Raw genomic sequence first — 227,262 nt, 5'->3', positions numbered from 1 at the left:
AGGTAGAGAACCTAATCAATCAGATCGAAAGGGGAAGCTGTGAGGGCTATATCAATATCGTAAATCTGATCGAGCTGCGCTACATACTTGCCAGAGCAGGAAAGGATCTGGCAGAGGAGAGCCTAATCAGCTCTGGTATGAAGATCATCCCACTTGTCGTTGGAGAGGATATATGGCAAATAGCGGCCGAGCTAAAGGCCAGTCATCCAATTTCGCTGGCTGACGCATGCGCAGCTGCTACAGCGAGGGTACTAGACTGCCAGCTCGTGGTTAGCGCTGATCCCGAGTTCAAAGCATTAGAAAGCAAGAACCTGATCAAGATAATCAGGGTATGAACCTATACCAAGTAGCATAATTAAGCTGACACTCCTTCAGTCAGATATTTCCTCATATCAAGATGAAAGCGCTTTGTCCGAAAGTAATGTTGTATCCTCCTCTTCAAATCACCAAATGATGGATAGTACGTCATGACAAGCAGGGCGTCCTTTGACAACTGCCAGCATGTTTCCAGTACCATGAACTCCGGTGACGCAGTTGGCATCCAGACCGGTATCAGGGTGTCCTTGTGATCATGGAAATATCTCTTCACCTTCTCTGATTTGTGATGCTGACGCGCCTTGTCCAAGAACAGGTAGCATCTTGGAAACTTCCTGTGTATCTGCTTGAGGTAGTCCAGAAAAGTGTCTTCGTCAAACCAGTCATACTGCCTGAACAGCTGTCTTCTTCCGTCCAGGCTGATGGCTCCAAACAGGCATGAGCGCTGGTGTGAGCCTGTCACCCTGACAACGGGCCTTGTGTTTTTGTAAATCCATACCCTCTTTATGCGCACGTCAAAAGTGAAGAACGACTCGTCTTCAGATACTGCCGTGAACCCGTCCGGCAGGTGGTCTAGGATTTCCCTCGCCCTTTTTTGAAGGACTCTTTCTCTTCGTCTGACGCAGTGTTGATGTGTACCTTCCTTGGTACCTTCTGCTTGAATCCCCACCTGTGAAGTACCTTGTAGATGTGCTTGTGATGGTACTTGACGCCGCTCTCCTTTACTATCAACTCGTACGCCTGCCTTGTGGTCCAGCCCTGCTTGCTCTCCTTCAGCTTCTTCTGTATCCTGAGTGCCACCTCTGGAGGGATGTCAGGTGGCCTGCCGCTTTTTGGCCGGGTTTTCAGACCATCTACTCCTTCCTGTCTGTACCTTGCCATCCATTCAGACGCCCAAGTCCTGCTTCTGTGGAGGAGCTCCTCTGCGACCCGTGATGGAACCATGCCATCTTCTTCTACCTTCAGTACCAGCAGTAGCCTTTCCTTTACCTCCGGGTCGGATTCCGCCTTGTAAAGGCGTTCCAGTTCTGACATGTCGGAAGCCATGTCTCAGGTGGCAGGAAGAAGCTGATAGCTGTTCCTGTCAATAAAAGACGGCAATCACCTCAAACGTATGTCACCATACATGTGCTACGGGGTATAGCTTTCCATTGTTGAGACATGAAGAGAAAGAGGAGGACAGACCCAGCTGTAATCACATATGCTTTGTACTTGTATTTCAATTCTAGGAGTTTCAGGCTGTGGCAGCCAAATCCTTGGCACCAATCAAGAGAAGGAGCCATGTAGCTGTTTGGAAATGGGTACAGAAATACGCAGATTGTGCAGATAGATATCGTACAGACCGACGCCTTGTAAGTACGATATTTGTAGATGAGACCTTGCTTCAGATAGATGGTCATGACTACTCTACTGGTTGTGGATTGCATATGAACCACCTGCAATCGATACGTGTCTGGCCATGCACCTCTCACGTGACAGAACCGTTTTCGTGTGCTACCGGTTCTTCAAGCAGTTGCAAAGGAGGTAGAGGTAGGAAGCCAATATTCACAGATGGTGCTCGATGGTACAACGAGGCTTGCAGGTGGCTCAGGCTACCTCACCTGGTATACGGTACTGAACTGAAGAATTTGATGGTAGAGCAGTTTATCCAGCAGGTCAAGGACGACAGGACACAGAATGTTTCGACGACTATTTTCCATGTAGAAAAAAGGCAGATTGCAACAGGCGGCATGTGTGGAACTGGCTCAGGCTGTTCTTCCTATATCTGCACATGGGAACAGACAGGATGCGGTTCACATTATTTCTGGCTAGGGATGGAGGTTAAGTTAACAGGACCGTTTCCTATCGTGAAAATTTTATATACGTAAAAAAAGTTACTTGTGTTGTTTTGACATACTGAAAGAATAACGAGGAACTGAAAAGGTACACATGGTAACAACAACGACAACAAGAAAAAGAACATACAAGTTTCGTCTTTATCCGACAAAGCAGCAAGAGATACTGCTTGATAACACAATCGAAACATGCAGGCATCTCTACAATGATTCACTTGGCGAAAGAAGTACCGATTGGGATGTGGGGTTCTATGAACAGAAACAGATACTGACACTGAGAAAGCAAGACAGCAAATATCTGAAGCAGGTACACAGCCAGGTGCTGCAAGACGTATTACTCAGGCTAGACAAGGCATATCAGGCATTTTTCAAGAAACTAGCCAGGTATCCCAAATTCAAGAGGAAAGGCAAGTATAATTCGTTTACATATCCTCAATACAACAATGGCTGGAAAATCATCAGGGACAACAATAAGCTTGTGTTATCATGTATTGGAGCCATTAAAATCAAGATGCACAGGAGTCCTGTTGGTACATTGAAAAGCTGTACCATAGTAAGAGATGTCGATCAATGGTATGCTTGCATAACTGCTGCTGTTGTTGATGTTGTTGATGATGATTGTGATGGTATTGGAATTGTCACCAGTACTTCCAAATATGACCTGAGCAAGCCTGTAGGAGTAGATGTAGGTCTGATTAACTGGTTGACACTAAGTGATGGTAATAAGATTCAAAATCCTCTGAATTTTGAGGCTCAAGCAAGGAAGATAAGACAGCTACAGAGGAATCTTGCAAGAAAGCAGAAAGGCTCAAAGAACAGGGAAAAAGCAAGGATTGCTTTGGCAAAAGCATGGAGACAGGTGAGAAGATGTCGTGATGATTTTGTACACAAGACATCAAGGACGATTGCAGACCAAGGCTATACTTTTGTGGTATTTGAAAAGCTGAATATCAAAAACATGGTCAAGAACCACCGTCTGGCACAAGCAATAATGGATGCCGCCTGGGTAAAGCTGCGCTAATACACTGCCTATAAGGTAGAAGGACGCAGTGGCGGACGTGTGATAACCGTTGACCCACGTGGTACATCGCAGAAATGCTCCAGGTGCGGGGTGGAAAAAGCAAAGGAAGAAGAAAGGTTTGACCTATCGGTACGTATCTTTGTATGTCATAGCTGCGGACTGGTCATTGACCGTGATCTGAACGCAGCGAAAAACATCGAAAAACGGGGTCTGGAACAGACCCTTGCAGAGACAGAACCTCTACTTGTCCGACATCAACGACAACGGATAAGCAAGTTTCAGTCGAGGAAGCAAGAAGCCCGTGAATTTATTCGTGGGTAGTTCACCTGGCACTACTTGACAAATTCCACGTTATCCAAACCCTTGAAATGCCTGTCGCCGGTCAGAAACAAGACATTATGCTTTTTTGCAAGATGGTAACCAAGAGCGTCAACATAGGAAATATTCAATTTCTTATTCTTTTCTAGCGCGAGCCTCAACTTCATCGCAGCGTCGATATCGGATAGATCAAAAGTTACCACATATGGCAGGAATGGTTCGAGATGCTCTGCAGTAGATCTGAAACCAAAGTGCTTTTGAAGGCTGTAGCTCACTTCCATCAGGTTGAGTGCTGTTAGAATGCCTCGATGCTCTGTAAAGTATTCTTTGTACTTTTGGTTTTTGTCAAGGAATTCAATAATCGTATAGGAGTCATAATAGTAAGATGCCATTGGATGTTTCAATCCTGCTGTCAGTGGTTTTAATCATGCCAGCCGGCTCTAAGCTCATCCTTTATCTTTTGAGTAGTCAAGCCGGCAGGCCTTTTGCCATGGGCTAGACCAAACAACTTTTCAATGTTGCTTACCTTCTGAAGCTCTATTTCTAGTTCATCGCCTTCTCTTATCTTCTGTTCCTTTACCACCTCGTTCGGGATTATGAATCCAAGTGAGCTTCCCCACCGCTTTGCCTTCACCCTTACTTTGGCGGCCATTTTCAGTTATATTGATATAACTAAGCATATAAAGATTTCCGGCTCCGGCTCTGTTAACTTATCGTCGGCTATGAAATATCGAGACAGTTTTGCAGTCAACGAATTGTTACCACTACCCAGATCAATACATTTTATAACAAATTGTGTGCACGTCGAATAGAACAATCTTTGTTCATCCATAAATGAAGTGTGCAATTTTAAAGATTAACGTGGGCAAGAGAACCTTCCTGATTCTTTTGATATCGATAGTGCCGCTCTCGGCGGTTGTGATAGGTTTTTCCTATACAGGGAGGGGTTCTTTTCTTTTATACTGAGAACCTAGCGCAGCAGGAAACAGGCAGACTCAACACCGTGACATTCAAAATTGGTGTGGTGTAGCTGACCACTCTCTTGTCAACGTTAACCTTGCGGTTCTTGACTATTTCATCGCTGAAAAGAAGCCGCTTTCAGTAGAAGAAGTCGTTGCCGAGAATTTGGGCAATGCCGAGCCACGTGGCGCGATATATGAAAAGGTGAAAGAGGGCTATGACTCTGGACTGTTTGAAGTAGGGATCCACGGGTACAGCGGCGGGACGACGTATGATACGCTGGACTATGAAACCCAGCTCCAGCGCTTCAAGTTTGCAAACGGAAAGCTGACGCGGTTGCTTGGCTCTCCCTCCCAGCTCTTTGTGCCGCCCCTTGGCAAGCTCAATGCTGACACGATCCGGGCAATGGCAGACTCTAATCCGCCGATAAAAGCATCTTTTCAGCCAGAAACCAAAGCGAGGACACGACACCGAACCCGTGTACAAGCTGAACTCATGTACGACACGGGCAGAGGCATCGTCGAGATATCTGACGTGAATGGAATCAGGATATATACCATCTTCGCCACGACATTTCTTACCAGGGGTTCATGGCTTTGAACTATGCTGGAGATTCTTTGCGCGACATGATTGTGCAGAGGGCAGAGACCAACATAGAGAAGTATGGCTATGCTATCATTGTCCTGCACGCCACGCGGACTTTTGCGTGATCGACGAGCTAATGGGCAAGTGCACCAACCAAGTAGACCCGGAGCGGTTCAAGATCCTGACAGACACGGTAGACGAGCTTGAATCATTGGGCTACCGGTTTGCCAAGACGGCGGACGTTCTGTAGTAGAATGGTATGGAACATCCATGCGGTTCTATTGATGTTGCTATCCTGTATGACGAGTCATTGGTGACCAGTGGCGGGTTTTCAGAAGGCAATGTGCGCTTCATTATGATGGAACATTGTGGGAGGATGCAATGATAAGCATTGATATTATTGCAAACACTGTGACAGGAAGGGTATCTACCACCTCGCCTGTTGTTGTGGGGATAGCCAGCGATGGCACTTTTGGTCCTGCTTATTTTGCAGAATTCCCGCTGGCAAGGATTCAAATCACCAACACCGTGTTTCTCAATACAGCCGGAGCCGGCATATCTCAGGCAGGCGTTGGTCAGCAAGTAAGCATAGCAAGCACATTTACCAATCAACAGCAGGTGTCGCAAAAGTATGCATTCATTGTGATGTTGATAGTTGACCAAAACGGATATGCAATAGACGTCAGCTGGTAGGAAGGCACGACAACAAGCGGCCAGACTGTAGAAGACCTGTCGAGATCTTGGATGCCAAGATATGACGGCACATTCACAGTCAAGATATTGGTGTGGGATGGCCTTGGCAACCCTACACCGCTATCTGGCGCGGTAGTCAACAACATAAGGGTTAACGGTTAAGACAAGACACCGGTAGCTCATGTAGATTTTCGGTTAGCTGGCTGATTGTTAATTTATAGTTCGCGCACGGGCTTGATAAGTTATCGTCAAAAGTTAGAATTATTTCATAGCACACATTTTATGGCAGACCGATAATCAAGTACAGGACTAATGTACCTAGTCGGGCATGCTATAGTCGGATTTCTAATTGCATATACCATCTCGAAAAAGTTCAAGGTGGGCGGGATATCATTTGCCCTAGTGATGCTTATTGCATGCCTGCCTGATATCGATATCATATTCCAGTCATTAGGGATTATGTCTCACAAGACATACACCCATAGTTTGATCTTATCAGCAACAATAGTTCCGTCGATAATATTTGCAATTGCAAGGTGGAAAAAGGTGTCAGCCGTCACAGCGTTCGTCTACTCTTTAGCGTATGTTCAGCATATAATAATGGGCGACATTGCGGTTGGCTCTATCAACATTCTGTACCCATTTGGAGAAATGGTAGTAGGTAGCGGGATAGGCTATGGAACGCTTGCTCATCAAACGATAGAGTCCTTGCTGCTAGCAGCCGCCGCAGCGGTCGTCTTAAACAGGACGTTTAAAAAGGAACAGCCGGACACGGTTGTTTTGTTACGGTACAACAATATTGACAAGGTGAGCTATCTGTTGCTGATAGGATCGCTTACAGTATCGTTTGCATACTTGTTGTATGGTGTAAAGATTCTACCACGTCTATTTATAGAAACGGACTTGGAATTGGCAGTTTTCATTATTTTACATCTATCAACAATGGCATGGATGTCGTTTACGATGCTGGTTGCCCGACAAAGTGCAATCCTTGGATCGCTAAAATCAACTCGCTCTTATTGACAAATGTTTCAGCTGATTGTAACAGAGAATTTGCACGAACCTCTCTTCCCTTGTCTTGTCTCTCAGGTTATGTACAAACTGGAATGATTTCATGTACGCCTGCAAATTGTACCTGTTGACGCCCATGAACTTTTTCAGCCACAGCTGGCACAGGTTGGTTGCTCCCTCTGCACTCGCAGTTGTTTACATGAACATCGCCTCTGGCATATTCCTTCCCGGAGTGGCTCACGCATTCGTGTACAAACCCATGTTCCTCCTGCAGCTGGTCGTACGCCCCCCGTACTCGTCTGTGTACACACACAGACAGACAGATAGAGAGAGTAGAGCCATAGCTGACGCTGCGCCACAGACGACATCTACCAAGGGTTGCTGTACAGGTACATCAAAGACGGTCATCCCGCCGCCTCTCCCTCATGGATGCATGTTATCATCGGCTGTTCCTTTTCAAAAGTCCCCCCCTTCCCCTCCATGGCTTGAGCCCGCGTTTTCTGGGCTTTCTTCCTGATTTTACTATCTCGTCGTGGTACAGCCCCTCCCCTTCAATCCCGACTTGATGTAGAACTCGTCGCTTTCTGAGGTACCACCACCGAGCTTGACCTCTGGCAATGATTTTAGCTTCTCCATGACAGTCCGGACTAACCGGTAACATCGGGCATAGGGTGTGCCAGCCTCCAAAATGCCGCTTCCCCCATGGAACACCCTGGCCACAGTACAAAAAGAATAGGTACATGACCAGGAACCACGTCTTTAATGGCGTGTGCGAGTAGTGGAATAATACGGTACCACCTGTCTTTTATCGTTGAACCATTTCCTGCAGCACTTGCAGCGGTACTTTTGGTGTACGACATGTACCTGCCATCCTTCTTTACATTACCTGAACTGCAGTACGGGCATGTTACATGACCGTTCCACCGGACCTTTCTCAGTAATTCAGCGCACCACTCTTCGTCAGGGAGGGATGTGGTCAGGGTGAACATCGGAGCATATTGCGAGAGGTGAGCTTTAAGCTTGGCTGAAAGATTTGAGAATAAGAGCGGAAAGAATTAAGCAACAACCCCGGGACTCGACTTAAATATTATATTGTACGAAGGCAACAAAAAGCAAGCCTTCATCCAGCTAGAAGATGGTCGAGCAACGAACAGGGCCTGGTAGGTTCTTGCATTTCCTGACAAAGGAAGATGATGCCATTGACAGGTTAGGCCAAGGCTCGCGTAAAGCCACAGTGCGCATCAGGCGCGAATGGGAGTATGCTCATCCAGCAACAAGGATAAATGGGATGCTGTGGAAACCAACATGGGAGGCAACAACCCCCGCCCCCCGCTATACAGTAATATTCAAGCATTAAATTAGACTTATTGTGCCAAGATTCCTCCCATTGACAAAAGGTCTAGGCTATGTAGCAATGGGGAACATGGTCTCTGCTGCCTCTGCAGGACTCTTCTGGCTTCTTGTAGCTTCCATCATCTCAACAGACGATTATGGCATTCTTAGCTACGATCTTGCGTTAATATCTATCTTGGGCTCAGTTGCCCTGATAGGGTCTACCACGACAGTTACGACTTATGTTGCAAAAGATGAGTTGAACATAGTAAAATCATTTTCTCTGCCCTTGCTGTTAACAACACTCGCATGCAGCGCATTTCTACTATTTTCTAATCTCCCATTACAAATGTTCTTAGCGTTGTTAGGTTTATCTTTCTTCACCATAACCACTGCCGAAAAGCTCGGACAAAGAAAATTCAAGGAATACATGTTAATGCTCATAGCACATAGGGTATTGCAGATCTCTTTATCTGTCTTGTTATTCTATTTTCTCGGGATTGGGGGTATTATTCTTGGTTATGCGGCAGGGTATCTTACATTCAGCTGGCCATTTATAATACATCTTTTGCATTTCAAAACTGATCTATCTTCTCTACGCTCACATCTAAGATACACGATCCATAGCTATGCAGTAGACCTGTCAAAGAACCTGAGTCTCTTTGCAGATAAATTGATAATTGCTCCGGTTTTCGGCTTTGCAATTTTAGGCATGTATCAACTGGGCATGCAGTTTCTGTTATTGTTGGCTGTAATACCATCAGTATTCTTTTCATATACTCTTCCACAAGAAGCGAGTGGAAGTAAACAGAAAGGCACCAGAATTTTTGGCATTGTTTCGACTGTGATTCTGAGTTTGTTGTTTATAGTGCTTGCACCATCAGTAATCCCCATAGTGTTTCCAAAGTTCAGTGAGGCAGTGCCTATTATCCAGCTAATTAGTATAGGTGCCTTGCCTATGGCGATAGTTTACAATACACAATCATCGTTACTAGCAAGTGAAAATACAAAACCTGTTTTCATTAGCGCAGCAATCTTTGTAGGCAGCCAGTATGGCCTGATCCTCATATTAGGTCATGCTTTAGGTGCATTAGGACTTGCGATTGCCATAGTTTCTGCCCTAAGTATACAATGTGCATTCATATCGCTATATTCTAGACACTACGCTCTGACAAGAACAACGACATGAGAACTATACGTATGTTTAATACCGGCCTTAATAGTTCAAAGCTGAATTTGTATAAAGTCTGTATTTTGGCTGTTAACTACTGGCCAATCGTTCCAGGTCAAGGCACTAGACATCCAAAAGTCATTTCCGAATTACTTGAGAATCACTGCGATCTGACGATAATTACTACACATGTAGATAAGACAAAAGGCAAATCTTTTGTTGTCGAGTACGAGGGAAAAAAGAAGATCATTCGAATTCCGTTCAAGAGGTTTAATGGAAAAGGTTTTTTCCCAAGAGCATTGACCTATCTTTCATTCGCCATATCATGTATATTTGCAGCTATGTACATTGACAAACACAGTTTGATTTTTTCAGTCGGGCCCGATCCTCCTTATTTCAGCTTGACTACGCCAATTCTGAGCCGAATAAAATCATCAAGAAATTTGGCACTATTGACTGATATGCTACCAGATGTCGCTTTTGATGTCGGTCTTGTAAAGTCAAAGGTTGCAAAGGACATCATTAGATACTTTTGTATACAAGCCTATAGAAATGCAGATCATATCATGGTCATCACCGACAAACTGAAGACAAGGTTAATCCATTATGGTGTGCAGCCGGAAAGGATCTCTGTTGTGCCATTGGCGGTAGATACAAAGACGTTTGCGCCCAGATCTGCTGATCAAAAACTTGTCGCCGAGCTTAAAATAAATAATAAATTCATAGTTCTGTATTCGGGCTCATTCGGACAAATGTACGATTTTGATCTGCTACTTGAAGCCGCAAGGTCTATTCAAGAATATAATTCGAATATTAATTTTATAATAAGGGGAGATGGAGCACAAAAATCCCATATTGCAGAAAAGATCAGCTCGTTGGATCTCAAAAATACTGTCTTGCTAGGTCCGGTCGACAGTACGGACCTAATTGTATCATACATCAATCTAGCTTCTATATGTGTCGTTCCCATGAAAGATTCAAAAAGTATCGACATGACTCATCCATCAAAGATATTTGAATTCTGGTCATGTGGAAAACCGGTAATATGCACATCAAGAGGCGAACTTGCGGACTTGGTCAATCGTTCCAAAGCGGGGATAGCGATACCCCCTGGCGACAAGCAAGCCCTTGTAGACGCAATTCTGCGTCTTTACAATGACCAAACAATCCTGAACAATATGTCAGTTAGCGCTAGGACGTTTGTAGAAAATGAATTTTCGTATCACATAGTACGTGAAAAAATGCTAAATGTTATAGAAAGACTACATCGTGATTAGCTTGACCGACAATCTTATAATCTTTTTGACACTGCCGCTATTCTTTGCTATTACTTCCTCTTTTGGATGGCTTGTTCTCTCGCGTACTAGAATCAAGAAAAATCCAAAACTGATCGAGTTTCCTATATATTCACTTGTAGGATTTTCCTCGATACTTCTGATACTGTGGCTGGGCTTACTATCGAACCTTCCCCTTAATGCACTTTCAATTGCTATATGTGTGATATCGGCTTTGGGTATTTCATACTGGGTAAAAACACTCAGGCGTGATCACACAAAGAAAGAAGCCAATCATTTAGAATATCCTGATGCATACATAACGCTAAAGAAACTTTCAAAATCGTATAGCCATCAAATTGCGATCATTGCACTTGCTATCTTCATTATCGTCTTCTTTTCTTGGTTTCTTGTCAAGATGAGCGTCTGGTCTCCAGCTGGCGATGCTACATCGCACGGGACAATAATATCGTTAATTCTTTCAAATAACGGTCGGCCGGAGAGTTACCAGCCTATATCTAATGCCTCATTTGATCTCTGGAGATATCCGTTGGGATATCATGTCATCACATACTTTTTCGCTTTCACTTTTAACATAATTCCAGCTATTTCCATGGTCTCAATGGCAGTGTTTATTTCCATGCTTATACCTTTGTTGATCTTCTCTTCAATTTTATCTGTATCTGGACGTATTTTTCTAGCAGTTTCTGCCTCGTTACTCGCATTTCTAGCCCCGCAATTTACCTCTGAAGCCAGCCCAGTGCATGATCTGTTGTATTCAAATATACTTAATGGGACATATCCAAGTCATACTGCTAATTTATTGATAATCGGACTAGTCGGCATTTTGTGCTTCTTAAAAGACTCTGAAATTAGACCAAATCTTCGCCACATTATCCTGATAATGGTGATTTCTATTGCAGCCTTTCTCACCTACTACATTTATCTAGTCTTCATTATTTTCATTTGTATTATCATAGGAGGCGTCCTCTTTGATACGAAGAAACCGATAATATTGCTGGCCGTAGTATTTGTAGGATTACTGATTGGTCAGGGTTGGTTTACCTTCTCTAGCGATATCATCTCACAGACAATAAACGATTTTAAACTTAGGATGAAAACGTACACAGTTACTAAAGATGACATTGATACGATCTATCTAGTAATAATCTTGGCTCCATTCTGGTTGATTTTCTTGAAACCTGATTCATTGGCTACAGGCATAATATTGTCAATGCTAACGCTCTTTATCCCAATGCTCTTTAACGTCTTCATTCCAATAGACTGGCAATCATTATGGATGTTTCCAACACGTCGCATATGGCCTACACTATTTGGAATTTCTATTGTGGCCTCATATGTCATCTTGGCAAACATTTCAAAACATTACAGAGTATGTGCTTTACTGCGATATACTCAATATTCCTTGTTGGCGATAGGAATTGCTGTAATGTTGATATTTGCATTTTATTTTAATCCTGGAAACTGGCAGGTTCCAACTGCAGATGACCGAAGAGTGATGGAATGGATTTCAAATAATGTTAGTCGGAAAGATCTTGTTGTTAACGACATGACATTTCAGGGGCTCTTTCTTACGAGTGTTGCTGCACAAAATGTCACTAGTGAAATTGCAATTGTCAGTCAGTCCTTCGCTTCTGATGTCCCTATCGATAATGAATTTGCTCATAGATCATTAGAATTAACTACCATTTTTCTCGAGCCAAGAAACTATCAAGCGCACCAAGCATTATTGCAAAAATACAATGCTTCATACATCTTTGTTTCGTCTAGCCAAGTTTACTTGGACTATTGGAACCCTGTCTTGAAAGGTGGAATACTTCGACCTGAATATAAGTATAAAACTGATCTAAGTCAGCAAGATTATCTTAAGTTATTTGATGAAAATCCAAATCTCCGGCTTGCATTTAAAAGTGGTGAATCAGCTGTCTATAAAGTAATTAACTGAGGCTTGGGCATAATTCAACACCGTTCTCCTCCATCCCTGTTCCTGTCATCAGTAGCTCCCTATCATGTACTTGACAGATGTCGGATTGTCAACGCCAGTTTTGCAGTTGTAATAGACCATTACCTGGTATAGCAGTACAGATAACAGCACTGCAGCTGCCGCCTTGTGGTACCCGCGTACTGGCAGTGGGTCGATTCTGAACACGGATTTGACATGCTCTATCAGCAGCTCTACATCTACAGATATGCTCCTCCAGCTGTAGATTGCCTGCCCTATTTCAGATTCATAAAAATGCATCAGTTCCAGCCTGTCAGCCGGGGTATGCTCGTACCTTGTTATTGGACAGACGAGGTCTATTCCGAGGACATCGCTGCTGTACTCGTACAGCTTGTAGTCGTCATATCCAGAATCGCCTGCTGCATATACCGCACCCCGGGCGGCAGGTTGGATGCCATTGGAACGTACAGCTGGTTGTCAAATACATTGGCTGGGGTAAAATCAGCAGAAAACGGTACAATCAGGCTGCCATTGCTTGACGTTATGTGCAGCTTGTATCCAAATATCCATCCTCTGGTATGGCTGAAACCCCACCTGGCATAGGTGTCTATGCCAGAATGTGGACCTCTCCTTTTTTCATGGATGATTTGTGCCAGACGCGCCTACTCTTGGCTCTCAGCAACGTGCTGTCTGGCGCTACGATGTACGAGTCAACCAGCCTTTCTGAGACAAACAGCCTTCCCATGGCAGCTATTCTTTGCTTGACATCTGAGGGCATCGTTCTCAGCCGCCTGTCAAACGTGCGCCTGTCCGGTATGGATTTCAGGCCGCAGGCTGCAATCAATTTCCTGCTGTACGCGCTGTCTGACACCAGAAATTCATGCAACGCGTTGTTGGAATCGATTAGAAACCATATCCTGACTATGAAGCATCGCAGGATGACGGTGGGGGAGTAGACGTACGGATGACCTCTTTTTCTTACCGATGGCGCCGGCCAGCGTATGCAGCCTATCAGATGCAAAATGCTAAAAAGGATCGACTCGTATTTTCTGACAGCTAATCTTTGGACAGGCTTGTTTCTCAACAAAACTAACCTTCCAAAGGTTAGCTTTATACTCATTCATCAATTGCCATTGTCAAAGATATGAAGCAGGAATTATGCCCAAGCCTCAATTAACTGAAGTTTGGCAAACAGCCTTCACAAGCTGGTCTAACCCGTTTTTTTCAAGCCCGATTTAGAACCTATTCGGAAAGTAGTCCAGGTTAGTTGAGTAGCTAGCATAACATATTTGGGCAGCAAAGCTGAGGCTGCACTACCACTTCCACAGCTTGATATCAGAAATTGCTGGAGTTGACTGTCTGTACGAAGTACCGGATGTTTTGTGGGAGCGGATAGTGCCATTGCTGCCGCCACCAAAGAAAAAGAAGAAGGCTGGCCGTCCAAGGATGGACGACAGGAAAGCAATGAGTGCCATCTTCTACATCCTGCGTACTGGCTGCCAGTGGAACGCGCTCCCGCGCAGCCTGGGCGCATCTACCACCGTATTTGACAGGTTCCAGGAGTGGCGGCAAGCTGGTGTGTTCCGGCGCATGTGGGTCGAGGGCCTGCTGGAATACGACATAAAGAAAGGAATCGACTGGGAATGGCAGGCGATGGATGGCGTGATGACAAAAGCGCCCCTCGGGGGAAAAAAGCACAGGTCCAAACCCCACAGACAGGGCCAAATCCGGTACCAAGAGGAGTCTTCTGGTAGAAGGCAGGGGCGTGCCCATTGGCGTGGTGGTCGACGGAGCTAACACGCATGACATGAAAGCAGCTGCCGAGACGCTAGACAGCATCGTAGTCAAGCGACAGCGACCCCGGAAGTACAGGAGGCAGAACCTGTGCCTTGACAAGGGGTACGACTTTCCAGAGATAGAGCGCGAGTCTGTCAAAAGAATGTACGTGTGCCGCACATCCGCCACAGAGGAGAGAAGAAGCAGAAGAGACGATACAAAAGAAGGAGGTGGGTCGTAGAACGAACCAATTCATGGCATAACAGGTTCAGGAAATTGCTTGTCAGGTACGAGAAGAAATCGGAGAACTACCTTGGGCTGGTGCAGTTGTGGCCTGCTGCATCATTGTATACAGGAGGTTAATTTTGGGATACCCATGTGAACTGCTCTTAAACTTTTCTTGCTGCCTTTTCATTCTCCACCTCCCTGCATCCCGAAATGTGGACGGATAATTACCCATTCGAGGCTTTCCTCCCTCACTACCGTCTCTCCATCCATTTGTTAAGAGCTGCCACAGTTAGGCTCACGAGGCTCTTTCCCTCAATCCGAAAATCGTGGTTAGTCCCTTAACTGCGATATTCTCTCTTCTCCTTCATTACCCAGTAAACAATCTTCAGCAATTTGGAGGCAGCTGCAACGGCTGCTTTGGATTTACCCTTCTTTTTAGCCAGCCTGTCGTAGAATTGAGTTATGTTACTGTCCTTCGCTGTCCGGATGTGGACGTAAACGCATTCCTGCATTATCCATCGGAGATGTTTGCTGCCGGTTTTGGTAATACGGCCGTTGTATGTGGTACCGCCAGAGCTGTGAGTCGATGGCACTAGTCCTGCATATGAACAGAGGTGATATGAATCAGGGAATCTGTTTATGTCGCCGATTTCACCTACAATCAGTAGGGCCGAGTAGTATCCAATTCCTGGTATGGTCATCAACAGTTTGACCATTTCGTCATTCTTGGCTAACTGTATTATTTTGTCCGACGCATCCTTTATCTCCAGATCTAAGGATTCGATTACACGAAGGTATCCATTAATTCTGTAATCATTCAGTTCCTTCAGTTTCTCATTGTATTTCTGTGTAAACGGATATGGAGCATCAGGTATGGTGATTCCTTTCATAAGCATGATGCCATGAACCTTGTTCTTCAGCTTCGTTCTCATCCTGACCAGGGCAGCTCTATGTCGAACAAGCTCACGAAGGTCCATTATCCTTCTACCAGGTACATAACATTCAGCTATGTAACCTCCCCTTAGAAGGTCAGCCAGCTTGGCTGCATCAAGCTTGTCTGTCTTTATCTTGGCCGATGCTATGGCTCTGGTTTTGATTGGATTTGATAGCACAACGTCGAAATGCTTCTCTTCTGACAGATATTGGTAGATGTTGTACCATACAGCGGAAGATTCCATAACAACCTGAGTTTTGTCGTTCTTGATTTTGTCGAAAAAAGATGCCTACCTTTTTCAAGTCGTTGTCTATCTTGGAGTTTTGTAGTACCTTTCCCTTTTCATCCATCACAGCAATTTGTAGGTAGTTCTTGTGGAGATCCATGCCTACGAACATGGATGCTCTACCGTCTGAACCGGATTTAGCGAGTTCGTTCACATATGGTTAGGCTCTTAGCTACAATCCTGTAGCAACGTTGAACCGATGTTTGTTCCAATAACGGATATCCTTCCATCGTGAAGGATGCAGAAACGCGTACCTCCGCCCTGCATTTGCGTCAAAGAACCGGCTTGACAACAACTGCATGCGGTACCTGACAAGGTGGATAATGCTGCTTGAAAGAATACTGCAGGCATACGCCACACGCACCGGTCTTTTTCGCTTATACAACCTCCTGCTGCAGCTTGGCTCTGGCTTTGGCAGCATCATGTACAACCTGAAGGGCAACCTCAGGACGATCGGCTCAAGATGTAGGCTGGCTGCAGGCGTGCAGGTCTTTCATTCCCTCATCTCGTTTGTCATGAAGAAGATGGCGCAGCAGCGGAAGGATATAGGCAGTGATACGATCCTTGCCATGCTAACAGGGCTACTGTCAAAGTCAAAGGGCTACTTGGGATAGGAGCGATTTGCCAAACTTCAGTAGATTACTTCATGTCGTCACATATGGTTAGGCACTAAGCATCAAAAGGTTCAATAAGCAATCATCTAATATGATCTCCTCTGCATGTATCTAAAAGTACTTACAAAAGATGAATTGACAGATAAGATAGGCATTATAGTCGGGACAAGACCAGGAATAATCAAGTTCTCGCCCATAATCAGAGCTTTCATAGAGAAGAAGATCGAACCATTGATAATTCATACAGGTCAGCACTATTCTTACGGATTAGACAGGATTTTCTTTGAAGAGCTCGATTTGCCTGTTCCATCACACAGGGTCCCAGAAATGGAAAAAACCTTCTATCATGGGGAGCAGACTGCACATATGTTGGTAGGCATCGAGAGAGTATTGCTAAAAGAGAAACCAAGAGCAGTAATTGTTGGGGGAGACGCTAATACGAATTTGGCCGGGGCATTGGCGATAAGAAAACTCGGTATAAACCTTGTTCATCTGGAAGCAGGACTAAGAAGTAACGACTGGAGGATGCCAGAAGAGCATAACAGGGTGATAATAGATCATATATCTGATATTCTGCTGGCACCAACCTCAGAGGCTGTCAATAATCTCAAAACTGATGGAGTTAAAGGCAAGATATTTCTTGTGGGCAACACAATCTCTGATGCAGTAAATCAAAATAAAATCATAGCAGAAAGCAAGAGTAAGATTCTTGAAACCTTGAATATTAACAAGAAAAAATATCTTCTGTGTACTATTCACAGGGAAGAAAATGTGGATAACAAAATGATAACCAGCGCCCTTTGTAATGCAATAGAAGAATTGGCGGTAAGATTTGACATACCAATAATATTTCCGATTCATCCTAGGACTGATAATAGACTGAAATCGTTCGGGATATCGTTCAAGAATGAACGCATAAAATTGATACCCCCTGTGGGCTATTTTGACTTCTTGAAGCTTCTTAGTAACTGCTCTGTTGTATTGACAGACAGTGGGGGTATCCAAGAAGAAGCATGTATACTTGGAATACCTTGTATTACACTACGCGATAACACTGAAAGACCAGAAACTGTAACTATAGGTGCAAACAAGATTGTGGGTCACGATAAAGCAAGGATTCTGCAGGAAGTCGAGTACGCTCTGAATAGAAAAGCATCATGGAAGAATCCATACGGGTCTGAAGTTGGAAGAACTATAACAAGAATAATGCAGACAGAATTTGGGATCTAAATGTCTATTTCGGTCGGAATAATAACGGAAAATCCATTTCATGGGGATCTGGGATTCTCTATTAGGACCAGAGAGCTATCAATAGGACTTGCCAATGCGAGATGCCAAGTCCACGTCTTTTCACCTGTGGACCAAGAGAGTGAGCCATATCCCAATGTCTTCCTACACAACATCTCGGGTAAGAGCAATCGCAACTATGATAACATCAGAGAATTCTTGCGCAAATGGTCTAAATCCAAGCGTTATGGCAGGTACTTCTATCTTAATTCCGCGCTCTCTTTCATATCAAATCAGAGCGCTAAAATGGTCTACAAGAGTGCTAAAAAATATGATCTGGATTTGTTGCAGGGAACACAGGCCACTACAAGCAGTGTTGCGATACGCGTTGGAAAACATTTAGGAATCCCGGTTATTGGAGGCATGGGCGGTATGCTTGTCGAAGAAGCTGTGCAAGCAGAAATTTTTGAGCAAAATAGTATATTCTATAACAGCTGCAAAAGGTTCGTAAGTTCTGTTATACAAAATTCAGCTGCTTTAATTTGCGCCAGTGAACCAATGAAGAAGTATTTGATCGATAGCTATGGTGTGGAGGGTAAGAAAATAACGGTGATCCCGAATGGAGCAAACATTCCAGAAGGGGAAAGGGTCAAGAAAAGTGACGGTGATTATGTGATTCTTTATGCAGGTATTCTAGATATCTGGGAAAAAGTTGATGTCCTGATAAAATCAATGCCTTTCGTTATATCCAGATTTCCAAATGCAAAATTGCTGATCGTCGGGGATGGTCGTCTAAAGAACGAGTTAACCGAATTGGTAAAGAATAACAATCTTGACAAATCTGTGTCATTTCTAGGTCTACAACCACGGAAGAAAACCCTTGAAATGATGCTTGAAGCAGATGTTGCAGTTCTACCCTCCTCTGTGGATCTAGTTCGCAAAGTCGCATGCCCCATTAAGCTGTTTGACTACATGGCTGCGGGCTTGCCGATAGTCACGATGGATGTCGGTTGGTGGTCTGATTTGGTTAAAAGTAAGAACGCGGGAATTGTAACTGCTGATGACCCAGAGTCATTTGCGGAAGGTATATGCAAGGCGATAACGGAAGGTCACACTACCAATAATTTGCTGGGTTATAATGCAAGAAAAGTAATAGCTGAGGAATATAATTGGAAACGAATCTCGGAAAACCTATTACAGTTGTACAAAAGTATTTTAGATGATAATTGAGTTTGTTTTCGCCTGCCCACAGATTTTTATGGTAGGACTTACACAATTCGCTGAATAACGAAGTTTTACTTGACTATTTTGCTTGCCTCTCACGGTTTAACGTCTATGCGCCAATCCCTGCATTGCGTGTATTTGCGGCACAGCTCGGCTACGGTGATGTTTGTGGTCAGCGATTCCATCACTATCCGTATTTTGTCGTCAGGTGTCCTTTACCACCCGGCATATGTCAGACCTCCCCTTTGCGGAGTAAAAATGTCTCCATTGACGGGTGTTCTCATTCTAGCGGGGTCCGGACTACATCTTTTTATAGTACCTACATGCTAATTTCGGAATTTTCTTATATTACTTTGTTTTAGAGGCTCTTACTGTATTAGGTAATGAAGATTAACGTCGATACAAAGATCCTGATCTGTATCCCAGCCTTCAATGAGGCCAAAAGCATCGGAGATATTGTAAGAAAGGCGAAGATATATGGTACAGAAGTAATCGTATGCGATGATGGGTCGGTGGACGATACATATCAGATCGCTAAGACAGCAGGTGCTACTGTCATCAGACATCAAAATAACAAGGGCTACGGTGTAGCCATCAAAACATTATTTCGTGTTGCAAAAGAAAGGAATGCTGACATCATGGTTACCCTAGATTCAGACGGTCAGCATAATCCGGATCAGATCCCTAATGTTATCCAACCAATTCTGAATGAAGGTTTTGATATCGTTATAGGTTCAAGATTCCTAAACGATGAGGATAGAAAAAAGGTACCTGGTTACAGGAGTTTTGGGATCAAGACTATAACAAGGTTTGCTCAACTTGTATCATACAACAATATTACTGATGCTCAGAGTGGTTTCAGAGCATATAGCAAGAATGCTATATCAAAAATAGATCTAATCGAAGAAGGAATGGCAGTTTCGACTGAAATACTGATGAGAGCTGGAGAAAAGAACCTATCGATAAAGGAGGTGCCAGTTACTGTTAATTATGAGGTAGAGAATAGTTCAACACATAATCCTATCTTGCATGGCTTAGGAGTACTTGCTACAATCATTAGGTTCATGTCGCTGCGCCATCCTCTGGCATTCTATGGCATTCCTGGTATGGCATTTCTAATCATTTCGGGTTTCTATATGTTCAGTGCATTGGAGCTATTCTCTGACACGCGGTATGTTTCTACAAATATGATAATAGTATCTGTCGGAACAGCTGTCATAGGCGTAGTACTTTTGGTGACTGCAGTAATCTTGTATACCATCGCGGCATTGCTACGTGAGAAAATCAGGAACATCTAGACTTTTTTAGCTTTAGGACTTACACAATTCGCTGAATAACGAAGTTTTACTTGACTATTTTGCTTGCCTCTCACGGTTTAACGTCTATGCGCCAATCCCCTCATGAAAATAAATGAACCCGCCAAAATGCCATGACCTTGACTACATGTTGTACTTACACACATAGGTAACAGATTCGATTACTGACATAGGTAACACTTCCGGCTAGGAAGTGTCATCAGAGATAGAAGAGACAAGATTCAACCTAATTCATGAACACGAACGTACTGGAGAGAGCGTCACCAACAACATCTGCAGAAGAAAAGTACGGCGTATCAAGGAAGACATGCTACAAGTGGAAGAACAGGTACCTTGCACGCGGCATCGACGGACTGAAGGACCTGTCAAGGAGACCACACAATACGACGGAACAGAAGGTAACCCCTGAGCTGGAACAGATCATCCCCGGCCTACTACGCCTGGACAGCAGGTTTGGTACTGCCAGAATAAAATTCAGGCTAAAGAGGCTAGGGGCATCCCTGAGCAGCAGGACAGTGTACAGGGTACTGAAAAGGCATGGGGCCTGAACAGGCTGAGCTGCAAGCTGAAGATAAGAAGGTACAGGCGCTTTAGCAAGAGACGACCTAACCAGATGGTGGTCCAGATGGACATCCTAGGACCGTTCTACCTTCGTAACTGTAGAGTGCAAGCGTTTATGGCCGGTTTTGTTGCAAGGATTTGTGGCCGCTTTTATGGCACTTTTTCTGAAGTATTTTCTGTCGTAATAGACTGATGCAGGAGTCTTCCATCCAAGAGCTTGACTTTTTCTCCAGTAATTGTAGCGCCTGTCAAACTTCCTTAGCTCCTTTCTGAAATGGGATAAAGACGAGAAATGTACCTGGGATATCAGTTCTTGGTGCAAGACTTCGTGGTATCGTTCTACCTTCCCTCTTCCTTTTGGATTGTATGGTTTGCCGTAGATTGGCTTGATGTGGAATTTGGCCAGTTCTTTCTTGAAATCATTGGCTATGAACTGCTTTTCGTTATCAAAGTACATTTCTCTTGGAATCCTGCCTTTCTTTAGCGCATGGCAAAGCGCGTTGATGGCCTCTTTTGCTCCCCTGTGCAGGTACGCCTTTGATACGATTCTATAGCGCGAACGGTCGTCGTCAGTAAAGCCAGTAACGTACACTCTACCCACGCCTGAGATGCGGAACTGGAAGGTATCGCCCTGCCACAACGAGTCTACTACATGCCTTCTCTGAAATCGTTTTGACGGTTGTGGTTTTGGTTTGATTCTGATGAGCAAACCGCGATGCTTTATGACATTGTGGACGGTCTTCCAATGACATGGCAAGTCGTATTGGTACTTGAGCCTTCTTGCACCCCATGATGGATGTTTTTTGCTTGAGCTTTACTATCTTCTGTTCAAGATTAGAGTGGATGGAGTTAGCAGGTTGTATGGAGCCAGTCTTCCCTGGCATCAATCCCGAAATTCCGTAATTTCTGTATGCATGGGTCCATCTTCTCAGTGTTCGTTCAGGTATGCCAAAAACCTCCCTGATCTCCCTAGCTGACCGGATCCCTTGAACATACAAAAAACTGCCTTGACTCTTTCATCAATGGTTGCCTTGTTTAATTTGCGACACAGAGAAACATCGGTAAAGCAGCCACTTATCCTTGCACTCTACATCAATTACGCAACGGGTCTATTGTAATTGAAAAATGGTCAGTTTTATTATACCACCACGAAAGACTTCGTTTAAAGCAACGGGTTGGTTTCCGACCGTCAGATCTTTGTATACAAGCTTTTGATTTGATGTCAAGAGATGACTTGGTATTTCTCCTACTTTCTCCAAATGCCCATCAATATAGATGGCTGCAGATGACTTGGTGATGACAAATCCTACTTGAGCTGTACCTTCTGTCAAAGTCTTGTTGCTATAAAGAATGAGGTTGTTCCCGTTGTCACTTCTTACAATTAATCTTAGCTTGCCGTTTGGTTCGATGTTGATTCCATACTGACCATAACCGAGCTCACTATGATATCCCTTTACCAATAGTGCCTGTCTTGATCCAATGTTCGTTATTTTCAGATTTAGACTAAAGGCTATGTTTTCCGTATTTATTTCCGGAAAATCACTTATCGAGATATTAGATTTGTTGCCGACCAGCTTCAAGAATCCATTTGACAATTTGTATTCCCCATTAATTATTGCGTTTCTGCCATGTGGCTCTAGTATAGCATGATCTGCCACGCTACTGAATCTATAATTCATGATGGTACTTCCCTCGGTGACTTTATCAAAGCTGGCCGGAAATGCGCCACTAGGAGCATATAGCTTGCCGGTTCGATGCTCTTCCCTAATTGTAGACTGAAAAATGAGAATAAATACCACTACAATTGTAACTACACCAATTAATGGAGCTAAATATTTGCGGAGTATGTATCGAATCACTTAGTTACATTCTATATATCTTTTCCGGCTCGCCATATAATGGCCGAAATCTGAAGGGGTTGGTAAACCGTACTTGAATATAGACATACTAAAGGAGGCTAATCCTTTAATCATTGTAAATCAGCAAGATGCACAATTCCTTAATCTTAATGACTGCAAGTATCCAAGTATTGTAGTAGATTACGAAAGAATCTATGGTAATGACTTTGTCAGTCAGCTTGAAAAAAAGATAGCCTCGGAAAATAATGATTTTCTTATATTCTCCAGTAATTTTTTGCGCCATCTATACCGGTTCGATAAGGGTCCTTTGTTAAAGAGATTTCGCTTGGGTTATTCCTCATTTGGAGGAATAGATCTGCAGAATACAGATGAGCAAACATTGAAGAACTTCAACGCTCTTACATCCGATCCTAGCAACAATTATGTACCTGGCATAGAAGATTTATGGGTAAATGATGAATCACCTACGAGAAACGGTACCTTTTCCCTCATTTTTGACACAGAACAGGTCGGATGTGTTGGAATTGGGCTTGAAAGGATTCTGTCGTTATTGAATAAGAAACACTGTGTAGCAACATTCTTCTTCACCAACTTTGTGGGATCCATTTACCCTCAAATCTTTGAACAAGTGCACAAGCTCGGCCACGAGGTCGCCCTTCACGGCCTCTATCATGAGTTTCTGAGCAAACGAGATTTGAATCTCCAAGATCAGATGATCCATAGAATGAAAGAACACATTCGAGTTCCAGTATATGGTGCAAACTTTATCTCAAGGATGAATTCGCTTACACTAGAAGCAATGTTTAGAAACGATATTCACTATACAGTATTTCCTTCAATCCAGAATTTCTTGTTAGGAAGGTTTGGCGATACAGAAATCCTACCATATGTAGTTCGAAATGAACAGGGAAAAATGCTGGTGATGTTTCCCGTACAGGTTGAGACCTATGGAAGAGAATTTCTGCCTGTGAAGGGCATGGTTACCTCTGTTTATAATAAGCTTCGGAAAACTAGCTTCTCACACATGACTATTCTTCTTCATCCGTTTAGGGATGGGAGTCTGCACAGAATAAAAGAGCTAAACAAGCTGATTGAATATCTACAAGACGATCTGGATCTGAAAGCCATAACGTTAAGAAAAGCTTCAGAAAATGTTCTTTCAAACGGCTCTTTGCTAAATGACAGAAAGATTATCTTGCCAGTAGAAGATAAAATATTTTCAGGTAGCAGACAATTCCGTGACATCTTGACCGGAAAAAATAAACGCAATACGAACTTGATCACTGTGCTACTTAATTCTTTAGTACCAAAGAATAAGACGGATCTTGTATATTTGCCCGTCATGATACGGAATAACATGAGACTACTGCTTGCTCATAGAAGACACATGATCAGAGACTAAGAGCCTAACCATATGTGAACGAACTCGCTAAATCCGGTTCAGACGGTAGAGCATCCATGTTCGTAGGCATGGATCTCCACAAGAACTACCTGAGGCTTGGGCATAATTCAACACCGTTCTCCTTTGTCTCTGATGCAACTTGTCAGTAACTTCCGATCATGTACTTGATGGATTTTGGATTGTCTTTGCAGGTCTTGCAGTTGTAATAGACCATTACCTGGTATAGCAGTACAGATAACAGCACTGCAGCTGCCGCCTTGTGGTACCCGCGTACTGGCAGTGGGTCGATTCTGAACACGGATTTGACATGCTCTATCAGCAGCTCTACATCTACAGATATGCTCCTCCAGCTGTAGATTGCCTGCCCTATTTCAGATTCATAAAAATGCATCAGTTCCAGCCTGTCACCATATGGGTGTGTGCTCGTACCTTTCTATGGGACAGACTAGGCCTATCCCAAGCACCTTGCTGCTGTAATCGTACAGCTTCTGGTCGTCGTAGCCGGAATCGGCTGCTGTATACCTTGTACCGGGCGGCAAACTCGACATCAACGGAACGTACATCTGGTTGTCCGGTACGTTGGCTGTTGTAAAATCTGCAGACACAGCAGCACTGCGAGAGGACCAGTACTTGATGCCACGTGCAGCTTTTGTAACCAAACACCCAACCTTTAGTACGGCTATAGCCCACCTTGCATCTGTATCGATGCCTGAATGGGGTACCTCACCTTTCTTCATGGAGGATTTGTGCCACACAGCGCCTCTGGCCCTCAGCAATGTGCTGTCTGCAGTAACGATGTACGGGTCAACCAGCTTTTCTGCTGCAAACAGTTTTCCCATTGCAGCTATTCTCTGCATGATGTCTGCAGATATCGTCTTTAGCCTCCTGTCAAAAGTACGCCTGTCTGGTATCGACGCTAGACTGCAGACCGTTAGCAATTTCCTGTTGTACGGAGAATCTATTTCCAGAAACTTGTGCAATGCATTGTTGGAATCAATCCTGAACCATATCCTGACTATGAAACACCTGAGGATCACCGTCGGCGAATAGACGTATGGGTGGCCGCGCTTCTTTCCGACCGGAGTGGGCCACGGGATGCAGCCTATCAGATACAGGATGCCAAAGAGGACGGATTCTGACCTGAATAATGTCGGAGCCAATTCGTCAGGATCGATTTGATGAGGTCAGCTTTATGCTTACTCATCAATCGGCGTTGTCAAAAATATGAATCAGGAATTATGCCCAAGTCTCAATTATATAATAAAATAAATCATGGTCGCCTATTGGTTTGAAAAAGCTCTCTCCCTCTCTCTTCCTCCCCTCTCCAAATACACTAACTAATAATCTTGCTTTTCTTCTTCTCCTCCTCCTTTTCCTCCTCCCCCTGCTATTGGCAATGCAAATGAAAATGTGGCTCCCTTCCCGCCGGCGTTATTTTCTGCCCATATTGTGCCTCCATGCGATTCAATAATTTTCTTTGATAGGTATAACCCTAAACCTGTGCCGCTGTCAGATTTTGTAGCAAACTTTTTGAACAGCCTCGGCATCATCTCTTCCACTATTCCCTTTCCGGAATCTATGACGTTGATGACAGCGTAACCATCATCTCTCTCCTCAGACCGGATGGTTATCTGTCCCTCTTCGGTAAACTTTATGGCATTTGCTATCAGGTTAGACAATACTTGAAAAATTCTTACCTTGTCACAGTAGACGAGCAATGGGCGGTTACTATTACCAATTGGAGCGCCTGCCTGAGCATTTAGAATTTGAATCTTTTGCTTCTTTTCATCGCGCAATGAGCTCTTTGCATCTATTATCGCTTCTTTGATTTTCTTGTCAAGGTCGACCCACTCTTTATGCAGTTTGAATGAGTTGCTCTCGATCTTTGATACCTCTAACAAGTCAGATGACAAGCGCTCAAGGCGTTTAGCATTCCTCCTTATCAAGTCAAGGTCAGCCTTTGAAATCGCAATCTCGCCATTGTGCGGGTCTTGCTCAAAAGACAAATGCAAGAGGTCGGCTATGCCAAGCAAAGGCTGCACCGGAGTTCTCAGCTCATGTGCTGCTATATTGATAAACTCTGACTGCATTCTATCATGCGCTTCAAGCTGTTTATTCGCTGTCTCAAGTTCCTTTGTCCTTTTCTTTACTTCTCTCTGCAATGTTTCACTCCATCTAGCTAGAAAGTAGAGGATTACTGCGATTGATGCTACTACAGCTCCAACTAAGGCCAAAGTCTGAATCCTCTGTGTAAACACTATGCCTTCGATCTTGGAGTAGATTCCTTCTGTAGGTGTCGAGCTAGCTATGACGAACACTGTTTGTTGCCGCAGGTTGGCAGGATACGCAACCAGAAGGCGCTCATTTTGATAGAGGCCGTCAACTACGATACTGCGGGATTGGCCGGCAAGAGCTTGTGTGAAAAGATTTTGAAAATCATCTGGGTTATCTAATCGCTGTAGTATCTCTTTGTTTTCAAAGTGCTTTCCTATGAGGTCGTTATCATCAGCTAGGATAAAAGTGCCGGATTTGTCAGTAACAAGGACGTGTTCACTCTCCTGCGTAGTGTACGGGCCTCCGAGCCCGCTAAGGATCTGCTGCAATGGGATTACGGCAGCCACTAGTCCAAGATACTCGCCAGATTCCCTTTGGATCACAGGATATGATAGGATGACATACGAAGTGCCATTTACACCACTGTAAGATCTTGAGAGGACCGGTGCTAGTTTCACCTTTGTTTCAGCCACATAATCTTTCCCAAAATGTAATAAACCGATATAGTTTTGATCATCGAGTAAAACTGTCGTCGCCGTCTCTACATCATTTGAATCCAAAATGAAAATGCTCCTTACCGACTCTTTTACTGGGTTATAGTTTTCAGCAAGGAGCGTTGATATTCTGTCACCAGATAATTCTCCTTCTTGGATATAATTTGAATTAGCGATGCCTTGTAACCTTCCTAATATGGATTCTAGTTCTGAGCTAATCTGTCGCGCTCGCGCTTCCATACTCTGAGATTGTCTGATTCTCTGCTCTTCAAAAAGTGTGGCTTTGATACTTTGCTCGTTGACCAATTGAAAATAAATCGAAAAGCCAAGGGCAAATCCAACTATTAATGCTAGGACCACTATGGCAAATCTTGTTGGTCTAGATTTTGCTGCTTCCCTAATGGCCACTAGTGTATCAGCAGAGCTTCTAACTACATTCAATCTACGACATTGATTTATAGATGTAGTTATCGAATAAATTATTGTGTCAGTAAATTCTATAATATAGTTCACTAACATAAGTTCCCTTTTACACTAGTAAAAGGCCATATCACAGCTCCAAGCTGGCGCCTACTACTACCACCACTACCACTACTACTAACACAAGTGCCCCAGCTGTGGGCGCCTTGTTGACCATGCTGATGCAAATGGCTCATTCAATATCAGAAAACCGATATATCCTATTGCATCCTTGGCATAGGTCAATCCTGCAAAGACAAGAGGATTTGCAGGGAGGCAGAGCACTGATACGCCTAAGGCGGCAACGCTACGAAGAACGATAGCGACCTTAGGACCCCACACACACGCTTTAGCCTAATGAAGGGTATGGGAAACAAAGAAACCCCACACTCTTTAGAGGTGGGATGAATTTGTTTCCCATCATGAAAATCTTATATACATAACATACATCTATTATCTTGTTGCCAAAGGGGTACTTTCTCGATCAGAGACATCAGTCCACTTCATGAACTACCATTTTGTGTGGTGTCCAAAATATTGAAGAAAGGTCTTAATTGGTAACAAAATTGAAAAGCGATTGAAAGAGCTACTGGTAGAAAGAGTGAAAGAAATTGGTTGTAAATTAATATCTCTTGAAATAATGCCAGATCATGTACATATCTTTGTAGAAGCACACAACCTACAGCAACTCCAAACAGAATAGTTGCCAATTTGAAAGGATACACATCAAAGATTTTGAGAGAAGAATTCCCCGAACTGAAGAGTAGATTGCCAACTCTTTGGACTAGAAGTTACTTTGTTTCAACACACGGTCATGTTTCAGCTGATGTAATCAAAAAATATATCGAGGAACAGAAGGGAACATGATAAGAACATACAAGTTTCGTCTTTATCCAACGGAAGAACAGGTGAAAAAATTGGAAGATACTATCGGGACGTGCAGGCATCTCTACAATGATTCACTTGGCGAAAGGCGTGTAGATTGGGATGTCGGATTCTATGAACAAAAACAGCTACTAACACTGAGAAAGCAAGACAACAAATATCTAAAGCAGGTACACAGCCAGGTGCTGCAAGATGTCTTGCTAAGACTCGACAAGGCATACCAGGCGTTCTTCAAGAAACTTGCCAAGTATCCCAAATTCAAGAGAAAGGGCAAGTACAATTCGTTTACATATCCTCAATACAACAATGGCTGGAAGATAATAGGAGATGACGACAACAACAATAAGCTTGTGTTGTCATGTATTGGAGCCATCAAAATCAAGATGCATAGGGAGATTCCTGTTGGTACCCTGAAAACATGTACAATCGTCCGCGATGTTGATCAGTGGTATGCTTGTATAACTGCGGATGATGACGATATAACTACTCGTACTGTCAGTACTTCCACTGAATATGACATGAGCAAGCCTTTAGGAATAGATGTTGGTCTAATTAACTGGTTGACACTAAGTGATGGTAATAAGATTCAAAATCCTCTGAATTTTGAGGCTCAAGCAAAGAAGATAAGACAGCTGCAGAGGAACCTTGCAAGAAAGCAGAAGGGCTCAAAGAATAGAGAGAAGGCAAGGATTGCTCTGGCAAAAGCATGGAGACAGGTGAGAAGATGTCGTGATGATTTTGTACACAAAACGTCAAGGACGATTGCAGACCAAGGATATACTCTTGTGGCATTTGAAAAGTTGAATATCGCTAACATGGTCAAGAACCACCATCTTGCACAGGCAATAATGGATGCCACCTGGGGAAAGCTGCGCCAATACACTGCCTACAAGGTAGAAAAGCGCGGTGGACGGGTACTAGTCGTCAATCCAGGTGGTACATCGCAGAAATGCTCTAGGTGCGGGGTGGAAGCAAAGGAAAAGCTTGACCTGTCGGTACGCACGTTTGAATGTCGTAGCTGCGGACTGGTCATTGACCGTGACCTGAATGCAGCGAAAAATATTGAAAAACTGGGTCTGGAACAGGCCCATGCAGAGACAGAACCTCTACTTGTCCAGCGACAACGGATAAGCAAGTTTCAGTCGAGGAAGCAAGAAGCCCACGTCTTAAGACGTGGGTAGTTCACCGGTGAAAGTAGTATATTATGTCACAGCACAACTCTGTTAAATAATAATAAGAAGAAGAAGCATATGCACAATCATATCCTAATAATGTAAAAACGCAGTTCAGTCATGATTAGACAAGTATCTATATTGCTTTAATAGGCCAAGAATCATATTCACACATTCATTTACATTCCTTGCTTCAGTGTCTACAACTAGTTCAGGATTTAGCGGCTCCTCATATGTGTCTTGTATGCCTGTAAGGTTTGATATCTGGCCTGCTGACGCCTTTTTGTATAAACCCTTAGGATCCCTTTGGCGGCACGTTTCCGGAGAAGCTTTAACCCAAACCTCAAAGAATCCTTCACCAATCATTGCCCGTGCATTATCACGAAAAGAACGATAAGGCGATATCAGAGCAACAATCACGTTGATTCCGTTCCTTGCCAGCAGCTGGCTGACATAAGCCACTCTTTTTGCATGGATCTCTCTATCTTCTTTTGAAAACCCCAGATTGGGACTCAGGTTCTTCCTGACTTCATCTCCATCCAGTATTTCAACCTGCAAACCCCTGCTTTGCAATTGCTGCTTTAATATGCCAGATATAGTGGTTTTACCTGATCCGGGTAGTCCTGTCAGCCAGAGAACAAACCCTTTTCGCAAGCCTCTCTCTACTTATTTATTTCACTTGGTCTTGCTTTTATCAATTCTTTTGCTATCCTTTCTAAGCCAAAATGGCCTGGCCATAAAGAAAAAACACTATGCACATGCATTCGTTCCAAGCCTGCTGCTCTTAGGAAGCCATCTGGGCTCTACCTGCTGCTCGGTAGAGAGAGATATACCTTTATGATGTCCTTTATGGAAATGGGAACGACGAATGGTAGCCTTCCCTTCTGAGCAAGGATTTTCTTTATCCCTCCAAGCTTTATCGCGGTAGCATCCATCCTTGCCGACCGATATGTGTCTCACTCTACCACCATTTTTTGCCTTTCCAGTGCTATTGAGTCTCTCCATATGCATGATATGTTAACACATGATGTCTTTTTGAGAACTCTCTCACTATAATTATTTAAGAAGATTGTTTTTGTACCATATTCATTCATTCATGCATGCAAGATCATTTTGGTTTTAGGCTTATGATTTGAATAGATTCATCTACTATTGAAAAGCTCGCAGAAAGTTTTTTATCAACTTGAGCGGCTGCAATCTTAGACGAGTTGCTGCCGCAGCCAGACCAGATCCCGAAGGAGATTGACGTCCACCTTGCAACATTTAGAAAAGAGCCTTGGGATGTTGATTACAACCTTTTTGGATACTGCCCGATTTGTAATTCAAGAATTGATGAATTTGGTTTTTGTGCCTGTGGTGGCGCTGCGGATTAACTCCGGTGCCTCTGCATCGAATAGCATAGCATCCCATTGGAAATTCTTCAATGGCCTTGTCTGCAGCCAGCTCCGGGCTTTTGTCCAAGATTTTTGAGCAAGTCTGGGTATAGGCGGAACTTGTAGTTGAGCATATAATTGATGGTGATGATAATGGTACGTGTCTATTTCACTGGTGCTGCTTAAAAAAATATAATGGCGATTCATCCGCCGGTCATAGATAGACCAGTGGACTTCTTCTCGCCACGTTTCTTTCTTTAAAATAATTTTTACTGCAACAATATTCCTTATTTGTTAAATGCAATTGCCTTCTTCCCAAGTAATTATATGACTGACGGAAAGGGTGTGCCCAACATCATAGTGGCAGAGCAAGACCTGCATGTTTCCAACCTCATAATGGGCACATTCAAAATGGAAGGTTTTCTGCCACATCAAGTAATGACTTCAGAGGATTGTCTAGCCAAAGTAAAGGAATTGGGCGACAAGCTTGATGCTATAATTATTGATGGTAGGCTCGCTTCTGACAGGGGCACGATGCTGATTGTCAATATCAGAAAAATGAATAGCAAAGCCAAGATATTCGTTTTAGCCGAGAGATTTGAGGAGGAACACAAGACCAGAGTGCTGGATTATGGAGCCGACGAGTTTACAGTCAAACCGCTCAGCATCGCCACACTGGTGAGCAAAATCAGCATGCTTTTGCTGCAAGGCACTCCGATAAAGGCATAGAGCCACCGAGCTGCAACATCATTTCAGAACCATTGAATACACAACAGCACTCGATACCACCCGACTGCTCGACAGAACTTTTGATATATAGAGGTTTTCGGCATTCATTTTGTTTCTTCTCCACGTCACGTAGATGTATCTTGCTTGCAACAGGACCTACCTGTATCAAGCAGTATGGAGGAGCCATTGAAACTTTACATTTTCTTTTACTCGCTCCCGAAATAGTATAGATATAGATAGCGCTCACTCGGTTCCTGACATTTTGGATAAAGCCTTCACAAGCATATCCTATACCTATATCAGCGACAAAAAGTATGTATTTTCAGTGGCCGGCTGACCACTTTACTAGGTTAAGCATATCGTAAGTATTCAATTTGTGCCCTCTATATGCTTGCGTGTGAATGAGTGAGAGAGCAACCGATAATGTCTCTGAATAAAAAAGCTAAGCTACCATAGTGGCGCGGCAATTGCAGCAGTCACATTGTATTAGTAGGCGCAGTGATCGCGTATTCTTATGGTGGCGGTGGTCCTCCCTCGCTTGTTGAACAACAAAAGACCGGGACAGCAGAAACATAAGATCATTATATAAACACAAGATACTACGTATGAAAATGCTATAGAATTTGTTATCATCATAGAAATATATTCCCGTATAATAGCAAGGTTAGTATCATGGCAAAAGTTAGACCATCCATCACACTGAAGCTTAAGAGTGGTCAGACGATAACGCTGGATCTCCAAGAAGTCAACGATATTATAAAGAGCTTGACCAAATTTGTAAATGAAAGACAACGACGACTACGACGAAGACAAAATATCAAGGACGCCACAACAGCAGTAGTAAAGCGGAGAATAGCAAGAAATGGTAGGATGATGATAACGACGACAAGAAAGGCCGGGCGAAAAATACCAGCAGCATCATCGTCTATGAGCCAGGCCAAGAGACAAGAGATCCTAGAGCATGTGAATAAGAAATTATCTACAGAACCTAAGACACTGTCTAACCTGCTCAAGGGCGTCTCATATTCACCGAACTATCTTCCAGCGATCAGGAACATAATAGAGAATCAACCAAATATTGCAAAGCAGATTATCGGTAAGAGAACCTATTATCGTACTATAACATCTAAAAATGGCGAAAAGAAGCATAGAGTTTCTTCTGGTCAATCTGCAAGTAGTAATGCTTCATCATTATCAGCTGCTGCTACCTCCTAGGAATTATATTTTTATATTGATGGAGGGTACGGGAACCAAAGAAAACCCACACTCTTTAGAGGTGGGATGAATTTGGTTCCCGTCAATGAATCTTTCTTTTCCTCCCTTCTCCCCCCCACCCTCCCGCCAAAGTGCCTGAGACGTTAAATAATAGTAGTAATAGTGAGATGTGTACAAAAAACAATGCTCAACTACAAGTTCCGCCTATATCCAACAACGAAAGAACAGGAGCTTGCACTAGAGCAAACTCTTGATGGCTGCAGGTGGGTGTACACAACTACTTTCTTGACAAAAACATGTCAGAGTACGACATGAACTATGCCTTGACTGAATTAAAAGAGCAACACCCTTGGCTGCGCAAATACTACCACTCCAAGATGCTTCAGATGGTAACACATCAGGTCGCAGCAGCAAGAAAGACAGCTACAGGTAAGTTAAAGTACAGAAAGGACAGCGATTTCAACTCATTTACATATAACCAGTCTGGCTTTAAAATTGAAGAAGATGGAAAGCTCTACCTGTCCAAGATAGGCAGGATAAGGATTGTACTGCACAGGCAGCCAGTCAACGTCAAGCAGGTGACTGTATGCAGGAAGAATGGAAAGTGGTATGCAGACGTTGCATGCGAAACACTGCGCAGGTCATTTTCAACGATAATCAGGTACGTAAAGCCACCAGTTGGCATTGATGTAGGTATAACAAAGTTCTGCCACGACTCTGACAACCATGTAGTGGAAGACAACCCGCAGTTTCTCACAAAGATGCTAAAACCATTGAGAAAAGCTCACAGAAGAGTATCAAGAAGGCAGATAGGCAGCAACAACCGAGAGAAAGCAAAGCACATGCTAGCCCGGCTGTATGAGCGTATTCATAACAAGCGCCACGATTTCCTGCACAAGAAATCGGCGTACTATGCCAGCCACTACGACCTGATATTCCTGGAGCGCTTGAAAGTATTGAACTTGACCAAGAACCACAGGCTTGCGCGCAAAATCCTGGACGCAAGCTGGTCTGCTTTTAAAAATATGCTGCTGCAGTACAAAGCTAACAGGGTAGTAGAGGTAGAGCCTGCACACACATCGATTAACTGCTCAAGGTGTGGTTACCCAGTACCAAAGTCACTGGCTGTAAGGACGCATGTTTGTACAGAGTGTGGTGCTGTACTTGACAGAGACTACAACGCTTCTCTTAACATCCTCAAGCGAGGGTTAGAATCGCTGATGATGCTACCGGTGGAACGCCGGGAAGTTACGCCTGTAGAGATTGCAATGCAGTCGAGGAAGCAGGAAGAAGCCCACGTCTTAAGACGTGGGTAGTTCACATTGTTGGCACAACGAGAGCATAATTGATGATACTTAGCTTATTGCCCCCTTCCCAAAAACTTTAGGACAATACTAAGAGACTCTGCCTGATTAGTCCACACCACACATAGATAGGACAGGTTATAAACCATAAAGCCACATGGGCACGTTACTTTTTAAGCTTAAAAAACAGTCAGTCCTCGGCAGGTGTGTTGCAAATGCCTAGCAATCTATCGCTTTAGAGTTTTTTCTATAGGAGTAAATCAGGCTTTGAGATCTACCAATGCCAGGAATGTAAATGTTTTAGAAAAATACCGATAGCAAAGCCGGACGAGGCTCATAGGCCGGCTTAACCTATATAATAGCATATATACGCTTCTCGCAGAGATTTGCCGCCTCTATGAAGAATCACTTACCTGTGCGGGCAGGCATGATGATGGGCATAGTACACGTATGTATGTAGTACTATATTCACTTACGCTGGTGTCAGATAGAGAGAGAAAATTTTTACCGTCTTCTCTCATCAGCCGTATTTTTTAAATTGTCCGGTCTTCTCTAGCGTGTTTCTCACTACATCCAAGAGCAAGTCAGCTGCATCAGCGCCAAACGCAAGATGAAAATAATCTCGAACTTGAGAGAGTGAGTAAGAGGCTATCTCGTCGTCCAGCCTCAACCCTGCATTTCTCATATCCAAAAGGACTTGGTCTTTGAATGTTGGCATCAGCATATTGAGACTTGTCTCTATCACCTGTTTTATTACTGTGCTTGGAATAAGAACACGGTCTGTATTTGAAATTATATTGTTGTTATTATCAACATCATTATTTCTTTTTTCGGGCATTTTACTGCTATCTTTACCTGAATCACGAATAATTACCTTATTATCCTTATTGTGTATATATATATCACGTATTACAGGACACAAACAAATTTTCTTTTGTAAGGTTGGGTACATGTGCACACACACACTTCTGTCTTTTTTGATGATACAAAGTTGGCACAAGCGACGACAATCTCAACTACGGCGTTTAGCGAAGCCCTTGATGACATGGTTGGGCACAGCCCTCAAAGAAGGCACTGCTGTGCCAGCAAAGTGGAGATTGGAGGAAGAAGGATATGTGGCATATCCCAGCAGGAGAGGAGAATCTTGATTCACCTGTCTGTCTCGCCCTTTTGAGCGGTTGCACACGCTACATTGTGACTACTTGTTAGTTGGAGCCGGCGATGTGCATCTACATTCTATATGGTAAAGCTGGATATGTAGCGCCAGACACAAAATTAGACCATCCTGTATTCTCTACTACTCTCTCTTTTTTTCTCTTCCATTCCGCCGTATAAAATATAATATAATAAGTAAAAGTCACAACCACAAAACAATAAAATAATCTACTGTAAAATAGTAGCGCCAAGGAGGGTAAAAAAGACAGAGGGGGGGAGAAGAAGAAGAGTCTTGCTTGACCTTCTTTTCTTTGGCCCCAATATGCTATGTTATGTTTTTCCAATTCATATTTTCAGTTTTTAACTTTCAAGTGTAGCAATGTGAAGAACGGCTTAAGATTACTATCAAGAGTTGTACACATACAAAGGCCAAGAACTAGTGCCTCGATTCCAAGCCCGAAAGCCGGTTCACCTGCTTCTGTCCGGCGAGTAAGGGCTTGTGTATTATTATTATTTTAAGTTACAACAATAGAGAGAGATAGATAGCAGAGAGTTTTGATGGCCGTTTTAATGTCGAAGCATTGATTAAAAAGTTGGCAGTGGTCTGCGCCTTGCCCTCTGGTACAGTGAGAAACCAACTATTCCCGAGCCGGCCACTACTAGGGGAACTGCAACAAATATGATGACTTGGACTGTGCTCTGTTGGTAGACTATGAACGAGTCAGGATGAGGATAGTCCAGAGCCAAGCCCTCGCTCTCTGCAAGCAGCAGTAGTCTATGCTTGCCCTCATCTTCCATTTTAAAGGGGCCAAGGTGGAGATTCTTGCTTTCACCCGGCTCCAAAGGCCCCGTAGAGTACACAGCTGAAGAGTGTGTCTTATTTCCATCGGATACAAGAGATACCCGTAGAGACTGATTTTCAACGGCAACACTGCCAATATTTGTCAATCTGACCTTATACTCCACATAACTTCCAACAACTGGAAGATATCCTGAAGAATAATGCTTGGACACAATTTCCACGATCATATCATCATCTCCTTGATACTGACCGAAGGCCATGGTTGATGACCCAAGCATTACTAATACAGTCAATAGATACCTTAACAAGCCGCCAATCGCCAACAGACCCAAAGCTATCTGTCGTCACCAGTAATAATAAACCGTCTAGAACGAATTGCAAATATTACAAAGCCCATTGATACTCCGATTACGATTACCGCTATAATGACAAGGATGTAGAGGTAAACCGTTAGCCACGGGACATTGATCGCAATGTCTGTAGTAGATACAGTTCCCTCCTTTGACTCTACCTCTATCACTAGGCTGTAGTCGCCAGGAGAAGTGAATGGAACTTCAAATATTTTGACGATGGACTGGCCAGCTCCAACCATGACGGTTTCTTTGTTCTCGTATATTCTCATCTTTGTTGTCGGGTCAGAATACCAGTATCTTAGCATTAGCTCCTGTCCAATATCACCCTTGTTCTCAATTTCAAAGTTAAGGCGGGCAACTGCAGTTCCAAGTATAGCTGAAGACCTGATACCGGAGACATGAACAGTAACGGAAATATCATCTACTGAAATAACACGCTGATCCAACGGCTTCGAATCTACCTTATTGATATTAAACGATCCTGTCAAATCGCTAAAGAGCGATTCACCTTTGACTAGGTTTATAGAGCCACTGACAGAAAGCGATTCAGCAAGCTGCACGATGTGACCAAACCTGCTACTTCCTCTTGTTCCTATACCACTTCCAGGACCACGATTTCCAGATTCACTTGAGGAGGTGTCTGCAGTTACTACATAGGTAGAGAGGTGGGGCAGTGTTACTATATATTGATAGACATTGCCTACTGCCGATGTTAGTGGCGTTATTTTGTCGTCTGATATCTCTATCCACGTGCCTGTAACTTCATTAAGCAAGAACAGATTGATCATTGGAATGTTGTTCAGATCTCTCTTTGCATGATTTTCTTCTGTCCACTCTTCCGTTATGGTAAATGTGACCTGTGGTGGTTCGAAATAGAATGCCGGGTCAGAAGGAGATATGCCGCCTGGCCATGTGCCCACATATGATACATCAATGTAAAATGCAGACAAGCCCTCTGGCTCTTCTTGGGTTATCGCCTCTTCGGGATTGTTATCCAATATGCTAATCAAGAGCGCAAAGTTGCTAGAGTTTACTTTAGGTGTAAAGCTAAGTATCATCCGGTTTGTTTCTATGGTCCCAGCTCCAAGGCTGCCTTCTACGTCTATTGGAATTACCACTTGTGTGTTGGCAGGTACGTTTGACAATACAGGTGTAAGGAACGCTCCTCCGTTTAATGGCGCTCCATCCATTTCTATTGGGACTTTGAAGGTCGGAAGGATCATGGTCATGTTGTCTATGCCTGTGCTTGATGCCTCTGTGCTGACATCGTAGACTGGCATACCAATAGTGGTAAGCAGAGATCCAAGTGCTGTATTGTCAAGCCTTTCCATCGGATATGTGCCTTGCACTTGAACCGCTACCATGGGAGAGGTCATGCTGTTGGGATATTCTTTCACAGTTTCTTTCTCAGTCATAGTTACTACGGGCATGGCTACGATTGCAGAAGGTGGACTTGGTGGCGGACGTGTTGCAACAATAATTCGCGAATCACGCAACTGCATAGTTTCTGTTAGCACTCTTCTGTTTGTATGCATCGCCGATAGCTGATCCTGAACTACGAGCTGTTCTGTTGGGTTGTTAGTTGACTTCAGGGCCAATAGTACCGAGTCTTCGATGATTACTTTATGGCCTATAAATGAATTTACATAGCTAGCATGATCGGTAGCAAAGGAATCTGGTAGAACTAGTGTCTCACCGAGGACTAGGTGATAGTGGATGGAGATGTCAGTAAATTGATCGCTGGTTTGCAGTATTTCAAGTATTATTATGGATGCTGTTCGTGACGCATTCTCTGTAATTGCCATATTCTCAGTGATTGCTCTTGCAAAGGTAGATGTTGTAGTAGTGATGGCGTCGGATGTGGCAAGCCCTTCTATCAGACTGGACGGCAATGATGTCGTTGTTGTTGCCGTCGTCGCCTCTGTAGACGATAGCTGTTCTGAAATTGCAATCTGGAACGCTCTGCCTTCAATTAGAAAATCTGTGATGGTAAGCTGCTCTGACATTGACCTTGCAACTTCAATAGACCCTATTTCTGATTCAGTTACTCCAAGTTGATCTAGCAATACAACAGAGATAGCCTTTGTCACAGTGTCCGTCACTCCAAGCTGTTCTGACATATTTCTGGTAGAAACTATCGTTCTCTGAATCTCGTCTGTTACCGCGAGATCTTCGGATATTACCTTTGATATCGCCTTTGATATCTGATCATTCACTGTCAGCTCTTCAGATATTGACCTTGACAATGCAATGGACCGGGCAATGGTGTCCTCAACTTCTAGCTGCTCTGATAGCGACTTGGATAAGGATATAGCTATTGAATCTGTTAGTGCAAGTTGTTGTTCTGATGGTGCCGCGGTAACAGATATCGACCGCTGGAGCTCGTCTGTCATTCTAAGCTGTTCTGACATCGACTTTGAGATCGATATGGTCATAGTTTCGTTGACCGCTAGCTGCTCCATCATTGCCCTTGTCAGAGCCGTAATTCTCGTCAAAGTATCCGCAAATGCGAGCTGCTCTGTTTGCAATACAGAAACATCCTTCGAAATAGAATCAACCAAAGTAAACTGCTCCGACATAGATCTTGACAGCGCTGCAACTCTGGCGGGTGATTCTGTAATGCCAAGTTGTTCTAACAGCGCTGTTGAGAAGGCTTTACTTACTGCATCAGTCACTCCAAGTTGCTCCGACAGAGTTCTGGTAGTGGTTATTGATCGCTCTAGACTATCTATCACAGCCAGCTGTTCTGTCAGTGGTTTACTTGTGTTTATTAATGCAGTTTCCGTCAGAGCGAGCTGCTCAGATATGGATCTTGAAAGCGTGCTAGACCTGTCGATTGTGTCTGTAACAGAGAGATCTTCCGATAATGAATGGGTTATTCGCTTAGCTACTGATTCTGTTAGTCCAAGCTCTTCAGACACGCTCCTAGCGGTGACAATAGACCTAGCAATATTCTCTGTTATTGAGAGCTGTTCGCTTATTGCTTTGGATACTAAGTTAGCTATGAACTCGGCGGTGGTGAGCTGCTCTGTTACTGCCCTTGAGGTGATAGTAGCTCTAGCCAACTGATCCGTTGTCGTTAGCTGTTCAGATAGCGACACAGATATGCTCTTGGCAACAGTCTCTGTTAGTGTTATTTGCTCAGAGAGGGCTCTGCTGGTTACAATTGTTCTTGTAGTTGTTTCCGTTACTGCAAGATTCTCTGACAGTGATCTTGAAGGTGCGAAGGCTTTTGCTATGGTATCCTGTATAGCCAACTGCTCAGTTATCGACTTTGAAGCTGTTGTTGACCTTGCTATTGCTTCAGTAAGTGTTAGCTGTTGTGTTATTGTCTTCGAGAGCGCCTTGGTTATTTTTTCTGTCACGCCAAGACCTTCTGAAAAAGCTCTGGCGGCAACTACTGTTCTCTGAATACTGTCAGTTAATCTTAGCTGGTCGGTCATTGATTTGGAAATATTTTTTGTTATACCATCATTCACTGCCAACACTTCAGATATTGATCTTGACAGTGTAACGGATCTGGCAAGGATATCTGTCACGGTCATCATCTGGTCTGACATAGATCTGGTATAGGGAGAGCCAAGCGTACGGTTGATAGTACCCGTCAGGTGAAGCTGCTCTGATACTTGCCTTGTGAAAGCAACGCTTATCGCATCAGTAACAGCCAAGTTGATATTGATTGGTCTGGAAATAACCCTGCCGTACCTTTGGAAGTCTATGCTCACCGCTTCAAAGTCCATGTTAGTCAAAAATGCTGTATGGATAGAGTCACCAAGATTTTTCACATTTGTACCATCATAAACCATCGTGCCAATGTCTGCATTGGAATTTATCATGCCCATGAGCGCCTTGTTTTTGTCGGAACCCAGGGGGTTTCTTACCAGCACGATCCATAGGTGCGTGCCAACGGAATCAACTGATGTAGCCCCTGACCAGTTTGCCCCGTCCCATGCCCTCTTGGTTATTACATCTGTTGTTGTTCCATATACTGCAAGACCTGTCGAGCCACTGCTGTCCCAGACATAATCCGCTGGTCTTGAAGTAGAAGAGTCCAAGTTAGCATTTAGTGATGTCCAAGCTCCAAGCACGCCGCCATCAATCTGTGCACATGTCAGGTCGCTCAGGTCATCCACTTGACATATCATTATCTTGTTAGAAGTAGAGACAGGGTCTGCCTTTAGGGTGACAAACCTGACATCGTTGCCTGAATTTGTATTTGGATCAGTCGTAGAGACAGCTGACCATGAAGCTCCATTCCATCTGGCGTACGCTGCGCTATTTGCACCATTCCCTGAAAAGACCACCGAGGCGCCACTACTCGTTTCATATGCTGCCCCTATCGACTCTCCTTCGGTATTTGCAGTGCTCAATGCTGTGGATACTGTTTTCTGATTTCCAAATGTCCCTGACACTGAATTCCAGATAAAGGCATAGGTGTCTGTATTGGTCGCATCCTCGAGTATCATTGTCAGCTCATTGGAACCAGCTTTTGATGCTAACTTGAAGTAGCGAATTTCTTCACTGTCTGCCGCTCCTCCTATGTAGCTAAATCCTGTCTCAGAGGATAGTATCCCACCACTAAACATTCTATAGTAAAAGTCATTGTTCTCAGTCAAATCCTTATCATACACTATTACCAGCTTGCCACTTGATTGCTCAAATGCGATGTCGTATGGCCTGTATGGTACGTCTCCAATCGGCGAGCCAGTGTCTGCAAAGCTAGCTCCGCCGACGCGTGTCCAAGAACCAGCTGTTGTGCAAGCGCTTGAACAGGTAAAGAGGTTCAAGCTGCCGTCTGCACTGTGGCTCACAACAGCTCGCAGGGTGCTGGTTGGGCTGAACAAGATCTTGGCGTCTCTGACGTCATTGCCCGTTGTAGGCAGCTCAACCTCTGTGCTCCATGTGCTTGTGGTTGGGTTCCACTCCCTGTACTTGACAGAATGGAGGCCGTTCGCTCCAGTATTAGAGCGATATACTATGGCAGCAGGGTTGTCGGCGCGATTGCCAACCGAATCTGAAACAAACACGGATTCGAGGATAGCCCTCACGGCAGGCCTGCGCTGGTAATCTATACTCAATGCCTCATTCAATACACTTGCAGTGTCAGCTGTATGCGTCTGCGTGCCAATGACTTTGAGTTCAAGACCGTCGTAGATCAGGCTGCCTATGTCGCTTGCTCCGTTGAGCACAAGAAAGGCCGACTTGCGGCTCATAGGGTTTGTTGTTCCAACAACCCATGCCTTTGTATTCGCATAAGGTACCGCGTAAAATGCTGTTGACCACACTGTGCCAGACCACTGTCTGTAGTGTATGGAACCCGAGGTGGTACCCCAAACGAGCACTCCTGCAGAGCCTGTTGGATTCCATGCGAAATCAAATACTCTTCTGCTTGTATTATCTACATTGTCATCATGTTTTGTCCAAGCTCCAAGCACGCCGCCATCAATCTGTGCACATGTCAGGTCGCTCAGGTCATCCACTTGACATATCATTATCTTGTTAGAAGTAGAGACAGGGTCTGCCTTTAGGGTGACAAACCTGACATCGTTGTTTGATAGGGGGTTTGGATCTGTTGTCGAGGCGAACAAGAGCGGCCAGGCTCCATCCCATCTAACATATGCAGCGCTATTGGCGCCATTTCCTGCAAACACAACGGCCGCACCACTGCTCGTCTCGTACGCAACATCTATTGCAAAGCCAGCCACAGAGGTAGTGCCCATTGCAGATGAGACCGTAAACTGGTTTCCAAATGACGAAGAGCCAGAATTCCATACAAAGGCATAGGCATCCTGGTTGGTGACGTCTTCAAGTATCATCACTATCTCATCTGCTCCTGGCTTGGATGCCATTTTGAATGTCCTTATGAATTCTGAATCTCCTAGTAGGGGCAGGCCAATGTAGCTCAGTCCTGATTCAGCCGATATGGTCGCGCCGTTGAATGTCCGGTAGTAAAAGTCGTTTTCCTCATTCAGGTCCTTGTCATATACTATTACCAGCCTGCCGCTTGATTGCTCAAATGCGATGTCGTATGGCTTGGAAGGGTTGCTGGATGGAAGTGCTGCGGTTGCAAAGCTTGCCCCTCCAACGCGTGTCCAAGAGCTGGCTGTGGTGCAGGCGCTTGAGCACGTGAATAGGTTAAGTGCGCCATTATTGCTGTACGAGATAATTACCCGCATAGAGTTTATTGGACTAAACAAAATCTTGACAGAGCTAATAGGGGATCCTGTGTCAGGCAGCTCAACTTCGCTGCTCCATGTGCTTGTGATAGGGTTCCACTCTCTGTACTTGGCGCTTTTGGTCCCAAATGTACCAGTGGCCGACACGTAAGCAGAAGCCAAGGCGTCGTCTGCAAATACTGCATCTATCGGCAAAGCGCCAAAGCTACCTGCTACTGCTATCACGATAAAGAGTACTAGTACAACTAGGCAAGCTCTTGACGCCTTGGACTCTACTGTAAATCCAACTAGTTCTGCTGTCTTTGCAAGCTTGTGCCTACTCCTAAGGATAATGCGTGATCGCTTTGCGACAATCGCAATTACTCCTATGCTATAAAATCCATTTATTACATTGACATAGTAGTAGCCTATGAAGTTGCTAGTGTTGCTACCGACATTTCCGGCTGCAAGTCTCTTCTCAAGGAACTTGCCGTCAAGACCAGTGTAATCTAGCACAAAATTATTACTATTACTGTCGCTTTCTTGAGACGACTCTCCGTCAGAACCATCGTCTCCAGAGGATGTACGGCGGAAAATGCGGCTAATGATATCAAAGGAAGCAGTTTCATCCTCAGTTATACCTTGATTCGAGCCGCTGCTGTATATGCTGGTGCCACTTCCAGCTATTCTTCCAAGCGCGTTGTTGCCCTTTCCAAGAATTCTTGATCTCTCATCACTTCTCAGATTTGATAATGAATAAGAAGATCCGCCACTGCCCTCGGCATTTATTCTGGCTGGTTGCATTGGAGCTGATGGCATGCCTGTGCTAAGTGACACCTGCTCTGACATGGAGCGCGAGTATGAATTCGTCGGCTTGCCCTGAACGGTAGTCACAGACATTGACTCCGACATCGAGCGCTGGTAAGACATGGGCGAGTTTGCGCTGCCACTTCCATAAGATGCCACAACCGCCATCGATTCAGACATAGAACGATAGTACGAGTTGCCTGCTGGCACCTGCTGCGTGCTCGAAGCTTCTGGAAGCGGCGTCAAATACCTTTCTGCAAATACTGGCTGGAGCAATTCTGTGCTGACAAAGTGTATTGCAATGCCTACTGCTAACAAAAGCATGATAGTAACAATGTGGCGATTATCGATAGCACCAGCTAAGACAATCTTGGCCTTACCATCGGCCTGATCCGACAGCCTGTATTTTTCCTCTTTCATTTTCTTTGTTCCTTACAGAGTTCCTTCGGTATTTCTTTAGCTCTTGTTACGTGCTAGCCAACGTTATCGTCCAAGTGACAGTCAGTGTGTCGCTTGCGCCTTTTGAGATAGTCGTGAACGTCTGCCTTGCAAGCATGTCGCCTGCACTTGCAGCATTGAACAGCCCGCTCTCTGCGATGTTGCCCGTACCAACGCCGGGGTCAAACGATACTTGAAGTTTCAACTGCTTGCTTGATGTAGAGTACTCAGCCTGTGTGTCTTGAATGCGAACCAACTCGGATACAAGCGCAGTATCGCCTGCCGCTGTAGCTGTGTTGCCAGTTCCTATCGCGATATAATTCCAAGGATTGCTTGGAGTCACTGTGCCATCGTGCGGCGCAATCCTATACGCGATTCCTTCAAATCCGGCATCCACGATCATGTTGTCAATATGTCGCTCATCTTTTATCCTGCCAGATTCGTCGTAAAGCAGGACATCAAGCCTGCCGTGAAGTTGCAGAAACTGCTCATTTGCACCTCCGTGGTTGGCAGCTTTGATAATGCCAGCTGGGATGAACGAGGCAACTAGTAGTATTGCCCCTAACCCTGCCGCACTTAAGCCAAAAGCTAGTCCTACCGAAGGTCCTATTGTGCGCACAATAATCGTATGCTAGTGTTTTATTTAAATCTATGTTTAAATCTCGTGTTATTAGGCTGTGTTATTTCACTGTGAACTACCCACGTCTTAAGACGTGGGCTTCTTCCTGCTTCCTCGACTGCATTGCAATCTCTACAGGCGTAACTTCCCGGCGTTCCACCGGTAGCAACATCATCAGCGATTCTAACCCTCGCTTGAGGATGTTAAGAGAAGCGTTGTAGTCTCTGTCAAGTACAGCACCACACTCTGTACAAACATGCGTCCTTACAGCCAGTGACTTTGGTACTGGGTAACAACACCTTGAGCAGTCAACCGATGTGTATGCTGGCTCTACCTCTACAACGCGGTTGGCCTTGTACTGCAGCATATTTTTAAAAGTAGACCAGCTTGCGTCCAAGATTTTGCGCGCAAGCCTGTGGTTCTTGGTCAAGTTCAATACTTTCAAGCGCTCCAAGAATATCAGGTCGTAGTGGCTGGCATAGTACGCTGATAGCTTGTGTAGAAAGTCACGGCGCTTGTTATGGATGCGTTCGTACAATCTGGCAAGCATGCGCTTTGCTTTCTTTCTATTATTGCTGCCTATCTGCCTTCTTGATACTCTTCTGTGAGCTTTTCTCAATGGTTTTAGCATCTTTGTGAGAAACTGCGGGTTGTCTTCCACTACATGGTTGTCAGAGTCATGGCAGAACTTGGTAATGCCAACGTCAATGCCTACCGGCTTTCTGTACCTGATTATCGTTGAAAATGACCTGCGCAGTGTTTCGCATGCAACGTCTGCATACCACTTTCCATTCTTCCTGCATACAGTCACCTGCTTGACGTTGACTGGCTGCCTGTGCAGTACAATCCTTATCCTGCCTATCTTGGACAGGTAGAGCTTTCCATCTTCTTCAATTTTAAAGCCAGACTGGTTGTATGTAAAGGCATTATAGTCATCGCCTTTTCTGTACTTCAACTTGCCAGTAGCTGCTGCTACTACTACCTTTCTTGCAGCTGCTGCAACCTGCTTTGCTACCATCTGAAGCATCTTGGAGTGGTAGTATTTGCGCAGCCAAGGGTGTTGCTCTTTTAATTCAGTCAAGGCATAGTTCATGTCGTACTCTGACATGTTTTTGTCAATGTACACATTATTATTACTCCTATAAACACAGACCATAAGCTGAAATTTAAACATAGATTTAAATAATAGAACTTTGTAATAGGCCACATGACCCTAACAAGGCAAAAGACTCTGCTACTAGCTGTGCCAGCGATAGGAATGGTGGCCATTCTCGTAATGGCTTTTGTCCTTCCGATTGGTGCATTAGCAGGGAATAAAATGAGCGAACAACTGGGTCCACATGGTTATGTTACTATCTCTGTAGTAAGAGATGGTGCAGAGATATACCACTATGAAGACCACAACCTAATCACCAACGCAGGAATGAACTTTATAGCAACCCAACTAGGAAATGCTACAGCGGCTCCAGCTAACTATATCGCACTGAGCAATAATACAGCTAGCCCCTCTGTAACTGACACAACACTGGCCGGCGAATTCACAAGCGGTGGATTGCAGAGGGCGCAAGGTACTTATTCACACACTGCAAACACTGACAACTGGACAATTTCAAAGACATTCACTGCAACTGCTTCGGCTACCGGAGTCCAAAAGGCTGGTCTGTTTAACGCGAGCTCTGGCGGAACCATGATGGCTGAAAACACCTTCTCTCCAGTCAACTTAGCAAACGGCGACACATTAACTATAACGTGGACAATCGACTTGGGACTTAGCTAAAAGTCTCAAGGCTACCTTTCTTTTCCATTCTTTTGCTATTGAACCTGTTGTTAGTTTCAGCAGATTTTTATAATACAGACTTATGATGAATTTCATGTCCAAGGGTTTGCTGATTGCTATAATTGCAGGTATTGTTATTGCGGCAGTGGTGGCTATTGGTATTGCAACAACAATGCCAGCGGCAAATCCAGGCGACTCAGGCCCGGACAACGATGGCGGCAACATCCCAACTCCTACTGGTGGCAAGAACTACACTGTCAACCTGAATGAGGAAATTAAGTTTAGAGAACAATGACACCCTACGATATATGACAAAGACGGTAAAAGGGCAAAAACTCTATGATTCATGAAATTAATGAACAATGGTCTTTTTTGTTGCATGAAATAGCGGTTGACAAAAGTGGAACAAGAATGTGTCCTATATCTGCTAGCTCTTGACGGACCAATATGTATTGCATCTTCCCAAGATAGCTTTCATTTTCCTTGACAACTGATGCAACTAGTTGAGCTTGAACTGCCTTGATGATTGAAGTAGTTTGGTCGGGTATCGGTGTTCCGGGCCGTACAAACCAACCAAGCGGATCACGATTTTTCAAGAGTGAAGCGATGAGGATCTTACTATCATGGTTTACGATGGATTCGCAGAATGCAAAAGCGTCAGGAGCCGTTCCCGAAGTTGGCACGCTTTCATCTGCTTGTAATCTGAAACAACCGCTTGGAGCTTTACCCCTGCATTTCGCGCTTCGCCCACCAATGCAGCAATATCTACTAGATCTACCTTGTTTTCATCAAGTATGGCTTTCATGCGGATAGCATCCTTGACATTTTGAAAAGAAAGTCCTTGGGCTACCATCTGGGCCATCAACTCTACCGCTCTCTGTCCATTACCGAACGATCTTTTACTCTGGCTCCTCTTGCTTTCTCTTTGATTGTGGTCTCGGCAAAGCCTCCATTTGATAAAATACTCGAATGCCTATCTGTGAAGCCAAATTCCCGGCTTGCGCTTGCTGCTTCTTCACTCTGCCTTTTCTCTTCGCCTTGCAGCGGCTTCCTTTTTCCCAGTTCCTGAAGAGTCCTGATAGTATCTTCTAACGCCAACAACAATGTAGTATCTGTTAGTGTAAAACACTCGAAAACAACATCAGCAACGCCTGCCTGCCAGAGTCTGTCCCAGGGTCTAACGCACCCTGCTCTGTTGCATAACTGACCAATCCATGCATGTCTAGTCGACTGTTGGCTACAATTTCATCCCTACAAACATGTTGTACAGCGACGCTTTCAGAAACATCTCCTTTGCCATGTTCTGGTAATTCCTTGCCATGACATACTCTCCAAACATCATCCTCTTCATGGCAGAACAGAGAACACACAGATCCTGCAATCCACCTATGCCCATAGCTGTGACGCTAGCCTTCCATCTGCCAAAATCAGACAGCTGCTGCAGTACTGCCACTTTCCTTAGATAGCAGCCGATAGACTTGCCGGACGAGTTCTTCTTCACCTTGATTGCAGGTTCGATACCCATATCATCAAGGTACTTGAAATTCTCCTTGCTGTCGTGTACGCACGCCGTCTGCAAGTGCACAGCTGACATTATCGTTGTTTTCAGATGCATGGTCGACCAGCTTTTTGAGCACCCTGCTGCTGTCGTGTACGTCCTCACTTGTAACTACAAGCGAGACGACCTTCTTTTTCCTGATGTCCACTGCCATGTGTATCTTCTTCAGGTAGCCACGCCTGACGTGCCACTTGTGCCGCATCCATTCTTTCGGCACGGTTGGCTACCTTGATACCTGTACAAGTGCGATTACGATGTCGTTGCCAACTCTTTCGTTTATCTTGATGTCCAGCTTGTTGATGATACGCCGGTCACATAGAGTGTGGTGCTGTAGTTGGCGATAGAAGGCACACACCTTCTTTTTTTGCATGCGCCTTTACCACACCTACAGTAGCCTGTGTCTGTACGGCAGGTGGAAATAGGCCCGCATGTAGCTCCCCAGCAGCTGTACAAAAAAGAGTCAGGGTACCTGAATGATGCACACCTTCCTTGCCTTCGTTCATCTTTTCTAATTCGTCACGCCAGCCATCTATGACATCAAAGTCAGGCATAACTTCTCCACACGCCTGACCAGGGATTCGTTGTAAGAGCGCCAGTTGACCATGCATGGGAGGCGATCTCAAAAGATCAAGCTAAATGCAGCTTGGTCAAATCTCCTTGACAGGCCAGTCAGTTGTGCAACAATGCAACACACCCAAATCCTTAATAGGTATTTAAATCTACATTTACACGAGATTATTGCAGAAGGCGGATAATAACGAAAAACCGCGACATTGGCAAGACTATGACCAAATAAAGCGACAAGTCATAGAAGCCCTTGAGAATCATGCTGAGGGCATGACAGGTGCCAAAATTGCGGAAATAGTTGGCGTCACTCAAGGTGCCATGTCAAAGTACCTTTCTATGATGAATGTTGATGGCATAATAACCAGCCGCAAAGTTGGAGTGGCCAAGCTCTGGAAGCTTGTTTCAAGCGCTGACAGGACCAACCTTCTGGCAGACAAGCTTGGATCAGAGAATGTCAGTTTCAAGGATTACGCGCTCTCGCTTGTAGAGAATGACGGCAGGCTGTTTGATCCAGACAATAAACAGGTCTTGGTGATGCACACCATAATACTTCTCAACCTTTACAAATACACAAAGTCGGTGCTCGGGTCAGAGGTCCATGCATTCTTTTATGAATGGGGCAAGAGCTTCACCAGAGAGACCAAAGATCTCGTGCAGAGTATCGCCAAGAGGACCGGAAGCAACTTTATCAGCTCTTTCCTGTCACTTCTCAAACTTAGGGGATGGGGAAGGTTTGAGATAACCACAATGAATGAAAGGTCGGTAGAGGTTATCTGGCATGACTCGATTTGGTCAGAAGTAGAGTCCGAGACCGCACCAGTAGACGATTTTATGGTAGGCGCGCTGGTCGAGGCTTCATCAACATCATTTGGCGGCAATTGGATGTTTACAGAGGTAGAATGTAGATCGATGGGCGCCTCGCGGTGCAGGTTCAGCGGAAAGCGTATAACTTAGATTTAAACGTAGATTTAAATAATACACCATAGTTAAACATCATTGGTATGCGCTTTAGGAAGACACCCGTCGCTATAATGCTAGCCGTGCTTGCGGGTGGCATCATTTCACAGATTCCCTCAGCGCTTGGTGACAATTCAGACAATAACCCTTTTGGTGCTCTATGGGATGCGATTTTTGACCTCCAGATCAAGGACAAGAATTTGCAGGCCCAGATAGACGAGCTCAGAGCCGAAAGGGATGATGGGCTATCTAGTGCCCAAACAGATGAGCCAGTGGCATTAGCCAGCGACGCATATGCAAGGATAAGGGTCGAAAGTGCAGCAGAAGGCGACGGACAATCAATCGTCTACATCACAGCTGGCAACAATGGTCCCGATAGGGCAGCCGGTATCAAGCTTACAACGTTCTACCTCATGCAGCTTTTCCAAATCAACTCTATTGATAGTGGTGGTGATGGCCTGTGTGAAGACAAGAGCCGGGGCATCATAGAGTGCACTCTTGGCACGCTAGAGGCAGGCCAGGAATCTCTTATTACAATTCACGCTACTGCAAAAGAATATGGCAAGGCAAACACTTGGACTGTAGACATATCGACCACAACCAAAGATACAGATTACACGAACAACCATGTAACTTATGATTTTGAAACAGGTTCTGCTGCCACACCAATAAAACAACAACAAATCCTGCCACCCGCCGAGCAGCAACAACAGCCTCCTACTGAATCGGGCATAGATGAACCTCAAGAGTCAGAACCTGAACAGAATGGCTTGGATAATAATAACAGCTCGAACAGTACAGATGCAGATACGAGCTCTGAACAAACAGCAGATAATGACTCGGCAAACCAGACCTCTGCGGAAACAGTACCTAGTACCGGCTCAAATGGCACTGGAACGGAAGAAGGGAACAGCAGTGAAGAAGAAGCCTCTAAAGAGGAGCAGACAGCAAGTTCTTCCTCTTCTTCTGAAGAGAGCAACGTAGAAGGTAGTGGTAGCAGCAGTAATAGTAGTAGCGATGAGGGTAGCGAAGAACCTGTATCAAATAATAATGGTAGTGGTTGAGGGGCGGACGCCGGTGACAGAACAAGAAAGCGTAGCTCAGTGACCTAGTACTACAAGCTGTAATCTTTTTTCATAATTTATGCTAACAATCATTTATTAGTATGATTTTTCTGTACTAATCCTGCTGAAATGCCGAGCGACTACGAACAGGCCTGTAAGTCAATCGTGCAGGCACACGAGTTAATAGATCTTGCCATGGTGATCGACAAATTTGCAAATATCGTAGCCAAGGCTTCAAGGCCGAGTCCTTCTAGCTCGATTGGCAAGATGTCGCCCGAAGATATTGCTAGGACTGCAATGAGGGTCAACATCGGAAAGGGAGCCTTCAATGCAAGTAAGAACAAGACAGGCAGCTCGAGCATTCATGCCCGATATAATGCGATGGACATGGTAGTGCAGCCACTTGACAACGATCTTTCACTTATCGTCATTGGTTTGATTGATGCCGCAAAGATGCCGGAACTACTTGACCTGATATCAAAAACATTCCCAACAAAGATCAAACGAGCCATTGTAGTTGATGATGAACCAGACATTAGAGTAGTGATTAAAGAACTCCTAGAAAAAAGAGGATTTCAAGTGACCCTCTGCGCTAGCGGAAGGGATTGCATACGTACGCTGGAAAAGGCGCGGGAGGACAAGATAGAGTTTGGAGTCGTCATTCTGGACGTTAGGATGCCTGAAATGGATGGCTTCCAGACATTCAAGGAGATTCAGGCCATATCCTCAAACACTAATGTGTTATTTATCACCGCTTTTGAGTATTCACAAAAAGATATTGCTGAAAAGATTTCAAGTCCAAAGGTGCACCTCCTGCACAAGCCTTTCAGCAGGACAGAGCTTTTGCAGTCTATAAATGAAGTAATTGAGAGTTAAGAGGATCTGAATACTACCGCTGACTCTTGCATCTACAACTATCAATCTTGTAGAGTTATGCTCCACATTATTATCACCATCATAAAATAAGAAAACTGGGGCGGGTGTTAGACTATTGGCATATTTAGGAAACAATCTTCTATAGTATCTCTATATGTTTAAATCTACGTTTAAATGAACGATCGGCAGGTGCGGAGTCAAATAGAGCCAGCTGTCATAGTCTTAGTGGTTCTGCTGTCGTTCATTCCTGCCATCCTGTCTTTGCAGCAGGCATTTGCCGATGAGTACTTGCTGACCGATCAGGAGTCGTGCAAATTGGAACCGTTATCTGGGAACTGGGACGAAGTTTCCACTACATGCTTTGTCGAAGGATTTACGCTTGAATTTGGCGACATCCTTGATATCAGCAGCGGTATAACCCTTCAGAACAACGGTATGATAAGCAATAATGGAGGTATTATCGACAATCATGGCATATTGAGTAATGCCGATAAGATCGATAATGAGGGTACTATCAACAATCATGATACTATCAACAACGAGGGAACAATTGATAACGACAATGGCATTATTGAGAACACTGGTAGCATCAACAACCTTGAAACTATCAGAAATGATGGTACTATCAACAACCTGTTTGGTGGTGTAATTAACAACGATGATACTCTAGACAATTTCAGTACCATAATCAACCTTTTTGGAGGCACCATCAACAATTCGTATATGATCAATAACCATGGAGTCGTTGATAACTCGGGTAATTTTGATAATGGCGGAACAATCAATAATCATGGCACTATCAATAACGCGGAAATTTTCAATAATCCAGGCATGATCGACAACTTTTGCACTGGGATAATAAATGGACCTATAAATGGAAACCAGCCAATTGATCTCTGCGGTCAGCCAATTGTTGCAAATAGTCAAACCATAGTGATCAATGAAGATACGCAGGTACATATCACTCTTACAGGCTCAAGCCACAATGAAGATGATATATTGACATTCGCTATAGTGGACCTTCCATCCAACGGTAGTCTAGCCGGCGGTGCTCCACACTTTGTATATACTCCCAATTCAAACTTTTTTGGCACTGATAGCTTTACGTTCACGGCCAGCAACGGAACAGTGAATAGCAACCCCGCTACAGTAATGATATTAGTTATTGCGATTGATGATCCTCCGACTGCTGTTGATGATGCTGTTATGATAAATGAAGATGAGACGATAACTATTGATGTTATTGCCAACGATGGTGATATTGATATGAATGATGATACGGCAGTGATATCTGTGTCCGATTCAGAGAATGGTGTAACGATTATTGCCGGCTACAAGACGATAACCTATACACCAAATGCCAATTTCTACGGATCAGACTCGTTCAGATATGTTGTATCTGACGTTAGTGGAAGCACAGCAGAAGCCACTGTTTGGATAAACATCAATCCTATTAATGATCCGCCGGTGGCAAACGACCAAAATGTGGTAACCAACGAGGACATGATGACAAGCATCAGCTTAAGCGCCACCGATGCTGAGCAGGACGACTTGAGTTACCTCATAACCTCCCAGCCGTCCCATGGAACTTTGACAGGCTCGGCGCCCAACCTACAGTACATCCCTGCAGCAAACTATTTTGGCCCGGACAGTTTCACATTCGAGGTTAGCGATAGCGATCTAACAGATAGTGCGACGGTATCGATCACTGTGAATCCAGTCAACGATAATCCCGAGGCTTTAGATGATGTTGCCACTACAAGCCAAGGCATAGCAGTAACTATCGACGTACTGGATAACGATGGAGATATAGACGACCCAGAGGATAGCTTGAGTGTAGAATCAGTGACAACCCCCGCAAACGGAGTCGCAGTTGTCAACAGTGACAACACTATAACCTACACTCCAACAGGCACATTTGTCGGCACTGATTCATTTACCTATACGATATCAGACGGCAATGGAGGAACGGCCACTGCGACAGTTATAATCACTGTAAAAAATCCGCTGCCTCCTGTAGAGGAATTCTGTGGTGTGCCGATTGACTCATTTGACAATGTAATAGATGGTACAAGCGGAAATGACAAGCTGTTTGGCACAAATGGTGACGACCTTATCCGCGGCTTTGGAGGCAACGATATTATTGTAGGCGGCAACGGAGACGATTGCATCATTGGAGGCGACGGTAATGACAAGTTATGGGGCGGCAACGGAGACGACATGATTGAAGGCGGATCGGGCAACGACCTAATAAGCGGCGGCAACGGAGACGATGTTATCAACGGAGGGGATGGTAATGATACTATCTATGGCAAGAATGGCGACGACACCCTAGCTGGGGGCAGCGGAAACGATCAGATAAGTGACAGCAACGGCAATGACAATACAGACGGCGGTGCTGGTACGGACAATTGCTATGACAAGGAAGGTAGGAATACAGTTGTCAACTGCGAAGGAAACAAGACGATAAAGGAAAAGAATGACAAGCCACCAGAGCCAACCAAGAAATCACGATAAAGTCCGGTGGTCGGTCTGCTAGCAATACATGAATGTATATATACACATATATATAGCAGAGTTTTTTGACAGATATGTGTGACTTATTCACAGCAAAAATCGTAACATATGCCTAGTAGATTTTGCCTTAGGAAAAAAAGAGCATTTATAGCAAAGACGGCAAATCAGATGTTTGTTGGAAGGGTAAAAACAAAAACGCTGCCCCTGCCTACACTATTGTCCTCGGCCCATATCTTACCTCCATGTGCTTCAACTATGGCCTTGCACAGGTACAGACCAAGACCGGTGCCCTTGGCAGTAGATTTTGTCACAAATTTTTCAAAAAGCCTTGGTCTTACCGAAGGGTCTATGCCCTTTCCGGTGTCTGCCACCCTTATCTCGACAAAACTCGGGTCATCTTTGTTCTGCTGCAGGCTAACAGTGATCGTGCCCTCATCTGTAAAGTTAACTGCGTTGTCCAGCAGGTTGGCAAGCACTTGATGGAGTCTCGATCTATCTGCGACGATCTCTAGTTTACTTTCAGGAAGCTGCGATTCAAATGCTATCTTCAAGTTGGGGTTCTTGTTTTCAGCCGTTTTAGAGAAGGATATGTCCTGAATCGCTTCTTCAATGAGCTTTTTGACATTGGTTCTCTCCTTCTGAAGCCTGAAAGTGTTGCTCTTGATCCTGCTGACGTCAAGTATGTCGTTTGTCAGCTTGTTTATTCGCTTGGCATTTCTGAGAATGATCTCTATCTTGCTGTTGTCAGTCCCAATGTCCTCAGACAATCCTTCTGCACTTAGAATTATTGGCAGAACAGGTGTGCGCAGCTCATGAGCTGCTACATTGATAAACTCATCTTTTATCTTGTCCTGCTCGGTGAGCTTTTCATACGCATCCTGCAGTTCATTTAACTGATTCTTTATCTGTACGTTCTGTTTTTGGATGATCATTTGTAGCCTCTTGTTAATCATAAGAATAAATATCATAAGTATCGCAGATGTTATCCCTATCAGTATTACAGCCACTATAGTAAAGATCCGTTGATCGTTGATGACTGAAGCAAATGTCTCACTCTGGGAAGCCGGCGCAGTGATGAGAACAGACCATGTATGAGCGCCTGAAAATGTCACAGGCGAATATACTGCTACTCTCCTCTGACCGTCAAGCGCATCATATTCAAAGACCCCTGACCTTCCTTCAATCATAAGCTGCAAGTTCCTGCCTGCTATTTCATTTCGCACCCTAAATTCGTCAAAGATGTTCCTACCTATAGCTGTCTCATCTCCATACCCTATGATTGTGCCGTCGGTTGCTACTATGAAAATCTGGTTTTTTCCTGTCGTAGGCGGTAGTTGCTGACCGATTTTGTCTACTATTGATTCTATGGGAATTATTGCTGCCAGAACTCCATTGAAGCTACTGCCTGAAGAAGCAAATACTGGTGACAAAACAGAAACGCTCATTCTATTATTCTCTGTTAAGAAAGGCCCGGCAAGAATAGGCTGGTTTCTTTCCTTTGCCTGCAGATAATACATAGTATCAGATCTATCCGATCCTATCTGATCAAGCAACTCTGCTTCTGTAGTGTACAAGAGTACGCCATTTGAGTCAAGATATGTTATACTTTGAACATATTCCTCCATTCCTACAGCAGTCGCATCCAGCAGTATACGTGCTTCTTCACTGTCTATTCCTCTGAGTAAAATTGGGCTTGATGCGGCGGTCTGAATCCTCTTGCTTATGGTGTCCAACTCTGTACCAATATCTGCCACTGCATCATTTGTATGCTCTCTTATCTCACTTCTCAGTTCTTGTGCAGCAGCGAGACTTAGGCGAACCTCAGTGCTCTGGAGAGAAGTATAAGTTAGAAATATAGAAACACCTGAAATTGCTGCAAGCGCTACGAGAATGACAATAAACAGTAGACGGTTTACTATTGCCTCTGGCTCTTTGCTATTCGCCGTTGTAATATAAAGCTATAACTAATGTTCTATAAAAATCTAGAGTAGTATCTTACCTATGAACGGTGCGCCCAATGAGATCATTCCATATTAAGTCTCTGCTGGCAGCTATTAATCATGTATGTGAAAAAATTCACGTACATGATTAATTTTAAAGTCATCATCTCTACATTTAATTGCTCACATTAGATCGGAAGTGCTTTGAGCCAGCGTCCATGTATATGAAATACTATGTGAACTACCCACGAATAAATTCGTGGGCTTCCTGCTTCAGCGACCGTTGCTGTGCGATCTCTACAGGCGTGACTTCCCGGCGTTCCACCGGTAGCAACATCATCAGCGATTCTAACCCTCGCTGGAGGATGTTAAGAGAAGCGTTGTAGTCCCTGTCAAGTACTGCTCCACATTTTTGACATGCATGGGTACGTACTGCAAGTGACTTTGGAACAGGGTGTCCACATCTTGAGCAGTCAACCGAGGAATATGCAGGCTCTACCTCTATCACTCTGTTAGCCTTGTACTGCAGCATATTTTTAAAAGCAGACCAGCTTGCGTCCAGGATTTTGCGTGCAAGCCTGTGGTTCTTGGTCAGGTTCAATACTTTCAAGCGCTCTAGGAATATCAGGTCGTAGTGGCTGGCATAGTACGCCGATTTCTTGTGTAGGAAATCGTGGCGTTTATTATGGATGCGTTCGTACAATCTGGCTAACATATGCTTTGCTTTCTCTCGGTTGTTGCTGCCTATCTGCCTTCTTGATACTCTTCTGTGAGCTTTTCTCAATGGTTTTAGCATCTTGGTCAGAAACTGCGGATTTTCCACTGCATGGTTGTCAGAGTCGTGGCAGAACTTTGTTATACCTACATCAATGCCTACTGCTGGTTTTGTGTATTTGATTATCGTTGAATACAGCCTGCGCAGTACATCGCAGGCTACAACTGCGTACCACTTCTTTCCCGTCTTACTGCGACATACAGTGACCTGCTTGACATTGACAGGTTGACGATGGAGTACAATCTTTATACTACCTATCTTCGAAAGCACGAGCTTGTCTTTCTCAATCCGAAAGCCAGACTGGTTGTATGTAAAAGCGTTGAAATCTTCATCCTTTCTGTACGAAAGCCTGCCAACAGCGACCTTTCTAGCTGCTGCAACCTGCTTTGCTACCATCTGCAACATTTTAGAGTGGTAGTATTTGTGAAGCCAAGGGTGCTGCTCTTTTAATTCAGTCAGAATATAGTTCATGTCATATTCTGACATGTTTTTGTCAAGAAAGTAGTTGTACACCCACCTGCAGCAATCAAGTGTCTGCTCTAACAGAAGCTCCTGCTCTTTCGTTGTTGGATAGAGACGGAACTTGTAGTTGAGCATTTTTTTGTACACATCACTATTACTACTATTATTTAACGTCTCAGGCACTTTGGCGGGAGGGTGGGGGAGAGGAGGAGATTCATTAACGGGAACCAGATTCATCCCACCTCTAAAGAGTGTGGGTTTTCTTTGGTTCCCGTACCCTCCGATATGATAAAATGTAGAATTGAATGCTTAACTTATAAGGTTTGAGAATCAAGATCCTGTGCTAACATCTGTTGTCACTATTATTATCATCATCCTTTGTCTTTTGTTGTTCTAGCGGTATTGTAAATGTAAATGTCGCTCCCTTTACATCGCTATTGTTCTCCGCCCATATTTCACCGCCGTGAGCCTCTACAATACTCTTTGTTAGGAATAAACCAAGACCTGTGCCCTTTTCTGATTTGGTGGTAAACTTGGTAAACAGTTTTGGCATGATATCCGGATGTATGCCTGTGCCAGTATCTTTTATGCTCACCATAGCGACCTGTCTGTCGCCAGCCCTTTGTGCAGAAATAGAGATGGTCCCTTCCTTTGTAAACTTGATAGAATTATCAAGCAGGTTTGATAGCACCTGCATTATCCTCTCTTTATCGGCATTGACAGTGATGACGACTCTTTTTTCTTTAGGCTCATTATTATATATAAACTTGATTTTACCATTTGCCAGCCTACTTTGTGCGTCATATATTGCAGTTTGAATTACTTCGCTCAAATCGAATTTCTCTAGATTGAGGTGTAGGCTGTTGCTTTCAATTCTTGTTACATCAAGAATGTCTTCAGTCAGCCTCTGCAGCCTCTTTGCATTTCTAGAAATTCCTCTTAGATCCGTCGTCGTCATCATCTTCTTGCCGTCTTCTGTCTCTTCCTTCTGTAACTCCAAAAGTTCAATATATCCCAAGATAGCCTGGGTGGGAGTACGCAGCTCATGAGCAGCGATATTGATGAATTCTTTTTGCATCTTGCTGGCGACTTTTAGTTGCTCGTTGGCTTCAATAAGGCGTTTATTAGCCTCTTGCAATTCCTCAGTTCGAGCATCAACAGCTGCCTGCAACCTTTTGTTCCAGCCAAGAACCAGAAATGACATAGCAAACGCCATAGCTCCAATTGCTGCAATTATGATGGTGTTGACATTATTTTGTTGCTCTATCAAAAATGCAGTACCTTTAGCGAAAATATGGGGTGTCAGTATAAACAGAGTGAGAAAATGCTTTCCATTGAGGATCACAGGTTCAAATGCAACAGTGTTTCGGACATCGTTAATTGTTATGTCTATAGAGCCAGATTTGCCTGCTAAAGCATCTCGAAGTACGACATTTACCTTTTCCCTTTCTTCGCCAGGTATTCTGGAGGGGATGATTTCAGCTAGAACGGCTTCATCGAGCAAGTTTCTCCCTACAAATTCAGGGCTTCTGCTATACAGCAAGACACCATCTTTTGACATCAAGAGTATTCTGCTCTCTGAATCCTCTTCTATCACTTCATCCCTTACCAATTGGGCAGCAGTGTCAAGCCTATATCCTGCATACACTATACCTCTGAAATTCTGTTCGTTGTCAATTACGGGAACTGACATGAACACCCTTGGGATATCATCTACTGACTCTATGATGCTACTAAAATACGGTTCCCGTGTGTCTCTTGCCTCAATAAAGTAAGGTCGCATGCTCAAATCAACTCCCCCATATTGCGCCCATGTAGACGCGTTGACGTTGCTTGACCAGACAAGCCTGCCATCTGAATTGAGCCAGGCCACAAAGTCAAGCGGTGCTCCAATTGTATTTTCTGCAGTATCAAACAAAACGCGAGATTCTAGCTCTTCTCCTCTTTCAACGGAAGGAGTGTTTGCAATGATGTGCAGGTTTGAAACTACTGTATTTATCTTGTTTTCCAGTATTCCCCTGATATCTGTCGCCTGTCTTTCAGTGTCTTTTCTGACATCTTCGTCAGCATTCGCAGCAATCTGCCTTGCATTGTAAGTTGAGTATTGGTAAGAGAGGGCCGATAGTGATATCGCAACAGCTCCAATAATGACAAGTAATATGATATTTGACCTTGATAGTATGAGTTTGGTGATGTTTTTCATAAAGATGTTTGTATGCAGTCTCTCCTTCCATTAACGACAAAATAAACAAACCGCTTCTACTTTTCTATTATGATGATATATGAAAATGTTATAGAGTCAAAGGGTAATTCAAGTTAAAAAGTGGTCACGTCCTGTCCAGACCTGCAACTGCAATGACTATGCTCGACAGCTAGTGCATGAAAGATTCCGGCCTAGGCTTGATTTTCTCCGGATTCCGTATCAAAATCGATACCAAGAATCAAGGCCGGCAGGGTTGTTGTGGGGCAAGAGGAGTATATGACGGAATAATCAATGAACTTGATCATTAACTTCGTATAGCAGTGATGGTAAGATGTGATGTTATGTGACTCTACTGCACCGGCTGCTGCTGACACGAGGCTTTTTCTGCTGACATTTCAGTTTGTGTTATTGAATTTGCGGGTGCTCGCAAGCGATATTGAGCACAGATTAACATCATCACCTGATTTTTCAGCAGTGCCCCTAAAGGAAACATTTTACTACAAGCATTGGATCAAATTGACAGAGATTGTGAGCTAGCGTCATATGATTATTACTTGCAATAGCGCTCTTGAAAAGAAAAATGCCAATGAAGATTCTGTCGTCAGAAAAGGGCACTCTGACAGTGTAATAGAATCTCTAGATGGAAAGAGTAGGATAAAGCCTGTCACCATCAGTTCCAACGTAGTAGAAGCAATAAAGCAAGATGCAGCAGCAGATCAAGACGAGCATCGTGCGAACAATAAGAAGAGAGGACCGGTGCTCATTGTCGGTTTTCCAGGAGTAGGTCTTGTAGGGTCGATATGTGCAAACTACATTATTGAAAAAAAGAATCTGCACCAGATAGCTTTTGTTGATTCAGAGTACGTAGTTCCCTCTGCAATATACATAGGAGGCAAGCTCAGGCATCCTTTTCGTATTTATGCTGACGACACTAGCACGCTTTGCGTTATGGTCTGCGAAGCGCCATTGAGGCCAGATGGTGTCCACAGCATCATGGATATGGTAGTTGCATGGGCTTTAAGGAGCAACATTTCTGAGCTGCTGATCTTGGATGGCATGCCAGTAAGAGGATTGCCGGCTAAGAATAGAAAGCCGGTTGTTCTATCAAGCTCTTCGCCAGCCGATGCCCCAAAAGATCATTCAGTAAAGGGTGCCATGATGGTGGGGTTATCGGCCGGCTTGATTTCTGCATGTCTGTCAGATGGAATGTCCTGCACTGCTGTCCTTATTCCTTCAACCAGCGGGATCCCCGATCCAGAAGGGGCTGCAATACTCTTAGAGACCATAAGCAGGATGCCTACTATACCGCTGGAGATTGATGTTGAACCGCTTCGGCATGAAGGTCAGATTATCAAGAGGCAGCTCAAGGAATTCATAGACTCTGTACGCAAGGAGCAGCAGGAAGAAGAGGATGAGGGCAAGGGCAGGTACCTCCGAAGCTCAAGGATATATGGTTAAACCCTGGCTAACGCAGAAAAATTGCACACATATATATACACTATTTGGATACTGGTAACTTAAAGTGACAAGGGGCCAAAGTTCCTTCGTCAAATCCTGCTTATGTCCGGCCAAGTTACCAGAACTATGTTACAACTGTTATTTTAGTACAAGGGCCCATACATGCACAACGCAGTACGCACGCCAAGCCCGAAAGCCATAATGACTGTATTAGCTCTCTCCCTAATCCCGGCAAGTAGGGCTTGGTTTTTACTTACTTCTTTTCTAAAAATATCAATAAAATCTTATATTCATCGGCACCGCATGCCTTCTTTGAAATGAGATTTATTGTTCGCACAATCTTTCCAACCGAAGCAGGAAATAGAGCAGTCAAAGACCCAAATTTTACCAAAAACATTGAGGATTTTATGAAGAACACAAAAGCTGAAGCGGCATATTTTACAGAGATAAATGGAGACAGAACTGGCGTCTTTATCGTGGATATTCCATCTGCAGACATGATTCCTGTAATTGCAGAACCATTCTTTTTGATGGGTGCAAAGGTAGAGTTTCACCCAGCGATGGTTCTGGATGATTTGAAGAAGGGGCTTTCAGTAGCATTAAAGTAGCAAGAGGGCCCTACCCTTTCTTTCTTTGTAACCCATAATTCAAAAAATTAACAGGTGCAAATTATTTTTTGCACCACTTGCCAAGCTGCTGCTGCCGCCATAATTCAGAATACAGGTTTCCAATCATCATCGTCATTCAAGATCGAATATAGCTTTTCTTTTTTCTACTCTTCCTCCATAACCAGTAATAAAAATACCATACTGAAAAAAGATGGGCGGCTCATATCTGGCGCATATACACACAGCACCAACAAGAGACGATCAAGACAAGCCACATCTAGCGACTATGGCGCGACATTCAACACGGCACCAGAACTAACAAACGAGCACTTGACGACATAAGGAAGCATAGTCAAGGAGCAGAAGAACCTACTACGATGGTAAAGGAGTGAAACCTAGCGCCACTCTGCAAATCCCCAGATCAAAGGCTCAAGCAGGTCTCTTTTTATCAAATTAATGGGTCGATCACTGATAGCATAAATTATTTTCAAAGCGCGCTGCAGGTCAAGAATTTTTATTCTTTTGCGCTACCCGTTCTGCCATCTTTGATAATTCTCGGATGCTTCGTTCTTGCCCTGAATCTATGATGATAATGCCAGTAAGTCGACTCACTTCTGGATTTGGACTTGAACTGGACACATCCAATCGATCTCATATATATACTCCATTCTATCCACAGAGTGGGTGGATCGCGCGTTTAACCTCTTTTATCTTTGGCTCGCTTTATTAGCTCCAAGAATTGCAAAGATAGATAATAGATGGCAGTCTGCCACTATATCTAACGTCAGAATTGCTTATAGTCTATGCGCGCCGGTTGTATTGTGGTTTGATGACTAAACGATTCCGGAAATTCTTTAGTGCAGCCAAGATATTGACCTACATTGCGTACATCATCGTAGGGGTTACTATGGCTAAGTTCTTTGAGCCCATCTAGGAAAAATTCTATCTAATTGCTGACTAATGCCGCCGTCCTTGACAAAAGCTCCAAGGGATGGTAATGATGTGATGCCTACCCACCTTTATCTGCGACATTTGCCTAATCGCATTATGGCCGATGCGATGTTTTTATGAATATATATGCTGTAATAACCGGCTTTCGCCCTTCTTATCGCAGTCGTATTTGGTACAACCAACAAGCGGAAAAACAGATACGTAGGGGTCAGGATGGGCACCTGATACGATGTAATAATAATATCTCTACCCATACAAGACGTGATCAAGCTTCTGAAGCATGACAGTGTAAAAAATCCCACAGCCTTTTCTTTTTTATTGACAAGTATTTTATTAACCCAAAGGCTCCTCATTAAGAGCGCTATCGCAGAAATAGCTCCGCATTAGCACAGTCTGCATGGAACTGAATATCAGAGGTAAAGCCGTAGTTAGTGCATTGCACTCTCACATTTTGGATTCACAGGTTAGCAAACTTTTGCTTGATTGGCAATCTCTTGTCTTCTCATACAGGTCAAGGCCATTTATCTCGGGCATCTTGAATTAAATGACAAAAGCTCATAGCGTCCAGCTGTTAATTTGCTTAATACCTTTTTTGCGTCCATGTAAGACATCACTCTGAACCCATAGAGTATTAATATTTTCTCCACAACTTCCGTAGACGTATAAGAATTGCTCTAGTGCATAAAAAAATAGAGGGATTGATTGTCCAAAATTAAGACAATCCAGCCATCTGGCCATTCGAAGAGAAGCCTGCCTTTACATCTGTGAACAGCAGGAATGTAAAGAACACTGGCTGCTCGGGGTTGTCAACAGGCCAGGGTGTGGATTGTGACATTGGCTCTTGCGTAGACAATCCTTCATCTTCAAGTTGTCCATAGTCAACAGGAGGTGTGCTGCCAAGCGATGTGTCGTCACCCAAGGGAGTGAAGCTGATTGCCTGCTCTGGAGTCAGAGGACCTATCCCACCGGGTAACTCAACACCGCTTGGGATGTTCACAACAAATAATGCTACCACCGTCTGTGTGGCAGGGGTGAACTGTAGGTTCTCAAATGCCTTCTCCTCGTCAACCACTTTTCCTACCATTAGGTGAGTGAAGAGGTTCTCTGCTACCAGCTTGTTTCCGTCTGTTACATCGTAGACATTGACATGCCCATAGAGTGCTACATCGTTGAAGAACATCGGTACATCGGCTCTGTCAATGTTTGAGTGGCCATGCTGTATCTGGTTAAACGCTACATTTCCTTTCTCTGCCAGGAATTGCGCCTGTCTAGTTGGCATAGCTACTTCACTGCTGTTCCATAGCGTGTCTATCAGCTCGATTCTGTACTTGTGCCCAGCTACTTGGTGGTCGCCGTATGTGATCGGTGAGACATATTCAGCAATGAACTTGTTCTCTTCCCCTCCGCCTTCCTTGAAGACTCCTCTGAATCTGTCGCCTTCCACTTGTACGCCACATGTGATTGCGTCACCGCACGAGAAAGTATCGTTGAAGAACGGGAAAATCCCGCCGGGTCCAAACACGTTTGTCTTGCCTGCATTTGGCTCATAGAGCGCGTTGTTAGCTATCACTTTGAAGTATGGTCTGTTCTTGTGATTTGCTGCCTCTGCTATCATGTCTGCGTTGCCATTATTGTTGATGGCCACTATAGCAGGAACCATCGCAACAATCATGGCCGCTACAACCATGCCGATGATAGCGTTTCCTCGAATCCTTCCGTCTTCGCCACGGATTTTTGTAGGTATCATCACTGGTCGGTCTGCACAACAAATAAAGGGTTTTTTCCCAACTGACACCCAAATCTTGCCCAAATCTGCAGTCAGACAACTTTATATCGCAAATCCAGAGTCTTAGCTGTTGTGCATTTATTGCCGCTATCATGTCTTGGCTCTATCTCATTTTTTCAATTTTCAGGGCTACTGGGCTATCTTCGCGTTCTAGCATCGGGCAGGCCGTCATCTGGAGGATATGTAGATCCTAGATTCAAAAGGGTGTTATGGTATTTGATTGGCAGCACAAAAGGTGGCGTCAATAGGGCTAAAATTATAGAGCTTCTCAACTCTCGGCCTGCTAACCCAAACCAGATAGCTAATGAATTAAAACTGGACTACAAGACTGTGCTGCACCATCTGAAAGTTTTATCAGACAATGGATTGATAATTACAGATAACAAAGAATCGTACGGCGCTGCTTACTTTTTGACGCCCCTTATGGAAAATAACTATCAGTCGTTTGTTGAAATTCTAGCCAAAATTAAAAGGAGCAGTGGCAATGCGGGTTGAATTTGGGACAAAGTAAATTAACCCACCATCGCCGCGGAAGTGCTGTCATCGGGGAAATATAGGCAAAATGGACTTTATGTTAGCCGCTGCCGCTGCGGCCATCACAAACATAGGGCTTTTAGCTGTCATTATTGCTACCTATATTCAAAATGCCCGGTTAATCAAATCTTACTTCACCTATGGCCTCATACTTGTTGCATCGCTTTTCATAGTGCAGAATATCGTTATCGTAGTGTTTTGGTCTAATCTGTACGCCGCTGGTCCTGCAATAAAGAATATTGTTGATGCGGCAGCTCCTTATCTATTTGCAATTAACAGTGCACAGACTGCCGGACTCTCAATATTACTGTGGATTAGTCGTAGATAGTCAACAACATATTATTTATAGAATAACTATGATGATGTTGGCCTGTGCTAAAATCATAGTTTTCGCCCTAATGCGATCTTCTTCAAGCTTGCTGCCATTGCAATGAATTTGGGTGTGATTTGGGCTTTTTCATAAATACGATATATTCACGCTGAGTGCGATGAACGACAATAACGGACGAAAAAGAACTTTTGCATTGATGCCTGCAGCAATAATTGCGGCTTCAATGCTCGTTCTGTCAATCGCTGTTTTCCCTTCAGCAATGCAGGGCCAGACAGTCTTGGCAGACGAATATAATGACAACCATAGAGGCGACATAGACAGAACAGTGCAACGCACAGCAAATACAGACGCACTCCCACAACCAAATGATGAAAAAAAAGTTTTGACCGCTGAAGCTACAAATGCAGTATTTCAGCCAGCAGCTGGCTTGAGCAACGTGTTTGGACCTGGCGGATTGTTCCCGTTTGAAAACGTCTTTGACTGCGCTGACTCGCTAGAATGCGGAGTGTCGGCAGGAGACAATGCAAAATTCGTAGGGGTATTTGAAGAAGGAAATGAAAATGAACTGACCGGCTACGAAGCAACATACACTTCACCTATCACCTATGGGGACCAGCAGATGGAAGGACACCAATACAAAATTGAGCTAACCGACCTAAAATGGAATAGTAGCGATGCTGCAATGCCGACAAGGCAGCCAGAATTTGCACAGATGGTAAACAACGTTGGTCTAGACCAGATACAACATGGCTCTTCGCACATTGACAGGTCAGACGTTCCGCAGCTAAAAGTGGCATTTCTGTATGGTCACGCAAAAGTCACAGACCTAACTGAGGATAGGGTAGTTGCAGAAGACATATTCACGCATGTAATGGTCGGTCACATAATGGACGAAGACGCATTCTATAGAAGCATGAAAGACCTGCCTGCAAGCCCTGACTTGGTGCTATTGTTTGCAGTCAACATTCCAAACGACACAGAACTTCCGGGTGTTGGTCAATTGAGCGCAGAGCAAGCACAATCATTCACACCTCTGCCAGAAGATGTATCGCTTGACAACCCGCCACCAGTAGACTATCCAGTAGAGATTCCAGCACCAAGACAGGGAACAATAGATGAGCCAGAACCACAGTCAACAACATGGCCGGTAGCCAATCCGGAGCAACCGCTGTTCTTCACATTCTTGGTGTACCAAGATACGGAAGTAAAATTGACAACCATCGACGACATTGTTGGAGATAACTACGACAACAACAAAAAAGAACAATGATACGAACTCCCCCTTGGACCAAAATAGTGCAGCATATGTCGTAAACCAAACGATGATACCGTTAGTTCGGTATCCGTTCCCTTTTTCTTTTTTAAACTAATTTTTCCCTTATTTGCAAGGTTGACAACTGCTATTTTATTATATACATAGTGCATGTCACTGTTAGTTAGCAAAATGGGCAGAGTCAGAAGAGGAAACAAATCCTCCGAAAAGCGCGATCACGCCCTGCATCATGCAACTCATAGGCAATTTGGAGAAGAGCCAAGACCCGACCATTATCATATGCGGATGAAAATACAGATGATATTCACCGAAAAGACCGAATCACAGTAATCCTAAAAATGTCGGAGTCTAGTTCGCGCTCTCATGTGAGGAAACGGTGGAATGTTCCGTTGCAAATTCACGCATTTTCGCGCTGATCAGCTCATCCAATTCATTTCTGCCTTGATTCATTTCAACTACCGTTTGATGAATCCTCGTGTCTTTTGTTATTTCTTTGCGGACTAGGAACCTCTGGATCACTTTGCTATCCTCTATGCTGACCAAGCCAATGTTGTTGTCGGAAATCAGCAGAGGAGGTATTATCGAGCCAGAGGCTTTGACAATGGTTCTGGCTTCTATCCAATCTGGAGACCGCTGTTTTGAGAGCTCAGGACTTTTCCTTGGCCGAACGTACAGGTGCCGCGTCGGCTTGCCCTTTATTCTCAGAGACTTGGATGAGAACCGGTTGTTACTGAGACCACCATTGACCCACCCTATACGCACCACCTGCCTCCAAGGGAAGAGCTGGCGAATTCTGCCCATAATTTCGCTTATGAACGCTATCTTGACCAGACTGGTGGTCTTTAAGGCACTGCTATTGAGCTGCGTTATACTCATGTGAAGGTATTCATGCCCATTCTGCAATAGCGCAAAGGCGGCGCTGATCGTGAAACCATAGTGAACGTCGCCTGACAAGAATATGCAGTGCCTTGGCCCAAGCGAATGCATCAGGAACGAAAGGAAATTCACAAGTCCACTTTCGTTTGCAAACCATGTTTCCAGGTCCAGCTTGTAGACACCTGTTATCTTGGCCGCAGCCTTTTGTAACGCTTCAAGAAGGAGAAAACCAAAGACCGGCGTTGGCAAAACTATGATAATTGGATCGCCTTTTTGGTAATTGGCTTCCTTTGCAGCCTGCAAGATTGAATGAAAGCCCTTGCTGCTCAGCAGTTGAGGTGGCCCATCATGGCTGTCATATTGGCGCTGAGTCCTGCAATCCATAACAACTGTCAGTGGAGTGATGGGCGCCCTGAATGTCCAGTTATCGAAATTCCATAACAGATCTTCAAAGGCATCCCTTTCAGCTTCAGTTGGTTCGCCATTTTTTCCAAGAAATTCCACAATCTTGCCGATAAAGTCGCTGCTGTACAAGGCAGGATCATTTCCCCATCCTTGAAACGCCCAGTAAGCTGCAAGACCATTTGCCACGACTTGCTTGCCGCATTTGCTGCCTTTTACGTTCTCTTGCCATTCTCTTGTAATGTTCCAGTCGTCAGTTATTTCGTGGTCGTCAAATATCATATACGTAGGAATGTTGGCAAGGACACGGCGCACTGCAGGAAGATCTTTACGTGTGTGCTCCAGCTGCCTGATTTGTTCACGGTACTTGTTTTGGTGCTCTTTTGAGACTGTTGAGATGTCTGGGAATTTTGCAGGCCAGTTCTCCGCGTTCCATGCCAGCAGGTACATCGCTGCAAATTCGCCAAAGGAAAGCAGGTGGTTGCCAGCATTGGGTGACGTAAATCCAGCATATTTTTTAACTAGGCTTTGCCGCTCGCCAATCCTTATTTCAGTCAATTTTTTCCCAACACCGTTGATTTTTTCTTCCCATCCTAAAAGCCTGATTCCTAACTGGGTAAGGTAGTGCGATAGCGGGCCTGCCACATCGTCAGCATATATCTGGTCGCCTGTTAGAAAGAGCACATTCGGCCTTCTTTTCAAATCTGCAAATGAAGATTCTATCAAATCGTCAGCCGCGGCGAGGCAGTCCTCGCCCTTTCCATGCAGCTTGCGGCAGGAACCATGAAGAAAGTTTAGCGGAGCATCCTTTCCTCTTAGAAAGAAAGTTGGCAGTGTTTCGCGTTGATAGACGATGGAGTTCTTGCCACCTATAAGACCCAGATCCTTTAGGGTCATAGTTTTACCCACATCATCTGTAATTTCAACGTCATAAGCAAGCAGTTCGTCAGTAGGGAAAGCCATTTTTGAAAAATTGTTTGGCCGAGTGACTACAAGTACCATATGAAGGTGCTGACCTAGCCGCAGTGATTTAGCAATTCCCAATCCAACCGGCGTGGTCTGGCCTGCCTTCAAATCAGCAAATCTAAGAATCTCCGCTTTTATCATTACGGGTTTGCTGCACGCAAACCAGATGCACACTTGATTTTCTTCAGCTCTACGCAAAATGGGACCAAGAAGTACTAGAGGCAGCGAGCATAGTTCTGTAGAGTCTGACAAGGACTTATACTACTGACACGGATTTATCATTTATTTGCATTCCCGGGAGGCAAAACCAACATACCTTGCTTCTCTGACGAAAATCCTGATCCTTCCGATCCATATGTCTATGTTAGTATTTTGCGCTGTTTGTGTTGCTTCGAGAATCTTCAATATTGATGTAATTTTTCATCACACAAATGCTGATTGAATTGTATTGTTTCTAATTCTTAGAACTGCCTATCCCATGCACATGGTGAGCTGCAATTTGAAACTGTAGAACTCCGGAAGACTAATTATACAAGTCGCTCTGCAAAACCATCTAGGATGATGTTGGGCATCAAGACCGCTTTTATCATAGTGGGCTCCAACTAATGTCGTGGATAGTTTAAATCTTGATTAATGTGTTTAACAAGTACATATCATCATGTTAAGTACTGAGGGTAGGAAAATTTCAGAGCATGCAAATGAATTTGTCAAGAACCTCAAAGTGGGAGAGCACGGATGTGTGTTCTTTACATCTAGAGAAGATTTTAAGGGTATTCAATTTACTTTTGTAAAGTCAGGACTAGAGCAGAATTGGGGGGTTGTATATACTACAGCTACAGAGACGGTGAATAAAGTGCGAGATGACATGAAACAATTTGGGATAGATGTTCAAGAGCATGAAAATGAAGGGAGCTTGGTGATAGTAAGGGGAGAAGACCTGTATAAAGACCCGGAAAATCCTGATTTGAAAGGGTGGACGGCTGTCGCCAAATCTATTTGTGATAGTTTTGTCGCCAAAGGAAAGAAAGGGGTCAGAGTCGCAGCAGATCTATCATCATATTTTCTCTCAAAAGGGCTAGCAAAACAATGGTTTCAGCTAGAGTATGCACTGGAAAGAAAGCTTGCAATACCTCTAACAATAGTCTGCGGATACGATGCTCAACTGATACCTGCATCCAAAGATCTAGATATTATCGAATACTACAAGATGGTGAACAGGGAACAAAGGGAATATGTTGATGCGCACAGCTTTGCAATTTATGCAAACAAGAATAAGACAATTGTTTTTACAGTATAGCGATCACATACTATCTATTGGGTTTGACTGACGGCAGCATAAAGGTAAAAGTTGCACCTTTTCCATCCTCGTTGTTCTCTGCCCATATCCTGCCGCCATGAGCTTCAATAATGTTCTTCGAAATATACAACCCCACACCCGAGCCTGACTGATTAAAAGATGTACCGATCGTATTTGTCGCAAAGATTTGAAACAATCTTGGAAAAAGAGAAGCATCAATTCCAATGCCGGTATCTCTTATCTTAAACAAAGTCGAACCATCTTTGTTTTCTTTTTCAACCATGATGGTTACAGTTCCTCTATCTGTAAATTTGATTGCATTGTTCAAAAGATTATGTATCACTTGAGTTATCTTATCTTTGTCCGCATTAACAATGATTTTTTCTTTTGGCTGATAGAGTATTGTTATATCTTTGGTGATAATCTGGAGCTGATTTTTGATGTCATTTATGGCATTGTCGATGACAGAATTTAGATCAAAGTCATGCCTGTTCAGTATCAGGACATTACGCTCAATTCTGGATACTGTTAGAAGATCCTCCGTAAGCCTATGTAGTCTTTGGGAATTTCTTATAATCATCTCCACTGCTTCCCGCACAGATTCCATATCATAATTTCCCGACTCAATCTCCTCCTTTAAAATCTCAGCTCTTCCCAATATAGGCTGCACCGGCGTTCTTATTTCATGAGCCGCGATATTAATAAACTCGCTTTTCATTCTATCGCTGGCCTTCATTTTTTCGTATAGTTCAGTCTGCTTCCATAAACCTTCAAACATTGAAACATAAGATAATACTCCGGGTCTGCTATTGGAACGTATTGAAAACCCTATTGCTTCTTGGAATGTTTCCTTGTCATCATCTTTTAGCTCCATGATCAAAGATTCTTTGTTATCCACAACGAGAATCGTAGCTTTACCAAGGTCTTTTTGCGCGACAAGCCTAGTTTCGGTGTTGGCGTCACCCTTTCGTATAAATTTAAATACAGACTCATCGTTTGGCATCAAGATTTTTACTCGACACCGTCTTTCTGCAGCTTTATTTAGAAGATGTATTATTCCGGCCTTTTCTTGACGTATGACTGCCCTTGCAGTAGGGAATGCAATTCTTATTTCCTGTTGGGCAGATAATATTAATGATTGATATATTTCTAGCGCTTGTTTTGCATCATGGATTATCACTATCTGTTGTGGCTCAATATTTTGCTCAATTTCTTTAATTCGTTGTTCTGCGGGCATTGCTCTGCTCCACAGATTCTCGAAAAAGTATCGTTGTTGTTCCAGAAATGTTTTGACATTGCTGTATATAGTCTGGGTTATAGGCTTGGCTCCTTCCAGTACAGCAGTCGCGACATACTCTGTTTCGCTAACTGCCATGTTGCCTTTGACGTTATCCATATGTCGTAATTCTGCATAATTCATGAACTCCTTGCAATATTCCAGATTATCTTTGGTGATCTCAACTATCTGCCTTATCCTTACTCCTCTTTTTTTGAAGTCAACATATCCTCTCTTTACAGACTCCGTGCCCATAGAAAAGGCAGGAGAGTTCGCGTCGCTACAAACAACTGCCTCTTTTTTTACGTTCCGCATTGCTTGCAGCAGTATTTTCATGGCGTTTTCCTCCCCATGATACACTTCGGTCTTTTCAGCATGAGATGGCCTAGAATTATCGTTAGGATAGAAATACTCCAAGGTACTGATCAAAGAACAGCAGAGTGGTAATTTAAAACCTCATGGAAAAATGTTAGATAACATATGACCCAGCAGCTTACAAAAACCCTGACCCTAGGCACTGAGCAAATCAGTCTAGAGGATCCCAATGCTAGTAACAACATTCAGAATTATCCGAGAGCTGTTCGATCGGTAGAGAAATTAGGAAACTCCCCTGACCTCTTTTCGCTCATCAAAGTTAATAGGAGAAACAATTTTTAATTATTTGAACTCTGCAATAACACACTGGCAAATTGCGTAACAATGCGGTATCTGAAATCAGGGATTCTTACAAGGCATGCAAATGCAATGAATGCAAGCATGATTGCAGGGAAGATTGTATCCACAACAACTGCAAATGCTGCTACTATGAAGACATGTTTTCCATGTTGACCCATGTTGATTATGCTGAATGATAAAATGTAATGCGTTTTCATATCCCGGGAATAGACTTTAATGCCATTACATCATCTTAGCGGCTGATGGCTACCAAAGGGGAAAAATATAAAATACTGGTAGTTGATGACGAGCCGGACATCACCAGTGTAATAAAAAAAGGCCTCGAAAAGGAAGGGTTTGAGGTTCAGGCATTTAACAATCCCACGGAAGCGTTGTCGCATTTCAAGGTCGGTGCCTTCGATCTGGTGCTCCTTGATATCAGGATGCAGCCGATGAACGGATTTGCACTGTTCAAGCAACTGAGAAAGATCGACGACAAAGTAAAGGTGTGCTTCATCACCGCATTTGAAATCTATTACGACGAATTTAGAAAAGTGTTTCCAAAGCTGCGTGTGAACTGCTTTGTCCGCAAGCCAGTCAGGATCGAAGAGCTAGCAAATACGATAAGAGATGAACTGGAACTAACAGATGAAATCAAATTATCAAGCGGCTAGCAGTCTGCAAAAATGACACTTTATACTGACGGCTAGCGTACGGATTATACTGTGGCATATAATATTACCCCTAGTCTTAATGCCTCCCGTTATGCAACAAAATAACCTTAATTCTATGGCGGCATTCCAGAGCATATCAAGACGCAGATAGCAAAATCAATTCACGTCAAGTTTGATAGTCTTATCCTCAATGCTACAAATTCAAATATTGATAGACACTTTTGAATGCTGCAATTGCCTATCCGATTTCCAACCATTCATAGGCATTACAGAATGATCTATCTTTTGCGAGTCTTTTTCTTTTGTTGATTGGCTTTGCGTTTCACAGACTTTACCTGCCTCTTTACTGCCCTTTTTGCAGTACGGCGCATTTTCGCAGAACCTTTCTTGACAGCCCTTTCTGTCTGACGCGCCGCAGTTTTTGCTCCCTTTCTAGCTTCTGCCGCTCCACGTTTCACCGCTTTTGTAGTACGCGGTGCTGACCTCGGTATCTGTTCTACAGTATCTTTGGCAGCCCCACCTGTCTCCACAGCCGCGTTGGCTGTTTCATCTAGTGCGCTAGCTGTCTCTGCTACAACTTTGGTGTCTCTAACTTCTCTTGCGGTATCCCTGACATCTCTCGTTGTATCACGCGCGGCAAGGGCAGCGTCCCGTGTTGCTTCAGCCATTTCTGTTACTGCCCCACTATCTTTGAAGGTCTTCACGCTATCCCTTACTTGCTGGGATGTCTCGCGGATCTTTTTGGCAGCTTCTTTTACGGCTTCAGCAGCTTGTTCTGGAGAAAAATCATTTTTCTCAGGTTTGGATCTGCCACCAGTTCTTGTAGCCATTACAATTGACAGAACACCAACAATCTATAAAAATAGAGCCTACATTTCTTATAGTAAATAAATGGGCTGCAACTATTATGATTAAAAGCAATATAGCATATTGAACCAATAGATGGCAGGCGGCATTTCAATCTCGGACACGGCAAAGCTAGAAGCAATGATACATTCGCTTGGCCTTTTAATTACCATAGGCAAATACCTTCCCCTAATGATAGCAGGCTTTGCTACGCTTAATTTGATTCTTGCGTATTTCGATCTGTTCGTTTGGGGTCATATTGCGCCGGGGATATTCAATGTGATCTTGGCAGTGGTGTCTTTGATATTCCTCGGGCAGCTTCTGAAAAGGCGCAAAATTCACAGATATGAATATCGCTATAGGGGCAGGCATCTGAATATGCAGCCATCTAAAAAAGCATTAGATCGCAAAAGAGCTGAAGTAGCGGCTGCTGACTAGCAGCAAGCAATAGATATACGGAATAATTTATGCAATTTGTTATATCCACAATCAGCCAACCATTACTAACATGACAGAAAGTGAAGCACGCAGAGACGCAGAAGATGCTGGTGACAAAATCAAAGCAGGAGTAAAAGCATTAGGGAAAAAGGTTGAAGACCCAGACAAAGATCTAAACACAAAATACGAAAAGGAAAAGTTCAAAGAAAAAACAAAGTTAACCTAGCTTACTCGGTTAACGATTACTTTATTTTTCCACCTTTCTCTAGTAACAAAACTATGAACGTTCTACTCGTATTATTTTACCCAAGTGCACTTAAGTTTGCAAAGTACATCTTTCCATAGTTATGGCAGGCAGAAGCAAGCTTTCAGACATCAAAGAGACAGCTTCGGATGCAGTAGAAATAATGCGCGAGCTTGGGACGCCCGGCGTCCAAGAGACGTTTGACAAAATCAGAGAGGTGGCGATAACTGCAAAGGAAATAATGGAGACAATGAAGACCCCAGAATGGCAGCGGAATATGGAAAACATCCGCATGATTTCGGAGAACTTTAACCAAGCATCGGAAAGGATGGATAATACCATGAAAGAGCTAAAAGAAACCGGCGTAATTGACGATGCAAAAGAGCTCATCAAAACTGCCAAAGAGAAGGTTGGCTCGTTTGGTGGTAGTGGAGAAGGCGGTGGAAGTATGGGTATGCAAGACTTGAAGGAAATGAGCAAGGCTGTAAAAGAAATGCTAGAGTCGATCAAAGGTCTTGTAGATGAGCTAAAAGTTACTGTCGCTGAGTCAAAAAGGTCGGGAACATTTCGTAGTGTTGAAGAAACAGCAAGAGAATTGTCAGACACTGTCAAGACAGTCAAGCGTGACATAGAAAGATAGATCCCAAAGTCTATCACACTCTTTTTAAGAAAAGAAAGCCATTACTTGTCATGTCTTCTGCAAATTCTGATGCCAGTCTGACTGATAATACAAAGACAGGGCTTACGCCCGAACAAACTGCCGAGAACATCAAGAATATTGCAAGAACCATTCGCAATTCATCGACTAGATTAAGGGATACTATCAGAACTTTACGCGAAAGTGGCGCTATAAACGAAATTGCAGAGGCAATCCGGGAAGCTTCGGCCGCAGCACGGGATACTGCCAAAGAGATCAATGAAACTGCCAAAGACTTGAAGGAGCGCGGCGTTATTAGCGACACGGCAGGCGCTGTGGAAGAGACTACAAGGATGGCACAAGATACTGTAAAGACAGTAAGAGAAACAGCAAGGGAGGCCGCAGAAGCGGCTCCTCAGACTACTGAAGCAGTAAGAAAAGGCGCTGAAACTGTCAAACAAAAGTCAAGGGAAACGATGGAGAAGGCAAGGAAAGAAGCAGAAAAATAAGAAAGCAGAATCACTGAGATCGCAAATGTCTGCCATTATCTCTACCCGGAGAGCAAGAAACATATCATTGTTAAACAAGATGGCCTCTGTCACTTTTGCAGGCACAATATCGAAGATGTAGAGGAAATTGTAGCAGTTGGCAAGAATCCAAGAAGATACTATCATGTGGAGTGTGCTGGAAGGCTAAATATCATTTAGCCTTCCATTAGTATCTCATTTTATAACATTATGTGTAAGTATGGGTATTGAAAAGAAAAAGCCTCTAAAGCGAGATCAGGCACTACATGATCCAACTCACGGGCAATTTGGAGAAGAACCAAGACCTGAACCATTGCCAGATGGAAAGGTCGAACAAGATAGCAGTAACGACAATATTAAGGATCGTAGGAGGGAAGCCCGCAAGAAATCAAGAAGTGTTTATATATTTTTCTAATTACTCTGCAATACCCGTGGGTTGACTAATTTTCAATTCAAACTGTTTAGTATCTGTTTGGATGCCTTCGACAAGCAAAACACCTTTTACTACATAGACTGCCTCTTTCGCAGGTGTACTTTTTGCAGTTATTGATACCTTGATTTCACCTGTTGCCGCATCTTTGCCAAGTAACTGAGGTAAATCTACAGTTTGATTGCTTATTGAGAGGTATGGTTCAAAGCCAGATGGCTCGATCATTATCGTTACTCTGGCATCCTCGATAGCTCTTTCTTCAAAGTTCTGAACATTATAAAACATATTCGTGGCTTCGCCTACCTTGATGCCTTTTCTGTCTGCGTCAAAAGAGACAAACTTGACATTTGGAGCAGCAGCTACATTGGCGCCGCCACTGCCCTGCTGCATTGAAAATACGATAACTGCTGTGATAGCCACAACTGCAATTATAACTCCTGCAACCATAATTTTTCCTATCAACGATTTATCTGCTGTTAATAGGCAACTTTTGATATAAAGAGAAATTAGAACTTTAAAGCATAAAAAAACAATAGCAATCTTTATTCCAAAAAACATAACGCGTCGCTAAAAATAGTATGAGTTCAGATCTTATCCGTTGGGAGCAAAAGAATCGGCTGATGCAAAGGCGAAAGGTTCGCAGAATGAGCTTGACATGTCTCAGCCTGATACTACCTTTCTACAAGTGCTTTCTCAAAAGAAAAAGGTTGCAAAAGATGAAGCAAACTATGTGCTAAATGGAACAGGAGAGCGCAAATCATGTGTCAAATGCAAATTCAACTTGGGCGATGAAGGCAAATGCCACATAGTCAGAGGTAAGATCAACAACGAAAAAGGCGTCTCAAAGTTCTTTTCCCCTAAAGGCGATGGTATGCTGCCAGGAGACATCGTCTGGATATATGTAAAGCAAACAGGTAAGAAATTGAAATACAAAGAAGGTCATGTTATCCATGAAGGAGCGCCAGGCTATCAATGCAAGGACTGCAAATATTACTTGTATTCTGGCGACTGTCTATTGATAACCGGCAAATTCAAACCAAAGATGAGCTGTGGTTTTATTGTAAAGATAGGACACGGAACAAAAGTCTGATTTACCCATCATCAAGTGATTACATTCAGAGCATTGTGAAAGATGTAAAAGTCAGCTGGAAGAACGCCTATTGGCTCGCTGTCTAAAGTGACTGTTACATCCCTTTCCTTTGACTCTATTGATACTGTGCTTGCCTGAGCATACATAATGTTATCATCATCGAAATGGTCGCCTGATTTGAGGTTGATCAGTTCGTCAAGCATTTTCAGGCTTCCAGAGTCTTTCAGAATTACTACGTCGAGCAAACCGTCTGACATATCTGCGTCGGGAGCAGCCACAAAGCCGCCTCCAAGAAACTTGCCATTGGCAACGATAGCCATTGTCATTTTTGTGTCAAATGTTTTGCGCGGGTTGTTGTCCAGTGAAATTGTACACAAGTTGCTTTCATAGGCAGGGAGCGTAGAGACTATCGCCGCAACAGTTGATGCAAGCCTGCTTTTTACCACATTTCTTACCTTTTTGACCTGTCGATAATTTCAGCGGCAACACCCATTTCTGCCGCGTTAAGCATTATTCGCATAGGTGTTGTTGAACCATCTTCCTTGCGGGTAGCCCGCACACCAATTACATCCAGCTTTACGGACTTGTTTACAGAAGCAATATTTTTACAGCATTCTACTACCCCTGCCGGAATGTCAAGCGACTTAACAAGCACGTTTCTTGTGCCACAGGGAACAATGGCTAGCTTGGCGCTTGGATTGATCGGCTTTAATCGAGGTATGGCATCTGCCTTGCTTGCTCCGTTCCGAATCCCCGTATTCTCTTCAAAAAAGCCGTTTGCAACTTCATTAATTGTTCCGTCGCCTCCTATTGCATATATCTCTGTAAAGCCTTTCTCAAATAGCCCCTTGCTAGACTGGTGCCATCACCCGCCTTTTTGCTAAAGGCCACTTTGATGCTGCTTTTGCCAAGCACCTTTTTTATTTGGCTGTACAGCTGATCCCAGTTCTTGCCTGTCAGCCCACTACATGAATTAGGATTTACTATCAATACAGTATCTGTCTTTATAGTCCGTTTCTTCGTCGATCTCCTAACGCGCTTTGGAACATTTCAGCTCAAACCCAATAACCTATGACTTGATCATCTCTGACATCAGGATGCCAAAAATGAACGGGTTTGAATTGTGTAAAGAGATAAGAAAATTGGATGGAAAAGTCAAGATATGCTTTATGACGGCTTTCGAGATGCATCTGAAAGAATTTGAAACAATCCTGCCCTCAATAAGGGTGGACGGGCTAATCACAAAGCCAGTACGCATAGTCGATCTCTGTTCTACTGTTAAGAGATTATTAGCAATAGCTGAGCGTGAGGATAAAACATGATTGACAAAACTGCAATTAATCGGGCAAAGTTCTTAAGTTTGTACAGAGTGTCTATTGGTGGCAGATATGTCAAGTTTAGTTGATCCATCCTGCCGCGAACATGTCATATTGTTATATGATAGTGATGATGAGCGTAATGAGGTTGCGATAAACTACATTAACGAAGGAATCAGAAAAGGTCAGCTGGCCGTCTATGCTTCTGTCAATGCATCTGACAAGATGTTCATGTCAAAAATATCCTCAAAAATTGTGGGTTATGATGATAACGTGAACAACGGCAACCTGCTAATTTTGAGTTTGAAACCTTTTTACGAGCGCGCATTAAATGGCGACTTGGAACCGTTCAAGGACTTCAAGGCTCTATTGGAAGAGATAGTAAATGAAAGAATCGCTGCCGGCAAAAGCGGCGAAGTTATTGTCGTGGCTGACTGTGCCGACAATTTATCAAGAAATGAAAAGTTTGACGAGTGTGTATATGTTGAGAGATGGTGGCAAGAAACTCACCTTGAATGGCAAAAGAATAATCAAAAGATCACAGTTATCTGCCCGCATCCAAATTCAGTGTTAAACAAGCATAGCCATAAGGAGCGGATTTCGCGCCAACACAGCCTAACCATTACGGCATTGGCGAGATAAGACTGGCAAATCAAACCAATTCTTGTGTTGACGACGAGCTGGATATTGTCATTATTTTCAAAGCTTATCTGTAAAAATGCGGATGGTTTGTCAAGGCATTTACCGACCCTGTTTTGGCATTTCAGCACTTTGAACAAAATCTAACAGAATACACTGCGCTATTATCTGATATGAGAATGCCCGGCATGAATGGATTTGAATTGGCAAGAAAAGTCAAAGCGGCAAATCCAGAGATCAAGATTTTTCTAATGTCTGCATTTGAGCTTAGTATATCTGAATTCGAAAAAGTATTGCCTTCAATCAAAGTGAATGGCATGCTTGAAAAGCCAGTTTCAATGCATATGCTTGTTTCTCTAATAGTGAAGCAGCTTTGAGATTTAAGGAATATTAGATCAAATCTAGAAGCTTTAACTAAGATAAATCGCAAGTGATTTTTGAATAATGGGGATTGACTGAGTAAAAGCACTCGCTCTTAACGTTAGCCGAGTGTTTTGCTCCTCTTTCCTCAAGAAAGGTAATCGTGTTGCATATATTATTACTCCCGGTCTGACTGCTTCTCGTTATGCAACAAAATACCAGTTTAATTCTTTTACGTTATGATATATTTAGCAGATTGTTGCGTAATTCAAGCTCCAAAGGCTCTCTCTTGCTGTATTATTTTATAGTAATAACATCATATACACATAGAGTCAGACGGTAAAAATCAATTCTAAAAGCTCCTTGGTCTTGTAAAAAGCTCGGCAAACTGTACATCGCCATCCTTCAACCTCTGCAAATGTTACCTTCCTACGATGTTTCTCCAAGAGGCTTTGGCATTGAGGGCAGCTAAGCATGGTGATTGATGTGAATGCATTGCTGCGTATCATAATTAAAAACCGGAATGGTACGAAATTCTAGCTCACCGATTCATTTCAGTGGGTAAAATGCAAGGAGCTCCAGAGACTTTTCTTGATTAATCAGATATTTTGATATCACTTCTCCCCACTCTCTTGGTTTTCTTGTTACCCCCAATACATATATGCATCTGCACTTATGTGCGCGCATGTGTGTGCATATATCATCATTCGTGGTCCTGTCACGTCTGCGATCAACTACCACCACACATAACAGACCCATGATCGTGAGGGAGGAAGAGAGAATCGTTTGAAATAACCAAAGGGCGCTTCCATTATTTTTACAATAAAAACTTGGTAGGCGGGAACTTATCGTCCTTCCATACCTAGAATTCGTAAGAAGGGTCTCTACAGTCTCTTTAAGCTATAATATTATTGAAAATATAAGATGAACGAGCAACATGCAACAACCGTGTGTGACCCCTCAAAGTTGCCAGCAAAAGGGAAGAACGGGTTATGTCCATTCAAGCCCGAAAGCCGGGGCTCATCACTTGTATCATCACCACTCTCTTGACGCAGAGTTTGGATCAACTGGAGATGAAAGAAATGCAAAAGATAGCAGCTCCACCAATCACAAGATAGTGCGTGCCAATACCGGCAGGCTTTCCTCTAGACTCACATTTCGCACTTATGGCAAAGCCGGCTGCAAGGGCGATCCCAAGATCAACCAAAATGCGAAGCTCATAGCCCGTTGGGATGAATGTTCTCAAATACCAATTTTTGAATGTTAGTTAACTATATCCTATGTGGAATGTAAGGGCACGTGCAGCCTGAAGCATGTATTATAAGCGGCATTATGGATCCAGCTCATTCTACCATTTTCAGCACATACTAGATGGGTGGGTGGTATGTGTTATGATAATATGCGCCTCTACATACACGCGAGTATAGCGCTGCTACAATAATACCTATCTTTCGCCCTCATCATGCGGCCGCCGATCATTGACTAAATCCGCACGTGATTTCCTTGCTTGCTCTACAAGCCTCTGGCGACTCTTCTTCCTGTATTTTTGCCCTAAGCTCCTCCCTCATCTCCATTTCGATATCAAGCATTAGCTCAGGGTAATGCTCTTCGATCGGGACCTCCAGATATTCGTAGTTGTCAAGGTAAGCAGTTATCGCATACTGGTCTGCCTGCTCATAATTGCCATTTTTCACTCCAGCGACCACTTTTGATAGTAGCTCTCGTACAGTCGCAAAGTACTGCTGGTGTTCAGTCGCGCTTGTGCTGCCCGAGCTTAGAGAGATCTCTTCAGCCAAGTCTCGTTCTATCGCAGTAACCAAACGCGATATTGATTCATTATATCACTTTTTTGATCAAAAGCGGTCAAAAGCTCGGCAATGAAAGAATCAATCTCGCCTCTACGCCTTTTGTCAATCTCCGGTGCAATTATCTGATAAGTACTCTCTGCTCTTGCTGTAATGCTAATCGCATTTTCATAATCAACTTGGCTAAATTGCTCTTGGCCTCCTGCGGCGGCATTGGATACTTGGTATGATTGAGCAGCGTCACGCAAAAGAAACACGACTGTCTTGGATACCATTCCCTTGTCTGACATCAGTTGGGACCCTATAGCCTTTTGAGAGATTTTATCTAGCAGAGTCTGAATCTGCTTTATGTCATCCCTAGCCTCACCTTCAGAATCTTTCCCCGCAGTCCTAATCTTGATTGGAAGGTCTGTCAGCATTGCTTCAAGCTGCGTGGCTGGCTGCTCGTCAATGGCCCTAAGCTGACTTTTGATCGCAGGAAATGTTGTAGTGTGCGGGATGAATGCATGAGCAAATGCCATTTCCAAATCATCTGTGTTGAGGCTTTTTTCTGTGAGCTCGAGTTGCGTGCGGATTCTCTCGATGTTGACTATGACGATTAATGCTTCTGTATCAGCTAGGACTGTAGTAGTGTCTTGTGCGTAGGCGGCATTATGATGAAAGACTTCATGATTGATCAGATGTAGTACCACAGCTGTGCCTAGCAGAACTGTCGCCATGGACATAAAAAATATGGTTCTGCTGCAGGCATTCATCCGATCTTTCCATTTCCCCCAGGATTATTGCTGCAGCAAGCTGGCAGCTTTATCCAAATTGGCCTCTATATTTGCAATATGCTGTTGTATCTGATCCACTGGAGCCTTATCCTCTATCATCTGCCTGAGCTCTTCCCTTAGCATTGTTTCTGTTTGTAACATTAACTGCTCATCATGCTCTGCAATAGGCGCTTCAATATGCTCATAATTCTCCAAGTATGCCTCTATAGCTATGCTCTCTGCTTCATCGTAGTTCTGTGACTGGTATGCCGATAGCAATTTATCAAGCAGAGACTTTATGTTGTTTATTATTGCGATAGGGTCCTGTTCTTCCGCTGTTGTGCCAGCTTCTTCTCCTCCCAGCAGCTGACTCGATGAAAAACCAGTTATTTCTTCCAGCTCATGTATGATGCCATTTATAGTAGTTTCAACAGTTTGTGGGTCGCCTTTGCTGTCAACTGTGCTGTTCAACACTGCAAAGAATTCGTTCACTTCCTGTACTTCATGTGCCATTGCTTCATCTATGGTGTCCGATGTAGAATTGAATATGGCCTCTGCCCTATGGATGAATGCCTGCGCGTCTTGATATTCTACGATTTCTTTTATCATTCCGTTTGCAACGGCCTCCTCGTATTCATGCCCTGCAATATCGAGCAGGCGCGCCACTACACTTGCATTAAATGCTGTGTTATTCAATTCAAAAGTAGGTATTACCGCCTGTACAGTCTGGTTCAGTATCATATCGATTGCACGTGTCTGATTCTCAAATTGCTGGACTGAGGTAGTTGCAACATTGGATGAAAGATCCTTAAGTGCTTCAGAGAGGGTCTGGTTCAATGTGCTATTTTGATTTGCTAGCAAGACCTCAATACTTGAATATACTTCTCCGATTGGATGCAGCGTGTGCGCTTGCGTCAAGGTGTCGTTTCCTGATTCTTTATTTGCAACTGCTTGATCAAGGTGACCTCTTATTTGCTCTATGTTTGATACAAATTCTACAAACGTAGCGTTTGGCATATCAGCAGCCGTTGCATTTGCAACGCCAGTAGTGCCGTCGGCAGTGGTAGTAGCAGTAGTAGTAATAGAAGACATTGTGGTTTTATTTTCATCATTGGGTGGCAGATTGTTTTCTGACTGTAGGTGTTGTGCTGCAAACGAGTGAGGATATGTCCCCCAAGACAACGCAAGAAAAACTGCTGCAGCAGCTCCAACTACGATGATGGAACGCCGGTATTTGTAATTCAATTTTTCATTACGCTTCATAATTAGGTTCGCCTAATTAGGCTAGCCTATGCTTTTAATGGTTGCGAAAAATAGGAACAGTAAAAGATTCACAGCTGTCTTATTTGTGCAAAAAATCTATACAACATCAATAACTAACCGACATAAGCTGTGTATGTGAACAGAGGGTCAAATCTCATTGTAGATTATGATTCTTGAACTCTGCAGGCATTAAAAGATGAGGATATTCCTTTTGCTTCCTAGCATAAAAACAACTTTGATTCTCGGGAGCAAAGAGAATATCTTATATCACAGTTCTGGTAATTTTGAGAAGTGAAAAGAATATCACAAAAAAATTTTCAAAAAATACTAGCCAATGTGATCCCTAAAACGGAGTTGTTATCAGTATTGTGATGAAGCCGCTATCTATTTCATAGTCTTACTGGACCTTGACTCATTTTTTGCTCACGACTAGCAAAATAATAATATATTATTACTTACAAATTAAGGAAAATAAAAAAGAAAAAGGTCGCCGTTCTTCCTTTAACCCACTTTTACTGTTTACTCAACAACCTCCCATATACTTCCATGCTTGCAACCAAATTGTACTCTCCCTCGCCCTCAGTCTCAGAGTGGACGTGCGCTAGTATACCTGCACCAGCAAATTGTACTGTTCCAGAGCTTGCATTTTTCAACAAGGTGGTGACCGCGTAGAGCCTTCCGTTGACCTTGTGTATGTTCAGGCCGGCAGTGTCTTCTGCTTCTGCCCATGTAACATCATGGTAGACAAAGACGTCTACACTTCTGGTTGATGTGAATGTGATTGATCCCTCGTATATCATACCTTCCGTTGGATACACCATGTATACAACTTGGTGCGCGGAGTGACCTTCTGCATCATGAGGTTCTGATTGTTGTGTAATTGTTGTCCTGACGATATGATATCCTCTTGTTGCTGTCGTTTTGGCAATAGTATCTGGAGATAGCGCATTAACCGCCTGATCAAGCTTGGAATTGATCTTGGCGATATGTGCGTCTATTTCTCCGACAGATGCTTTACCCTTTATCATCTCCCTTAGTTCAATTCTCATCAACTGCTCTATCTCGAGCATTAGAGCTCTGTTGCCGCTTTTTTCAAGATCCCCCTCTACAAACTCAAAGTTGTTAAGATACGCATCAACAGCAAGCCTGTCTGCTTCGGCATAATTGCCTGCCCTGTAGGCTTCTGATAGCTTAGTCAGTATCTTTCTGATGTTTTCGATGTATCCAAGTGATTTAGTAGTTGTTGTTGAACTGTTTTCATGTTCACCTGGCTCCTCTTCTTCCATCGCTTCCAATCCAAATATTTCCTCATATTCGTGTATTATGCCTCCAAAGACCGTCTTTACTTGCTCAAAACTGGCGTTCGACTTTGTAAGGCTGTTGAGCTCCGCGTAAAACTCTTGTATTTCTTCTGCTTTGTGGGCCGGGATCTTACTCTTTATGGAATCTGAAATGATCTGGGATCTCGCAATAAATGCCGTAGAGTCCTGATATTCAATCATCTCTACAATCTCGCCATTTTCAACAGCTTCTTCATATTCAACTTGCGCAGTTGCTAGAAGCAATAGGATTACCATTGCATTGAACTTTGGGTCATTTCTCTCAGCTTCGCTTACCACCGATGTCCCGGCCTCGTCTAGCATGCCATTAATTTCTGTCACCATTGTCTGAACAGCAGAGGTAGAAAGGGAATGGATTTGGTTTGCAAGGTTTGTCAATGCTTCTTTAAGCTTTGTATTAAGTGAAGAATTGTGTTCTGAAATTTCTGGCTCAATTAGAGCATAAACTTCTTCAATTGGGTGTCCTGCATGAGCTACAGCTAGTTCGGTACTGCCAGCTTGCTTGTTGGCTACTGCCTGAGCCAAGTGTCCTTTGATGAATTCCAAGTTAGCGACAAACTCTGCATGCTCGTTTGCAGCAGATGATGCTTCTTCAAGCTCACGTATTATTCCTTGGATGACTGTCTCTACCTGCGAGGGGTCTGTCTTTGAGGCTACGCGGAAGTTCAATTCATCCATAAATTCAACAATTTCCTCAGCTTCATGATCGTCTATCCCTGTCTGGATGGTTTTGAATAATACATTTGCTCTGTTGATAAAGGCAGAGGCATCTTGGTATTCGATCATTTCGATGATTTGTCCGTTTGCTACCGCCTCTTCATATTCTATGTTTGCTGTTTCTAATAGACCCGTTATTATCTCAATAGTAAAGTTGGCTTCCTCTTGTGCTTCGCTACCTGCTGCTACTTTTTGTACAGCTTGGTCAAGCAATCCATTAATCTCTGTCACTTTTTGTGTAAAGGTTGAAATAGAATCTGAAGAAACAGTGTTTGGTAATGCTTCTAATTTTGACTTTAAGTTAGAGGCTAACTGACTATCTTTGACAGATATATCCTGATGGATCAGTGTATACACTTCTTCAATTGGGTGTCCTGCATGAGCTACAGCTAGTTCGGTACTGCCAGCTTGCTTGTTCTCTATAGCCTTTTCAAGATGTCCTCTGACAAATTCTACATTAGTTACGAATCTGACTAGTGCAGTAGTACTGCTGATTCCTTCCTCATTGTCTGCATGCTGTGCCTGTGCTCTTTTTTCAAGAGATCCTGTTGCAACAGATGTAGTGGCTGCTGCTGTTGCCATCACTAGAATGGCTGCCAATGCAATACTTGCTAGTCTTAGATGTTGCTTCATAATCCGAAGGGCACTGATGTTGGAATATAAACGAAAATAGGATTCTCACTATAGAGGATAAGAATAATGGACGGGAATAATCTTCTACCACATATGTAAACGAAAATAGCATTATTGATGAAGAAGCAAGTATATACTCTTTTAAACTAACAATTGTGGTCAAATAGCCAAGAAAACCTGATGTGGAAGTTTTACCTGTCAAATCACATTATGTAAAATATATGTAATAATTATGTTGCAAAAGCCTCTGTGTGCTTACTCTAAGCCCACTGTTGCATACTATGAGATATACGATGATCAGGTAAAGTTTTGCCCGCACCGCGAGTTTGCAGCTGTACTTAAAATGTTGTATCACTACTTTATTATACTGTTATTAGTGTAGACACACTTCTACTATTATTACTCCTCTCTGTAAGCGAACTATTGTTGTTATTCTCGAACATTAATTTTGCACCATTTTCATCTAGGTGAAAGTGTACTGACCTTATCTTGCTCCTATACATTGCAATCCTTTTGCCTGTAGAAGCATCAGTAACTATTGTTTCTATTGCAACAATACCCATGTTCTGCAAATCTGGAATTTTTCTATAAACCGAACTTAGTGGTATGTTATTTTCTCTAGAAATTTCAGCGACCGATTTGCACTTCTTTATTGTTGATTTCAGTATCGAGAATGATATTTTGTCCCCCAGTTCTTGGAGCATTAATAATATATCCTTTGGCTCGTTATGCAAGGTCTGTGTTGTGACATCATTATTTCTCCTTTTCATGGTATAGCTCAGTATCTTTTCCGCTTCTAAGCCACATTTAATTTAATAGCTGATTATCTAGTGTGATTACCATTCTTAAGAGCACATATTGAAAAACGTATTCTTGATTAAAATAGTATTTTTGCGATCAGGAGATTTCATGCAAATTGAATCTAACAAGGGATCATCGTTAACTGCTGCAAAAGCGCTTGCAATACTTGTTGTCGGAGGTTCAGTTCTTGTGTCGATAGGCGTCGTAATACTCGGCCAGATGGTCGGCAAAGGAATTGAAAGCGTCATGATCATACATGACTATTACACAGTCCTTGCCATAATGTCCGGAGCAGGATTTATCGGAGTGCTCATATTTGGCTCAACTTCTATGGGACAGCAGGTTCAGCGCCGTCTTGATTCAATCAATGTGCTGAAAGTTCTGGCATTTACCGCAGTGGCTTCAGCATTCCTCATTGAAATCACTGGCACAATAGGCTATATTGAATACAGGCTGCCGACCCCAGACAGCGCCAAGTCCAAGATATTGGAGATATTCCCATTTGCTCATGCGCCGATGTTTGAGGTGATGGAATACCTAGGACTGGTAGGCACCATGTGGACAGGGCTTGTAGCATATCTCACATGGCATTTCAAGGAGAGGATGTTTACAGATGCAGGCGTGAAAAACATGATGATAATTCTGATATCGCTTGCAATCTTCTATGCACTCTACATTTCACTGATGGGCATAGTGCCGACAAAGATTGCGTCGGTGCAAGGGTAGGCGAAAGGAGAGTGAGAAAGGAAAAATGTCGTTGATACCATCACTTGGCCTATCAAAAACTCAGGTATCCGGCGCAGTAGTGGCGGCTATAGTGGCTGCATCAATTGCCATCGCTGCAATGGGAATACTGGCATATATTCGCAAGATGGAGCCATTAAAGACATGGCTTGTTGTATATGAGCCAGCCTCGCAATATGGTGGCATATTCTTCTACAGCAATGTGATATGGGGCAGTCTGTGGGTAGGGCTATTCTTTGCACTCCGGCACAGGCAGAGCATGAGTAACCTGAGGACGTGGTTGATATTCTTCTTGGTGTCGCTTGGCATTGGAACAGGCTTTGCAAAAGCCAGCTTAGATTGGAGTCAGTTGCCGACTGTAATGCAGTTAGGTAGCAATGGAGAAGAAGCTGCATTTAGCACTGGCGGGCAACAGATAGCTAATGAAATCTCTATAAAAATACTTGAAGGTTCGTCGATTCAAGGCAATCCTGCTTATGAACCAACTATAGTGACTGCAAGCAGAGATAGTGTTATAATTTGGGTAAATGAAGATGCAGCACCACATACAGTAACAAGCGGCATCGGCATTAGTGACCCAGAGACAGGCAATATGTTTGATTCAGGTTCAATAGGCAAAGGACAGAAGTTCAGTCTGCCTGTAAGTCGCTTGGAAGAGACGGGCACCTTTGACTATTATTGTACAGTTCACCCATTCATGAAGGGTAAAATAATCATAGAGTGACAAGACTCTTGCTAGCTAGCAGAGTCTTCCTGTTTTCTTTCATAAAAAATAGGTGTGAATAAAAAATTGAACCTAGAAGAATCCGTTGGATCAAAAACAAGTCACTGAAAAATCAAATCCAGAACTATTAAGAGCTCATAAAGCCCTATTGTCTACTCTGCATTTTTCCTTTTGTCTCGGTAGTTGCAGTCTCAGGAGATGCGTACTTTCCCATCTCATTGCATATTCTTAGGAATCTAGTTCCCTTCTCTGTAGTCTTGAAAGTCTCTGTGCTTTTATCATATTCCAAAAGACCATTGTCTGTAAGCATTGATAGGTATTCCCTTAGCTGAGAATAAGAGAGAAATGCTTTGTACATTATCTTGGTCTTTGTAGTGCCGCCATTAGCAGCTTCAAGCATCTGTGAAGCAATGTCTGTTCGGCTGCGGTATTTTATCATAGGGGTCGAGTGATTCTAGATTACAGAGAGAGATATAAGATTCGCGAACTAGAGTTATAGTAGAATCTCCTATATATGACGAGCGTCTAAAATATTGTTTTTCTACATAACATAGGCTATTGGAGAGATAGGAGTTTGGTTAGCGCAAGTAAGGAGCGTCGGTTTATGCCACTTCTATTGACTTCCTAATTTGCCTAACTAATGGCTTTATCTTTTCCTCTATTATCAAATAAGCATCTGCTGATTTATCAAATGACGCTAGTACAATAGCTTCTTGCTCCAAAGTTTGTTGATTGTACAATGCAAAAGTTGCTGTTTTTACATTCTGGTATTCTGTAAATATGCAAATTGTCTTGCCTAACTTTGGCTCAAGAGTCTTTCCCATATTCATTTTGATTAATGATTGCATGATGGAAAGTTGTGATTCTTGTGAGGTCAGTAACGGAGTTAAGCCCTCTCGGTATACCGTAGCAAGTATTTCGCCATCGGAAGTGGCAGCGCCCGCAAATCGTATTGCTTTGTCTTTTTCCAATACCCTTTGACAAAGTTCGCGAAAGTTCACCAAACCTTTCATATCAAGAGAATTTAAGATATTATTATATCTTGTATTACTTTTTTATAAAAAAAGCTATAGAAAGGGAAAAATAAGTGGTAGTGTAGTAATGCTTTATAATTAGAGAACTAACTTACTGCAATGTCAAAGAGAGGCAACGCTTCTCATAATATTCATTCAATAATAATACTATCAGATAAAGGATCAACACATGCTATCTACGAAGAAATATTGAATTACCTTTCAAATGATCAAGCCGTCATCTATGCCGCAGAGCCAAATCCATCAAACAAACGTGATACAGAAAATGTCAAAGGTGAAGAGTCAGCACGCTGTCTCCAATAAAGATGTGGAATTTGAGAATTACGTTACTAGTGGTGCTTTAATTGTCATAGATAAGGATGAAGTTTACTCAGGCACAAATCAGTTCGATATTGATAAGCTACTGCGCTCATGGTATTCTCTCATTTTGAAAGCGAAAAGAAAGTCTATCAAGCATAAGAGGGTGGTGGCAATAGGCGCTCCCTCATCATTTATCCAGACCAGTAATATTAAAAAGCTGTTAGAAGGGTTGTTACTGAATTATCAATACGAATGCCATGAGTTCAATTTGTATTCGGCACGATAAAATGTTCTAGAGCAAGCTATCATGAATCTTATATTTGATTTCTCTAGATCATTATTTTGCTTGTCAAGGAGTTTGGGGATTGGGAGAACCCAAATCAAAGTACACTTGTAAAACATGCAAGGCTCTCTTCTTTTCTCTGTCTGAGGTCACATTTCACAAGGCCATGACTGGGCATCGAGAATACATTGAAGAAGAGAGAGAATAAAATCAGAGTTCAAGCCCTACTCGCCGGGCTGGTCATGGCGATCGGCAGACATTTAACCCAGCTTTCGGGCTTGGCAATGTTCAACTTAGCCTCTGCAGTAAAGCGAACAACTAACACTAAAAGAGGTTTCGCTTTTCACTAGGGCACACTGCGAGAAAGTCAGAGGATTAACATGTGTTCTTTCAACGTTCATCTTTTTGCAGCAGAACTCTGTCAAATAGGACATGTTCCAACTAGCTCTAATGTCTCTGGTCTCTTTTCGACTGGTACTACGAATATGAATGAGCTTGTAGTGCTGTCGGTTGTTTGCTCAATTGCCACGTTTAGATCATCAACAAACACTGCCAATTCATCCACAAGAATACTCTTGAATACCTGTTCTGCCAATTCCATTGGCATCGTAATAATAAGCTGGCCATCACTTACTGTCCTTAAGGAAAAAGTCATAGTCGGAGTGCTTTGATCGACTGCAATTTGAGTTATATCTTTCCTTTTTCCTCCGGAGAACGAATAGTCGATCTCAAATGTCTGATTATTTATAAATAGATCATAGGTTCCGGAACTGGAAAGAGGCGGTAACCCTGTCACAGTTATTATTCCGTCAGTTACGGAAACAGACGATAGATTTGAGGTTCCTCAAGAGAAGTTAAAGCGAAACTTCTGATAGCTAGTTGTTATATGCTTCCTCTGAAGTTCCACATACTGCATGTGGCATCCACGAGGCTTCCATAGTATTAATCGCCATTGGGTTCAATCAAGGCACCATGCCGTGCCAAGTACTCGGTTATGCCATACTTGTTCCTTATTTCAACTATAATCACAAAGGATTCTGCTTCCGGATTGTTATTGTGTACTGATATCCTTACGATTGCCTACCGCCCAACTTGCAAGCTGGTTATTTCCTCGCCAGCCATGTTATGCAAAGATGGGCCAGACATATAGTGTATGACGTCAGGGGTTGCACCGTAGGCATTATTGTTTGCCCCTATTCCGGAGAGCAAAACAAGTCCACTTGGAATCATTATAGCTAAAATCCCAAACAGAGATAGCCAATAGCCTATCTTGAGCAACCTGTTTATGTTAAAAGCAATGGTTCTTTGAACTTTATGCAAAATAGAACCTTGCATACATGACATATCTTTTTGACCATCTTTCTGCTCATTCATATTTCCGAATATAGGATCTCGCTCCAGAAGCTGCTGATGATATCAGGACTATTCTTAGCCAAGAATAATAGCCGTGTTTCTTGTTCGCAATTCTGTTCGATAAAGGGACATGAAATGCCGAACTGTCAACTGCTGAATCCAGCAAATAGGTTGTAAAACTGTGGACTAGGACTAAAACTTGTTAGCAGCTTTCGTAATTCCTTGCTGGGATTGCCATAAACGTCAAACCTGCTTATCCTAGCACACTGAAAATCTTTGGAAGTATTGTTTGCGATGCAATGCCTGTATTGTGAGCAAGTACCGCCTCTGAGTTTGCGTATGTTTCATGTACAATACACTTTGTTTCATCTCTATTAAGATAAAATTGGTAACCGATCGTATCTGGCTCGTTGGCTTTTACTAGTCTGCTCATGTCCTGTACCAGCTCCTTGTATTCTTCTATTTTCCCGTCTTCTATGGTAAATTCCGCTCTAAAATGGATCTGATCTTGCTTCATGATCTCCAATCAAATAAGCGTTATACCATCACTTCTATATCTGCAGGCATTTCATCCCAGTCAATCGAACCGCATATTCTTGTTTACTAACATAGTTAAGGTAGAAGAGACGGAATTTGATTCCGTTTTAAATAAGTACATCTGATTTGTGTGCCGCGTTATGATGCAATCGAAAATCTCATCTACGACAACAGCATTGCTTGCAGGCGCTGCTACGATAGGCGCTCTGGCATTTCTTATTTTGTTCGCACCGGCGGCAAATGTTCTTGCTGCAGGGAAATTTGGAAACAGTGGAAACAACCCAATGTCCGGAACAAACGGCGCAGACAAGATTTACGCGGAAGGCGGAAATGACAAAGTAAACTCCGGGGCTGGAAACGACAAAGTCTTTGGCGACTTGGGAAGCGATACAATACACGGGGGCGACGGCAATGACAGGCTGTACGGCCAAGGCGGAAATGATTATGTATATGGAGACGACGGCTACGACTTTGTCTTTGGCCAGCTTGGAAACGACCACGTCTACGGCGGACTGGAAGAGGACTATGTCAATGGCAAGGAAGGCGATGATGTTCTCTATGGCGGCGAAGAGAGTGATCAAATATTTGGAGAAAAGGACAACGATGGGATGTATGGGGAAGGCGGAAATGATAGGATGTATGGCGGAGGAGGAGCAGATATGGTTGACGGAGGCCCCGGGAACGACTACATAGAAGGAGGGGAAGGCAACGACAGGCTCTACGCAGGCACCGGCGCAGACACGGTCAACGGGGGAAGTCAGGACGATTACATCAGCACCATGGACGGGGATGATATTGTCTATTGCGGGCCTGGGTACGACACTGTAAACAAAAAATACTCGGACACAAAATACTATAGTTGCGAGAAATTCGGAGACCCGTAGTAGAATTGGGCTATGGGGCAGAGAAGAAGAGATGCATTTCCTTTCCTTCCTCTTTTTATCGCCTTTGTATTGTGTAGCTACTTGATTCTTTCAAACAGGCTATAAAAGAACTAATTGATTTCTAGATTGGGACCACTGGAAACACGCATGTACCTTGCACTATTTTTCATGCGTGAAATGGTGCATTGTATACACCATTTTTTAATAGAAGCACAGATAGTAAATTGTAGCATTTTTTGTGCGTAAAATGCCACACGGTGTAACATTTTTCCACTGAAAACATAATAGAAAATATGGAGGCAGCCGACCGGTACCACCGTTGGCACAAGGCCCCATTTCAGGCCCCGCAAGATCCACCACGTAGACGTGCTAGCATGGTTACGCCGCCTTAGGGTTGCTCCCTCCCGGACCTCACCCATTTCGACGATGCGCGGTCGAGACCGCGCCTTCGCGCAGTTCGCCGCTCATAACCATCCGACACGGCGTGATTTCATTTCAGCAAGGCAAGCGGGAACCTCCTGCCAGCGGATTTACCCGGCCGTTACTGATCCTGGCATAAAGCCGATTTCCAGTATGGGGTACGGCTGGCACCCCGATCCTCCCTGCCTCCGCACACTATTTTGCAGTATGCCTATATTTGCTTGTTGGATGACGATGTCAGCACGCTGACGGTCTTGCATACCGAGCAGACGTCGCCGGTAGAGTCCCGGCCGCACACCGAGCACTTTTTGCCTTGGTCGCCCGGGATGTTGCGCAGCGTCTTTGACACCTTCATCATAGAGTTGTAGGCGTTGTGCTTTATGCCCGGATGGGCCTTTTCCATCCTATTGAAAAACTCACGCAGGTCGGTACGTATGCTCTCGTTCATGTAGGGGCACTCTTCTGACTGGAATGGGATCTCGCGCTGGAGTGCATAGAATGCGATCTCGTATTCGTAGATCTCGATGAACGGCTTGACCTTCTTCATCCTGTTGTTTGCGTACTGCACCGGCTCGGGATAGATCCAGCCGATGCGCTCCACATCGCCAGCGAGCAGGTTGATCATGAATGTTTGTAATTGGTCGTCCATGTTGTGTGCAGTCGCGACGACATCCGCGCCGACGGTTTCTGCGGCGATGTCGATTGCCCGGCGGCGGAATGTGCCGCAGATCGAGCAGGATGATATCTTCTTTTCCGATGGCCTCAGCACCATAGCCTCGTCCATGTCGACCCCAAACAACGACTTGTAGCTGAGCACCTTGCTCTCTACTCCAAGCTGCGCACAAAAGTCTCTCACTATCCGAAGCGACTCATCACGGTAGCCCTTGATGCCTTCGTCGATGGTGACTGCCACCAGCTCATTGCCATTGTTTGGGTGCTGCTCAAAAAGCGCCTTTAACACGTACAGCAACGACAAACTGTCCTTGCCGCCTGACACCCCGACGGCGACCCTGTCACCGTAGCCTATCATCGAATACTTTGAAATTGTCTTTGCAGCCTTGTCCTCGATGGAGCGCATGAAGCACTTTTTGCATAGATATTCGCCAGAGTACGCCCTGTGGTATACGCTCTCTGCCTTCTGGCACTTGCTGCAAAACATACACATTGGCTAGCGCATTGCAAGGGTTATTAACCATTCGAGCATGAACCGTTATTAGATCCAAAGTTCGTACTTTTCTAGTGCCATTTCCACCGGATCTGCTACTAGACGAGATAAACCTGAAGATAATAGACATACTGAGCCGCGACGCGTCGCGGCCGTTCGTAGAGATAGCCAAAGAGCTCGAGATCTCAGACGCGACGGTGCATATGCGGGTCCGCAGGCTCATGGCCGCCGGAATTATCCGCAAGTTCACAATTGCGACTGATAACCGGCTTTTAGGTTACGACCACCTTGCCTTCATGGGCATAAACATCAAGGAAGGCTCGTCGGATGAAGTTACGGCCCTCCTGTCGCAGGTCGACGAGATACTGGAGATACATGAAATGCATGGTCGGTTCGATCTTTTACTGAAAATACGCGCAAGGAACCTCGACGAAATGAGAGACATTGTGGTGAACAAGATACGGAGGCTTCCGCAGATAACCGAAGCAGAGTTGATGACAGTCCTGAAAACGATAAAGGAAGAGCAGTCCGTATCGTTGAAAAGGGACATTTCAGACGCTACAGCGGCTGCGACATAGAGCTACTTTTGTTGCTTGTCCTTCTTTGACGACTGCCACCAATCGAGGTAGTCGTCATGATGCTTTCTTCTCGGATCGTCCCTAGATCTTTCAGCCTTGTCGCGCAGCTCGTCTATCTTTTCCCGGGAAGCAAAGAGGCCACAGCTTTTGCAGATAAAGTTCTTACTAGTAAGGTCAAATTTCAGCTCTCCTCCGCATTCAGGACAAAAGCTTGCCAATCGTGATGCTATCGCTCTTTCGCTAATAAAAGGTTTTCAAGCACACATTTCCACTATAACCGGTGCGGTACTTGGTTTTAGTCAGGTTCAGCTCTGACGACCGACTAGAGGTAAGCGATGACGAAATAGCTGTATCGATCAAGTCGCAACCAGAGCGCGGAAAGGCAAATAGGGAGCTGGTGAAAAAACTGGCTGCACATTTCGGCGTAGGGGAAGATCGGATCAGGATAGTTTCGGGCCTGACATCACGAAAAAAGGTAGTCGAAGTGCTATAAAGTTATAGAAGATTATAGCGGATTGTTTTTAAGCTGACAGCAATCGCCATTTAGACTGGGAACGGGATTTGCGCAATAGGCAGAGGGATGAGGTGATGAGAGATGTATTGCAGACGGCAATGGGCCCTGGTGCCGGCATATCAAGGATAATGTTTTCAGCCTGCCTGAGCCATTCTCAGGCAACAGCATATCTGCAACAGATGATGGAAGATGGTTTGGTGGTAAACGACATAGAGCAGGGCAAAAAGTACTACCGTACGACGCCAAAAGGCGTAGAGTACCTTGCGGCGCTCAACAGAATGTGCGAGCTGCTGCAAATGGAAACCAGAGCATCAGAAATTTAGTGTATTTTTCGGTGCATGGACTTTGGTCGTCATTCCGCTTGTCGCAGTCGGTTCGCCCGTCGAAGCGCCATGCACCGAATGACATGATGTTGCATTTTTTGCAATTAAACCTTTACTCTAGTGCGTGCTTTGCTGCAATCAATCACACCATTTACTATTTTGTATTTTTTATCTTCGTTTCTTCAAGGTTCGCAATTTGCGGCAGTCTCTATATTAAAGCACTTGTCTGTGCCGGGACCTGCGTTGCCAATATCATTGTCTGATCCGCCATCGATCAAGTCATTGCCCGCACCACTATTGATTATATCATTGCTCTCTCCACCATATAGTTGATCGTTACCACCGTGGCTGTTGATTATGTCGTTGCCAGAGCCGCCGTTAATGCGATCATTATCACCGCGGCTGTTGATTGTATCATTGCCGTTTCCTCCACATATTTCATCATTACCTCCATTACCATTTATGATATCGTTCCCACCTAATCCATCGATGACATCATTGCCCGTAGTACCCTGTATGATATCATTTCTGTTATCATTGCCAACTATAGTTGGGTTATTGCAATCAGGTGGACCCTTTATCATTATTGACACTGTAGCAATATTGCTATCTGCTCCTCTACTATCTGTTGCTTTGAATGTAAAACTGTCTGGACCAAAGTAGCTAGCGGTTGGAACATAGGTTACAGTACCTGTGGATGGATTGAACATGTTCAGATTTCCTTGAGAGGGGTTTGTTACTATTGAGTAGGCTATTGGATCACCGTCCGGGTCAGTAGCAGATAATGTAATTGAGATAGGAGTATTCTGATTGGTATCTACAGACTGATCATTCGCTACAGGTGGATGATTGCTAGGGTTAATGATTATTCTGAAACCGGTCGCTGTCTCTTCAACTACTTCTACTGCTATATTATTTGCACTATCTCTAAATATTTCTCCGGATACCCACATAGCTCCAGCATCGTTAGGATTAGTATTCGGGCTGACATCTTCATCTACAACTTGTGCTAGCCTGTCGCCTCTAGTGGTATCAACTTTGTGAATTACAATTGCGTTACTAGGTACATTATCATCAAATCCTACAAGTTTTCGTGCCTCAATAGTGTAGAAATTTGTAGTTGAGCCACCTATGGGGATCTGTGCTACCATATAGCCAGAAGTTGCAGGTAGTGCCAAGCGCTCAATGTAGACTGACTGGTCTGGAGCTGTAGTAGCAACATACCGCTGAGCACCAGAGATCCAACCTAGCGCATCCTTGTGGAAGGCAATGGTATGGACCCCAACACAGCCAAAGTTAGGATGTGCAGGTGGACAAGTAGGCCAACTACTCATTACATCCCACCTTGAATCATAAGTTGCTCCGTAGGAGCCTGAGGAATGTGGAAGACCAAAACCATGACCCATTTCATGCCCCATTACATTTGCATTACTCCACCCCCAAGTGGCCATCCAAGTCATGCTGTATGATATTACGCTTCCATCCCTATTCAAGCCGAGACTGCCACCCCAAGAGCAGCAATCAAGGTCTTGGTTGAAAGCCAATATAATACCCATGTAGTCTGGAAAGAAAACATCTGGGTCGGCAGCCGCCGTACAATCATTAGCAAGAGATACTAGGTCCGCTGAGCCTCCAGCGGGAATGTATGTTGATCGTGGATTAGGCAGGTTGTACCATCCAAAAACCTGACTTCCACCAAGATTGATGATGTCATACGATAACTCTCTCCAGTAACCGTCCAAGAAATTCATTTCATTTTGGAAGTATGTCGTCGGCTGTGGTGTCACACTCGTTGCATCTCCAAAGCGGCATAATATGACTGCCCACTTCTGAGGGCCGGAAACATGAGCACCCAGCAAATGAGAACTTGTAGGCCTATGAACGCCTACTGGCGGGGAATCCGCCAGTTCTATCGCGATGACCTTGATCGTGTTTGTTACAGGATCTAGGATACCACTAACCACAACATCTTTGCGATTAAGCTTTAGCGGTCCGCCTTGTTCTTCAGTTAGATTTTCGTCCAAATCAAGTGAATAGGATTTTCCGCTGTTATCTACTAGGTAGTACTTAGGTTCAATTGTATGATCACCTGTATCATTTGGTGCCATAAGCGGCCATATTGTGTTTAGTACACCAGTCACCTTTACCTCGGTTAAATTTTGCGAGGATGTATTGTTGCTGGCAAGATCGTGTTCATTAGCCAGTTCTATCGCGATGACCTTGATCGTGTTTGTTACAGGATCTAGGATACCACTAACCACAACATCTTTGCGATTAAGCTTTAGCGGTCCGCCTTGTTCTTCAGTTAGATTTTCGTCCAAATCAAGTGAATAGGATTTTCCGCTGTTATCTGTTAGTATGTATTGAGGCTTGTCATCATATATTATGTTAAACACGCCTGCAATCTCTACATTCGCAGGCTGTTGAGAAGAGAGGACAACTAAATTTGGTTGCGCTGTTGCTAATATAACCAACGTTGCAGAAATGAACGATATTAGTCCCAACCTATTAGCGTGGGATTTCATCTCTTAGTACTTGTATGCCGCCCTAATCTGGATTAGGAAGGAAATACCTGAACTTAGAATTTTTAATAATTCTATTAGCCGATCTGATATCAGAAAATTTGGCTGGCCTTTTCTATAATTCTTCATATGTCTTAGAGGTTTTCTGTAAAAAGTAATAACTCATAAAAACAAAGTCATGCAATCAAACAGCTATCCAAGCATGGATTGTTGACTTTTTAAACAAAGTGTATGCAGTACAATCCTTATGCTACTGCCTATATCTTGGACAGGTAGAGCTTTCCATCTTCAATTTTAAAGCCAGACTGGTTGTAGGTAAAAGCGTTGAAATCACCATCCTTTCTGTATGACAGACAGCTTTCCTCCACTTGCGGTCTTTCTTGCAGCTGCTGCGAGCTGCTTTGCTACCATCTGAAGCATCTTGGAATGGTAGTAGTATTTGCAAAGCCATGGATGCTGCTCTTTTAATTCAGTCAAGGCATAGTTCATGTCGTACTCTGACATGTTTTTGTCAAGCAAGTAGTTGTACACCCATCTGCAGCCATCCAGCGTCTGTTCTAGCACAAGCTTCTGCTCATATGTTGGATACAGGCGGAACTTGTAGTTCTGCATCGTTTTTATTCTTTTTGTATGCACTGCTACTACTATTTAACGTCTGGAGCACCTTGGTGGGAGGGGAGGAGATTCATTAACGGGAACTAGATTCATCCCACCTCTAAAGAGTGTGGGGTTTTCTTTGGTTCCCGTACTCTTCATTATGATAACAAAAGCCTACTGGCTACAGCTATGCAATTTTTCACTTCTTGATGAATCGATATAACTATATCCGTCATATGGGCTGCAAAAAGATAGCAAGCTTCCTTTGTTAGAACCGCGCAAAAATTTGTGAATTTTAACAATAACCCTTACTGTTTATTCATGTTTTAATGACCACTAAATTTAGCAAGTTGAATTAAGATTTATCAGCTTTACAATATAGTAACAGATTAACTCTGGATGAATCTTGATTGAGATGTTAAATAGAAGTTCGCATTGGAGCAAATCTTCAATATTTATGACTCATAAAACCTTTACTGTGATCCTGCCTATGTCGGCTTCGACCCTTGTGATCGAGCCCTGCTTTATCGCCGGTGCGTTCTCTGGTAGGTCAACTACCGGGATGTTGGCTATTGCACAGCCGGACGCGGTGGTGATGTCTGCCTTGGAGCACACGACGGCGCTTGGCGCAGTCCCGCACTCCCTCAATGAGTAGATTGCATACGCGCCCACGCTGCTTCCAACTGCATATGGGAATACGAGCACTGTTCCCTTGAGCGACTTGCCGTATAGATCATGCTTTGGGTCGGTTATCCTGCCGGTCTTGGTGTCGACCATTGCAAGAAAGTTGATCGGCTGCGCCGTGACAAGAGCTTGGCCTTCGCCTGACCCGCCGACAATCTTTCTGCAGTTGCTGATTATTATCATTATTTGGCGTACTCCTTTACTATCGTCTTGATGTCTTTCAGAGCGACCTTGACCTTGTTAGAGTTGCTCAGATAATAGGCGCCCTTGACGCTGTTTGACACGACTGAGTCATATTTTTCCTTTGTAACATAGGGGGTAAGGCACGTGCACGAATCGCACATGAATTCCGCACCTGCCCTTTCGAGTTTGCCAGCCAGGCCCACCTTTGCCGCCTGGTTGTGTATTGCCCTTGAGCAGAATATCATGCAGCGCTTGCTGAACTTTTTGCCTTCGGTAAGTCTGGCCAAGAGATCAAGCTCGTTCATGCCAAGCTGGGGGCTCCCAAGCGTAATGATGTCGCCGTCTTCGGCAGTGTTCAGCTCTTCCATCACCGCCTTGGCCTCTTGTTTGCCAAATGAAACCCTCTCCTTAGCCTCTCCAAGTGTGAACATGCCGCAAGAGCCCGATGTCCCAATAGCCGCGGACAGCGCCTTTGCCTCAATTGTCGAAGGCTTGGGTATACCGCTAAAGGCAACCGAGCTGTCCTTGACGGTCTTGCCTGCAAAGTAGCCCAAGAGCCCATAGTCAAGCTCGCTTTCGAATTTGAAGTCTACCTTGATGCCCACCTTAGGCTTTCTTGCCTCTTCGAGCCTGAGGTCAGAGAGCGGCGCCTTGCCAGTGACAGAGCTGGCAAGAGCAGAAAGCGCGCTTTCTTTGTTTGTCATCAAGCCTAAAAGCGAGTTTGAATACACGGCCGCGTTGCTTTCTGCAAAGCTGACAGCTGTGCCCTTGTCGGGGATGTTAAAAACTTCGTACGGCGTGCACGTAAACGATGGAGTGACGCCCATCCTTTCGTACGACTTGACTATGCTTGCCTGTTTCTCCTGAAATTTTTCAGGGATGCCTTCTGGCTTGTTCCTGTCATAGCCCATCGGGTTTACAGTTGTCCTTACGACAACCTTGGCTGTGCGACTGAACTTGTCAAGGAACTGGACGCCGGCATCGCCTATTGTGTTATAGTTGACGCCAGAAACGTGGGCCCACTTGACAGGGACGAGCTTTTTTGCGCCTGTCGCCTCGCCTATGGCAACAAGAATCCTGTATGCAGACGCAAGCGCCTCGCTGTGCTTGCCGGCAAGCGCTTCTTCCTCGTCCTTTGAAAGTTCCAATCCCGATATAGAGTCTCTGCAGAGACTATAAGAACCATTATTTTTATAAACGGTGAGAAAGCCCGCAGTCTTTGTGAAACCAGTCGCCGCCTATATTAGCTGCCGCCTATAATTGTGTCATACAAAGAGTCGAGGACTCTTGCAAAGCTAGCTAACTATCAAGGCAAAAGTGACAGACGATAACGATAGCAGAATCAAATTAGGACTTCTCAATCGCGAGTACGATAACTTCCAAGCATATATTCAAGGCAGAAAAGGTGCCAAACTATATTCTGCTACAAAGCAACAGGCTGATAGGCTGGCAGAACGAATAATTCGAAATGGCGGCAAAATCAATAGTAAAAAGCAGTATCCATTGATTCTCCGACGAGATCTGATAGACATACAAAAAGATAGCAAATTTCCAAGCGTCTACTGGATGAAGGTGCCAGTCTATCTAAAGAGCCTACATCTAAAAATACATACCGATTATAGACATGAACTAACAGAATATGATTTGAGAGAAGCCAAGGTAAATCAACAAGCAGGTAAATGGTATATTTTTCTCGGCATAGAAAAAGAAACTAAATATCCAAGGCCAGCGACAAACGTGCTTGCAATAGATTTGGGAGTACGGCACATTGCAGTGACAACGAACACCGCAAACAAAAGACCCAACCTTTATGGACAAGACTTACGCAGGATAAGAGGGTTCTACTTTAACCTACGGCGCAAGCTGGGACAGAAAAAGGTGTTCTACAAGATAAAGAGACAACTCAAACATACAGAGTTCTTGCAGGTCAATCACGAGCTGCACAAAATTTCAGAGGCAATGGTCGAAGAAGCATAGAGGACCAACGTGGTAATAGTAGCTGGAAAGCTGAAAGGAATACGAAATAGAATAAGAAATAGTAGTAGGTGAGTACGCAGGGTGATCAATAACTTTCCATACTTTAGGCTTTTATACATACATCAAATACAAAGCAGAATGGTTAGGTGTCAAAGTGATGGAGGTAAGCGGGGCTTACTCCTCTCAAATATGCCACAACTGCCATAAAGCTGCAAGAAAGACTTAAGGGTTGTTTGTGTGCAAGAACTGCGGACTGGATACAAACGCCGAATATAATGGTAGCATGAATATATCATGCAACGAGCTCTTGGCATACTGTCTGGAGCAGGGGCACATTGACTATCCCAAATGAAGAACTTCTGGTGATTGCAGATTGGAGCAAAATGATCACAGAGGAATCTCACATGCCTTAGCTGTGGGAGTAGTCAAGCAATTATATGCTCTGTACGCATAATCCTTCAAGTTGACCAGGCTCTCAATGGGCGTCATAATAAAAAAGATGGAGCAGGCACTTAACAGGGAAAAGCCGCCCCGGCTCACTGCGCTGCGCGGGCTTCAGATGGAGGAGCAGGGCGACCCGTTCAAGATACTGATAGGCACGATATTGTCTGCCCGGACAAGGGACGAAAACACTACCCGGGTGGTGAACAAGCTTTTTGCAAGGTTCAAGACGCCCCAAGACTTGGCCTCTGCAGACATTGATGAAATAAAAAAGATAATCCACAGCATCGGCTTTTACAACATCAAGGCTGAGCGCATCAAGCAGGTCTCGCAGATGCTGATCAGCAAGTTTGGTGGACGGGTGCCCTCTGATATCGATAGCCTGCTGAAGCTGCCGGGCGTGGGCAGAAAGACGGCCAATTGCGTACTTGTTTATGCATTTGACAAGCCTGCGATACCAGTCGACGTGCATGTGCACCGGATATCAAACCGGCTGGGGTTGGTCAGCACGAAAACGCCCGAGCAAACAGAGCAGGATCTGAGCAAGCTTGTCGACAGGAAGCTATGGACAAAGGTTAACGATACGTTTGTCATGTACGGGCAGAACATCTGCCTGCCTGTCAGGCCGAACTGCAAGGCGTGCGACTTGAAAAAGATGTGCAGGTATTATTCTTCTTCTAGTTCTACTACTCTGGCTTCCTCTTCTTGAATATCAGAAGGCCTATGACCAAGCCCCCAACTCCTGCCATGACCGCAGCGGGCACAAGATATAGCGGTGACTGCTCAAAGCTCCCAAACAGAATCTGAAACGAGATGTCGCCTGCAAAGGCATTAGCTGTAACCTTTTCGTCATCGTTTCCATATACTGCGATCGACCCTGCGGCAAAGCCATTTAGGTTCAGACTGTCCACGACGGTCCTCCTGCCGTTTGTGACTGACAAGCCCCCATTCTCAGAGTGAGTCACAGATACGGGGTTGTCTGCCGTCCAACCATCATTTTGGTCATATATTCTGGCATAGCCTGCTTCCGGGGTGTTGACTGCCACCCAGTATCTTGTCGAGTTGCCACCAAACATTGCAATTTCAATGTATTTTTCGCTTGGAGCCGGCTCTTGTATCTTGATGATGGTTTTTGAGTCATTGCCAGGTACATATGAGAGGTTGTTTTGTATCGTTAATATCCAGCTTGGCTGCTTGGGCTCGTCAAAGGTGTAGACGAGAGGGTTGTCTTTATCCTGGTTTGAAGCAGTATAAGGAAGCACAAAACTCTCGCTCCTATCAGACTTGATCACTTGGTAGTCCTGATCCTGCGCAAAAGCGAAGGGGGGCAGGAACAATATCAAAGCTGTGATCAGCACAAGCAGCAGATGCATATGGGACAACTGAGTCGTTTTAGTAATATATACGACTCGGCGGCAGCGCCTACTCCACTGCCATCTTAGTCAATGATCATTTCTCTCTGATACTTCTTCCATAAACGACCTTGCCTTTTTAGATACCTTCTCTTTTATCTCTCAATTTTAGCGCCATGCTCCGCTATTCGTCGGTCACGCTGTCCACTATAGCTACTCCCACGCCCTTTAGCTATCATTTGTGCCTGACAATCTCTTTTGCAAGAGCTTACCTCTATTTTTCCTCATTCCAGGCTTGAGGCGATTTTATATTTGCAAGCGTGCCAAACACTGGCACAGCATTCCTTTTAAGCCAGTTCGCAGCAGCGCCCGCCGCATATCGACCATTTTTCTGACCCCAAATAGGTGGTGGAACGGTCGTTCCAAGCATTCCTGATATAATGCCTACCGAAAGTAATAGATGGTAGTAACAGGTTGTATACCACTGCCGGTCAATTGCTAAGTACAAGAATTCTGGTTGCGTCGTTACTACTATTGATGGTATTGGTCATACCAATATCGGCATTTGCAGAATCCTTTACCGTGATCACAAACAAGGACATCTATACGCCTGATGAAAAGGCGATAATAGTTGGTGCCATACCTGCAGATGCACCTGATGGCTACGCCGTTATCATAAAGATAACTGGTCCAGGGGGAGAATGCGCTACCCAGAACATACTGCCTGCGGAGAACAATTCGTTTCGCTCAAGACCCGTAAGGCTTGATGGATGCGGCTTTGGAGAAATCTCGGTATCCGCCTTTTATGCCGAGCTGAATGCAACTTCCACTTTCACAATCTCTGAAAGCAGTAGCCAAGCAGATGCTGGAAGCAGGATGGAGCTCCGCATACTAAAGAATACTGTGTTGCAGGCGCAGGAAACGGTCAATCAAAAAGTAAAGGATCTGGTAGAGGGCGGTTACGTCCTGCCTGAAGAGATTGCCGAAAAATACGGCGAAGGAGTCTCGCAGGCATCACTTGCCCTTGAGGCAATCGAGTTTGGAGACGCGGCAGAGGCGAAGAAGCACATCATATTTGCTCTGAGGGACTTTCGGGAAGTCCTGGATGCGCTCTCTGAGAACGTGGCAAGGTTCGAGCAGACTGCAACAGACAACAACCCAGACATTGTCGGAATGTACGACATACTGCAGAGATATTACTACAGGCTTCAACTGGTAGCCGAAAAGAACCACGTGGATAAAGAGGAGGAATTCAAAGCCGCCGCGCTGCTTCTATCAAACATCAAGCGGATGATAGGCGAAGGCAACTATGAAGCCGCCGGACGAAACCTGGAACGAGTAAACATGATCTTGGAGAAAATAAGATCTACTCTCTCTGAAGAAGGGGAGAGTAAAGAAAGACTCACCTCTGAAACAAACAGTACCAGTGAGGTAGACGAAGAGCTAGCTAGAAAACTTATCGAGATTGCGGCAAGATATGAGAATACTGTGCTTGAATTACTCAACAAGACCAGCTCTGACCCCGAGGCAAAGGCAAAAGTGCAAGAAGTGATTGCTCTCATTGCAAATGCAAGAACAAGCATAGAAGCAGGGGACCTTGAATCCGCAAGACAGAACTTATCAGCGGCATACCATGCCATCAACTATACAAAAAAATTGGTCGAGGATGACGAAGATGGCAATACTTCGGCCTCTAGCAAGGGCAAAGATTCAGACAATGATTCAAAAGAATCATCTAACGACGATGGTGAAGATTCTAAAAAAAGTGGTAAGAAGGGCTCTAACAGAGGCAACAGTGACAAAGAAGGCCAATAGGACCTTTTTCAGCTAATTTTTGGGCAACACAGCTCTATGGCAAAAGCATTGAAGGCACGAAAACTATCTGCATGGAACTGGAACGGCCGTTCCATGTGAAAATTCCGCCCTCCCCCTAATATATATTGGAAGACTTAGGCAATCCTATGTCTGAACGCAAGAATAACAGAGGCAAGATCGAGATCATGGCGGATATCCTGTCTCTTTCGACAGCGGGAATAAAAAAGACCCATATCATGTACAGGGCAAACCTTAGCTATGAGCAAATACTCTATTACCTTAACCAGCTATTGGGCAAGGGATTGATAGCCCAGGATGTTGTAGATGGAGCGCTTGTGTACAGGACGACGGAGAAAGGAAGGGAATTCCTCGTGTGCTACTCGCGCATGAGCGAACTCATCACTGAGAGCTGCCCAGACGAAAAAGTGCCACTGCTCACAGCCTAGGCAGCTGGCCGCAGAGCTATTTTTCTCGATCCATGGGAGAACTGGCAGAATCGTCTGATCGGGCTATTTTCATGGCAATAGGAAACAGGCACACCTGAGGGACTAAGGTATAGATTTGAGGAGCATGGACGCGACACACTGTCTGATCCATAGGCGCTCTACATGGTTGGTATTCTTCTCATAGATCGATAGCGTGTAACCTTTTTCTGGCTTCTCTCATACGCGCGTGTCTGTATAGCTCACTTACAGACTAAGCTACAATAAGCAAGCGACTACGATCTAGAAGAGACATAGTGAGAGAAGGGTTGAGAAGGACAGGTAAATTGACTTGTACATTAATCTGCTTTGCCATACTGTCACTCATGATATTCATTGTCCCACCCATCTCCTTACCTGCAATGGCGCTTGAGAACGACATCAGGCTTGACATGAATTTTGCAACCTCTATAGTCGAGGCCGGAGCAGCCACCTATCCGATAGGCTATGTCAGGCTGGTATCAAACGACACCAGTGAGCCGGTCATTGCGCCAAGCGATCTTGAAATCGGGCTGCTTTCTACAGATGCTTCAATAGCATTTGTGCCTTCAAGGGTCACGATCCCTGCAGGGAGCGACTATGCTCAGTTTAATGTCGAAGTCAGCGACTTGGCAGGCAAGACTGAAATATCTGCGCAATATGGCGACCAGAAGGTTACTAGAACCTTCAAAGTAGTAGACGCCTTGAACCTCATCGAAGATATTGATCTAGTTATCAACCTTGCATCTAACAAGATGCAGGTGGCCTCAGAAATGCCTTTCTCTGTATATCTTGAAGACAATGGGAACATTCTGCAGGCACCAGAAGATATTGTGGTCAAATTAGACTATGAAAGCTCGCTGGTGCAGCTGGACTCCGACAGCCTTGTGATTAAAAAGGGCAGTTACTATGCCACAGGCACAATAAAGACACTTGAGAAATCAGGCAACGCGTTTATCAGGGCTGAATCAAAAGTCGGCACCATTGGGCATCTGAACACTGTAACCAATGTGGAGATATCTCAGACGCAGCCTGCTTCGCTGAAAGTCTATGTATTTCCAGACCAAGTTAGCCTGCACCAAAACACTATCGATATATTTGTTGGGGTACTTGACGCTGCAGGGCAGCCTACGCTTGCCGCCGAAGACATCAAGCTGGAGCTCTTTTCAAGCGCTTACCAGCTGGCAGGCATTGAAAGTGCCCCTGCAGTAATAAAGAAAGGCGAATTCGGCTTTTACCTAAGACAGTACATGAGATTTTACGGAGACCAAGAAGTGACCATAGGGGCATCCGCATCAGGACTCGGGTCCAGCACGGCAACGTTTAAAGTGCTAGAAGATTCTCTTGGCCCGACGCACCCAAAGGCACTTGATAGGACGCTGAAGGTATTCACCGTTGACAATATGCCAAGTGATTCTGATTCGATAGCTGTTTACCAGCTCAATGCAATAGAGCGCGATGACGATGATGTTGACTGCAACCATAACGGGGACCTTACAGACGATGGTGATGATTGCGACAATGATGGCTCGTTTGATACGCACAGGGATTCTAACAAAGATGGCGTAATCAACGAAAAGGATTGGCATCCGGTAGATGACCTAGGAGATGGCGCGCTTTACCCTATAGACTCGATATCGATCTATAGCCCAACTCAGGGTAACCTCAATATCGTGTCTGGTGACAACTTGGCTGCAAGAGTGTTCGATCCAGGCTATATTTCCTCGGGCAGTTCCTACGGTACAGCCACGATATTGAGCGGGCGTCAGGCCAATAATGTCGATATTTCAGTTTCGCTCTCAAACTTTGCCGTTGGATCAAACACCTTAACAGTTGTAGGCGGCCTAAACCCAGTCCAGACAAAGATCTTTTCTCCCGGCGGATATGCGTCAGATAGTAGCTACAGGGTGCTGTTTGATCGCAACGGGTTCACCGATCTATTTTTCATTACACTTGACTCCTCTGGCAGACCTTCAAATTCTGACAAAGGGGTCAAGTACTTGGTCAAGCCAATCAACGAGCTTACTGAAATCAATCCGGGATCAAGTTTTGCCAGCATGCACATCAGTGAGAACTCTTTCAAGACCGGTAGCGCCATAGTAGAAAATACAATTAAGAAAATAAGTGCAGTGCCTGTTGGTGTGAATTCAGACTCTAGGCTGCAGACAACATCGGATATGCATCTGCTTTTCCACACAGGCACCGCCAGCCAAGTGCTACTCCCATTTGACAGCATAGTGGCCTTCAGCAAGGCGCACCCGATCGGCATTATTCAGCTTAGAGATGTGTCTGGAAATCCTGTCCTTGCGCCTGATGATGTTGCAGTCAGGCTGTTTGCGTCATCCCTCTCTAACGTGCTACCTGTATCTGTAGTAACCATACCAAAAGGCAAGTCATTTGCCAGCTTTGACGTCGCTACTTTTGGAAGGGCAGACAACTTTACAATCTACGCTACAGCTGACGGCCTCCAGTCATCGTCTGTCATGCTAGCGCCAGTTGTGGCAGAGTTGCCCGCCTCATTCATAGGCACCACCACTTTTACCGCATCCGTTCCTGCAGTCATCACAGTATCAACACCAATACCGAATGTAACTATCTCGTGGGGAACATCTAGTGGCCTCTCGCTGGGCGACAAAACAACATTCAAGCCTGCAGGCAATTCGTATGTCGCTACAGCGCAAGTGATTTCCGAAAACCCTGGCACATTTACAGTAGATGCAACTCTGCTAAAAGATGGCTTCAAGCCGACCAGGATAACAAAAGAGGTGATGGTCGGACAATACCATAGACAGATGAATGCCATTCTAGTAGATAACGGAGCCGCGATATTGGCGTACAACCAACCTGTGATGATGAAAGTATTGGTACAGGATGTAAACGGAGCTCCGGTTCCGGGCGCAACGGTAAAAGTGGAAGACAGCGGACCACACGGCCTGATGTTCGTATCAAGCGTAACTACTGACGCAAGCGGCACTGCATCCTTTATCTACACACCTACAAACATAGACAAATCCTCTAACCTAATTACGCTTATGGTTACGGCGTACAAGGATGGATACCAGACATCCCGGTACAGCAAGATAGTGGAGATTGATGGCTCGTCGACCGTCCTGCCGCCTGTTCCGATAATTGGGAACATGTTTGCCGGCCTTCCTTCGTGGACGAGCTACGCAGTACTTGGAGGAGTCGCAGCAGTAGGCAGCGGAATCTATATGCTTAAGAAGCAAAAGAATCCAGAAGACGAAGAGCCTCTTATTGAAGAAGCAGGCGCTGCAAAAGAAACAACTGAGAAAGCAGAAGCAGCTGAAGCGATTAAAGAAACAGTTGTTGAAGAAGCAATAGAAGAAGACAAGGAAGATGACGAGACGGAAGAGGAAGAAACCTAAGTCTTATTGCTGCTGCGCCGCCGGGGCAGCGCCTTCTTTTTGGCCACTGCTAGCTGCCTTTTCAGCGGCATACTTGCGGATATAGTCAAGTATCGCTTCCTCAAGTGCATTCTTAAAGTCACCCTTTCTCAGGCCATATTTTTCGTATATGACGTGTCGGAACTCCTTGACCAAGTTATCGTCGACCTTGGCGTTTATTATTGCCATGCAGCGATCAAACCTGTATCGAAAAAGGATGCATATAAAGATGTACCCTTAAGCTGCTAAGTAGCTAACTGTGTAAGATTGAATCAGGTGGCTAAAAGAGCAGCCTCATGATAATGGCAGCAATGTCTCCGACGAAAAGCATTGAAACAAAGCCTGCCAGCATGAAGGCGAGAAACGGCGTTCCTCTTGTCACCCACACGTCTCGCCTCGTCTCGTACTCTGTAGTCTCGGCGTTCTTGAGAGCAAAGCTGAACTGGCGCCTGCCGTCCACCAGCTGCTCGATGGGAAAGGCATAGCCTGGCTTGCTGCCCGTCTTGTAGCCTACCGTGACTGCTAGAATTTTCTTGCCCGTCGACTCGTGCTCCAGCCCCTCAAACAGCTTGCCCGGATTTTTTGATGCATACGCCGCATTGCTTGCTAGGTTGAAGCCTATAAGGGACAAAGAAAGTATGACTGCGTTTGATAATACAATGAGAGGAGCTATAGGATGCACCAGAAATGCGCTGCCTGCCGGCAGCAGGACTCTTTCTGCGATCCCTCCACTAAAAGTGGGCAGGATGGCTGCCAAGGTAGTCAGGGCCAGTGCATCCGCGCCACCAAATAGGCCGGATTTGTAAATGCCAAAGGAGACTACAGCCGCAATTAAAATAGGGACTGATGTATTGAGAAGATCAAACGCTCCTCCATAGGCAAACTCGAGCGCATAAACCGCCAGCGCTGTGATACCAAAGAAGACCCAAAGCATATCACTGACTTCGCGTCTGCGTATATCAAAGAAAGAGGCGCTACCAAGCATTCCTGCCGCAAGCAAGATGCGTACCAGCTCAAAATCAATACCGGTAATCATAGTCAGCTGACAATGGGGAGCTTGCCTGCTTGTCGTTATAAAGCTGTGTGTGTCTGTTGAAATAATTTCATGCATGTCTGCATTTCTTTTTGATATGGTGAGAAACACTAACTCTACTTCTGAGTGGTTGAGGGAAACCTTCAATCGATTCGGCAAGATGGCCACCTGTTATAGAAAGAAGCCCTAAACTCTAGGAAAAGCTTCTCCTGCCCACCATCACTTTGGCTAGGATGCCTGCAATGACATGTATTATAATCATCTATTACTCCCATTCTAGAGTAACTATTACGTGCATCTTGGAATTGCTGATCACTTATCACTGCTCCGCCATTGGATGGCTCAAGGAGCGACGTGTGAAGGTGCCCTACAGGTATGCTGGCTCCTGTCCCAAGTCTCGGCAAGTTGGTCCGGTAAAAAGATTTCATTTGAAAGATAGCCTCCGCCTGATCCCCGACTGAAAGGGAGCCTTGGCTTGGCCCGCCGCTCCCGACTCTTACAGACTGGGTGGAGCCGGCCGGGATCTCTTGTATTTCCTTTTCTTCCGGAAGCGGCGTGGTTCTGCCCAGACTCTGCCGGATTGCACTTGTTGGAAGGGTGGTTCTGATAAACTCTGGACCAGAGCCAAGCCCCGCAGGCTCTCCTGCAGGGAGAGCTACTCCAAGGTTGTCGGGAAAGCCTGATGAACGTCTGCGGCCGGCATATTCCTCCATCCCAAACGACGAGCTCGCTCCCATGCTTATTCGTCATGGATCCTTGTCACTACCGTTGTCGCTGTCGCCAAATCTTCGCCGCCATTGATATCTCTCGTCGGCGCTACCACGGCGGCAGCTTCTACACAGTAGTTCCTTATCCACTCGCCATAACGACTGAATAGCTCTTGCCACTTGTCCGTCGCTCTATCCATGAACTCGTCCCTCTTTGTCCCAGGCAGCGAGTAGAACTCAGTGAGGCCCCTAAAGCCTCAGTATTCAAACGTCTTGTAAAACTTTGAGCTATTCCACACACATGTGCGCTGCAAAGCCAAATCCAAGGCTTCTTCCATCTGGCCAGAATAGTGTCGGGCGCGCTAGTATCTTAAATTCCGCATCTCGATAGTCCTTCAACCTTGTATACGTATCCACGACTCGTTCTGCGATATCCAGTATCTGAATAGTGATATCGATATTGGCTTCTGTTCTACTTCCTAGAGGAAGCAATGATGACGAGACAGACACATCAGATTGCTTCTCCTGCAATAATGTTGCCCTCAGATCACGTATTAATGCCACAAGATGCAGGATTTCATTGCGAACGCTCTTGCTATCATTCATACGCCTGATATATATGTATGCCTATAAGAATAGTCTTGTCAATTATATTCCGATAGGAATAAATTTCAATGACTACATTATCCAAATATAATGCCTGTGCAGCTGCCCACCCTTGCATCTATAAGAAAGCGACGCCTTGCTCTAGGCATGACCCAGCAGCAGTTTGCCCAGGTCTGCAGATTGAGCCAGTCCATGATAGCCAAGATAGAGAACAGCAGGACCGATCCATCGTATAGCACTGCCATCAAGATTTTCGAGACTCTAGAAAGGCTAGAGGCACAGGAGATCAATCGCATCCCAAGGCTTATTACCGCCAAAGATATTATGACAAAAAAGTTGATTTCCGCCGCACCAACAGATCTTCTTTTCAAGGCAGCCCTCGTTATGCTGGAAAATAACATCTCTCAGATGCCAGTATTATCAAGAGAGGCGGCTACAGATATCGTGGTTGGAGGACTTACAGAAAGGCTACTTCTAACTGCTTGGAACGGCGATAGTAATTTTAAAGGAAAAAAAGTTTCAGACATCATGTCAGAACCATTCCCAATTATTGGTCAAGATACAACAATTTCTACGATTAGAAACATCCTAACCGACGAACCAGCAGTGCTAGTTTCTGACAGTGCATCAAAGAGAATTGTCGGAATAATTACAAAACAGGATCTAATCAAGGTGACTGCAAGGGTGCGTGGCTTCGCAGCCTAAAAATGAACATACACTGCTTTTGATTCTTCCACTTCTTTCAGAAATTAAGACACTAAATCTTTGAGCTGTCAGAGCTAGAAATGACAAAGTTTTTCTACTTGACGTAATTCTTGTTAATTGTTATTTGCTTTGGCCCATCAAAGTAATAGCAAGTGAGCAAATGACAAAGCGCTAACCCCCCCTCTAAACTTTCATCTTATCATTCCATTGATGATTTGCCAGTGAAGGAAGAATCTCCTGATACTACAGTTCACTTGCAAGACTCTAATAGCAATCCCACGCAAGGATATATTCGCACAAATATAGATAACTTTGATTTCGCAAAATTGGGATTTATCCAAAGTTGAAAGTGGGCCATCCTAAGGATTATCTATGAAAAAGAGGCAGAGAGCGTCGCTGAAAATGTGATGTCCATGACACGCGGCATGCCAAGAGTCATTTCTCTGCAATCTGGCAAGTCCAACGAGAACGTAATTCGGGATCACAAAATTGGAATGATACGAAGAAATTCACTTTCTATCAATCCCTCCAGCAACATCTGAACCATTGCCATCAGAAATCAATAATATATGCTGCAGTCCGGCGGCTATTCCCGGCTTGACGACTCTACACGCGGACTCATGGAATCAAGATTTGGCTGTGATTTTGGCAGTGTCAGAATATACGCGGAGATGCTGCAGCTAGGTCAACCCGATCAATAAATGCTCTAGCGTACACAGTAGGCAGCAGTATCATATTTGGAGCAGGACAGTACAAACCCTATACTTTTGACGGGATGCAGCTACTTGCACACGAATTGACGCACATGGTGCAAAACTCACTTCGACATTTGACCCGCCAGAACCCTAGACCCGCCATAATCTTCTCAACATCATTCAAGAACCCATCGATAGGTAAAATAGAAATCCATTCAGGCAAAAAAGGAAAGTTGCGAAGTTTCTCTCCTGGCTGATTTCTCACCCGTACACCCTCGGTCCTTCTTCTGCCATTGACATAGCAAGCAATGCCATTCTAGAAAAATGATTACACAAGCCGCTCTATGAATTAAATATGCATTATTACAGAACATTGTTAGTAGCCATGAAACCAAATAATTTTGCCATGAAAGCGTGGCATCTTGAACATGTTGAAAAAACCATTGTGCGTTTTATCAAAGGATTGTCCCCCGATGCATCCTCGTTTGAGAAAAGGAATTATAAAAAATACGGGACTATCTCGTATTGCATAAAGCAAATAGAATACGACATGAAGCATGGCGTTGACAAGACCGAAGTAATGGAGATCTTGCGCAAGATCCGACTGGCCGCAAATTATGCAGACTTGAGGCAGAACGCTGAAGCAGTTGAGCGGTTGGAAAGATTAGAAGACCAGTTGTCTGGCGCTCAGAAGGTAGAAGAAAGTCTTTCTTGGTACAACAACGCATACAGGGAAAAGAGCGGAAGAAGCTGGTAGAACGAATTTCTTACTCTGCCAGCTAACAGATTAGCTTCAATTTTTTATATAATTTGCCAAAGCTGTATAGGAATGTATACTTATATTAACAACGTGAAACTAGCTAGGTTATGGTCAAAATTAATCCTTCTGTGACTTTAGAACTTAGTGACGGCCAAAAAATAACGATTAACATAGATGAAGCAAAACAGCTCATCAAAGGTCTCGGCAAATTTGTTCAAGAAGACAATGGCCGCGCTAAGAATGTGACCCTCCAGACAAGCACAAAAAGAAGGAAAAAAGGACGAAAGAGTGCCCGCAAGAGTCACAAAAGGTCATTCTCTGGCATGAGCGATGCCAAGCAAAAATCAATACTTGACCATGTCAACAAACGATTATCTTCAAATCCACAGACACTGTCGCACCTGCTCAAAGGCATCTCTTATGTTCCCAATCATCTTCCCATGATCAGGAAGATGGTGGAAAATCAAAAGCACGTTTCAAAGAGACTGATAGGCAAGAGGATGTTTTACTTTCTTGCTGCTGCAGAAAATAAAAGAGTGGGAAGACCTTCAAAGGTCACTGCTGTCGCTGCCTGATAAGACAAAAAACTAGACACTTCTGGAAATAGTAACAAAAAACAGATGATTTGATACGCCATACGATGAAGTGATAGAGTACAAGAACAAGGTCATTGATCACAAAAGAGAAGCTAGACTATTAGGCAAACCTTATCTGCTAGTCTAGCCACGGTGAAATGTTGTCTTTCCATGCTCTCGGAGTGCATGCACCGAAGGCAAGACAGGCAGACTCTGGTCATCATCCTCAATCAAGTGGGAAAGAATTTTTCCTCTCAAAATAATCACATTTCTTCGTCTCATTTTGACTTCGCTGGCATTAACATAATTCAGCCAAAACTCAAAGTTAGCCGGCCCAATGACAAGTATGAATTGGAGGCTGATGCCATAGCTAATTAGATATTAATAAAGAAGAACCGTCATGCATATTGTGTTACAGCTAAGTCTACTCAAAAAGAACAGGACATAGATGACATTTCTGCCATGATTCGGAGCAGCGAGTACAAGATCCGGGCCACGAGATACAACAGCTTGCAGGTATTATGCAAAAGACGACGATTGCCGAGCGAGTCAAGATGGTCTCCGGTTTTTGCTCAAGGAATAAAATCGAGTACCTGACGTATCACGCACCGATTTTTGTAAACGGCGAGAACATCTGTGACGAAAAGTGGGGCGGAATAATTCTGGATTCAATCATGCAGAACATCGAAGAAGCTAAAGAAGTAATAGACGATCCGGGATTACAAACGATGCAGTAGTAGTATTTCACCTCGCTTACTTTGTTTCAAGAGATGACTTGGCAACAATGACTGCCAAGAAAAAGCTCGAGCTTCAGTCAGGGATGTTCGCCCGGTTCATTAAAAAAGAGGGAATTGAAAATTGAAAAGAGATAGTGTTGGCGCTAGAGAATCTCTATTCCAAGTACTTTCAATATCATTCTGTAGCAGGTCCCTACCACCCTAACGACATTGCAACTTTGGATAAACATGGAATCAAGACGGTTCTCGATCTGTCGCATTATCACCTGTATGCAAATTACATCTGACACGGCAAGGGTAACATACTGGGAGACTTGGATAGGGCGATTCATGGTCCGAAACCTCCAAGCTGGTCAGAGTGCATAGGCATTCTATCAAGCAGTTTAGTGCAGCTTCACATCCGTGACGCAAGAGGGTTTGACCCTGCCGGCGAGGGCTTGATGCTTGGGAAGGGAGAAATTCCAATCAAAGATGTACTCAAAAATGTCCATTCTCTAAAAAGAACAATCCGTGGAACCATCGAACTAGACAACAGACATTTTGATCACAGTAGGTGCCAGCTCGAAGCTGTCCGATGGCTTGTCAAAAACGTAAAAGATGTATTGTATTAGCAAAAGCCGTGATGTCATCATCTCTTTTCATGTATTGGTTGGCATATTATCAAATATTTGTTGTCAGAAACTGCTGATATCGAAAAGCTGATCTCACCTGCAGGCTATATGCAACAAAATCATGCTGCGAACTGACCAAGCTTTGTCTGACTAGCAATTTCCTTCAGCTTGACAAAAGCTTGTTCTTTCCTATCTTTCTGTTCTCTTGATAGCTTTTCACCAATCATCTCTCTGAATTCAGAGCATTTGCAACTGCTTCTCCGCCATAATGATTGTTGAAATAAATTCTCAATCGCTTGACTTCTGGGTCTTGCTTTATTTTTTGACTTTATCCGCCCAGGGCTCAAGCTCTTCCTTGCTGTAGGGGTAGTTGTACCGGTAACCCTTGTTTCTGCCGTGCAGTCTAATGGAAACATGATCGGCGGTCAGAACGACATTTGATAGGTACTGCAACTTTGGATCAGGCGAATCTGTAATCACTGAAGCGATATTGTACTGCCTGAGCAGTTCTAGCGCGCCTTCTGCCTGTCATGATGGGTAGCGGAACTCTAGAGCGTACTCATAACCTATAGGCAAACGTTCTAGAAAGCCTTCGACTTGCCAAAACTCATCGACTGAGAATGAGGGTGGTAATTGAATCAGGATAGCGCCAAGCTTGTTTGCATCTTTTAGCGGTGATATCTTGTCTAGGAATTCGTTAAAGGATACTGTGGCGTGCTTTCTTGCATCTAGCCTTTTCATGTACGTAACAGTTTCAGGTACTTTTATAGAGAACTCAAAGCTATCTGGCGTTGCCTTGACCATGCCGTAGAACGTGCCTTTTGTCATCTTGCTGTAAAACTTCTCATAGAATGTGGCATCAAGCTCTGCTGTTGAAAAGTATTCAGAATAGTATCTAAGGCGCTTTGTCTGTGAATCGGGGGTAGAATGTGCCGACCCATCCGCCCTTTTCTGCTGGATCCGAGTAATTCCAGCCTGAACAGCCTGTGAGAATCTTGTCCATCTATAACTAATTGCACCATATCATAGGTAAATCAGCTGCCTAATTATTTTCTATTTTGCCGAGATTGTGATATGAATCAGGCTCTTAATAGAAGTAGTAGCACAGTTCTGACGGTTCTGGTAACTTTGGGAAAGATGGTGTTTCTCTGTCTCCTCGTAAAATCAAGCCGACCTCCAGCTAAGTTACCAAAACTGCCGTACATAATCTTAATAACAATTTCAATAATATTTTTACTATCATGACAGTGCGTGAATTAAAAATAAGACATGTACAAAAACTGCAATCTGAAACGGTTCTCGTTATGCAGGGCGGAGGCTCGCTAGGTGAGTATGAGTGTGGAGTGTAGTATAAAGCGTTATCCAAACATGATTTAAAGTTCGACATTGTCGCTGGTACCTCATAGGCGCCATCAACGCAGCCATAGCGGCCGTTTCAAAGAATGACCGCCCAGACAAAGACCTTGAGGATTTCTGGTTGGAAGTTGCAGAAACAGTGACCGCCTCTATTATCCCGGACAGCCTTAGGGCAATGATATCTTCGGCTTATGGAGCATTATATGGTAACCCCAAGGTTTTCTCTCCTGCATATAAGTAAACCCGTTGAAGAGTTATATGCCTAGAACAGATCAAGCTCCAAGTGTCCAACGTGTTCAAATTCCTCTAGCATAAAACAATTTTCGCACCACGCGGAAGTAGGTTCGTTGCATTCGAGGCAAACACTCCTTACCGTAATTTTGCTGCCGCATGAGCGGCACTGTTTTCTGTCAAATAATTTGGTCGTGGGAGCATGCTTACTATTCTTCATGTTCAATAATAATAACACCACCACATTTTCAACAAGCCCCTTGCTAGTAGGAGTGTACATCTCTCTTGTGCAGTCTAACCTCTTTCCATGTTGAAAATATTTTTTGACACTTGTCACACATCCATTTTCTCCTTCCAGGATCGTCTTCGTTAGGCGATACAAAATTCAAAATGTACTTTATTTTGTGACTATTGTACATAATTCCCAAAATAGGGAACCAGTATATAACACTTTTCTAGATATGGCATATAGAGATAGACTCCATTTCATGCATTCTGGGAATGTTGTGGGAGGCGAGTGTTTCAAAAGGCAAGTTTGGCGTGGTGCCGGTGATGGAAACTCACAATTTTAACAACATAGGTTCCGATACGGCAAGGGTAATAGGCTTCTTTTCTAACCCAAATGTCGTCAGGACATTTGAAAAGGTCTTCATGTCTGCCAATTTCAGAGTTCAGCATTACTAAATTGCCGCCTCCACGAAATCTCCAATAGAGGTGGTTAGCCGCTACATATCATCTCTGGATCTGCATGAACGACTCGAACAGACACTAGTAAAAATTCGGGTCAAAAATAATGGCTTACCAATAATAATGTGAACTACTATCGGACAAGTCCGATAGCCTCTTCTTCCTGCTTCAGCGACCGCTGTTGTAGTACGATCTCCACAGGCGTGTAACTTCCCGGCGTTCCACCGGTAGTAGTAGTAGTAGTAGTAGTAGCACTAACGACTCCAGTCCTCGCTTGAGGATATTGATGGCAGAATTATAGTCCCTGTCAAGCACAGCACCACACTCTGTACAAACATGTGTACGTACAGCCAATGACTTTGGTACTGGGTGTCCACATCTTGAGCAGTCAACCGAGGAATATGCTGGCTCTACCTCCACTACCCTGTTAGCCTTGTACTGCAGCATTTGCTTAAAAGTAGACCAGCTTGCGTCCAGTATCTTTCTTGCAAGACGGTGGTTCTTTGTGAGGTTTGCCACTCGTAGCCTCTCCAGGAATATCAGGTCGTAGCGGCTGCTGTAATAGTTGGATAGCTTGTGTAGAAAGTCACGGCGCTTGTTATGGATGCGTTCGTACAATCTGGCAAGCATGCGCTTTGCTTTCTCGATACCCTGCGGTGAGCTCTCCTCAATGGCTTTAGCATCTTTGTTAGAAACTGCGGATTTTCCACTACATGGTTGTCAGAGTCATGGCAGAACTTTGTTATACCTACATCAATGCCAACTGCTGGCTTTACGTACCTGATTATCGTTGAATACAGCCTGCGCAGTACATCGCAGGCTACAACTGCGTACCATTTATTACCAGCCTTGCTACGGCATATTGTGACCTGCTTGACGTTGACAGGTTGACGATGTAGTACAATCCTTATGCTGCCTCCTGCTATCTTTGAGAGTACCAGCCTGTCATTTTCTATCTTAAAGCCAGACTGGTTGTATGTAAATGAGTTGAAATCTTCATCCTTTCTGTATGAAAGCTTGCGGCCCTTTGCCACTACCTTTATAGCTGCTGCTGCAACCTGTTTTGCTACCATCTGCAACATTTTAGAGTGGTAGTAGTATTTGCGAAGCCATGGGTGTTGCTCTTTTAATTCAGTCAAGGCATAGTTCATGTCGTACTCTGACATTGGCGATGGTAGTGAGAGAAAGTAGTTGTATATCCACCTGCAGCCATCCAGAGTTTGCTCTAGTGCAAGCTCCTGTTCTTTCGTTGTTGGATATATAGTCGGAATTTGTAGTCATGAGCGTCATGATGATTGATTGATTATGATAGTACAGCAGCATATTTTTCACTGGTGCTACTTAAAAAATATGGTGGCGATTCATCCACTGGACAAGTCCAGTGGTCTTCTCGCCATGTCCTTATAAAGGATGTTTTTTGCACTAGCAAAATGGCTACATCGGGTCGCTTTTCTGAAGGAAGAATTCTGCTATGGGCCTTGACCTTGGGCTCGAAATTTTCCTGTTGCAAAAGGTCAAGATTTCTAGTAATAGTATCTAGCGTCTTCTAGCAATTCTATGTCTGGTATTAATTCCAATACAGACGTGTACCGTTTTTCAGGATCGAGATCAACCATTCTCAAAATAATGGCATCAAGATCCTTGGAGATAGTAGGATGAAATCTCGAAGGAGGTTCAATAACCGGCCTCTTCATGTCATTGTTATATGATGGAGGCCTTTTCCCTGTCATCATTTCGTAAAATATGACTCCAAGCGAGAAAATATCTGCGCGCCCGTCAATATTATCAAGGGAGAACCATTGTTCGGGGGCGCAATAGCCTGGCGTTCCCCCTACTTCTCCTGTTGCGGCAGTTAACGCTAATGATTTTCTATCGATATCTCTTCCAAGGCCCCAGTCTGTTATCTTGATTTGAGCTCTGTGATCATCTGTATATAGGATATTATCTGGCTTCAAATCGCGGTGGTAAATGCCCGCATGATGTGCCTGCCCAAAGGCGTGCAGGATAGGTAAAATTACTGTCTTGATCGTCCAGTTCCTCTGAAAGACATAGTTTTCCCTGAATTTTTCGTCCATATGCTGCCTGAGGGAGCCACCCCGGAGGTATTCCATGGTATACCACGGGCTAAAATCGGGTGGGTCGCCGCCTAGGTTCCACTCTACTATCTTAACAATGTTTGGATGGTCAAGCTGGGCAAGGATCTTGATCTCCCTGTCAAATCGTTGCTTGTTGACTGCATTTAGATCCTTGAGCAGTTTCATCGCATAGATATTGCCATCATTACCTTCTACTTTGTACACATTTCCAAATCCACCTGATCCTGCCTTCTCGATTATTTTGTATTTCAAGACCTTTGCTGAGCAATATGTAGCATCTCAGAAATATTATATTATACTGTGCTGCACAAGCACATTCTATTATTATCCCCTTATTGATTCGAGCTCCGATAGAGCCTCTGCCATATGGCTACTCTTTGGTAGGGCTCTAGCCAATGGAGCTGCGTCACATTTTCTAAACTGCTTACGGCATTGACAGCTCTCACCTGTATAGAGCTATCCTCATTGTTTAGCATGGCAATCACTTCAGCTAGCGTACTTTTCATTTTCCTTTTCCCTTATGTGCTTCGCATGACTGAATCCAGGCTAGCAATCGCTCGGGATAGCTTTTCCTTGTTTTCAATTTTCTTCAATTCTTTTTAAATTTGAGTATACCTCGTCCTAAACCGCCAAAAAGCCAGCGTTCGCTTTGCGATGCTAAAACCTTTGATAGTTTTAAAGAGTTTATGTGGTTCGCAATTGCGATACCAACCAATGTCTTTTGATACAACCGAAATATTCTAAAATTATGACACTACTGCAGCACAGAATATGTCCAGCGCATCCAACATTTGCAAGTGCAACCATGACCTGAGAACTCGTGTTTTCAATCCAAATACAGACAAGCTGCCGTGTGGAATCTGCAAATGCAAGGACTATTCGCATTGATGGTATAGCAAAATCCTGTCATCATTTGCCGACAGGCTGCAGATACTTAATTTGTTGATCAGGATTATGATTAATCAGTAAAAGATATGATTATCACGCTATTGACATGAGTCGTTTAATGTACTGCTAAGCAGGGTTAATCATTCTTGCATGGAATTACTATGACATGGAACCGATAGAATCCGCAATGTGGGTGGCACTAGGGTTCTTTCCGACGCTGGCTGCTCTTGTGGCAATCTCAAAGGCACGGATATTCCGCATACGCAAGTATGGCAGGATAGCCAAGATCGAGGTCAGGCGCCCAAGGCTAAGGGAGATATCCTAGCACGTACGCAAGCGTAGCTGATGCTCTGAGCAGGCCTCCTCGACGGAGAGGAAAAGGCGTGCAGGATAACAGCCATGCTTGGGGAATAGTGCGAGTCGCGAACAGCATGAAGCACTTTTCGGTGCAGGTAACGTGCAACGATGGCTCGCAGTATTGGATACCTGCATACAGGGATGAGGCCGAAGGTCTTTACAAGGCTGCGATGGAAAGCGTCCTATACAAAAAGGCGATATCGATACTGGCCTCAAGATAAGGCAATGCAGAATTTATCCTCTGCGCTTTAGCGTAAACCGTAGGCAAAGCCTGCTGCCCTCTGGGACTCGCTCTACGCTTAGGAAGCTTGGCGCAAAGACGCCGAGACCAAGTTGACTTGGAGGCGAGCACCATTTTCCTACCATGAAATCATCAGTGACCATTCTCACTTCATCGTGCCAGTTGGTAAAGTTCTACACCAAGATATAAGTACAGAGGCAGGTACAACATCAAACAATATCTGAATGTCTTCTGCTACCTATCGCAGGGATCTCGTATGGTTTTCCCATGCTGTAAACGAATACGAAATACTGCAGGTGGCAAATGCCAAGAAAAAATTTGCGTTCACTGACCGTGTGATAAAACTTGATTGGGACAATTGCACAGTAGATGTTGCAAAAAAGCTTGATGATGGCAAGATACGCTTTGTAATCAGAAGCAAGACCAACCGCAACAGTGACTACATGGGCTCCATACCGGTGCAGCTGCGCTTCATGCTTGGAGTGGACGTGGACCCAAGTGAAATCTCTGAACCGCGGCTTGAAAAGGACTATACACTTTCAGCATCAAAAAGGAAAAATCTGCCACAATCAGTCAAAGAGATCGTCCACGATAGATGGGTCTTTGATCTTGGAAGCCGGTCGCAAGTCTGGGAGTGGACAAGGGCCGGTTCTGCTGATATCCGGTCAAGCGTGGTGTATGGAGTTTATGAAAAGATACGGAAATATTTGGAGGAGGCTCCAACGCCTGCAAGCAATAATAACATCTTTCGAGTCGAGGTCGAAAAGCTCGATGATGTTGTACCTGTTATCTACCAACCGGCAGTTGATTCGCTTGATAACTTTTTGCGCGAAATGCACTGTGCGAAATCAACAAACCCTGACGGCTCGCGGATATCGAGGTCTCACTGCTGTTCAATAACGAGCAGCTGCGCAAATTCAGGTTTGCTGACGGGATCTATCGGTGGCTTAGGAAGATCCTTTATGGGCGCCTGATAGATATAGAGACTTTCAAAATCCACTTTGTCAAAGATAGCATGAATAGCAACTATTTTGTCTTTGAAGGAATATACAGCGGAAATCATAACTTGGAATACGATACCACTCATCTTGACAAGCCGCCGGCTCCTCACAGGGAGATAGAATACTATTTTGCAGATCAGTATCATCCTATTGTGTTTATCAACACATCCAACCATGCGATGGGGCCACATGACAACAACCATGACCTGTGGAAATGGGAATATGTATCTTGGATAAAAGAAGCTCCTATAGTCGGGGAACCAAGACACGAAAAGAGATCGAGCGGAACTTCAAATCAATATTTTTCTAGACAAAAACCGGAAATGATAATCAAAGCAGAAATCAAGGATGTCGAACACGAAAAAGTCCATTGTATATGGAATTCACCATTCAGGTTCTGATAACATTAACGATTTTTTCAAGCAGGTCATCAGTGTTATACGGTCGCATTACCGCAACTACAAGAATTGTTTTTTCGGATGGCGTTTCCAAAGGAAATAGGTAGACATCCAAACCATTGCCATATCTTACTTTGACATGCTCCATGCCACCAAGGATATCTTCTGCGGTCTGGGCAACACCTACCATAATTTGAACTTGGGTGAACATGTCTGCAAATCTCTTTTCATTGAGAGCTTCCAAGCCTGGCTTTACTTTGGAAGCCACTAGTTTTCCCTTCTTGACTACAATTACACACACCAGATTTTGTCCGAGGAAATCAACCTTTTGGCAAAGGTCTGAATAGTCCATTTTCGAGTATCTTGCAAGCCTCCTATTATTAGTATTACAAAGCACAATAGAGATACTTTTAATATAAGGTGCCCCCTTTTTGGCAAGTATTCCAGATTTGTCAAAAAAAGAATTTAGCTGCGAAGAACCCGTTTCTGCGGAACGTTTGAAAATTGCATTTGATAAGTCACTGAGTATTCTGGGACAAAGTTCAAAGGAAGCGTTACTGCATGATTTGCAGAATAAGGGGATCGACTTGGATGGAACGAATCCATACTCTTTTAAGCAGATTGAGCAGGCATTAGAAAACATATTGGGAGAAGATGCTACTGAGCTACTGATTCAGAGATGGTGGAAGGCACTAGAAGAATAATTACAATAACAATGATCATGACCGGATTTAGAGCGTTCGCGGTCTCTTATCTATATTTGAATATTCCAAGTGGTAGTGGTTTTGCAGCGCTGGATTCTGGCTTCATATATTCCTAGGCTGGTGATGATCGTATGGCCACAAATAGAGATAACCAAATTGCAGTGCCGGCAGCACTATATGATCACCGACAATTTTAGATCATTCAAGATTCTCTTGATTCTCTCTATAAGCAATGGAGTAGCATCATCACCAAACAAGTTTTCAAGTCATTCTTCAATTTCTTGAAGTCTGTAGTGATGCTTGTAATCAAATACAATACCTTGCCGTTCTATTTCTTCAATTAAATAATCTCTAAACACAATACCAAAAACATCGAATTTATCAAATGCTTTCCTCTGGATATCACCCGGGATCTGACTGTGTTTCTCCACTGCTGTAGATACTTCCTTTTGGTTGGTCAGTTTCAGCAGTACCTTAGAGTATCTAAAAACCTGCCTCTTTCTTCGTGTATTTTTCTCTCAAGTATAATAGTCCTTTTACCAAGTCTCTTGCCTGTTTTGGAGTGATATTTGATTCAGACAACCATTCCTCACTAATGCCTAGTTCTAACAATTTAGCTATGTCCCAATGCATTTGTTGCAGTTCAATGCCGCGACTGCTAGAATTATTGCCAGATGAAGAGTCTATTCTGATTGTATGTCTCTCCAATACGTTTACCCGTATTCTATTCACAATAGGGATATAAAAATATAGAAGATATCTCTATATTATACTCATGTGGCATTGTCTCCAAATTTGGGAATCAGGGTGGGGGAACAAACACAGACCACTCTTGATACAGAAGCCACTCCTCTCTCTCTCTCACTTTTCTGACTATTATGGCTTGTTGATTGCCAGAGTACTGCCTTTAGAGTGCTTGTTGTTGTCATCATTCTTGTTATTCCTCTTTAGGTTCGTAACGGTTAGCATTGTAGCGTAGCAAGTTACTGCAAATATAGCTTCAATTAGAGTCAATTGCATAGAAGTATCTCTCTGGTTAGATCTTGATTTTGTGGCCTTTGGTGGGTAAAAGTGGATTAGGATCATAGAGGGCTGATTCGATATCGAGAAGATAATGTCATCAGGCATACTATTCTCCAGCAAATGGGCATATCATTGTAGTGACCCTCTATTATGACTGGAACAGCAAAAATAGTTTATCGTGAAGCGAAAGAAAGGGGTCATGTAAGCCCTTTGAGCCTCATGTCCAATATCAACTTGATACATGCCAACTTTTTCTTCATGGACATTGTTGGGCTATCGGATCCGTACATATCTACAAGGACACAGATCAAAAAGATAGAGACGCTTAACAAGTCTATTATGGAATGTGATGCTTTTAAGTCAACTCCAAAAGAAATGATGCTGGTGCTTCCAACCGGGGATGTATATGGTTCGGATCTTTGTGTTGAACGATTTGTACAACAATCCGTATCCCTTGGCGGCGAATCTGCACAAAGTAACCGTCCAGTAATTAGTACCGCAATAATGTATGGCACAAACTTGAAATCAACATCCAATAATTGTCATAATGCAGGCGAGCATGAGATTCCCAATCACTAGTCAAACGGCGTAAGAAAAATCTTATAGAGAGATAACTCTCTAATAGTTTCTTAACGACAGAAAGCCCTCACGTTGTGACATGTGCGGGTAGTATTTTGAATCAAAGGTAGATCTGAAGAGACATATAGACCAGAAGCACCACATCACAAACAATAGTATGAAAACTTCTTCCTTGTGACCTGTCCTAGCATCTACCTGTAGCAGTAGTGGTGGTGGCCTCTTGTTTGCTCAGCAGGAGTGTGCGGAGGTGGCTGCCTAGGTTACGGAATCAGCGGCGAGAAAAAGCCCCTGCCATTTACAGCGGGATGAATCGCTGTTATATTTTTTAGATGCTGCTGATAGCAAGCTTTATCCATCCAGCGAGAGGCTGCTGCGAGATGGTGAACTTGAAAGCGAGGCTTCTCAGTGGATCAACGCCGTGCGATGCAAAGTCAACAACCGGTCGCCAACAGCAATACGGCGACAGAGCTAGTGAAGAAGAAAAAAGGTGAGAAGAAGCTCCACCGAGGTACACGGGCGCACACACACATTGTTCTGTCTGTATCAGGGGCTGCAACTGACAAAGCCCAGAACCTCCGTGATGGTAGTAGTAAAAGAAGACAGGAAAACCATGTGATCAGGCAGGAACCTCAAACCCTTCAGGGTTGAGAGGATGTCAGACGTGGGTTCATCTTGATCTTTCATTGCAGTTATTATGTCATAATTCTAGATTGAATTGCCAAAAGGAAATTCCCTTGTCTCATCATGACCTGTTTCTGAAACATGTTGTAAAGCCTCCCCTCTGTAGATAAAGGACGCACCACATTTCATGCATAGGTATATCCTGTCAATGATTTTTTGTTGTTTTTTGTTGTTTTCTTCTTCTACGAATTTCTCTTGTGAATTATATCGCCTCTCCAATTCTCTAATGCGCTCCTCGGCAGGCCTCGCCTTTTTCCATAAAGTTTCGAAAATTAATTGCTGCTGGAGCACAATTGCGTCTACATCCGTATAGATGCCTTCGGTAACCGGGCCTTCTTCCGGTATGAGAGGGACTGATAGAAATTCTTTGTCGCTTACTACAAAGTTGCCCTTTACAAAGTCCAAGTGCCTAAGCTCGGTTATCATTCCTATCTGCTTTCTGCAATAATACAGGTTTCCTTCTTTGATTTCTGTGATGTATCTTAGCTTGACACCCCTTTTCCTTGCAGCAAGCTTTGCTTTTACCAGAGATTCTATATCTGTAGTTGCAATTGGCGTTTCAGATTCTATGCATGCACAAATTTCAGAGTCTGCGTTGACAAAGATTCTTGTCAACCTGTCTATGATGTCCTGCTGATCTGTTAGCATCATGACGATAGGCTGTTGATTTTCCTTTCTTTTATGGTCTGTACCCATTACTTCAGCTGACGCCTCGCATTTGGCCAATATAAATTGAATTTGTGAAGTTTTTGAGCAAATTAACAACAATTGTCATACTGTTGAATCTCTGACACGACCTGTCAGTTACTCGCAGCCGAACTACCATTGTTGTAGCCGACAGTGATTATGTTATATATTCTATGCACTGCAACTGCTCGCCATACAGATCATTTCTTCTGCCCTGTTGTACAGGCGCAAAAATTGAAGGCCCTTCTCTGTGATCTGGTAGTACCTTCTTGTTGGCTCAAAGTACTGAAGCAAACCACTTCCAATCAAGACATCAAGATGCCTCCTCAATGCATCGTAGGAAACAAAAGCTTCGTGCATTATGCTGCTGTTTGTCTTTGCTCCATTTTTTACAGCATCTAAAATCCTGGCGGCAACATACGTCCTGTAGGCATATTTCATGGTTCTTCATGTCGTGTACTGGGATAAAAGCGATTCGCTTTTGCCTGTAATGGAGACTATATACATAACAACATATCCATCAAAAGTCTTCACAGCAGTATCTCAATGAATTCTTTGTGGTCGGTGTCTCTACAGTGCTCCTCCTTTTCGTGTGGAAAAAGGTAGACGGCATCGCATGTTGTGCAGCGGTAAGCCCTGTCCAGCCTAAGAGTGGGCTTTTCGTCTTCATTCATCTTTTAGGACAGCTCAATTAAACCATGTCTATAAGCCCTAGGGAGTCAGATTCTATTCGACACTACATAGTTATTGTAAAATCTTCCATACCGTTCAAGCTTCGGTACTTTTAGCCTTTCTATTGTTTAACAATACCGGCTCTGTCAAGTCTTAGGTTGACTGGCTTTGTTAGGAACTTCAGATATTGAGTAATAAGCACAAGCCATCCGCCGATGAGGACTGCGTAAGGTAGAGGATGTGGGAGTGATACCTGATATCAAGTGGTCTGATGCAAGTGGGTACGGATAATATCCTTTGCTAGTCTATTAGGGGAAAAGGATCCACCCAATTTTGATGTTGTTTGTTTGTTGTTATTGTCAAACATCTGAACAGTTCTTGCTCTATGGCAATTTAGATTTGATATAAAAATAACCATAACCTAAAATGCCCTACTGTTATCTCAAGTATCTCTGATAACGCAGATGACTCACAGAGACGCAACAGAGGTTTTTGATGCTTAAGGAGAGCTTGAATGAAACACTTGGCTTATCGAATCTGAACTCGTTATGCTCAGATAGAATAAATTCTCATCTCATGCCTAAAGTGCAGAACTTCTTCTTCAATTGACAAAAGGTATGCAAATCAGCAACAACACACCAGGCAAGCAAGCAATCAAAGGCGAAAAGCGGTTCTTCATTCTGTCGCATGGCCGCAGCTGTCTGTAGCTGTGCATATGTGTCTTAGTCAAGACCAGCCACAGCAGCAGCCTGCGCAGATATAAAAGCAACCCTTAAAACAAAGTTTTGGTGAGACTAGGCCCCGCCATTGAATATTTGTAGTAGATAGTGAAGCCCTATTCGCCGCCAAATAATGCGTGCGTATGTACGTATCTGTTTTTTGCAAAAAAGACTGGCGGCGTTCGGGCTCGATTGGTCTTTGAGGTGCAACCATGTGCACATATAGCTACGCTATGAGCATATGGTTGCTAACATATTTTGGAAATTATAATTTTAAAGAGTTTTTGTCTTGACCAAGAATTATTATTACCAAATTCTTGTAGATAGAACAAATTTTTAGTAGTTTTTACTATCTGTTACTATCTTGTAGTAGAGAAGCGACCGTATTGTAAATAAGCTAAAGCGTCAGTTAAAGCGCAACAACCATGAGCACTGATGTTTTGCTAACAAACAAAAGTAGTAGTGGCATCATCTATGAATTGAAAGAAAAGGCAAAATGGTCTGACGATAGACAGGAAAAGAAAACAGCAATTAAACAGCTTTCAGCATATGGCAGCGATGCATTATCTGCATTAGAAGAGGTCTTTAATGTTACAGCTTACGATGAAATAAGGGTTGCTTGTGTCGATGCGATAAATACGATCAAGCGTGCTGCAAGTAAAACAGAGGCAGCGGCAGAGACACAGACAACAACAGAGACGACTCTTACAAAGAGTGAAAGCATGAAAGAAGCACGTAATTTCTAATTATTTTTTATTGTTACTATTATTATTTAATGCTCCCCGGCACTCACCTGATATTATATTCTGCCTGTAACTGCTTGGTTTTATTAGATAAAAGCAAGATAAAATTCGTTTAAGATATGCTGCGCGGTCTGGTGATATACACGACAACATCAGCTAGAAACGGGTTTGTTCAAGCCCAAGCCATAAAAAGCCAATAGTGTATCAGCTCTAGATCCTTGGCAAGTAGAGCTAGGGCTTAACTTGGTTCTCTTTTGTTCTTATCGGATACATAGCACCGCAATCACATATTCATACAGGGGACATCTAGCACGTTGCTGAACAGTCTTGGTCATCATTCTGGCCACACTGTTTTTTACTGCCTCTTTTGTGGAATTAGTATAAGAAGCAGAGGAGTTCGTGGGGGGTGGCAATCGTGTTCTTCTCAAAGCTGTGGTTGCTCTAATTAGAATTTCAAAAAGACGAATATTTTGGATCTGCAAGTTTGTGTAGTAGGATACATACGCCAAGGTAGAGGTAAGGCGTACAATGCTGAAGAAGGAGGTCTTTTAGGTGCGCGTGCACAAGCGCTGCTGGGGCAGCGGCAGAATCAGCACTGAGCAGGCTCTCTCGTTGGCTACGAGCAGCAGAACGAGCAATACCTTTGTTGTTATACAAAAATATTCTGATAAATACACGCAGTTAGAAATGGCTGGTTAGGTACCAATTTTTACTTGCCTGTAGTACCTCTATCTAGATATCATGTTGTGATTATGTTTATTCATATATATGGCTGGAAACAAAAGGGGTAACAAGCAGTATGGCAAAAATGCTGCCAAAGACGAGAGCACAGATTCCAAGAAGAACAAAAAGAAAGGGATGGCCCATAGAAAAATAGCGGTGATTTAGTGTAGAAAGGTGGAAGAGAGGCTCTCATTTAGCAACAGCCTTTCATGATTAAGAGAAAAAAGTTTTTGCTGACTATGGGTTCTGAAATCAATCACACATCGGGCTCTGTCCTTCTTTGCCAACAATCGATACAAAATTCTCCTAGTGTGTGAAATATCTCTGCAGGGTTGTTTTTACATTCTGTACATCTTGGTGTTTCAGACATATACAACAAAACGGACTGATACCTGCAGAGTATGGATTTTAAAACTTGAGGGGAAAAACTCTCGATCAGGAAGCCAGAAAAGAAACCTAAGAAGGAGAATCATTGTCATAATTCGCTATCGATAGCTCAGCATATACATCAAGCCATACGCAAAAACCGTGGTCTTGCGGATAAGAAAAGAGGTCTCTCTGTGCCATTGAAGAAACAATAACAACAAAAATACCTGAAGTGTAAGCGTACACAGCTTCTAGAGTAATGATGATGGACGAGATTATCATCATCATGGTGTTGTAGATGGTCATCACATTGTGTTTTGAAAGTAAGGAAGAGGCAGGAAAAAGAGGTATAATAATTTCAACATCATTAAAAATTAAAACCCGAAGATTGAGAAAGCGAGCACTCCTCCTACCATTAGATGAGAGGCAGGCCATCTGGGCCTAGATTTCATTTTCCTTTATTTGATGCCCTCCAAGGAGAAGGGACTTTTTGCTAGACGCTTTTTTATCGCTATATATAATGTGTTTTATGATTTTTCGCCGGTTTTTCCGCTTTCTGATTTTGTTAATTCCCAATATTCTTTGCAAAAGTCTCTGTATCAATATTTGTTGCATTTAAAAAGTTCTTCAATGCCGCTTCTATCAGTAAGATATCTTCTGCGGCATACATATATACACTTACAACAGCATAGCCCGATGATAGATGTACTTTGCTTTTGCGATGGTGCGATGTATATATACTACAGAGTAGTTTTTGCTCTCAATCCTCTTCTTCCGCTTCTATCACACAAAAAAGGAAGACCAAGAACCATTTTTGTTGAATGTCCTGTCAAACGATGGATATTTTTAACAAATTTGTTACCTTTGTTTAGAGCATTTACTTCTTAGTATTGGGCAATAGTTGCTAGCCATTATCGGTCATCATCCATCTAAAATGCTATGTGGACATATATGCTGCTAATTCTGAATTTGCCTTTTGTTCTTATTTTATACTTGGATGGACTAGATAATGCTGACCATGAATTATTCGTCCATCTGTTTTCATATTATTGGCTTGGACACAAAGATAAGATTTGCAGGCATTGCTTCTTTGGATGGCAAGATACTTGCAGCTGAATATCGTCAAGATATAATAATACAAAAGCCACTGCTTACTTTGCAAGAATCAGAATTATCAATGATGCAATCCCTGATGCGCATGAGCATACGAAGAACCCTTGAAGGAAAGCTGGGCAGGACTGTTTATGCTACTGCTGTGTATGAGAAAGTAAAGAGAGCTACCATACCACTTTTTAATGAAGAAGAGAAAAATGACTCATACCTTATGGTATCATTTGAAAGAGAAGCAAACCATGAAGCTATAATTAATGAGAAGATACTGCCATTTTTAGAGAAAATTGGAAAAGGTCTGGCAAATTAGAGCTACAGTTTGGCCACTGACAGAGGTCTAAACGCAGCAAGGAACGTTTTAAAATTGGGCTTGGGATAAACCCTTGCAGAGACTGAATCCCTTCTATACTTGTCCGATAAAGGATAAACAAGTAAGTTTCAGTCAAGGAAAGCAGGAAACCCATGAATTTATTCATGGATAGCTCATTTTATAGACTGGCAGAGGATAAAAGGATGCCTAGGAAAAGGAAGCGATGAAAAGTATTTTTAGAACACATTTCTCATCAATAGGAGATTCTACTATAACTCTAGTTCGCGAATCTTATATCTCTCTCTGTAATCTAGAATCACTCGACCCCTATGATAAAATACCGCAGCCGAACAGACATTGCTTCACAGATGCTTGAAGCTGCTAATGGCGGCACTACAAAGACCAAGATAATGTACAAAGCATTTCTCTCTTATTCTCAGCTAAGGGAATACCTATCAATGCTTACAGACAATGGTCTTTTGGAATATGATAAAAGCACAGAGACTTTCAAGACTACAGAGAAGGGAACTAGATTCCTAAGAATATATAATGAGATGGCTGAGTTTGTAACTACAACAGAGCAGCAGACGACGACCACTGCGGCAGAAGTGAAAGGAATGCAATAATAACAAGAAAAAGGCTGCCTAGTTGCTGATTCTGAATTTAGTGGCTTGTGCGCTATTTATTAAAGGAGTGGCAAACGCCACACTGATAACTTGGCTAGAGATGAGCACAATTTTACGCAGTAAATCCGTAGTGATCTCCCTTAAGTTACCGGAACTGGCAGCATTTTCTTGATTGCGCCTCTATAGCGCCAATCCTTAACATTACCTCAGCTTCCTTAATTAGGTCAATAATATAACGGCATGCCAAATGTTAGGAAATACTACTGAAAAACTGCAAATTTACTTTTGCCGCGAATGTCGCGTTGTTTTCTTTTTCATTTGTGATGTAGAAGAGCATCAAGAGGCAACTATGCATGACAAAATAGAGGTGTTAGAAGGATGGCCAAAATAAAATCGAGCTTCGCTGTCGTCGCTATGATTTTCATCATTATTTGGTTAGGTCAACCACTTGATAAATTATCCCAGTTTACAGATTACTCTTGAGCCCTTGACTACTTGTTTTAATTTTCTTCTAGAATAAACTACCATATGGAGATACCTATCTAACTTATATGTAATTTTTCTGATCGGACTGAAAATGACAACAGCACGTGACAACAGGGCAAACCCCGTGGCAACCTCCATAGTATTGATGATGACTGCAGCAATACTGCTTCCATCAGCAATTCAGATAGCGTATGCACAGTCGTCATCAGCTGGTGCAAGCACCGAAGTCCAGACTGTCTACAAATCCTCATACCCAAAGGCAAGCACAAGTTCTAGTAGTTCAGTCAGCGTCCAGTCCGAATACCACATTTACAAACCCGGCGACACTGTGAAGATACAGGGTCAGATGTCGTCAGAAGCGAAAGAGCAGACTGATGCAGATTCAGTAATGGTCAGAATAATGGATGCACAAGGAACTGTCGTAGCAAACCAGCAGGCCACGGTTAACGGCAACGGAGAATACGCGGCATCCATAAGTTTGCCGCCAACAGCAGCTGAAGGTGAATATAACGTCAGCTCAAAAATTGAAGTAGAGGCAAGCGTACTTGGACTGCTCGATGCGGAGGTTATTGCTAAACTAGAATCACCGCCTGCACAGTTCATTGTCGCAAGATCTAACGCATTTGAAGTTCAGAGCGATGAAGGAGAGGAATTCCAGATAGAAATCACAAGCAACTCAAACGTTGACAATGTAGAATTTAAACAGGCTGAAAAGAGAGTGTCGTTCGTAGTTGAGGGCAAAACCGGGACGACCGGCGTGACAGAGATAACCATACCAAAGGCGATGCTAAGCGGCGAGATGATGGTATTGATTGACGGCGAAGTAGTAACTGCGGAATCAAATGATGTCATAGTAAAGTCACACACAGACACAGAGATAACATTCGAGATCAACTACAGTCATAGCGAGCACACTGTAGAAGTGACAGGCACTAACGTTACGCCAGAGTTTCCAGTATCGATTCTTGTAATGGCAGGCGCGCTAGGTTCGATAATCGCGTTTGCTGCCGCGAGGAACAGAGGAAACTGGTTTAACATTTTGAAGGGCTAGCGCCAGCTAGTTTCTTCCATTCCTTTTTTTCTAGCCGTATTTTTCCCAATTCTGCGAAAATACCTCTAACACAAGATCCATGGATTTCTTGGAAAGGCTGTATATTGATATTCAGCTCTGGCATCACAACGTCCAGTGAGTTAATACTGTAAAGTCGCTTTCTATTGCACTAGGATTGATTGCTCTTGTCACTACATCTTGGCAACTGCAGCATGATTTAAATTGAATTTGGGCAGTCCTTTCTCTCATATTGCCAATCGATCCCAACTTTCAGGCAAACAGGGTCGCAACGACATTTGAGAACCTGAAGGTATGGAAGAACAAGATAAGCAACCTCGGGATCTATGGCACAAACGTGGCAGTCGACTTTGACCTGTGCGTCGGCGACGGCGCGTGCATCGAAGTATGTCCTACCAACGTGTTTGACTGGCAGGGCGTGGGAGCAGACAGGAAGGCTCTCCCGTCAAGGGAGCGCGACTGCATCTACTGCTTTGGATGCGAAGCGGTCTGCCCGAAATTTGCGATAAGGGTGAGCAAGCCATAACATGACGATAAGAATAGACGAAAAAAGGATTTTTGAAATAATAGAGCAGCGAAAGCCAAGATCTGTTGCGCTCAATGGGCCTGAAGGCCTGATGTCAAAGCTGCAAGACGCAGCCGACCATATCACAGAAAAGTTTGGCATCGAAGCCTATGTCATCGGCGACACTTGTTGGGGCTCGTGTGATCTCAACACCCATGCGGCAGACATGCTTGGCGCAGACATCCTGTTCAACATCGGCCATACCATAGCAATGGAGACCTTTGGCGAAAAGCTGATCATGATCGGCGCTTTTGACGACATCAGCTTTGATTCGGTCGCGACAAAGTGCGCAAAGGGGCTGCAAGGGAAATACAAGACAGTATCGCTCCTGACAGACAGCCAGCACCTCCACCAGATAGAAAGCGTGAAAAAGATATTCGAAGACCACGGCTATAATGTCATAATCGGGAGGGGCAAGGGCCAGCTCCGCGACGCGCAGGTGTTTGGCTGCGAGTTCTATCCTGCCTACAACATTCAAAAGCAGGTCGATGCCTACATCTTTTTGGGGCAGAGCGTGTTTCACTCTGCAAGCGTGGCAATGTCGACAGAAAAACCGACGTTCATGCTCGACCCGTACTTTGAGGAGTACAGCCAAGTAAACGAATTTGCGCAGGGCATGCAAAAGCGCATGATACTCTCAATATACAAGGCACTGGACGCAGAAAAGATCGGGATCATCATCGGCCTCAAGGAGGGCCAGTTCGCCCACGTGCGCGCGCTAGAGCTAAAGAAAGAATTTGAGAAGCTGGGCAAGAAGGTGCAAATGATCGCGCTTACCGAGATAACGGACGACCGAATACAGGTGTTCAAGGGCATTGACGCCTTTGTGCAGGTCGCCTGCCCTAGGATCGCGACCGACAATCACTTCAAAAAGCCGATGCTGTCCGTCCCTCAGGCGCAGGCGCTCCTCAAACTGCTCAGAAAGGAGCCTATAGAAGACTTTCTCAAGGTTCAGCATTGGCTATAGCTGCAATAGATCGCGGTTTCTGGCAGATATCAGGATTTTATACAATCGTCGATAATTTTCATGATAAAATGTTGAAAAAATATTCCATTTTAAACAATACATTAGCCTAATAAATTCGCATATCCAACACTTTATTTGTAACTATTATAACACTAATCTTGTTAGCAATATACAAATTTTGACAAATCTTGGGTTTTGCAAATAAAATATTTGTACAAATCTTAAATAGATATTATGTGTACCAAACGTTGGTAAAGTAACTAACTAACGTACGTATGCACGCTAGTCGGTTATCAACCGGGTGAAATAAAAAATGACTTGTAAAGGTATATGCATCCGTCACAAGGCTCAAAAGCCAGTCGGCTCAGGCCGGTACGCAAGCGGACAGAAGAGATGCCAGATTTGTGAGATATTCATCAAATGGGATGGCTTGTGGTGCCCATGCTGCGGCTATCGTCTTAGGACAAAGCCAAGGAACCTGAAGTACAAGGCGAAGCTCAGGGCAAGGACAAAGAAGCAGCAGGAGCTCAAGGTCGCCGCCAAGCCGATCACTGTTCGCGTAAGATAAGCCAATGGATAATGGGCCTGACGTAGTAGACAACAAGATCGTCAGCTCTAGCACTGGGAGGAATTTTTTTCTCCAAGCAATCTTTTTTCTTAACGGCTGCTTTTTCATCATAACTGAAGGCGAGCGTCGCATAGGCGCGGTCTCTGTCGCCATCAGCACGCCAAACAGTAAGGCCAACGTGGCAAAGGTGATCCCAAGCAAGTACGATTCAATCTTTATCAATACCGTCGCAGAGAAGGTATCGTCCATGATAAACGGCATCTGCCTGGTCTCGCTCCACAGCAAGAGCCAGCTCCAGCTTGATGACATGAAAGCAATTATGGGAGAGGTAATGAGTATCGTTGGTAGCAAAAAGCATGAAGGGCAATAACGGTGATTTTCGGAGCTTCCTGTCGCTCCTTCAGAGCGAGGGCGAGCTCGTGCGGGTCAAGCAGGATGTCAGCGCAGAATTTGAGCTGGCGGCAGTCACAGCAAAGCTGGACGGCAAGCAGGCCGTGCTCTTTGAGAAGGTGCGCGGGAGCAAGATTGCAGTCGCGTGCAACGTCGTCGGCACGCCAAGGAGATTCTACCTTGCAATAGCAGGCGACTCGCGCAAAGTGGATCAGGCTGCAGCTGCCGACATCAAGAAGGCGATTCACGCCCGTATCACCGAAGCTCTTGGCAGCCTGTCGCCTCCATCAAAGGTTCAGGGCGGCGTGCCGTTTGAAAAAAATTCTTCAAGGAACCTTCACGACCTCCCGATAGTCACGCACTTCGAAAAGGACGCCGGCCCCTTCATCACCTCCTCGGTGGTCTTTGCAAAGGATCAGGAGAAGGGCAACCAGAACCAGTCGACCCACCGGTTGTTGCGGCTGGACGATCGGCACATGGCGATCAGGATGGTTGAGGGCAGGCACCTTCACAAGTGTTTCACTTACGCCCGCGACCACGGCGAGGACCTGAAAGTTGCAATAGCCATAGGAGTACACCCGGCAGTCAACATCGCTGCAGCGTACCAGGCGGCGTACGGAGTTGACGAGATGCTGATAGCCAATTCTTTGCTTGGAGGCAGGCTGGTACTTGCCAAGACCGGCTATTCGCAACTATACGTGCCAAGCCATGCCGAGATAGTGCTTGAGGGGAGGATCCTCAAGGACAGGACTCATGAGGAGTGGATGGTTGAAATGCTGCGCACCTATGACTTTAAGCGCAAGCAGCCAGTGTTTGAGCTAGAAAGGATAAGATTCTGCGATAACGCCATTTACCACGACATACTGCCCGGCTATGCAGAGCACCGGTTGCTCATGGGCCTGCCTGTCGAGGCCAAGATGTTTGACTATGTAAAGAACGTCGTGCCGACCACTCAGGCTGTGCACCTGACAGACGGTGGCAGCAACTGGCTCGCCGCAGTGATACAGATCAAAAAGCGGCTGGAGGGCGAGCCCAAGAACGCGCTGATGGCCGCGTTTTCTGCCCACCCATCCCTCAAGATGGCAACCGTTGTGGACGATGACATTGACCCGACAGATCCTGTTGCAGTTGAGTACGCGATTGCAACCCGCTGCCAGGCCGACAGGGACTTGCTCATAATGCCAAACACAAAAGGATCGAGCCTCGACCCATCAAGCGATCAGGCGAACCTGCTTACGACAAAAGTCGGCATCGATGCGACCGCGTCGCTGCTCAAGTCAAAGGAAAGATTCGAGATCGCAAAAATTCCCGGCGAGGAAAAAATAAAGCTTGCCGACTACCTTTAGTAAAAACAGCGGGACAAGAGATTAAATAGCCAATAGTGGTAAGCCTTTAGGAGCAATGAAGCCTAACAATTTTGCCATGAAAGACTGGCATCTTGAACATGTTGAAAAGGTCATTGTCCGTTTTGTCAGGGGCATATCTCCCGACGCTTCTTCTTTTGAAAAACGAAATTACAAAAAATACAGCACGGTTTCGAGCTGCGCCAAGCAGATTGAGTACGACATCAAGCACGGGGTCACGATGGACGAAGTCCTCAACGTCGTCCACAGGATAAGGCACGAAAAGCAGTTCAAGGACCTGCAAAAGAACCCAGAGTCGCTCCAGCGGCTCGACGAGCTTGAAAGGCAGATCTCGGCGCCAAAAAAAGTGGCAACCACGTGGTACTAGAGTAAGATATGTCGTCTGAGTACCGCTTTACCGATGGCAACCTGATTGTCCTCTACGCGGTGCACAAGGGCAGGTCTGCTGACGGCGGGCTTCCAGACTATATTCAAGAGCGCGTCAAGCTCGGGCTTGAAACGTACAGCATGGTCATGAGGTCGAGGCCGGACAAGCACAAGACAATGGTCATGATCGTGGGCGAGCAGGAGCCGGCTGAAAAAGTGAAAGAGGCACTAGTGCAAGGAGGCGTCAAGCCGGACATTATTGCGATCGACACTGACTCGCAGAACATGGCCCAGACCATCGACAGGATAGCGGGCATGATAAAGAGCAAGCCCAATCCGCCCTTCGTCTACTTTGTCGGCTCGGTGTGGCTCCACGACATATTCGATTCCACCGTCGTGTCAAAGCTCAAGGGCTACAGAATACAGTTCTACGGCGCGCTGGATCACCGGCCGGTGGACGAGGTGGAGAAGGAAAAAGCTCTCGACGTCCCCAAGAAGGGAATAGAGTACTACAAGCAGAAGGCCAAGAACAAGGCAGTCGACGTGCTGCTCAACATCATCTTTCCTGATTAGGTTTTAATATCCTTGGCAATGCCGGCTATACAGTAAAAAAGCGGTCATCGTCTAGTTTGGTCTAGGACACTGGCCTTCCATGCACTTTCATGCGAAGAAAGCCCGTAACCCGGGTTCAAATCCCGGTGACCGCATTTTATAATTTTGCTAAAGCTCGGTAGAGAACTGCGTCGTTTCAAGTGTCGTGCCTGACTCGATGTTTGCGCTGCCTTGGATGCTCCACCCGATTTCTGTGCTGTTGCCCAGTATCCTGTTGAACAGGTCTGCGTTTGCGTCAGAGTACCGGAGCGTGAGACCGTCTGTGTCCCTGAGGGTCACCGGCTGGTTCGGGAACAGTGCTGGCCTTCCGTTGATTGGAACGTCTTCGTACGATATAGTGTCCGATCCCACCAAGACGCCGTCAGCGAAAAGCTCATAGTCGATCTTTGAAGTGGTGAGGGTAAAGTCGTTTGTATTGGTGATCCTGAGCGAAGGCTGGACAACGAGTTGCTGCTCGCCCTCGCTGCCAGAGATCAGCTCAACCTTGGTCAGCTCAAAGGAGACCTTTTGCGGATCGAATGGGGTTCGCACAAGGAGGGGATAGAATATGATAGTAAGGGCAACGGCGGCGATGGCGCCAATGAGCACCAGCCTTCTTGGACCTATTATCAAGTGATCCTAGCTGAATCGCAGAGCTGATTAAAACCTTTCTGGAAGACAGCATCGATAATATACCGTGCAGGCGTGAAAATGGGCGATGGCTCTTGCCGAAAGCCTTGTCACGTGGGTGCACCTCATATGCTCCTCGATATGGGTAGGGGGCTCGATCTTTATCGGAGTTGTCCTAGTTCCGGTACTCAAGTCGAACACAAAAACGCTTGAAGAGCTGGTGGCGCTGATGGTCAAGGTGGGCCGGCGCTTCAACAAGATAACGGTGCCGGCGTTTGGCATCCTGATAGCAACCGGCATCTACAACTCGCGCGGGTTTATCGGCGACCCCAGCGCGCTGCTCAACACGACCTACGGCACGCTTCTGCTCATAAAGATCAGCTTGGTAATCGCCACGGTGGTGACGTACATAGTGCACGTCAGGCTGCTGAACGCAGACATGGAGCGCAAGATAATGTCAGGGCAAGGAGGCAACATCTACGTCCAGTCGGTAAGGACAAAGATAATCATCCTCGGCGAAATAATCGTCGTTCTGTCGATAGCCATCTTGCTGCTGGCAGCCATGCTTGACGGCGGCATCTAGCTAACCTTCTCTTCTATCGTGACGACATAGGTATTATTGCCCTTCTGCTGTTGCTCTATTCTGTACCTGCATCCAACCATCTGGCTTGCGACCTGCAGGTTCGTGCGAAGGTGCTCCGTCGCTCTGGCAACCCTGTATTTCGATCTGCCTTTTGCAAGCGCAAGCGGGAGCACGAGCATGTCTGCAAGGAACGGGTCCACCGGCGCCTGCGCAAGTGTGCTCTCCAGGTACCGCTCGGCTGCTTCGGTGCCCACTGCCTCGGCGCGCTTGCCAAGCTCGCCTATCGAGTCGCCGCCTACAAACGGCCCAAAGTCGGACGCCGAGTAGATCAGGATCGAAGAGCCCGGTGATACTGACGTCTCTATAGACGCGGAATAGTTGCTGCAGCGGATCCCCTTTTTCTCAAGCGCGATCATGGCAGAGGATATCTGCCGCTCTGCCACGTGCCGCGGCAGCTGGCCGCACACGCTCGTGATCTTGGGCGGCACGTCCCTTGTGGTCAGGAGCTCCATCGTGCCGGGTGCCCTGCAGGGCTCGATGATCGATCGCACTATGCCACAGCCCTTTGGGTAATAGCCGCGCTTTAGCACATCTGCGGAAAATTTTATCCCGATGCTCCGGTACGCCTCGGCCACGACGTACTTCACATAGTCGATGGTAGGGCTTGCCCTGACGTCGGTGCCGCCGGTGACTTCGATCTCTAGGCTGTTACCAGAGAGCGAGACCGCCGGCACGACTGCCATCAATATCATAGGTATGCTGCCGGCCGTTCCGATGTCGACCTTGACTGAGCCGCCCTCAAACCTTTCTGATGGCGCAAACTTGATCCATTCCGCCCCCACCTTCAAGTTTTCAACGTCTGCATGGAAAAGGTCGGCTATCACCTTGATGCCAGTCATGTGCTGCGGCCGCAGGCCGGGATTCTGGCGCCTGGCGCGGATGTTGGTCACCTCGACAGGCTTGCCGGTCACCCCGGAAAGCGAAACTGCGGTGCGCAGTATCTGGCCGCCGCCCTCGCCCTGCGAGCCGTCGATCCTGACCGGTTCTTCTGTCAACGCCCGTACCGATTGTTGCTTTGCTTAAATATGTTTAAAATAGAGGTCGCTGGCAGCATATACTCCTGTTGTCGACCACAGGGCTCTTCGTCGGCCGGTTCCAGCCCTTCCACAAGGGGCACCTTGCGACTGTCAAGTTCGCCCTTGGCAAGGTGGATCTATTGGTAATTGTGGTCGGCAGCGCTCAAAAGAGCCACGAGCCCAGAAACCCGTTCACAGCCGGCGAGCGCATCAGGATGGTAAAGGAGTCGCTAGACTCTGAAAAAGAAGTTGATGCTGACAGGATACTGATAATACCGGTCCCTGATGTCGACGTGCATTCGCTTTGGACCCGGCATGTGGACATGTTGGTCCCGAAATATGATGTTGTGTTTGCCAACGACCCTTTCACCCTCATGCTGTTCCGGGAGAGAGGCATCAAGACCATCGAAGCGCCGCTCGTCGACAGGAGCGAGATGCGGGCTACCGAGATCCGGAACAGGATGATCACGGGCAGCAAGTGGGAGGGTCTTGTGCCCGCCCCGGTAGCAAGAATAATCAAAGAGATCAACGGCGTCGAAAGGGTTAAGGCAATCGCCGAAAGGAGCCACCATTGAAAAACAACATATTTCTAGCTGAATATCCATAAAGTACGGTATTGTTCGGCAGCAGAAATAGCGGCAAAGATAATGATGAAAGAGGAGGGCGGCCAGCGTCAACTTTCATAGACGAGCCTTGGTTTGCCGACCTGCAAAAGCTCAACAACGATGAGCTAATGCGCATGTACACCATGATCTCTGACCGCCACTACAGGTTCGCCAAGAATGCCTGGTACATCCCGATTGGCGGGGACCAGCGATGCCCAATAATGGTCGCCAAGGGTTACAGGTCGCCTGATACGCTTGATAGGATGGCTGAGTTTGAGGACACCGCCAAGACGCTTGAAGGCGAGTTCCGCCACTTTATCGACGCATGGGACTTTGGCTACATCACCGAGCGAGACATTGAAAAGGCGATCCTGAAGATATTGGAATCGAGGAACATCGAGATAACTGAGCACAGCAGCTACTAAAAATAGTCCATGCGCGCCAGTACCGTGCGTGGCGGACCCTTTTGCGATTTCTAGCACTTTCTTTGAAGACCTTATCATTTCTACAGTCGCACTCTTTGTAGTCATTGACCCGATAGGAATCGTGCCGGTGTTCATGGCGCTCATACAAAAGATGGAAAGGGCCGAAAGGGCATCCGTTACCAAGACCGCAATAATCACCGCAGCTGGCCTGCTCTTTGCGTTCGCGGTGGCCGGCACGCAGCTCCTGTCGATCTTTGGCATCACCCTCTCTAGCTTCATGGTGGCCGGAGGAATACTGCTCTTCATAGTGGCTATAGAGCTTTTGACGCACGGCGAGTGGAGATTCGGCGGCACCAGCGCTCAGGGCGAATCGGGCGTAGTGCCGCTTGCGTTCCCGCTGCTCGCCGGCCCCGGCGCGATAACGGCGGTGATAATCTCGTTCCAGACCGCCGGGCTGGCGGTGACGGCGATATCGATCCTGATAGTGATAGGCATAACCTATGTCATCCTAAAGTACGTCGGCAAGATTTATAGGGTGCTTGGAAGGCGCGGTTCGATCATCATCACAAGGGTGTTTGCGGTTCTCATTGCGGCTATCGCGGTCCAGTACGTGGTGGATGGCGTCAGGGAGCTCTTTATATAGATTTGATAAAAATCTGGTGCTACATAATAATAAGCCATTCCGCGTTTTGCGGTCCCAAATAGAGAGAGACTAATTGGGGCAGCCTTCCATCTTTTGTATCCAGTAGCCGTTCTGCCTGATTGCCTTCTCTACAAAAGGAGGCGCTTCTTGTATGTGGCAGAACTGGCATTCTTCTTGAGTTATTTTCTGTCCGCCTTGCCCCACACTTTCCAGATATTTTTTACCGTACTCTATGGCCTTTTCATGCGGCGTGCCATCTTGAACCACAACATCAAAGTGCATTATCTTGCCGTCTTTCTTTGTAACATATGTGTCATAGACAGCGCATTCCATAAATCAGATATCGCGACAGGAATATTTATTCCGAGTGTCGATTCTTGAAAAAGAAAATCAGAGAAAATCCGGCGATCAGTTGCAGGTATGGATGCACACATACGCACGGTCAGCGGCAGTTGTTAAAGCGCGCAGCTGCGATCAGCTGCTAGATGATGCCTTGTATTCTTGTTGGCAATACCGGCACCGCTGTCTGGAGCAGCCCAGATGCATGTATGAATGGTAGCGAAAGTGTCTCTTCATCTCCACAAAGTCGGTAAAAAAGCCGTAGATTGAATGAGCAACCGATCGTCCTGAATCCATTGCAGATTTTCCTTTCATGCGCTCCCTCATGCTTTAAGGATCAGCACAATTCTCAGTTTGGAGAATGAGCATTGCGGCACGAACTCCTATGCCATATGGGGAAGAGGGTGGAACCCTCCCTCACATCCCCTGGCTTTTTCGTGCAGGAATCCTGAATGATGACTGCTCTGTTGATTTTGCAGGTGTACATGTGCCGGTGACAGTCGGACGGTGAATTCAGATGCCAGTTTGCCCTTCTCCCAAGACAATGACACGTTTTTCATTGGAGCATTTCATCATCCACGATTGGTTAGGCAAGGTGAGTTAGGCTAGCCTAATATATAAAGCCTATTTGGATTCTCTAAGCAGAGAACCTCTGCACACTATCATCTACTAACCCTTATGCCCTCTATGACGCAGGCCGCTTCATTCCTTTCAAATTGCAATAACGGTCCGTCTTGGCGGAGGTAAAACTGGCAGGATCGTATTTTGCTTTTGTAGAAAAATACCTTCTTGCCACTGTTGTCAATCTGTATCCTGTCAACGCAAAGCAACTTCATGTTGCACAGCTTTCTTATTTTCTTGTAAGTCGAACTCAGCGGCAGGCCATTGTCTGCGGCAATTTGTTGGGCAGGCTTTGCGGTATCAATTGTCGACAGGATTATTTTTTGGGAAATCGCATCGGCAAGCTCCTGTAGTATAGTCAAGGCATCCTCATAGTAAAAAGATAACATCTCTGTCAATTAGGTAAGCCTAATTAGGCTTACCTAATATTTAAACAGTCTTGGACGTGGTTCTGTAACGCTATCGTTTGCTAGGCTCAAATTTTTTATGTGTTAATCGTTGTTTGCTGGTTTGTAATTAGTAGTATCTACGCTGGCTTTCCCTTCTGCTGGCAGCCGTTGAGGGCTCATGAGATGCTCCAATAGATGCTTCGCTTCCAACATAAGTCCCTGTTACTTCCTTGACTTTTGGATGGTCTTGAATCTGCTTTAGCAACTCATAATCTAGCCTGTGGCGAGCTACCAAGTGTGTGGCTCTATCATGTAATTGTGGAGCAGTACCAGTCATTCTGATTACTTCATTTCTGATTTCTTCGGAATTGCCGCCTTCTTCAAGAAATGTTTCGACAACATACATTGGTTTGATGTTTGGTTGTTCCCTTAATCTCAAGAGCAGGTCAATGGCTAATCGTCGATCAACTTTTGGCAGGTATTTTTCTTGAAGCCTTTCAAATTGCTCCATTGCTGATATGACTTCTTCTTTGCCACTCATAATTACAGAATTCGACGCACTTTTTTGTTTATATGAAAAAGGGTGGCATTGAATAGAAGATTATTTGCGGCACTCAATTTTGTAATTTGGAAGGGTTCTGAATTACGCGTTATCCACTTGTTCTTGCCTTCAATTCTGATGCCAGCTATTATTTCAGCAGGTATCTTTCCGAGGCTCTGTTAACTTGGTGTTGGCTAGAATCTTTTGCTTCATGATCTAGTTAGCAAACGACAGTCAACAGAATCGGTGAATTTTACAGACCCTCTGACGGCGGCAGTCCAATCGCCATTCTGTATTCATTTATCTGCTCAGCAGTAAGTTCCGAAAACAAGAGTGCCCTTAGCTCGGACTGGATCTTCAAGTATTCATAGGCCTTTTTCCACTCACCTGCAGGATAGAACTCCTTTACATTGTCAAGGCCGTTTACGTTTTTTACAACCACAACCCAACCTCTGCTGTCAATCCGGAGCGGCCGCCAGTCGTTTATTATGATGCTCGCTTCCTTCGACACAGCTTCGTTTCCTGTGCAGATCAGATAACTCATGGATCATGTTGGTCATGTACCTGATTCTTCTGGCTGGAATCTTGCCAGATTTTAGGTAGGTTATCCATTTTTGAATTGATGGCAGCTGGTTGAACGGTTCTTTGTCTAATTTTTGATACTGCTGAGCTAGCGGATTCAAGTTGAAAATATAATTCAGAATACGATTCTATAGGATGATTTTCAGCAGTGAGAATGCATATCATGCAGTTCAAGAATTGTGGTCTTCTGATTCGATCAGACCCAAGTTTGTCATTATATATCCCAAAAACATTCTTCTGGTAATTTAAAAAATGAGGTGACAGTAGAATCGTCCCTTACAGAATTGAGCTGACCTCAAAATAGTAGTCAGTCAAAATAAGATACAACCAGATATAAGATCAAAAATCCATCAATGATGAACTTGATGCTTACCAGTATTATCGCCACCAATATGATTCTTCTGAACAATTCCTGATTTATCCTCTTGACCATCCTTCTTCCTATAAAAGAGCCGGCAAGCGCTATGCCAAAGAGGATGGGAATATGCACATAATACTGCTCTGTCAGAAAGCCCTGCGAAATATAGACTGGAATTCTAGTTACATCAGTTGCAAGAGCTATTGTCGCGGCAGTCGCTATGTACTTTACTTTTTCAATGTTAAATCCTTGCAACATGGTTGCTCGCAAGGCTCCTCCTGTGCCCACCAATGCTGTGATAAAGCCGGTGATGCTTCCTCCAGCTATGAACGTGCCGGTATTTGCAGGGAACTTTAGTCCCGGCCTAGCCAAGAAAGAACCTGACGTTACGATAAGGAAAACGCCCAAAATGAGCTTTAGCAAAGGCTGTGGAAATACTCCCATCAGAATCGCGCCAAGCAGGCTCAAAAGCACACTTGGCACCCCAAACTGAAGAATTATCCTCTTGTCAAAGCCTTGTCTGAAGAACGTTATCCTTCCAATGTTGCCAAACAGGTGAAATATTGCTGTCAAAATTATAGCTGTCTCGAAGTCAACAAACAATAGTGCAAGTGGAAGAAATATTGTTGACGAGCCAAAGCCGGCCATTGTTCCTATTATTTCAGCGATCAGTGCAGATATGAAGAAAAATATCTCTGCTTCTTCCACTTCTTCAATATACAAACCATCGGGTTATTTATCATCTCGTCGACGGCTCAGAAACGTGTTTACTCAATAATTTCAATCATATTCTTGCTTGAGATCCTTGTTAGAACCGCTATCGGCACGGAAACTATCTAGCTACTACTGGCCCTGACATTTTGTGCCGAAAATGTCTGATTTTTTGAGTTTCAAGTCGCGGATGCATATACACACAGATGGATTTGTTAATATATTCAGCAATCGCCTTTCAAGGTGTTGGCAAAGCGAGAAAGTAGTGGCAGTGGTTACAGGGGAGCCGGCCTTGAGCTGTTATTAAAGCATGGCGTGGAGGTTGGCGATAATGTTAAGGTCGCTACCAACGATGGTGAGATGTCCGGAGTCCTGATGCCACGCTATGAGTCTGCCAGTGAAGATTACATTGTAATCAAACTAAAGAGCGGCTACAACACCGGCATCCAAGTCGGCAGGATAAAGTCGATAACAAAGTTGCAAAAAAGCGAGCCGGCGGCCACAACCGCTAGGGCTCCAGAAACCACTGAGGACAAGGGCCTGCCAAGGATCGCGCTGATAAGCACCGGCGGCACGATTGCAAGCAAGATAGACTACAGGACAGGAGGCGTACACGCGGCCCTTTCCGCCTCTGAACTATATGCGTCAGTGCCCGAGCTTGCAAATCATGCCTCGATAGACCCCGAAGTGCTGCTGAGCGAATACAGCGAGAACCTAAGGCCGGATCACTGGACAATGATAGCAGACAAGGTGGCTGAAAAAGTAAGGAGCGGCAGATATCGCGGCGTTGTAGTGTCGCATGGCACGGACACAATGCACTACACAGCGGCCGCGCTCTCTTTTGCCCTTCAGGACCTACCGATCCCGGTGGTGCTGGTTGGCGCGCAGAGGTCTTCTGACAGGCCCTCCTCTGACGCTGCGCTGAACCTGCTTGGAGCTACAGTATTTGCTGCAAAATCAGAGTACGCTGGCGTGTTTGTGGCGATGCACGCCAGCACGTCAGACGATGCGATAGCCTGCCATATCGGGACAAGGGTGAGAAAGAACCATACGAGCAGGCGCGACGCCTTTGAATCGATAGATGTGACGCCGGTCGCGCTTGTCAGGAACAATACTATAGAGATGCAGAAGAGCGAGATCAAGCTGGCAAAGAGATCCGAAGGCAGCGGCAGCCTTGCAACAGTAAAGACTAAGTTTGACGGCAAGGTCGCGCTGCTAAAGTACCACCCCGGCTTTGACCCAAGCCTGATCGAGCATGCGGCCAAGGCCGGCTACAGGGCAATAATTCTGGAAGGCACAGGGCTTGGGCACGTGAGCAAGGAATGCTTTCCCGCTCTCAGGAAGGTGGTTGATTCAGGAATGATGGTCTGCATGACATCGCAGTGCATATGGGGCAGGATAAGGATGACTGTCTATGACACCGGCAGGGACCTGCTTGACATAGGTGTGGTGCCGCTGTCAGACATGATATCCGAGACTGCCACGGTAAAGGCAATGTGGGCGCTTGCAAATAGCAAGGACCCAAAAAAGACGATGCAGGAAAACCTTGCGAACGAGATCTCTTCAAGCATCCCAATATAGACAATAGGCAATACTTAATACATGTTTAAGTGAAATTCTAGCCCAGTGACAACAATCGACCCCGCATCTCTTGACCTCAAGGTCGGCTTTGAGATACACCAGCAGCTGGCAACAAAGAGCAAGCTCTTTTGCAACTGCAGCTGCGAAGAGGCACAGAAATATGATCATTCGTTTGTTCGGAAACTGCGCCCGACCCAGAGTGAGCTTGGAGCATATGACCCGGCGGCGATGTTTGAATTTAGCAAGATGCGCACCGTTGAGTATCATGCGGCCCTTGGATCAAGCTGCCTGGTAGAAGCTGACGAGGAGCCGCCACACGACGTAAGCAGGGAGGCGCTCGAGATCGCACTCATATTTTCGCTGGCGCTCCACTCCAAGGTGATGGACGAAGTGCATGTTATGCGCAAGCTTGTAATCGACGGCTCGAACACCACCGGATTCCAGCGCACGATGCTGGTCGCGTCTGGCGGCTACCTTGACGTTGCAGGCAAGAGGGTGAGTGTGCAGAGCATCTGCCTTGAAGAGGACGCCGCCAAGCTGATAGGCGACGACAAGGGGGTTCGCAAGTTTGGCCTCGACAGGCTGGGCGTGCCGCTTGTGGAGATTGCGTTAGAGCCGGTGACAGGCAAGCCTGACGAGATAATGCAGGTTGCCCTCACTCTGGGCAGACTTCTCCGCGCGAGCAAGCGGGTTGCCCGCGGGCTTGGCAGCATCAGGCAGGATGTGAACGTCTCGGTGCAGAACGGCGCCGTAGTAGAGGTCAAGGGCGTCCAGCAGCTGGACCAACTGGTCAAGGTAATCGAGCACGAGATGCAGAGGCAGCACGGCCTGATAGTAATTGCCGAGAAATTGAAGGAGAGAAAAGTCGATGTAAGCAAGGTAGGCGACAGGATCGAAGATGTCACGGACATTCTGGGCAAGGCCCAGTCAAAGATCGTGAAAAAGATCCTAGACGGCGGAGGGCTGTTCAGGGCGATAAGGGTGCCGGAGTTTGCAGGTATGATCGGCTACGAGCCGTACCAGGACATCAGGATAGGGAAGGAGCTTGGCAAGCTTGTCAGGTTCTACGATCTGGACGGCGTGTTCCACTCTGACGAGCTTCCAAACTATGGGATAACAGAGCAAGAAGTCGCGGCAGTCAGGTCAAGGCTGCAGGCAGGCAGCAGCGACGCCTTCGTCATAGTTGGCGGCCCAAAGGACAAGGTAGGGTTTGCCTCAGATGCGATAATCCGCCGGCTCCAGGCTGCAGTTGACGGCGTGCCTGCAGAAACGCGGGCGGCCACCCCTGACGGCAAGACGGTGTTTTTGAGGCCGAGGCCGGGCGCTGCCAGGATGTACCCTGAGACGGACATCCCGACTATCCCCATCACGGACTCGATGCTGAAGGCACTTGAAGAAAAGGTCCCTAGGTCGTGGGATGAGATAGTGGACGGCCTTGCCAAGAAATACAGCCTTAACAAAAAGCTGGCAAGCCAGATCTTTGACTCTGACTACCTTGGTGTGTTTGAAGAAATTGCCGGCACAACAAAGGTGCAGCCAACGTTTGTCGCGTCGAAATTGACCGAAGACATAACCAGCCTGCAAAGGCAGGGACTTGACCCATCAGTGCTGACAGACGACATCATCAAGGACGTATTTGCCAGGCTTGACGCCGGCGCAATAGCCAAAGAATCCGTCAACATCATTTTTGAAAAGCTGATGAAAAAGGAGGTCAAGAATATCGACGAGGCGATCAAGATAGCAGGCGTTGCTTCAATAAGCGACGATGAGCTGAGCAGGGGGCTTGACAGGATAATAAGCGACAACATGGCAGTAGTAAAGGAAAAAGGCATGAACGCACAGAGCGCTCTTATGGGGAGAGCCATGGCAGAGTACAGGGGCAAGGCCGACGGCCAAAAGATAAACGCAATGGTAAGGGACAAGTTGCAAAAGCTGGTCAAATAAATAATATGTACAAGCCCAAATCCACAAGAGACATTTACATGGAATCCCTTTCAGTCAATTCTGCAAGCATTGAAAGGCAGCTTGCCGACCAGTCGGTGCTGGCAGGCGAGATCAAGAGCTTCCTTGACGCAGTGTCAAAATTGTATCAGGAAAACGTCGACAGGATAGTGGAAGAATGCGACAAAGATATGATGGCGCTAGAGCGCGTGCCAAGCCCGCTGAAGCTGTTCGTTGACTGCCTTGCGCAGGTGGAAAAATCGGCGAACCTGTCGCCGCAAGCCCGCGCGCTGGTACAGCGATACGCATCGGCATGGGAAGACTGGATGCAGTAGAATAGAGTGTGAGAAACGTTCTTTAGATGTTTTGCAGCACCGTAATGCCGGTTGGCAGGAGGGAGATTCGCTGATGAAAAGGCTGACATGCACCCTAGGTCGTGGCTGTCAAGGTACAGGCGCACCTCGATCGGCTACCTCACAAAGATGCTGCTATTTTACCATGGAATAGGGATCGGACTGCTGCTTGTAGGCTCTGCAATAATAGAGCAAGCGCTGCCTGATCATGAAGAGCCAAGCATCCCACGGTCGCTCTCTGGCGTGCTTGCCGCAGGGCCGCTTGAAGAGACAACATTTTTCGGGATCCCATTCTACATCTTTGGCAATGCTTACTCGGTCCTTGTCACTGGGGCGGTGTGGGTCGCGATGCATCTGCTCAACACTGACACGCTTTCCGTCAACAGCCTTGCATTTGGCAACCTGCTCTTTGTGCTACCGTCACTCTTTTTCAGCCTGCGGACGTGGGTCAGCGGCAAGGGCTGGTTTTCAGTAGTAACACACTCGGCTTGGAACGGCATTTTCTTCGCCGCCGGGTGTTCTGCAGGCGAATTCACGTGCACGGCAATTGACAGTGACGCAAACACTACTGTGATAAGTATTGGTCTGTCTGCAGCCTTGATTGGTGCGACCTATGTTCTCTACAAAAGAAAGGAGGGCAAGGAGCGGCAGCGTCTGGCTGTGTAACTTGTGTCAACCATAGGGTAATCTCTCAATCTAACAGTCTCATCGAATCTAGTATGTACTCTGTTATCACATGCACCTATTATTAACGACAAAAAGTTGTGAAAGCTCACAAAGACCACAAGGGGTAGATTATCACGTGAGTCCTAACCATCATAATCTTGTAGAACAAACATGTCTGCACTCACAGTCTCTATTATACCGTCTTACATCAGGACAAGAAATGGAGTCGAGCTCTTTATCTTTTACAGAACTGTTAGCGCGTAATATAACGCTCATTGCTATTGTTACTTCACTTGCAGTTTTGCTGGTTGTAATAACAATTAGATTTGAAAGGAAGCTAAAATCATTCCAGACTGCAGAGCATATTGTTCTAGCTGATACCCCATTCCAAGATAAAAGCTATATGAGTGATTTTCATCTTAGAACGTGGCTTTCAAAATTCCGTCAGACGTCCATAAAGCATCTGTTAAAGATGGGCTTGTTCTATCACAGTATTGGATTTGCTTTTGGCATCGGAGAAACGATTTTAATTGAAGAGCTTGATCCTTTCTACGAAACTCCGAATCTTCTGTTGACTTTATTTGATGCATTGTCTGCAGGCCCGATAGAAGAAGCACTATTGTTTGGCTTCCCTTTTACGCCTCTGGCAACCACTACGTGCTTCTTGGAGTTGGGAGTTTATGGGCTCTGATTCATATTCTAAATATAGAGCTTTTTGGCATCAGTAATTAGCTTATGGAAACTTTTTGTTCACTATTTTCCACCTAATCTTCAGTTTTAGAGCTTGGGCGAGTGGAAAAGGATGGTTTGCCATAATTTTCCATTCTGCATGGAATGGTAGTAGGTCTCTCATGTAGCGTCGGGGAAACATCATGAATGACTGGTGGAATCTTGAATTCTTGATCTCTTGGCAGTATGATATTCACTGAGATATTGCTACTCATCACATGCCTTCTTTACAAAAGAAGGCGTAAGAAGAAGGAAATTGGTCTGGCATGGAATTCAACAACAACATTTACCAGTGCATAGTACCGAATATTCCAGATTATTCCAAGGTACACAAGCATCACTAATTTCCGAATTCAATATATAGGCCGCCACTTTCTTGTAGTAGAAGCGAAATGAGCCAAGCTGAAAACGTAAACGTTATTGTGACTGTGGGCGACGTAAAGGTCCAGTTCAGCGGCTCTGCCGAGTCCGTAATGGCTTCTGTCATGAGCTTTCTATCAAAGCAGGTGCCATCGATGGATCTGGCAAAAAAGATCTCCCTCAATTATTCGGCACAAGAGCTCGTCGAGGCGTATTCGCATCTAATCAAGATAACCCCAGAAGGCCCGCGCGTTATATCGGACTCTGACACCAGACTGTCAGACAAGGATGTTGTGGCATTGCAGCTGGTCGCGGCCAAGATTGCAAAGGACCTTGGCAGGCTACAGGATGACGCGATGCAGGTGGCAGAAATGCACGCAACCACCGCGCTCAACCCGAAATCGATAAGCTCTAGGATATCTGAAATGGTCAAGGCCGGTCATGTCGCCCGCGACGAAAAAGAGCCGACAAAATACAGGATAACCACTGCAGGCATCCACTGGCTCAATTCTACGATAGCAAAAAAGGTCAGGCAGCAGTAGCAGCGTCATTGGACGGCGGCCTTTTCTGTATGTAGCGGTAGTTGCGCATTGTGCCAATCCTTGTCAGGATGTTTTCGCGCACCATGTCTGTAAGCGAATGCGACACGGCCGTCCTGTCGTAGTTGTATCCCCTCCTTGACAGCTCTTCATGCACTTCGCCAAGCGACCTTTCAGAGCCAAAGTAGCCTTCAACCCAAAGGCTTTCAAGCAGCCCCCGGCACGTCATGCCGCCCTTGGTCGGTACCTTTTGCTCATCCGATCTTGGTTCTACTATTGCGGGCCGAAGCTTCAGCGACTCTATCTCCCGTCGCAGTTCATCAAACTGGCCTTGGATCGCCGGCCCCACTATCTTGGCAGTGTCGAGGCTGGACAGCACGTTTTCTACCACCTGCTTGACCCTGCTCTCAACGCAGGTTATCTCGACCTCCCACTCGCCATGCTTTAGCTTTATCTTGACTTCCTCAGGGGGGCGATCTCCCATACTTCTTAAATATACCCCTCAACATGCTATTGATAAACCTGTTGCTGACCATATTGTTCATGTTGCGCAATATTAATATAATTGTGCCCGCAGTTATTGTTGACCAACATGGCCACACAATTAAATCCTCTTTTTCACGCCAGCCTGAGCCTCGGCGACCTCGGCATAGTCGAGTCGGTGAGCAATTGTCTCGCGCCCAAGCTTGACGAGCTCAAGGGCAAAAAAATAGTGTTCAGCTGCGACGACAAGAAAATGATACCGGTTGACGGATGGGGACTGAGATCCAACTCCTATAGTGCAGCCACGACGGTGACCACTATCCGGCCCATAAAAGAGAACGCGCTTGTGGCTGCGATTGACTCTAGCAGCGTCAAACTGGCCGAGACCGAGGAGGGCAGTCTCTATGCGATAAAATGTGGCATTGCAACGGCGTATGCCGGCCGCGCACTCATGCACTTCAAGATCGGCCCTGTCCTGTTCTACCTGAGCGAAAGCACGATCCGAGATTCTGATCTTGAAGATCGACTGGCAAAGCTCGTGCTTTTAGATGACGACTTTGCAAAGAGGCTGATAAGGGTGCGAGCAGAGAGGGCAGTGCAGAAAGAGCTTGCAAGTCATTTCACAAACTCGATAATCCTAGTGGACGGTTCGCTCAAGGCATCAGTGTTTGAGGACAGGGAGCGCAGCCTTGGCAAGATAGCCGAAAGTTGCGTCCTCCGCAAGAACATGATGATCGGGATTAGCAAGGGAACGAGACTCAAGGTGCTTGAGAGGGCGGCCGCCCCGCTGACAAAGGTGCCCGGGCCGGCATACATCGAAGTCGACATGATAATCAAGGGCCTGATCAGGAACACGGTTGGAAGCAACTCGATGGTCAAGCTTGAAAAGAACAGCCCAATCCTTCGCGCCGACATTGTGGGCAATAGGACCGAGGCGCTTGGCATGCTGCTTGGAAACGACCCAGTGGCAGGCGGCTACCCGGAGACCCTGAGGCTTGCCCACTACATCTCTACCTTTACAAGCACAGACATGACTTGCCTGAGGAGCCATGTGCTGAACAGCTACGACGTGACAGAGCTTGCGGCAGACGACATCCGCAGCATGCTCTTGGGGTCGATCTCAGTATGAAGATCCTATCAAAGAACGCAAACGAATTGCTGCTGCTTGCAATGAAGGAGGACTCGGCCGCAAAGGGCGACTATCTACTGATCGAGGACAGGAGCAGGAGCATGATAGTGCAGGTTTACGACGAGGAATACCTGTCGTCGCAGGCACTGATCGAAGACATCGTCAAGGAAGAAGTGGTCAATGCTTCAAGCGTGGAGAACCTGCATGATCCGCTCAACATCGGCAGCCTGTCGCGCTTGGTAAGAGACGCGCGGATATTTCGAGCCAAGATAAGGGCTTCTGTTAAGGATGGAAAACTATCAAGCGATGTCACATGGCTTCCATCAAGGGTAGAATCAAAGATAAGGCGGCTTGCCATGAAAGAGTTGGATTCGTTCCTTGGTAGGCGCGGCATATTCCCGATCCCGCTTGGAAGGACAGGCGACAGCGAAGAGTTTGAGATCTATGCCGAAGATCTGGACGGCAAGCTCACAATCATTACTGGCAAGAAAGAATCGGGTAAGTCTCACCTGTCAAAGATGCTGGTCAAGACGCTGGTGCAGCACGGCGCTTTCGTAGTCATTTTCGACCTGAACAATGAGTACAGCGGCCTTGGGTGGAACCGCGATGGCACGCCTTCGGCAATACACCGGCAGGTCAAGGTGCTTGAGCCGGGCAAGACGCTGAGGTTCACCCTCAATTACTGCGGCAAGGGGGCGGTGTCTGGAATGCTGAAAAACGCGCTTGATATGCCCGCGGCGTCGCTTCGCGAATTCTTCCGCATATGGGACTGGCTTGAAAACAAGCAGTCGCTTTCAATAGACGCGATAGGAAATGCCGTCAACACTTGGAACATAAACGAGCTTGTGCGCGACGCACTAGTTTCAAGATATCACGTCATCCAGTCATCACGCCTGTTTGGCGACAGCGGCCTGCGGTTTGAGGACGTGATCTCTGCCGGGGGCGGAGGGGCGGCGCTTGTGATCAACATGGGCGAAGTCTCGCCCACTGTGCGCAGGATGGTAGTCGAGCTGGTACTGAGCAAGCTTGTAGACTTGCTTGAGCGGCAGATCATCCCGCCGATCTTCCTCTTTGCAGAAGAGGCGCACCTCTACATTCGCGACACATACTGGGAGGACATTATCACCCGCATGAGGCATTTTGGTGTCTATACCACTTTTATTACCAACCAGCCTGATGCGATAAGCGACAGCATCTACAGGCAGGTCGATAACATTTTCCTGTTCAACTTTACAAACGACGGCGACCTTGAAAAGATAGCAAGGGTTTCACTGGCAGACAGCGACACTATCCGGTCCATAGTGCGGACGCTGCCCCAGCGCCACTGCCTGGCAATAGGCAAGGCAGTGTGCGACCTGCCTGTGGTGGTAAGGGTGGCGGCAGCAGAGGTGCTGACGCTTGGAGAAACTAAAAAATTCTTTAAAAAATAATAGGTTAGGTTATACGACGGCCGTCTGGCCGCGCTTTTTCGTTCCAATGTCGATCGCTTCGGTGACTGTGGAGACGAATATCTTGCCGTCACCGGCAGAGCCCGTGCTTGCGGTATCGAGTATGGCCTTGATCACCTTCTCGACTTCCGAATCCTCAACCACGGTCATGACGTTAGCTCTAACCGAAAATTCTGCAGCGAGCCTTTTTGTTCCCCTGCCGGTCTGGACCTGAGGCTTTTCGCCCTTGCCTCGACCCTTTGCGTCAAGGATCGTCGCCCCGCCCACACCGGCCTTTTTCAGAGCTTCGTTAACAGCGCTAACCTTCTCAGCAGCTATGATTGCCTCTACACGCTTCATGTCTCGTTGTAAATAAAGTTGCAATATAAGGTTTTCAAATAATTAGTCTGCCACGGTTGAATATAACTATAAACAGCGATTGCAATGCAATTATCATAAAATCTGCAAAAATAATACCAAAGTGAAACCTGACTACCGAATATTGCACCGAATTATCTATAAACACCCCCCTGAGATATGCAGCGATTTGCATTGCAGAGGGAAGAAAAAGTCAGAAATCGAAGCAAGCTTGACATAATATACGACATCCTTGCGTCGGCAACAGGCGGGGTCAGGAAGACTCACATCATGTCCCGCGCAAACCTCAGCTCCGAGCAGATGAACTTTTACTTTAACACCCTGCTGCACCACAGCCTGCTGGACGCAGAGAAGGACTCTGACGACAACCTTGTTTACCGGACAACGCAGAAAGGGATCAAGTTCCTCCATTGCTGCGCCCAGATAAAGTCGCTCATTGCACCGATAGTGAAGGTGAGGACGCAAGGAGAGCTGCTCTTCCTGTAGTAGCTAGAATTATCTTCGCATATCATTAAACGCAATATCAGCCCAGTTTGCGTTGATGTCTTCTCCTTATCCCACGCAAGAGGACGAGCTCCGTGCCAAGGAGGCGCAGGCAGAGGACGTAAAGAAGGCAGAAGAAACAAAGTTTCTGTCAACATTCCAGAGCGTCCCGAAAAGGAACGGCGAGACGCTCGCCAAGCTGGCAAATGCAATAGTGAGCAGCTTTAACAGCGTGATGGCAGAGTCGCGCCTAAAGCCGTTTGAGCGGCAGGAGGACATCATGGCCGGCATGAAAAAGCTGTTTGAAGAGCAGATAAATGTGATCGAAGCCCGGCGCGTCTACACTATCAAGATAAACCCATCCACTGCGATGAAGGAAGAACAAGAAAGTAAGGCTTCTTCTTAGCAGCCGTACTCTCTTGCCCAGCGCTGGCTGGCAAACTCGCTTGTCTGGCACTGGCCCGCATCAAGCGCGGCATAGTTGTTGTTCAATAATTCGCTATTGAGGTTGGCTGATTCACAGTATACGACCGCTATGATGCTCGAGTCGGACGTCAGCAGCTTGTCATCTTGATCTATCAGCACATGGCTGCCAAGGCACAGACTCCTGGTAAACGACGTCGATTCAATGAACCCATCATCCATCCTTGATGGCGCGCTTACAAGCGCAAGGTCCACCTTGTGGATGGTGCTGTTCACCCTCACATAGAGCGTGTCGCCGTCCACTATCCTTATCGCCATGCCCTCAGCGCACCCAGCAGTCCCTTGGCACTGCGCTGTCGAGCTTGAAGTAGCGCTGCGTGTAGCGTCGGCCTGCTCGCCGGGATCGTTAAGCTGGCCGCGGGTGCCAGCTGTAAACTGCCATTCGTCGCCCCCGTCTGGGACCCTCTGCCAAGTGCGCTCGTCATCGCTCCTGTCCACAAGGGAAGGCGTCCTGTCTATTATTTCCCCTGAGGAATTTGCAAGGACGAGGCTTTCCGCGGTGTTTGATAGAATTTGCCCGTCAAGCTCGATCAAATATGTCCCGTTGGCCTCTATCACGGCTTCTGGCGGCAGCTGTATGGTTGCGGATTTGAACGATGTCCTTATCTCAAAGTTGGTCAGGTTGGTATCGGCGTCAACCGGGTTGTACAGCTCGATCCATTCCCCGTCCAAATCGCTGCCCGGTGGGTTGAGCTCAACTTCGTTTATCATAATATTGGCCACATCGTCATTGATCGATGTTTCTGTATCGTTGACAACCTGCAGGTTATCATCGCCGGCGGTGCCTATTTCGTCATCAAGATCATTAGTAGCAGTAGTAGTCTTAGTATTGTTATCAGCAAGATCGTCTGCAGTGACATTGTTGTTGCCGATAGGATCGGTGACGTTGCTCGCCATAGAGCTGTTGCTGCTCTGTGCGCTGCTTGAGCCAACCAAAGGTATAGCCAAGGCTATCAAGAGCACCAAAACTGGCCATAGTTTAGCTGACAACTTACCCTACCCCTTTTTCAATGAAAAAACGTTCCCGAAAATATTAACGGTTATGAAGTCTATCTCTATAGTAGTTATTTACTTTCCGAGTTTTCTCTGCAGATAAATCCTTTTCATCTTGCTCAACCCAAAAACAAGAGCGATTACCACTATTATGGCAATTGCTGCCTGCACTGCAGACACAGTCAGCCGCGATGATGTCTGCCCGTCAAACAGGAGTACGTCTATCGGCGCGACAAAGACCACCAGAAAGGCTGCGACGGCAAGTATCATTGCCCACATCCCCGTCATGAAAAGCGCAAGGCCGCCCAGCCCCATATTTTTCATTACAACCTCACAATGACGACGTAGTACTGGATCGCAATGGAGACAAACGCCAAGAGCGCGGTAAATGCCGCGAGTTTGAATATCTTGTAGCCCACCTCCTTTTCCCCAAGCGGCCTGTCTGCAACTATCAGCCTTACCAATGTCGCCGGTGCGGCGCTGTCGGTAGAAGCTGCCAGTTTGTAGTCGTCAAGCAGGACGGTCGGCCGGGCCTTGACCTGCCTGTGCTCCACAATGCGCTTGACGCTTGCAAGGAAGAGGAACGAGTTCATGACCGCAGGCAGCAGGGCAATGACTCCAATTATTTCAGAGCTGCCGGCTATGGCGAGCGCGCCGTACATCGCGCCCAGCAAGAGCGTGCCCGAGTCGCCTGGGAATATCCTGCTTGGGAACTTGTGGTATTTGTAAAAGGCGATTGCGGCAAACAGGAGCGGAAGGGCCGCAAGGAACACTTCATGGCTGCCAAAAATCGCTATACTTGCCAAGAGAGGGATCGTGGCGATTATGATAAAGCCGCTTGCCACGCCGTTTAGCACGTCTATTGAATTTATGGTGTTGCCGGTGATTGGCATGATCACGAATATGAGCGGGATGTAGAGCAACGGGATGAACGCCCTGCCAAATATCAGGTTGAGCGAGTCGCTGTGCACTTCTCCAGGGTAAAGAAAGTTGAGGGCTACGAGCGGTACTGCGGCTGCCAAGAGCGCCACCGGCTTGAACCAGCCGGGCATAACCCTGCTGTCATCGATGTAGCCGACTGCAAACGCTATCGCTGTTGCAAGTAGCACCGCAAGCACGGCGGCGTTCATCGTAAGAAGGTAGAGCACAATCTCTGCCGTCGCGATGCCAGCCATTATCACCGGCCCAGCAGGGCGGGGGATCAGGGGCTTGTCCTGCTTGTGCGCGTCAGGCACCGTCTTGCCCTTTGCGGCCAACGACCTGATGGCAGCAGGTGTCAGGAACAGGATAACAAAGAATGAGATCGCAGACACGATCGCGCCGTAGATTAGCAGGTTAACGACATCAAGCATTTGCTATTGCTGCCCCAACCTCTTTTTCTTGTTTAACTGATCCTTTAGCTTTTCTGCAACCGCCGGCCCTATCTTGGGGATGCCTGCAAGCTTTGCCTCCGGGGCCTTGGCTATCTTGCCGATGTCTGTCAGGCCGGCCGAATAAAGCGCCCTTGCCCTCACCCGGCCGATTCCCTCAAGCGCAACGAGCGGCAGCAGCTCCTCCTTCACGCCGTACCTTATCCTGGTACGGAGGTTATAAAGTTCTGCCAGAAGATCCTCACGCCTGAGAAGCTTGGCCATTTCATATAGAGAGTAGGCAAGCCACTCGCCCGTCTCCACCATCCTGTGCATGTCGCCCGGCTCGACCCCCAGCTTGTCGCCCAGCACCTTGTCGCTGGTCTCCTCCATCCATTCGCAGAGCGCCCAAAAGCTGCGCGTGCAGTCGTATTCACTGACGCTGCATAGCAATTCGCTACCGCGGTCCTGTATGAGCAGGCTCAGCTCGTCATAGTCCTTTTTGCGCAGCGACAGCTTGGGGTAAAAGTCGGGGCTGCTGGTTATCAAGTGCAGGAACCCAAGCGTATGTTTGTGCTTGCCGCCATCTTCCCTGCGCTCAACTCGCTCCAGCGCGTTTCTGAACGCGACTGCCGTGACGGGATCGATGTAGAGTAGCGACGTGCACCTCCCAAACTCTGTGGCAATGTACCTATCGTTCTTTGATTTTACCAGATCCTCCTGCTCCAAATATTCAAGCGCGGACTCAACCTTGAACTCTACAGTCGCGCTCCGGTACTGCCGGGCAAAGAGCGTGCTTGCAAACAGCTCATGGATCTCTGGTTTTTTCATCCCCGGCACGGTCGCTATCGTCGAGAGCAGGTGGAACCTGACTGCGCTGTCGCTTGATAGCTGCGACCTCAGAGGCTCGGGGCTCCCAAGGACATAATGGTCGTAAAGCTCTTCGGCGTTCACGCCCGACTCGCTCACGATTATCGCCTCACCGGAGGTGTCGTATTTTGGCCTCCCGGCCCTGCCGCACAACTGCTTGTACTCCAGCACACTTATCGGGACGCTGCCACCATAGTCAGAGTCGTAGCGCAGGATGCTTGCTATAACCACCCTCCTTGCCGGCAGGTTGACGCCGGCGGCAAGCGTCGGAGTCGCAGTCAGGATCTTGATTATGCCCTTTTTGAACGAGTCCTCTACTATACACCTGCTTGATGGCCCAAGGCCGGCATGGTGGAACGCTACTCCCTTTGCCACCAGCTGTGCCAGAGTCTTTGTAGTCTCGCTGTCATCGCCCTTGGCAATGATATCAGATGATGCGCTGGCCGCCAGCTCCCTCTCAGCCTTGTCAAGGCGCCTATAGGTGCCTTCGACTGCCTTTGCCGCAAGCGATACCGCGCGCTTTCTCGTCTCTGCAAATATGAGCGCCTGCCCTCCTCCTTCGAGAGAATCGAGGGCAAGGTCCACCGCCGAAGAAACGCCAGAGCTTGTCACCTTGAACCTGCTTCCGTCGCCCATTCTGACTGCGCCGTACTCGTAGACGCCCTCCACCAATTTTGTCGGGCGCCAGTCGCTTTCCACCAGCTCGCACCCAAGCCAGTCGGCTATTTCGTCCGAATTGGCGACCGTCGCAGAAAGCGCCACTACCTGTGACTGCGGGTAGTGCTTGCGTATCTTTGTAAGCATCATTTCTAAAGTGGGGCCCCTTTCCCGATCGCCGATCAGGTGGACTTCGTCTGACACAAAGAGCCCGACATCACCCAACCACTCTGCATTGTGCCGAAATAGCATGTCCATCTTTTCGTTTGTAAGCACTATGACGTCTGCCCCGGCAAGTTCTTTTCCTGACGAGTCATAGTCGCTTGTCGCGATGGCCACCCTGATCTTCTTTTTCTCGCCGCTGCCAAGGTCAAGCTGCTCAAGGACCTTCAGGTCGTCGTATTTCTCGCTTGCCAGAGCGCGGAGTGGCGTGAGGTAGACTGCCTTGGTGCCCTTTTCCACCGCCTTGAGGATGGCCATCATTGCAATGAGCGTCTTGCCGCTTGCTGTGGGCGTGGTGACGAGCATCCTCTTGCCCTCCAGTATACCGCGCTCTAGCGCCATCTTCTGCGGAGGATAGAGCGAAGAATATCCAAGATTAGAAAGGAGCGCCTTGACTGCGCCGTCGGTTATGGCCGCTGACACTTGCAGCATAAAGGCAGGCCGGCTATTTTAAAAATGCATTTACGCTTTTGCCCAAAAGCCCGGCCTTCTTTCAAATATCTGGCCTTCCCGGTTGAATTTCTGGATGAATTTCTTTGCTTCTTCGTCGCTGAACTTGCCGGTCTTGACCAGCTCGTCAACCAGTACTTTGTCCTCTACGTCGTTGTTTTCGTTGCCAGCCAGCCCCCTGAACACTTCCATGAAGGTCTTTTCCTTTGAAACCACGCTCTGGGGCTTGCCATAAAGCACTCCAAGGTCAGTCTTGCCGGTGTTGACGTCCACCCCGGCGGTCCTCATCATCTGGTCTACAAGGTAGATTGCCCGCTGGGCGTCCTCTGCTTCCACCTTGTCCTTGAGCAGCAATCTTGCGCGCGCGGTCGCAAGCCTCACAAGGCCTTCGAGCTGTCTTGGCGTCACCGTTATCATGCCTTCTGACTCGACCTTTCTCATCTCCATATAGTAGCTGCGGATGATATCGATCGCTTCAGGTGTTAGCAAGGGCTCGCCTTGCTTCGCATATGAAAGATACTTGCTGAAGAGATCTATTTCGATCGCCGGCTTTGCAGCGTGCTCTGCGTCCTTGTGTATCTCCAAGATGTGACTTGCGATCAGGTTGTCCTTTTCCTTCTCTGGCATATCTCTTACGATGAATATCAGATCGAACCTAGTCAGCAGCGGCACGGGCAGGTTCACGTTTTCTGTGATGTTCTTGTAAGGATCATACTTGCCGTACATCGGGTTGGCCGCCGCCATGATTGACGTCCTTGCATTCAGGGTAGCTACAATGCCTCCCTTTGCCACCGAGCAGGTCTGCTGCTCCATTACTTCGTGCAGCGCAGATCTGTCCTCTGGTTTTATCTTGTCAAATTCGTCTATACAAACTAGACCTTGATCGCCCAAAACGACAGCGCCTGCCTCCAGCATCATAATTCCAGATTTGTCGCGTATCACTGCTGCGGTAAGACCTGCCGCAGTCGAGCCCCTGCCAGAAGTGTAAAGCCCTCTTGGTGCGATCTTGGCAGCAAACTTGAGCATTTCCGATTTAGCAACACCAGGGTCACCAACCAAAAGCAGGTTGATGTCGCCCCTTCTGGTTGAGCCGTCTTCCAGCTTTTTCGTCACAGAACCGACTATCAGGAGAAGTATAGCCTCCTTGATCACCTCATGACCGTAAACGTGGGGCGCAAAAGAGGCAATGAGTTTCTCGTAGGCGTCCGGCTTGCTTGCAATGGCCCTTATCTGGCGCTCATCCTCCGCGCTTATCGCTATCCGCTCAACCGTCCTAGTGTCCTTGCTGCCCGCTCGGCCGCCAAGGTATTCGATGTTGTTTCCTTCCATGCGGAGCCGGAAGAGGCTGGTCTTGGCCTGCGGCGCGAGCTGCTCCTGCTCGATCCTGATTATGCCTGTAAGCATTATCCTGTCGCCGGGCCTGCATTGATCAACAAGGTCGCCCATGACGGTGACTTCGACGTAGTGCGGCAGCTGGCCTGCAGGCAGGTCTTCTGGAAGCTCTTGCAGTCGCACCATCTGGAAGTCGATAAAGAGGCTGTTCTCCGGGTCCATCTCCAGCTCTTTCTCAGAGCACGCGTGGCACTTTTGCGGCTTTTTCAGCACGAGGCCCTTCAGTTGGGCTTCGGTCACCGTGTTGCAGTTGGTGCACCTGTATGCGACTTTTTTTGCAAGGGGCTTGACCTCCGACGAGCGCACCACCATGCCAGAGACGCTTACAAGCTTGTCTATCAGGTCGGCGTTTATCTCTCGCAGGCCCTTTTGCACAGTATAGTTGCCTATCCTGACCCTGACCTTTTCCCGGATCTCCTGCTCGTAGTCTGGGTGGATCTCGCGTAGGATCGAGAGCACTGCTTCGTTGAACGCTGCAAAGTATTCGTCTGGCTGGTGCGTTATCTCTTTTGCAAGGGTGGGGCTGAAGGAGTCGAGGTCGATGTAATCGATCACGAGCGACTGGGCGCCAAGCGCCATCATGTTATTTATCCTATCAAAATACTTGTAGTTGCCGTCGCGATCCTTGAACGCTTTTAGGAATTTTTCAAGGTCGTTTGCAAGCGCGGCCGCAGTCTGCTGTTGCTCAGCCAAATTTCTTTAGCACTCCTTTCTTGAATTTTGTTGAAGCGTTGTTTATCAAAATATAGAGCTCTTTTTCTTCCGCCGACAGCTTTGCTTCAAGCTCTGGCGACAGCGGCGACGCGGCCGCCAGCTTGACTATTTTTTCAAGCCGCGTGGCGACAAAGGTGTTGAGCGAGACTAGCAGGTTCTCCCTTTCGCGATCCTTTAGCCCTTCAAGGTAGTCGTTGACCCGGACGTAAAAGTCGATGTCGATGCCAGACAGGTCGTGGGGCTTGGCGATCCGCTCGCGGTTCATTGCCCGCGAAATATAGCCAGCAGAATCAGGTGATTGGATTTCGACCGCGCCCTGCTCGGCAAGGATCTTAGCGACCCAGCGCTGGAGTGACGACATATCGCCCTCTTTTGCGTCGATGTCAATGTTGCCCACAGTGATCCTGACGTCCTTTTTGTAGGACACCCTGACCTCCTCGGCCATGTAGCCCAACTGGTAGGCATTCTGTATAGCTTCTATTCTGGGCTCTGCCCGAGCATCTGTCGACATGTTGGGGAGCTGATAGAACTTGGTATCTAATATATCAGCTTTTAACAGCTAAAGCTAGCTTGCAGCTTAAAGTCTATCGTTCTGTGAACTACCCACGAATAAATTCGTGGGCTTCTTCCTGCTTCAGCGACCGCTGTACGATCTCTGCAGGCGTGACTTCCCGGCGTTCCACCGGTAGCAGCAGCAACAGTGATTCCAGCCCTCGCTTACGGATGTTGAGAGAAGCGTTGTAGTCCCTGTCAAGTACAGCTCTGCATTTTGTACAAACATGCGTTCTTACAGCCAATGATTTTGGTACTGGGTGTCCACATCTTGAGCAGTCAACCGATGTGTACGCTGGTTCTACCTCTATCACTCTATTAGCCTTGTACTGCAGCATTTGCTTGAATGTAGACCAGCTTGCGTCCAGGATTTTGCGCGCAAGCCTGTGGTTTCTGGTCAGGTTTGATACTCTCAAGCGTTCTAGAAATATCAGGTCGTAGCGGCTGCTGTAGTACGTTGACAGCTTGTGCAGGAAATCCCTTCTATTGTTGCTTATGCGCTCGTACAGCCTAGCCAGCATGTGCTTTGCCTTTTCGTGGTTGCTGCTGCCTATCTGCCTTCTCGATACCCTCCTGTGAGCCCTCCTCAGTGGCCTTAACATCCTTGTCAGGAACTGTGGATTGTCTTCCACATGGTCGTCAGAGTCATGACAGAACTTGGCAATCCCTACATCAATGCCCACAGGATTTCTGTACCTGATTACGGTGAAGGACCTGCGCGGCAGCTGGCATGCTACTAGTGCGTACCACCTGCCAGCCTTGCTGCGGCATATTGTAACCTGCTTGACGTTTACCGGCTTTCTATGGAGTACAATCCTTATGCTGCCTATCTTGGAAAGTGATAGCTGTTTGTCACTCTCGAGCCGAAAGCCAGACTGGTTATAAGTAAATGAATTGAAATCTTCTTTCTTTCTGTACGAAAGCTTGCCGCCCTTTGCCACTACCTTTCTTGCAGCAGCAACCTGCTTTGCTACCATCTGGAGCATCTTGGAATGGTAGTTCCTGAGCCATAGGTGCTGCTCCTTCAATTCTGTTAATGCGTAGTTCATGTCATATTCTGACATGTTGTTTTTGTCAAGCAAGTAGTTGTACAGCCATCTGCAGCCGTCAAGTGTCTGTTCTAACACAAGCTCCTGCTCTTTTGTCGGATATAGGCGGAACTTGTAGTTCAGCATCGTTTTTTTATTCTTTTTGTATGCACTACTACTATTTAACGTCTGGAGCACCTTGGTGGAAGGGGGGAGATTCATTAACGGGAACCAGATTCATCCCACCCTTGAAAAGGTGTGGGTTTTCTTTGGTTCCCATACCCTCCATTATGAGAAGATTAGTAGCAGAGATAGCAAGATATTAATGGTTTAATAACTCGATTAAGAAACGCATTCACGATGTCGGCCAAGGAAACCGATCTGGCAAACCTGATGTGGTCTGAGAAGTACAGGCCGAAAAAGCTTGCCGAAGTGGTTAACCAGAAGGAGATAATCAAGGGCATCAGCAACATGATAAAGAGCCCTGACATACCGCATATGCTGTTCTCCGGGCCGGCAGGGGTCGGCAAGACCACCACGGCGCTGTGCATCGCAATGGAGCTCTTAGGCGAAGAGTGGAAAAAGAACACGCTTGAGCTCAATGCGTCTGACGAGCGCGGGATAAAGATGGTCCGCGAGCGCGTCAAAGAGTTCGCAGCGTCTATCAAGCTTGCCGGCGACAAGGAATTTGGGACACCCAAGATAATCATACTTGACGAGGCCGACGAGATGACCTCCGAGGCGCAGACGGCGCTCAGGCGCATTATCGAGGACAGCGCAAGGACAACGCGCTTTATCATCATATGCAACTACCTGTCGCAGATAATCGAGCCGATACAGAGCAGGTGCGTCGTCTTCCGGTTCACCCGCCTGCCAAGGGAAGACGTCATCGATTATTTGAAAATGATATGTGAGAAAGAGAAGGTGAAATTTGAAGAAAAGGCGCTTGCCCAGATCTATGACGCTACTGGCGGCGACATGCGGCATTCGATCAACATCATGCAGGCGGCCGCCGGCATGGGCTCGGTGTCCTCTGCCAACGTCATCGCAGCCATGGGGCTCTCGGGCAGGGCAAGGGTGAACGAAGTGTTAAAGCTGGCACTGTCAGGCAAGTTCAATGAAGCCCGCGCAAAGTTGCTCGAGCTGACGCAGGTCTACGGTATGTCCGAGACTGATTTTATGAAATATGCAAACCAGGAGGCGTACGAAATGAAGATCGAAAAACCTGACGAGTTTGCTGCCATAATGGCTGAATACGACTATAGGCTGGCAGCGGGCGCGCACCCAGATATCCAGCTATCAGCGCTCCTTGCCCAGCTTGGAAAACTGGGAGCTAAGAAACAGTAAAGGGAGTAGAGCGCCGGAATGCCTTGTAATTCCAGTACAGCTCGCTCAGCATGTCTTCAGGCCCATTCGATTTCTCAGCTACTTTTTTCTCTAGGATGAAAGTGACATGTGACTCCACCTTCTGACACTGGTTACAAAAGTAGACCGATAAGGTTGTTTCCTTGTGCGCCATCCTTGGGTGGCCGCATGAATCGCACGACATTAGGTACCTTTACGGGCATATACAAGATAAGGCTTTGAAAGTCATGGATCATACATACACGCATATGCATGTACAAGTCCTCTAGTATTCTTCCTCGAATTCCTCGCCGCTTTCCTCTTCCTCAACCTCTTCAAAGTCCTCTTCGAGCTCCTCTCGCTCTTCTGCACTCTTGTAGGGAAGGTCGGCCTCGCCGGGCGCTCCGCAGACAGGGCACTTGAACTCGATGGTCTGCCCCTCAAGGTCTAGAGGGAACTCTTTAGAGAACACTTCGTCACACTTGCTGCACACGAGAGTAGTCTGAATGCTGTCCTGACTGAACTTGTGTGTCTGCACCCGGAAAGAGGTGTTTGCCAAGTTATTCTTCCTACGTATAGGAAATCTCCTTTTTTATAAGCGTTCTTGGCACACGATGGTCAATATATAAAGAAAATCTCTCAGTTGCCCCTTATTCCCTGCGCCACCAGAATCGAGTAGCAGCCAAGGCCGCACTCTTCGCATATTGGCTTCATGCTCTTTGGGTCAGCGCTGCCTATGCAGCAGGGCTGCTTGACCCTTCCCATGTGGTCAAGCGACAGTATAGCCCATGAGGGGCAGTCCACTGGCGTCGTCCCTACTCCACCCCAGTTGCCCTTCATCAGGGACATCTGGCTGATAGGGTTGACTATATAGTTGGGATACTTTTTCTTTAATGCGATCAGCTTGTCAACTACTGAATTGCGCAGCTCGCCAAACGGCAGCATCAGCGGGTCGCCCTTGGCAAACGGCGTATGGAACTGGAAGCCGATCTTGTTGATCTTGCCGCGCCACTCCTCTGCAAGGTCTTCGACCGTCATGTAGTTTTGGGAGTTGATAGTCATCGTGATCCAGATGTCCTTCCACGCCGGCTTGCCGTTCCTGTCCGGCCCAGAGATGTAGTCAAGTATGTTCTTCCTTGTCTTTGCGTACGATCCTTTCCCGCGGATGCGATCGTGCACCTCCTCAGTACCGTCCATTGACACCCAGTAAAAGTACAGGCCATCGTACCTCTTTAACGGAAACGTGGCGTTTGTCACGACGCATATCCTCTTGGGCATCTCTTTGCAAAAGAGCTCGATAATGTCAGAGCGCAGGGTCGGCTCGCCTCCCACAAGCGTGGTGACAAAGATATGCTGCTTGTTGAACTTTTCCTTAATTATCTTCCTCCAGTCCTCGACCGTAATGTCCCTCTCTTCCTTGCGGTTGAGCCACCAGTAGCAGTGCGTGCAGTGGAGGTTGCAAACATTGTTGACATCCACAGAGCCGTACATTGGCTGCTTGATGTGGAAGAGCTTGTACGCTGTCATCTTTTTGAATATGCTAATGTAAAACGGCATTTCGCGCAAGAGGTCGGTTATGCCGCGGCCATAGATCAGGTCAACCATATTCCCACCTACCTATGCAACTCTCTCTTAATAAAGATAGATTGAATGTTCTACTGTACGTCTTCCTTTTTCTTGGCCAGATCGGCGTGTGACTTTCTTGCAGACTCGATAGCCCGGTTGCGTCTTGGCTGTATTACAAGGACATAGAGCGAGCCGGCCAGGTACACTCCAAGCAGCACGAGCTGCGCCACTATTGTCTCAAGAGTTGGGTGGATGCCAGTCATTGTGGCAGTGTTGATGTCAAGTCTCGGCACGGTGCCAATGAGGTGGGTGGTTGGAATGTAGCCCACTTCTTGGAACTCGCGCACCGCATTGCCCATGAACGCTATCGACATGTATGCGCCGATGCCCATAGTCAGGCCAAAGAGCACGCGCAGAGGAAGTTTCTTGCCCAGCCTTCTTACTACAAACGTAACAGCGGTTATTACGCCGAGTCCGACTACCATGCCGGCGACCACGTACCACTCCATGTACTTTGCAAACGATATCATGGCCTGATAAAAGAGGACGGTCTCAAAGCCCTCCCGATAAACCGTAAAGAATGACAGCATGACAAAGACCATGACACTACCAGTGGTGGTTGCCTTCCACACCTTTGCCTTGACAAACTCGATCCACTTCTTTGTCTCCACCTTGTTCAGAATCCAAAAGCTGACCCAGAAGAGCACAGCGACTGCAGACACACCAGCTATGGCCTCTATCAGCTCCCTGCTTGCGCCAGAAATTTCAATGATAAACTGGGCGACAAACCAAGTAACTGCGGTTGCAGCAAATGCAAGGACTATGCCATAGTAGACGTGTTTTTTGAACCGCTCATTTCTTGATGCCTCGAGATACGTCAAGATGGCACCGACAATGAGCGCAGATTCAAGCCCCTCTCTGAATATGATTGAAAACGAGGTAGAGAAAGCAATTGCAGGAGCCAACACACCCGTGCCAGACACCAGCCGCTCAGATTCGTCAAGTCCGCGCCTGATTTCTATTACCTTTCCTTCCACCTGCTCGTATGGAGCTCGTGCCTGGATCAGGTTGCGAAGCTCTGCAAATTTTATCTCCATTTCAAGTGTAAAGTCAGGGTCGATTGGTCTCAGGGGGATCTCTACATTTTCATAGCTGTCAAGATAGGCAGCGCGCGATGTCAAGAGCGCGCCTTCAGCATTGCCATCTTTGTAGAGCCGGAGCGTTTCATCAAGCTTTATCCTTATCTTGTCGATGTTGTTGCGAACTGCGGCCTTGGCGGGGTCGTTTGCTTCACCCATCTCCCTGCGCTCGCCGGTATAGGTGCCAAAGCCGGCTGCCAGTTCTTCAATGTTGGCAAAGCCTGCGGGCGTGCCAGAGCCTTTGCTGAAGGATGGGTCATTTGCCAAGATTTCCTCAGCCTGATCAAGCTTTGTAAGAATGCCATTGACATGCTCTTCAATCGCGGCAGGCGGTTCTTCGGCTCGTATCATTTGAATGAGCTCTTCCCTCATCTCTATCTCGATTGCGAGCATGAGCTCATGGTCATGCTTTTCAATAGGCGTTTCAAGGTATTCGTAGTTGTCAAGGTAAGCAGTGATGGCGTACTGGTCGGCCAGCTCATAGTTGCCATTGTTGACTTCTGTCACTACGTTTGCCAAAAGCTCCCTGATAGTGGAAAAGTACGTGGCATGTTCGCCTGCGCTACTGCTGCCGGCGCTCAAAGACAATTCTTCAGCAAAGTCACGCTCTATAGCAGTTGCAAGTCGCGCTATTGATCCATTATCCGCCTTTTGTTCAAGCAAGCTATTCAGCTCGGCAAAGAATGAATTTATTTCTGCGCTCCGCCGCTCGTCAAACGACGCTGCTATTGACTGGTATTTCGATTCTGCAACATTGACAAGCCCGATCGTGTTTTCATATTCGACTTGGTTAGAGCCGCCATTAGATAACTGATAGGACTGGACTGCGTCCCTCAGGAGAAATACCACCGTCTGAGACACCATACCCTTGTCAGAGGCAGGCAAGCCCAGCTTGGCAAGGATGCCATCAAGCAGTGCGTTTATGCCCGAAATTTCCTGCCGCAGCGCATCTACCGATTGATCGCCTGTCCTAATGTCGATCGGCAGGTCAGTCAGGCGCACCTCCAGCTCGGTTGCCGACTGTTCGTCAAGCTCTTCCAGCTGTCCCTTTATCGAAGGAAAGGTCGTCGTATGCGGGATGAACGCATGCGCAAATGCCGCTTCAGTGTCGCCAGCAGCCAGGCTCTGGTCTGCCAGCTGCAGTTGCGTCCTTATCCTTTCCATGTTCACCATGATTATTAGTGCATCATCGTTGTTGGTCTGCTGTTGCGCAAAAGCAGCAAGCGGCGATATGATGAGGAAGAGCATCACGAGTGTGGGAACGATCACCGTTGATGGGTTTTTGAGCGGGGATATCATTTCAAGCAACCAATAGCCGTCCTGCGACGGTAGTTAGGCTTACCTAATTAAGTGGCGTTATTTAAACCATCTATCCTTGGCAATTGCAAGCTGCCATAAGGATTATCAGTACCTGGCAATTAGCCACCATCAATTATAACTGACCTGCTGTTTTTGATCTGTACCGAGTACACCGCGCCGTATTTCTGCTCCAGTCCCAGCCGCAGAAAAAGCAGCATATGAAAGTACGTAAATTCTGCATCGTATCTTCTCCCGTACCTTCCGCGCGTCGCCTTGCTGAGGTACTGCCACTTGATGTACACCCACTCATTCTGTATAACAAGCGATGCCAGAACATAGAGGAAGCGCAGTGCTGGACTCCTGGATGACGTCCTGGCCCTGCTCTTTCCCATCGCCCTGTATGACGATTCTATGCCAAATCTCCTCCGGTACTCGTCAAACATCCGCCCTACCGGGATATTGACAAGGCCTGCGGCATAGTACATGTACTGGACGCCGCGTTTCTTCCTGTACCTTTTCTTCCGGTATTTGGCAACGGCATACAGCCTGAATGTGCATTTCTCGCCGGTGGCAGAATCTGTCATTTCGCAGTCCGGTACGACGAAACTATCCCTTCTTTTCCGGGTCAGTCTGGATAACGTGCCGCCTTTCCTGCCTCTTGGAAAAGCGGCTATGATGTACGGGATACGCATGGAATTGAGGTAGCTCATTACAGCTGCTGTAAAGAACCCCTTGTCAAGGAACAGGCATTTTATCACGATGCTCGCCTTCTGTACCTCTGCAAGCAGGTACCTGACTACTCCAACCAGTGCTTCCCCCTCCCGGATGTACCTGGTGGCCAAGGTGAACCTCCTTCCATGGAGCATCACGTAGGCGCTGGCGTACGTGAAAAAGTGGGTCGTGCCGCTCCTGGCCCTGCCGCGTCTGACATCCCCCTCATTCTCAGGCTCGCCGTGGTAGGGAACGTCTGTCATGTCGATGGCTATGTCGACAGCTCGATTGTGCAGGGTCTCCGCCACCCTTTTCTGCAGCAGCCTGTTGGCGGCCGACTGAATCCACGAAATGTCAATCTTGGACACGTGGTACTGGACATCCCTCCTGGACGGGGTGCTGGCCAGAGTACAGCAGGCTTGTGTTATGGATGTCCCACCGGTACAGGCATAGACCACAGAATTTGCTATATCGACTACTGAATACCGCCTTTTTCTGAAATCGGCTGGCCTGAAGACTGGCAGCAGTACGTTTACTGCATTACCAAGTACTCTCTCATGTGTCAAAAAATGTTTGTCGGTAGGTTCTTGGGTAAATGTACCGCACTGGATTGGCAGGGTTCTCACAAACCATGCGTCTCTGGTGGCAGCTTTAGCTGTTGCCAGGGACGCCCTTCAACAATCGACTAAAAAGCTGCTCACAAACTCGTTATTGCCAAGTACTGATTATGTACAAAACATAAAGAAAAACTGTCAGGCCGTGCTAACGGTCTTGAGCATAGCACGCCTGTTCTTCGTCCAGAGATATAGAAAGTAGCCCCCAACAGCCGTTGCGGCAGCTGCTATAGCAGTTGCCATTCCAACAGCAGACAGAGCCTCTGTGAAGTTATCGAATATTGGCACTCCATTACCGAAGGCACTTGGGTTTGTAGCAATCTCTACTTTTTGCCTTGCCAGTTCCAATATTTCCTGAACTTGGCCTGTCTGCTGCAAGAGCGCTGCCAAAGGTTGAATTGTCGGCATTGACACCATTTCCTATCGACACCTCGGCATTAGTAATCCAAAAATTAATTTTAAAACTTACTCACAAGCTGTGAGTAACGCTTGGCAATATTTTTGAAATCTCAAAAATATTCAAGAGTGGTCAAAAATAGTGTTGATCGATGTCTCAACAAGATATTAAAATGTTCTAGAACTAGTTGTCATGTGGTTATTAAGAGAACGCCAGCTAACGGCGACTGCCCGTGTCGCTTAAGGACGTATGCCAACAGCTGAAAAGATATGGAGTTGAAATCGATGCCGACGCATTGAGAAAGACGTACCCGGACGAAGACCAGCTTGCAAGAGTTGAAAGGAACCTCTGGCAGATGTTGCGAAGGATTGAGGAAGAACGCAGGACAGGCATGCCTGCCTTATCACCTTTCTTCAAAGTCCGCTTGCCTTGCGATATCTGGACAGGCCGGCAGCGCAAATGTTTTAGTTCTGCTAAAAGTTCTTGAAGCTTTGAACCACGATAATTATAATCAAACATTTAAGGGTGTTAAATAATTCAGACAATCAATTCATTTACCATATAGTCCAAGGTGGATCCATCCTGCCCATGCTTGAGGGCCAACCCATGTCTGCTGGCTGGACGTTCATCTGCCACAGCATCGCGATTATCTCTCCTCTGTGGTGCAGCTCTTCAGTGAAGATGTGGAAGAGAACATCCTTGAATGCGATCGTTCACCTGATGCCGTCGTTGTTTACCCGCCATACTTTGCGGCCAAGTTCAGGTTCTGCAAGTTCTGATAGATATTCGTTCACTTGTGCAACCACCTTGTCGTTGTAATCGATTATCGCCTCCCAGCTCTGGTAATCCTTGAAAGGAAAAGGCCGGCGCAGGTCTTCCAGGCCGCGGATGGAATAGTTGATCCACGAATCCTCTGCCCATATTATATGCAAGAGCGTATCCTTGATCGACAACCACGCAGTCTCCCAGTTCTTTACGAAATCGTCCCACGAGAGGTTCTTGCGCAGCGATTCGATGTAGCTTGTCCCGACTTTGTGATTGTACGCATATACAGCTCCCTGAAATCGTCAGGATCCATTGGTGCAGCTCTCTGATAATAGAATGAAAAACATTGCTCCAGCTTGATTGCTATTATTATGGAGACTAGATATTCTAGCAGTTGGTAGAGAATGTGTCATATGATCTTTTTAGTATATATCTGCAAATTCGGTGCGGTATGTATGTGTGTGCAGCTTTCTTAAACGATAATGATCCATCATCTCGCAGTATGAGCGAAAAATCATCAGAAAGGCATGAAGAAAGAAAAAACAAGGGTGAAGGTGTGATGGGCCGGCCTCCACCTGAGCCTATCTACGACCTGACAACTTCTGACAAGACAGAGCTGGTCAAGGCAGCCGGTCCAAGAGAAAGAGGAGAGGAAGAAGAAGAGTAAGAACTAGTGAAAGTTCTCATGAAGGTACCGGATTATCCTCTTGGAATCTCTTTCGCTCACCTGCATGTCTCCTGCGAATAGCGTCTTCTTGCCCTTTGTTATATCGATCCTGACAGTGTTTCCAGAGACAGTCAGCTCAAGCTCTGGCCCCTTCATCATCATGTTTTTTATCGCATTCCCATGAAGGGAATTTTCCCCGGATTTGGGGTTGACGAACTCGGCAGTCAGGCGGTTGATGCTGTCCTCGATGGTGAGCGCTACCTTGCCATCGTCCATTTTTTCGATGGCAAACGTGTGCCGGTCAAGCGCATCGACTTCTATCCTTTTGCCGGTAGGCCCTTCTTCCTCGACTGTTTCTTCTGCCGGGCTCCATGTCATCCCTTCACGGGCAACCTTGATCACGTACTTGCCTTCTGCGCCCGACACCAGCAGGTGATCGTCTATGGCCTTTTGGAGCTCGTCCGGCGACAGCGGTCTGGCGGGCCCCCTGTGCCACTGGTTCTTGGCGTCTTCCCTGTCCTTTTCGCCACTGTAATGCAGGACGTAGCATAGCTTGGCGTTCCATCTCCGTACAATATTATAGGCTTCAGAGACAGAGATCATGCCCGTGGACGGATGTTCGTTATACGTCTCTGTCCCAAGCACAAGAAGATCAGGATTCCATAGTATTCTTTCGTCAGCTCCGGGCAGCTTTAGGAAATCCCACCCTGCGACCACCTTCCTTGATCCTGCCCTGATGACATAGATTACAGAGCCGGGCATGCCGGGCCGGTCGCCGGCATTGTCGGCTGCTATCGGAACTACTGAAAACGGGCCTACTTCAAACGGTGTCCCGGGGCTAACGTGAACGAATGATGAAGACGGCGATCCAATCGACGGCAGCTCTTTTGCGATCTGTTGGCCGCACTCGGCCGTGCAGTACACTTTGGCATTTTTCTCCTTTACCAGCGAAGGGAGGTCGCTTATGTGCTGCATCTTTGCGTTGGTAATCAATACCGCGTCCGGCATACCGGCATTTTTCTTGATGCTTTCCTGCACCCCGCTGCCCGCGTCAACCAGCAGGTGAAAGCCTTGGTAGAACATTGAAAGTGAAGTGTTTGCTGCTGTTGCCCCTGCGTCGATGTCAGGAAGCACGCCGTTGATTCTTATCTGAAGATCCTCCGAAGCCATTAAAAATGATGCAAGTTCATTACAGATAAACATAACTATCTCTCTCATACAGAGGGTTCTCCATGCACACCTTTCCTCTTAATAACGAGAAAAACCATGTACTAAATGTATATGCCAATCAAGCCAGGAAAAGTTGCCTTTCCAATCATCATCGCTCTTGGCGCTGTTACCGGTATCCTTTCATACATACTCTTCAGCCAGGCAGCGCCCGGGCCGCTCTTTACGTCGGGACAATTTTTCGAGCCGACGCCTGCAGGGATTCCTACTGGAGAGATAAAGGAGGGCCAAGAAGGAGAGACTGCCACTGCAGGAGCTGGACAAGAGTCGGGCGCAAACACTACAGGTGGAGATCAGACTGCCGCCATACCTCCTGATGCAGTGACCATCTCCATATTGCAGGGTGCTTCTGTACAAGGCAATCCCGCCTATGACCCTGAAACTGCACAGGCAAGCATCGGCCGGACGGTTGTGTGGAAAAATGACGATTCAGTGCCGCACACGGCTACGAGCGGCAAGCTGTTTGATTCTAGCATCATAAACCCAGGTGAAAGCTATAGCATAGCTGCTGAAGAGATCGGGGCGGGTGAGCACGAGTACATTTGCACATTGCATCCGTACATGAAGGGGACGATCGTGATCAAATAACTCTCTGCATCTGAGACTTGCCTAATTAAAAAAGAAGGAAAAAGGTGAGTGGGTTCTAGTTCCGGTATACCGCCATCAGGCTGTCACCAGCTGCAGCATCGTGGAATCTGTTTGTACTGCCGTCTGACCAGTGATCAAAGACATAGCTGCCATAGTCTGCTACAGCCACTTTGTATGTTGTTGTCCGCCCACTTGATACGGTAATCAGTTCCCAGCTCTAAACCGGGAACATCTATTGGTTCATAGTCCGTTGCATCGTGCCCGCCAAGCAGCGTTCCTGTAATAGGCCCATATTATTAATAGTGGGAAGTCAAAGTAGGTCTCTTTTACTGTTATATTGTCATTATTCAAGATCAAATCAAATTAACGGAAGCTGCGCATCTGACATGGTAAAGGTTTTGTCTTTTCCTTGCTCTGCTGCTTACGACGACTTCGCCTATGTCAATTTCCTTGCTGCATCGTCTGCAATGAATGGTCCGGAGTTTACCCCGTATGAGAAACACCTTTCCGGCAATACGTTTGTGCATTGTTATTGCACTCTCTCTAAGTATTTTATTTTTTATTTGATTTGTTAGAACATAAATGCGCTTTCCTTTTGCCATTCTATCCTTTACTCACCACTCTTTGGTCTTTTTCTTTGTTCCATCCGCTGTACAAGATCCTGCAATTTAAATCACTATGGAACACATATCTAGTCCAATGAACTAGTACATCCTAGCGATAGTTGCTGCTATTTCTTTTGTTCAGCTGCGGCACCCATCATTATGTCTGTTGCCACAATTGTCTAGGCTATCTCCTTTTGCTCTAGAAGTTACTACAATATTCCTGCATGGTTCAAAATACCTCTCTTGGTAGGAATCAGTATCTCCCTGCACTACTTTTTTCGGGCAATTTTGTTTTATAGTAGGTCGATTTATGGTTAATACAAGAGAAGACGTCATTATTTTGTCTAGTGACTTAGTGAAAGCCCTCTTCAGCATTATAATTTCGTCATTTCTTGCTTTCAGTTCCTTTTTGAGCCTTTCTTTAACGCGGTGAATCAATCAGCATATATATATTATAACAGTAAGATTTACCGGAAAACTGGGTAGCATGTTTATTATCTTCCTTTAGAGATCACCACCCTCTATGTAGGACAGTCAAGAATAGTTACATATGCACACATTTTTTGACGCAACAACCTATCAGAGTAAAAATAGTTAAATAATATCTGGTGGTCTTTGCTATGGTTATAGCCACAATATGCTCTTTCTTATTCTTGCAACACACTCGCCGGATATGTGCCCTCTGACAAACTCCAAGGTTAGAGAGCATGTCCTAAAGGCTGTCCCAGAGTGGAAGAACATGGCAGAGAAACTAGGAGTGAAGTTAGTGAGCGAGCCCCTAGTTAACAATGAACATATGGTTACGTGTGTTGTTGAAGCGCAAGATGTAGAAACACTGGATGAGTTCATTAATCAGAGTGGAATGCAACAATGGAACAACGTAAAGATGATTCCCTCTACACCTATAGAAAATGCCATCAAAAAGTACGATGAAGTTAAGCCTATTTTATGAAGACAGATAATAAGCCAATCACTTTTCTGGGAGAGAATCACTTCTAAACCTATAGGAAGACGTTGTTTAGAGGTTCAAAAAATGTTGCTAGAATACATTTTAACCCTACCATATTCTCTTAGACTCTTGCATTGCCATATTTCCATTGGTTCTTGTCCATATCGGTAATAAAGCCTAGCAGTACATTTTCAAGAATTTGCATTATTTTCTGACCTTTCTTCGCAGTAGCTTTCCTAGGAGCTCCAGTGGCCGCTGTCGTAGTTAATTCATTGAACTTCCAGTATATCTTAATGTTATCTGGTAACTTTGGTACAACCTCTTGTGGCGCCAAGGTCATATCAACTAGGTCAGGCCTTACAGCAAGCATTACAGAGGTCTCGCCTTCGCTTCCATGGCCCATACCACCGCAAACATCAAAAAGTCCTTTGTCAATTTGTCCAACTAAAGTCCACCAAGATTCAACGCAGGAAATGATAACATGTGGGTTCCTTTCTTTTATTGCTCTTGAAGCTATTTCGATAGGAACAATGTTGCCATCTCATATGGCATGATAAAATCAGAACCAAAAGGTATGTGGTCTCCATGGTTTTCATATGCTCCAAAAATTAGTACTGCGACAGTATCTGCATTTACAAGCTGTTGTAGATTTGCTGCATATTCATCTCGGACAGAATATTGCGAATCTTGTCACAATTATCACTGTTCATATAAACCAATGAAGACTTGTGTGGATAAAGTTTATGTTGTATTTGCGCGGTATTATTTCAGACCTGACGTTCAGACCAACGCAAAGAAAAAACCGGTGTTTATTAGTCAAGAGCAATGTAGCTTCTATATGCTTGATTTGATTCTGCAGAATGAAAAAGGTAAATGCAAGTGCTTACTCCGAGGGCTCGTTATGCCCTTGAAAAAGAGCAAAAGAAAAATGTCATCAACAGATTCTATGCGAAAAATGTAGTTCTATCTTCATTTTTGCAGAAGATGCCAAAGAGCATCAACAACTAGCAACAGGTCATGATAAAATCAAGGAATTTCCATTTTTCAGCTAGTGAGTTTATAGAATATGATATGTGTCCTAGCTATACCTTGTGTCAAAGACCTTTCCCAATCTCTCTCAAGAGAAGCTTTATCTTGTTTCCAACTATGCTGTTATGGTCGGCTTCTTTGTCAAAGGACAAGAGTAGAATGGATTTGCACTCAAGTTTCTTGGTTGTACAAGACAAAGGATGCCCGCTTTATTTTTTGGTATTCTGTGTAAGAGTAAATGGTTTTGCCCAATTTAGACTCAAATGTCTTTCTTGTGCTTGTCCTTATGACAGGCTGCATGATAGAAAGCTCTGACTCTTCGCGTGTCAATAATGGAACTAGACCTTCCTGATACTCTTCAGCAGCATTATTTTCTTCTACCGTAGCAACACCAGCAAACCTAATTGCATTATCCTTTTGAAGTATCTGCTTGCATAGCTGCTTGTAATTCAAAATTATTGTTTCTTGCAGAAATCATAATAGATTATTAATTCTTGCTGACCGTATCATAATAATTCCAAATTATGATAATAACAACAACTGAAAATGTGTGACGGCTCACACTCTTTATTTGGTTACTGAAACCAATTAGTATCCTACCTCATGAAGAAAGATAACAAGCGGTCTTCAACGCTACAAGAGGCTGCCAAAGGTTTAGATGAGCAGCATATACTAGAAGCCATAGAGACTGGTATTGAGCATGCTCTTGGAGCAGAAACCAAAATGCTGTTTTTCAAAACGCTAAAACTGGTTTATAAGCTAGAAAGGAATGCGATACCTTCTAACCTTGAGCGTTTTGATGAATTGCTAGACAGAATACTTGGAGCAAATACGGCTGAGGTTGTTCGCCAGCAAATTATATCAGAATTAGAAAAAAGGAGAAAGACCCGCAGACCTAAGGGCGGGCAAACAAACTCACATCAAGCCTTTGCTTAACAGACTTTTTCCTGACCACATCACTTTTGAGATCTGTTGGCATTCACAGCAATTATGCCTGCAGCAATAAGTGCAATTCTGCTTTTTGGAATAGAGCCTGCGATGGGAATCCAACCGGGCATCAACAATCCCAACGGGGTTGAACCGATAATAGCAATAGGCTGGTTTGGGGCATATCGCTGATAGTAAAGTGGTTCCTGTGGCCAAGGAGGCCTTGGTACAAGATTCCTGCGACATAGTCATTAAGAGAGATTGAAAGAAGGAGTTTGATAGTAACCAGTAAAAATAATCAAGGCAGGCCGCTGCATCCAAAAACTCGCCGAAAGGACACGAGAAAGAAGGAGGAGGATGTCCCCAGCACAACCACAGATCCAACGATGACAAACGGGATAAGAGTGGGCTACCATTCAGAAGCTGCGAATGTAAGCTAGAAGACATAGATGGTATGCGTAATAGGTTATCACTCTGAATGCGCCAATCTTCCAATAGCCGATCAAAAACATGGCATGAATATCGGCTATCATTCAGAAGCTGCAAATCTCTGGAAGAGAAAAGAATACGAAAAGTAGCATGACTGTAGGTTACCATTCAGAGGTGACAAATATGAGTACGCATAGCAAGAGGCTGCATCAGGATGAGGATTCTATGACTGAAGAATGATTAGAGGAAGAAAGCAACATAACCTACCAGTAAACAACTAATTTACTGTCCTGTCAATTGCACTAGTTCAAGCTTGTTGAAACAAAATATCCAACCAAACGGCTAGGTAACTGAATTGGGTATCGTTAACTTTTCACCTGCTCAACAATACACTATATAGAATCTAGCTGACAGTAAGTTAACATAACCTCTCTTTACCAAGAGAAGGAAATTTGTTAATAACCCCCCTCAGACCGCTGCATGTTTCAGTCGTCTGAATCGCTTTCTCAACCTCTGTTAACGAGTATCGATGAGTAACTATCTGCGACAAATCGACTATTCCCTCTTCTGCAATCTTGGCAGCTTCTTCCAAGGTGGGCGGAAGGGAGCTGAAGGCTCCAACGATAGTCACCTGATTATAATGCAACCAGTTGGCATCAATGGAAAACTTTTGCTCATTTGGCATGCCAGCAAATAGGCTTATCTTGGAGTTTTTGCCTGCAATCTTTCCTGCAAGATCAAAGACAGAGGGGCTGCTCGTTGCAATCACGATAGTGCCTGCACCAGCCTTGCCAGTAAAGTCAAGTATGTCTGATGCAACATTCTCGCTGTATTCAAATACTGCATCTGCGCCAATGGACCTTGCTTTTTGCATTCTTGACTGAACCTTGCCTACTACCGCCGCTCCTGCACCCACAAGGTTTTTGAACAGCTGCAGGTGCAACAGCCCCACTGGGCCATCGCCAATTATAACTGCAGGTCTTGGTTCTGCAAAGGGACCTAGCTGACATAGACCATTTAAGCAGCAGGCAAGTGGCTCAAGAAGCGAGGCCTCTTCATCACTCAGGTTATCAGGAACTCGAACCAGCCCTCCTATTTTGATAGTCTGCTCTGGTATTCCGACGTACTCGGCGAAACCGCCATTTACGGTTGAGCCTACCTCCTTGAGATTTGTGCACATGTTGTACTGACTACTATGGCAGTACGGACAGTCAAGGCACGGAATTATTGGGCACAGGGCCACCCTTGTGTCCGCTTGTATTGTTCCAGAATTCATATTGACATTTTCTGTTATTTGACCACACACTTCGTGCCCAAGTATTACAGGAGGACTAACTTTACGGTGCCCCTTTCTGAAAACGCGTACATCATAGCCACATACAGCACAAGCGTTTACTTTGAGCGCGGCCCGATCTTGCAAAAAGGGTGCGCTTTGCACCGAGATATTATTTGGGCCGTAAAAAACCGCTGCTTGCATATCTTTCATCATCGTGCCATTGTTGCAATTTCCTTCCAAACGACAGACTACAGTAAGTTTGTTCTACAAATCTAAAAAGTGTTATAGTATCTGTGTCATTATAATGACAAGGCTATTTGAGCCCCATATCCATATGTATTCTCGCACTACCGATGATTATGATGCAATGTCAAAAGCAGGAATAGAGGTAATAGTTCAACCATCTTTTTGGCTTGGCACTCCCCGTACAGGGGTTAGCACATTCGAAGACTACTGGGAGCACATGATAACTTTTGAAACAAAGAGAGCGAAGGACTTTGGGATAGAGCACTTTGTGTGCATCTCTGTAAATCCAAAAGAGGCCATGGAAAGGCCCCTTGCGTTGGATGCTCTGAAGGCTATGACAAAATATCTAGACCGAGAAAGAGTTATTGCAGTAGGTGAATTAGGTTATAATCTGATAAATGATCTTGAAGAAGAAGTCTTTGTAAAGCAAATGGACATTGCCGCTGATAAGGACATGCTAATGACTGTTCATCTGCCGCACAACAACAAACCAGAAGGCATGCGCAGGATTGAGCGCATCTTGAATAGTGAAAATGGTAAGCGGTACAAGCGGAACAAGATACTGGTCGACCATAATGTTGAAGAGACGATTGGAAAAACGCTGGAGCTTGGCATGTGGGCAGGTCTATCTGTTTACCCTGTTACAAAGCTGTCACCAGAGCGCGCGATGAGCATCATCAAAAAGTATGGCACTGAGAGGATAATGATACATAGTGCAGCCGATTGGGGCGTATCAGACCCATTGAGCGTCCCTCTGGTTGCAAGGGAAATGAGGAAAGCTGGATTCAGCATCAGCGAGATTGAACGTGTAACCTTTTACAACGCATATGAGTTCTTTAGACAATCACCTAAATTCACATGGAAGCCTTAGCATGAAGCTTGCATTTAGCACAAATGCTTTCAAAAAATATTCACTGCAAGACTCGATAAAAGAGATAGCGAAAATAGGATATAAAGGAGTAGAGATTCTTTGTGATGTACCACATGCATACCCACCTGATTTTGGAGATGATAAGGCGTGGCAGCTGAAAGATGTTATATCATCACATGGAATGCAAATCTCCAACCTTAATGCGTTTACACTTTATGCAATAGTAGGAGGTGGCGATGTCTACCACCCCTCTTGGATAGAACAGGATGAGCATTCAAGGCAGGTACGCGTTCAGCATACGATTGACTGTGTACAGCTCGCAAAAAAGTTAGGGGCCAAAAATCTATCTACAGAGCCGGGCGGACCGATTCCTTCTAACAGAGATTCAAATAAGCTTGAAAAGGTATTCCTAGAGACTTTAGTTCCTGCGTCAAAGGCAGCAGAAGAGGAAGGCATCAAGCTCCTAATCGAGCCGGAGCCAGGTCTGCTCATTGAAAATTCAAGCCAGTTCAAAAGATTCATTAAAAATGTCAATTCTGATTATGTGAAGCTCAACTTTGACATTAGCCATTTTTACTGTGTAAATGAAGACCCTGCCAAGCTGGTATATGAGCTAGTGGATTATATCGAGCATTTTCACCTTGCCGATATTGAAAACAGGGTGCATAACCACCTGATCCCCGGAAGAGGTGAGATTGACTTTCATTCTGTCTTTGCAGCAATGGAGGATATAGGCTACGAGGGCTTTGTCACAGTTGAGCTCTATCCTTATCAAGACAGTCCCGTGCAGGCGGCACAGGAGGCGTACAGCCATCTTTGCAGCATCATAGAATCGATACGCTGAGACAATACCTGCTTTTAATCAGGCTGCCAAATGTATTTACCGCGCCTTCAGACATAATGGTGGGATACTTTGCTACCATTCCGCTTGTTGAGACAAATGGCTTTCACCTTGCGTCACTCATGGTCTCTTCTGGCCTGCTTTACATCGCCGGCATTGTTCTAAACGATTATTTTGATATCGAAGTAGACAGGCGTGAGCGTCCTTTCCGGCCGCTGCCTTCTGGCAGTATTCCAAAAGAACATGCCATGGCAATTGCGCTGGCGGCTATAGCTGCCGCAAACATAATTGCGCTGGCTGCAAGCCCCACAAGCTTTGCCATGTCCCTTACCCTGACGGCAGCCATAATTGCCTACGACTATCGCCTCAAGCGCGGGCGGGCAGCAGCATTCTCAATGGGTAGCACAAGGTTCCTCAACGTAATTCTAGGTGCAAGCATTGTAATGTCCGCATCATCGGGCATAGGAACTGCGATATTTGCTGCCGCATTACTCTTTGCATATGTCATTGCGATTATGATACTTAGCAGAAAGGAAGTTGGGAATGAAAAGCCTAAGGTTTTTGCAGCATTTTCAATTATCTTTGGAGTTATTGCATCAATAGTTGCCATTGGCTTACTAGTGCAGTTTCAATGGGTATTTCTTATGAACTTGGCAATATTTACTGCTGTTATGGCAGTCATTTTCAAGCAGCTGTTGACGGCAACTTCTGGCTCGTCTGTTCCTCAAGCCGTCAAGAACATGGTCCTTTCGATAATAATACTTGATTCTGTGTTTGTTGCAGGTACGGCCGGCTTGCTGTATAGTCTGTCAACTCTGCTCTTTATCATACCTGCAGTGCTACTGGCAAAAAAGCTGTACGTCACCTGATATTGTTGTATTATAACTCATTTAAGCAATACAGGGATATGACAAGCAGGCAAGAAGATGGTCGCTCCAGAATATTCTATCGTGCTCGACATTGTCGGATTGGAGGTGGAGCATCTTAATTCTGGACTAGTCCCAAATATTGCAAAGATTGCTAACGACGGCGAGTATGCAAAATTAGAGCCGGTCTTTCCAGCAGTTACATGTACAGTTCAAGCTAGCCTATTGTCTGGCAAATACCCAAATGAGCATGGCATTGTGGCAAATGGACTCTACGACAGAAACGCCTATTTTGTGTCTTTTTGGGAGCAGCCCAGCTCACTTGTCAGAGCAGAACGAATCTGGGATAGGCGTAATAGCTGTACTTCAGCTGTGCTGTTTTGGCAAAATACGATGTACGCCAATTCGGATATTGTAGTCACTCCGCGACCAATTCACCTGGATGATGGAGTAGTAATGTGGTGTTACTCAAAGCCGGTAGGATACTATGAAGAGCTGAGGGACAAGCTCGGAGAGTTTGATCTGGCAAGTTACTGGGGGCCGCTTGCATCGCCTAGGTCAAGCGAGTGGATAGCTAATGCAGCAGAATACACGCTGGAGAAACACCGGCCAAACCAGCTTTTTGCATATATTCCTCATGTTGACTATTCAGTACAGCGCTTTGGAAAATCGGATGCTCGCGCACGTGACGATTTGAAAAAAGCAGATGATATAGTGGGCAGGCTGGTTCAAAAAACATCAGAGCTTGGAATTAAAGATAAGACACAATTTATCATAATATCAGAATATTCATTTAATGATGTACAAGGTGCCATTCCGCTCAACCTTGTCTTGCGTGATGCTGGCTTGCTTGCAGTCCGAGAGATTCAGGACAAAGAATACCTTGACTTTGAGTTTAGCAAGGCATTTGCGATGGTAGACCATCAAGCGGCACACATTTTTGTAAAGGATGGATTTGAGAGAGCAGCAAGGAAGATACTTGAAGCAACGGCTGGAATTGACAAAGTGTTAGATAGTGAAGGAAAAAAGAGACTAAAAATAGATCATGAGCGAAGTGGTGAGCTTGTTGCCATCGCAGAGCGCGACAAGTGGTTTAGCTATTACTGGTGGCATGATGAAAAAAAGGCGCCCGCCTTTGCTCGCAAGGTGGACATACACAGAAAACCCGGTTACGATCCAGTGGAACTTTTTGTTGACCCAAAGACAAAATCAATACCGCTTGATGCAAGCTTGGTCAGGGGTTCGCATGGGAGACCTGCTGATCTTGAGACAGGCGAGGGGCTTGCGTTTTATGCTTCAAGCAGCAAACACGACATCACAAAATCTGGCATTGCAAAATGTACAGATATCATAAAGTGTTTGGCAGCAGCATGATGATGAAGTATTCAATCACTCTTGCATCATTTAGAAAGATAGAGCCAATTGAGGAAACGCTTGCAAGACTTGCTAAGCAGGGTTTTGATGCAGTAGAAATGTACGGCGAGCCAGAGGAGGTAGACTTGAAGAAATTGAAGGATGCCCTTAGCACAGCCAGACTTCCAGTGTGCGGGATAACAGGCATGTGGGGAAGAGCAAGTACGCAAGGATGGAAACGGAAACTTTTGAGCACTGACCATAGCTTGGTGACAGCATCTGAGAAATATGTAAAGGACTGTATTAGAATGTGCAGCCAGCTGGGCGGCAAGGAGATGAATATCTGCCTATTTGCAAATGAAATTGCAGAGTTTTTGACAAAACGCATGGAACAATTACGATTGAACAGAAAAAGCAAATTCTTTCAAGGGCATCGCCCATGTTACGAAAGTTATGCAAAGAAGCAAGAGACAGCGGCATTAGCCTGGTTCTGGAACCCCTCAATAGATATAGCACGCCGTACTGCGCCACTGCGTCTGATGCACTTTTGTTAGCCCGGCATGTGGATAATCTTGGCATTCTTTTGGATACATTTCACATGAATATTGAAGAGGATTCATTTGAAGAAGCGATATTTGCCAGCAGGGATTTTCTTGTACATACTCACTTTGCCGATAACAATAGAAAGATGCCAGGGTTTGCGCACATCAACTTTAAAACAATCGTAACAAGTCTGCAGAAAATCAGCTACGATGGTTATGTGAGCTTTGAACCAAATATAGCGGACAGAAATTACGAGTATGTGACAAAAAAAGGACTAGAGTTCATACGAGAGATTGAAGCATTTGGCAGAGTTGCAGCAGCTTGACAGTCCTTTGGGATATCTAAAAAGAAAAAATCTGATAGTGAGTGTCCAAATTGGATAAGGCTTCGCCTATCCTGACCATATAAAACAACCAAGATATCATTTTTGGAAGTCAAAAAAAGAAAAGGTGGGTGGTTAATGATCGTCGTCATCGGTATCATCGCGTGTTGTTGTGGTATTTGTGTTGTTTGTAGCGTTTGGTACCGGCCAGATTCCTGTCATATTGGCAGATGTTGTGGCACTAGATGGTGTGTCTGCAGTGACGTCAGCTGTTGTTATCGTCTGGTTGTTGGTAGTCATAACCTCCTCGCCACCTGCTGTAGTTGTATCGTCCATCGTTACCTTCCATACAGCACCTGTGAATGGATAGCCCCATGGTATCGGCTCTGGCAGTGGTTTGCCTAGAGGCGTCTCCATCTTTATTTCAGCTTTTGCAATGGTTACAATATAGAGCGCATTTTCGTCTTCATTGTATGCCAAGCCTACGGGTCTAAAGGCAGGATCTGGAGTGTTGAGCGAGATAAAGTCAGTATAGTTGCCTGTCTCCAAATCTATCGCAATGACTTTTTGTCCAATAATCGCTTTCCCTTCTAATGCTTTAGCTATTTCACCATGTGGTGAATGTGTTGTTGGTGCCATTGTTCCAAATTCGCCTACTAGAGCCTTTCCTTCCAAGCCAAATTCATCGCCAGCAAATTCAACAGCGGTTGCTGCAGCGGCATGGTCAATTAATGCTAACGGCTTCTCCACTTCTGGATGGTCTTCCATTAGAAATTCTAGCTGTGTGCCATTTGCTCTAGGAGACTGGAACTTGGGATCTGTCACCGGCTCTGCATTGCCAAAGAAGTCTGGCCATCCATAGAATCGCGGCTTGTCTTCGTCAATCCTGATTTCTTGGAATTTGTCATCATCATCCTTTATTGGTCTACTGCCTCTTTCATCTGCACCATTGTCTGAAGCAAAGAGCCTTCCTTCGTCATTGAACTCCAGACCAAATGGGTTACGAAGTCCCCATGCTTCTAGTTGAAGGTCAGAGCCGTCAGGATTGGCACTAATTACACATCCATTGCACAATACATTACCTTTTACAACCTGACCTTGTTCAGTTGTATTACCAAAAGGTACAAAAGCTCCTGTTGTTGCTTTATCATTCGGATCTGCTGTCAGCGGATTGTCTGATTCAAAGCTCTGTCCTGTCAATGTGATATCTTGTCCAGGCACATCATGCAACTTCGTCATAAGCGGTCCCCATCCATGCAAGGCATTATCTGGTCCTACAACTCCGCTGTTTGTCAGTACACCGATAGTTACGTATACTCTGCCATCCAGTCCAAACTCTATTTCGTTGTTGTGATGGTCGCCCATTGAAGGCAGTCCAACAATTATGTTCTTTACAACACCGCCTGAGTCTACTGTAGATACCATTCCTCTATGCGAAATATACAGCAAACCATTGTGTTTGTTAAATTCGATGTCATTGACAGGAGGGCTCAAAAGTCTGTCTAAAAAGACAGAGACATTACCGTTCTGATCGACCTTCAGTATCTTTGGCTGTGGTCTCAGCTCTCCGTAAATATAGCCTGATTCTGCAACATACATTGATCCGTTGCCATCAAATGTAACACTCGTTGGAAGGGTCAGGTTCCATAGAACCGCTTCTGCAGAATAGCCTTCAGGCAAATTCAGTTTATCGGTGGTTGGTTGGGGGCCAGAATTTATTTCGTCAATTCCAGGTTGTGAGGGATTCTGGGCGGGTCCTTCTATCCCATATACACTAGCCATAGCAAGCACTGAAAAAACAAGCATGCTGGCGATGAACAGTGCATTTACAGTTACTCTTTTAGTGACTTCTTTCAAAAATGTCACGCCGTATCCACGACGCAATATAGTACTTAAATGGAAAACATAGTCCTCCTATAGAAAATTAATATATATTTTCTATACTAAATAATTAGGTCAGGTTATAAAGAAGAACCGGCTTAACCAAAAAGTCCCACTATATGGAAATCCTTGCCATCTCATGTGGCTTTGTCTTGTCCCAGAACGCACCTAGGATTAGTCCCAGCAGTCCTCAGAACATTGCCGTCATAAAGGCACTTGCGATCCTGAAGCAGGTTACCAAGTCCATTGGCGCTGTGATTTCGTCAGGGTTTGGCGGCATTCCCAAGTATGCGCTTATCATTACCGTAGCGTACAGGGCTGGAATAATGACTTTCTTTACCTGATTTGTGCCCATCTTTCTATATAGAGAAATGCAAGTCCCAAAGCTCCAAAACCCGATATTGCCAAGTACAGACTTTGCCGATAGTAGACTGTCTCAGGATCGCCTACTGCTGGTGGGTTTGAGGGGTACTAGAAAGAGAACGAAAAACATGATTCCAGCCAGAATCAGAGCCTTCTTTTTGTTATTTGATGCCGGTATCGAGCTTCTGCTGTATGCAAAGACTACCCAAAAAGCGCGCCGAGGGACATCCCAAGAATAGTGCCAGTGGATATTTCGCCGCCCTTTTACAATAGCCTGTAATTGAGGAATTCAATAGGATTGATCATTTCACCAGCTGCTGCAGCATTTTGGTTTTCGATCTCAATAGCTCTGTCGATATACGGCTCGATAACTACAATGTTGATTGTCGCAAGAATCGTGCTTGCAATAGCTCCAGCAAGAATGGTTATTGCAATGAATGTTTTTGCTTTCATTTTTTCAACCACCACTAATGACAGGGAAATCCTGCTGCGTGTCTCATATCGTGATAGAACTCGTGCATCCACAGGTCCTCGTACGCCTGTTCACCTTGTGCAATGCTAAAAAGATGACCTTGATCAAATCCTACTATGAAAAGGCCAAAAACCATGACGCCAAGCAATATTCCAACTGTGATCTTGGGTTTCCGTCCCGTTGTTGTTTGGCTTACATTTCTCTTTATGTCTGCTGACATTTGAAGCAGAGCGCTACGCGTCATATTTAAGAGCTTGGATGGTTTATCCAACCTAAAGGCATGCCCTATTCTCAAATTGGATAAACTACTCAGCACTTTATATGGAACAGTCTTCTACCCGATGGCGCTATGACAGCACTCAATAAGCTAATGTTTTCAGGAGTTGCTGTATCGCTGATTCTTACTGCAATGATTTTCATAGCGCCATTGAGCATCACAAATTCATTTCAAATGGCGCTTGCAGCAAGTGGAAGCGGTAGCAGCGGCAGCTCTTCAGAGAACAGAGTTCAATTCGACCTAGTCGATGAACCAGGCAGATGGTTCAAAAACGTAGCAGGTGACATCACAAACAGTGGAACACAATCACTAGCTGTTGGAACACCTGGGGTAAGGGTTGATTTTAACATCAGATCAAACACTGTCCACACAGTCACAAGCCTGATATTCCCACAGAACGCACAAGGAATGCCATTTGACCAGCCAAAGGCATCAAAGAGCTCGCAGTCTGTTACACTTCAGACACCGGGTCTGTACGTGTTTACGTGCAAGGTACATCCATACATGTTTGGAGCGGTGATTGTTGACGACCCACAGACGCAAGGACTTGACCTTGGTGAGAACATCAGCCTAGTAAATGGCATTACAGTACCAACAAGCAGCGACTTGGCAACAAGATTGCTGAGAACATTCTTCATTGCTACAGCACCATCCAACTGGCAAGACTACAGGCAGTCAACATGGCATGTGACGTATCCGAATGTTGATATTAGAATTGCAGGCGGCGCAGTAGTGAACCTTCCAACCGTTCTAAATGCAAGGTATGGAAACGACATTGCTCTTGAAGCACCATTTGACCCATCAACCGCAGGCGTAGGCAAAGTATGGGTAGACACGCAGTTTGAGCTAACAAAGAACAAGAGCAAGCCAGGAACTGCCACAAAGATTGATACTACGACATGGGACATTGAGCGCAAGGTTGCACTGCCATCAATTAACATGAACAACCCGCACAACATGTGGACTGACAGAGATCAGAAGCTGATCTACCAGACTCAGTGGTTCGATAGCAAGCTAACAGTTTTCGATGCTGCAACTGGCAAACTAGTGAAGAACATATCTGTTGGAGAATCACCAGCTCACGTAATGACAAGGACAGACACAGACCAGGTACACGTGACACTCAATGGCGAGGAGGCAGTCGTAGAACTGGCACCGAAGGCCACCGGAATTCAGAGAGAAATTCCGATGCAGAAAGAAGGCGAGCCAGAATCGCATCCTCATGCACACTGGATGAGTTCTGATGGACAAAAGATGGTCACGCCAAACGCATTCTCTGCTGACTCGACTCTGTATAGCTTTGATTCAGATAGCATTGAAGCAAAACCGACAACAGGCGCAATCCCAATTGCAACAGGCATGATGCCAGACGACAGCAAATACTATGTTGCAAACCTGCTTGATAGTACAATCAGCGTCATAGACATGGACGAAAACTCGACAACATTTGGTCAGGTAATCAAGACCATAAACCTGATAGAGAACTATGATCCGATAAGCGGTGCAATTACAGGCCCAGTAGGCGCACTGCCAATTCAGACACCAGTCTCGCCAAACGGCAAATACATGGTCACTGCCAACACGCTGACTGCAACTATAACAATAGTTGACACTGCTACAGACGAGGTAGTGACAATGCTTGGATGCGATGCAGGATGCCATGGTGTCCAGTTTGGTGCCAAGAACGGCGGCGGCTATTATGCATACGTGGCAAGCAAGTTCTCAAACTCGCTTCTGGTAGTGGATGCTGACCCGAACAACGATGGAAATGTGTCAGATGCAAAGATTGCAGGCAGGATACTGCTGACAGCGTCAAGCACAACAGCAAAAGACGACACAATCACAGGAAACGCTGGCATGGGAGGACAGGGCGTTCTTGCAACACCGATTCCATACAACGGATGGGTGCAGAACCTTCCTGCTACCTTGAAGAGCCAGCTGACCTCAGAACAGCAGAATCCAATAGGTCAGTAAGATAACTGATCTTTTCTTTTTTCTTTTTTCTAGAATCAGAGATTCCTTCTGGCCGTCTTGTTTCCACCAGTCAATCAGATGTAACTCCCGCGAGGCAAGGTAACTCCTGACGTCACATTTTGCTTTATGGCACTAAGTCAACGTTGTTGTGAAAGATGTGATAATCGTGATAACCAAATTAGTGCGGAGCATAAAATATGACAATGGCCCCCGCTACTGTAACTATTAAGCCTATTGTCTCATCTCTCTGATCCTTTTGAGTGAGTCTAAGAGTCTCTGTGGGAATTGCATTATTTTCAATGATCTTGTGAATATTATTGCAACAAGTTAGTTTGGTAGAATCCACAATCCGTTCTGTTGCCTTCTAAAAGTTCTTAGGGAAAATGGAGATTTAATCCGTAAATAGCTTTTTGCTCACTATTCTGTCCATATGATGGCAAAGGAAGGAGGCTATCAAAAGGTAGCATCCAAGAACGACTTGAAAGAAGGCGGTCTTCTCAGAGTTGAACCAAATGGCAAGCCCATTGTTCTAGCAAGGGTTAATGGCAAGGTCTATGCGATGGACGCAGTCTGTTCGCATGAGGGCGGTCCGTTGGAAGACGGTACTTTAGAAGGGTACGAGCTGAAATGTCCATGGCACTATGCTATATTTGATGTACGAAACGCCAAGGTCTCAGACCAGACAGTCTGGGCTACAGACCTGCAGTCATATCCTGTAAAGGTGGATGAGGCGACTGGTGACATTATGGTGAGCTTGCAAACAACAAAGCCAGCTGACGGAGGGGGACGAGAAGCAACCGTGCAGCAGCAAGCCGGACAAGAAGAAGAACAGGATTCTGACACTTTGCAAAAGAAATACTACGAGGAAGAGGAGAGAAGAGCTGCTGATAACAAGCTTTCGCTCGAATTGCTCTCAAAAGAAAAACTAGAAGGAACAGACATCATGACCTTCAAGTTTTCAAGGGAGAGAATAGATTACATAGCTGGACAATACGCGTATTTCAAATTAGATGGAGTTCAAAACGATTCCAAGGGACCCATTAGACATTTTTCCATCGCATCTTCACCAACCGAGCAAGACTACGTAATGATAAGCACCAGAATACGACGCACTCCGTACAAGCAAAGGCTAGCATTGCTTCAAGAGGGTACAAAAATTACTGCATGGGGCCCAGAAGGAGAATTTGTGCTGCAAGAAGATAGGCCGGCTGTATTTCTGTCTGGCGGCATTGGTGTTACGCCATTTAGAAGCATGATAAAGTATGCCACCGACAAGCAGCTGCCAGTCAAGATAACAATGTTTGATTCAAACAAGACCCAGCAAGACATTTTATACAAGGATGAATTTGATAGCTGGGCCAACCAAAATAAGAATCTCAAAGTAATTTATACGGTCACTGAAGAAGAGCAGCATGATGCAAGTTGGAGCGGAGAACGTGGTAGAATAGACAAGTCAATGCTAGAGAGGCATTTGACAAGGGACGAAATCGGCGAAGCAGTGTTTTATATCTGTGGTCCGCCCGGCATGCTCAAGGCCATGCAGGAATTGCTGCAAAAAGAGATGCAAATTCCAAAAGACAGGCTCAAAGTTGAAGTGTTCACTGGATACTAGTAGCAGGCAGATTATAAGACTATGAATACAGGAAGGAAAATTGCAGTCGTGACAGGCTCTAGTAAGGGCATAGGCAAAACAATAGCATTGGCTTTCGCAAAGTCCGGAGAATATCGGGGCATTGTTGTAAACTCTAGGAAGCAGGCCGAGGCAGAGCAAACTGCAGAGGAGATAATATCACTTGGCAAATCCGATTGTATTGCAATTGAGGCGGATATGTCAAAAGAAAATGATTGCATCAAGCTGATTGAAGAAACCACCACGCACTATGGTAGAATAGACGTTCTTGTTGACAATGCAGGTATACAGCATGAAGTCCCTTTTGAAGAGACATCGAAAGAGATTTGGCAAAAGATCATAGATGTCGATCTGACAGGCCCATTTGTTTGCAGTAGAGAAGCGGTAAAGCATATGATGAAAAATCAAAATCCAAAAGTGGGATGCATCATAAACATCTCTTCTGTGCACCAGGAAATTCCAAAACCGTTCTATGTGGCATATGCTGCTGCAAAAGCAGGAATCAAAATGATGACAAAGACAATGGCGCTTGAGCTTGCACGATACAACATAAGGGTAAATGCAGTGGCTCCCGGTGCTATAGAGACAGAGATGAACCGAGAGCTGAAAGTAGATGAGGCAGAATTGAGAAACGTCCTAAGAAGAATACCCCTTGAGAGAATAGGCACCACTCAAGAGGTGGCAAATGTGGTAGAGTTTCTAGCGTCAGACAAAGGTAGCTATGTTACTGGCAGCATATACTTTGTAGATGGTGGAATGACACTGTATCCCGCGTTTGGCCCATCATTGGAAGCAGCTTAATCGTCGCAATTACTATGTCTCGGTAGCTGATGATAGCCTAGTCCTAATATTGCTAAAGATATCAATTATGGCTACTCGGACGGCAGGAATCCCTGTTCTGAATGGAAAGCGCCATTTCCTTCCCCCTTAATTGGGTCTACCCATTCATAGAATGTGTGCATATTGAGCTTGCTCTCAGAAGTAAGAGTAGTTAGCAACAAGTTGCATTCTTCCACCCTAGCAAACCGACTTCTAGCAAGCATCTCTATTCCAGTTATCCAAGGCCAAAAGATGTAGTTGTGGTACTGGTAAGGTTTGAGAGTCCAAGGCCCGGTAGCTTTTAGCAACACTTCAGTTACAAGTGGCCAGTTTTCTTTCCATGTCCTACTTTTGAGAGCATCAAGAGTTCTATTTGCTCTAGTGATATGTGTGTGTGTCTATCGAAATCCGCCTTTTTCACCTGTTCCCGTTGACCCTGCTCCCTACTATTGTCTGGGAGTTGTCTTTGCTAGACTTTTCTGAAAGAGCTGCGAGATATAGCGAAACATCTTGGGTGAAAGTTCTATAGGGACCTTCGATATGATGAGTTTCCTGAATATCTATGTAAGCGCAGTCTTCTTAAGACCATAACTTGTCTTCTACAGCTTGGATTGCTTTATCCGCCATGTTTCTAATCTTATCAGCTGCATCTTGTCTATCAACAGTTACTAACAAGGCCGCCAGGTTCTTCAATGTAAGTATCCAGCATGCCTGACTGTAGACTATCTTGCCAGCTCGAAGGACAGTATCCATCCAGTCCTCGTTATGGTTCTGCTCTAGCAATCCATCACTATCTATATCGCGTTTTGCAAGATAGTCAACTGCCAGTAGCATCCTAGGAACAAGGAAATCAATTGCTTTTGTTGGATCTGTTATTCCGAGTTTTAGCAGCAGGTCATGAACATAGTCTGCAGAATGTTCCGAAGCTATGGTAGAGATGGATGTTGGATCGGTAACTGGAGAGGTTGCAATTTTCTTCAAAGCCCTGTTCAAAATTCTCGCGGTTGTCGAAATCATCAATGCTGTAGAGTCTATGTCTGGATTCTGATCATATACTTCGGAAAAGCCGGCTTGGTATATTGTTGTAGGCAGCACTCCAGCAAATTCTTTTTGCTTGTCTTCTTTTGCCTCTTCTGACATGAATTTCATTTCTGGCGAGCCCCTGCCGTAGACAATTTTCTCTTCCCGGCGCTATTTAGTGAGACCAAATAAGGTACAGCTACTGAAGAGCGGATGTCATATTGCCGGACAGGTTCCAATCACGCAGGATGTATGATGCATCCCTGCACCAAATCACTTGATAACAATCTCCGGGGTTTACGCCTTGGAGAACATGCTCCTCAGTCTTTGTCATAAATACGTCAGCTTTTGCAATGAATGAGCCCCATGGACCCGGTGGAATATTGCGCACCAATTCTTATTATGTAATCGTTATTTGTCTTTGGTATTATGGGTTATACAATTCTACCAAATCAAATCCTTTTCAGGAATAGAGACTAAAAGAAACACCGTAGGAGATGATGCGATAATTGAATACAAGTGAAAATGTTAGCTACGACGGAGATCTTTCAAAATATTTCAAGTGTAGATCATGTGGAAAAGAGTTTGATAGTTTTGGAGATATGCAAAAGTACATAATGACAGAGCATATGCAAAAAGGCGATATTCCGTAACTGTTAAAGCATTTGCATATCCAAATAGGTTTCAAAGCAATCTCCTTTTAAAAAAATGATGGTGGCACGCTATCGCAATCTTCCTTCTTGAACGTCCTTTGCCAATTCTCGCTTTAGCATATCGAGATGCCGCTGTTCGTCTTGTTTTATCATATTCCAAAGATGCGCAAGCTCCGGCCTGTTTGCAGCCTGAGCATCTTGTATGTACCTGTCAGCAGCATGGTAAAGAAAATCTGCTTTCTTTTCTGTTTGGGTCATAATGTCAAAACAGCAGTTATCCATCGGCTGGTTTGTGCCTTTGTTTATAGAAGCAGCAGTTCCCTCTGCCATTTGTTACTACGGCACAAAATAAGTTAAAAGAGTTATATCAGAAGGTTTTTGCAGCTTGATTGGCAAAGATGGGATTTCGACTAAAGTCGTATTTACCATGTTGAGCTGGCAAGAATCGAGGGCATATGGAAAAAGAGTCCTTAAAAAGAAACGAATTGTTGTTGCAGAAATACTGTCCAGCATCTTGCTGTTTGGGCTTGTTTTTTGGGCCTGAACGTCAGCTACTTGCCACTAGCTGCAGCAGACAATGAGCGCAGCGACAATGACCATGACGATGATACATTAACGACAACATCTACAGCCAGTGAAATGGAATTTAGAAATATAATGCGCGAACTATGGGTTGACCATATCGTTTTTACATGAGACAGTTTATCGTTGATTCTGCATACGATTTGCCTTCTCTTGACCAAACATCTGAAAGATTGCTTGACAACCAAGAAGACATTGGTAATGCAGTAAAGCCTTACTATGGTGAAAAAGCTGGCGATCAGTTGACAAAGCTCCTAAAGGAGCATATCCTGATTGCTGCTGATTTGGTCAACGCGGCAAAAGCTGGAGATAATAGCGCAGTGGCAGATGCAGATCAGAGATGGTCAGACAATGCAGACGATATTGCAGCATTTTTGGCTAAGGCAAATCCAAACTGGGATGAGGACGAGCTAAGCCACATGCTGCATGATCATCTGAAGGTGACAAAAGATGAAGCAGTTGCAAGATTACAGAGTGACTATGAGGCGGACATAGAAGCGTTTGATAAAAGTCCATGAGTAGGGGATGCACATGACAGATGCACTTTCTGATGGAATAATAGCTCAATTCTCATATAAGTTCGAGGACTAAGGACTCTAACTCCTCGCCCTTCCTTTTTCATTGTTATGCCGCCTCTGCCTCGTCAGGTATGTCCCCCTTTTGGTGATGCTCCAAAAGAATATGTGTTTGTAAATCTCCTAGGATTTCAAATTGCTTTCCACATGCTCTGCATCTATATTCTGCTTGCGACTGTCTAGACAATATTTGCTTTCCCCAACTTTTCTTAGACGACATTGCAAATAACAATTGTGTCCCATACATACATGCAACGTAGAAAAGCGATAAAATGCCTACAAATTTGGAGTAAAATTGAACCGCTCTGCAGGTGTTAGAGGGGATTGGCAGTCCTTTTCCAAGGAGGCCCAAGATTTTGTTCAAAGAACTGAAAAGTTTGTGGAACAGGGTGTCAACCCCGGCGGCTACTACAAGGCTTGCTGGTGCAGAGATGCATCCTATATTCTAAAGGACTGGTTTCTCTCTGGCGCTGTAGACTCTGTTATGCAGGAAATTACAACAATCTGGTCGCATCAGATAGAACCTAAAAAAGAGAAAATTGTCTACGGCAGGGGCTCGCCAGAAATGAAATACCTGTCCCAAGTAGCAAATTCTGATTTTGAGAAAAAATTTGAAGGGGCTCTTCCCACCAGCATTTTCCGTGGGCATTCTGAAGTGTTTGGGAAGAATCCTGACATTGATTCAACGGCTTTAATGATTTCTACTACTTCGTGGATTTTTGATGCTTACTTGGGAGCTGGTCTAGCGTCAAACTCAGATTTCTTGCCAGGAATCCAAGGTAGATCCAAGGCTCCTGCAAAAATACAGGTGCAAAACCCTTCAGAAATAATTGATTCTACAGTGCCCAAAATGCTCAAGGCGGTCGAATATTTGCAGAGTAGGGACATAGATAATGATGGATTGCTAGAACAGGATCATAACGAAGATTGGATGGATTCTGTGCTCAGAGCCGGCAAGATTGTTTACACCCAAGCCTGTTGGATAATGGGACTGACAAACCTCTCCTTGCTTCTTTCCCATATCAAAATGGAGAGGGAAGCATCCAAAATGCTGCAGTTAGCAGACAAGACCGTTTCAGCAGTTGAGAAACAGCTATGGTCGGAGGAAGAAGAATGCTATATTGACATGCAGGAAAGCCACCACCTAGGCAAATCATACAAGACACTTACACAGGACGTATCCTTGTATCTTATTGCTACAACCGAAAAAACAGTCCGCGATAGGCTAGGTAGTGAAATCCAGCGCCAAACCAAAGGCGATGACGGAGAATTGCTGCCAATAAGGAGGTTTTCTGTTGACGAAAAGTCTCTAGCTGTTCATGCAAAGTCCACATTGGATGCAATCAAAAGCAGGGCACGGAAGGATAAATGGCCGCTGGTAACAGAGATAGAGATGAAAAGCACCGGCCCGTGGGTTCTGAATCCTAATGTATATCACAATCACACATTCTGGCCATGGGCTACCGCACTTGAGATGCTAGCAAGGAGTCGATTTAAAAGGTATGACGAGTGCGCCGCGCTATTTTCGTACATGACAGGTTATGATATAAACGGAGATCTTCTAGCATTTTGCGAGTGGGTGAATCCCATTACAGGAAAAAGGGGCGGGGCATTTCCATTCAGAACAGGGATATCGACTATACGAATTTCTATAACAGACATTCTTGGGCAAATGAAGCATCTAAGTAAAAATACAGATATGAATGTGAAAGCATGAGCTATGCCTGCTCAATTGGATAAGCGTTGATTCTTGCTCAACTTTCTGGATCCTGCCTGTCTTCCTTTCCTTGATTATTCCTTCATTTTGCCAAATGGATGTCCACCAAAACCATGGCGCATAAGCGCGATTGATTTGTAAGCATCACTCTCATTCATCCTAGACTTGAGTAGCTCCATTATGGATTGCGATATCACAGGTATAGGAACTTCCTTGTTGATGGCATCCAGCACAAGCCAGTTTACTTCACCTGTGTCTTCTATGTAACTTTCAGTCTTGGCCAAGACCTGCTCTCTAAAGCCTCTTTCCATAAGCTCGGCAAGCAGCTTCTAATCATAGAACCATTTGACCAGTTCTTAAAAATTGCAGCCAGGTCTAGCTCAAAGCCACTTTTGTGCAGTAGCTCAACCCCTTCGCCTATTGATTGCAGCATGCCAGATTCAATTCCGTTATGAACTAACTTTACGAAATGACTGGTGCCAGGTTGGCCTGTATGGATATACCCATCCTTGTTGACGGCCAGTGCAATCAAAATAGGCTCTGGTATTCTAATATCTTCCTCCTTCCCGCCAACCATAAAACAAGCCCCATACCGGGCATCTTCTAACCCACTATTTGTGCCACGATCCAGAAAATGGATGCCTCGTTCAGAAATTCTCTTTTTCCCCTCGATAGAGTCCAGATAGAACAAATTGCCACCGTCCATCAATACATCTTCTTTTTCAAGAAAAGGTATCAGCTCATTTAGCACTGAATCAACAGTTGAACCCGCTGGCAATGATAGATAAATGACCCTTGGATGCTTCAAAAAGCCAACAAATGATGCATAATCGCTTACCACTTTGATTCCTTGCTTTTCTAGCTTGGGCTTTTTGTTGCGCGCTTTACCTATGACTGCTATTTTTTCTCGTTAGCTTGTAAAGCGAGGTTTCCACCCACCTTGCCCAGACCAATGATTCCAAGCTGCATTGCCATCCGCCGATTCTCTTCTCTCCGCCCATGCCTGTGACCGTCCAACAAGTTATTGATCATTTCAAACAAGACACACCGCCATTGTAAGAGAGAGGCCCGTCAGCTTCCTTTTAGTGGCAGACGCAGAAAATATCTCAATAGGATGCGCTTGTTTCATTGTACATCCTTATTGACAGTTCATGCATATAAGCAGGAGTCATGTATTGCCCAAAGTTAATAATCTCACAATGCTTTATTTGTGCCTACCAGCTGCCAGTCAGAACCGTCTAGACTTCCCCTAAATACCTCTTGGTATCCTTGTGAAGCTGAATGACCTGCAACGTACAACAGCTTATTTTCAGAGTCAACTGCTATTGATGTTGCTATGAGGTTATCAGGTGGGCGATTGATATTCTCCCAACTCTTACCAAGATCTGAGGATTTTGCTAGGCCAAATTCTTCAGTTGAGGCATAAAGGTTGCCTTCTGCATCAAAGGTAAGCGCCATCACTGCAATCCCCTTGTACTGGTCAAGCTGCGTCCAGCTTTCAGCACTATCGTTTGATTGAAACAGACCGCTAGGAGTACCAGCAAATATCACATTAGGATCGTCTGGTGCAATTGCCAATGCAATAACATATTTGCCCGGATAGTCAAACTTGTCCCATGTGCTGCCAGCATCCGTAGTCTTGAACAGACCCCTTTCGCCACTATCAAATCCAATGATGGTGTCCGGGTCGCTTGCACTTACCGACATTGCATGAAAGTCTACTGGCGGGTCTAGAACAGTTGAAACAACCTGCCATGTTTGCCCACCGTCAGTACTCTTTATCAGGCCAGTGTTTCCACCGGTTGAAGGGTGTCCGCTGGAGTATAACGGAACTCCTTCAGTCAGAGGTGCGTTAAAAGCCATATAGTCTGCCCTTTGCTTGTCCACCTTTACTGGGACGCCGCCATCCACGCTTTTGTAAAAGTCGCCATGGGTAGCTATGTAAAGAACGCTGGCGTCAGAAGGATCTATCCCCAATCCATGCACATGAATCCAAGGCACTGTTCGAGAATTACTAGAATCTGAGGGAACGTTATTGCCCATTGAAATTGCCAGCCCTATTCCAATAGCGACCACGATTGCTATTCCAACGCCTATAGCAATGAACTTGGTCTTACCGGACTTTGAGCTTTTAACTGTTGGTGATGATTTTTTCTTTTCATGCTTGCCCATTCTATCGGTTCACCTTGCAAGCCTGTGTTTTGCTATGAAGGACTTTTTCTATATTCATTCCAAAACCTGCTATCTTCTGTTAGTAGCCATATTTTCGCGGGTTTGCATCAAACTCGCTCTTGCACATTTCGGAGGAAAGGTATACCTTCCTTCCTCCTGAATCTGATATACATTTCGCTTTCTTTTCATCCACCATCATCATATTACAAACAGGGTCTTTGAACATACTACTATTTGCAGGTATGGCAGCATAGATAAGCACTGTAGTTTACAATTGTAAAATCCTAATTCCAAGCAAGATGATGTCTTAAAATGCAGTCTCTAATGTATCCCTTAAGACTTTCTCGCCCTTTTCCACCGGTATATCGCAACTGCAATTAATCCGGCTGCTGCCAGTGGAGCACCTATTCTAAGTGCATTCTGGAGCGTGGTGTCTGCATTCTGTGGCTGGTTGCTGTCTTGGCTAGCAATAGGCTCTGGCACATCTAGAACCAGTTCAACAGGATAGAGCTTTGAGACAACCAGTCCGTCCTGCTCTGGAGCGAATGCTCTTACCATGGCAACATAGTCACCAGGAATTGCATTTTCCAAAGTACTGATTTGTATTTGGGATTCAGCCGATCCGGTCTGTTGCAGATTCACTCTTGGCGGCTGAGCTTCGTATGTCACACCCTTGAGACCAGACTCAGTCATTCCAGTGAGCCCTATTTCAACTTGTAAAATAGAAACAGAGTCCGTTCCACCTACTGAAGAATTGAGTGAAACACCTATGCTCTGCGGCGTGTCCGTATCCAAAGTTACTGTTGTTTTTTCCACACCAATCGTGAATGGCGCTTTTGCTGTAGTATCTAGGTAAGCTATTTTGTTTGCAGCCCACTCTGTGAACCAGACTTTGCCGTCGTCTGAAGCAGCGATGAAGACAGCTGTTGCCAAAGGACCTGTTGGTATTTCATATTCAGTCATGACTCCTGTTGCATTGTCAATCATGGAAATGCGATTGCCGCCATGCTGTGGGAAGTAAATGTTCCCATACTTGTCTGCAACTACTTGGCTAGGAAGACTGGCGGGAAATGCCACGGCAGGTGTGGTCCAGTATGATTGGTGGTTAGCAAAGCCTGTGTCTGCAACAACTATTCTGCTTGAACCATGGTCAGAGATGTAGACTTTGTCATCGACTACTGCAATTCCAAAGGGCGAGAACGTATCTTCTCCTAGAAGCCTTAGCTCAGTCATGGCAGAAGATTGGCCCGATGTAAGGGCTTGAGTATCCACACGCAAGATACTGTTTGAGAAGGATAGCGTGACCCACAGAATGCCTTTGTCGTCAAAAGTTAAAAGTGTCGGCCCGCTGTCTTGTCCTACAAGATATTCAGTGATCTTTAAGGACTCTATGTCAACTCTGCCTATCTTGTCGCCGGTAATTTCAGTAAACCACAGGCTTGCGTTGTCTTGAGAGAGCGCAAGTCCCATGGGGCCTGCCATACCATTAGGAATTTGCAAAAGATCTACTTTGTTATTTGCCAGATCCAATTTCCCTATAGAATTTGTTCGGGCGTCTGTAAACCATACAACATTTCTGAGTCTGTCAAAAGTGAGCTGACCTGCTGCAAGGTTAATGACTGCATCGTCTGCTTGTGTGTCTCCTCCTACATGATATTCGGTCAATTTACCGCTTTGCGGTTCTAACCGAATTATAGTGGTTGTTTTATTGGTTGAGTATATTGCCCAGACATTTCCTTCTGAATCTGTGGTAACCCCCCTCAGTCCTGGCTGCTCTACATCTAGTGGGTATTCTCTGATAAAGCTGCTATCCTTTTCGTAGGTCACCAGCTCTTCAAACGAACCCGGTATTTGCTGGGCATACGAAATTTGAAATGTCGCGAAGGCAGCGGACGCGATGAAAACAGTAGCAAGCAGAGCTATCGCTATTATCTGGATATGAAGAAGAGCAATCAGGGAATTCACCATATGCTTTGACTCCGCCGTTTTGCCTTACTTAGTCTTTATGTCAGATTTCATCAATTTTTGTCGCTTATTAACAAGTCCGAGCACATGATGTGACAGTCCAAAGACTATCGCTTTTCATTGCATCATTCCCATATCGCCAGAGCTGCTCGGGTTGTTGCCCACATTCTGTCGCAGCTGTTCCATGAATTGCTGATTCTCTATCATATGGCCGATCATCTGTCCTCTAATTTCAGGATCATCCATCATCTGCATGAACATACTCTGCATAAAGTCATGATTCTCCCTCATGTTCTCTATCATCCGACTCTGGAACTGTGTGTCGTTCATCATTTCCTGCATAAACTGTTGGTTCTGCATCATTGACATCATCATCTGCTGCCTTCCAGTCTGGTCATTCATCATTTGCTGGTTCCACTGGTTCATCATCTGGCGGAGCATCTGTTGCTGCTGGTTCATAGGCATCTGCGGCTGTGCTGAGACAAAAATTCCGTAGCCTACTGCTACTCCTAATAGGAAGAGGCCCACTGCAATACCTACCCAAACATACTTGCTTGCCATGCGATATTGTATTGGCAGTCTGCAGATTTATGCTATCCGAATACTCTGCAGTGCAGTGGTATAATCCACTAAATGAACGCGCATTGCAACTGCAAAGTAATCCTGCCTAACCGAGCATGAGCTATCTGTATCTTGTACTTTTACGTTTGCAAGCTGAAACTTACTTAATTCTTGATGTCGAGTCGTAAAGGCATCAGGCGTTATGCACCGAAAAAACACTCGACTCTACGGCAAGCCAAGAAAGAGGATAATGATAATATAATTGCCGGCGGAAAAGGGCAAGTGGAAGATGAGCGAACAGAAAAAAGAAACGATACTGGTTACTGGTACTAGCGGCGGGATTGGCTACCCCGTGGCAAAGAGGTTGGCGGAGGAGCAACATCAACAACCATCTTACAATGTAGTCGGCTTTGACCGCAAAGCACCATCATATCCTTCGCCAAGTGCGGAATGTTTGCATGTTGACTTGACCAAAGAAAAAAGTTTGCGCCGTGGACTGCAGGCCATACGGGACCTTCACGGTGACCGCATTGCTTCCGTAATTCACCTTGCGGCCTATGATGATTTCTCAGGTGCAGCTAGCCCCCTATATGATAAGGTCACTGTGCAGGGAACCCGACAGCTGCTGCAGCTGCTCCAAGAAGAAGATTTCAACGTAGAACAGTTCATCTTCTGCCCTGGTTCACGCTCCCTCTACACCATGAGTTCTTATCAACGAAGACTCGCCGCTTGATATTCCTCGAAAGTGGGCCTATCCAGAATCAAAGATCAAGACCGAGGAGGTGATCCATGCCGAGCGAGGAGACATTCCTACAGTGACTCTACGCATTACAGGCGTATACGACGACCTGTGTCATTCCATATCGTTCGCGCTGCAGATGCAACGCATATACGAGCGTCACCCGGCCGCCTATTTCTCTCCTGGAGACCACTCTGCTGGCCGCCAGCCCTACGTGCATCCTGTAGGGAAGCTTTCCTAGCGCTATCTTGCTTAAATTTCTGCATGAAGCTTGTAATATGAGATTTTTCTATTAAATTTATTATTATATTTTGATTTTGGTGGTACATGAAAGAATACAATGAGACCTTGGATAATAACATGCAAGCTTCTTTTTTACATGAAATACTCTTTATGTTCTTTGATAATTGGGAGTATTTTTCTTTCAATTATGTGACCATAATCTGAATCCAGATCAAAGGACATTAAGAGATAGAACTTCCTGTTCTTGTTGCTGCTAAATGCAATTGGTATTGTTGCTCTAATCAACTTTTCATACAATCCAACAGCATACCTTTGCTTGCCTATCTTGTCTTCAAATACCTCACGCATGGATGCACGGATAACTGTTTGAAAGGTGTATTTTTCAGTGTCTTTGCTATCCATTAGAGGAACCAAATTCTTTCTATATGCAGTTGTTATCAAATGTCCTTGCCTATCTGCAAGCCCAACAAACCTGATCGATGGATGCTCGTTTAGTATTTGGTGACAAAAGCTAGCAAAGTATTGTTCGTCAACCATTACCCCTCATCTTATTCCGGCCCGGATCATCATTGGCATCGCTGCTAAACTTCAAACTATTATTATTATTGCTACTACTTGACTTTAACAACAACTTGTTGTTTGCTTGACCAGAAGAATCCTTTTTCATCTTTTCAGCGTGCCAGGCGAGCTCATGCTCTTGCCTTTCCTTTTCAGAATTGTAAGATAGCATGCAGTAGCGGCACTTTAGAAGGGGCCTAGCCCTATCTCGTTTGATCCGTTTCTTATCAGCCTTGACTGAGGCGGTTTGTGTGTCAATCAAATCTAATGTGATATGATTTGGTTCCTCCTTCCCATTCAAACCAAAAGGTTCGATCTTCCCGTTTTTTACACCCATCCAGTATTCCAGCAGGAATTTCCAGTCATAATTCATGTCACTGAAATAGTCTGCTTCCTCGACCAGCTTGATGTATTTTACAGAAGGGTTTGAAACTGCCCTAAAGTCCGGTTCATTTGAAAGGCGAACAGCAAACTCTTTTCCTTGGGCATCAGACCAGAATTGTATCTTTTTGTGAACACCATGGCCAAGGAACACGTTCATACCATCCTTGTCTCCCATTTATAGAGATCTTTCCTAGTATTTGCCATATCTGGATCTTTATGACATGATGGTAGAACGGCATTATTAGCGGCATGGCAAGCTTCTTGGTGTCCTTTTAGCAAGAAATTCAACAGGCCTTCCCTTTCAGTTTCACCCTGTGTACGAGTTCGCGCAATTTCCTTCTTCAATGCGGAGCAGAGACGACATGACTGCGAAGGGGTTCGTTTAGCGTCTACCATCCTATGCGGAACCTCTTCTTTTTCTTGTGCTTGGTTTTTCATGCAGCCTCCGATACTCCTGTATGACCAGCCTCACAGCATGGCTTAGCGAAGCAGCTTTTCCAGAATCCTTCATGTCTTTCAGGAATTGGTAGTTATCGTCGTTTACAGTCAGATTAATTCTAGGCATACACTCTATACACAACTCTACACATTTGCTGTATAATATAAAGATTATGTATAACAATGTCTTTATGATGCATTCATACACAAATATACACAGAGCGATAAAAGAGATGAAAAGATTGCAGATAACGCTGGAAGATGAGCTGTATCAGTGGGTTACAAAAGAAATTGAAAAATTGAGATTTGGTAGCTACTCACATGCGATTAATTTTGCACTAAAGCAGCTGAAAGAATCAGAGACAGCAAAAGACGGCAAAAAATAGAATTCCTGACTCTGCATGTCTTTACTTGTTTTGTAAAATAGCCATGATAGCAGCAGCATTAATCGTTAATTTAGTAGTACCTGCAATAACACGTCCCCAAATAACATAGTAGCCAAGAACCCCGCAAGCATGAATAACAAGAACGGCAGATTCTGGGAGAGCCATCTCTTACTGTCTGTAGAAGATCTTGCATAGCAGGACCTGTTGCCACTGCTGCCATATCCCTCGTCATCACCATAGTTTAAGCGGAAAGAAAACTTCTTCTTTTTCCCTTCGCCTGCCGAGTACTCGATCACCAAATGATGACGTATTGGCCTATTTGACGGAGTCCCTACAAAGCATGCCAGCACCTTTCTCCATGTTGGCTCCTCCTCCAAGCATTCAAAGATCCGCTCTCCCCTTGCCACCTTTACCAGATTGCTCAGCGCATTGTACAGAGGCACCACCATGGCAAAAAGCACTGCGTTTGTCAGCACTGTAATTCCTGTTATCGGATGCATATAGAAGGGTATCAATGGATAGTAAACAGGCAGAATCACAGAAATGGTCACAAGCGCTTTAGCATCTGCGCCACCAAAGAAGCCATACCTGTATAGAGCTAATGCAATCACAGCGGTCAAAGATATGAAGACCAGAATTATCTGCGCATCCGCCATTGCTCCAGACACATATTCCCATGCATAGAGAACCGATCCTGCGCCACCAAAAACCATCCATAATCCGTCATCGACTTCTCTTGTTTTGAGATCGTAGTAAGCGCCGATAGAAAGCATTGCAAAGCATAGGATTTCTCTTATGAAGAGAATGGATAGCAATGACTATTTTTATTTGCAAAGGTAAAAAGCCAGAAAGGCAGAGAGAGTGTAATATAATTGCTGATCAGATCAGTTAGACATCCGGGTGCGTCAACTCTTGCCAGCAATCCAGACAGAAGTCACCATTGACTTGGAATATCTCTGCGCATCTGATTTTACAGTAAATGCATGAATTGTTGTTGCTAGAACATGAACGGTTAATTTTGGACAATCTGCATTCCTTTGTTTACAGCAAGTTTAAGGCGCAAAATATCCTCTCTATAAGCATGCAGTAGCCGTTAATTCAGAATTGCTTCTATGCATCATTCTGTTAGATATCATGTTCTTGTGCTTGTGCTTCTGCTACTACAAGATCCAGGACGGAGTTCTGGTTCGGGGAGAGAGCAGCAAAAACTACAAGGGAATGCCGAAGGGCAAAAAGTTGCTCTGCCACTTCGAACCAATGGAGTGCTAGGCACCTTATCAACTTTCAAAATTCGCACTAACAGATGAGCGCTGGTTTATACTCGCAGCTGAGCAGAATGATTAAAGAAGAAAAAGTTCTTGCAGAGCAGATCAAGCAGGTGCAAAAAGAGGTCGACGAGCTATTTGGTCAATACGGCGGCTCAATACAGGTGCGGTTTATCAGATGCGGAAGTCCAAACTGCTACTGCGCAAGGAGAACAAAGGGGCATGGGCCGTACTACTACCTTGAAAGAAGAGTTTCTGGCAAAGTCCAGATGATATACCTAGGCAAGAACAAGATGGATGTAAACCACTACAACAACTACCATTGCAAGATGAGCAATTTGAAAAAGAGGTTGAGGGCCATGAAGAGAAGGCATCAGCAATTGCACGGAGTGATAATGAGTATCACGCAGCTTGTAAAGACAAATTTTGAATGAAGCGCATGTGATGATTGAACAACAAGAATGTACCTTACTTACGGACGAGCACAAAAAGGACAGAAAATGTATGATAAGGTAAAAGAGGAGTGGACATGAAAATGGAGAATGCATGGAGAACGATTAAAAAAGAAGTTTTACTGCAGTGGTTTCTTTTACGATGAAAGTCTTCACCTTTACTTGGTGCGTTTGCGTTTGTATATATATATACTTCATATCACCCCACAGGGGAGCATTCAGTTATGATGGTGGTGACATTGTAGCTGTGCTTTCTTCTTTAACACCGCCGCCATCGTTATAGATATCATCATTATTGCTGGTAATATCGATTCTTCTTTGTTTCTGTTGCCTCTGCTGCGGGAGCATGATGTATACGCATGCTGAACCGCACATCGTGCATGGAACATTGTTTCCTTCATGCTGCCCTTCTCTGTAATGGATTCTGGCAGCTTCTTCTGGGTTTATAGACAGGGCTATCTGCTTCTCCCAGTTTAACGTGCGCCTTGCTTCCGTGATCGCCGCATCCCATTTGATTGCCTTGTCTCTTATCTTTACCAAGTCGCCAGCATGGGCGGCAATCCTGTAAGCGATTAGCCCCTCTTTGACCTCTTCTGCAGTTGGTAGTGCCAGATGTTCCGCCGGTGTCAGGTAGCACAGTAGATCTACGCCTTCGGCGGCTGATACTGCGGCTCCAATAGCACTTGCAATATGGTCATAGCCTGCTGCCACGTCTGTAACTAGTGGACCGAGGACATAGTAGGGAACATCACCAATCAATGATTTTGCAAGCCTTACATTGGCAGCAACTTCGTTCAGCGGTACATGACCTGGGCCTTCGATCATTACCTGAACATCCTTTTCATGAGCCCGTTTTGCAAGCCGGGCAACGTTTATCATTTCTGCGACTTGCAGCTCATCGTGGGAGTCAAGAATTGAACCCGGTCTGAGAGCATCGCCCAAGCTAAAGGTAACATCATATTTTCTTGCAATTTCGCACATGTAGTCAAAGTGTTCAAAATATGGATTCTCCTTGTCGTACTTGAGCATCCAAGCCGCTGTTATCGTGCCGCCTTTTGAAACTATGCCGCCATGTCGCTTTACCTCAAGCACTCTTTTGGCCAGCTCTTTTGTAATGCCAGAATGTATTGTGGTGTAATCAACTCCGTCTTTGACATTCTTTTCAAATGCATTGAGAAAGTCGTCTTCTGTAATATTTAGAGGATTCTTGTATTTCTCGACGCCATGCCAGTATGCCTGGTACACAGGAACCGTTCCAAAGGTTATTGGCGCTGCTTCAAGCAGTGTCTGACGAATGGTGTCAAGGTTTCCACCATCTGACAAGTCCATTATGGTGTCGGCGCCATACTTGACTGCTACTTTTGCCTTGGAAATTTCTTCATCAAGGTTCTGATGTAGGGTAGAGGTTCCAATGTTTACGTTGACCTTTGTTTTCAGCCCATGCCCTATTCCAACTACTTTAATCTTTTGCTTCCTTGCATTATTCTTTGGGATTATAATAGAACCATTTGCAACCCTCTGTACGAGCCAGTTTAATCCAACGTCCTCGTCTTTTGCAACTTGGACCATTTCATCAGTTGCTATTCCTCTTTTTGCACTGCCCATTTGAGTGTCCATTCTAGATCGCTATTCCATTACTCCAGATATTGAAATAGAATATAAACAGTACCTTCAGGGCGGCTTTGTTTAAAAAGTCAACAATCCATGCTTGGATAGCTGTTTGATTGCATGACTTTCTGGTTAGCTGAAATGGGATTGTCTAGATTCATTACAAGTGTCAACAATACTCCCAATCCTTCCCGGCCAGAATAGACAACATCAATATTTTCTAGTTCTTTCAGCCTTTCGGCATCGGAGAACGATAATCCTACAGGAGCATAGTCTATCTCACCGTTTTCAATCGCAAGCGCCAGTGCCGTTTGGTCAGCCATAATTCTCATGATTATTCTGTCAAGGTATGGCAAGCCCTTTTTGAAGTAGTTTTCATTCCTTTCAAGAACAATTTGGTTGCCTTTTTCCCAGCTGACAAGCTTGAATGGACCGCTACCAATTGGTTTCTGGTTGTACGGGTTGTTTGGAATGCCAGTTCCTTCATAGAGATGCTTTGGAAGAATTGGAGGACCTCCAGAGCCCATGTCAAGCATGAAAATCAGGGCAGAAAAAGGCTGTTTTAGTTTGAAGACAACAGTATACTCGTCAGGCGTTTCTATCGAGTCAAGTCTTCCCAAACGACTTTGCCAAGAGGATCGTAAGGAATCACCACCTCTGGTGAATTTTACATCAGCACTTGTAACCGGCTTTCCATCGTGAAAAGTTGCATTTCTCACAAGATGGAATGTATATGTTTTGCCGTCTTCTGAAACACCCCAGCTCTCTGCGAGGTCCGGTTGTGGGTTTAACTCAAGATCATGCTGTACAAGACTGCTGAAGATTTTTGACGATTCTCCGACGATGCCATATAGCGCTGGATTGAGCGTAGGTGTTTCTCAGCCACTGCCTGTGACGATGATAAGTGTGCCCCCATATTTAGTGGAGTTTTGGACTTGTGCTTGAACTGGTGCCAATATAGAGTTCAGAAATAGAGGACAGGCAAATACAGAAAATAACATGGCATTTAATGTTATTGTTTTCCTCATACGGATGGTTGGACGATGCATCCAAGGATGTATAAAAAGCCTTGGATGGTTTATCCAACACTTTTCTTGCCGACTATCTATCAGCGGAATAGGAGTATCAAATTCACATATACATCTACTTCTTTTACAAGCTCTTATGACAAAAGAACAGCCTTTGTTATTCCTGTTGCAATAAAAAAGGATTCAAGTAGCAAAATTTTTCAAAAATATCACTATACTTAAAGCTTAAAATGGGCTTGCCCTTTTTAAGAACATACATTCTTGCCAAAAGATCAGCATCAACGCCACAAACACCCACGGGAAAAGAAACAGCAACAACAGAAAGATGGTACTGTTGAGCGCATAAGCATGTCTTTACCGCCAGGATTGCTATCAGAATTTGACAAATCCATGAAAAAGGCAGGATTTTCTGACAGATCAAAGGCAATTCAGACAGCTCTCCACTCATTCATTGACCAAAATGACTGGGATAAAGGAGAGGATAGCAGAAATGGAGCTGGAGCAATAATGATGCTCTACGATAATCATGCATACAGTCACGATGACGCTGGCACGCATATACAGCACAGGTATAGTGACATAATAAGTGCTACTACTCACATGCACCTTGACCATGACAACTGCCTAGAAACAATCATGGTCAGAGGAGAGATCAGAAAGATAAAGGAGCTTGCCAAGAGCCTGTCGGAAAATCGCGGAATCAAGAGTCTGAAAGTGCATTTTGTTGCGATAATATGAATAGACTGTAGTAGGCTTTTTGGATGCATACGGCAGAGAATAGCCTGCTGAGAGTAAAACAAGAACGAACGATAGTATTTTTGCTGTTTCTTACATGCGATTGTTTCATAATGAACAAAGGTCTCCAATATTAGCGAAAAGATAACAACACTGTGTTGCGAATGGATGGCTATGTTGAAGTTAAACTCTCGGTGACGGCTATTCTCCTGGGAGGATATTTGATTTTTCTATCATTTTTTCTGCAGAGTGCCAATGCAGAATGCATTAGCACTGATCCAATAGAAGTCTTTTGTGGTATCGATCTATCTACGGGTAGAGTGAGCGGTGTCTACACATTGCATATTTTCGGAATTCCTACTCCCTCTTTAGATGAAACTGCGGCAGGTGTGGTGTTGCCAGCTGTAATTCTATTTGGTTTATTGCATGGCTTAAGCCCTGGGCATGGCTGGCCGGTTGCTATATTGTACTCTATGCGTAGACCTCGCCCGGTTTTTTACGGTTTAATAAGCTCTGGAATAATTGCAGGCGCACATTTCGTTTCTGCAATAGCTGTGGTTGTAGCGTACATATTCCTTACCACTTTAGTGACAATACCTAACCTCTACTTGCGCCTCAGTGCTGCTATTGCGCTAGGAATATTAGCATACATATTTTGGAAGGAGGAAGACGATCACGATCCTATTGAAAGTCAACACGATTCTCTTCGCGGCACTACAGAGCACCCTGATCATCATCACGAACATCATCAACATGAACGTAAAGCCTGGCATCATCGGATTAGCTATCATTCACACTCCCATATTCACCAACACAAAAAAAGAATGCCAGCGCGTAGTTTGAGAGCAATAGCCGGATTTGCGTTTGTACTCGGATTTGCTCATGAAGAGGAATTTGTTATTCTTGCACTAGCTGCTGGTGGAGGTGATCCAGTGGGTCTAATGATCGCGTATGCGAGTTCAGTGGCAGCAGCGTTAGTGGGAATAACTCTGCTTTCGCTGAAAGTGTATGAGCGCATTCAACATAGGATTGTGAAATATAGCAAATATCTACCAAAAATTACTGCAGTCTTGTTGCTACTCATGGCGATAAGCTTCGCAACAGGGATAGGCATTCGATGAGAACTCCTTGCAGTGAGAATACTTGAAAATTTTGGTTTATTCATGATCTTTCCGAATCAATAGAACAAAAAATACATCATTCGCCAACATTTCACTCCATGTATATGATGCAATAAAAATATGGCCGATTCGAATTTCCATCACACTATAAGAAAATTCTTCAGTATGACCCATACGGACTTGATAATAATAAGTGCTTCTGGTATGAGGTATTGGATTACTCTATCATTTTCATTCTCGTGGCTATTGTCTTACTTTTGATTTCTCTTACGATCCCATGGGTAATAATTAACTTTCGTGGGCAATGGTTTTACACTCCTATTGAAATTGTAAGGGGAATAACTGACGGGAATGATAGGAACGCATCTAGTTTCAATGAGAAACCAAACTTCCTGAGATTCACATCAGTATCTCAAGAAATTACATTCGATATGGTTCTCAGTATTATTACATATTTAGTATCAGTCGGAGCTATGATTGTCGCGCTTGTTTCATTGTGGGTGAAAAGGTTGTCAAAAATAATGCTGCTGGCCGGAATATTGGCCACAATTGCCGGCATTGCATGGATCGATGCAATTCAGTCATTTAGAACTGCAGCTGCTGCAAGCGGAGTAGATGCGAATTTGATAAACGCTATTGTTGTAACAGGGTTTGGTCCTTATCCAGTTGCCATTGCTGGGATAATTGCCGCCTTTGGTTTCTTTATAGAAAAGATGTTCCGAAAGCAAGAACAGCAGGATGCTCCTACCACCTCTTTATGAGCACGACAATGACGTTATTATTATTAGCAATAATATTGGTGCTGTTTGCTGGAATAATTCTCACAATTGTAATTGAAAGAGCACCTGCTTCTTGTATAGATGACAGTGATTGGCTTGACAAACAATGCATGATGCATCGCTATCCATAAAATCAAGACTTAATTTCAGACAGATACTATGAATCTAAGGGAAGTGCTTGGATAGAAATGAAAAAGGAGGAAATGGTGGGGCTATAGAAAAATGGAACCCTTATAGAGTGGATTCCATATGGCATGGACTCGCAAAATTATGATAATTAGGACATATATTTTTACCATTATCTTAATGACCAAGCACCTAGCATCAATTCATATTCAGGGATCGCAAGAGGTAATCTAAAGCCGATAGTATCTTATCACTATGTGGAACCCTCTGATATTGCTGCAATGTATTTGCGGGATCTATCGTAGGAATATATGCAGCGAAAAAGTTTGGGAAGAAGTGAAAATTCGTTGTAGTTTTCAAATATTATTGGGCTCAACATAAGAAGATCCATTTACCATAATTGTGTTGGTTAATGTTGAATTTTGGATGACAGAGATGTTCTTCTGCTGCCGGTAGCAAGGTAACAATATCGCGAAAAAATTGATAGGAATTTGTTATCGTAGATTCACAATTCTATAATATTTCTTGAATCTAGATCATGCTTGCTCTAATAAGAGCAGCCATTTTTCACACGATATTTAGCCGATGTCGGCAGACCTTCTACTTTGTGTATTCTACGCATTAGAATTCAACCAAGTAGTTTACTGGTAAATTTAGCAACTTTTTATAGATCCTCTTCAAAGACGTGGTATGCGCATAGTATTACTAAATGTGCAAAAAGTAATACCTATGCATGTGAGGTCCTAGGTCATAAATGGCAAGCCAGCAGCCTTCTAGAGGAAAGTTGATTGGAATTGCCGTGGCAATAGGAGTAGCTGCTGCAATAATCGCCGGGGTATCATTATTCATGTATGCAGCCGGCGGTGGTAATAATAACAGCGATAATACTATTTCTTCATCCGTCGCTGAGGACAATGTATCATCCAGAAAACTAAATGTTGTAACTTCTGTTGCACCAATAACAAATATAGTTAGAAACGTGGGAGGAGATAGGATAGAATTAACTGGCATAGTTCCAGAGGGGGTCAATTCACATACATTTGAGCTGACACCATCAGATGCAGTTGTAGTAAGAGGTGCAGATCTTGTCATCATTAATGGATTGCACCTCGAGGTTGATTTTGAGAGAGTTGTTGATGCTGCTGGCAATCCTAACCTGCAGCTGCTCAAGCTTGCCGATAATACGATAACAAGTGATCAGTGGGTATTTGATTTTAGCTTCCCTGAAGAGGAAGGTGATCCCAATCCACACCTCTGGCTCAACGTGCAACATGCAATGAAGTATGCTGAGCTTGTTCGAGACAAGTTGATAGAGATGGATCCTGCGAACAGTGATTATTATTCTTCAAATGCTAAAAAGTATCTTGCACTTCTTGAGGAATTAGACCAAGGTATAATGCAATCAGTCCAGACGGTTCCGCCTGACAATAGAAAGCTTGTCACATATCACGACTCTTGGGCATACTTTGCTCCCCGCTATGGAATGACGGTGATTGGCGCTGTGCAACCATCAGATTTTGGAGAGCCTACACCGCAAGAGGTAGCCAGAATAATAGAGCAAATACGTGCAGAAGGAGTACCAGCCATATTTGCTTCTGAAGTGTTTCCAAGCAAAGTCGTAGATCAAATAGCAAGAGAAGCCAATGTGCAGATCGTTGAAACGCTCAGGGATGACGACTTGCCTGGCGAACCGGGAGACCCCGAGAATACCTATGTTGGAATGATGGTTGCCAACATGAATACAATGCTAACGTCGCTTGGAGGAAACACTGACGCTTTGGAAGGAATCGATCCAAGCAACACTTACACAAGGAGTTGAAATGGGAACGGAAGACAAAACAGTTAGCAGAAAAAATAACAATGTCAATGCACTTGAGCTAAAAGAGGTCACCTCTGGCTATTCTTACAATCGTCCGGTAGTTGAAGGTATAAACCTGCAAGTACCAAAGGGTGGTTTTGTCGGAATACTTGGACCGAGCGGGTCGGGCAAGACGACACTTCTCAAGATAATCACTGGTCTTCACAAGCCATGGTATGGAACTGTCGAATTTTATCATTACAACAACGGTGGCAAACCTGTTATCGGATATGTGCCGCAGGTGGAAAGTGTGGACTGGACTTTTCCTGTAACGGTAAGGGAAGTAGTTTCAATGGGAATCTGGAACCAATCCGGCACCGGGCCTATGATAAACAAGGTAGCAGGCGAGAAAATCAGGTATGTGCTTGAGAATCTGGGAATCGAAGAATACATGACACGGCAGATAAGCGAGCTGTCCGGCGGAGAACAGCAGAGAGTATTTCTTGCAAGAGCTATGATACGCTTTCCAGACATACTTGTGTTAGACGAGCCAACATCAGGAGTTGATTATAACACAAGAGAAACAATCCTAGAAGTGCTAGCGAATCTAAACGAAAAGGGAACCACTATAATATTGACCACTCATGACATTTCTGGAATTGCAAAGAGGCTGCCGTGGCTGGTTTGCATGAACAAGCACATAGTATCTGAAGGGCCGCCAACAGAAGTCCTTACAACTGAAAATCTATTAGAAACATATGGTCTGGTTGACACTGAGTCAGTAGGCCGGTGATATATCCACATTGGATTTTCTTCTCCAGCCATTTCAATACGAGTTCTTTACACGTGGGATTGTTGTTGCAATAATGGTTGGAGGGGCATGTGGGCTTCTTGGAGTATACATCGTTCTGCGCGGCATGAGCTACATAGGTCACGGCATGTCGCATGCAGTATTTGGAGGCGCCGCAGTCAGCTATATTGTAAACATCAACCTGTACATCGGCGCAGCGCTCTGGGGCTTTCTTTCAGCCTTTCTCATAAATGAAATTAGCAGGAGGAGCAAGATCAAGGCCGATGCTGCCATAGGAGTTGTAACCACAGCAGGATTTGCCGTTGGGGTACTACTGATAAGCACAACAAGGAGCTTTACCAGAAACTTTGAGGCTATCCTCTTTGGCAATATATTGGGCATTACAGATCAGGATTTGCTAATGATATTTGTAGCATCGGCAATTACCGTACTATTTGTCATATTCTTCCACAAGCGATTGCTTTTCACGCTGTTTGACAAGGAGACTGCCAAAGCATACGGAGTCAAGACAGAGCATGTGGAGACTATTTTCTCGCTGGTACTTGCAACAGTTGTAATAGCCTCGATGTCTGCAATAGGTGTAACTCTGCTTGCGGCCGCAATAGTAGCTCCGGCAATATCTGCAAGGATGCTTACAAACAACTTCCAAAAGATGATCATAATCTCGACGGTTATAGGTGCTATCACGTCATTCGCAGGAATGTATGCCAGCTTTTATCTTGATTCTGCGTCAGGAGCCACTATAGTTTTGTTCAGCGCAGCAGCATTTGGAATATCTGCTCTCTATGCATTTCTGCGAAGAAAATATCATGAACATTCGCATGCAGGGATGGTTCATGTCCATCCACATTCTCATACCGCTGAACATAGACATGAACACTGAAAACTTATCAGATCAGTTGTGTTGATAACTGCAGATGCAAGTGACGGTGCTTATTCAGATGATTAATAATGAAAAGATCAGGAAATTTAGGAAGGGGATTATGATAGCCTTTGCAGTTATTGCTTTGATTGTAGGGATCATGCTTATTCTCAATTCATTTAATGATGTCTTCGGACGTCTTCGGAAGCTTGCAAGCACGGGATATTTTTGATTCTTTTGTATAGTCTCAATCATGCTTCTCATGATTCACAAGTGTTACAAGTGCCGCATTCTTTGCTGCCAGTTCTGCAGTCCTTGAACTGTCGTTGGCGCTACCTATGATCACAATATCTTCTTCCTCTGGCTTCAGCTTTTCAACTAAAAGTTTCCTTATGTTAGGCTCTTTCTCCAATGAATCATATCCGCTGCTGTCCATAGGCATTACAAACTTGCTGTCTTTGAAGGATAATGTGGTAGCCCCAATGGCGCCCATCTTCACCGCTGCATCTCTTTGTTCAATACCTGATTTTACAGCAAAGCTGAGATTTTTTAGCAAAACTGCATGATTGTATTTTCCAAGTGCAACAGAGCATTTTGGTAAACGAGTCTCCGCAGGAACCGCAGAGACCAATGCTGAACATATGGCCCTACCTTTCTGAGTCATTCTTGTACCTGATTTAGAAGTTTCAATAAGATTTTGCATTTTCAGATGCTTTACCAATGTCTTGATGGCACCTTCGCCAAGTCCTAATTCTTTTGTTAATAGGGCTCTGCTTATGTGACCCTCATTCTCCATCAGCTGCAAAGCTTTGAAAATATGAACCATATCAAAGGAAAGTACCCTGCTAGGTGCATACCTGCTCGCAACCTTCGTCAGAGTCCTAATGAGCATGTGCAAATAATGCTTCGATATCCATGATCGTTTGTAGGAATTTATTTCATTCTCTTGTCAAAGCAAAAACAATAAGGCATCATCAAAAAATGGTATGGACTCAGAGCCCTCTCAATGGCTTCTGCTATGTGGTGCTCGCATCAAATGTAGCAACAAGCCTCTCATGCTTGGTCTGATAGTTTTGTTGTAAATATCTGCTCCTCCTCTTCCGATGCTATGAACTTTATTGGCACGTGTACGTTCTACGCTATCAGAAATCCGTTTCCCGACTCCAGCTCCACAAGATGCTCTCTTTCCCTTTCAGACAGGCCAAAGGCCCTTGCAACTACATCGGCAGACAACTCGTCTTGCCTGAGCAGGATCTTGGTTGCGCTATTTTCAATTATTGACCTTCCAAGTCCTGGCTTTTCGTCGGATTCTCCAAGGACATCTGCCGCCCTCTGGGTATTGATTATGAAGCATACATTTCGCTTTCTTCCAAGCCTTGCAGTCCTTTCCAGAAATCTGGCTGCGGCTGGAATTGCTAGATACAGCCATGCTTCGTCTACGACGACTATCTTCTGTACCGCTCTTGGCAGATACGATTCGTCGTTTATCATGTTCCAAACCTTTCCAAAGAGGAGCAAGGAAAGTAGGTTCTTTTCGATGCTGCTCTCAATGTCTTTCATGGAAAATACCATCCGGTTTGTGAATTCTACCGGCTTGCCTCTAAAGACGTGAGCCAATGTGCCATCACCAACAAGATCTTTCAGGTAGCCCCGCATTTCCTCGGGAGAGTTGTTGTAGAGTGCCCCTATGTTGTCTGCCTTATTTGCGATGGTTCGAAGCGTCGCATGGTAGTCTTGCGGCAAGCTCGTTATGGATGCGATTATCTCTGAAGCGTCTATCGGGGGATAGATTTTCAGCGGGTCTAAGCCCATATCCGAATGCGGATCAAATTCAACAACATTGGCTTCCAATATGTTTCTGAGCTTCATGTACTCGTTTTCTGGATCAAAGACAAATAGGGCGGCATCCGGATTTCTCTGCAGCATCCTGCTCACAATTATCTTCGTTGAAAACGACTTGCCACTGCCGCTTGTGCCGAGAGTCGGTGCTCTTGAACAAACCTCGGACTGTCGAGATACAGCAGCCTGGCCTGTAGCGTATTTTTTAGCAGTTTCACATTCCTGTTCAGATCCTTCCTATCTTTTCCTCCAACAACGAAATTCACCATTATCTTGAACAATCTTGTCTGGCCGTTTGTTAGAAGCTCCAGAGTCTGCTATGCCATCGTGTACTTCTGGACAAGTTCGTAAGGTGACGTCCTGCGTTTTTGCTGGTCTGCAAGGATCATACCACTGAGGAACTTTGTGTATTTGTTCATCTTTGCTGTAGCCTGCTCCTGTGCTATTGGGACAATCACGATCGATACCTCATCGGCAATTCCATAAGTCTCGCTAACAAAGCCTTCAACCAGGGTGCTCGACAGCTTGTACAGGGCAAATGTCTTGACCATCTTTCCTTCAGGGAGTATCATCCTGTCGCTCATCTTTCTGATGATTGTATACGATGGAATTTCCGAAATTCTGTTGTATAGCAGGCCGAAACTTGACAACCTGTCGTCGATGTTTTCATCGCTTTCGACAAAATACCGATAGAACTGCATCTGGTAGGAGTCATCATCAATAGGAATTTCCTTGCTGCTTTTCTTGGCTACAAGTAGGATTCCGCTGTTCAATGAATTGAGAAACTGCCTGAACCTCTCTATAAGCTCCTGCTGCTTTGCATTTGGCAGCATTACAAAGTTCAGTGGCTGCACTTCATAGACGTACTTGAATCGGTCTTTGCCGGATAATTGCCCCAGAAAGCCTGCAAGACTGTTCATTTCCGGGCCACCTGTGCAGTCTTGCTCGAACGCAGTTGTTCTCCCTGCTGTCGCATGTGCACATCAACAGTTACATTCTTTACAATTGCCGCATAACCTTCTGGTTTTACTTCGATTGTGTTAATGCCTTGTTTTGGCACAAACGGAATGGTCAGAAACCCCTCCTCGTCTGTCAGCCTTCTTCCTATCCTCTCAGAGTCCACCAGTATTCCGCATCCCCTATTGGGCAAAGGGTGGCCAGTTTGGGGATCCCTGACAAGAACCACCAGCTTCTGTATCTGGCCGTCTTGGATGTTGTCGCTGGCATCCAGCACAGAAATGTCAAAGGTTTCTGAACCCTTCTGTTGTCCTACATCGACAGACAGTGTCGAAATAGGCGTATTCGTGTTCTTTTTTATTCTTCGGCTTCTTCCTGTACTGGTTTTGGGAGCAAATAGCGCAAACATCATGGACTGCTCCGGCGTCAGCGTCTTTATTCTCTGAAACGCAAATGCGAGAGCAAGTATTACAAGAAGGCTTGTTACGGCAACTTTTAGCATGTCATCATCACCTACGCTGTTAAACGCCGCCCATGCAGAGACGCCAAATACAAAAACTATGGCAACCTGCCTTACAGTCAATTTTCCGATTGGCGTATCAAAGAACTTTTCATGAATGAAACTTATCTCTTCAAACCAAAGGGACCTTATCGCTTGAGGCATGATATATACGGCAGCGTTACTTTGGAGGACTTAAAACACAGGAAAATCAATATCGGACGTGCAACATGAGGGCGAGCGATGCTAGCCTAGAGAACCCTCTTTCTATTCAATCTTTATCAAGGTAGAGAAACTGACGTTACTTCTGAAGGAATAGGAGCCCGGCCTTAAGCTCCGATATTACTTCGTCAAAGTCCGGTAGTTCCTTGACCAAGTGTGAGAGACCTCTTGACCAGTGTGCCCTAGCCTCTTCAAGCCGCGTTTTATCGAAAAGCAGGCCGGGCTCGTACGGTATTCCTTTGAGCTTGCACTTTTTGACTAATAGGTCCTTGATTTCTTGCTTGTCAAACTCGTTCTCTTTCAAGAGCCTCCATACATCATAGTAATCTCTTGAATACCCTCTTTGCATTATGCTTCTGATCTTCTCTGACATTATTTCCTTAAGCGAATAAGCCAGTATCTTAAAGTCAGGCAGGTCAGCAAAATCACTTTTGATCATCCTTGACTCCGGCTTCAGCGCCATCTTTTCTGAAAGCGATATATCCAGCTTGATTCTGTTAGGATGGTTCAGAGGTCCGCGGAACTGGACATATGCAATTATTGCTCCGGGGTTAGCATGGTATGAGTGTACGGAATAGGCAATGCCGCTCTCTGTAAGAAGCAAGTCCAAGATTTTCTGTACAGACTCATGCTATTCGCATCGTTGCGGTCAACCACCGTGAAATCCAAATCTTCAGAAAAGCGCCATTTGCCCGGAAAGAAAGCCTTCCTTATTGCGGTGCCTCCCTTGAGAACAAAGCTATCCTTCAGCTGGCTGTCCTTTAGGAAGAAACCACTAAGGAGCCAAGTGAGGGCATAGTCCTTCTCTACTACCGCTGCTCCTATCTTTTCTTCCCTTGCCAGCCTACGTATCCGCTCTGCATCGATCAATATTCTTCTTCTCTCCATCTGACAAGCGAATCCTTCGACACATTAACAAGCAGGTTCCATCTGGTGTTGTACCTGCCACTGTGCGACATCGTCGGATCTAGAATAGACATGCCTGGTGATATCGATTCCTTCATCCTTACAACCACATCTTCTTTCATTACAATGTTTAACAATTCTAATAGATACCCAAACCTCTTGATTATGGTCAAGTTGCCCATCCTTTCTGCATAGCTCAGGATCTTTTCATACGATACCGAATCCCTGGCGTTCCACAAACACTTTGCGACCTCTGTCATGCCTCCGCAGTACTCGGGATGATCCAGCGCATCTGCAATGGTCTTTTCCTTGTCAGATATGTTGACCCTGTCCGTGCCAACGGCGGTGCCGGAAAATCCAAAGAACTTTTTCTTGTTCAGCGTTATGAAGCTGTACTTTACATCAAGAATGGTCCTGCTTTTTGCCCTCTTCGTCGTAGCTATGAATACTGTGTAGGGCGTCTGCTCAGTAAAGTTGTAGAAGTTCAGGGCGCTCCAATATGCGATGTAGTAGGGGGATACGATGTGTGAGCCTACGACAAACTCGTGTTCTGTGTATTTTGCTTCCACTCCTGCACTCAGCGGCACTATAAGGTAGGTGCCTCTGCTGAGGTTTATGACCCACTTTTTCCTTGCCAGCGTTTTTGCCAAGTTCTTTGCGTAGGCATAAGAACAGCTCAACTCGTCTACTACGTCCCTTAGAGCAAAGATTTTCTTGTCCTTCTCCGATAAGGAGGATAGTAAGAGGCTCTCTTTTCTGGACAGGCCTTGTCTTACATTTCGTGTCATTTTAGAGGCTGACATACTCTCCAACATTACATACAATATAATACCCACCTATAAACATATGCCTGCAGGCCAGCTACACCAATTTAGTCCGATTTTGCTTGAACCTTTGCTGACGAACTCTAGTTTAGTGTGATATTGCCAAGCCTTTGAAAGGTTCTGGTCTCGGCATCGGGCATGGTGCGCCTACATTAATTTATGGATCTGCAGGCATACACACGAATATCGATAAAACAATATAGGCAGGAATGCTTAACCGTCTGAATCTGTATTAGCAAAAAACTAAGCTATGACATCCGCGGAACATAATAATTCTGAGACTGACCTGCAATTGTTTCATTAGTAATATCGCAAGCGATCCGGCGAAGAGTTACCAGCATAGGGAGATACAACCAGGGATCAAGGGATTATCAAGTCTGAAACCTTCAGTCATGCATAACGTTTGTGTATTACCATACGGTATCCCGGATGATATGGATGAAGTCATTATTACGGTGACAAAGAATGGTCAGATCATAGTACCCAAGAAATTCAGAGAGAAGCACCATATTGCAGATAGAGCGATTGTAGTAGACACCAATCAAGGGGTGCTCATAAAACCCGTTCCCGACCCGTTGGCTGAGATAGGCTCTTTGAAGAGGCTCTTCAAAACCAGCACATCCAAAAAGCTACTTGACGAAGCTAGATCCACTGAAGTATCCGGAAAGGATAGAACAAGTACATGAGGGCCTGGCCGGATAATAAGAAACCTTATCAAAGTTCCCATATATACAGCACAGTAATTATCGTGATATTCCTAACACAAGTCCTGCTAAATGATGTTTGATGCTCTGGACTCAAACAATAACCTGCCAACTAAAATTACCCATATCAACAAAAAGTTTGGTCAGGAATTGACAAGCTGTTTATAAACAAGTTGTCAATACACCGACAAGCTTGGCTGCCTTGCTGACATTCATGTTTCCGTCCGGTCGAATTGCTTTCTGTAATGATAGGCGTAGCCAAGATTGTCATAAAATGCCAATCAGGTCTAGGAAACATTAAAGATTTATAGATGTTATCTATATATTGATGTACGGCTGACAAAGATAAAAGAACGTGGAGTTTAAGGCCATCTTCCGAGACTATTTCCGTTATCGAGGGTGTAATGCTCGACGTCAAGATGGACTTGATAAAAAAGAGAAGAGAAGATGGAGTGTGCCTGAGGACGAAGTGTTCCGGGCTGTTCTAAAGGAGCATCTTGAGTGTATCGGAAAAAGAGATAGAAAACGATACGAACAACTGGTTAAACAGATTCAGGAAACTGGAGGAAACGCATTCTTCAAAGAGTGATTATTGGTAGATATGATAGTATTGCAAAATGGTGAAAATCTCATCAGGCGGGATAGTGTTGAGCTATTCAGCGATGGTAGAAGAAAGTTTGGAAAAGGCATGCTTTATCTTACAAATACAAGACTGATGTTTGAAATGAAAAATGGAATGGTGCCAAGGCTTGTTGCATTGCACACCATCCAATCTGTAGTTCCAGTTAAGAAAAATGAGTTCACTATGTCATACATGAATGATGACGGTACCAAGATAAGCGATGGAGTAACTAGTGAAGACTGGCTTTGAGCCTTTGGCTACCTAGTTCCGGTATGTATCCGATTGTCTGGTAAGCGGGCGGTCTGAGGGTCGGCGGCAGCTGGTTGAATTTATCTTAATTCTTATTATTGCGGATGGTGCTGCTCTCTATAGAGAGAATGTGATACAAGGCTACTCCCTGATTCTGAGGTCTGTAGGTATTTTTGTTGGTACAATAATGATTGGGTCGGGCGTTCTTGAAGTGAATAATATGCTAAACAAAGGAGGAGGAGGCTGTCCAAGTCCAGAAACAGGCGGTACGGGATTTTATTCTGGATGTGATATTTCTCTTTTGTATGCAGGAATCATTGCCCTCATAATCTCTGATGTTGCGCTTATTGTTTTTAGCATACGACCAGAGATAATTAGGGCATTTCCTTCTCGTGTCGTGACATAGTAAAAAATTTTTCTTGCGGGCACATTTTATAGCTGCTGCATTAGACCATTAAGGACGATGTGTAAAGAATTGCATTAACACTGCACTGACTACCCCGGCAGCGATTGCTACTATGCCAAAGGGAAAGGGAAATAGAATCCAGTTTGAAAATCCTATGCCGACTGAAAGGTACAAGAGAATTAACCCAAAAGCGAATAAAGACAAGGCCACTGCATAATCTGTTACTATTCCTTTAATCCTACTTTGAATTGACCTATCTGGACTTTTGCATATTTTTATGGTATCTAAGACCCGGCTTAAAGAGACAGAGTTCCTTGAGGACTAGGCAATAAAGTTTGAGAGGTATAAACATGAGGCAATTCAAAAACCGAGCCGGAATGCGGAGACTCAGCAGCAAATTGAGGACATCTACGAAGCCATTTTGGGGCTCATTCAACAATTGGTCAAATCCAAGCGCGAGTTTTTGAAAGCAGAAAATGAAATAAGGATATTAAAAAAGAAAATTTAATCTCCAAGATAGAGTCCATATAGAATGGCAAATTCGCCAGAACTAGCGGGACCTGGCGTTCTCATGGCGGGTTCCAAGACCGAGCCTTATAGTTTTTGATAGAATCTTGAGCCTTTAGCTACCGCATTGTTTCTATGTCAACCTCATCTTCAACTAAGGATAGGTCTTTGCCGTTGTCCCATTTTACCCACCCATAATTTTCTCAAACCATCCTCGGTTGTCTCAATGTCATACATTATGCCCATGTCTCCTTTGTGCCATGGCAAATGCTGAAAATCATATACATTTCCCACCCTGATCCTGTCACCGACTTGCGCTTTTGGTTCGTCTACTATCCTCGAAACTATCTCGTAGTTGTCTATCCCATCATAGAAGTCGTACGCGCTCTTTTCCTTTGTCCCTATATTGTCTGTATCAAATTCTACAACAATCTTGAAGTTCATCCACCGTTCTTTGCCGGACCCATCTCTTCCAGCTTACTGGTTTTCTATCTTTAATCCCCTTATTGTTCCCACGCGGTTTACAAACCTAGAACGCATCATCCTGCCGTCTTCTATCCTAGGCAGCATCTTATTCTATCGCCCAGCCTGATAATTTCACCATCTTCCTGCTCTATTTGGCGAACGCAAATGCGTGGCATTGGTGCCGTTGTTGGTTAGGGGCTCAACGTTAATACCTTTTCGCTTCTGGCTATTCTGACATAGCTAGTACAGGGTCTGGCTCGTGACGTCGCCAAAGAAGAAGCCGAAACTGATTGCAGACCATTCCCGATAAAATATGACAAATAAAGAAAAATAGGAAGATCAAAAATGACGAGTTGCACTGCCTTTTGTATCGACAATTCCGCCTGTCGCTTCTACACACCAGTCTTTCTGTCTTATCTTGTCCATCTCGTTTCTGTGGAGCAATATCGCCCTCTTTGGGCCCAGAAATCTGGCAAAGAATGTGTCATGCGTTATCAGCACATCGGATGGCAGCATTATCAGATACTCTATGTGAGCATCTGGCATACTAGGTTTGATTTCATTCATGTGTCTGACTGACAGGCCGGCTTTTCGCAGAGCCTTGACTAGGCGTGGAGACACGCAGGCGTCCAACAATACCGTCCTGTTGCCAATTCGCTCTATCAAGCTCGTCATAACATGCTACCTGACCTTCGCTACCCAATGCGAGAATCCAATGGAAGGTAGAAGGGTTAGTTAAGGTTAGCGGTCTGCAAGACTTTTCGTATACAGCGTCAAGGTAAAAAGCACAGCATATGAATACAGGATATTCCGGAGTTGCAAGGGCTGGCGCTCTTGCATCCCACGGATATGGTATATTTCAAGATGGACTCCAGAAATCAGCTCGTAGACATGCGCGCACTCTCCAAGAATGAATTGAAGGTTCTGTTAGAATACTATCAGCGCAAGCTCAATCGCGCCAGACAAGATGACATGAAGAAAGCCTACAACTACTGCGTCCAGCAGATATCAGAATTTATGTATGAAGGAAAAGCCAGCGGACCTCCCGATATATTATCCTCTCGCATCACGCAGGCAATAAAGATGTAAGGACATTTATCAAGACATATTTTGGATCGCTGCAAACCGCAGACGAGATTGCCAGAGACAAGCTGCTTGAATACTACATGGAGCGCAGGATCCCGTATCTAGGCTTTAATTTGCCTTCTGACGAAGTTGTTCGAAAAATATTCAGGGTCGTAGTACTTGACAGGCCGCCCTCTTTGGAGGTGGGTGCTGGCTCTTTGCAGAGCATTACAATATCAAGGCAGTCGACGTCAAGTTATCTGCGGATTCCGAATATCTAATATTCTACGATCCGGAGAGGGAGACCATTGTTGTGAGCCCTGAAAAAGCGCAGGTCCAGCTTGGGCTGCTAGAAGCAATTTTGAAGAGCTGTTTGAGCACCTGTGCCAGAAACAATCTTGGCAGTTTGGCTCTGAACCCGAAGTTAGCTTTGTCAAATAGAGAGAAGAGACAACAAGGTTTGTCGAAAAATTCTTCCTCAGATGTTCTGATCTGGGTCTACTTCCGCCTCCACGCAGAGGCTAATCATGCTTTATCTGCCCTGCAGGCCACCATTATTTTCCATGCCTCGACGCGCTTTTCCAGTTCCTCCAGCCTTTTTCCATAGTTTTGGATACGTCCGTTTCTTGTGCGTTGTATCTTTGCACGAGCAGGATTGGCCAGCGCAGTCAAGGCCATGATAATCGGCATCCCAGTATAGGTCGTCAATCTTGGTTGCAAAGTTGAATGCCTTCTGGAATTTTGGAGGAACATCGACATCCTTGCCTTCGCGGTATGGCGCAATGTAATCTCTGAACAGCAGGTTGTAACCTGAATCCTCTTCTAGCTTGTTAATTCTGTCCCAAAACGACAGACGGTTCAGCCGCTTCAACAAGCGTGCTATTTTTTCTAGTAGAAAAATCTTATGCGAGTAGCAATCGGCGAACTACGTGAGACAGCACATTTGCTCTGTAGTAAATTCCACATGCGTAAAGTTCTTTCCTCACATTCTCAATATAGTCATCGAGTCTCTTGCGAAGCTCAGCCTTAGAGCTAAAGAAGCTGTAGGCCTCCTTAAGTTCTCTGCGCGACGGTATGTCTGGCTCTATGTGAAGAGTGCCTTTGTCCAGCCATTCTTCAAATGTCTTCCTGACCTTTAGAATCGTTGCATCCAGTTTGTATTCCGAGATGGTCCTGTATGGCCTGTCGCCGCCAATGTGGCTGCGAATAGGCAGGCGGTCGCGATATCGGTCTTTCTCCTCGTATTCAATCCAGTGTGGAGTGTGGACATATTTCCCTACAAGCTCCCAGTCCATAGGCTCCAAATGGTGCTGGCTATACTCCAAGCTGTAGACATTGTAGAGATAGTCGTACAGCTGCCTGTAACCGGTGACAGTCAGAAAGTCGTGCAGGTCTCGTTCTATAAACAGCCGCGGTTCTATTTCAAGAGTGTGACCAAAACTTACCTCCATTTGTGCTCTAAACAATCCGTCAACCAGAGAATTCAGCGGCCAAGGAATCTCCGAACCCCAAAACTCCTTGAGCATGATCGTCGCTATGGCTGGAGCAGTCACAGCTTGCTTTCGTCAAACCATCCTTTGGTGTTGTGGTCAGGCCTTGCCGGCTTGGGTCTTTGCACTCCTCTTGTTGTCTTGGTCGTTTCTGTAACTAGTTACCGTAGTATACCCAACCAGAGTAGTAGGTGAACCCATTACTATGGTGGGGCCAGTGGGATTTGAACCCACGATCTCCAGCGCCCCAGGTTCGTCGGTTGTTTTTTATAGCAACCTCTGACATCCTAGACCAAGCTAGACTATGGCCCCTCGAAAAGTCACATTGTTTAACCACTTTTAAACTTACAGAAATTTACCTACCTTTCCTTTGTTAACTCCAGCTCGATATTCTTGTTTCTGACGTTCATGGTGTATGCCTCATAGTCGTTGACAGGGATGATGACGTCTAGGCTGATGTTGCCGCACATTTGGCAGGCGATAAAGCCGTGCGATCCCTTTAGTAGCGACATGGCCCACAGGCAGTTGTTGCAGATCACAAGGTCGCGATATTCTTCGCCCGGCATACCACATGATTTTTTGTATGCCGCGAATAAAAATCAATCAAACAGCCTTCATTCTGTTGAACGAAAAGATCCCAAACGCCCCAAGCGCCGCTGTATAGGCTACTAGAATCGCCATGTCAAGCTCCATCGAATTAGTGCCGACGCCCAACATCGCATGCCTCAGCGCGTCAACGCCATATGTAGCAGGGTCGGCAGCGGTAAGAACTCCAAGCCAGCTTGGCAGGTTGTCGAGTGGAAAGAGCGCGCCGGAGAGGAAGAACAGCGGAAAGACTACAAAGCTTACTATCATCTGGAACCCTTCAAGGCTGTACATGTAGCTGCCAAGCGCAAGCCCAAGCGACGTGAGCCCAAATGACATCAATAGTATTATCGCAATGTCCTGCGCAAGCGACAGTGGCGTGAGCGGGATGCCTATTGCTGCGCCTATTGCAAGCAGTATCGCTGCCTGTATGAGCGATGTTGTCATGCCGCCAAGGGTCTTGCCCACAAAGACGCTCCCCCTGCTGACAGGAGCGACCATTACGCTCTTCAAGAAATCGAATTTTCTGTCCCAGATTATGTACGACCCAAAGAACACAGAACTGAATATTATCGACATTGCGACAATGCCTGGGAATATGAACTGCTGGTAGTCCACGCCGGGCACAGTCGATGGGTTGGTAGCGCCAAGGCCAGAGCCTATCACAAAGAGCCACAGTATCGGCGTAAACGTTGACGCAACAAGCCTGCTCTTTTCCCGCATGAACACCTTGAACTCACGCAGCCACAGCGCGTATATCTTGGTCAGATGATCTTCGATGCTAATCGTACTTTGCATACCTCTCCATGAACCCCCCTTCTGCCTGCTCCTTGTCGATGTTACGGCCTGTTATCTGTATAAACACATCATTGAGAGTCGGGCTTGCAAATTCGGCCGACTCTGCTTCCACGTGCTGCAGCAGCATTGGCAGGGCTTTCTTGGCGTCCTTTACAGACAGTACGAGAAAGCCGTCGCTCTGCTCCACCTTGTGAACAAAGTCAAACTGCGCTACCGTCTTGCCCGCGTCAGGAGTCTTGGTCTTGATCCTAATGATGTCGCCTCCAAGCCCTGCCTTCAAACCTGATGGCGTGTCAAGCGCGACTATCTTGCCCTTGTCAATTATGCCTATTCTATCGCACAGCATGTCGGCCTCCTCCATGTAGTGTGTAGTCAAAATGACTGTCACCTTTTCCTCATCCACCAGACGCTTGACGTACTTCCACATCGTCTCCCTGCTTGCGGGATCAAGCCCAAGTGTGGGCTCGTCAAGGAACATCACTTTTGGCTTATGGAGCAACCCCCGCGCGATTTCAAGCCGCCTGCGCATCCCGCCAGAGTAGGTCTTAACCTGATCGTGTTTGCGCTCTGTCAGCCCTACCAGCTCGAGCACTTCGTCAATCCTCTGCTGTCTTGCGTGCCGGGGCACGCTGTACAGCATAGAATGCAGCTGCAAATTTTCATACCCGGTGAGCATGTCGTCGCTGCTTGGTGCTTGGAACACGATCCCGATGCTTGAGCGCACTTTTGCCGGCTGGCTTATAATGTCGTAGCCGTTCACCGTCGCGGTGCCTGAAGTCGGTCTGAGCAGCGTCGCAAGCATGTGGATCGTAGTGGTCTTGCCAGCGCCGTTTGACCCCAGCAGCCCAAAGACCTCATTTTCATTGATGTCAAGCGTGAGGTCGTCGACTGCGGTCAAATTGTTGTTGTAGTACTTTTTGACCAAGTTCCTTATCTTTATCAAGCGGATGTACATGACCGCAGCCGAGTCTATTATGCCTTGACATTTTGAAAAAACAAAAAATGAAAAAAGAAAAACGATTACTTTGCGCCTATCTTGAACATCTTGGTTCCGCAGACGGGGCAGACACCTTGGGTCGCCGGCTTGCCGTTCTTCATTGTTACTTTTTTCTCATCCTTCATTGTTCTTTTGGCCTTGCACTTGACGCAGTATGCTTCTGTTGCCATTAAGCCCGTATACGGGTGGGGGTAAAAGAAGCTTTCCTCGTGCTATGTCTCAGGGAC

The 227,262-nt window shown here is 45.1% G+C and carries 253 protein-coding genes, 2 tRNA genes, 1 other RNA gene and 8 pseudogenes (2 of these 264 only partly in view); 130 read left to right on the top strand and 134 right to left on the bottom strand.

Features of this window, described 5'->3' with window-relative positions:
- Positions 1-335, top strand: partial view of a PIN domain-containing protein gene (locus tag NGAR_RS04225; protein ID WP_015018411.1) — the 3' portion only. Its footprint begins 70 nt before the window's first position; only the last 335 of its 405 coding nucleotides appear in the window; its start codon lies beyond the left edge, outside the window; the stop codon is at positions 333-335.
- 20 nt (positions 336-355) lie between these two features.
- Here NGAR_RS04225 and NGAR_RS04220 read toward each other — a convergent pair whose 3' ends face one another.
- Both NGAR_RS04220 and NGAR_RS04215 read right to left on the bottom strand, forming a co-directional pair.
- Positions 356-985 carry a transposase gene (locus tag NGAR_RS04220; protein WP_148680965.1) on the bottom strand — a complete coding sequence of 210 codons (630 nt, stop codon included), beginning with the start codon at positions 983-985 and terminating at the stop codon, positions 356-358.
- The gene (locus NGAR_RS04215) at positions 889-1,350 is read right to left on the bottom strand and encodes a helix-turn-helix domain-containing protein (RefSeq protein ID WP_187147654.1); all 462 of its coding nucleotides are present in this window, start codon (positions 1,348-1,350) and stop codon (positions 889-891) included. Before NGAR_RS04215 ends, NGAR_RS04220 begins: the two co-directional genes overlap by 97 nt.
- Before the next feature lie 894 nt (positions 1,351-2,244).
- On the opposite strand from NGAR_RS04215, the gene NGAR_RS04210 reads away from it, so the two are divergent.
- Both NGAR_RS04210 and NGAR_RS04205 read left to right on the top strand, forming a co-directional pair.
- A complete protein-coding gene (locus NGAR_RS04210) occupies positions 2,245-3,171 on the top strand; it encodes an RNA-guided endonuclease InsQ/TnpB family protein (protein WP_015018407.1) in 927 nt (308 codons plus the stop codon).
- 39 nt (positions 3,172-3,210) lie between these two features.
- A complete protein-coding gene (locus NGAR_RS04205) occupies positions 3,211-3,492 on the top strand; it encodes a zinc ribbon domain-containing protein (protein WP_015018406.1) in 282 nt (93 codons plus the stop codon).
- Positions 3,493-3,503: 11 nt separating this feature from the next.
- On the opposite strand, the gene NGAR_RS04200 is transcribed toward NGAR_RS04205, so the two are convergent.
- Together NGAR_RS04200 and NGAR_RS04195 are read right to left on the bottom strand one after the other, a co-directional pair.
- Positions 3,504-3,881 (bottom strand): PIN domain-containing protein, encoded by a 378-nt coding sequence (locus tag NGAR_RS04200; RefSeq protein ID WP_015018405.1) that lies wholly within the window; start codon positions 3,879-3,881, stop codon positions 3,504-3,506.
- A 29-nt stretch (positions 3,882-3,910) separates the two neighbouring features.
- Positions 3,911-4,141, bottom strand: a complete 231-nt coding sequence (locus NGAR_RS04195) for an AbrB/MazE/SpoVT family DNA-binding domain-containing protein (protein WP_015018404.1) — start codon at positions 4,139-4,141, stop codon at positions 3,911-3,913.
- A 473-nt stretch (positions 4,142-4,614) separates the two neighbouring features.
- Here NGAR_RS04195 and NGAR_RS04190 point away from each other — a divergent pair, with 473 nt between their 5' ends.
- From NGAR_RS04190 to NGAR_RS04180, 4 genes are all read left to right on the top strand, one after another.
- Positions 4,615-5,049 carry a polysaccharide deacetylase family protein gene (locus NGAR_RS04190; protein WP_015018403.1) on the top strand — a complete coding sequence of 145 codons (435 nt, stop codon included), beginning with the start codon at positions 4,615-4,617 and terminating at the stop codon, positions 5,047-5,049.
- A gap of 106 nt (positions 5,050-5,155) precedes the next feature.
- Positions 5,156-5,284 carry a hypothetical protein gene (locus tag NGAR_RS18705; RefSeq protein WP_266190387.1) on the top strand — a complete coding sequence of 43 codons (129 nt, stop codon included), beginning with the start codon at positions 5,156-5,158 and terminating at the stop codon, positions 5,282-5,284.
- Positions 5,285-5,415: 131 nt separating this feature from the next.
- Entirely contained in the window at positions 5,416-5,727 is a 312-nt protein-coding gene (locus NGAR_RS04185; protein WP_015018401.1) for a hypothetical protein, read from the top strand.
- A 312-nt stretch (positions 5,728-6,039) separates the two neighbouring features.
- Positions 6,040-6,750 (top strand): metal-dependent hydrolase, encoded by a 711-nt coding sequence (locus NGAR_RS04180; RefSeq protein ID WP_015018400.1) that lies wholly within the window; start codon positions 6,040-6,042, stop codon positions 6,748-6,750.
- Positions 6,751-7,177: 427 nt separating this feature from the next.
- Here the strand turns inward: NGAR_RS04180 and NGAR_RS04175 are convergent, their stop codons facing one another.
- Positions 7,178-7,399 carry a hypothetical protein gene (locus tag NGAR_RS04175; RefSeq protein WP_148680964.1) on the bottom strand — a complete coding sequence of 74 codons (222 nt, stop codon included), beginning with the start codon at positions 7,397-7,399 and terminating at the stop codon, positions 7,178-7,180.
- Between the two features lie 474 nt (positions 7,400-7,873).
- Between NGAR_RS04175 and NGAR_RS04165 the strand changes: the two genes are divergently transcribed.
- From NGAR_RS04165 to NGAR_RS04150, 4 genes are all read left to right on the top strand, one after another.
- On the top strand, positions 7,874-8,095 hold the full coding sequence (locus tag NGAR_RS04165) for a hypothetical protein (RefSeq protein WP_148680962.1): 222 nt from the start codon (positions 7,874-7,876) through the stop codon (positions 8,093-8,095).
- Between the two features lie 12 nt (positions 8,096-8,107).
- Positions 8,108-9,259: a lipopolysaccharide biosynthesis protein gene (locus NGAR_RS04160; RefSeq protein ID WP_015018397.1), complete on the top strand. Its 1,152-nt coding sequence runs from the start codon at positions 8,108-8,110 to the stop codon at positions 9,257-9,259.
- Between the two features lie 65 nt (positions 9,260-9,324).
- On the top strand, positions 9,325-10,518 hold the full coding sequence (locus tag NGAR_RS04155; RefSeq protein ID WP_187147653.1) for a glycosyltransferase family 4 protein: 1,194 nt from the start codon (positions 9,325-9,327) through the stop codon (positions 10,516-10,518).
- 25 nt (positions 10,519-10,543) lie between these two features.
- A complete protein-coding gene (locus NGAR_RS04150; protein ID WP_148680960.1) occupies positions 10,544-12,481 on the top strand; it encodes a hypothetical protein in 1,938 nt (645 codons plus the stop codon).
- 48 nt (positions 12,482-12,529) lie between these two features.
- On the opposite strand, the gene NGAR_RS19065 is transcribed toward NGAR_RS04150, so the two are convergent.
- From NGAR_RS19065 to NGAR_RS04135, 3 genes are read right to left on the bottom strand one after another with little or no spacing between them, the layout of a single operon-like run.
- Positions 12,530-12,931 carry a transposase gene (locus tag NGAR_RS19065; RefSeq protein ID WP_323444720.1) on the bottom strand — a complete coding sequence of 134 codons (402 nt, stop codon included), beginning with the start codon at positions 12,929-12,931 and terminating at the stop codon, positions 12,530-12,532.
- Complete coding sequence (locus NGAR_RS19275; RefSeq protein WP_407637198.1) at positions 12,835-13,089, bottom strand: hypothetical protein; 255 nt, start codon at positions 13,087-13,089, stop codon at positions 12,835-12,837. The genes NGAR_RS19065 and NGAR_RS19275 overlap by 97 nt, the downstream gene beginning before the upstream one ends.
- Entirely contained in the window at positions 13,086-13,562 is a 477-nt protein-coding gene (locus tag NGAR_RS04135) for a hypothetical protein (RefSeq protein WP_148680958.1), read from the bottom strand. Before NGAR_RS04135 ends, NGAR_RS19275 begins: the two co-directional genes overlap by 4 nt.
- A 257-nt stretch (positions 13,563-13,819) precedes the next feature.
- On the opposite strand from NGAR_RS04135, the pseudogene NGAR_RS04130 reads away from it, so the two are divergent.
- Positions 13,820-14,584 (top strand): annotated as a pseudogene (locus NGAR_RS04130) (IS5 family transposase); the annotation flags it as partial.
- 236 nt (positions 14,585-14,820) lie between these two features.
- Here NGAR_RS04130 and NGAR_RS04125 read toward each other — a convergent pair.
- Positions 14,821-15,687 (bottom strand): IS110 family RNA-guided transposase, encoded by an 867-nt coding sequence (locus NGAR_RS04125; RefSeq protein WP_228369341.1) that lies wholly within the window; start codon positions 15,685-15,687, stop codon positions 14,821-14,823.
- Positions 15,688-16,001: 314 nt separating this feature from the next.
- On the opposite strand from NGAR_RS04125, the gene NGAR_RS04120 reads away from it, so the two are divergent.
- From NGAR_RS04120 to NGAR_RS04100, 5 genes are all read left to right on the top strand, one after another.
- Positions 16,002-16,316 (top strand): hypothetical protein, encoded by a 315-nt coding sequence (locus NGAR_RS04120; RefSeq protein WP_015018389.1) that lies wholly within the window; start codon positions 16,002-16,004, stop codon positions 16,314-16,316.
- Positions 16,317-16,421: 105 nt separating this feature from the next.
- Positions 16,422-17,546: a non-hydrolyzing UDP-N-acetylglucosamine 2-epimerase gene (wecB, locus tag NGAR_RS04115; RefSeq protein ID WP_015018388.1), complete on the top strand. Its 1,125-nt coding sequence runs from the start codon at positions 16,422-16,424 to the stop codon at positions 17,544-17,546.
- A complete protein-coding gene (locus tag NGAR_RS04110; protein ID WP_015018387.1) occupies positions 17,547-18,773 on the top strand; it encodes a glycosyltransferase family 4 protein in 1,227 nt (408 codons plus the stop codon). It begins immediately after the preceding gene.
- A gap of 377 nt (positions 18,774-19,150) precedes the next feature.
- Positions 19,151-20,065 carry a glycosyltransferase family 2 protein gene (locus NGAR_RS04105; protein ID WP_015018386.1) on the top strand — a complete coding sequence of 305 codons (915 nt, stop codon included), beginning with the start codon at positions 19,151-19,153 and terminating at the stop codon, positions 20,063-20,065.
- 251 nt (positions 20,066-20,316) lie between these two features.
- On the top strand, positions 20,317-20,631 hold the full coding sequence (locus NGAR_RS04100) for a helix-turn-helix domain-containing protein (RefSeq protein WP_015018385.1): 315 nt from the start codon (positions 20,317-20,319) through the stop codon (positions 20,629-20,631).
- A gap of 86 nt (positions 20,632-20,717) precedes the next feature.
- Here the strand turns inward: NGAR_RS04100 and NGAR_RS04095 are convergent, their stop codons facing one another.
- The 3 genes from NGAR_RS04095 to NGAR_RS04085 form a co-directional block, all read right to left on the bottom strand.
- Positions 20,718-21,284, bottom strand: coding sequence for an integrase core domain-containing protein (locus NGAR_RS04095; protein WP_187147652.1), 567 nt, complete (start codon positions 21,282-21,284; stop codon positions 20,718-20,720).
- On the bottom strand, positions 21,238-21,642 hold the full coding sequence (locus tag NGAR_RS19270; RefSeq protein WP_148680957.1) for a helix-turn-helix domain-containing protein: 405 nt from the start codon (positions 21,640-21,642) through the stop codon (positions 21,238-21,240). Before NGAR_RS19270 ends, NGAR_RS04095 begins: the two co-directional genes overlap by 47 nt.
- 111 nt (positions 21,643-21,753) lie before the next feature.
- The gene (locus tag NGAR_RS04085) at positions 21,754-22,443 is read right to left on the bottom strand and encodes a LamG-like jellyroll fold domain-containing protein (RefSeq protein ID WP_148680956.1); all 690 of its coding nucleotides are present in this window, start codon (positions 22,441-22,443) and stop codon (positions 21,754-21,756) included.
- A gap of 133 nt (positions 22,444-22,576) precedes the next feature.
- Between NGAR_RS04085 and NGAR_RS04080 the strand changes: the two genes are divergently transcribed.
- Positions 22,577-23,905, top strand: coding sequence for a polysaccharide deacetylase family protein (locus NGAR_RS04080; RefSeq protein ID WP_015018382.1), 1,329 nt, complete (start codon positions 22,577-22,579; stop codon positions 23,903-23,905).
- Between the two features lie 142 nt (positions 23,906-24,047).
- Here NGAR_RS04080 and NGAR_RS04075 read toward each other — a convergent pair whose 3' ends face one another.
- The 3 genes from NGAR_RS04075 to NGAR_RS04065 form a co-directional block, all read right to left on the bottom strand.
- Positions 24,048-24,296, bottom strand: a complete 249-nt coding sequence (locus tag NGAR_RS04075; RefSeq protein WP_148680955.1) for a hypothetical protein — start codon at positions 24,294-24,296, stop codon at positions 24,048-24,050.
- 13 nt (positions 24,297-24,309) lie between these two features.
- Entirely contained in the window at positions 24,310-25,065 is a 756-nt protein-coding gene (locus NGAR_RS04070; protein ID WP_015018381.1) for a hypothetical protein, read from the bottom strand.
- Between the two features lie 177 nt (positions 25,066-25,242).
- Positions 25,243-26,652 carry a sensor histidine kinase gene (locus NGAR_RS04065; protein ID WP_228369289.1) on the bottom strand — a complete coding sequence of 470 codons (1,410 nt, stop codon included), beginning with the start codon at positions 26,650-26,652 and terminating at the stop codon, positions 25,243-25,245.
- A gap of 985 nt (positions 26,653-27,637) precedes the next feature.
- Between NGAR_RS04065 and tnpA the strand changes: the two are divergent.
- Both tnpA and NGAR_RS04055 read left to right on the top strand, forming a co-directional pair.
- Positions 27,638-27,999 (top strand): annotated as a pseudogene (gene tnpA, locus NGAR_RS04060) (IS200/IS605 family transposase).
- The gene (locus tag NGAR_RS04055; RefSeq protein WP_015018378.1) at positions 27,996-29,198 is read left to right on the top strand and encodes an RNA-guided endonuclease InsQ/TnpB family protein; all 1,203 of its coding nucleotides are present in this window, start codon (positions 27,996-27,998) and stop codon (positions 29,196-29,198) included. The pseudogene tnpA and the gene NGAR_RS04055 overlap by 4 nt, the downstream one beginning before the upstream one ends.
- Positions 29,199-29,303: 105 nt before the next feature.
- On the opposite strand, the gene cysC is transcribed toward NGAR_RS04055, so the two are convergent.
- Positions 29,304-29,843 (bottom strand): adenylyl-sulfate kinase, encoded by a 540-nt coding sequence (cysC, locus tag NGAR_RS04050; protein WP_015018377.1) that lies wholly within the window; start codon positions 29,841-29,843, stop codon positions 29,304-29,306.
- A gap of 554 nt (positions 29,844-30,397) precedes the next feature.
- Here cysC and NGAR_RS17190 point away from each other — a divergent pair.
- The 5 genes from NGAR_RS17190 to NGAR_RS04035 all read left to right on the top strand — a co-directional run bounded on the left by NGAR_RS17190 (position 30,398) and on the right by NGAR_RS04035 (position 33,822).
- Complete coding sequence (locus tag NGAR_RS17190) at positions 30,398-30,562, top strand: hypothetical protein (RefSeq protein WP_015018376.1); 165 nt, start codon at positions 30,398-30,400, stop codon at positions 30,560-30,562.
- Between the two features lie 327 nt (positions 30,563-30,889).
- Complete coding sequence (locus tag NGAR_RS04045; protein WP_015018375.1) at positions 30,890-31,291, top strand: response regulator; 402 nt, start codon at positions 30,890-30,892, stop codon at positions 31,289-31,291.
- A 672-nt stretch (positions 31,292-31,963) separates the two neighbouring features.
- Complete coding sequence (locus NGAR_RS04040) at positions 31,964-32,506, top strand: hypothetical protein (RefSeq protein ID WP_015018374.1); 543 nt, start codon at positions 31,964-31,966, stop codon at positions 32,504-32,506.
- A 183-nt stretch (positions 32,507-32,689) separates the two neighbouring features.
- Positions 32,690-32,821: a helix-turn-helix domain-containing protein gene (locus NGAR_RS19265; protein ID WP_228369288.1), complete on the top strand. Its 132-nt coding sequence runs from the start codon at positions 32,690-32,692 to the stop codon at positions 32,819-32,821.
- On the top strand, positions 32,770-33,822 hold the full coding sequence (locus NGAR_RS04035) for an RNA-guided endonuclease InsQ/TnpB family protein (protein WP_015018373.1): 1,053 nt from the start codon (positions 32,770-32,772) through the stop codon (positions 33,820-33,822). Before NGAR_RS19265 ends, NGAR_RS04035 begins: the two co-directional genes overlap by 52 nt.
- 508 nt (positions 33,823-34,330) lie before the next feature.
- Here the strand turns inward: NGAR_RS04035 and NGAR_RS04030 are convergent.
- The 5 genes from NGAR_RS04030 to NGAR_RS04010 all read right to left on the bottom strand — a co-directional run bounded on the left by NGAR_RS04030 (position 34,331) and on the right by NGAR_RS04010 (position 45,295).
- Entirely contained in the window at positions 34,331-34,648 is a 318-nt protein-coding gene (locus NGAR_RS04030) for a hypothetical protein (protein ID WP_148680954.1), read from the bottom strand.
- Positions 34,649-35,550: 902 nt separating this feature from the next.
- Positions 35,551-36,090 carry a hypothetical protein gene (locus NGAR_RS04025; protein ID WP_148680953.1) on the bottom strand — a complete coding sequence of 180 codons (540 nt, stop codon included), beginning with the start codon at positions 36,088-36,090 and terminating at the stop codon, positions 35,551-35,553.
- Positions 36,091-36,101: 11 nt separating this feature from the next.
- The gene (locus NGAR_RS04020) at positions 36,102-43,502 is read right to left on the bottom strand and encodes a methyl-accepting chemotaxis protein (protein ID WP_015018370.1); all 7,401 of its coding nucleotides are present in this window, start codon (positions 43,500-43,502) and stop codon (positions 36,102-36,104) included.
- 46 nt (positions 43,503-43,548) lie between these two features.
- Positions 43,549-44,139, bottom strand: coding sequence for a cupin domain-containing protein (locus NGAR_RS04015; RefSeq protein ID WP_015018369.1), 591 nt, complete (start codon positions 44,137-44,139; stop codon positions 43,549-43,551).
- 76 nt (positions 44,140-44,215) lie between these two features.
- The gene (locus NGAR_RS04010) at positions 44,216-45,295 is read right to left on the bottom strand and encodes an RNA-guided endonuclease InsQ/TnpB family protein (protein ID WP_187147650.1); all 1,080 of its coding nucleotides are present in this window, start codon (positions 45,293-45,295) and stop codon (positions 44,216-44,218) included.
- Positions 45,296-45,457: 162 nt separating this feature from the next.
- Between NGAR_RS04010 and NGAR_RS04005 the strand changes: the two genes are divergently transcribed.
- Positions 45,458-45,916 (top strand): hypothetical protein, encoded by a 459-nt coding sequence (locus NGAR_RS04005; protein WP_148680951.1) that lies wholly within the window; start codon positions 45,458-45,460, stop codon positions 45,914-45,916.
- Between the two features lie 94 nt (positions 45,917-46,010).
- Positions 46,011-46,211, top strand: coding sequence for a hypothetical protein (locus NGAR_RS04000; RefSeq protein WP_148680950.1), 201 nt, complete (start codon positions 46,011-46,013; stop codon positions 46,209-46,211).
- 333 nt (positions 46,212-46,544) lie between these two features.
- Here NGAR_RS04000 and NGAR_RS17185 read toward each other — a convergent pair whose 3' ends face one another.
- The 5 genes from NGAR_RS17185 to NGAR_RS17180 form a co-directional block, all read right to left on the bottom strand.
- On the bottom strand, positions 46,545-46,721 hold the full coding sequence (locus tag NGAR_RS17185; protein WP_187147649.1) for a hypothetical protein: 177 nt from the start codon (positions 46,719-46,721) through the stop codon (positions 46,545-46,547).
- 62 nt (positions 46,722-46,783) lie between these two features.
- A complete protein-coding gene (locus NGAR_RS03995; RefSeq protein WP_015018365.1) occupies positions 46,784-47,014 on the bottom strand; it encodes a hypothetical protein in 231 nt (76 codons plus the stop codon).
- Positions 47,015-47,153: 139 nt separating this feature from the next.
- Entirely contained in the window at positions 47,154-47,495 is a 342-nt protein-coding gene (locus tag NGAR_RS03990; protein ID WP_148680949.1) for a hypothetical protein, read from the bottom strand.
- Positions 47,446-47,691 carry a transposase gene (locus tag NGAR_RS03985; RefSeq protein WP_148680948.1) on the bottom strand — a complete coding sequence of 82 codons (246 nt, stop codon included), beginning with the start codon at positions 47,689-47,691 and terminating at the stop codon, positions 47,446-47,448. Before NGAR_RS03985 ends, NGAR_RS03990 begins: the two co-directional genes overlap by 50 nt.
- Positions 47,692-47,697: 6 nt before the next feature.
- A complete protein-coding gene (locus tag NGAR_RS17180) occupies positions 47,698-47,844 on the bottom strand; it encodes a hypothetical protein (RefSeq protein WP_187147648.1) in 147 nt (48 codons plus the stop codon).
- Between the two features lie 467 nt (positions 47,845-48,311).
- On the opposite strand from NGAR_RS17180, the gene NGAR_RS03980 reads away from it, so the two are divergent.
- From NGAR_RS03980 to NGAR_RS03965, 4 genes are all read left to right on the top strand, one after another.
- The gene (locus NGAR_RS03980; protein ID WP_148680947.1) at positions 48,312-48,995 is read left to right on the top strand and encodes a V4R domain-containing protein; all 684 of its coding nucleotides are present in this window, start codon (positions 48,312-48,314) and stop codon (positions 48,993-48,995) included.
- A gap of 47 nt (positions 48,996-49,042) precedes the next feature.
- Positions 49,043-50,062, top strand: a complete 1,020-nt coding sequence (locus NGAR_RS03975) for a DUF11 domain-containing protein (RefSeq protein ID WP_015018360.1) — start codon at positions 49,043-49,045, stop codon at positions 50,060-50,062.
- A gap of 129 nt (positions 50,063-50,191) precedes the next feature.
- Positions 50,192-50,938: a response regulator gene (locus NGAR_RS03970; protein ID WP_015018359.1), complete on the top strand. Its 747-nt coding sequence runs from the start codon at positions 50,192-50,194 to the stop codon at positions 50,936-50,938.
- A gap of 189 nt (positions 50,939-51,127) precedes the next feature.
- Positions 51,128-53,455 (top strand): Ig-like domain-containing protein, encoded by a 2,328-nt coding sequence (locus NGAR_RS03965; RefSeq protein ID WP_187147647.1) that lies wholly within the window; start codon positions 51,128-51,130, stop codon positions 53,453-53,455.
- Between the two features lie 164 nt (positions 53,456-53,619).
- Here the strand turns inward: NGAR_RS03965 and NGAR_RS03960 are convergent, their stop codons facing one another.
- The 3 genes from NGAR_RS03960 to NGAR_RS03950 all read right to left on the bottom strand — a co-directional run bounded on the left by NGAR_RS03960 (position 53,620) and on the right by NGAR_RS03950 (position 58,835).
- Complete coding sequence (locus NGAR_RS03960) at positions 53,620-55,233, bottom strand: sensor histidine kinase (RefSeq protein ID WP_407637197.1); 1,614 nt, start codon at positions 55,231-55,233, stop codon at positions 53,620-53,622.
- A gap of 403 nt (positions 55,234-55,636) precedes the next feature.
- Positions 55,637-56,767 carry an RNA-guided endonuclease InsQ/TnpB family protein gene (locus tag NGAR_RS03955; RefSeq protein WP_148681725.1) on the bottom strand — a complete coding sequence of 377 codons (1,131 nt, stop codon included), beginning with the start codon at positions 56,765-56,767 and terminating at the stop codon, positions 55,637-55,639.
- Positions 56,768-56,975: 208 nt separating this feature from the next.
- Positions 56,976-58,835 (bottom strand): sensor histidine kinase, encoded by a 1,860-nt coding sequence (locus NGAR_RS03950; protein WP_015018355.1) that lies wholly within the window; start codon positions 58,833-58,835, stop codon positions 56,976-56,978.
- Positions 58,836-59,378: 543 nt separating this feature from the next.
- Here NGAR_RS03950 and NGAR_RS03945 point away from each other — a divergent pair.
- Positions 59,379-60,293: a proteasome assembly chaperone family protein gene (locus NGAR_RS03945; protein ID WP_015018353.1), complete on the top strand. Its 915-nt coding sequence runs from the start codon at positions 59,379-59,381 to the stop codon at positions 60,291-60,293.
- Between the two features lie 242 nt (positions 60,294-60,535).
- Positions 60,536-60,901, top strand: coding sequence for a hypothetical protein (locus tag NGAR_RS03940; RefSeq protein ID WP_148680944.1), 366 nt, complete (start codon positions 60,536-60,538; stop codon positions 60,899-60,901).
- 1,663 nt (positions 60,902-62,564) lie between these two features.
- On the opposite strand, the gene NGAR_RS03935 is transcribed toward NGAR_RS03940, so the two are convergent.
- Positions 62,565-63,602 carry a hypothetical protein gene (locus tag NGAR_RS03935; RefSeq protein WP_148680943.1) on the bottom strand — a complete coding sequence of 346 codons (1,038 nt, stop codon included), beginning with the start codon at positions 63,600-63,602 and terminating at the stop codon, positions 62,565-62,567.
- A 252-nt stretch (positions 63,603-63,854) separates the two neighbouring features.
- Here NGAR_RS03935 and NGAR_RS03930 point away from each other — a divergent pair, with 252 nt between their 5' ends.
- The 3 genes from NGAR_RS03930 (at position 63,855) to NGAR_RS03920 (ending at position 65,773) form a co-directional block, all read left to right on the top strand.
- Positions 63,855-64,133 carry an ArsR/SmtB family transcription factor gene (locus NGAR_RS03930; protein ID WP_228369286.1) on the top strand — a complete coding sequence of 93 codons (279 nt, stop codon included), beginning with the start codon at positions 63,855-63,857 and terminating at the stop codon, positions 64,131-64,133.
- A gap of 76 nt (positions 64,134-64,209) precedes the next feature.
- Positions 64,210-64,500, top strand: coding sequence for a hypothetical protein (locus tag NGAR_RS03925; protein ID WP_228369285.1), 291 nt, complete (start codon positions 64,210-64,212; stop codon positions 64,498-64,500).
- Between the two features lie 160 nt (positions 64,501-64,660).
- Positions 64,661-65,773, top strand: a complete 1,113-nt coding sequence (locus NGAR_RS03920) for a hypothetical protein (protein ID WP_015018345.1) — start codon at positions 64,661-64,663, stop codon at positions 65,771-65,773.
- A gap of 351 nt (positions 65,774-66,124) precedes the next feature.
- Here the strand turns inward: NGAR_RS03920 and NGAR_RS03915 are convergent, their stop codons facing one another.
- Positions 66,125-68,128 carry a metallophosphoesterase family protein gene (locus NGAR_RS03915; protein WP_187147646.1) on the bottom strand — a complete coding sequence of 668 codons (2,004 nt, stop codon included), beginning with the start codon at positions 68,126-68,128 and terminating at the stop codon, positions 66,125-66,127.
- A 550-nt stretch (positions 68,129-68,678) separates the two neighbouring features.
- On the opposite strand from NGAR_RS03915, the gene NGAR_RS03910 reads away from it, so the two are divergent.
- Complete coding sequence (locus tag NGAR_RS03910; RefSeq protein WP_015018342.1) at positions 68,679-69,317, top strand: MEDS domain-containing protein; 639 nt, start codon at positions 68,679-68,681, stop codon at positions 69,315-69,317.
- 10 nt (positions 69,318-69,327) lie between these two features.
- Here the strand turns inward: NGAR_RS03910 and NGAR_RS03905 are convergent, their stop codons facing one another.
- Entirely contained in the window at positions 69,328-71,010 is a 1,683-nt protein-coding gene (locus tag NGAR_RS03905; RefSeq protein WP_015018341.1) for a sensor histidine kinase, read from the bottom strand.
- A gap of 500 nt (positions 71,011-71,510) precedes the next feature.
- Here NGAR_RS03905 and NGAR_RS03900 point away from each other — a divergent pair, with 500 nt between their 5' ends.
- A complete protein-coding gene (locus NGAR_RS03900; protein ID WP_015018339.1) occupies positions 71,511-71,921 on the top strand; it encodes a response regulator in 411 nt (136 codons plus the stop codon).
- A 278-nt stretch (positions 71,922-72,199) separates the two neighbouring features.
- Here the strand turns inward: NGAR_RS03900 and NGAR_RS03895 are convergent, their stop codons facing one another.
- The gene (locus NGAR_RS03895; protein ID WP_015018338.1) at positions 72,200-72,751 is read right to left on the bottom strand and encodes a hypothetical protein; all 552 of its coding nucleotides are present in this window, start codon (positions 72,749-72,751) and stop codon (positions 72,200-72,202) included.
- Between the two features lie 112 nt (positions 72,752-72,863).
- Here NGAR_RS03895 and NGAR_RS03890 point away from each other — a divergent pair, with 112 nt between their 5' ends.
- From NGAR_RS03890 to NGAR_RS18315, 5 genes are all read left to right on the top strand, one after another.
- Positions 72,864-73,205 carry a hypothetical protein gene (locus tag NGAR_RS03890; RefSeq protein ID WP_015018337.1) on the top strand — a complete coding sequence of 114 codons (342 nt, stop codon included), beginning with the start codon at positions 72,864-72,866 and terminating at the stop codon, positions 73,203-73,205.
- A gap of 70 nt (positions 73,206-73,275) precedes the next feature.
- On the top strand, positions 73,276-73,431 hold the full coding sequence (locus NGAR_RS17175) for a hypothetical protein (RefSeq protein ID WP_187147645.1): 156 nt from the start codon (positions 73,276-73,278) through the stop codon (positions 73,429-73,431).
- A 121-nt stretch (positions 73,432-73,552) separates the two neighbouring features.
- On the top strand, positions 73,553-74,089 hold the full coding sequence (locus NGAR_RS03885; protein WP_015018336.1) for a hypothetical protein: 537 nt from the start codon (positions 73,553-73,555) through the stop codon (positions 74,087-74,089).
- A gap of 50 nt (positions 74,090-74,139) precedes the next feature.
- Positions 74,140-74,595: a hypothetical protein gene (locus tag NGAR_RS03880; RefSeq protein WP_015018335.1), complete on the top strand. Its 456-nt coding sequence runs from the start codon at positions 74,140-74,142 to the stop codon at positions 74,593-74,595.
- 238 nt (positions 74,596-74,833) lie between these two features.
- Positions 74,834-75,028 (top strand): hypothetical protein, encoded by a 195-nt coding sequence (locus NGAR_RS18315; protein ID WP_015018334.1) that lies wholly within the window; start codon positions 74,834-74,836, stop codon positions 75,026-75,028.
- Here NGAR_RS18315 and NGAR_RS03870 read toward each other — a convergent pair whose 3' ends face one another.
- Positions 75,029-75,505, bottom strand: coding sequence for a hypothetical protein (locus NGAR_RS03870; RefSeq protein ID WP_228369284.1), 477 nt, complete (start codon positions 75,503-75,505; stop codon positions 75,029-75,031).
- A gap of 136 nt (positions 75,506-75,641) precedes the next feature.
- Here NGAR_RS03870 and NGAR_RS03865 point away from each other — a divergent pair, with 136 nt between their 5' ends.
- Positions 75,642-76,133 carry a hypothetical protein gene (locus tag NGAR_RS03865; protein ID WP_015018332.1) on the top strand — a complete coding sequence of 164 codons (492 nt, stop codon included), beginning with the start codon at positions 75,642-75,644 and terminating at the stop codon, positions 76,131-76,133.
- A gap of 11 nt (positions 76,134-76,144) precedes the next feature.
- Here NGAR_RS03865 and NGAR_RS03860 read toward each other — a convergent pair whose 3' ends face one another.
- Together NGAR_RS03860 and NGAR_RS03855 are read right to left on the bottom strand one after the other, a co-directional pair.
- Positions 76,145-76,579 (bottom strand): diacylglycerol/lipid kinase family protein, encoded by a 435-nt coding sequence (locus NGAR_RS03860; protein WP_015018331.1) that lies wholly within the window; start codon positions 76,577-76,579, stop codon positions 76,145-76,147.
- A gap of 5 nt (positions 76,580-76,584) precedes the next feature.
- Positions 76,585-76,959, bottom strand: a pseudogene (locus NGAR_RS03855) (diacylglycerol/lipid kinase family protein); the annotation flags it as partial.
- 214 nt (positions 76,960-77,173) lie between these two features.
- Between NGAR_RS03855 and NGAR_RS03850 the strand changes: the two are divergent.
- The 3 genes and pseudogenes from NGAR_RS03850 to NGAR_RS03840 form a co-directional block, all read left to right on the top strand.
- On the top strand, positions 77,174-77,455 hold the full coding sequence (locus NGAR_RS03850; RefSeq protein WP_015018328.1) for a response regulator: 282 nt from the start codon (positions 77,174-77,176) through the stop codon (positions 77,453-77,455).
- 66 nt (positions 77,456-77,521) lie between these two features.
- Entirely contained in the window at positions 77,522-78,091 is a 570-nt protein-coding gene (locus tag NGAR_RS03845) for an MEDS domain-containing protein (protein WP_148680941.1), read from the top strand.
- 101 nt (positions 78,092-78,192) lie between these two features.
- Positions 78,193-78,465 (top strand): annotated as a pseudogene (locus NGAR_RS03840) (response regulator); the annotation flags it as partial.
- A 1,458-nt stretch (positions 78,466-79,923) separates the two neighbouring features.
- On the opposite strand, the gene NGAR_RS03835 reads toward NGAR_RS03840, so the two are convergent.
- From NGAR_RS03835 to NGAR_RS03815, 5 genes are all read right to left on the bottom strand, one after another.
- The gene (locus tag NGAR_RS03835; protein WP_015018324.1) at positions 79,924-80,244 is read right to left on the bottom strand and encodes a hypothetical protein; all 321 of its coding nucleotides are present in this window, start codon (positions 80,242-80,244) and stop codon (positions 79,924-79,926) included.
- 8 nt (positions 80,245-80,252) lie between these two features.
- Positions 80,253-80,978, bottom strand: a complete 726-nt coding sequence (locus tag NGAR_RS03830) for a hypothetical protein (protein ID WP_228369283.1) — start codon at positions 80,976-80,978, stop codon at positions 80,253-80,255.
- Positions 80,979-81,032: 54 nt separating this feature from the next.
- Complete coding sequence (locus tag NGAR_RS03825) at positions 81,033-81,845, bottom strand: hypothetical protein (protein ID WP_148680939.1); 813 nt, start codon at positions 81,843-81,845, stop codon at positions 81,033-81,035.
- Between the two features lie 938 nt (positions 81,846-82,783).
- On the bottom strand, positions 82,784-84,928 hold the full coding sequence (locus tag NGAR_RS03820) for a hypothetical protein (protein ID WP_148680938.1): 2,145 nt from the start codon (positions 84,926-84,928) through the stop codon (positions 82,784-82,786).
- Positions 84,929-85,323: 395 nt separating this feature from the next.
- Positions 85,324-85,731: an ATP-binding protein gene (locus NGAR_RS03815; RefSeq protein ID WP_015018319.1), complete on the bottom strand. Its 408-nt coding sequence runs from the start codon at positions 85,729-85,731 to the stop codon at positions 85,324-85,326.
- Positions 85,732-85,870: 139 nt separating this feature from the next.
- Between NGAR_RS03815 and NGAR_RS03810 the strand changes: the two genes are divergently transcribed.
- Together NGAR_RS03810 and NGAR_RS03805 are read left to right on the top strand one after the other, a co-directional pair.
- Positions 85,871-86,488: a hypothetical protein gene (locus tag NGAR_RS03810; protein ID WP_015018318.1), complete on the top strand. Its 618-nt coding sequence runs from the start codon at positions 85,871-85,873 to the stop codon at positions 86,486-86,488.
- A 25-nt stretch (positions 86,489-86,513) separates the two neighbouring features.
- Positions 86,514-87,230: a cupredoxin domain-containing protein gene (locus tag NGAR_RS03805; protein ID WP_015018317.1), complete on the top strand. Its 717-nt coding sequence runs from the start codon at positions 86,514-86,516 to the stop codon at positions 87,228-87,230.
- Between the two features lie 145 nt (positions 87,231-87,375).
- Here the strand turns inward: NGAR_RS03805 and NGAR_RS03800 are convergent, their stop codons facing one another.
- From NGAR_RS03800 to NGAR_RS19260, 5 genes are all read right to left on the bottom strand, one after another.
- Entirely contained in the window at positions 87,376-87,669 is a 294-nt protein-coding gene (locus tag NGAR_RS03800) for a winged helix-turn-helix domain-containing protein (RefSeq protein WP_015018316.1), read from the bottom strand.
- 163 nt (positions 87,670-87,832) lie between these two features.
- The gene (locus tag NGAR_RS03795) at positions 87,833-88,201 is read right to left on the bottom strand and encodes a hypothetical protein (RefSeq protein ID WP_148680937.1); all 369 of its coding nucleotides are present in this window, start codon (positions 88,199-88,201) and stop codon (positions 87,833-87,835) included.
- A 1,067-nt stretch (positions 88,202-89,268) separates the two neighbouring features.
- On the bottom strand, positions 89,269-89,643 hold the full coding sequence (locus tag NGAR_RS03785; RefSeq protein ID WP_148680935.1) for a hypothetical protein: 375 nt from the start codon (positions 89,641-89,643) through the stop codon (positions 89,269-89,271).
- Positions 89,644-89,927: 284 nt separating this feature from the next.
- Entirely contained in the window at positions 89,928-90,221 is a 294-nt protein-coding gene (locus NGAR_RS03780) for a hypothetical protein (RefSeq protein ID WP_015018312.1), read from the bottom strand.
- A gap of 232 nt (positions 90,222-90,453) precedes the next feature.
- Complete coding sequence (locus tag NGAR_RS19260; RefSeq protein ID WP_015018311.1) at positions 90,454-90,717, bottom strand: putative quinol monooxygenase; 264 nt, start codon at positions 90,715-90,717, stop codon at positions 90,454-90,456.
- Between the two features lie 160 nt (positions 90,718-90,877).
- Here NGAR_RS19260 and NGAR_RS03770 point away from each other — a divergent pair, with 160 nt between their 5' ends.
- Complete coding sequence (locus NGAR_RS03770) at positions 90,878-91,621, top strand: calcium-binding protein (RefSeq protein WP_015018310.1); 744 nt, start codon at positions 90,878-90,880, stop codon at positions 91,619-91,621.
- Positions 91,622-91,916: 295 nt separating this feature from the next.
- Here the strand turns inward: NGAR_RS03770 and ffs are convergent.
- Both ffs and NGAR_RS03760 read right to left on the bottom strand, forming a co-directional pair.
- An RNA gene (gene ffs, locus NGAR_RS03765) (signal recognition particle sRNA) lies at positions 91,917-92,231 on the bottom strand.
- 21 nt (positions 92,232-92,252) lie between these two features.
- On the bottom strand, positions 92,253-93,200 hold the full coding sequence (locus tag NGAR_RS03760) for a TIGR00269 family protein (RefSeq protein ID WP_015018309.1): 948 nt from the start codon (positions 93,198-93,200) through the stop codon (positions 92,253-92,255).
- 80 nt (positions 93,201-93,280) lie between these two features.
- On the opposite strand from NGAR_RS03760, the gene NGAR_RS03755 reads away from it, so the two are divergent.
- A complete protein-coding gene (locus NGAR_RS03755; protein WP_015018308.1) occupies positions 93,281-93,784 on the top strand; it encodes an Lrp/AsnC family transcriptional regulator in 504 nt (167 codons plus the stop codon).
- Between the two features lie 2 nt (positions 93,785-93,786).
- On the opposite strand, the gene NGAR_RS03750 is transcribed toward NGAR_RS03755, so the two are convergent.
- A complete protein-coding gene (locus NGAR_RS03750) occupies positions 93,787-94,002 on the bottom strand; it encodes a TFIIB-type zinc ribbon-containing protein (protein ID WP_015018307.1) in 216 nt (71 codons plus the stop codon).
- 71 nt (positions 94,003-94,073) lie between these two features.
- On the opposite strand from NGAR_RS03750, the gene NGAR_RS03745 reads away from it, so the two are divergent.
- Positions 94,074-94,277 carry a DUF167 domain-containing protein gene (locus NGAR_RS03745; protein WP_228369282.1) on the top strand — a complete coding sequence of 68 codons (204 nt, stop codon included), beginning with the start codon at positions 94,074-94,076 and terminating at the stop codon, positions 94,275-94,277.
- A gap of 68 nt (positions 94,278-94,345) precedes the next feature.
- On the top strand, positions 94,346-94,621 hold the full coding sequence (locus NGAR_RS03740; RefSeq protein ID WP_148680932.1) for a winged helix-turn-helix domain-containing protein: 276 nt from the start codon (positions 94,346-94,348) through the stop codon (positions 94,619-94,621).
- 182 nt (positions 94,622-94,803) lie between these two features.
- Here NGAR_RS03740 and NGAR_RS03735 read toward each other — a convergent pair whose 3' ends face one another.
- From NGAR_RS03735 to NGAR_RS03720, 4 genes are all read right to left on the bottom strand, one after another.
- The gene (locus NGAR_RS03735) at positions 94,804-97,146 is read right to left on the bottom strand and encodes an Ig-like domain-containing protein (protein WP_015018304.1); all 2,343 of its coding nucleotides are present in this window, start codon (positions 97,144-97,146) and stop codon (positions 94,804-94,806) included.
- Between the two features lie 327 nt (positions 97,147-97,473).
- Positions 97,474-97,755 (bottom strand): helix-turn-helix domain-containing protein, encoded by a 282-nt coding sequence (locus tag NGAR_RS03730; RefSeq protein WP_015018303.1) that lies wholly within the window; start codon positions 97,753-97,755, stop codon positions 97,474-97,476.
- 447 nt (positions 97,756-98,202) lie between these two features.
- Positions 98,203-98,607, bottom strand: coding sequence for an aconitase X swivel domain-containing protein (locus NGAR_RS03725; protein ID WP_015018302.1), 405 nt, complete (start codon positions 98,605-98,607; stop codon positions 98,203-98,205).
- A complete protein-coding gene (locus NGAR_RS03720) occupies positions 98,607-99,755 on the bottom strand; it encodes an aconitase X (protein WP_015018301.1) in 1,149 nt (382 codons plus the stop codon). The genes NGAR_RS03725 and NGAR_RS03720 overlap by 1 nt, the downstream gene beginning before the upstream one ends.
- A 169-nt stretch (positions 99,756-99,924) precedes the next feature.
- Here NGAR_RS03720 and NGAR_RS03715 point away from each other — a divergent pair, with 169 nt between their 5' ends.
- The 3 genes from NGAR_RS03715 (at position 99,925) to nth (ending at position 101,734) form a co-directional block, all read left to right on the top strand.
- Positions 99,925-100,584, top strand: coding sequence for a transposase (locus tag NGAR_RS03715; RefSeq protein ID WP_015018300.1), 660 nt, complete (start codon positions 99,925-99,927; stop codon positions 100,582-100,584).
- Positions 100,585-100,672: 88 nt separating this feature from the next.
- Positions 100,673-100,810 carry a zinc ribbon domain-containing protein gene (locus NGAR_RS19255; protein WP_148681722.1) on the top strand — a complete coding sequence of 46 codons (138 nt, stop codon included), beginning with the start codon at positions 100,673-100,675 and terminating at the stop codon, positions 100,808-100,810.
- Between the two features lie 252 nt (positions 100,811-101,062).
- Positions 101,063-101,734 (top strand): endonuclease III, encoded by a 672-nt coding sequence (nth, locus tag NGAR_RS03705; RefSeq protein ID WP_015018299.1) that lies wholly within the window; start codon positions 101,063-101,065, stop codon positions 101,732-101,734.
- Here the strand turns inward: nth and NGAR_RS03700 are convergent.
- A complete protein-coding gene (locus tag NGAR_RS03700; protein WP_148680931.1) occupies positions 101,712-102,362 on the bottom strand; it encodes a hypothetical protein in 651 nt (216 codons plus the stop codon). The two genes, nth and NGAR_RS03700, sit on opposite strands and share 23 nt — an antisense overlap.
- 510 nt (positions 102,363-102,872) lie before the next feature.
- Between NGAR_RS03700 and NGAR_RS03695 the strand changes: the two genes are divergently transcribed.
- The 3 genes from NGAR_RS03695 to NGAR_RS03685 all read left to right on the top strand — a co-directional run bounded on the left by NGAR_RS03695 (position 102,873) and on the right by NGAR_RS03685 (position 108,039).
- Positions 102,873-104,192 (top strand): DNA topoisomerase 2-like domain-containing protein, encoded by a 1,320-nt coding sequence (locus NGAR_RS03695; RefSeq protein ID WP_187147642.1) that lies wholly within the window; start codon positions 102,873-102,875, stop codon positions 104,190-104,192.
- Between the two features lie 146 nt (positions 104,193-104,338).
- On the top strand, positions 104,339-104,638 hold the full coding sequence (locus tag NGAR_RS03690) for a winged helix-turn-helix domain-containing protein (protein WP_015018295.1): 300 nt from the start codon (positions 104,339-104,341) through the stop codon (positions 104,636-104,638).
- 398 nt (positions 104,639-105,036) lie between these two features.
- Positions 105,037-108,039, top strand: a complete 3,003-nt coding sequence (locus NGAR_RS03685; RefSeq protein WP_015018294.1) for a hypothetical protein — start codon at positions 105,037-105,039, stop codon at positions 108,037-108,039.
- Between the two features lie 3 nt (positions 108,040-108,042).
- On the opposite strand, the gene NGAR_RS03680 is transcribed toward NGAR_RS03685, so the two are convergent.
- The 5 genes from NGAR_RS03680 to NGAR_RS18310 form a co-directional block, all read right to left on the bottom strand.
- Positions 108,043-108,246, bottom strand: a complete 204-nt coding sequence (locus NGAR_RS03680) for a hypothetical protein (RefSeq protein ID WP_015018293.1) — start codon at positions 108,244-108,246, stop codon at positions 108,043-108,045.
- Positions 108,247-108,337: 91 nt separating this feature from the next.
- A complete protein-coding gene (locus NGAR_RS03675) occupies positions 108,338-109,249 on the bottom strand; it encodes an A24 family peptidase C-terminal domain-containing protein (RefSeq protein ID WP_148680929.1) in 912 nt (303 codons plus the stop codon).
- Positions 109,234-109,827, bottom strand: coding sequence for a hypothetical protein (locus tag NGAR_RS03670; protein ID WP_148680928.1), 594 nt, complete (start codon positions 109,825-109,827; stop codon positions 109,234-109,236). Before NGAR_RS03670 ends, NGAR_RS03675 begins: the two co-directional genes overlap by 16 nt.
- 2 nt (positions 109,828-109,829) lie before the next feature.
- Positions 109,830-109,997, bottom strand: a complete 168-nt coding sequence (locus NGAR_RS17165) for a hypothetical protein (RefSeq protein ID WP_015018290.1) — start codon at positions 109,995-109,997, stop codon at positions 109,830-109,832.
- Between the two features lie 88 nt (positions 109,998-110,085).
- Positions 110,086-110,403 carry a hypothetical protein gene (locus NGAR_RS18310; RefSeq protein ID WP_015018289.1) on the bottom strand — a complete coding sequence of 106 codons (318 nt, stop codon included), beginning with the start codon at positions 110,401-110,403 and terminating at the stop codon, positions 110,086-110,088.
- A gap of 90 nt (positions 110,404-110,493) precedes the next feature.
- Between NGAR_RS18310 and NGAR_RS03660 the strand changes: the two genes are divergently transcribed.
- The 5 genes from NGAR_RS03660 to NGAR_RS03640 all read left to right on the top strand — a co-directional run bounded on the left by NGAR_RS03660 (position 110,494) and on the right by NGAR_RS03640 (position 113,875).
- Entirely contained in the window at positions 110,494-111,108 is a 615-nt protein-coding gene (locus NGAR_RS03660; RefSeq protein ID WP_015018288.1) for a CBS domain-containing protein, read from the top strand.
- A 661-nt stretch (positions 111,109-111,769) separates the two neighbouring features.
- A complete protein-coding gene (locus NGAR_RS19250) occupies positions 111,770-112,060 on the top strand; it encodes an eCIS core domain-containing protein (protein WP_407637196.1) in 291 nt (96 codons plus the stop codon).
- Between the two features lie 206 nt (positions 112,061-112,266).
- Entirely contained in the window at positions 112,267-112,560 is a 294-nt protein-coding gene (locus NGAR_RS03650; protein WP_228369280.1) for a hypothetical protein, read from the top strand.
- A 131-nt stretch (positions 112,561-112,691) separates the two neighbouring features.
- Positions 112,692-113,138, top strand: a complete 447-nt coding sequence (locus NGAR_RS03645; RefSeq protein ID WP_228369279.1) for a hypothetical protein — start codon at positions 112,692-112,694, stop codon at positions 113,136-113,138.
- 521 nt (positions 113,139-113,659) lie between these two features.
- Positions 113,660-113,875: a hypothetical protein gene (locus NGAR_RS03640; RefSeq protein ID WP_015018282.1), complete on the top strand. Its 216-nt coding sequence runs from the start codon at positions 113,660-113,662 to the stop codon at positions 113,873-113,875.
- A gap of 926 nt (positions 113,876-114,801) precedes the next feature.
- On the opposite strand, the gene NGAR_RS18700 is transcribed toward NGAR_RS03640, so the two are convergent.
- Both NGAR_RS18700 and NGAR_RS03630 read right to left on the bottom strand, forming a co-directional pair.
- The gene (locus NGAR_RS18700) at positions 114,802-114,993 is read right to left on the bottom strand and encodes a DUF72 domain-containing protein (RefSeq protein ID WP_148680926.1); all 192 of its coding nucleotides are present in this window, start codon (positions 114,991-114,993) and stop codon (positions 114,802-114,804) included.
- 21 nt (positions 114,994-115,014) lie between these two features.
- A complete protein-coding gene (locus NGAR_RS03630) occupies positions 115,015-115,446 on the bottom strand; it encodes a DUF72 domain-containing protein (RefSeq protein WP_266190407.1) in 432 nt (143 codons plus the stop codon).
- A 1,128-nt stretch (positions 115,447-116,574) separates the two neighbouring features.
- On the opposite strand from NGAR_RS03630, the gene NGAR_RS03625 reads away from it, so the two are divergent.
- Positions 116,575-116,757, top strand: coding sequence for a hypothetical protein (locus NGAR_RS03625; RefSeq protein WP_015018277.1), 183 nt, complete (start codon positions 116,575-116,577; stop codon positions 116,755-116,757).
- Positions 116,758-116,893: 136 nt separating this feature from the next.
- On the opposite strand, the pseudogene NGAR_RS03620 reads toward NGAR_RS03625, so the two are convergent.
- From NGAR_RS03620 to NGAR_RS19245, 3 genes and pseudogenes are all read right to left on the bottom strand, one after another.
- Positions 116,894-118,060: pseudogene (locus tag NGAR_RS03620) on the bottom strand (RNA-guided endonuclease InsQ/TnpB family protein).
- Between the two features lie 223 nt (positions 118,061-118,283).
- Positions 118,284-119,108, bottom strand: a complete 825-nt coding sequence (locus NGAR_RS03615; protein WP_015018274.1) for a serine/threonine protein kinase — start codon at positions 119,106-119,108, stop codon at positions 118,284-118,286.
- An 80-nt stretch (positions 119,109-119,188) separates the two neighbouring features.
- The gene (locus NGAR_RS19245; RefSeq protein WP_148680924.1) at positions 119,189-119,362 is read right to left on the bottom strand and encodes a UPF0147 family protein; all 174 of its coding nucleotides are present in this window, start codon (positions 119,360-119,362) and stop codon (positions 119,189-119,191) included.
- A gap of 548 nt (positions 119,363-119,910) precedes the next feature.
- Between NGAR_RS19245 and NGAR_RS17160 the strand changes: the two genes are divergently transcribed.
- From NGAR_RS17160 to NGAR_RS03595, 4 genes are all read left to right on the top strand, one after another.
- Positions 119,911-120,069, top strand: a complete 159-nt coding sequence (locus NGAR_RS17160; RefSeq protein WP_015018273.1) for a hypothetical protein — start codon at positions 119,911-119,913, stop codon at positions 120,067-120,069.
- 58 nt (positions 120,070-120,127) lie between these two features.
- A complete protein-coding gene (locus tag NGAR_RS03605) occupies positions 120,128-120,322 on the top strand; it encodes a hypothetical protein (RefSeq protein ID WP_148680923.1) in 195 nt (64 codons plus the stop codon).
- 244 nt (positions 120,323-120,566) lie between these two features.
- Positions 120,567-121,316: a hypothetical protein gene (locus NGAR_RS03600; protein WP_015018272.1), complete on the top strand. Its 750-nt coding sequence runs from the start codon at positions 120,567-120,569 to the stop codon at positions 121,314-121,316.
- Positions 121,317-121,357: 41 nt separating this feature from the next.
- A complete protein-coding gene (locus tag NGAR_RS03595) occupies positions 121,358-121,744 on the top strand; it encodes a hypothetical protein (RefSeq protein ID WP_015018271.1) in 387 nt (128 codons plus the stop codon).
- Here the strand turns inward: NGAR_RS03595 and NGAR_RS03590 are convergent.
- Complete coding sequence (locus tag NGAR_RS03590; RefSeq protein WP_015018270.1) at positions 121,734-122,093, bottom strand: hypothetical protein; 360 nt, start codon at positions 122,091-122,093, stop codon at positions 121,734-121,736. The two genes, NGAR_RS03595 and NGAR_RS03590, sit on opposite strands and share 11 nt — an antisense overlap.
- 79 nt (positions 122,094-122,172) lie before the next feature.
- Between NGAR_RS03590 and NGAR_RS03585 the strand changes: the two genes are divergently transcribed.
- Positions 122,173-122,445, top strand: coding sequence for a hypothetical protein (locus NGAR_RS03585; protein WP_148680922.1), 273 nt, complete (start codon positions 122,173-122,175; stop codon positions 122,443-122,445).
- 266 nt (positions 122,446-122,711) lie between these two features.
- Here the strand turns inward: NGAR_RS03585 and NGAR_RS17155 are convergent, their stop codons facing one another.
- Together NGAR_RS17155 and NGAR_RS03580 are read right to left on the bottom strand one after the other, a co-directional pair.
- Complete coding sequence (locus NGAR_RS17155; RefSeq protein WP_015018268.1) at positions 122,712-122,876, bottom strand: hypothetical protein; 165 nt, start codon at positions 122,874-122,876, stop codon at positions 122,712-122,714.
- Positions 122,877-123,321: 445 nt separating this feature from the next.
- Complete coding sequence (locus NGAR_RS03580; RefSeq protein WP_015018267.1) at positions 123,322-123,573, bottom strand: hypothetical protein; 252 nt, start codon at positions 123,571-123,573, stop codon at positions 123,322-123,324.
- A gap of 45 nt (positions 123,574-123,618) precedes the next feature.
- Between NGAR_RS03580 and NGAR_RS03575 the strand changes: the two genes are divergently transcribed.
- The gene (locus NGAR_RS03575) at positions 123,619-124,047 is read left to right on the top strand and encodes a hypothetical protein (RefSeq protein ID WP_015018266.1); all 429 of its coding nucleotides are present in this window, start codon (positions 123,619-123,621) and stop codon (positions 124,045-124,047) included.
- A gap of 423 nt (positions 124,048-124,470) precedes the next feature.
- Entirely contained in the window at positions 124,471-124,695 is a 225-nt protein-coding gene (locus NGAR_RS03570; protein WP_015018265.1) for a hypothetical protein, read from the top strand.
- A gap of 57 nt (positions 124,696-124,752) precedes the next feature.
- On the opposite strand, the gene NGAR_RS03565 is transcribed toward NGAR_RS03570, so the two are convergent.
- The 3 genes from NGAR_RS03565 to NGAR_RS17150 form a co-directional block, all read right to left on the bottom strand.
- The gene (locus NGAR_RS03565; protein WP_148680921.1) at positions 124,753-125,379 is read right to left on the bottom strand and encodes a hypothetical protein; all 627 of its coding nucleotides are present in this window, start codon (positions 125,377-125,379) and stop codon (positions 124,753-124,755) included.
- A 207-nt stretch (positions 125,380-125,586) separates the two neighbouring features.
- Entirely contained in the window at positions 125,587-125,856 is a 270-nt protein-coding gene (locus NGAR_RS03560) for a winged helix-turn-helix domain-containing protein (RefSeq protein ID WP_015018263.1), read from the bottom strand.
- 89 nt (positions 125,857-125,945) lie between these two features.
- Positions 125,946-126,089, bottom strand: a complete 144-nt coding sequence (locus tag NGAR_RS17150) for a hypothetical protein (RefSeq protein WP_015018262.1) — start codon at positions 126,087-126,089, stop codon at positions 125,946-125,948.
- 1,142 nt (positions 126,090-127,231) lie between these two features.
- Here NGAR_RS17150 and NGAR_RS03555 point away from each other — a divergent pair.
- On the top strand, positions 127,232-127,552 hold the full coding sequence (locus tag NGAR_RS03555) for a hypothetical protein (protein ID WP_015018260.1): 321 nt from the start codon (positions 127,232-127,234) through the stop codon (positions 127,550-127,552).
- Positions 127,553-128,728: 1,176 nt separating this feature from the next.
- On the opposite strand, the gene NGAR_RS03550 is transcribed toward NGAR_RS03555, so the two are convergent.
- Positions 128,729-129,073: a hypothetical protein gene (locus NGAR_RS03550; RefSeq protein WP_015018258.1), complete on the bottom strand. Its 345-nt coding sequence runs from the start codon at positions 129,071-129,073 to the stop codon at positions 128,729-128,731.
- A gap of 619 nt (positions 129,074-129,692) precedes the next feature.
- Between NGAR_RS03550 and NGAR_RS03545 the strand changes: the two genes are divergently transcribed.
- The 11 genes from NGAR_RS03545 (at position 129,693) to NGAR_RS03495 (ending at position 137,166) form a co-directional block, all read left to right on the top strand.
- Positions 129,693-130,058: a hypothetical protein gene (locus NGAR_RS03545; RefSeq protein ID WP_015018257.1), complete on the top strand. Its 366-nt coding sequence runs from the start codon at positions 129,693-129,695 to the stop codon at positions 130,056-130,058.
- A gap of 329 nt (positions 130,059-130,387) precedes the next feature.
- Positions 130,388-130,684, top strand: a complete 297-nt coding sequence (locus NGAR_RS03540; RefSeq protein WP_015018256.1) for a winged helix-turn-helix domain-containing protein — start codon at positions 130,388-130,390, stop codon at positions 130,682-130,684.
- Positions 130,685-131,261: 577 nt separating this feature from the next.
- Positions 131,262-132,221, top strand: a complete 960-nt coding sequence (locus NGAR_RS03535; protein WP_015018255.1) for an MG2 domain-containing protein — start codon at positions 131,262-131,264, stop codon at positions 132,219-132,221.
- A 250-nt stretch (positions 132,222-132,471) separates the two neighbouring features.
- On the top strand, positions 132,472-132,765 hold the full coding sequence (locus tag NGAR_RS03530) for a 4Fe-4S dicluster domain-containing protein (protein ID WP_015018254.1): 294 nt from the start codon (positions 132,472-132,474) through the stop codon (positions 132,763-132,765).
- Between the two features lies 1 nt (position 132,766).
- Positions 132,767-133,771 (top strand): diphthamide biosynthesis enzyme Dph2, encoded by a 1,005-nt coding sequence (gene dph2, locus NGAR_RS03525; protein ID WP_015018253.1) that lies wholly within the window; start codon positions 132,767-132,769, stop codon positions 133,769-133,771.
- 313 nt (positions 133,772-134,084) lie between these two features.
- Positions 134,085-134,339, top strand: a complete 255-nt coding sequence (locus tag NGAR_RS03520) for a hypothetical protein (protein ID WP_015018252.1) — start codon at positions 134,085-134,087, stop codon at positions 134,337-134,339.
- 4 nt (positions 134,340-134,343) lie between these two features.
- Positions 134,344-134,709, top strand: coding sequence for a hypothetical protein (locus NGAR_RS03515; RefSeq protein ID WP_015018251.1), 366 nt, complete (start codon positions 134,344-134,346; stop codon positions 134,707-134,709).
- Positions 134,696-136,075, top strand: coding sequence for a UbiD family decarboxylase (locus tag NGAR_RS03510; RefSeq protein ID WP_015018250.1), 1,380 nt, complete (start codon positions 134,696-134,698; stop codon positions 136,073-136,075). The genes NGAR_RS03515 and NGAR_RS03510 overlap by 14 nt, the downstream gene beginning before the upstream one ends.
- A 55-nt stretch (positions 136,076-136,130) precedes the next feature.
- Positions 136,131-136,460 carry a hypothetical protein gene (locus NGAR_RS03505; RefSeq protein ID WP_015018249.1) on the top strand — a complete coding sequence of 110 codons (330 nt, stop codon included), beginning with the start codon at positions 136,131-136,133 and terminating at the stop codon, positions 136,458-136,460.
- An 8-nt stretch (positions 136,461-136,468) separates the two neighbouring features.
- Positions 136,469-137,032, top strand: a complete 564-nt coding sequence (locus NGAR_RS03500) for a type 1 periplasmic-binding domain-containing protein (RefSeq protein WP_015018248.1) — start codon at positions 136,469-136,471, stop codon at positions 137,030-137,032.
- A gap of 40 nt (positions 137,033-137,072) precedes the next feature.
- Positions 137,073-137,166, top strand: a tRNA-Gly gene (locus NGAR_RS03495).
- 13 nt (positions 137,167-137,179) lie between these two features.
- On the opposite strand, the gene NGAR_RS03490 is transcribed toward NGAR_RS03495, so the two are convergent.
- Positions 137,180-137,683 carry a hypothetical protein gene (locus NGAR_RS03490; protein ID WP_015018247.1) on the bottom strand — a complete coding sequence of 168 codons (504 nt, stop codon included), beginning with the start codon at positions 137,681-137,683 and terminating at the stop codon, positions 137,180-137,182.
- Positions 137,684-137,768: 85 nt separating this feature from the next.
- Here NGAR_RS03490 and NGAR_RS03485 point away from each other — a divergent pair, with 85 nt between their 5' ends.
- Positions 137,769-138,263 carry a CopD family protein gene (locus NGAR_RS03485; RefSeq protein ID WP_015018246.1) on the top strand — a complete coding sequence of 165 codons (495 nt, stop codon included), beginning with the start codon at positions 137,769-137,771 and terminating at the stop codon, positions 138,261-138,263.
- On the opposite strand, the gene rtcA is transcribed toward NGAR_RS03485, so the two are convergent.
- Positions 138,260-139,318, bottom strand: coding sequence for an RNA 3'-terminal phosphate cyclase (rtcA, locus tag NGAR_RS03480; RefSeq protein WP_015018245.1), 1,059 nt, complete (start codon positions 139,316-139,318; stop codon positions 138,260-138,262). The two genes, NGAR_RS03485 and rtcA, sit on opposite strands and share 4 nt — an antisense overlap.
- Before the next feature lie 68 nt (positions 139,319-139,386).
- On the opposite strand from rtcA, the gene NGAR_RS03475 reads away from it, so the two are divergent.
- The 3 genes from NGAR_RS03475 to NGAR_RS03465 are packed head-to-tail and all read left to right on the top strand — an operon-like array spanning position 139,387 to position 141,012.
- Positions 139,387-139,914 (top strand): nicotinamide-nucleotide adenylyltransferase, encoded by a 528-nt coding sequence (locus NGAR_RS03475; RefSeq protein WP_015018244.1) that lies wholly within the window; start codon positions 139,387-139,389, stop codon positions 139,912-139,914.
- Positions 139,915-139,955: 41 nt separating this feature from the next.
- Entirely contained in the window at positions 139,956-140,369 is a 414-nt protein-coding gene (locus NGAR_RS03470; protein WP_015018243.1) for a hypothetical protein, read from the top strand.
- Between the two features lie 28 nt (positions 140,370-140,397).
- A complete protein-coding gene (locus NGAR_RS03465; protein ID WP_015018242.1) occupies positions 140,398-141,012 on the top strand; it encodes a MarC family protein in 615 nt (204 codons plus the stop codon).
- Positions 141,013-141,081: 69 nt separating this feature from the next.
- Here NGAR_RS03465 and NGAR_RS03460 read toward each other — a convergent pair whose 3' ends face one another.
- From NGAR_RS03460 to NGAR_RS03435, 5 genes are all read right to left on the bottom strand, one after another.
- Entirely contained in the window at positions 141,082-141,345 is a 264-nt protein-coding gene (locus tag NGAR_RS03460) for a DUF2024 family protein (RefSeq protein ID WP_015018241.1), read from the bottom strand.
- Between the two features lie 668 nt (positions 141,346-142,013).
- Positions 142,014-142,334 carry a hypothetical protein gene (locus tag NGAR_RS03455; protein ID WP_148680917.1) on the bottom strand — a complete coding sequence of 107 codons (321 nt, stop codon included), beginning with the start codon at positions 142,332-142,334 and terminating at the stop codon, positions 142,014-142,016.
- Positions 142,335-142,488: 154 nt separating this feature from the next.
- Positions 142,489-142,902 carry a hypothetical protein gene (locus tag NGAR_RS03450; RefSeq protein ID WP_148680916.1) on the bottom strand — a complete coding sequence of 138 codons (414 nt, stop codon included), beginning with the start codon at positions 142,900-142,902 and terminating at the stop codon, positions 142,489-142,491.
- A 253-nt stretch (positions 142,903-143,155) separates the two neighbouring features.
- Positions 143,156-143,446: a hypothetical protein gene (locus NGAR_RS17145; protein ID WP_015018237.1), complete on the bottom strand. Its 291-nt coding sequence runs from the start codon at positions 143,444-143,446 to the stop codon at positions 143,156-143,158.
- Between the two features lie 345 nt (positions 143,447-143,791).
- The gene (locus NGAR_RS03435) at positions 143,792-144,550 is read right to left on the bottom strand and encodes a sulfite exporter TauE/SafE family protein (protein ID WP_148680913.1); all 759 of its coding nucleotides are present in this window, start codon (positions 144,548-144,550) and stop codon (positions 143,792-143,794) included.
- A gap of 318 nt (positions 144,551-144,868) precedes the next feature.
- On the opposite strand from NGAR_RS03435, the gene gatD reads away from it, so the two are divergent.
- The 6 genes from gatD (at position 144,869) to NGAR_RS03405 (ending at position 150,725) form a co-directional block, all read left to right on the top strand.
- A complete protein-coding gene (gene gatD / locus NGAR_RS03430; RefSeq protein ID WP_015018235.1) occupies positions 144,869-146,134 on the top strand; it encodes a Glu-tRNA(Gln) amidotransferase subunit GatD in 1,266 nt (421 codons plus the stop codon).
- Positions 146,135-146,179: 45 nt separating this feature from the next.
- Positions 146,180-148,078, top strand: coding sequence for a Glu-tRNA(Gln) amidotransferase subunit GatE (gene gatE / locus NGAR_RS03425; RefSeq protein WP_015018234.1), 1,899 nt, complete (start codon positions 146,180-146,182; stop codon positions 148,076-148,078).
- Positions 148,079-148,083: 5 nt separating this feature from the next.
- Positions 148,084-148,410 carry a hypothetical protein gene (locus tag NGAR_RS03420; protein WP_015018233.1) on the top strand — a complete coding sequence of 109 codons (327 nt, stop codon included), beginning with the start codon at positions 148,084-148,086 and terminating at the stop codon, positions 148,408-148,410.
- A gap of 51 nt (positions 148,411-148,461) precedes the next feature.
- Entirely contained in the window at positions 148,462-149,094 is a 633-nt protein-coding gene (locus NGAR_RS03415; protein ID WP_015018232.1) for a CPBP family glutamic-type intramembrane protease, read from the top strand.
- A gap of 220 nt (positions 149,095-149,314) precedes the next feature.
- Positions 149,315-149,785 carry a hypothetical protein gene (locus NGAR_RS03410; protein WP_148680912.1) on the top strand — a complete coding sequence of 157 codons (471 nt, stop codon included), beginning with the start codon at positions 149,315-149,317 and terminating at the stop codon, positions 149,783-149,785.
- A 430-nt stretch (positions 149,786-150,215) separates the two neighbouring features.
- Positions 150,216-150,725, top strand: a complete 510-nt coding sequence (locus NGAR_RS03405; RefSeq protein WP_015018230.1) for a hypothetical protein — start codon at positions 150,216-150,218, stop codon at positions 150,723-150,725.
- On the opposite strand, the gene NGAR_RS03400 is transcribed toward NGAR_RS03405, so the two are convergent.
- Complete coding sequence (locus NGAR_RS03400; protein ID WP_015018229.1) at positions 150,712-151,206, bottom strand: hypothetical protein; 495 nt, start codon at positions 151,204-151,206, stop codon at positions 150,712-150,714. The genes NGAR_RS03405 and NGAR_RS03400 overlap by 14 nt on opposite strands.
- Positions 151,207-151,314: 108 nt before the next feature.
- On the opposite strand from NGAR_RS03400, the gene NGAR_RS03395 reads away from it, so the two are divergent.
- Together NGAR_RS03395 and NGAR_RS03390 are read left to right on the top strand one after the other, a co-directional pair.
- Positions 151,315-152,334, top strand: coding sequence for a DNA double-strand break repair nuclease NurA (locus tag NGAR_RS03395; protein ID WP_148680911.1), 1,020 nt, complete (start codon positions 151,315-151,317; stop codon positions 152,332-152,334).
- The gene (locus tag NGAR_RS03390; protein ID WP_015018227.1) at positions 152,331-153,764 is read left to right on the top strand and encodes an ATP-binding protein; all 1,434 of its coding nucleotides are present in this window, start codon (positions 152,331-152,333) and stop codon (positions 153,762-153,764) included. The genes NGAR_RS03395 and NGAR_RS03390 overlap by 4 nt, the downstream gene beginning before the upstream one ends.
- 9 nt (positions 153,765-153,773) lie before the next feature.
- On the opposite strand, the gene NGAR_RS03385 is transcribed toward NGAR_RS03390, so the two are convergent.
- Positions 153,774-154,121, bottom strand: coding sequence for a P-II family nitrogen regulator (locus NGAR_RS03385; protein WP_148680910.1), 348 nt, complete (start codon positions 154,119-154,121; stop codon positions 153,774-153,776).
- Positions 154,122-154,313: 192 nt separating this feature from the next.
- Here NGAR_RS03385 and NGAR_RS03380 point away from each other — a divergent pair, with 192 nt between their 5' ends.
- Positions 154,314-154,625: a winged helix-turn-helix domain-containing protein gene (locus tag NGAR_RS03380; protein WP_015018224.1), complete on the top strand. Its 312-nt coding sequence runs from the start codon at positions 154,314-154,316 to the stop codon at positions 154,623-154,625.
- Positions 154,626-154,680: 55 nt separating this feature from the next.
- The gene (locus NGAR_RS03375; RefSeq protein ID WP_015018223.1) at positions 154,681-155,028 is read left to right on the top strand and encodes a hypothetical protein; all 348 of its coding nucleotides are present in this window, start codon (positions 154,681-154,683) and stop codon (positions 155,026-155,028) included.
- On the opposite strand, the gene NGAR_RS03370 is transcribed toward NGAR_RS03375, so the two are convergent.
- The 7 genes from NGAR_RS03370 to NGAR_RS03340 all read right to left on the bottom strand — a co-directional run bounded on the left by NGAR_RS03370 (position 155,025) and on the right by NGAR_RS03340 (position 163,479).
- Complete coding sequence (locus NGAR_RS03370; protein ID WP_148680908.1) at positions 155,025-156,053, bottom strand: lamin tail domain-containing protein; 1,029 nt, start codon at positions 156,051-156,053, stop codon at positions 155,025-155,027. The two genes, NGAR_RS03375 and NGAR_RS03370, sit on opposite strands and share 4 nt — an antisense overlap.
- Before the next feature lie 120 nt (positions 156,054-156,173).
- Complete coding sequence (locus NGAR_RS03365) at positions 156,174-156,413, bottom strand: hypothetical protein (protein ID WP_148680907.1); 240 nt, start codon at positions 156,411-156,413, stop codon at positions 156,174-156,176.
- Positions 156,414-156,421: 8 nt separating this feature from the next.
- Complete coding sequence (locus tag NGAR_RS03360; protein ID WP_015018220.1) at positions 156,422-157,450, bottom strand: MraY family glycosyltransferase; 1,029 nt, start codon at positions 157,448-157,450, stop codon at positions 156,422-156,424.
- A 3-nt stretch (positions 157,451-157,453) separates the two neighbouring features.
- Positions 157,454-159,628, bottom strand: coding sequence for a DEAD/DEAH box helicase (locus NGAR_RS03355; RefSeq protein ID WP_015018219.1), 2,175 nt, complete (start codon positions 159,626-159,628; stop codon positions 157,454-157,456).
- 30 nt (positions 159,629-159,658) lie between these two features.
- Entirely contained in the window at positions 159,659-161,731 is a 2,073-nt protein-coding gene (locus tag NGAR_RS03350) for a minichromosome maintenance protein MCM (RefSeq protein WP_015018218.1), read from the bottom strand.
- Positions 161,724-162,263, bottom strand: a complete 540-nt coding sequence (locus NGAR_RS03345; RefSeq protein ID WP_015018217.1) for a hypothetical protein — start codon at positions 162,261-162,263, stop codon at positions 161,724-161,726. Before NGAR_RS03345 ends, NGAR_RS03350 begins: the two co-directional genes overlap by 8 nt.
- Positions 162,264-162,351: 88 nt before the next feature.
- Positions 162,352-163,479, bottom strand: a complete 1,128-nt coding sequence (locus NGAR_RS03340) for an RNA-guided endonuclease InsQ/TnpB family protein (RefSeq protein ID WP_015018216.1) — start codon at positions 163,477-163,479, stop codon at positions 162,352-162,354.
- A gap of 213 nt (positions 163,480-163,692) precedes the next feature.
- Here NGAR_RS03340 and NGAR_RS03335 point away from each other — a divergent pair, with 213 nt between their 5' ends.
- Positions 163,693-164,679, top strand: coding sequence for a replication factor C small subunit (locus NGAR_RS03335; protein ID WP_015018214.1), 987 nt, complete (start codon positions 163,693-163,695; stop codon positions 164,677-164,679).
- On the opposite strand, the gene NGAR_RS03330 is transcribed toward NGAR_RS03335, so the two are convergent.
- The 8 genes from NGAR_RS03330 to NGAR_RS19060 all read right to left on the bottom strand — a co-directional run bounded on the left by NGAR_RS03330 (position 164,666) and on the right by NGAR_RS19060 (position 171,355).
- Positions 164,666-164,881 carry a hypothetical protein gene (locus tag NGAR_RS03330; protein ID WP_148680906.1) on the bottom strand — a complete coding sequence of 72 codons (216 nt, stop codon included), beginning with the start codon at positions 164,879-164,881 and terminating at the stop codon, positions 164,666-164,668. The genes NGAR_RS03335 and NGAR_RS03330 overlap by 14 nt on opposite strands.
- 81 nt (positions 164,882-164,962) lie before the next feature.
- Positions 164,963-165,235, bottom strand: a complete 273-nt coding sequence (locus NGAR_RS03325) for a hypothetical protein (protein ID WP_015018213.1) — start codon at positions 165,233-165,235, stop codon at positions 164,963-164,965.
- An 80-nt stretch (positions 165,236-165,315) separates the two neighbouring features.
- A complete protein-coding gene (locus NGAR_RS03320; RefSeq protein WP_015018212.1) occupies positions 165,316-166,281 on the bottom strand; it encodes a radical SAM protein in 966 nt (321 codons plus the stop codon).
- Between the two features lie 50 nt (positions 166,282-166,331).
- Positions 166,332-168,680 carry an FTR1 family iron permease gene (locus NGAR_RS03315; RefSeq protein ID WP_228369339.1) on the bottom strand — a complete coding sequence of 783 codons (2,349 nt, stop codon included), beginning with the start codon at positions 168,678-168,680 and terminating at the stop codon, positions 166,332-166,334.
- A gap of 119 nt (positions 168,681-168,799) precedes the next feature.
- Positions 168,800-170,017 carry a hypothetical protein gene (locus tag NGAR_RS03310; RefSeq protein WP_015017779.1) on the bottom strand — a complete coding sequence of 406 codons (1,218 nt, stop codon included), beginning with the start codon at positions 170,015-170,017 and terminating at the stop codon, positions 168,800-168,802.
- 126 nt (positions 170,018-170,143) lie between these two features.
- On the bottom strand, positions 170,144-170,413 hold the full coding sequence (locus tag NGAR_RS03305; RefSeq protein ID WP_148680905.1) for a hypothetical protein: 270 nt from the start codon (positions 170,411-170,413) through the stop codon (positions 170,144-170,146).
- Between the two features lie 543 nt (positions 170,414-170,956).
- Positions 170,957-171,085, bottom strand: a complete 129-nt coding sequence (locus NGAR_RS19240) for a hypothetical protein (protein WP_407637195.1) — start codon at positions 171,083-171,085, stop codon at positions 170,957-170,959.
- Positions 171,086-171,115: 30 nt separating this feature from the next.
- Entirely contained in the window at positions 171,116-171,355 is a 240-nt protein-coding gene (locus NGAR_RS19060) for a DinB family protein (protein ID WP_015018208.1), read from the bottom strand.
- Between the two features lie 314 nt (positions 171,356-171,669).
- Here NGAR_RS19060 and NGAR_RS17135 point away from each other — a divergent pair, with 314 nt between their 5' ends.
- Positions 171,670-171,834: a hypothetical protein gene (locus tag NGAR_RS17135; protein ID WP_187147640.1), complete on the top strand. Its 165-nt coding sequence runs from the start codon at positions 171,670-171,672 to the stop codon at positions 171,832-171,834.
- Between the two features lie 3 nt (positions 171,835-171,837).
- Here the strand turns inward: NGAR_RS17135 and NGAR_RS03290 are convergent, their stop codons facing one another.
- Entirely contained in the window at positions 171,838-173,004 is a 1,167-nt protein-coding gene (locus NGAR_RS03290; RefSeq protein ID WP_015018207.1) for an MBL fold metallo-hydrolase, read from the bottom strand.
- Positions 173,005-173,115: 111 nt separating this feature from the next.
- Here NGAR_RS03290 and NGAR_RS03285 point away from each other — a divergent pair, with 111 nt between their 5' ends.
- Both NGAR_RS03285 and NGAR_RS03280 read left to right on the top strand, forming a co-directional pair.
- Positions 173,116-173,649, top strand: coding sequence for a cupredoxin domain-containing protein (locus NGAR_RS03285; RefSeq protein WP_187147639.1), 534 nt, complete (start codon positions 173,116-173,118; stop codon positions 173,647-173,649).
- 1,242 nt (positions 173,650-174,891) lie between these two features.
- Positions 174,892-175,206, top strand: a complete 315-nt coding sequence (locus tag NGAR_RS03280) for a hypothetical protein (protein WP_015018204.1) — start codon at positions 174,892-174,894, stop codon at positions 175,204-175,206.
- Between the two features lie 118 nt (positions 175,207-175,324).
- Here the strand turns inward: NGAR_RS03280 and NGAR_RS03275 are convergent, their stop codons facing one another.
- Entirely contained in the window at positions 175,325-175,735 is a 411-nt protein-coding gene (locus NGAR_RS03275; RefSeq protein ID WP_148680902.1) for a creatininase family protein, read from the bottom strand.
- Positions 175,717-175,842: pseudogene (locus NGAR_RS19235) on the bottom strand (hypothetical protein); the annotation flags it as partial. The gene NGAR_RS03275 and the pseudogene NGAR_RS19235, both read right to left, overlap by 19 nt.
- Positions 175,843-176,076: 234 nt before the next feature.
- On the opposite strand from NGAR_RS19235, the gene NGAR_RS18695 reads away from it, so the two are divergent.
- Together NGAR_RS18695 and NGAR_RS03265 are read left to right on the top strand one after the other, a co-directional pair.
- A complete protein-coding gene (locus NGAR_RS18695) occupies positions 176,077-176,211 on the top strand; it encodes a hypothetical protein (protein ID WP_266190386.1) in 135 nt (44 codons plus the stop codon).
- A gap of 624 nt (positions 176,212-176,835) precedes the next feature.
- On the top strand, positions 176,836-177,168 hold the full coding sequence (locus tag NGAR_RS03265; RefSeq protein ID WP_015018201.1) for a hypothetical protein: 333 nt from the start codon (positions 176,836-176,838) through the stop codon (positions 177,166-177,168).
- An 838-nt stretch (positions 177,169-178,006) separates the two neighbouring features.
- Here NGAR_RS03265 and NGAR_RS03260 read toward each other — a convergent pair.
- Positions 178,007-179,065: an alcohol dehydrogenase catalytic domain-containing protein gene (locus NGAR_RS03260; RefSeq protein ID WP_187147637.1), complete on the bottom strand. Its 1,059-nt coding sequence runs from the start codon at positions 179,063-179,065 to the stop codon at positions 178,007-178,009.
- Between the two features lie 133 nt (positions 179,066-179,198).
- On the opposite strand from NGAR_RS03260, the gene NGAR_RS03255 reads away from it, so the two are divergent.
- From NGAR_RS03255 to NGAR_RS03235, 6 genes are read left to right on the top strand one after another with little or no spacing between them, the layout of a single operon-like run.
- The gene (locus NGAR_RS03255; protein ID WP_148680901.1) at positions 179,199-179,981 is read left to right on the top strand and encodes a TatD family hydrolase; all 783 of its coding nucleotides are present in this window, start codon (positions 179,199-179,201) and stop codon (positions 179,979-179,981) included.
- 1 nt (position 179,982) lies between these two features.
- Complete coding sequence (locus NGAR_RS03250; protein WP_015018198.1) at positions 179,983-180,825, top strand: sugar phosphate isomerase/epimerase family protein; 843 nt, start codon at positions 179,983-179,985, stop codon at positions 180,823-180,825.
- Positions 180,798-181,691: a UbiA family prenyltransferase gene (locus NGAR_RS03245; RefSeq protein WP_015018197.1), complete on the top strand. Its 894-nt coding sequence runs from the start codon at positions 180,798-180,800 to the stop codon at positions 181,689-181,691. Before NGAR_RS03250 ends, NGAR_RS03245 begins: the two co-directional genes overlap by 28 nt.
- A 57-nt stretch (positions 181,692-181,748) precedes the next feature.
- Complete coding sequence (locus NGAR_RS03240; RefSeq protein ID WP_015018196.1) at positions 181,749-183,062, top strand: alkaline phosphatase family protein; 1,314 nt, start codon at positions 181,749-181,751, stop codon at positions 183,060-183,062.
- Complete coding sequence (locus NGAR_RS17125) at positions 183,044-183,595, top strand: sugar phosphate isomerase/epimerase family protein (RefSeq protein ID WP_228369378.1); 552 nt, start codon at positions 183,044-183,046, stop codon at positions 183,593-183,595. The genes NGAR_RS03240 and NGAR_RS17125 overlap by 19 nt, the downstream gene beginning before the upstream one ends.
- A complete protein-coding gene (locus NGAR_RS03235; protein WP_015018195.1) occupies positions 183,481-183,909 on the top strand; it encodes a sugar phosphate isomerase/epimerase family protein in 429 nt (142 codons plus the stop codon). Before NGAR_RS17125 ends, NGAR_RS03235 begins: the two co-directional genes overlap by 115 nt.
- A gap of 132 nt (positions 183,910-184,041) precedes the next feature.
- Here the strand turns inward: NGAR_RS03235 and NGAR_RS03230 are convergent, their stop codons facing one another.
- Positions 184,042-185,763: a PQQ-dependent sugar dehydrogenase gene (locus tag NGAR_RS03230; RefSeq protein ID WP_148680900.1), complete on the bottom strand. Its 1,722-nt coding sequence runs from the start codon at positions 185,761-185,763 to the stop codon at positions 184,042-184,044.
- 143 nt (positions 185,764-185,906) lie between these two features.
- Between NGAR_RS03230 and NGAR_RS18305 the strand changes: the two genes are divergently transcribed.
- Positions 185,907-186,131 (top strand): hypothetical protein, encoded by a 225-nt coding sequence (locus NGAR_RS18305; protein WP_015018193.1) that lies wholly within the window; start codon positions 185,907-185,909, stop codon positions 186,129-186,131.
- Here NGAR_RS18305 and NGAR_RS19230 read toward each other — a convergent pair.
- The 3 genes and pseudogenes from NGAR_RS19230 to NGAR_RS19225 all read right to left on the bottom strand — a co-directional run.
- Positions 186,124-186,207: pseudogene (locus tag NGAR_RS19230) on the bottom strand (hypothetical protein); the annotation flags it as partial. The gene NGAR_RS18305 and the pseudogene NGAR_RS19230 sit on opposite strands and share 8 nt — an antisense overlap.
- A gap of 207 nt (positions 186,208-186,414) precedes the next feature.
- On the bottom strand, positions 186,415-186,603 hold the full coding sequence (locus NGAR_RS18300; RefSeq protein ID WP_228369275.1) for a CbtA family protein: 189 nt from the start codon (positions 186,601-186,603) through the stop codon (positions 186,415-186,417).
- Between the two features lie 14 nt (positions 186,604-186,617).
- Positions 186,618-186,842: a CbtB domain-containing protein gene (locus NGAR_RS19225; RefSeq protein ID WP_148680899.1), complete on the bottom strand. Its 225-nt coding sequence runs from the start codon at positions 186,840-186,842 to the stop codon at positions 186,618-186,620.
- A 129-nt stretch (positions 186,843-186,971) separates the two neighbouring features.
- Between NGAR_RS19225 and NGAR_RS03215 the strand changes: the two genes are divergently transcribed.
- The 3 genes from NGAR_RS03215 to NGAR_RS03205 all read left to right on the top strand — a co-directional run bounded on the left by NGAR_RS03215 (position 186,972) and on the right by NGAR_RS03205 (position 191,304).
- Positions 186,972-188,873: a beta-propeller fold lactonase family protein gene (locus tag NGAR_RS03215; RefSeq protein ID WP_228369274.1), complete on the top strand. Its 1,902-nt coding sequence runs from the start codon at positions 186,972-186,974 to the stop codon at positions 188,871-188,873.
- A 430-nt stretch (positions 188,874-189,303) separates the two neighbouring features.
- The gene (locus NGAR_RS03210) at positions 189,304-190,485 is read left to right on the top strand and encodes a Rieske 2Fe-2S domain-containing protein (protein ID WP_148680898.1); all 1,182 of its coding nucleotides are present in this window, start codon (positions 189,304-189,306) and stop codon (positions 190,483-190,485) included.
- 21 nt (positions 190,486-190,506) lie between these two features.
- Positions 190,507-191,304, top strand: a complete 798-nt coding sequence (locus NGAR_RS03205) for a glucose 1-dehydrogenase (protein WP_015018187.1) — start codon at positions 190,507-190,509, stop codon at positions 191,302-191,304.
- A gap of 71 nt (positions 191,305-191,375) precedes the next feature.
- Here NGAR_RS03205 and NGAR_RS18295 read toward each other — a convergent pair whose 3' ends face one another.
- From NGAR_RS18295 to NGAR_RS03195, 3 genes are all read right to left on the bottom strand, one after another.
- Positions 191,376-191,630 carry a hypothetical protein gene (locus NGAR_RS18295; RefSeq protein ID WP_015018186.1) on the bottom strand — a complete coding sequence of 85 codons (255 nt, stop codon included), beginning with the start codon at positions 191,628-191,630 and terminating at the stop codon, positions 191,376-191,378.
- 271 nt (positions 191,631-191,901) lie between these two features.
- Positions 191,902-192,462, bottom strand: a complete 561-nt coding sequence (locus NGAR_RS18290; protein WP_228369273.1) for a GH116 family glycosyl hydrolase — start codon at positions 192,460-192,462, stop codon at positions 191,902-191,904.
- A 602-nt stretch (positions 192,463-193,064) separates the two neighbouring features.
- Positions 193,065-193,325 carry a hypothetical protein gene (locus NGAR_RS03195; RefSeq protein WP_015018184.1) on the bottom strand — a complete coding sequence of 87 codons (261 nt, stop codon included), beginning with the start codon at positions 193,323-193,325 and terminating at the stop codon, positions 193,065-193,067.
- Positions 193,326-193,720: 395 nt separating this feature from the next.
- Between NGAR_RS03195 and NGAR_RS03190 the strand changes: the two genes are divergently transcribed.
- Positions 193,721-194,095 carry an acetylglutamate kinase gene (locus tag NGAR_RS03190; protein WP_187147636.1) on the top strand — a complete coding sequence of 125 codons (375 nt, stop codon included), beginning with the start codon at positions 193,721-193,723 and terminating at the stop codon, positions 194,093-194,095.
- Between the two features lie 352 nt (positions 194,096-194,447).
- Positions 194,448-195,869, top strand: coding sequence for a glucosidase family protein (locus tag NGAR_RS03185; RefSeq protein WP_015018180.1), 1,422 nt, complete (start codon positions 194,448-194,450; stop codon positions 195,867-195,869).
- 74 nt (positions 195,870-195,943) lie between these two features.
- Here NGAR_RS03185 and NGAR_RS18285 read toward each other — a convergent pair whose 3' ends face one another.
- From NGAR_RS18285 to NGAR_RS03160, 5 genes are all read right to left on the bottom strand, one after another.
- Positions 195,944-196,153 carry a hypothetical protein gene (locus NGAR_RS18285; RefSeq protein WP_228369272.1) on the bottom strand — a complete coding sequence of 70 codons (210 nt, stop codon included), beginning with the start codon at positions 196,151-196,153 and terminating at the stop codon, positions 195,944-195,946.
- Positions 196,129-196,710 carry an NAD(P)-binding domain-containing protein gene (locus tag NGAR_RS18280; protein ID WP_015018178.1) on the bottom strand — a complete coding sequence of 194 codons (582 nt, stop codon included), beginning with the start codon at positions 196,708-196,710 and terminating at the stop codon, positions 196,129-196,131. Before NGAR_RS18280 ends, NGAR_RS18285 begins: the two co-directional genes overlap by 25 nt.
- Positions 196,711-197,063: 353 nt before the next feature.
- Complete coding sequence (locus tag NGAR_RS03175; RefSeq protein ID WP_015018177.1) at positions 197,064-198,041, bottom strand: F510_1955 family glycosylhydrolase; 978 nt, start codon at positions 198,039-198,041, stop codon at positions 197,064-197,066.
- Between the two features lie 333 nt (positions 198,042-198,374).
- Positions 198,375-200,009 carry a virginiamycin B lyase family protein gene (locus NGAR_RS03165; protein WP_015018176.1) on the bottom strand — a complete coding sequence of 545 codons (1,635 nt, stop codon included), beginning with the start codon at positions 200,007-200,009 and terminating at the stop codon, positions 198,375-198,377.
- 114 nt (positions 200,010-200,123) lie between these two features.
- Positions 200,124-200,567 (bottom strand): hypothetical protein, encoded by a 444-nt coding sequence (locus NGAR_RS03160; RefSeq protein WP_015018175.1) that lies wholly within the window; start codon positions 200,565-200,567, stop codon positions 200,124-200,126.
- A gap of 289 nt (positions 200,568-200,856) precedes the next feature.
- Here NGAR_RS03160 and NGAR_RS03155 point away from each other — a divergent pair, with 289 nt between their 5' ends.
- On the top strand, positions 200,857-201,300 hold the full coding sequence (locus NGAR_RS03155; protein ID WP_148680894.1) for an NAD-dependent epimerase/dehydratase family protein: 444 nt from the start codon (positions 200,857-200,859) through the stop codon (positions 201,298-201,300).
- Between the two features lie 381 nt (positions 201,301-201,681).
- Here NGAR_RS03155 and NGAR_RS03150 read toward each other — a convergent pair whose 3' ends face one another.
- A complete protein-coding gene (locus tag NGAR_RS03150) occupies positions 201,682-202,086 on the bottom strand; it encodes a hypothetical protein (RefSeq protein WP_015018172.1) in 405 nt (134 codons plus the stop codon).
- The gene (locus tag NGAR_RS03145; protein ID WP_015018171.1) at positions 202,079-202,666 is read right to left on the bottom strand and encodes a hypothetical protein; all 588 of its coding nucleotides are present in this window, start codon (positions 202,664-202,666) and stop codon (positions 202,079-202,081) included. The genes NGAR_RS03150 and NGAR_RS03145 overlap by 8 nt, the downstream gene beginning before the upstream one ends.
- 454 nt (positions 202,667-203,120) lie before the next feature.
- On the opposite strand from NGAR_RS03145, the gene NGAR_RS03140 reads away from it, so the two are divergent.
- Complete coding sequence (locus NGAR_RS03140; RefSeq protein WP_148680893.1) at positions 203,121-203,315, top strand: hypothetical protein; 195 nt, start codon at positions 203,121-203,123, stop codon at positions 203,313-203,315.
- 65 nt (positions 203,316-203,380) lie between these two features.
- Here the strand turns inward: NGAR_RS03140 and NGAR_RS03135 are convergent, their stop codons facing one another.
- Complete coding sequence (locus NGAR_RS03135; RefSeq protein WP_015018168.1) at positions 203,381-204,130, bottom strand: A24 family peptidase; 750 nt, start codon at positions 204,128-204,130, stop codon at positions 203,381-203,383.
- A gap of 488 nt (positions 204,131-204,618) precedes the next feature.
- Here NGAR_RS03135 and NGAR_RS03130 point away from each other — a divergent pair, with 488 nt between their 5' ends.
- Positions 204,619-205,014 carry a DUF6788 family protein gene (locus NGAR_RS03130; RefSeq protein WP_228369270.1) on the top strand — a complete coding sequence of 132 codons (396 nt, stop codon included), beginning with the start codon at positions 204,619-204,621 and terminating at the stop codon, positions 205,012-205,014.
- A 240-nt stretch (positions 205,015-205,254) separates the two neighbouring features.
- Here NGAR_RS03130 and thiC read toward each other — a convergent pair whose 3' ends face one another.
- Together thiC and NGAR_RS03120 are read right to left on the bottom strand one after the other, a co-directional pair.
- The gene (gene thiC / locus NGAR_RS03125; protein WP_228369269.1) at positions 205,255-206,649 is read right to left on the bottom strand and encodes a phosphomethylpyrimidine synthase ThiC; all 1,395 of its coding nucleotides are present in this window, start codon (positions 206,647-206,649) and stop codon (positions 205,255-205,257) included.
- Positions 206,650-206,726: 77 nt separating this feature from the next.
- Positions 206,727-207,464 (bottom strand): ABC transporter substrate-binding protein, encoded by a 738-nt coding sequence (locus NGAR_RS03120; protein WP_228369336.1) that lies wholly within the window; start codon positions 207,462-207,464, stop codon positions 206,727-206,729.
- A gap of 465 nt (positions 207,465-207,929) precedes the next feature.
- Between NGAR_RS03120 and nikR the strand changes: the two genes are divergently transcribed.
- From nikR to NGAR_RS03090, 6 genes are all read left to right on the top strand, one after another.
- Entirely contained in the window at positions 207,930-208,406 is a 477-nt protein-coding gene (gene nikR / locus NGAR_RS03115; protein ID WP_148680891.1) for a nickel-responsive transcriptional regulator NikR, read from the top strand.
- A gap of 161 nt (positions 208,407-208,567) precedes the next feature.
- Positions 208,568-209,524, top strand: a complete 957-nt coding sequence (locus NGAR_RS03110; RefSeq protein ID WP_015018163.1) for a nickel/cobalt transporter — start codon at positions 208,568-208,570, stop codon at positions 209,522-209,524.
- 212 nt (positions 209,525-209,736) lie between these two features.
- Positions 209,737-210,285, top strand: coding sequence for a hypothetical protein (locus tag NGAR_RS03105; protein ID WP_015018162.1), 549 nt, complete (start codon positions 209,737-209,739; stop codon positions 210,283-210,285).
- A gap of 898 nt (positions 210,286-211,183) precedes the next feature.
- Positions 211,184-212,248 carry a metal ABC transporter substrate-binding protein gene (locus NGAR_RS03100; protein WP_148680890.1) on the top strand — a complete coding sequence of 355 codons (1,065 nt, stop codon included), beginning with the start codon at positions 211,184-211,186 and terminating at the stop codon, positions 212,246-212,248.
- Position 212,249: 1 nt separating this feature from the next.
- Entirely contained in the window at positions 212,250-213,020 is a 771-nt protein-coding gene (locus tag NGAR_RS03095; protein ID WP_015018160.1) for a metal ABC transporter ATP-binding protein, read from the top strand.
- A gap of 10 nt (positions 213,021-213,030) precedes the next feature.
- On the top strand, positions 213,031-213,921 hold the full coding sequence (locus tag NGAR_RS03090; RefSeq protein ID WP_015018159.1) for a metal ABC transporter permease: 891 nt from the start codon (positions 213,031-213,033) through the stop codon (positions 213,919-213,921).
- Between the two features lie 226 nt (positions 213,922-214,147).
- Here NGAR_RS03090 and NGAR_RS03085 read toward each other — a convergent pair whose 3' ends face one another.
- The 8 genes and pseudogenes from NGAR_RS03085 to NGAR_RS03055 all read right to left on the bottom strand — a co-directional run bounded on the left by NGAR_RS03085 (position 214,148) and on the right by NGAR_RS03055 (position 219,126).
- Positions 214,148-214,792 carry a DUF4443 domain-containing protein gene (locus NGAR_RS03085; RefSeq protein WP_015018157.1) on the bottom strand — a complete coding sequence of 215 codons (645 nt, stop codon included), beginning with the start codon at positions 214,790-214,792 and terminating at the stop codon, positions 214,148-214,150.
- Positions 214,793-215,034: 242 nt separating this feature from the next.
- Positions 215,035-215,712, bottom strand: coding sequence for a TraG/VirB4 family ATPase (locus NGAR_RS19220; RefSeq protein WP_407637194.1), 678 nt, complete (start codon positions 215,710-215,712; stop codon positions 215,035-215,037).
- A pseudogene (locus NGAR_RS18685) lies at positions 215,695-215,868 on the bottom strand (helicase HerA domain-containing protein); the annotation flags it as partial. The pseudogene NGAR_RS18685 and the gene NGAR_RS19220, both read right to left, overlap by 18 nt.
- A gap of 188 nt (positions 215,869-216,056) precedes the next feature.
- On the bottom strand, positions 216,057-216,659 hold the full coding sequence (locus tag NGAR_RS03075) for a hypothetical protein (RefSeq protein ID WP_015018154.1): 603 nt from the start codon (positions 216,657-216,659) through the stop codon (positions 216,057-216,059).
- A complete protein-coding gene (locus NGAR_RS03070) occupies positions 216,656-217,360 on the bottom strand; it encodes a hypothetical protein (protein ID WP_015018153.1) in 705 nt (234 codons plus the stop codon). Before NGAR_RS03070 ends, NGAR_RS03075 begins: the two co-directional genes overlap by 4 nt.
- Before the next feature lie 136 nt (positions 217,361-217,496).
- Complete coding sequence (locus NGAR_RS18680) at positions 217,497-218,021, bottom strand: nucleotidyl transferase AbiEii/AbiGii toxin family protein (protein WP_187147635.1); 525 nt, start codon at positions 218,019-218,021, stop codon at positions 217,497-217,499.
- The gene (locus NGAR_RS18675) at positions 217,955-218,287 is read right to left on the bottom strand and encodes a nucleotidyl transferase AbiEii/AbiGii toxin family protein (RefSeq protein ID WP_187147634.1); all 333 of its coding nucleotides are present in this window, start codon (positions 218,285-218,287) and stop codon (positions 217,955-217,957) included. The genes NGAR_RS18680 and NGAR_RS18675 overlap by 67 nt, the downstream gene beginning before the upstream one ends.
- Positions 218,284-219,126 (bottom strand): type IV toxin-antitoxin system AbiEi family antitoxin domain-containing protein, encoded by an 843-nt coding sequence (locus NGAR_RS03055; RefSeq protein ID WP_187147633.1) that lies wholly within the window; start codon positions 219,124-219,126, stop codon positions 218,284-218,286. The genes NGAR_RS18675 and NGAR_RS03055 overlap by 4 nt, the downstream gene beginning before the upstream one ends.
- Positions 219,127-219,581: 455 nt before the next feature.
- On the opposite strand from NGAR_RS03055, the gene NGAR_RS03050 reads away from it, so the two are divergent.
- From NGAR_RS03050 to NGAR_RS03040, 4 genes are all read left to right on the top strand, one after another.
- Positions 219,582-219,833: an AbrB/MazE/SpoVT family DNA-binding domain-containing protein gene (locus tag NGAR_RS03050; RefSeq protein WP_148680886.1), complete on the top strand. Its 252-nt coding sequence runs from the start codon at positions 219,582-219,584 to the stop codon at positions 219,831-219,833.
- 472 nt (positions 219,834-220,305) lie between these two features.
- Entirely contained in the window at positions 220,306-220,440 is a 135-nt protein-coding gene (locus NGAR_RS18670) for a hypothetical protein (RefSeq protein ID WP_266190385.1), read from the top strand.
- A gap of 21 nt (positions 220,441-220,461) precedes the next feature.
- Positions 220,462-220,722, top strand: a complete 261-nt coding sequence (locus tag NGAR_RS03045) for a hypothetical protein (protein WP_187147632.1) — start codon at positions 220,462-220,464, stop codon at positions 220,720-220,722.
- 130 nt (positions 220,723-220,852) lie between these two features.
- Complete coding sequence (locus tag NGAR_RS03040) at positions 220,853-221,128, top strand: hypothetical protein (protein ID WP_148680885.1); 276 nt, start codon at positions 220,853-220,855, stop codon at positions 221,126-221,128.
- Between the two features lie 657 nt (positions 221,129-221,785).
- Here NGAR_RS03040 and NGAR_RS03035 read toward each other — a convergent pair.
- Both NGAR_RS03035 and NGAR_RS03030 read right to left on the bottom strand, forming a co-directional pair.
- Entirely contained in the window at positions 221,786-222,079 is a 294-nt protein-coding gene (locus NGAR_RS03035) for a hypothetical protein (RefSeq protein WP_015018145.1), read from the bottom strand.
- Between the two features lie 360 nt (positions 222,080-222,439).
- Positions 222,440-222,766: a DUF5615 family PIN-like protein gene (locus tag NGAR_RS03030; RefSeq protein ID WP_148680884.1), complete on the bottom strand. Its 327-nt coding sequence runs from the start codon at positions 222,764-222,766 to the stop codon at positions 222,440-222,442.
- A gap of 150 nt (positions 222,767-222,916) precedes the next feature.
- Here NGAR_RS03030 and NGAR_RS03025 point away from each other — a divergent pair, with 150 nt between their 5' ends.
- Entirely contained in the window at positions 222,917-223,189 is a 273-nt protein-coding gene (locus tag NGAR_RS03025; RefSeq protein ID WP_015018143.1) for a hypothetical protein, read from the top strand.
- A 508-nt stretch (positions 223,190-223,697) separates the two neighbouring features.
- Here NGAR_RS03025 and NGAR_RS03020 read toward each other — a convergent pair.
- The 8 genes from NGAR_RS03020 to NGAR_RS02990 form a co-directional block, all read right to left on the bottom strand.
- On the bottom strand, positions 223,698-224,036 hold the full coding sequence (locus tag NGAR_RS03020; RefSeq protein WP_015018142.1) for a hypothetical protein: 339 nt from the start codon (positions 224,034-224,036) through the stop codon (positions 223,698-223,700).
- 31 nt (positions 224,037-224,067) lie between these two features.
- The gene (locus NGAR_RS03015; RefSeq protein ID WP_015018141.1) at positions 224,068-224,718 is read right to left on the bottom strand and encodes a hypothetical protein; all 651 of its coding nucleotides are present in this window, start codon (positions 224,716-224,718) and stop codon (positions 224,068-224,070) included.
- A gap of 143 nt (positions 224,719-224,861) precedes the next feature.
- Positions 224,862-224,967, bottom strand: a tRNA-Pro gene (locus NGAR_RS03010).
- A 47-nt stretch (positions 224,968-225,014) separates the two neighbouring features.
- Complete coding sequence (locus NGAR_RS03005) at positions 225,015-225,221, bottom strand: hypothetical protein (RefSeq protein WP_015018140.1); 207 nt, start codon at positions 225,219-225,221, stop codon at positions 225,015-225,017.
- Between the two features lie 37 nt (positions 225,222-225,258).
- Positions 225,259-226,038, bottom strand: coding sequence for an ABC transporter permease (locus tag NGAR_RS03000; protein ID WP_015018139.1), 780 nt, complete (start codon positions 226,036-226,038; stop codon positions 225,259-225,261).
- Positions 226,022-226,993: a daunorubicin resistance protein DrrA family ABC transporter ATP-binding protein gene (locus tag NGAR_RS02995; protein WP_015018138.1), complete on the bottom strand. Its 972-nt coding sequence runs from the start codon at positions 226,991-226,993 to the stop codon at positions 226,022-226,024. The genes NGAR_RS03000 and NGAR_RS02995 overlap by 17 nt, the downstream gene beginning before the upstream one ends.
- 65 nt (positions 226,994-227,058) lie before the next feature.
- Entirely contained in the window at positions 227,059-227,205 is a 147-nt protein-coding gene (locus tag NGAR_RS17115) for a DUF5679 domain-containing protein (RefSeq protein WP_015018137.1), read from the bottom strand.
- A 42-nt stretch (positions 227,206-227,247) separates the two neighbouring features.
- On the bottom strand, positions 227,248-227,262 hold the 3' portion of the coding sequence (locus NGAR_RS02990; protein WP_015018136.1) for an RNA-binding domain-containing protein. Its footprint extends 393 nt past the window's final position; the window shows 15 of its 408 coding nt (coding positions 394-408); its start codon lies off the right edge, out of view; its stop codon occupies positions 227,248-227,250.

The sequence above is a fragment of the Candidatus Nitrososphaera gargensis Ga9.2 genome, assembly GCF_000303155.1.
Classification (GTDB): Archaea; Thermoproteota; Nitrososphaeria; order Nitrososphaerales; family Nitrososphaeraceae; genus Nitrososphaera; species Nitrososphaera gargensis.
This window is presented reverse-complemented; position numbering and strand designations above follow the sequence as displayed.

What these genes read in the sequence shown, in the direction of transcription:
- NGAR_RS04215 (WP_187147654.1), bottom strand. Translation starts at nt 1,350, where the DNA reads ATGTCAGAACTGGAACGCCTTTACAAGGCGGAATCCGACCCGGAGGTA.
- NGAR_RS04210 (WP_015018407.1), top strand. Translation starts at nt 2,245, where the DNA reads ATGGTAACAACAACGACAACAAGAAAAAGAACATACAAGTTTCGTCTT.
- NGAR_RS04200 (WP_015018405.1), bottom strand. Translation starts at nt 3,881, where the DNA reads ATGGCATCTTACTATTATGACTCCTATACGATTATTGAATTCCTTGAC.
- NGAR_RS04195 (WP_015018404.1), bottom strand. Translation starts at nt 4,141, where the DNA reads ATGGCCGCCAAAGTAAGGGTGAAGGCAAAGCGGTGGGGAAGCTCACTT.
- NGAR_RS04185 (WP_015018401.1), top strand. Translation starts at nt 5,416, where the DNA reads ATGATAAGCATTGATATTATTGCAAACACTGTGACAGGAAGGGTATCT.
- NGAR_RS04180 (WP_015018400.1), top strand. Translation starts at nt 6,040, where the DNA reads ATGTACCTAGTCGGGCATGCTATAGTCGGATTTCTAATTGCATATACC.
- NGAR_RS04175 (WP_148680964.1), bottom strand. Translation starts at nt 7,399, where the DNA reads ATGTTACCGGTTAGTCCGGACTGTCATGGAGAAGCTAAAATCATTGCC.
- NGAR_RS04165 (WP_148680962.1), top strand. Translation starts at nt 7,874, where the DNA reads ATGGTCGAGCAACGAACAGGGCCTGGTAGGTTCTTGCATTTCCTGACA.
- NGAR_RS04120 (WP_015018389.1), top strand. Translation starts at nt 16,002, where the DNA reads ATGCGGTACCTGACAAGGTGGATAATGCTGCTTGAAAGAATACTGCAG.
- wecB (WP_015018388.1), top strand. Translation starts at nt 16,422, where the DNA reads ATGTATCTAAAAGTACTTACAAAAGATGAATTGACAGATAAGATAGGC.
- NGAR_RS04110 (WP_015018387.1), top strand. Translation starts at nt 17,547, where the DNA reads ATGTCTATTTCGGTCGGAATAATAACGGAAAATCCATTTCATGGGGAT.
- NGAR_RS04105 (WP_015018386.1), top strand. Translation starts at nt 19,151, where the DNA reads ATGAAGATTAACGTCGATACAAAGATCCTGATCTGTATCCCAGCCTTC.
- NGAR_RS04100 (WP_015018385.1), top strand. Translation starts at nt 20,317, where the DNA reads ATGAACACGAACGTACTGGAGAGAGCGTCACCAACAACATCTGCAGAA.
- NGAR_RS04075 (WP_148680955.1), bottom strand. Translation starts at nt 24,296, where the DNA reads ATGCATTTTTATGAATCTGAAATAGGGCAGGCAATCTACAGCTGGAGG.
- NGAR_RS04055 (WP_015018378.1), top strand. Translation starts at nt 27,996, where the DNA reads ATGATAAGAACATACAAGTTTCGTCTTTATCCAACGGAAGAACAGGTG.
- NGAR_RS04045 (WP_015018375.1), top strand. Translation starts at nt 30,890, where the DNA reads ATGACTGACGGAAAGGGTGTGCCCAACATCATAGTGGCAGAGCAAGAC.
- NGAR_RS04040 (WP_015018374.1), top strand. Translation starts at nt 31,964, where the DNA reads ATGGCAAAAGTTAGACCATCCATCACACTGAAGCTTAAGAGTGGTCAG.
- NGAR_RS19265 (WP_228369288.1), top strand. Translation starts at nt 32,690, where the DNA reads ATGCTCAACTACAAGTTCCGCCTATATCCAACAACGAAAGAACAGGAG.
- NGAR_RS04030 (WP_148680954.1), bottom strand. Translation starts at nt 34,648, where the DNA reads ATGCCCGAAAAAAGAAATAATGATGTTGATAATAACAACAATATAATT.
- NGAR_RS04020 (WP_015018370.1), bottom strand. Translation starts at nt 43,502, where the DNA reads ATGAAAGAGGAAAAATACAGGCTGTCGGATCAGGCCGATGGTAAGGCC.
- NGAR_RS04010 (WP_187147650.1), bottom strand. Translation starts at nt 45,295, where the DNA reads ATGGTCTGTGTTTATAGGAGTAATAATAATGTGTACATTGACAAAAAC.
- NGAR_RS04005 (WP_148680951.1), top strand. Translation starts at nt 45,458, where the DNA reads ATGAGCGAACAACTGGGTCCACATGGTTATGTTACTATCTCTGTAGTA.
- NGAR_RS04000 (WP_148680950.1), top strand. Translation starts at nt 46,011, where the DNA reads ATGTCCAAGGGTTTGCTGATTGCTATAATTGCAGGTATTGTTATTGCG.
- NGAR_RS17185 (WP_187147649.1), bottom strand. Translation starts at nt 46,721, where the DNA reads ATGAAAGCCATACTTGATGAAAACAAGGTAGATCTAGTAGATATTGCT.
- NGAR_RS17180 (WP_187147648.1), bottom strand. Translation starts at nt 47,844, where the DNA reads ATGCAAAAAAAGAAGGTGTGTGCCTTCTATCGCCAACTACAGCACCAC.
- NGAR_RS03980 (WP_148680947.1), top strand. Translation starts at nt 48,312, where the DNA reads ATGACAGGTGCCAAAATTGCGGAAATAGTTGGCGTCACTCAAGGTGCC.
- NGAR_RS03975 (WP_015018360.1), top strand. Translation starts at nt 49,043, where the DNA reads ATGCGCTTTAGGAAGACACCCGTCGCTATAATGCTAGCCGTGCTTGCG.
- NGAR_RS03970 (WP_015018359.1), top strand. Translation starts at nt 50,192, where the DNA reads ATGCCGAGCGACTACGAACAGGCCTGTAAGTCAATCGTGCAGGCACAC.
- NGAR_RS03955 (WP_148681725.1), bottom strand. Translation starts at nt 56,767, where the DNA reads ATGCTCAACTACAAGTTCCGTCTCTATCCAACAACGAAAGAGCAGGAG.
- NGAR_RS03950 (WP_015018355.1), bottom strand. Translation starts at nt 58,835, where the DNA reads ATGAAAAACATCACCAAACTCATACTATCAAGGTCAAATATCATATTA.
- NGAR_RS03945 (WP_015018353.1), top strand. Translation starts at nt 59,379, where the DNA reads ATGATTATTACTTGCAATAGCGCTCTTGAAAAGAAAAATGCCAATGAA.
- NGAR_RS03925 (WP_228369285.1), top strand. Translation starts at nt 64,210, where the DNA reads ATGTTAGCCGCTGCCGCTGCGGCCATCACAAACATAGGGCTTTTAGCT.
- NGAR_RS03920 (WP_015018345.1), top strand. Translation starts at nt 64,661, where the DNA reads ATGAACGACAATAACGGACGAAAAAGAACTTTTGCATTGATGCCTGCA.
- NGAR_RS03910 (WP_015018342.1), top strand. Translation starts at nt 68,679, where the DNA reads ATGTTAAGTACTGAGGGTAGGAAAATTTCAGAGCATGCAAATGAATTT.
- NGAR_RS03900 (WP_015018339.1), top strand. Translation starts at nt 71,511, where the DNA reads ATGGCTACCAAAGGGGAAAAATATAAAATACTGGTAGTTGATGACGAG.
- NGAR_RS03895 (WP_015018338.1), bottom strand. Translation starts at nt 72,751, where the DNA reads ATGGCTACAAGAACTGGTGGCAGATCCAAACCTGAGAAAAATGATTTT.
- NGAR_RS03890 (WP_015018337.1), top strand. Translation starts at nt 72,864, where the DNA reads ATGGCAGGCGGCATTTCAATCTCGGACACGGCAAAGCTAGAAGCAATG.
- NGAR_RS17175 (WP_187147645.1), top strand. Translation starts at nt 73,276, where the DNA reads ATGACAGAAAGTGAAGCACGCAGAGACGCAGAAGATGCTGGTGACAAA.
- NGAR_RS03885 (WP_015018336.1), top strand. Translation starts at nt 73,553, where the DNA reads ATGGCAGGCAGAAGCAAGCTTTCAGACATCAAAGAGACAGCTTCGGAT.
- NGAR_RS03880 (WP_015018335.1), top strand. Translation starts at nt 74,140, where the DNA reads ATGTCTTCTGCAAATTCTGATGCCAGTCTGACTGATAATACAAAGACA.
- NGAR_RS18315 (WP_015018334.1), top strand. Translation starts at nt 74,834, where the DNA reads ATGGGTATTGAAAAGAAAAAGCCTCTAAAGCGAGATCAGGCACTACAT.
- NGAR_RS03845 (WP_148680941.1), top strand. Translation starts at nt 77,522, where the DNA reads ATGTCAAGTTTAGTTGATCCATCCTGCCGCGAACATGTCATATTGTTA.
- NGAR_RS03830 (WP_228369283.1), bottom strand. Translation starts at nt 80,978, where the DNA reads ATGTCCATGGCGACAGTTCTGCTAGGCACAGCTGTGGTACTACATCTG.
- NGAR_RS03815 (WP_015018319.1), bottom strand. Translation starts at nt 85,731, where the DNA reads ATGAAAAGGAGAAATAATGATGTCACAACACAGACCTTGCATAACGAG.
- NGAR_RS03810 (WP_015018318.1), top strand. Translation starts at nt 85,871, where the DNA reads ATGCAAATTGAATCTAACAAGGGATCATCGTTAACTGCTGCAAAAGCG.
- NGAR_RS03805 (WP_015018317.1), top strand. Translation starts at nt 86,514, where the DNA reads ATGTCGTTGATACCATCACTTGGCCTATCAAAAACTCAGGTATCCGGC.
- NGAR_RS03800 (WP_015018316.1), bottom strand. Translation starts at nt 87,669, where the DNA reads ATGATAAAATACCGCAGCCGAACAGACATTGCTTCACAGATGCTTGAA.
- NGAR_RS03780 (WP_015018312.1), bottom strand. Translation starts at nt 90,221, where the DNA reads ATGAATGAGCAGAAAGATGGTCAAAAAGATATGTCATGTATGCAAGGT.
- NGAR_RS19260 (WP_015018311.1), bottom strand. Translation starts at nt 90,717, where the DNA reads ATGAAGCAAGATCAGATCCATTTTAGAGCGGAATTTACCATAGAAGAC.
- NGAR_RS03770 (WP_015018310.1), top strand. Translation starts at nt 90,878, where the DNA reads ATGATGCAATCGAAAATCTCATCTACGACAACAGCATTGCTTGCAGGC.
- NGAR_RS03760 (WP_015018309.1), bottom strand. Translation starts at nt 93,200, where the DNA reads ATGTTTTGCAGCAAGTGCCAGAAGGCAGAGAGCGTATACCACAGGGCG.
- NGAR_RS03735 (WP_015018304.1), bottom strand. Translation starts at nt 97,146, where the DNA reads ATGAAATCCCACGCTAATAGGTTGGGACTAATATCGTTCATTTCTGCA.
- NGAR_RS03730 (WP_015018303.1), bottom strand. Translation starts at nt 97,755, where the DNA reads ATGCAGAACTACAAGTTCCGCCTGTATCCAACATATGAGCAGAAGCTT.
- NGAR_RS03725 (WP_015018302.1), bottom strand. Translation starts at nt 98,607, where the DNA reads ATGATAATAATCAGCAACTGCAGAAAGATTGTCGGCGGGTCAGGCGAA.
- nth (WP_015018299.1), top strand. Translation starts at nt 101,063, where the DNA reads ATGGGCGTCATAATAAAAAAGATGGAGCAGGCACTTAACAGGGAAAAG.
- NGAR_RS03690 (WP_015018295.1), top strand. Translation starts at nt 104,339, where the DNA reads ATGTCTGAACGCAAGAATAACAGAGGCAAGATCGAGATCATGGCGGAT.
- NGAR_RS03685 (WP_015018294.1), top strand. Translation starts at nt 105,037, where the DNA reads ATGGCGCTTGAGAACGACATCAGGCTTGACATGAATTTTGCAACCTCT.
- NGAR_RS03680 (WP_015018293.1), bottom strand. Translation starts at nt 108,246, where the DNA reads ATGGCAATAATAAACGCCAAGGTCGACGATAACTTGGTCAAGGAGTTC.
- NGAR_RS03670 (WP_148680928.1), bottom strand. Translation starts at nt 109,827, where the DNA reads ATGGGAGCGAGCTCGTCGTTTGGGATGGAGGAATATGCCGGCCGCAGA.
- NGAR_RS17165 (WP_015018290.1), bottom strand. Translation starts at nt 109,997, where the DNA reads ATGGATAGAGCGACGGACAAGTGGCAAGAGCTATTCAGTCGTTATGGC.
- NGAR_RS18310 (WP_015018289.1), bottom strand. Translation starts at nt 110,403, where the DNA reads ATGAATGATAGCAAGAGCGTTCGCAATGAAATCCTGCATCTTGTGGCA.
- NGAR_RS03660 (WP_015018288.1), top strand. Translation starts at nt 110,494, where the DNA reads ATGCCTGTGCAGCTGCCCACCCTTGCATCTATAAGAAAGCGACGCCTT.
- NGAR_RS03640 (WP_015018282.1), top strand. Translation starts at nt 113,660, where the DNA reads ATGCAAAAGACGACGATTGCCGAGCGAGTCAAGATGGTCTCCGGTTTT.
- NGAR_RS03625 (WP_015018277.1), top strand. Translation starts at nt 116,575, where the DNA reads ATGTTGTGGGAGGCGAGTGTTTCAAAAGGCAAGTTTGGCGTGGTGCCG.
- NGAR_RS19245 (WP_148680924.1), bottom strand. Translation starts at nt 119,362, where the DNA reads ATGAAAAGTACGCTAGCTGAAGTGATTGCCATGCTAAACAATGAGGAT.
- NGAR_RS17160 (WP_015018273.1), top strand. Translation starts at nt 119,911, where the DNA reads ATGGAACCGATAGAATCCGCAATGTGGGTGGCACTAGGGTTCTTTCCG.
- NGAR_RS03600 (WP_015018272.1), top strand. Translation starts at nt 120,567, where the DNA reads ATGTCTTCTGCTACCTATCGCAGGGATCTCGTATGGTTTTCCCATGCT.
- NGAR_RS03595 (WP_015018271.1), top strand. Translation starts at nt 121,358, where the DNA reads ATGAATAGCAACTATTTTGTCTTTGAAGGAATATACAGCGGAAATCAT.
- NGAR_RS03590 (WP_015018270.1), bottom strand. Translation starts at nt 122,093, where the DNA reads ATGGACTATTCAGACCTTTGCCAAAAGGTTGATTTCCTCGGACAAAAT.
- NGAR_RS03580 (WP_015018267.1), bottom strand. Translation starts at nt 123,573, where the DNA reads ATGCCTGATGACATTATCTTCTCGATATCGAATCAGCCCTCTATGATC.
- NGAR_RS03575 (WP_015018266.1), top strand. Translation starts at nt 123,619, where the DNA reads ATGACTGGAACAGCAAAAATAGTTTATCGTGAAGCGAAAGAAAGGGGT.
- NGAR_RS03570 (WP_015018265.1), top strand. Translation starts at nt 124,471, where the DNA reads ATGCAAAGTCAACAACCGGTCGCCAACAGCAATACGGCGACAGAGCTA.
- NGAR_RS03565 (WP_148680921.1), bottom strand. Translation starts at nt 125,379, where the DNA reads ATGATGCTAACAGATCAGCAGGACATCATAGACAGGTTGACAAGAATC.
- NGAR_RS03560 (WP_015018263.1), bottom strand. Translation starts at nt 125,856, where the DNA reads ATGAAATATGCCTACAGGACGTATGTTGCCGCCAGGATTTTAGATGCT.
- NGAR_RS17150 (WP_015018262.1), bottom strand. Translation starts at nt 126,089, where the DNA reads ATGAATGAAGACGAAAAGCCCACTCTTAGGCTGGACAGGGCTTACCGC.
- NGAR_RS03555 (WP_015018260.1), top strand. Translation starts at nt 127,232, where the DNA reads ATGAGCACTGATGTTTTGCTAACAAACAAAAGTAGTAGTGGCATCATC.
- NGAR_RS03550 (WP_015018258.1), bottom strand. Translation starts at nt 129,073, where the DNA reads ATGGCCTGCCTCTCATCTAATGGTAGGAGGAGTGCTCGCTTTCTCAAT.
- NGAR_RS03540 (WP_015018256.1), top strand. Translation starts at nt 130,388, where the DNA reads ATGATAAAATACCGCAGCCGAACAGACATTGCTTCACAGATGCTTGAA.
- NGAR_RS03535 (WP_015018255.1), top strand. Translation starts at nt 131,262, where the DNA reads ATGACAACAGCACGTGACAACAGGGCAAACCCCGTGGCAACCTCCATA.
- dph2 (WP_015018253.1), top strand. Translation starts at nt 132,767, where the DNA reads ATGACGATAAGAATAGACGAAAAAAGGATTTTTGAAATAATAGAGCAG.
- NGAR_RS03520 (WP_015018252.1), top strand. Translation starts at nt 134,085, where the DNA reads ATGACTTGTAAAGGTATATGCATCCGTCACAAGGCTCAAAAGCCAGTC.
- NGAR_RS03515 (WP_015018251.1), top strand. Translation starts at nt 134,344, where the DNA reads ATGGATAATGGGCCTGACGTAGTAGACAACAAGATCGTCAGCTCTAGC.
- NGAR_RS03510 (WP_015018250.1), top strand. Translation starts at nt 134,696, where the DNA reads ATGAAGGGCAATAACGGTGATTTTCGGAGCTTCCTGTCGCTCCTTCAG.
- NGAR_RS03505 (WP_015018249.1), top strand. Translation starts at nt 136,131, where the DNA reads ATGAAGCCTAACAATTTTGCCATGAAAGACTGGCATCTTGAACATGTT.
- NGAR_RS03500 (WP_015018248.1), top strand. Translation starts at nt 136,469, where the DNA reads ATGTCGTCTGAGTACCGCTTTACCGATGGCAACCTGATTGTCCTCTAC.
- NGAR_RS03485 (WP_015018246.1), top strand. Translation starts at nt 137,769, where the DNA reads ATGGCTCTTGCCGAAAGCCTTGTCACGTGGGTGCACCTCATATGCTCC.
- NGAR_RS03460 (WP_015018241.1), bottom strand. Translation starts at nt 141,345, where the DNA reads ATGGAATGCGCTGTCTATGACACATATGTTACAAAGAAAGACGGCAAG.
- NGAR_RS03450 (WP_148680916.1), bottom strand. Translation starts at nt 142,902, where the DNA reads ATGAGTGGCAAAGAAGAAGTCATATCAGCAATGGAGCAATTTGAAAGG.
- NGAR_RS17145 (WP_015018237.1), bottom strand. Translation starts at nt 143,446, where the DNA reads ATGAGTTATCTGATCTGCACAGGAAACGAAGCTGTGTCGAAGGAAGCG.
- NGAR_RS03420 (WP_015018233.1), top strand. Translation starts at nt 148,084, where the DNA reads ATGTACAAGCCCAAATCCACAAGAGACATTTACATGGAATCCCTTTCA.
- NGAR_RS03410 (WP_148680912.1), top strand. Translation starts at nt 149,315, where the DNA reads ATGGAGTCGAGCTCTTTATCTTTTACAGAACTGTTAGCGCGTAATATA.
- NGAR_RS03405 (WP_015018230.1), top strand. Translation starts at nt 150,216, where the DNA reads ATGAGCCAAGCTGAAAACGTAAACGTTATTGTGACTGTGGGCGACGTA.
- NGAR_RS03400 (WP_015018229.1), bottom strand. Translation starts at nt 151,206, where the DNA reads ATGGGAGATCGCCCCCCTGAGGAAGTCAAGATAAAGCTAAAGCATGGC.
- NGAR_RS03395 (WP_148680911.1), top strand. Translation starts at nt 151,315, where the DNA reads ATGGCCACACAATTAAATCCTCTTTTTCACGCCAGCCTGAGCCTCGGC.
- NGAR_RS03390 (WP_015018227.1), top strand. Translation starts at nt 152,331, where the DNA reads ATGAAGATCCTATCAAAGAACGCAAACGAATTGCTGCTGCTTGCAATG.
- NGAR_RS03385 (WP_148680910.1), bottom strand. Translation starts at nt 154,121, where the DNA reads ATGAAGCGTGTAGAGGCAATCATAGCTGCTGAGAAGGTTAGCGCTGTT.
- NGAR_RS03375 (WP_015018223.1), top strand. Translation starts at nt 154,681, where the DNA reads ATGTCTTCTCCTTATCCCACGCAAGAGGACGAGCTCCGTGCCAAGGAG.
- NGAR_RS03365 (WP_148680907.1), bottom strand. Translation starts at nt 156,413, where the DNA reads ATGGGGCTGGGCGGCCTTGCGCTTTTCATGACGGGGATGTGGGCAATG.
- NGAR_RS03360 (WP_015018220.1), bottom strand. Translation starts at nt 157,450, where the DNA reads ATGCTTGATGTCGTTAACCTGCTAATCTACGGCGCGATCGTGTCTGCG.
- NGAR_RS03355 (WP_015018219.1), bottom strand. Translation starts at nt 159,628, where the DNA reads ATGCTGCAAGTGTCAGCGGCCATAACCGACGGCGCAGTCAAGGCGCTC.
- NGAR_RS03345 (WP_015018217.1), bottom strand. Translation starts at nt 162,263, where the DNA reads ATGTCGACAGATGCTCGGGCAGAGCCCAGAATAGAAGCTATACAGAAT.
- NGAR_RS03340 (WP_015018216.1), bottom strand. Translation starts at nt 163,479, where the DNA reads ATGCTGAACTACAAGTTCCGCCTATATCCGACAAAAGAGCAGGAGCTT.
- NGAR_RS03335 (WP_015018214.1), top strand. Translation starts at nt 163,693, where the DNA reads ATGTCGGCCAAGGAAACCGATCTGGCAAACCTGATGTGGTCTGAGAAG.
- NGAR_RS03330 (WP_148680906.1), bottom strand. Translation starts at nt 164,881, where the DNA reads ATGTCGTGCGATTCATGCGGCCACCCAAGGATGGCGCACAAGGAAACA.
- NGAR_RS03320 (WP_015018212.1), bottom strand. Translation starts at nt 166,281, where the DNA reads ATGGTTGACCTGATCTATGGCCGCGGCATAACCGACCTCTTGCGCGAA.
- NGAR_RS03315 (WP_228369339.1), bottom strand. Translation starts at nt 168,680, where the DNA reads ATGATATCCCCGCTCAAAAACCCATCAACGGTGATCGTTCCCACACTC.
- NGAR_RS03305 (WP_148680905.1), bottom strand. Translation starts at nt 170,413, where the DNA reads ATGCCGACAATTCAACCTTTGGCAGCGCTCTTGCAGCAGACAGGCCAA.
- NGAR_RS17135 (WP_187147640.1), top strand. Translation starts at nt 171,670, where the DNA reads ATGAGCGAAAAATCATCAGAAAGGCATGAAGAAAGAAAAAACAAGGGT.
- NGAR_RS03290 (WP_015018207.1), bottom strand. Translation starts at nt 173,004, where the DNA reads ATGGCTTCGGAGGATCTTCAGATAAGAATCAACGGCGTGCTTCCTGAC.
- NGAR_RS03285 (WP_187147639.1), top strand. Translation starts at nt 173,116, where the DNA reads ATGCCAATCAAGCCAGGAAAAGTTGCCTTTCCAATCATCATCGCTCTT.
- NGAR_RS03280 (WP_015018204.1), top strand. Translation starts at nt 174,892, where the DNA reads ATGCTCTTTCTTATTCTTGCAACACACTCGCCGGATATGTGCCCTCTG.
- NGAR_RS18695 (WP_266190386.1), top strand. Translation starts at nt 176,077, where the DNA reads ATGCAAGTGCTTACTCCGAGGGCTCGTTATGCCCTTGAAAAAGAGCAA.
- NGAR_RS03265 (WP_015018201.1), top strand. Translation starts at nt 176,836, where the DNA reads ATGAAGAAAGATAACAAGCGGTCTTCAACGCTACAAGAGGCTGCCAAA.
- NGAR_RS03260 (WP_187147637.1), bottom strand. Translation starts at nt 179,065, where the DNA reads ATGCAAGCAGCGGTTTTTTACGGCCCAAATAATATCTCGGTGCAAAGC.
- NGAR_RS03255 (WP_148680901.1), top strand. Translation starts at nt 179,199, where the DNA reads ATGTATTCTCGCACTACCGATGATTATGATGCAATGTCAAAAGCAGGA.
- NGAR_RS03250 (WP_015018198.1), top strand. Translation starts at nt 179,983, where the DNA reads ATGAAGCTTGCATTTAGCACAAATGCTTTCAAAAAATATTCACTGCAA.
- NGAR_RS03240 (WP_015018196.1), top strand. Translation starts at nt 181,749, where the DNA reads ATGGTCGCTCCAGAATATTCTATCGTGCTCGACATTGTCGGATTGGAG.
- NGAR_RS03235 (WP_015018195.1), top strand. Translation starts at nt 183,481, where the DNA reads ATGTTACGAAAGTTATGCAAAGAAGCAAGAGACAGCGGCATTAGCCTG.
- NGAR_RS18305 (WP_015018193.1), top strand. Translation starts at nt 185,907, where the DNA reads ATGGAAATCCTTGCCATCTCATGTGGCTTTGTCTTGTCCCAGAACGCA.
- NGAR_RS18300 (WP_228369275.1), bottom strand. Translation starts at nt 186,603, where the DNA reads ATGAAAGCAAAAACATTCATTGCAATAACCATTCTTGCTGGAGCTATT.
- NGAR_RS19225 (WP_148680899.1), bottom strand. Translation starts at nt 186,842, where the DNA reads ATGTCAGCAGACATAAAGAGAAATGTAAGCCAAACAACAACGGGACGG.
- NGAR_RS03215 (WP_228369274.1), top strand. Translation starts at nt 186,972, where the DNA reads ATGACAGCACTCAATAAGCTAATGTTTTCAGGAGTTGCTGTATCGCTG.
- NGAR_RS03210 (WP_148680898.1), top strand. Translation starts at nt 189,304, where the DNA reads ATGATGGCAAAGGAAGGAGGCTATCAAAAGGTAGCATCCAAGAACGAC.
- NGAR_RS03205 (WP_015018187.1), top strand. Translation starts at nt 190,507, where the DNA reads ATGAATACAGGAAGGAAAATTGCAGTCGTGACAGGCTCTAGTAAGGGC.
- NGAR_RS18290 (WP_228369273.1), bottom strand. Translation starts at nt 192,462, where the DNA reads ATGTCAGAAGAGGCAAAAGAAGACAAGCAAAAAGAATTTGCTGGAGTG.
- NGAR_RS03195 (WP_015018184.1), bottom strand. Translation starts at nt 193,325, where the DNA reads ATGGCAGAGGGAACTGCTGCTTCTATAAACAAAGGCACAAACCAGCCG.
- NGAR_RS03175 (WP_015018177.1), bottom strand. Translation starts at nt 198,041, where the DNA reads ATGGGCAAGCATGAAAAGAAAAAATCATCACCAACAGTTAAAAGCTCA.
- NGAR_RS03165 (WP_015018176.1), bottom strand. Translation starts at nt 200,009, where the DNA reads ATGGTGAATTCCCTGATTGCTCTTCTTCATATCCAGATAATAGCGATA.
- NGAR_RS03160 (WP_015018175.1), bottom strand. Translation starts at nt 200,567, where the DNA reads ATGGCAAGCAAGTATGTTTGGGTAGGTATTGCAGTGGGCCTCTTCCTA.
- NGAR_RS03155 (WP_148680894.1), top strand. Translation starts at nt 200,857, where the DNA reads ATGAGCGAACAGAAAAAAGAAACGATACTGGTTACTGGTACTAGCGGC.
- NGAR_RS03150 (WP_015018172.1), bottom strand. Translation starts at nt 202,086, where the DNA reads ATGGTTGACGAACAATACTTTGCTAGCTTTTGTCACCAAATACTAAAC.
- NGAR_RS03145 (WP_015018171.1), bottom strand. Translation starts at nt 202,666, where the DNA reads ATGGGAGACAAGGATGGTATGAACGTGTTCCTTGGCCATGGTGTTCAC.
- NGAR_RS03140 (WP_148680893.1), top strand. Translation starts at nt 203,121, where the DNA reads ATGATGCATTCATACACAAATATACACAGAGCGATAAAAGAGATGAAA.
- NGAR_RS03130 (WP_228369270.1), top strand. Translation starts at nt 204,619, where the DNA reads ATGAGCGCTGGTTTATACTCGCAGCTGAGCAGAATGATTAAAGAAGAA.
- thiC (WP_228369269.1), bottom strand. Translation starts at nt 206,649, where the DNA reads ATGGACACTCAAATGGGCAGTGCAAAAAGAGGAATAGCAACTGATGAA.
- NGAR_RS03110 (WP_015018163.1), top strand. Translation starts at nt 208,568, where the DNA reads ATGGATGGCTATGTTGAAGTTAAACTCTCGGTGACGGCTATTCTCCTG.
- NGAR_RS03100 (WP_148680890.1), top strand. Translation starts at nt 211,184, where the DNA reads ATGGCAAGCCAGCAGCCTTCTAGAGGAAAGTTGATTGGAATTGCCGTG.
- NGAR_RS03095 (WP_015018160.1), top strand. Translation starts at nt 212,250, where the DNA reads ATGGGAACGGAAGACAAAACAGTTAGCAGAAAAAATAACAATGTCAAT.
- NGAR_RS03085 (WP_015018157.1), bottom strand. Translation starts at nt 214,792, where the DNA reads ATGCTCATTAGGACTCTGACGAAGGTTGCGAGCAGGTATGCACCTAGC.
- NGAR_RS19220 (WP_407637194.1), bottom strand. Translation starts at nt 215,712, where the DNA reads ATGGGCTTAGACCCGCTGAAAATCTATCCCCCGATAGACGCTTCAGAG.
- NGAR_RS03075 (WP_015018154.1), bottom strand. Translation starts at nt 216,659, where the DNA reads ATGAACAGTCTTGCAGGCTTTCTGGGGCAATTATCCGGCAAAGACCGA.
- NGAR_RS03070 (WP_015018153.1), bottom strand. Translation starts at nt 217,360, where the DNA reads ATGCCTCAAGCGATAAGGTCCCTTTGGTTTGAAGAGATAAGTTTCATT.
- NGAR_RS03055 (WP_187147633.1), bottom strand. Translation starts at nt 219,126, where the DNA reads ATGTCAGCCTCTAAAATGACACGAAATGTAAGACAAGGCCTGTCCAGA.
- NGAR_RS03050 (WP_148680886.1), top strand. Translation starts at nt 219,582, where the DNA reads ATGGATGAAGTCATTATTACGGTGACAAAGAATGGTCAGATCATAGTA.
- NGAR_RS03035 (WP_015018145.1), bottom strand. Translation starts at nt 222,079, where the DNA reads ATGAACTTCAAGATTGTTGTAGAATTTGATACAGACAATATAGGGACA.
- NGAR_RS03005 (WP_015018140.1), bottom strand. Translation starts at nt 225,221, where the DNA reads ATGCCGGGCGAAGAATATCGCGACCTTGTGATCTGCAACAACTGCCTG.
- NGAR_RS03000 (WP_015018139.1), bottom strand. Translation starts at nt 226,038, where the DNA reads ATGCAAAGTACGATTAGCATCGAAGATCATCTGACCAAGATATACGCG.
- NGAR_RS02995 (WP_015018138.1), bottom strand. Translation starts at nt 226,993, where the DNA reads ATGTACATCCGCTTGATAAAGATAAGGAACTTGGTCAAAAAGTACTAC.
- NGAR_RS17115 (WP_015018137.1), bottom strand. Translation starts at nt 227,205, where the DNA reads ATGGCAACAGAAGCATACTGCGTCAAGTGCAAGGCCAAAAGAACAATG.